Source organism: Streptomyces sp. NPDC005374 (assembly GCF_042872225.1).
In the GTDB taxonomy this organism is placed as follows: Bacteria; Actinomycetota; Actinomycetes; order Streptomycetales; family Streptomycetaceae; genus Streptomyces.
This window is the reverse complement of record NZ_JBIAKA010000002.1, coordinates 1-225,906: the sequence shown is the minus strand read 5'-3', so window position 1 is coordinate 225,906 and position 225,906 is coordinate 1. Positions and strand designations below refer to the sequence as shown.

Below are 225,906 nucleotides of genomic sequence, written 5' to 3'. Positions count from 1 at the left end.
CGGCGTCGACACTGCCGAGCCGGTCGATCGCGCCGTGGTCGAACAGCAGCCGCTCGGTGAGGCTGGTCTTACCGGCGTCGACGTGGGCCAGAATTCCGATGTTCAGGGTGTGCATGGCGGGTGGAGTCCTCGAGAACCGTGGGCCGAAGGGGGCACTGGGTGGTTTCGAGGAGTCGGCGCATGCGAGTGATCCTGACGGGAGGGAACACGGACGGGGCCATCATGGCGTCCGGCCGTCGGGGCACCGCAACCGAATTTCGGTGTTCGGCGGCCAGTAGCATGAGCCGGGCAGCCCAGATGATCATCCGAGGAGCAGGTTCGTGCGAGACATCGCCGTGTTCAGCGGTAGCGCCCACCCCGAGCTGGCGGCGGAGGTCTGCGCGCATCTCGGTGTGCCGCTCAGTCCCACCCGGGTCAGCAGGTTCGCCAACGACTGCCTGGAGGTGCAGCTGCAGGCCAACTGCCGGGAGCGGGACGTCTTCCTCATCCAGCCGCTGGTGCGGCCGGTCCAGGAGCACCTGGTGGAGCTGCTGCTGATGTGCGACGCGGCCCGCGGCGCCTCCGCGCGCCGGATCACCGTCGTCATGCCCCACTACTCCTACGCCCGCTCGGACAAGAAGGACGCGCCCCGCATCTCGCTGGGTGGACGGCTCGTCGCCGACCTGATGGTCTCCGCAGGCGCGAGCCGTGTCCTCGCGATGACCCTGCACTCGCCGCAGGTCCACGGCTTCTTCTCGGTCCCCGTGGACCACCTGCACGCGCTGCGCGAACTGGCCGCGCACTTCCAGCAGTACGACCTCTCCCGCACCACCGTCGTCTCCCCGGACCTCGGCAACGCCAAGGAGGCGGCCGCCTTCGCCCGGCTGATCGGCGCCCAGGTGGCGGCCGGCGCCAAGCAGCGGTTCGCCGACGACCGGGTGAGCATCAGCGACGTCATCGGTGAGATCACCGACCGGGACGTCATCGTGCTGGACGACGAGATCGCCAAGGGCTCGACGGTCCTCGAACTCCTGGACAGGCTGCGGGAGTTGGGGCCGCGGTCGATCCGGGTGGCCTGTACGCACGGCCTGTTCGCGGACGGTGCCCTCAAGCGGATCGGCGAGCAGCCCGACGTGCTGGAGATCGTCTGCACCAACACCGTGCCGGTCCCCGACGAGGAACGCACCGACAAGCTGCGGATCCTGTCCATTGCCCCCGCGCTCGCCGAGGCCGTGCGGCGCATTCACAACGGTGAGTCCGTCAGCGCCCTGTTCGACGCACGCAGCGAGTAGTCAGGTCACGGGGATCGCGGTTTTGCCCACCGTCATAACGTGCCGGAGGTGGCCTCGGGCTGGCCCAGGGCGGCGTCCAGCGACGGCAGCGGGGGCAGCAGCCGGGACAGTCCGGTCACCCGGATGATCCGCAGCGTGAGCGGATGCGTGCAGACCAGCAGCAGGGTGCCGTTGTGGTCGAGTACGCGAGCCCGGGCCCGGTAGAGCAGTCGCAGCCCGGAGCAGTCGAAGAACTCCACGCCGCTGAGGTCGATCACCAGCCGTGCGTCCTGCCGCCCCGTGACCCGGTCCAGCAGGGGGAGGAGCTCCACGGCCGCGGCGATGTCGATCTCCCCGCGGAACTCCAGCACCGTGTGACCGCGGTCCTCATGGACGCGCAGATGCCGGGACGGCGGTGCAGGTTCATGCTGCACGACGACATCGCCTCCAACCGGATCCACGAACGGCAAAGGGTGCAGATCACCGGGGGCCGGGGTGACGACGTGGTGCGAGCGTAGACGTGTCACCGTGCCCCGAGTGCGTGCAAATCCGTTCCCCGCCCTGCAAGTTACCCCCGATGGAGTGAATTTGAGCATGTTCGATTGACATATGTCTTCGAATTGCGACCACCGGTTCGCGACAGGTTCACGCGGGGCTCGCGCCCGGCTCACGACAGGGCGTGCCAGGCCTTGGTCAGTGCCTGCCGGAACTGTTCCGTCTGGTGTGCGGTGAGGTCCCGCATCATCCGCTCCTCCAGGTCCCGTACGGGGCCTTCGTGCTGGGCGAGCAGCGCGCGGGCCTCCTCGGTCAGCAGGATCTGCAGCTCGCGCCGGTTGTTCGGATTGCGCTCGCGGCGCACCAGTCCGCGCGTCTCCAGGGAGCGCACCAGATCGGCGATCGACTGGGCGGTGACGAAGGAGTCCCGGGCCAGCTGCGCCGCCGACAGTCCGTCGTGCCGCTCCAGCACGGTGAGGGCCGTGTACTGCAGGGCCGTGATCCCGGACGGTCGGACCAGCTCGTCCAGGTGGGAGCGGACAACGAGCTCCACCTGCTTCACCATGTAGAGGAGCGACGGGGGTGCCTTGGTCACCTGTGTGTCGAGCATGGGTTCAGGCTAGAGCATTGACAGGAAACCTGTCTGTAAAGAGACTGCGAACCAACAGGAATCCTGTTGATTGAAATCTTGGCGACGATGCTGAGGAGCGGTGATGTCCCCCACCGAGATCCAACCCGGACGGCTGTTCATGGGCGGCCAGTGGCACGAGGCCGCCGACGGCGCGCGTACGGAGGTGGTCGACCCGTCCCGGGGCGCGGTCCTCACCACCGTCGCGGAGGGCGGCGCGGCCGACGTGGACGCGGCCGTCCGAGCCGCCCGGGAAGCCTTCGACGGCGGCGGCTGGTCCGGCCTGAGCGGACGCGAGCGGGGCCGGATCCTGCACCGGGTCGCCGAACTGATCCGCGAGAACGCCGACGAACTCGCCCGGCTGGAGAGCCTGGACGTCGGCAAGCCGATCTCCCTGTGCCACGCGGTGGACGTGACCAACGCGGCCAACGACTACGAGCACTTCGCCGCCCTCGCGCACCAGATCGACGGCTCGGTCCGCGACACCCCGATGAACGCCCTCGCCTACACCAAGCGCGAGCCGCTCGGGGTGGTCGCCGCGATCACCCCCTTCAACTTCCCGCTGATCCTCGCCGGTTCCAAGATCGGTCCCGCGCTCGCCGCCGGAAACACGGTCGTGCACAAGCCGGCCGACGAGACCCCGCTCAGCGCCCTCTACATGGCCGCGCTGTTCCAGCGGGCAGGCGTCCCGGACGGCGTCGTCAACGTGGTCACCGGCACCGGTCCGGTGGCCGGCGAGGCCCTGCTGCGCCACCGCGGGGTCGACAAGATCGCCTTCACCGGCTCCACCGCGATCGGCCGGCACGTGGCCGCCACGGCGGGCGAGGCGCTCAAGCCCGTCACCATGGAGCTCGGCGGGAACGCCGCCAACCTCGTCTTCGAGGACGCCGATCTGGAGAAGGCCGTCGGCGCGATCATCAAGGCGTTCGTCTTCAACACCGGCCAGTTCTGCATGGGCGGCCCACGCCTGCTCGTGGCACGGTCCGTGTACAGCACCGTGCTCGGCATCCTCGCCGACGCCGTGCCCGGCGTACCGGTCGGCGACCCGCGCAACCCGGAGACCGTCGTCGGTCCCATGGCGGGGGAGAAGCACCTGAAGAAGGTCGAGGAGTACATCGACCTGGCGCGCAAGGAGGGTGGCCGCATCGTCTGCGGTGGTGAGCGCCTCGACCTCGACGGCGGCTTCTACTACAAGCCCACCGTGATCGCCGACCTCTCCAACGACTCCCGGGTCGTACAGGAGGAGATCTTCGGACCGGTCCTGACCGTGCAGCCCTTCGACAGCGAGGACGAGGCCGTCACACTCGCCAACTCCACGCCGTACGGCCTGGCTTCGGGAGTCCAGACGACGAACCTCGCCCGCGCCCACCGGGTCGCCGACCGCCTCCAGGCGGGCGTCGTCTGGGTCAACGACTGGGCGATGCTCGACCCCGCGGTGCCGTTCGGCGGAGTCAAGGACTCCGGATACGGCCGCGAGTACGGCCCCGAGGCGCTCGACGCCTACACCAGGGTCAAGTCCGTCGTCGTCTCGCTCGACTGAGCACTTCCAAGGAGTTCCTGCGATGTCCCTCACCACCCGTGCCGCGGTCGTCGAGTCCGGCGGCGCGCCCTTCACCCTCTCCGACGTCACCCTCGACGCGCCCGGCCCCCATGAGGCGCTCGTCCGCATGGTCGCGACCGGCCTCTGCCACACCGACCTCGGCGTCGCGAGCGGCGGACTGCCCTTCCCACTGCCCGGCGTCCTGGGCCACGAGGGCGCGGGAGTCGTCGAGGCCGTCGGCCCGGCGGTCACCGGCGTCGCGCCCGGCGACCATGTCGTGCTGTCCTTCACCTCCTGCGGCGATTGCCGCAACTGCGACGGCGGCCACCCCGCCTACTGCGCCGGCTGGCTGCCGCTGAACCTCCTCGGCGGCCGCCGGGCCGACGGCACCAGCACCATCAGCCGGGACGGCGAACCGCTCGGCGGGCACTTCTTCGGCCAGTCCTCGTTCGCCGAGCGGGCCCTGGTCGACGAGCGCAGCCTCGTCAAGGTCGACAAGGACGTGCCGCTGGAGTCCATCGCCCCGCTCGGCTGCGGGGTCCAGACCGGTGTCGGCGCCGTGTGGAACGTACTGAAGCCCGTCACCGGTGCCACGATCGTGGTCCTCGGCGCCGGGGCCGTGGGCCTCTCCGCGGTCATGGCCGCCGCCCTCACCCCCGCGACGACCATCGTCGCCGTCGACCGGGTGGGCGAACGCCTCTCCCTCGCCCGGGAGTTGGGTGCCACCCACACCGTCAACGCGGCGGACGAGGACCTCGGTGAGGCGCTCGCCGCGATCACCGGCGGGCAGGGCGCGGACGGCATCGTGGAGACCACGGGCAACGTGTCCGTCCTGCGGCAGGGCGTCGACGCGCTCGCCGCCCGCGGCACCGTGGTCGTCGTCGGCGCCCCGCCGTTCGGCACCGAGGTCTCCCTCGACGTCAACGGTCTGCTCGGCGGCAAGCGGGTCGTCGGGCTCACCCTCGGCGACGCCGAGACCCAGAGCTTCATCCCCGCCCTGGTCCGCATGGTGAAGGAGGGACGCCTGCCGCTGCACCGCCTGATCAGCACCTATCCGTTCGCGGACATCGACCAGGCGGTGCGGGACATGGGCGCGGGCAAGGCGATCAAGCCCGTGCTGACGTTCTGACCCGGCCGGTCCGACTCAGTCGACCGTCAGGACCAGCTTTCCCGTGGTCCGGCCGGTGTCGCCGAGCGCATGCGCCTCGGCGGCATCGGCCAGCGGGAAGGTGCCGGCGACGGTCGCGCGCAGCCGGCCCGCCTCGACCAGTTCGGCGACTGCGCGCATCCCGGCCCGGTCGGCGTCCACCAGGACGAACGCGGCCCGTACGCCGAGCCGTTCGGCCTCCTCGTACAGCTCGGGGCCCGTGACCGGCAGGATCGACACCACCTGGCCGCCGGGGCGCAGCACCCGCAGCGAACGCAGGCCGTGGTCGCCGCCCATGGTGTCCAGCACCACGTCGACGTCCTTCACGGCCTCGGCGAAGTCGGTCTCCCGGTAGTCGATCACCTCGTCGGCACCCAGCCCGCGCAGGAACTCGTGCTTGCCCGCACTGGCCGTGCCGATGACGTACGCCCCACGCGCCTTGGCGATCTGCACCGCCACATGCCCGACGCCACCGGCCGCCGCGTGGATCAGAACCCGCTGCCCCGGCCGCAGGTCCGCGTGCTCCACCAGGGCCTGCCAGGCGGTCAGCGCGACCAGGGGGAGGGCCCCGGCCTGCACGTGGTCGATTCCGGCGGGCTTGCGTACCAGGGCACGGGCCGGGGCGACGACGTACTCGGCGTGCGAACCGTGTCCGTACGGATAGGGCAGCAGACCGAAGACCTCCTCCCCGGGAGCGAAGTCCGTGGCGCCGAATCCGACCGCCTCTACCACCCCCGAGACGTCCCAGCCCAGGACGAAGGGCGGTTCGCCCAGGAAGAGGCCGGCGGCGCGATGCTTCCAGTCGGTGGGGTTGACACCGGCCGCCCGCACCCGCACCAGCACCTCGTTCGCCCGCGGCTCCGGGCGCTCCACCTGCACTTCCCTGAGGACTTCGGGACCGCCGAGGACGTCCTGGCTGATGGCTCGCATCGTGTTCACATTGCTCATGGTGACCAGCCTGCCGGGGACCTTCCGGCAGCGAAATGGCATGATGGCCAAGCTTCGATAGGATCGTGCCATGCCTCATGTGGAACGAGTCGTGGTCCTGGCGCTCGACGGCGTGTACCCCTTCGAGCTGGGCATCGCCAGTCGGATCTTCAACGCGGCCGACGGCCGGTACGAGGTGCTGACCTGCACCGTCGACGGCCAACCGGTGCGCAGCAACGCCGACTTCACCATCGGTGTCGAGCACGGACCCGAGGCCCTGAGGACGGCGGACACCGTGGTGGTCCCGCCCATAGACCCCGCGCGCGTGAGCGCCGAACTGCCCGACGAGGTCAGCTCCGCACTCGCGCTGATCCCCGAGGGGGCGCGTCTCGTCTCCATCTGCACCGGCGCGTTCGTCCTGGCGGCGGCCGGATTCCTGGACGGCCGCACCGCGACCACGCACTGGAACCTGGCCGACCGGTTCCGCGCCATGTTCCCCCGGATCGCCCTCGATCCCGGCGTGCTCTTCGTCGACGACGGCACAGTGCTCACTTCGGCCGGCGCCGCCTCCGGCGTCGACGTGTGCCTGCACATCGTGCGCAAGGACCACGGCAGCGAGCTCGCCAACAAGGTGGCCCGCCGCTGTGTCGTACCGCCCTTCCGCGAGGGGGGCCAGGCGCAGTACATCGAGCAGCCGGTCCCGGAGTCCGGGACCCTGAGCACGGCCGCCACCCGCGAGTGGGCGCTGGCACGGCTCGACGAACCGATCACCCTGGCCGACCTCGCCGCCCACGCCCGGATGAGCCTGCGCACCTTCGCCCGCCGCTTCAGCGACGAGGTCGGTCTCAGTCCCGGCCGCTGGCTGATCCAGCAGCGCGTGGCCCGGGCCCGGCACCTGCTGGAGTCCAGCGACCTTTCGGTCGACCGGATCGCCGGCCGTGTCGGCTTCGCCACCGGCGCGTCCCTGCGACAGCACCTGCACGCGTCGATCGGGGTGTCGCCGCAGGCATATCGGCGCACGTTCCAGGCGGCGGCCCGCTGAACGTTCCGGGCCCCCGCGGCGTCGAAGGACCATGAAGCGGGTGGCGGGGATGCGGGGAGTGCTGTGGGTGGTCCTGGTCGCGGTGGCGGCTGTGGGCTGCGGCTCGGGGGAGGGGGACCTGGTCGTCGAGGGCACACCCGCCGCGACGCCGTACGACGGTCCGCTGAACGTCCCCACCAAGGAGCTGGGCGAGCACACCCCGCGGGCCGTGCGGCTGGCATCCGGGGCGGCGGGCCGGGCGTTGGAGTGCACGGGGGAGATCTACGTGGGCAACGGGCCCGAGGCCTGGTCGGAGGGCGACGGAGGGGACAGCCCGGAGGAGGGGCTGAAGTTCTGGTTCGACCTGCTCGACCCGGGCGTTCCCCGTTCCGGCTACCGTGTGGAGCGCCGGGAGGCGGACCGCGTGCTCTACTCCTACGACGTCGGAGGCCGTACCAAGGTGGCGGTCGTGGTCGCCAAGGACCAGCAGGGAAGGCCCGGTTGGGGCCCGGAGACCAGCGCGTCCTGCGACCCGTCGGAACTCCCGGCCTCGTACACCGACTCCCACGGCGGCATCGAGATCTGGACGGATCGCGACGGCCACCGGGTGCCGACCACGAAGGTGAACAGTGGCGCGGGTGACGATCACTGCGGCTGGAGGAAGGTGCACTTCCTCGACCTGGGTGACCGGATGTACGCCCGCGACCCCGAGGGCCGGCTCGAACCCGGCGTGCTCACGGCCGCCTACGACGGGGCGACCGAGATGCCGGCCGCCGCACACGACACCGGATACCGCTACCGCGACTGGCGGTTGTGGCTGACGGCGGACCGACGGACGGCGTACGTGCGCACCCCCGACGGCGTGGAGGCCTGGCCGCTGCTGAAGGAACCCGCGGCCTGCATGTGAGGAGGGGGTCAGCGACTCGCGTGCAGCGCGACCAGCAACTGCCAGACCTGGTCGGCGATTTCACCGGGCCCGGCGTAGAGCAGGCCGTGCAGCCAGTCGCCCAGGACGCCCGCGAAGGTCGCCGCGACCGCGGAGGCGACCAGTGGGGCGTCGGCCGCGCCCGCGAGTTCGCGTTCCCGCAGGCTGTAGGCCCTCAGGTCCTGGTGCAGGACCCGGCCGAGCGGGCCGCCGCCGCCCGGGGTGAGCAGGGCCCGGTACAGCGCGGTGTGCGGGGTGAGGGAGGCGAAGAACTCCGCGAGCGCGGGCGGCGCGTGCACCGGGTCGGGCCGCCCGCGCCAGGCGTGCAGTGCCTCCACGGCATCCCGTACGACGTCCGCGCAGGCGTCGACGGCGAGCGCCTCCAGGCCGTCGTAGTGGACGTAGAACGTGGCCCGCCCGACCCCGGCCCGCCGCACCAGCGCGGCCACCCCCACCTCCGCCAGCGGCCGCTCGGCGCACTCCGCGAGCAGTGCCTCCCGCAGCCGCGCCCGGGTGCGGGCCGCCCGCGGGTCCTCGGGTGCGGGGCGGGTCACTGCGCCACGAGGACGGCGGCCAGGGCGAGCGCGCCGGGCAACGCCTGCGCGGCGAGGATACGGACGTTGGCGGTGACGGCGCCGTAGACCCCCGCGACGATCACACACGCCAGGAAGAACACCTGCGCCCTGAACCCGGTCGGATCTCCCGCGACGAGCCCCCACACCAGCCCCGCCGCGAGGAACCCGTTGTAGAGCCCCTGGTTCGCGGCCATGGCGGCGGTGGCCCGGGCCATCTCCCGGTCGAACCCGTGGAAGGACATCCCCGGCTTCTTCTGCCACAGGAACATCTCCATCACGAGGATGTACACGTGCAGTGCCGCCACCAGGCCGACCAGCACGTTCGCCAGGATCTCCATCAGTTTCCCCTTATTTCTTGGACAGGTGCCCACTATAGCGGGACAGCTGTCCAGGAAGGGAGGGCGGGCGGAACCTCGTGCGAACGGCCGGACTGACAACGCGAGTTGGCGACTCAGCAGGAGGAAGTCCGCCCATGACGCGCTGCCCGCGCCGGGAGCTGATGCGGGACGGCAAGTGGCTGCCCGCCGACTGAATCGGCCGCGCCGGGATATCCGCAAGGTACAAGGCCGCGGGGCGCCAACACCCCGCGGCCGGACCCTTCGGAGGAGACATGGCACTGGTGAAAACGGGGGTCGTCGTGCTCGACTGTGCCGAGCCCGAGAAACTCGCCGTGTTCTACAAGGAACTGCTGGACGCCGAGGAGACCGACGCCACCGCCAACCGCGTGGAGATCAGGGGCGCCGACGGGTTCCGCCTCGGCTTCCGGCGCGATGTGAAGGCGACGCCGCCGAGCTGGCCACGCCCCGAGAACTCGCTCCAGGCCCACCTCGACTTCGTGGTGGACGACCTGGACGCGGCCGAGCGCAAGGTGGTGGAGCTCGGCGGCCGCCCACTGGAGGCGAAGGACGTCTCAGGGCCCTACGAGGAACGCGGTTACGCCGATCCGGCGGGCCACTCCTTCACCCTGCGCCTGGTCACACCGACCGCGCCCAAGCAGGGCTGAGTCAGTCGCGGCCGCCCTTCTCCGAGGCCGGCCAGACGCCGGTGGACCGCTCGATGGCCTTCGCGCCGGTGCGGTCCACCGCGCTGCGCACCACGGCGAAGATGGCGCCCTGGACCGCGGCCGCCAGGAGGATCTCCCCCCAACCGCGGTCCTGGTCCAGGGCGTCGGGCGCGTCCTCCTCGTTCCGGATCGCCATCCAGGTCTTGCGGAAGGCGAGCCCCGCCAGCCAGCCGCTCGACCAGCCGAGGACGAACCCGACGGGCTGGTAGGCGAGGGGGAGCTTCATCTTCTTCTTCTTGGCCATGCTGGTCTCCTGGTCCGAGTGGTCCGAGTGATCCGAGAAAGGGGCGATGAGGAGGACGGTCAGGGGCGGCCCCGTTCCGGGACCCGTTCGTCCGGGGGAGGCGGTCCCGGCGGGGTGCCGTCGCCGAAGGGACGGCCGCCCAGTTCCTCACGGTGATGCGGCGTCAGCCAGCCCGCCAGGTCCGGGCCGAGCGGCACGATGCCGGTCGGGTTGATGCCGGTGTGCACCTGGTAGTAGTGCCGTTTGATGTGGTCGAAGTCGACGGTGTCACCGAAGCCCGGCGTCTGGTAGAGGTCGCGGACGTACGCCCACAGCACCTCGTTCTCCGCCAGCTTCCAGCGGTTGCACTTGAAGTGACCGTGGTAGACGGCATCGAAACGGACCAGCGTGGTGAACAGCCGGATGTCCGCCTCGGTGATCGTGTCCCCGACCAGGTACCGCTGCCCGGCCAGGCGCCCGGTCAGCAGGTCGAGCCGGCGGAACACACCCGCGCACGCCTCCTCGTACTCCTCCTGGCCGGTGGCGAAACCCGCCCGGTACACACCGTTGTTGACATCCTCGTAGACGTCCGCCATCACCGTGTCGATCTCGTCGCGCAGCGCCCGCGGATACAGGTCGGGCGCGCCCTCCCGGTGCAGGGCCGTCCACTCGGTGGCCAGGTCCAGGGTGAGCTGCTGGTAGTCGTTGGTGACGAGCTTCCCGCTGGGGACGTCCACGAGCGCGGGCACGCTCACCCCGCCGGGGTAGTCGCTCTCCCGCTTGTCGTAGGCCTCACTGAGATAGCGGATGCCGAGCACCGGGTCGCGGCCGTCCGGGTCCAGGGTGAAACGCCAGCTGCGGTCGTCCTGGACGGGGTCGGTGATCCCCATCGACAGAGCGTCCTCCAGGCCGAGCAGCCGTCGCGAGATCACCGCCCGGCTCGCCCACGGACACGCGCGGCTGACCACCAGCCGGTAGCGGCCGGCCTCCACCGGCCAGCCGTCCCGTCCGTCGGCGGTGACCCGGTCCGCGAAGTGGCTCTTGGACCGCTTGAACGCCTTCCGGCCGTACGCGCTGTTGCCGTCGTCGGCGCTGCCCATTTTTGCTCCCGTCGTACGTCTGCCCTGGACGCGTTCCCCGTTTTCGGCCGACGGCACGGTGTGAGTGCCGGGGAGCCGGGCAGTCGGCGAAGGTGAGCGGGACATCTACGAAAGACAAGAGCGGGACATCCACGGCCGGCGAAGCCGACCGGAAGACGCGCGTCACCGTCCTGGTGGCCCTCGCGGCGAACCTGGTGATCGCTGTCGCCAAGGCCATCGGCGGACTCTTCGCGGGCTCGCCCGCGCTGCTGTCGGAGGCGGCACACTCGGTCGCGGACAGCCTCAACGAGGTTTTCCTGCTGGCCGCGCTGCGCCGCAGCCGCCGCCCCGCCGACCGGCGCCATCCGTTCGGCTACGGCAAGGAGAGGTTCTTCTGGTCACTGATCGCGGCTGTCGGGATCTTCGTGATGGGCGGCTGTTTCTCCGTCTTCCAGGGCATCGAGGCACTGCGCAACGGCGCCGAGGAGACGCTCAGCGGATATGTGGCCGGCCTGATCGTGCTCGGTGTGGCCTTCCTCGCCGAGGGGATCTCACTGGTGCGGGCACTGCACCAGGTGCACAAGCAGGGCGGCGTCGCCCAGGGCATGCGGGACCCGGCCCTGCGCACGGTCGTCGCCGAGGACGGCACGGCGGTCCTCGGAGTGAGCCTCGCGATGGCCGGCATGGCGCTGCACATGGTCACCGGGCAGGTCGTCTGGGAGGCGTCCGCCTCCCTGGCCATCGGCGTGCTGCTCGTCTACGTGGCCTACCGGCTGGGCCGCGAGGCCAAGGGCCAGCTGATCGGCGAGGCCGCCGACCCGGAGTCCAGCGCCAGGATCAGGGAACTGCTGAACGCGCAGCCCGAGATCGACAGCGTGGAAGCGCTGTTCACCATGAAGATGGGGCTGGACTCGCTCCTGGTGGCCGCCCGTGTCGATCTGATACCCGGTCTGGACAGCGAGCGGGTCGAGGAGGTCGCCGTACGCATCAAGCGGTCCGTCTCCCGGACCGTGTCCGAGGCCGACCAGATCTTCCTCGACGTCACCGACCGGCCGGCCGAGGAGGCAAGGGAAAGCCCCGCCGCGACGGGGGAACGCGGCGGGGCCTGAGGCTCGTGTGCCCGGCCGAAACCGGTCCATGCGTCCTCGCGCCAAGATATTTCCGGGAGCGGTCAGTCCCCGTCGACGGGCTCCAGAACGAAGACGGGTATCACCCGGTCCGTCTTCTCCTGGTACTCGGCGTACGGCGGGTACGCCGCGACTGCCCGCTCCCACCACTCGTCCTTCTCCGCGCCGGTGATCTCACGGGCGGTGAAGTCCCGCTTGGCCGGGCCGTCCTGCAGCTCGACACGCGGATCGGCCTTGACGTTGTGGTACCAGACCGGGTGCTTGGGCGCCCCGCCCAGTGAGGCGACCGCCGCGTAACGCCCGTCGTGCTCGACACGCATCAGGGGCGTCTTGCGGATACTGCCGCTCTTCGCACCCCGGGTCGTCAGCAGGATGACCGGCATCCCCGTGTCCATGAGCGTGTTTCCCTTGGTGCCACCGGAGCTCTCGTACAACTCCACCTGGTCGCGCACCCACTGGGTCGGGCTGGGCTCGTACTCGCCCTCAAGAGGCATGTTTTCGTCTCCTCGTCGTCTGCTGCGGGGGGTCTCGCACCGGGCTCAACACCGTCCGGCGCGAGTTTCATACCCACCGGGTTCCCCGCGACCCTGTCACGTCACGGCAGAACCATCCGCACGGCGAGCGCGGTGATCACGGCGCTCGACACGAGCGCCGTCACCAGGCGCCCCCGGTGCCCCGTGAGCGCCCGCCCCAGCAGGGCGCCGCCCCCGGCGAGCAGGAGCTGCCAGCTCGCCGACGCCGCGAACGCCGCGAGGACGAACACGCCCTGTTCCAGGGGCCGTACGGCGTCCTCGGCACGGGTGCCGAGGACCAGGGCCGCGAAGTAGATCACCGTGGTGGGGTTGAGGAGCGTGATGCCGAGCAGGCCCAGATACGCCCGGGCCGGGCTCGGGGGAGGCGGATCGGACCTGGTGGCGAGCCGGTGACCGCGGTACTGCCGTACGGCTGTGATCGCGCCGCGGGCCGCGAGCGCCACCAGGACCAGTGCGGCCGCCCAGCGCAGCGGCCCGAGGACCGGCCGCAGCAGTGCGGCGACGGCGGAGCCGCCGATCGTGGCCACCAGGGCGTACAGGCCGTCCGCGGTCGCCACCCCGAGCGCGGCGCAGGCGCCGGTGCGCAGGGAGGTCCGGGCGGTGAGGGAGACAAGGTAGGTCGCGACCGCGCCGACGGGTACGGCGATGCCGTACCCCGCGAGCAGTCCCGCGAGGAGCGCGGCGTTCATGAGCGCGGAAGCGTGGGCCTCCACGGTCGGCCGGGCTGCTGCTGGACCCGCACCGGAAGAGCGGCGGTGGCGGTCGGCGGCAGGAAGGCTTCGGTCGTCATGGCCAGATAGTGGGGGTGGTCGGCAGGCCACGGCAACCCGATTTCCAAGGTACGGCGGCCCCGCCATGAATGCCGCCGTCCGTTTCGCCGTCCCACGGCGACGATCTCCGGCCAGATTGCCCTCGCCACCGATCTGGCCGAACTTGCCGTCGCCCTATAGATGCCTCGGGCATCTAATGAAGATCTGTATGCCGCACCCTTCATCTGTGAGGTCATCCATGACGGAAACGGAACCTGTGGCCTTTCCCCAGGACCGGACCTGCCCCTATCACCCGCCCACGGCCTACGACCCCCTGCGCGCCGCCCCTCCGCTGTCCTGGATCACGCTCTTCGACGGCCGTCCGGCCTGGCTGGTCAGCAGTCACGACACAGCCCGCGCCCTGCTCGCCGACGGTCGGCTGTCCAGCGACCGCACCCGCGACGGCTTCCCCGCGCCCACGGCACGCTTCGCGGGCCTCAGGAACCGGAAGGCCGCACTGGTGAGCGTGGACGACCCTGAGCACCGCGTCCAGCGGCGCATGATGGTCCCCGGTTTCACGCTCCGCCGCGCCACCGCACTGCGCCCCCACATCCAGCGGATCGTCGACGAACGCATCGACGCGATGATCGCCCAGGGCCCGCCCGCCGAGCTGGTGAGCGCCTTCGCGCTGCCCGTTCCCTCGACCGTGATCTGCGCCCTGCTCGGCGTGCCCTACGCCGACCACGACTTCTTCGAGGGACAGTCCAGGCGGCTGCTGCGCGGGCCCGAGGCCACGGACGTCATGGACGCCCGGGACCGACTGGAGGAGTACTTCGACGAGTTGATCGACCACAAAGCGAAGCAGCCCGAGCCGGGTGACGGCGTGCTCGACGAACTCGTCCACCGGCAGCTGCGGGACGGGGAGCTGACCCGCGAGGAAGTGATCGCCCTGGCGGTCATCCTGCTGGTCGCCGGCCACGAGACGACCGCCAACATGATCTCGCTCGGCACCTACACGCTCCTCCAACACCCCGACCGGCTGGCCGAGTTGCGCACCGACCCCGCCCTGTTCCCGGACGCGGTCGAGGAGCTCATGCGGATGCTGTCGATCGTCGACGGACTGCTGCGGGTGGCCCTGGAGGACATCGAGGTCGCCGGGACGACGATCAGGGCGGGTGAGGGAGTCGTCCTGTCGACCTCGATGGTCAACCGGGACGAGGACGTGTACGCCGACCCGGACACCTTCGACTGGCACCGGCCCGCCCGGCACCACATCGCGTTCGGCTTCGGCATCCACCAGTGTCTCGGCCAGAACCTCGCCCGCGCCGAACTGGAGATCGCCCTGCGCACCCTCTTCGACCGGCTGCCCGCTCTGCGCCTCGCCGTGCCGGCCGACGAGATCCCCTTCAAGCCCGGCGACACGATCCAGGGGATGGTCGAACTCCCCGTGACCTGGTAGGCGGCTCCGCCCATGCAGACCGACATCCACATCTCCATCGACACGGACGCCTGCATCGGGGCGGGCCAGTGCGCCCTGGCCGCCCCGGGCGTCTTCACCCAGGACGACGACGGATTCAGCACCCTCCTGCCCGGCCGGGAGAACGGCACCGGCGACCCCATGGCCCGGGAGGCGGCCCGGGCCTGCCCGGTCGCCGCCATCACGGTGTCCGAGCCGGCCGGCTGACCATCGATCCGGGCGTCACGGGGCCCGAGCCGGCGGCGGGTCCGGAACGCCCCGCTCGGCGCCCCGCTCGACGCCCCGCTCGACGCGCCGCGGGCGGGCCGGGGCGCCGATGACGTCGTATGCCGTGATCCACCCGCCCTCGACGGTGACGGCGAGGGTGAACAGCGGCCGCCCGCGCGGTGCGACGACGGCACCGACGGCCCGAACCTGGACCGCTGGTGCAGCGCCGCGGTCCCCTCGACCACCGTCCGGGCGCGGTCGGCCTGGCGCATCACGTCGGGTGCCTGCACCTCCGGCAGCCTGCCCGGGGCGCTGCTCCGCGCGGCGGCCAGGAACGCCTTCACCGGCCGCCGATGCCGGTCGGGTTCGGCCTCCGGGACCGCGGGAGTGCCCCGGACCCTGTGCCGGGCCCGGCCGGCGAGCTTCGTTACGGCGGCCCCGGAGCGGTCGAGAACCGGCGCGAAGGGATTGAACGCGATGGGATGAGCGTGCGGGCCCGTGAGACCGTGACGGCGCTCGCCACCGCGTGACCCCTGCCCCGACCATGACGGAGGACGACATGACCGACCGCCCGCCCCTGCCGCCGTTCACCCGCGAAAGTGCCGCCCAGAAGGTGCAGGCCGCCGAGGACGCCTGGAACAGCCGTGATCCGCAGCGGGTGGCGCTCGCCTACTCGGAGGACTCCGTGTGGCGCAACCGGGGCACCTTCGTCACCGGCCGGGCCGGGATCGTCGAGTTCCTCACCGCCAAGTGGGCACGCGAGCGGGAGTACGCGCTGCGCAAGGACCTCTGGGCCCACGACGGCAACCGCATCGCGGTCCGCTTCCAGTACGAGTGCCGGGACACCGAAGGGCGGTGGTGGCGGTCGTACGGCAACGAACTGTGGGAGTTCGACGAGCACGGCCTGATGGCCCGGCGCGAGGCGAGCATCAACGACATCCAGATCGAGGAGAAGGAGCGCCGTATCCACGGGCCCCGGCCCGAGGCCGAGCGGGGTCTGTCCTTCCCGCTTGAGTAGGGTTCCGCCGTGACCGAACAGGCCGAGAAACCGCCCTTCTTGTACGTCGTCGTCTGCGCCGCCGGTATCGCCGCCGACGTCGGCAGGCTGATCACCGCCGCGCAGGAGCGGGAGTGGCAGGTCGGCGTCATCGCGACGCCGACCGCCATGAACGGTTTCTTCGACACCGCGGCCGTCGAGGCCCGGACCGGCCACCCGATCCGCTCGGACTGGCGCCGCCCGGGTGAGCCGCGCCCGTTCCCGGAGCCCGACGCGGTCGTGGTCGCCCCGGCCACCTTCAACACGATCAACAAGTGGGCCACCGGTATCGCCGACACCCTCGCCGTGGGCACGCTGTGCGAGGTGTCCGGCCAGGGCGTCCCGATCGGCGTCCTGACCTGTGTCTCCGACGACCTCGCCGGACACCCCGCCTACCAGGACAGTCTGATACGGCTGCGGGGGATGGGCGTGCGGTTCGGTCACCCCTACCAGGGCGCCGAGGGTGAGGAGTTCGGGTGGGAGCGGGTGCTGGATCTGGTGGAGTGAGTCAGACGGTGACCTCCCGAGGAGAGCCGGGGGGCGGCCAGTGGATGGGGGGCGCGGAGGTCGGCGGGGGGCAGGGCGCGGCCGGCTGTGTCGAGGTAACCGGCGTGCTGGGGCCCCCGGGCTCTGCCTCGCCGAGGGGACGCGGACGCTGCCGTCGCCCTGGTCGCCGCCGCGGAGGACGGTGTACGTCAGGAAGGTCACGCGGCCGCGCCGCAGCGGTTCACCGGCCGGCCCCGATCCGGTGCGTTCCGGGCACGTCGGCTCCTGGGGTGTTCCTCCGTGTGCCGTTCCGCCGCCCGTTCCGGGCTGCAAGTGCCGTGGGAGAGCCCGAAGTCGTACGCTCCCCTCCCGACCCTTTTCGAAGGCAGGAGCAGCAACGATGCAGTACGTGAAGCTCGGTTCGACGGGCCTGGACGTCTCTCGGATCTGTCTGGGCTGCATGTCCTACGGCGTGCCGGACCGTGGCGTGCACGAGTGGACCCTCGACGAGGAGGCGTCGCGGCCACTGATCCGGCAGGCCCTGGAGGCCGGCGTCACCTTCTTCGACACCGCGAACGTCTACTCCGACGGCACCAGCGAGGAGATCGTTGGCAAGGCCCTCGCGGACTTCGCGAACCGCGACGAGATCGTGCTCGCGACCAAGGTGCACGGGCGGATGCGCTCGGGACAGAACGCCGCCGGACTGTCCCGCAAGGCGATCATGACGGAGATCGACCACAGCCTGAGGCGCCTGGGCACTGACTACGTCGACCTCTATCAGATCCACCGCTTCGACCCCCACACCCCGGTCGAGGAGACGATGGAGGCGCTGCACGACCTCGTGAAGGCCGGCAAGGTGCGCTACATCGGGGCGAGTTCGATGTACGCCTGGCAGTTCTCCAAGATGCAGTACACGGCCGAGCGGCACGGCTGGACCAGGTTCGTCTCCATGCAGAACCACTACAACCTCCTGTACCGCGAGGAGGAGCGCGAGATGCTGCCGCTCTGCGCCGACCAGGGCGTGAGTGCCCTGCCGTGGAGCCCGCTGGCCCGCGGCCGCCTCACCCGCGACTGGGGCACGGTCACCGACCGCAGCTCCAGCGACGACTTCGGCAGCCGCCTCTACCAGGAGGGCGACCGCAGCATCGTCGAGGCGGTCACCCGCATCGCCGGCGACCGGGGAGTCCCGCGCGCGCAGGTCGCCCTGGCCTGGCTCCTGGCCCAGGACACGGTGGCGGCCCCGATCGTGGGAGCCGGCAAGCGGCATCACATCGAGGACGCGGTGGCGGCGGTCGAACTGGAGCTCAGCGACAAGGAGATCCAGGAGCTGGAGGGGCCGTACACGGCCCGTCCCGTCGTCGGTCACGGCTGACCCGTCCGGCGACAGCTGTGCCCCGTCCGGTCCCGGCCGACCGCTTCGCGTCACGGCCGGCTAGTGAGGTCCGTGCGGTGCGAACTCCGTGCCGCACGGGCCCGACCCCTCGCTCTCCGGCAACGGCACCCGCGCACCGCTCATCGACAACGTCCGGTAGAAGTGCCCGATGCGCTCGGTGGACGACCCCACGTAGTGCCCGATGAACGACCTACGGAACCTGTCGGCCGTACGGTTCGGCTGAGAGCCGTGCACCAGGCTGCCGTTGAAGAACAGGACATCTCCCGGCTCCATGTCGACGGGGACCGCGGCGAGTCCGGGAGGCGGTGCCACGTACTCCCGTGCGAAGGACAGCTCGGAGTCCGCCGTGTCCGGGCAGAACAGGTCCATCCGGTGCGTACCCGGCACCACCTCCAGGCCCCCGTTGTCCCGGTCGATCACATCGCAGGCCACCCAGGCCGCGACACACGTGCCCGGCTCGACGCGCAGATAGAAGTTGTCCTGGTGCAGCGCCTGCCCCCGGGCCCCCGGCGGCTTGAAGTAGAACATGCTCTGCGCTGCCAGCACCTCCTCCCCGAGCAGCGTCTCCAGGACCTCCCGCAGCCGGGCGTCCAGCAGGACCCGCATCGCCAGGCCGTTGATCTCGTGCGGCTGCATCACCCGCGGATACCTGCGCAGCGGATCCGTGGACTCACCCGGCCCACTCGGCGCGAAGTGCCCCGGCACCGGCCCGCCCGCGTGCAGCGCCGCGAACTCACCGCACAGTCGGTCGATCTCGTCGTGGGCGAAGAGCCTCCGGACGACCGTGAAGCCGTTCTCCTCGAACTGCCGCAACCCTGCCTCTATGCCCGTCACTGTCATGTGTCCGCTCCTCGTCGGGATGTGTTCCACTCGTCACGCTAGGCCGCCGCCCGTCCCAGGAGGATGCCCATGACCGCCGACGGATTGCCCGGGACTGCCGCGCCCGGCACTCCCGACCCGCCACCCGGCCTCGTGGTCGTCGGCCGCTACGACGAACTCCCCGGCTACGCCGTCCAGCGGCCGCACGGCGCCGACAGCTGGCTGTTCACCTGGACGGTGGCAGGCCGGGGCACCCTGCGTCAGGGCCGGACCGAGACCGCGGCGGGCGCAGGCGACCTGGTGGTGCTCGCCCCGGGCGTCCCGCATCGCTACGGCGTCGAACAGGGCGCGGCGCACTGGGAGTTCTGGTGGGCGCACTGCGGAGCCAGACCGTCCTGGAGCACCTGGCTGCGACCGCACGCCAGGGGCGACGGCATGTACGTCGTGCCCAGCGCCGCCTCCGCCTCCGCCTCCGGTGAAGACGCGGATGCCGTCCACGCGAACCCCTCGGCCCACAGCCCGTACGCGAGGATCGAGGCGGCCTTTCGCCGGATGCTCGCCGACGCCCGCTGGACTGGCACGGGCGCCCCGCCCACGACCACCCCGCCCACGACCACCCCGCCCACGACCATGACGGCCGGCGACCGAGTCGCCGTGGCCGTCGCGCACGGCACCGCCGCCCGCGAACTCGCCCTGTGCGCGCTCGAGGAGGTCGTCCTGCTCACCGCGGGCGCCAACCGCCGGACCCGGACCGCGACCGGCGAGGACCCCCGGGTGCACTGTGCCCAGGAGCTGATCGCGGCCGACCCCGGCGCCCCGCACACGGTCCGCTCGCTCGCCGCCGAAGTCTCGCTGTCGCCCTCCCGGTTCGCCCACCTCTTCACCCAACAGGTGGGCAGTTCACCGATGCGGGCGCTGCGCGAGGCGCGTCTGCACCATGCGGCCCGGCTGCTGGAGAGCACCGACCTGTCCGTGGAACGCGTCGCCGCAGCTTCCGGTTTTGCCAGCCCGTTCCACTTCAACAGGGTCTTCCGCATCCGCTACGGAACTCCGCCCGGCGTCTACCGGACCGCAGGTTCAATGGTTGGGGCATGACGTCACGGGGCCGCCCGGATGCGCCGTGTGGTGGACGTTCAATGGTTTCCTGGATCTCTTCGCGGAGTTAACTGAATCCTGTTTCCAATTGCGAAATCGAGAGAACGCCAATCTTCGGGGTGCCCGGCTTGACGAATCGTCAAATCCGTGCGCGATGAACGCAATGCAGAAAAAGGTTGGATCACTTGTTAGGCGTCCCTGACCTGTGTAAAGGTGTGCCTTGTCGGCGCACGGACAATGAGCATTTTCCCCCCGTGTGCTCTCGACCCCTCCGGACGCCCCACACGCTTCAAAAGAGCTGCCACAGGCGGACGTACCCATTGGTATGGACTTAAAGCAATGCAGCGTGCCCTCGGGAGGAAATTCCGCCGTGAATGACGCAGGCCTGTCGAATTCTCCGTCTCCGGTTCGCGCGTACGACGTCACGGACGAGCAGCTGAGCGCCGAGCTCAAGAAGTGGAGCGGAACGACACCCGCGCTGCAGCCTGTCGGCGAACTCCTCGACCGCCACTGGGAAGCCGCCTTCGCGTACGCCCGGCTGTGCACCGACGGCCCCCGCCCCGCCGGCATGCTGACCACCGCCGCCTTCACCCGTCTTTTCGGCGAGTCCCTGCGTCAGACCGGACCGACCGCCGCGTGGCGGCCCCACCTGCTTGTCACCGTCCGCCGGATCGCCGCGGAGTGGGACTCGGACGGCAGACGGGAGATGCTCCACCCGGCGCTGAGAACCGAGGCGGGCGGCGAACGTGCCGCAGCCCGCCTGCTGCCGCCCACGGAGCGGCGTCTGCTGTCCGGTGCCTTCCAGCGGCTGCAGCAGTCGGCCCGCTGCCTGCTGTGGCACACCGAGGTCGAGGCCGAACCGCTCGCCGTCCCCGCCGCTCTCCTGGGCCTGGACGAGGAGGACGCCGGCGTGGAACTCCGCCGGGCCCGCGAGCGACTTCGCGAGGAATGCCTCCAGGTCCACCGTGAACTCGCCCCCGAGCAGGAGTGCCGGCACTACCTGCGGCTGCTCGACGTGACCTACCGGCGCGGCGGTGTCGACCTCGACCCCGATCTGCGCGAGCACCTGGAGCGGTGCAGGCACTGCATGCACACCGCGGACCAGCTGCACCAGTTCAACGGCCGGCTCGGCCTGGCCCTCGCCGAAGCCGTGCTCGGCTGGGGCGCCGCCGCCTACGTGGAATCACGGCTGAGCGTCGACGACACGGGAGCGCCGGACGACGCCGAAGCACACGCCATGGCAAGGCCGTTCGTGGGAGAGGCCTTCGGCGTTCCGCTGCGGCCCGCCGGCCCGCCCCAGGGAACCGTCGCTTCCGGCCCAGCGGTCCCCGGGCCCCGCTCCCGTGCCCGTTCCGCCTCCCGCCGCTCGGCGCACAAGGCCGCCCGGCGCACCTCCCGGCGCAACCTCACCGCCGCCGTCCTGACGGTGAGCGGGCTCATCGTCCTGCCGCTGGTCATGTGGTCCGCGCTCGCACCGTCGGACGGCAAGAGCTCGGCCGAGGCCGGATCCTCCGAGGCGCCTGGCTCCGAGGCGGCCTCCTCGTCCAGCGACCCCTCCTGGGCCGGGGCGAGCGAGGCGCGCAAGGGCGACCTGAGCGGACGTCTGCACAACGTCGACTCCGGTCTGTGCGTCGGTGTCGCAGGCAAGACGATCGCCCAGGGCGCCGAGATCGCGCTCGCGGAGTGCTCCGCGGCCGAGGGCCAGCAGTGGACGTACGAGACGGACGGACTGCTGCGCAGCGCCACCGACCCCGACCTGTGCCTGGATTCCCACCTCGGCTTCTCGGTGCGGCTCGCGCCCTGCACGGGTGCCGCCGACCCGGGCGCCAAGAGCATCCGCTACGACTTCACCCTCCAGGGCACCCTCGTGCCGCGCTGGGACCAGGACCTCGCCCTGACGCCCGCCGCCACCGACGGGTCCGGCGCGCTCGTCCTGAAGAACCGCGACGACAGCTCCGCCCAGCGCTGGGTGTTCGACACCTCGAAGACCGACGTCCAGATGCAGGCGGTCAACTGGGACGCGGAGAGCAGTACCACGCCCACGCCGAAGTCCGCCCCCGCGCCGGCGAAGACCCCCACGGCCACCCCGAAGGCGTCCGCCACGCCGTCCACCCCGGCGGCCACGCCGACCCCGACGAGCAGCGCCCCCACGAGCGGCAACTGCTACCCCAACCCGTACTACTGCAACTCGGGCGGCCAGCCCGGCGGCTACGGCGGCGGCTATGGCGGCGGCTACGGATACCCGTACGGCTACGGCGGTGGTTACGGCTACGGCTACGGCGGTCCGTACGGCGGCCCCGCGCGCTGACGCCGCTCCCCGGCTCCGGGGCCGGCCCCGCTCTCAGACCCCGACGAGCTGGAGCGAGCCCCACAGTGCCACCACGGCGGCGGCGAGCGAGGCCGGCACGGTCAGCAGACCGAGCCGGCTGAACTCCCCGAGTCCGACCTCGTGGTCGTGCCGGTGCAGGATGCGCCGCCACAGCAGCGTGGCAAGGGACCCGGCGTAGGTCAGGTTCGGGCCGATGTTCACTCCGAGCAGCACGGCGAGGACCGCGCCGGGGCCGGCCGAGGCGGTCAGCGGCAGCAGCACCAGGACCGCGGGCAGATTGTTGATCAGGTTCGCCAGCACGGCGGCCAGCGCGGCGATCCCCAGCAGGGCGAGGAACCCCGTCCCGTCGGGCAGCGCATGGCGCAGGGCGTCGGCCAGCCCGTTGTCGACGACCGCGCGCACCACGATGCCGAGGGCGAGCACGAACGCCAGGAAGGCCGGTGCTGACGCCCGTACCACCGAGACCGGGGTGGCCTTCTTCCGGACCAGGGCGCGGCCCGCCAGCACCAGCGCCCCCGCGCACGCGACCCAGGCGGGGTCTACGCCGAAAGCCGAGGCCACCACGAAACCGGCCAGCGTGCAGCCGACGGTGATCAGGGCGAACAGCGGCAGCGCGGGTTCGTCGGCCGACTCGGGGGAGTGGTCGACGACGGCCAGGTCGGGCTCGAAGAAGCGCCGGAAGACCGCGTACTCGACGGCGATCGCGGCCACCCAGGGCAGCGCCATGAGCACCGCGAACCGGGTGAAGCTCAGTCCGCTCGCCTCCAGGGCCAGCAGGTTCGTGAGGTTGGACACCGGCAGCAGCAGCGAGGCCGTGTTCGACAGATGGGCGCACGCGTAGACGTGCGGCTTGGCGCGGGCGCCCATCCGGGAGGCGGTGGCCAGTACCACCGGCGTCAGCAGCACCACGGTGGCGTCCAGGCTGAGCACCGCCGTGATCGCCGACGCCAGCAGGAACACGCCGGTCAGCAGCCGGGTCGGGGACCCCGCCGAACGCCGGGCCAGCCAGGCCCCGCAGGCCTGGAACAGCCCTTCGACGTCACAGAAGTGGGCGAGTACCAGTACGGCGGCCAGGAACCCGACCACCGGCCCCAGCTGCTGGACCTCCGCCCACGCGTGCTCCGGGGAGATCGCCCCGGTCGCGACCGTCAGTCCGGCGGCCGGGACGGCGAGCACCGCCTCCGGCCAACCGAAGGGGCGCATGACCGCCCACGCGAGTACGGCGACGAGCAGCGCGACGGACAGGGTTTCGGCGAGCGGGGTGTTCAGGGCGGATCCTTCGGGCGCGAGCAGACAGTGCCCGGTCATGAAACCAGGCGGGGGTAAGAAACCCGCCAATACCCCGATCCGGGCCGATCAAGCCCCGGTGCCGGGGCTGAAGGGGATCAGCCGCACCGACGCCTCGGTGCCGGACACGGGGACCTCTCCGGCCCTCCAGGTCACCTTCAACGGGTCCTCCTCGTCCGGCGGGGTCACCAGGAGGGCGGCAGGGGTGGCGGTGCCCGCCCCGCTGACTTCAGGGTTCGCGAAGGACAGCCCGGCCCAGGCGCTCCGGCCCGGCGCCAGGGTGACCGTCTCCGGACCGGCCGAGGAGCGCTCGGGGTCCGGGCCCAGCTGCTTGCCGGAGGCGTCGACGAAGGCGGTGCCCGGATAGCCGTGGAGCGTGCAGGTACGGCTCGACCTGTTCGTCAGCACGACCGGGAAGTTCTCCTGTCCGGCGCCCGGGTTGTTGCGGCCGACGGAGGCGCTGAGTTCAAAGGTGTGGCAGCGGGTGCCGGAGACCGGTGACCGCGATGCGGACGGGGTGAGGGAGTTGCTCACCGCGTCGGTCGGGACACCGCTCGGCGCGCCGGTGCTGTCACCACCTGCCGTGACGGAGCCGGACGGAGCGGCCGTGCCGGACTCCGTGCGCGGGGCGCTCGCCGTGCCGTCACCGCTGCCACAGCCCGCCAGCAGGCCGAGCACCGCGACCGCACTCGCGAGCAGGGCCGCCCGCCGGACACCCAGGGACCTGTTCGTCATGTCTCCACACTCCCGGAGATTTCACGCACGCGCGCGTACGGCGCCTTGTGCCCCGTCACAAGGATCCGATGCGGCGCGGTCCGGAAAGGTTCGCGCAACCGGGGACGAGTTCGCGGACGATGCCGGACCGCGGGTGCGACCCCGGTGCTCCGCGGGACGGCTCACTCGTCGTCGAGGAGCCCGATCTCCGCCCAGATCGTCTTGCCGTCGGCCGTGTGCCGGCTGCCCCAGCGCTGGGTGAGCTGTGCGACGAGCAGGAGACCCCGGCCGCCCTCGTCCCAGGTCTTGGCGCGTCGAAGGTGCGGGGCGGTGTGGCTGGTGTCGGAGACCTCGCAGATCAGGGTGGTCGCGTCATGGATGAGCCGCAGCCGGATGGGGTGGGCGCCGTACCGGATCGCGTTCGTCACCAGCTCGCTCACCACCAGCTCGGCCGTGAACGACGCCTCGCTCAGGTCCCAGCGGCCCAGTTGCTGCACCACCTGCTTGCGGACGGGCGCGACCAGCGCCGGGTCGGCCGGGATGTCCCAGGTCGCCACCTGGGAGGCGGGCAGGCCCAGGGTGCGGGCCAGCAGCAGGGCCACGTCGTCGGAGGAGCCGCCCGGCGGGAGCAGCGCGTGCAGCACCCGGTCGCAGCTCTCCTCCAGGGTGTCGGAGGGGACGGCCAGGGCGTCGCACAGCAACCCGCGACTGGCGTCGGCGTCCCGCTCCCGGGACTCGATCAGCCCGTCCGTGAACAGGGACAGCACGGTGCCCTCGGGCAGGCTCAGCTCGGCGGACTCGAACGGCAGCCCGCCCAGGCCCAGCGGCGGCCCGGCGGGCAGGTCCACCTCGCGGGGCACTCCGCCCGGCGTCAGCATCACGGGCGCCGGATGCCCGGCTCGCGCCAGCGTGCAGCGCCGGGACACCGGGTCGTAGACGGCGTAGAGACAGGTGGCACCGACCTCACCCGGGCTGCCCTCGCTGCCGGCCTCCACGGACAGCCGTACGACGAGGTCGTCGAGGTGGGTGAGCAGTTCGTCCGGGGCCAGGTCGATGTCGGCGAGGGTGCGGACGGCGGTACGCAGCCTGCCCATCGTCGCCGAGGCCTGGATGCCGTGCCCGACGACGTCCCCGACGACCATCGCGACCCGCATCCCGGACAGCGGGATCACGTCGAACCAGTCGCCGCCCACCCCCGCCCGCGCCGCCGGAAGATACCGGGAGGCGGCCTCCACGGCGGCCGTGCGCGGCAGGGAGCGGGGCAGCAGGCTGCGCTGGAGGGCGAGGGCCGTCTCGCGCTCGCGGGAGAACCGGCGGGCGTTGTCGATACAGACCGCGGCCCGTGCGGTGATCTCCTCCGCCAGCAGCACGTCGTCCGCGGTGAAGGGGTCGGGGCGCCGGTACCGGGTGAGGACCGCGACCCCGAGGGTCTGGCCGCGGGCCTGGATCGGCACGGACATCGTGGAGTGGACGCCGAACTCCTTGACCCGCTCGCCGCGGGTCCTGTTCCAGTTGAGCCACTGGTCCAGGCGCCCGGAGGCCACTGTGGCGACGATGGTGCGGCCCGCCGTCAGGGAGTCGGCCTGCGGTGAGGTGGCGGGATACAGCTCCGAGTGTCCCGGCTTCACCACAGCCATCGGGTTGCCGGGATCCACCGACTGGTGCGCGGCGCGGCGCAGCTCGACCGGCACGGTCAGGGCTGCCGGGGCCTCACCGTGCTCCTGCGGGTCGAGCAGGTCGACGCTGACGAAATCGGCGAGCGCCGGACTGCAGACGTCCGCCAGCTCCTGAGCCGTCCGGGTGACGTCGAGGGTGCTGCCGATACGCACGCTCGCCTCGTTGACCAGTTGGAGTCGTTCACGGGCCAGGAAGTTGTCGGTGAAGTCGTGGGCGGCCAGGCAGACCCCCCGCACCTGCCCTGCGGGATCGGTGATCGGCGCCATCCGGGCCAGCCAGGCGTGTGCGCTCGCCTCGCCGCCGGTCCGCATGTACGTCTGCACGTCCTTCGCCCGGCCGGTGCTGAGCACGTGCAGCAGGTGCTCCTCCAGCTCGTCGCTCTGCTGCTTGCCGCCGATCTCGGACAGTCTGAGGCCCTGGATGCGCTTCTCGGGCAGCCCGATCACGTCGGCCATGGCGTCGTTGACCCGGCGCAACCGCAGCTGGTCGTCGTACACGGCGACGGCGCACGGCGACTGGGTCAGTACGGCCGTGCTCAACGGGTCGTCGGGGGAGAGGGGGCCGCCGGGGTCGAGGGGGGTGACCACGAGCCAGTGCCCCGGGCCGCCGTCCGAGGAGTGCTGATGGTGGGCGAGCAGCCACACCGACACGGCGGTGCCGTCCCGGTGGCAGAGCGTGAGGTCACCGTCCCAGCGGGCGCCCACGGGCCCGTCGGGCGCCACTTCGCCTCCGTTGACCAGGAGGTTCGCCACGGGTCTGCCCACGACTTCGGCGGGCGACCAGCCCAGCAGCCGCTGCGCGCCGGCGTTCCACGCGACCAGCGTGCCGTCCTCGCCGACGACGGCACGCGCCGTCGCGGCGTCGTCGAACGGGTACACGAGGGTCATCGTCGCCACTCCATTGCGCGCACTCTCAGTGAACAATCACGCCACTTGGGTGCCAAGCCTAGTGCGTCGCGCCCGCACACGGACGGCGAACCCCTGCGTACGCCGGACCCGACGCCGGACCGCCGTCAAGAGGGAAATCCGGCCGAGGTGGCGCGTGAGGCAGAAGCAGCTCGCCGCACCCTTGACGGCCGCGAGTGGCCCACCGTCAGATTGTGTCTGTTCGCGATCAGTTGTGAGTACTTCTGGGCCCTGATGAGGGAGAGCCGCCATGTCGGTCACTCGCAGATCGGTTTTGCTCGCCTCCACGGCCTCCCCGGCCGCGGGGGTGCTTCTGGCCACGCCGGTGGCTCAGGCCGCCGAGTCCGCCGGGAGCGCGTCCGGCCGTCGCACGGTCGCGCTGCGCGACGGCTGGCGCTTCGCGCTGGTCGACCCGGGCGGGATCACCGACCCCACGGGGGAGTACGCGGACGCCGCGGCCCCCGGATACGACGACTCGCGGTGGCGCGAGATCGCGGTGCCGCACGACTGGAGCATCGAGCTGGCCCCGACCACCGAGAACGGCACCACCAGCGGCACCGGGTTCTTCCCCGGCGGCCTGGGCTGGTACCGCCTCGCCTTCACCCTGCCACCGGCCTTCACCGGCAAAAGGATCTCGGTGGAGTTCGACGGCGTCTACATGGACTCGTACGTCTACTGCAACGGCACCGAGGCGGGCCGCCACCCCTACGGCTACACCGGCTTCGCCCTCGGCCTCACCGGCCTGCTGCACACCGACGGCACCACCGAGAACGTGATCGCGGTGAAGGTGCAGAACCGGCTCCCCAGCAGCCGCTGGTACTCGGGCAGCGGCATCTACCGGGAGGCCCGGCTGGTCGTCACCGAACCGGTCCACGTGGAGCGCTGGGGCACCCGCGTCACCACGCCGGAGATCACCGCGGAGCGGGGCCTCGTCCGGGTGACGACATCCGTGGTCAACGCGTCCGGCGCCGGCACCGACGTCGAGGTCCGCACGCGGATCGTCGATCCCCGCGGTCGCACGGTCGCCCGCGCCTCCTCCACGGTCGCCGTCACTGAAAAGGCCTCCGAGACCCACGAACTCACCGTCCCTGAACCGAAGGTGTGGGACCTCGGGACACCGGACCACCGCTACAGCGTGCGCAGCGAACTCCGCGTCGGCGGCAGGACCGTCGACACCTGCCGCACCGCCTTCGGCTTCCGCACCTTCCGCTTCGACCCGGACGAGGGCTTCCACCTCAACGGCACCCACCACAAGCTCAGGGGCGTCGACCTCCACCACGACCTGGGCGCCCTCGGCGCGGCCGTCAGCATCGACGCGATCCGCAGACAGATGACCCTCATGAAGTCGATGGGTGTCAACGCCTTCCGCACCTCCCACAACCCGCCCTCCCCGGAGATGATCCAGGTCTGCGAGGAACTGGGCATCGTGATGCTGGTGGAGGCCTTCGACTGCTGGAAGAGCCCCAAGACCCGCTACGACTACGGCAGGTTCTTCGACGAGTGGTGCGAGCGGGACGCCACCGAGATGGTCCTCGCGGCCCGCAACTCGCCCGCGGTGCTGCTGTGGTCGATCGGCAACGAGATCCCCGACTCGACGTCCACCGCCGGGCTCGCCATGGCCGACCGGATCATCGCCGCGATCAGGGCCGTCGACGACACGCGCCCGCTGATCATCGGCTCCGACAAGTACCGCCGCCTGCCCGCCAAGGGCTCGGCGGCCGACCTGATGCTGGCCAAGCTGGACGGTCTGGGGCTGAACTACAACACCGCCAAGTCGGTGGACCAACTGCACGCCGCCTACCCGCACCTGTTCCTCTTCGAGTCCGAGTCCTCCTCGGAGACCTCGACGCGCGGCGCCTACCAGGAGCCCGAGCACCTCAACACCGGCGAGAACCACACCCCCGGCAGACGTGAGACCTCGTCCTACGACAACAACCTCGCCTCCTGGACCATGAGCGGCGAGTACGGACACAAGAAGGACCGGGACCGGAAGTGGTTCGCCGGGCAGTTCCTGTGGTCCGGCATCGACTACATCGGAGAGCCCACGCCCTACGACGTCTTCCCCGTGAAGGCGTCCTTCTTCGGCGCGGTCGACACCGCCGGCTTCCCCAAGGACATGTACCACCTCTTCCGCAGCCAGTGGACCGGTGAGCCGATGGTCCACCTGGTGCCGATGACCTGGAACCACGAGAACGGCGACACGGTCGAGGTGTGGGCGTACGCCAACGTCCCCACCGTCGAGCTGTTCCTCAACGGAAAGTCCCTCGGTACCCGGACCTTCGACACCAAGAAGACCACCGACGGCCGGGAGTACCTGGAGACCACGGAGGCGACCGGCGACGACAAGACGTTCACCGACGGCCCCTACCCGGGCAGTTACACCAGCCCGAACGGCAGCGCGGGCAAGCTTCATCTGACCTGGCAAGTGCCGTACGCGCCGGGCGAGTTGAAGGCCGTGGCCCGCAGGAACGGCAAGGTCGTCGCCACCGACGTGCTGCGCACCGCCGGCGCCGCCCACGCCGTACGGCTCACCGCCGACCGCACATCGCTCGCCGCCGACGGCCGTTCGCTGGTCTTCGTCACCGCGGACGTCGTCGACTCCCGGGGCGTGCTGGTGCCGGACGCCGGGGACCTGATCTCCTTCGAGGTCACGGGCGGTTCCCTCGCCGGGCTCGACAACGGCCGTCAGGAGAGCGCCGAGCGCTACCAGGCGAGCACCAGGACCGCCTTCCACGGCAAGGCCCTCGCGATCGTGCGCTCCGGAACCGAGCCGGTCGTCCTGAGGGTCACGGCGCGCGCGGAGGGCCTTCGGACGGGCACCGTGAAGGTGCGCACCACCCCGTCCCGGTCGGCCGCCGTGACCGAACCGGCCACCTTCACTCCCGACCCTCCGGCACCCTCGAACCCCCTTCACGCGGACGCGGGTTACTCCGGCCGGCCGGACACCCTTCCCGCCGCGATGCTCGACGGCGACCCGGCCACCGGCTGGTCCAACGCCTTCAGCAAGGCCGCCACCGCCCTGCTGCCCGCCTTCAGCGGCGCGAGGCCCGCGGACTGGGTCTCCGTGGACCTCGGACGCACCAGGACCCTCGACCGGGCGGAGATCTCCTTCACTCTGAGCGCGACCCACAGCCTGCCCGCCTCCGTCGCGGCCGAGGTGTGGGACGGCAAGCGGTATGTGCCGGTCGAGGGTGCCTCGGTCGCCTGGGCCACCACCTCCGACGAACCGACGGTGATCACCTTCCCCGCGGTCCGGGGCTCCCGCCTCCGGCTGACCATGACCAGCGCCTCACCGGGCGGGCCCAAGGGCGCTGTGCGCATCAGCAAGTTGGAGATACCGGCCGTGTGAGATCCGGCCCGGAGAACGGTCCGGCCGGGATTCCGTCCCGTCCGGACCGTTGACGGGGTGTCATCACTGCAACAAGCATGGCCTGCGTCCGCATCTGGGAGCGCTCCCATCACGAGCGTCCCCCGCCCCTCACTGGAGGAGCCCAGACGTGAAACGACGCAGAACCACCTTGTTGTGCCTGATGGCCTTGCTGGGAACGGCACTTGTGGCCTCGCCCGCGTCCCCGGCCGCCGCCGACGAGGTCGAACAGCTCAAGAACGGCACCTTCGACACCGCGACCGAGCCCTGGTGGACGACCAGCAACGTCACCGCGGACCTGTCCGACGGACAGCTCTGCGCGAACGTGCCGGGCGGTACCGCCAACCGCTGGGACGCCGCCGTCGGTCAGAACGACGTCACCCTCGTGAAGGGGGAGTCGTACAAGTTCTCCTTCACCGCGAACGGTTCGCCGGAGGGACATGTGCTGCGGGCGATCGTGGGGCTGCAAGTGGCGCCCTACGACACCTACTTCGAGGTGAGCCCGCAGCTGAGCGTCTCGGGGAACTCCTACTCCTACACCTTCACCTCGCCCGTCGACACCGCCCAGGGCCAGGTCGGCTTCCAACTCGGCGGCAGCGCCGACCCGTTCCGCTTCTGCATGGACGACGTGTCCCTGCTGGGCGGGGTCCCGCCGGAGGTGTACGAGCCCGACACCGGACCGCGTGTGCGGGTCAACCAGGTCGCCTATCTGCCCGCCGGGCCGAAGAACGCCACCCTGGTCACCGACGCCACGACGAAGCTGCCCTGGCAGCTGAAGAGCGATTCCGGTGCCACAGTCGCCCACGGCTGGACCGTGCCGCGCGGCATCGACGTCTCCTCCGGACAGAACGTCCACTCCATCGACTTCGGCGCCTACAAGAAACGCGGCGCGGGCCTCACCCTGGTCGCGGACGGCCAGACCAGCCGGTCCTTCGACATCGGCACGAGCGCCTACGAGCAGCTCCGCCTCGACGCGGCGAAGTACTACTACACGCAGCGCAGCGGCATCGCGATCCGCGACGACCTGCGCCCGGGCTACGGCCGCCCCGCCGGGCACGTCAACGCGGCCCCCAACCAGGGCGACAAGAACGTGCCCTGCCAGCCGGGCGTGTGCGACTACACCCTCGACGTCACCGGGGGCTGGTACGACGCCGGCGACCACGGCAAGTACGTCGTGAACGGCGGCATCTCCACCTGGGAGGTGCTGAGCACGTACGAACGCGAGCTGCTGGCCCGCACCGGGGAGCCCGGGAAGCTGGGCGACGGCACCCTCGCCATCCCCGAGAGCGGCAACAAGGTGCCGGACATCCTGGACGAGGCTCGCTGGGAGCTGGAGTTCCTGCTGAAGATGCAGGTGCCGGACGGGCAGCCGCTGGCCGGGATGGCCCACCACAAGATCCACGACGAGCAGTGGACGGGCCTGCCCCTGCTGCCGAGCGAGGACCCCCAGAAGCGTGAACTGCACCCGGCGTCCACCGCGGCGACACTGAACCTCGCCGCGACGGCCGCGCAGGCCGCCCGGCTGTACAAGCCGTACGACAAGGCGTTCGCGGCGAAAGCACTGGCGGCCGCCCGTAAGGCGTGGACCGCGGCACTCGCCCACCCCGACCTGTACGCCTCGGAGAGCGACGGCGTCGGCGGCGGCACCTACGCCGACAACAACGTCAGCGACGAGTTCTACTGGGCGGCGGCCGAGCTGTACCTCACCACGGGGGAGAAGGCGTTCCAGGACCACGTGCTCGCCTCGCCCGTCCACACCGCCGACATCTTCACCCCCGTCGGCTACGACTGGGCCCGGACCGCGGCGGCGGCCCGTCTGGACCTGGCGACCGTGCCGAGCAAGCTGCCCGGCCGCGACAAGGTCCGGCAGTCCGTCGTCAAGGGCGCCGACCGCTATCTGGCCACGCTGAACGCCCACCCCTACGGCATGCCGTACGCCCCGGACGGCAACCTCTACGACTGGGGATCCAACCACCAGATCCTGCACAACGGGATCGTCATCGCCACCGCCTACGACATCACGGGCGGCTCGAAGTACCGTGACGGCGCTCTCCAGGGCATCGACTACATCTTCGGCCGCAACGCCCTGAACATCTCGTACGTCACCGGCTACGGCGAGGTCAACTCCCACAACCAGCACGCCCGTTGGTACGCCCACCAGCTCGACCCGAGCATGCCGAACCCGCCGAAGGGGACGCTGGCCGGCGGACCGAACTCCTCCATCCAGGACCCCTACGCACAGAGCAAGCTCCAGGGCTGTGTCGGCCAGTTCTGCTACATCGACGACATCCAGTCCTGGTCGACCAACGAGCACACCATCAACTGGAACTCGGCCCTGACCCGGATGGCGTCCTTCGTGGCGGATCAAGGCTGACCTTCGGATGCTCCACCAGCTCACCGGGCCGTTCGTGTGCGGTGAGCGTGTGGAGCCGGGCCTGATCGAGCGGCTGGTGCACCTCGACGTACTCACCGTGCGGCAGCCGCTTGATCACACCGGTCTCCCGGCCGTGCAACACCAGCTCCCGGTCCCGGAGTTGGAGGCCGAGGCAGATGCGCCGGGTGGCGACGAAAACAACCCACGGGACGACGAACATCCCGATCCGCACGGCCCAGGTGACCGTGTTGATCGACAGGTGGAGACGGGTAGCCACGATGTCGTTGCCGCCGCCCGCGAGCAGGATCAGGTACAGGCTGATCCAGGAGGCGCCGATCGCGGTACGGACCGGACGGTTGCGCGGGCGGTCCAGCAGGTGGTGTTCCCGCCTGTCCTTGGTGAACCGGGCCTCCAGGAACGGGTAGACGCCGATGAAGACCAGCAGCAGCGGGAAGATCACGACCGGGATCAGCACTCCGAGGATGAGCGTGTGTCCCCACACGGTCACCTCCCAGCCCGGCATCACCCGCACCAGGCCCTCCGCGAACCCCAGGTACCAGTCCGGCTGGGCGCCAGTGGAGACCTGGTCGGCGCGGTAAGGACCGTACGACCAGACCGGGTTGATGGACGCCACGGCCGCGATGAGCGTGAGCGCCCCGAACACCAGGAAGAAGAAGCCGCCCGCCTTCGCCAGGTACACCGGGAAGAACGGCGTCCCGACCACGTTGCGTTCGGTCTTCCCCGGGCCCGCGAACTGGGTGTGCTTGTGATAGACGACCAGGATCAGATGGGCCACCACGAGGGCCGCCATGATGCCCGGGATCACCAGGATGTGCAGCGAGTAGAAGCGGGCCACGATGTCATGGCCGGGGAACTCGCCGCCGAACAGGAACATCGACAGGTACGTCCCGACGATCGGCACCGACAGGGTGGCGCCGTAGACGAACCTGAGGCCCGTGCCCGACAGCAGGTCGTCCGGCAGGGAGTAGCCGAAGAGACCCTCGAACAGGCCCAGGAACAGCAGCAGCCAGCCGAAGAGCCAGTTGACCTCACGCGGCTTGCGGAACGAGCCCGTGAAGAAGTGCCGCATCATGTGCGTGAGCATCGCGGCCACGAAGATCAGCGCCGACCAGTGGTGGAGCTGCCGGATCAGCAGCCCGCCGCGCACGTCGAAGCTGATGTCCAGCGTCGAGGCGTACGCCTCCGACATGCGCACGCCGTTCAGGGGTGTGTAACTGCCGTGGTACGTCACCTCGTTCATCGAGGGGTGGAAGAACAGCGTCAGCCACACGCCGGTCAGGATCAGCACCACGAAGCTGTACAGGCAGATCTCGCCCAGCAGGAAGGACCAGTGGTCCGGGAAGACCTTGCGCAGGTACTTCGCGCCGAGCGTGCGGGTGCCGAGCCGTCCGTCGAGCCAGCCGGACAGCCGCTCACCCCTCGCCGGTTCGGCCCGGCGTTCCGTGACGGTCACGCCTCCTCCTTCTGGACGTGTGTCAGCTTGTCGGGGTTGGTGACGATGAAGAGGCCCGAGACCCGGTCGCCCTCTCGCGTGAGGTCCAGGACGATCACCGCGTACGGCGAGCCCTGCTCGAACAGCACGGCCGCGTCGTCGCCGTTGACCCGCCGGTAGCGCAGTTCCAGGTCCAGGTGCTGCGCTCCGCCCCGCTTCGCATAGCCGGTGAGCAGCCGGGCCGCCTTCTCCCTGCCGTGCACCGGACGCAGGGCCTGCTTGCGCATACCGCCGCCGTCCGTCCACACCGTCACGTCCGGCGCGAGGATCTCCATCAGCTCCGCGATGTCCCCGCCGACCGCGGCCCGCACGAACCGCTCGGTCGCCTCCCGGCGCACCCGGGGATGCGCCTCGTACAACGGCCGACGGGCGTGCACATGGGCCCGCGCCCGGTGCGCCAACTGCCGTACCGCGGCCGGGGCGCGGTCGATGATCTCCGCGACCTCGGTGTGGGCGTACCCGAAGACCTCGTGCAGCACGAACACCGCGCGTTCCAGCGGGGACAGGGACTCCAGGACCACCAGCATCGCCAGCGACACGGACTCGGTTCGCAGCGCCGGGCCGTCGGCGCCGGGGGCCTCGTCGGTGACCAGCGGCTCGGGCAGCCACGGGCCGACATACGTCTCGCGGCGACGGTTGACCACGGCCCGCCGCTGGAGCGCGTGGTTGACGGCGATCCGGACCAGATAGGCACGCGGGTTGTCGATCCCGCCGGTGCCCCGGCGCGACCAGGACAGCCAGGTGTCCTGGAGCACGTCCTCGGTGTCGGCGATGCCGCCCAGCATGTTGTAGACGACGCCGAACAGCAGCTCTCGGTGCTCGACGAAGACACCGGTCGCGTCTTCGGCGTCGGGAACGGGGATCTCGGATATCTCGGACATCTCGCGGGGCCTCCCAGTGGCGCGCTCACTACTGCGAGGCCCGCAGGGGCCCCGAATGTGACATCGAGCGGCCGGAGTGTGACCCACGCCTCATTCAGGAGGCGTCGTGGAACACGATCCCCAACGCGTGCCGGCTCCCCGAGCGGACGACGCTCACCCCGTGCCGCATGGCCCCCGCCGACCAGCCGCGCTTCGTGCGCACCGGCCGGTCACGGGTCGTGAAGACCACGCCGTGGCCCTGGGGGAGGACGGTCGCCGAGCCCCGCGACTGGGCGCGGGGGCGCTGCTCGACCATGAGGAACTCACCGCCCGTGTAGTCGGTGCCGTACTCGTCGAGGCCGACGACCACCTGGAGCGGGAAGACCAGGTCGCCGAACACGTCCCGGTGCAGGGCGTTCCAGTCGCCCTCCGTGTAGCGCAGGAGGATCTGTGCGGAGCGGTCCTGGCCGGCCGCGTGGCAGCGCTCGAGCCACTCCCGCAGGGAGTCCGGCCAGGGTGCAGGGCGGCCGAGGCGGGCCGCCCAGTCGCGGGCGATGGGCAGCAGACGGGGGTGGAGCGCGGAGCGCAGGGCCGCCACCGGGGCGGGCAGGTCGTGGGTGAAGTAGCGGTACTCGCCGGACCCGAAGCGGTGGCGCCCCATGTCCACGGTGGTCCGGAACAGTTCCGGCTTCTCGTACAGCGCGATCAGGTCCCGGCATTCGGCGGGCGTCAGCAGCGGGGCCGTCGGCGCACAGCCGTGTACGTCGAGTTCGGCGGCGAGTGCGGCCCAGTCGGTCTCTGCGACCCGGGCGGCGGCCAGGTCGGGGGTGACGGTCATGTCGTTTCCTCCTCGCCTTCGAGTCTGTGACCCCGGCCGCCGTCCGTCCGGCGGGAATCGGACAGCGCGTTCCCGAGCTCGTGGTACCGCAGGAACCTTGGTTTGACCTGGGAGTATTTACGGTTGAGTACCCGCGCGGTACCGTGATGACATGCCAGCTCTCAACGTGGAGTTCAGCGATCGCGAGCTAGAGGACCTCCGGCAGATCGCCAAGGAGCGGGGTACGTCGATGAAGGCCCTGGTGCGGGAGGCCGCCGCTGCCGACATCGCCCGGCACCGGGCCCTGCAGGAAGGCGCGGAGGCGTTCCGGCGGTTCTTCGCCGCCCATGCCGACGAGTTCGCGGCCGCCTTCCCCGAGGACGAATCCGCGGCCAAGGGTGCGGGGCGGGTCGGCTGACCATGGCTTCCGTCGTCCACATCGACGTGCCCTGGCTGCTCCAGCGGCACGAAGAGGTCATGCCCGAGCAACCCACGATCAACGATTTCTCGGCCCTCGTCGCCGCTGTCGCCCGGCACCGCGTCGACCCGCCCCGCCTCGGCGTGGACTCCGACCCGGCCTGGCGTGCCGCCGCCCTTCTGCACACCCTCGCCCTGCTCAAGCCCTTACCGGCGGCCAACGCCCGATTCGCCTGCGCCACCGCGGTGGCCTACATGTTCGTCAGTGGCGTCGGCATCGATCCGCCCTACGGCGCTCTGGTCGACCTCGCCCGCGACCTGATCTCCGGCAAGATCGATGTGTACGGCGCGGCCGATCGACTGCGTTCCTGGCAGATCTGAGCCCGTCGGCCGGTTCGGAGCCGGTTCTGGAGCCGGTTCAGCGGCTGATCAGGGCGCCCCGGCCGGACGCCGACCGTCCCGCCCCCAGGGCCGCCGACCGAGGGCGGGAGGAACAGGGTCGGCGGCCGGGGTTTCGCGCGGGAGAGCCGCCGTCCCGTGCGGGGCCTTCGAGAAGGGCCGGTTCCAGTGGACTACCGGTCGCCGGTCGGGGGGAGCGTGCGAGGCGCTCCGGCGCGTGCGCGGGTTTCACACGGGGCGCATGGAATGTCGAAAGCCGGTGCGAGCAGACACAGTTGCGAGGGCGGCCGGCCAACTTTCACATGCCTCTCATGTTGCCCAGGTGCCTTGTTGGTCACGAGTGACTTGTGCAAGGGTGAACCACCTGTGTGGGGGGCAGGGGCCGGGCTGCATTCGTCCCGTGGGGAACCGGGACGGAGAGGCGTCGGCGAATTCGTGCTTCCCACGCCCGCTCGAAAGGGACGCGCCCTTCGTCGCTTTCTTTTCGGCAACGAGAACTTCTGTGAGTCCCATGCCCGTGGGAAGGAATCCGCTCAGTGCCAACCCCCCACCCACCGCTCCCGCCTTACCCGCCGCCGGGCGGCGCGTCCGGAGAATCGGACGAGGACCTCGCAGCCCGGCTCAGAGGCCGTCCCGACGGCGAGGCGGCCCAGTCCACCGCGCTGCTCATGGCGCGCCACTGGAAACCGGCCCACGAATACGCGGTCATCTGTCTCGCCTCCCCGTCCGAGACCGCCTCCATGGTGGCCTCGGCGGCGTTCCACCAGGTACTGGACCGGCTCGCGCTCGGCGAACCGGCCCTCGCGCTGCGCCCGAGAACCCTTGTGGCCGTGCGGGACACGGTCAAGGAGTGGACGGCAGAGGACCGGATAACCGATGTTCTGCCGGATCTGGTGAAACCGAACGGCGGCCGGGGTATGCGGGCCGCCAAGTCCATGACGCCGGAAAACCGCAAGCTCGCCGAGCGGTCATTCCAGTCCCTTCCCGGGCTCTCCCGCTGTCTGCTGTGGCACACCGAGGTGGAGGCGGACTCGATTGCCGTGCCCGCGGCACTCCTCGGCATGGATACCGACACCGCGTCGGCGGCGCTCGAACAGGCGCGTGAAAAACTCCGAGAAGGATGTGTACATGCCCATCGGGAACTCGCACCGACCAAGGATTGCCGCTTCTACAACCGGCTTCTGGACGTTCCGATTCGTCGCGGCGGAGCCCTGCTGCCGGATGTCCAGCAGCATCTCTCGGAGTGCCCCTACTGCCGTTCCGCCGCGGAACAACTGAGCCATTTCGAGGGCGGCCTGGGCATACTGCTCGCCGAGGCGGTGCTCGGCTGGGGTGCCCGCCGCTATCTCGAACTGCGCGCCGGGCGTACGCCCCAGGACACGGGACGCGGCCGGAGCAGCGGCCGGCACGGCGCGGCCCGCCGCCGCATCCTCGAGCGCATCCCCACCCCGGGCCGCCGCGACCCCGGCACGGGTGACGGTCCGCGGTCCTCACGGACGCTGCTCACCGGCGTGGGCCTCACCTCCGCGGGACTCCTGGCCGCCATGCTCGCCGCCGGCATGTGGTCGCACGACGACGGGGCCGACCCGGCCGCCTCCACCAGCGCCACCGACGGCGTCGTGGCCCCGGGCGCCGGGACCGGGACCCCGGGCACCGCCCAGCTCCCCACCGCACCGGCGGTGACCCGGCTGCGCAACGCCGCCGCCGGCCTCTGCCTCGACATCCGGGGCACGGTCAAGGAGGGCGCCGCCACCGAACTGGCCGCCTGCTCCACCGATGTGACCCAGCAGTGGTCGTACGAGACCGACGGCCTGCTGCGCAGCGAGGCAAATCCCGAGCTGTGCCTGGACTCGCACGTGGACGCGGGCGTGGTCATCCTCGGCAAGTGCGCCGGGACGAAGACGAAGCGGGCCGACGACGTGCGCTACGACCTCACCGTGCAGGGGGAGTTGCTGCCCCGCTGGGACGAGCAGCTCGCCCTCGCAGCCACCACCGAGGACCCCGGTGCCGACATCGTCGTCAAGGTTCGTGACCACTCGGACCAGCAGCGCTGGCTGACCGACCCGGCCACCGACGCCAGCCCCGGCTCGCTGTCGGTCACCGGCAGCGAGGCACCGCAGGCGCGGCCCGCCGAGCTGACGGACCGGATCTAGGAACCAGGGAGGCCTCCCTCACGGAGGCCTCCCTTCAGGCGGGGCCCTCCACGAGATCGGCGGGGCCGACCGTCGTCGGTGTCGCGTGTCCCGACAGCGCCAGCGTGAGGTCCAACTCGGCGAGCAGGCACCGGATCACGTGCTCGACGCCCGGCTGTCCGTCGAGGCCGAGGCCGTAGACGTAGGGCCGTCCGAGAAGGACCGCGCGGGCGCCGAGCGCGAGGGCCTTGAAGACGTCGTCGCCGGTGCGGATCCCGCTGTCGAAGAGCACGGTGAGCCGGTCACCGACCGCCTCCACCACCCGCGGCAACGCGTCCGCCGCGGCGACGGACCCGGCCACCTGCCGTCCGCCGTGGTTGGACACCACGACGCCGTCCATCCCCGCGTCGGCGGCCAGCCGGGCGTCGTCCGGGTGCAGAACACCCTTGAGGACGATCGGCCCGTCCCAGTGCTCCCGCAGGAACGCCAGGTCGGGCCAGGTCTTGCCGGGGTCCGCGAACATCCCGACGAAGTGCAGTACGGCCGCGTTCGGATCCTCGTGCACCGGCTTGGCCAGACCCGCCTGAAAGGCCGGGTCGGAGAAGTAGTTGGCGGTGCCCACACCGTGCAGGAACGGCAGATACGCCTGGTCGAGATCGCGCGGCCGCCAGGACAGCAGCGGGGTGTCCAGGGTGACGACCAGGGCCGTGAACCCGGCCGCCTTCGCCCGGGTCAGGAAGCTCAGGGCCACCTCGGGGTCCTTCGGCCAGTACAGCTGGAACCAGCGCTCGGCGTCGCCCATCGCCTCGGCGACCTGCTCCATGGGCGTGCTGGACGCCGACGAGAGGATGTACGGCACGCCCTGCGCCGCGGCTGCCCGGGCGGCGGCCGGCTCCGCGTCCGGGTGCATGATCGACAGGACGCCGACCGGCGCCAGGGCCAGTGGGGCGGGCAGGGAGCGTCCCAACACCTCGACCGACAGGTCGCGTTCGTGCACGTCCCGCAGCATGCGCGGGACGATCCGGCGCCGCTCGAGAGCCGCCCGGTTCGCCCGTGCCGTACTGCCGTCGCCCGCGCTGCCCGCCACATAGCCCACCGGGCCGGGACCGAGCCGCTGTTCGGTGAGCTCCTCCAGCCGGGTCAGGTCGGTGGGGAGCCGGGGCACCGCGCCGGACATGCCGTTCAGGTAGATCTCGTACTGGAAGTCCGCCCAGTGCTTGGCCATCCGTCCCAGCCGCCTCTCGTCGTCGAGTGCGTCGACGATATCCGTGGGCGGGCGCAGGTCAGGAGGGGGTGGCCGTCCCGGACTCGGCGAGGACCCGGGCCAGTTCGCGTGGCTGCGAGTACATCGGCCAGTGCCCGGTGTCCATCTCGACGAGGTTCCAGCGTTCGCTCTTCAGCAACTCGGCCACGACGGGCGTCGGTTCGTCGCCGTCGAGGAGGCACTTGATGTAGGTGGCCGGGAGGTCGCCGAGGGGACGAGTGAGGACGGCCGGTTCGGTGAGCGTCGCACCCGGGTGCGGGGTCGCATCGTCGAGGAGCCGGGATATCTGCTCGTCCGTCAGCCCCTGGTCGGCGTAGTAGTCGGTGCCCACCAGCGGCCAGAAGCCGTCGTTCTCCTCGATCTCCTTGCGCACATGATCGCTCGGCCACCCCGACAGGAACGACTGCCCGTCGACGGGCACGTCGGAGTCCACGAACACCACCCGCGCGAGCCGGCCGCCGATCCGCTCGGCCGCCTGTCCCACGGGTACGCCCGCGTAGCTGTGCCCGACCAGCACCACCTCCCGCAGGTCCAGCCGCTCGACCTCGGCGACGATGTCCTGAACGTGTGTCTGCTGTCCTGCCGGGACGTCCCGCTTCTCCGCGAGGCCCGACAGCGTCAGGGGGTGGGGTCGGTGCCCGGCCGCGCGCAGCTCGGCCGCGACCTCGTCCCACGCCGATGCTCCGAGCCTCGCGCCCGCCACCAGTACGAAGTTGGTCATGCCCGCAAGGTAGTCGAGGGCACTGACATCGCCCTGGCCCGGCGAGGAAGGATGGTCCGTGCCCGCCGAGAGGCGCGCGGCGGGCACGGATGCCGGGCTGCTGGAATCCGCCGACGGTCTACCCGGGGCGGCGTTCCGGCAGGCGGACGCCTCACCCGTCTTCCGGGTCCCCGGCGGAGGATTCGGCCGCCTCCTCCGCGTCCGGTCCCTGGGCCCGCACCCGCTGGACGTGCTCCAGGGACTCCCGCAGTTCGACGAGCCAGTCGTCGGTGTGGCGCTGGACCAGCCGGACACACCACGCGAGGGCGTCACTGCGGCTGCGGGCGACCCCGCCGGCGATCAGGGTGTCCAGGACCTGGCGCTCGGGCTGGCGCAGCCGGGTCATGACGGGCGCGGCCACGTGCGTGAACAGGACGCGCTCGCCGCCGCACTCCACACCCCAGGACACCTTCCGGCGGAACTTGTGCTCGGCCTCCCGAGCGACCGCGATGCGCTCGTCCCGGGTGCGTTCCCGGAACTCCTGGATCCGGCTCTGTACGGCTGCCTCCCGTTCGGCGGCCGAGACGTCCTCGGCGAGCCGGGGCGCGGGGACGCGGCCGATGACGGTGATCTCCTCGCGGTCGACGACCACCTCGGCCAGGGCGTCGAAGAGATCGTCGGGCAACCGGCCGGCGAACCAGCCGCGCAGCTTGTCTCGCTGTTCGTTGGTAATCATGTAATGACGATTACTCGGCTCACGGGTGAATGCAAGGGATCGAGGCGGGGTGCGCTGACGGCTGAAGCGGAATGTTTCAGGCCTATTGCCGAGGCGGGGTGATCAGGCCATCCGGCCGGATCGGGCGATCAAGAACCGCACAGTTGCGGGGCCGGGTTGTTCTGATGATGTGACTTCACGCCACTGATTCAACACGCAAGGTTACTGAAACCTGGGGGGTCGATGTGAAGTTCTGGCCAGGACTCGGCAGACTCGCGCTCGCCGCTCCGGCACCGACCGAGCCGGAGGGCACACCCTCGAATCCAGCGGAAGGATGCACACAATGCGGAACACCGCGCGCTGGGCAGCGACCCTCGGCCTCACGGCCGCCGCCGTCTGCGGACCCCTGACTGGGGCCGCTCTCGCCGAACCGGCCGTCGCCCCGATGGGCCTCTACGCCCCCTCGGCGCTCGTGCTCACCCTCGGCCACGGCGACAGCGCAGCCACCGTCACCCCGGAACGTGCCGTGACCCTGACCTGTGCCCCGACGTCGTCGGGAACCCACCCGGCGGCGGCCCGGGCCTGCGCCGAACTGCGCGCCGCCGGAGGCGACCTGGACGCCCTGACGGACAGAACCGACACGCAGTGCACCAAGGAGTACGCCCCCGTGGTGGTCACCGTCGACGGTGTCTGGCGGGGCAAGCGCGTCTCCTATGAGCGCACTTTCGCCAACGAGTGCGTGAAGAGCTCCTACGGGCTGAGCGTCTTCACGTTCTGAGGGACCGGGATCGCGTGGTCCCCGTGACTGTCCGAGGGGCTCGCGGCTGGGGAGCGCCGCCCCTCTCACGGGTCCCCGCGATCCCGCACCGAGGGCCGGCGGACGGAGTGGGGCCGTCCGCCGGACCCCCGGGTCATTCCGCTTCGGGGAACTCCCGGGGTTCCTGGAGCTCCGAGGGCTCCGGCATCTCGAGAAGCGGCGGAAAGCGGCCCCACAGTCCCGAGGCGCGCAGCAGTCGGTGCAGACGCGGTCCGTCCGTGAGGACGCGCAGTCGGCCGCCGCGCGTCCGGGCCCGGGTGTCGGCGCGGCACAGCACCCGCAGGCCCGAGCAATCGAAGAACTCGACCTGCCGCAGGTCCACCAGGACGTCCGGCGTCGCGGTCGCGGTCGCCGCGTCCAGATGCTCCGCGAGGAAGCCCGCCGTCGCGAGGTCTATCTCGCCGGCGGCCTCCACCACCGTCAACCCGCCGTCGGCCCGGGTCCGGGCATACGGGTTCGCCGCGGGCGTTCCGCAACCGCAGTCGTCGAACTCCGGCGTCATGGCCGCTCCACCTCGGCGAGGGACGCGTTGGATCTCGGTAGCTACCCCGGAGAGGCCCGGAACATCCATCCAGCGATGTCCGCAAGATCTGGTTCACTCGACCTAGTGAATTTGAGTCAATAGCGTTGACTTTTTGTCTATAGGCGCGTGCGGTCCCGGTGGCTGGTGTCGCACCAGGGATAGCGACGACTGCGCCGACAGGTGCACAGGGCCACCCGGAAACGGTCGGAGGTGACCGTGCTGCCGTCCTCCAACTCCACTTCCACCGGGCCCTCCACGAGGAGCGGACCCCGGTGCTGGACCCGGATGCGACACGGTCGGTCAGAGGGGGAGTTCGGCACGGACGACCACCAGCTCTTCCTTCTCGTCGGCGGCGGGAGTGGCGGACAGCAGGCCGCGTCCGCGCAGCCAGTCCTCCCGGGTACGCAACACCGGACCGAACGCGATCCGGTGACGGCGGGTCACGGCGGCCTTGAGGCCGGCCTCGCGCAGGTGCCCGAGCGTCCGCGCCGAGTCGCTCAACTCGGAGTGCACGATCAGCAGCACCCCTCCGGGCCGCAGCAGGGCGGGGGCCTCCCGGCAGACCCGGTCCAGCACGAACCGTCCGTCATGGCCCGCGTCCCAGGCCCGCGCCCTGCCCCGAGGCGGCCTGCCGCCCGGCGTCGGCGCGGGTACGTAGGGCGGATTGGTGAGGATCAGGTCGAACGACAGGTCCCGCACGGGAGTGAAGAGGTTCCCGCGCCGGACGCGGACGGACGTTCCGGTCAGCCAGGAGTTCATCCGGGCCGTGCAGACCGCCCGCCACGAGACGTCCACCGCGGTGACCCGGCTGCCCCGGCGCGCTGCCTGAAGTGCCAGCGCGCCGGTGCCGGTGCCCACGTCGAGGACGTCCGCGCCAGGCGGCAGCGACTCTTCGGACAGGGCCCCGGCCAGGAGCGCGGTGTCCTCCTGCGGGGTGTAGACACCGGGAAGGACCAGAGGCGGAACAAGTGATCTCACTACGGCCAAGTACCCCGGCATTCAGGAAATATGGGAGGTTTCAGAAGAAAGGGAAGTGCGCAGGGACGACCGTCCGGCCCGCCAGTCACTCAGGAGACGCTCCGCGAGCCGGTCCTCGACATGACCGGTGACGTCGATGCCGAAGGCGACGTCGGCGGCGAGGTGCGGCTCCTCCTCCAGCAGGCCCCCGATGACGTCATGGCGTACGACCTGTTCATGGACGGCGTCGGCCTCGACGTGCTCGTCGTAGAAGTGCTCGGCGGCCGGTCCCGCGCCCGTGCGGCGCATCGCCTCGGCCAGGCGCCGGGAGCCGGGCGAGGAGGTGATCTCGACCGCCGCGAAGTGACCCACGAGCGCTCCGCGCAGACTGCGGTGCAGGCCCAGCAGCGACATGAGGTTCACCGTCGCGAGCAGCTCCGCACAGGCCGCGTCCAGGTAGTGCCCGTAGGCCGTGTCCAGACGCAGGTCCGTCATCAGGTCGGCGAAGAGGAGGGCGTGGACACGGTCGGGGCGGCCGCCGCCGAACTCGTCGAACTCCACCGCCGCCATGGCCGCCTTGGCGCGGCCCCACAGCCTGGGCAGCACCCAGGCGTGCGGATCGGCTTCCTTGAGGTGGTAGAGGGAGCGCTGGGCCGCGTACTCGCGCACCTGCCACAGCTCACCCTCCTTGCTCAAGAAGTGGCTGACACCCGTGCCGTCGACCGGTTCGACGAGAAGTCCGGCGAGCGCGTCCTCGACGCTGTCGTGCACCGCGGTGTCCTCGCGCAGGGCGGACAGGAAGCGGTGCTCCAGGGCGGCCCGGGTGCGCAGCAGGTCGGGGTCCCACTCGTGGTCGGGGGACACACCGGCGAAGCCGCGGTAGTGCAGTTCGTAGCAGAGGTACAGGGCGAGCTGGAAGTCGTCGCCGTACACGGCCGCCGCGGCGACCTCCTCGTGGCGCGGCAGCGGCCCGGCGCCGAGCAGATACTCCTCGACGGCCGCGGAGACCGGGCCCCGGGCCGACGGCAGCAGTGGTCCTTGGCGATCGTGATCCATGCGCCCCCGGGTACCCGGGGAACGGCACGTCACCCCGCCTGCCTGGCCCGGGCCGTACGGGGTACACAGAGGCGGCATGAAGGCACTGGTCATCAACTGCACGCTGAAGAGGTCGCCCGACACCTCGAACACCGAGGCGCTGGCGGCCGTGGTCGTGGAACACCTCCAGAAGGACGGTGTGGAGGTGGAGGTCGTCCGGGCCGTCGATCTGACCGTCGAACCGGGTGTCGTCAGCGAACCCGTGCGCGAGGGCGACGCGTGGCCGCAGGTCCACGAGAAGCTGTTGGACTCGCAGATCCTGGTGATCGCTTCACCGACCTGGCTCGGCCGGCCCTCGTCCGTCGCCCAGAGGGTGCTGGAGCGGATGGACGGCATGCTCTCCGAGACCGACGACGAGGGCAGGCCGGTCGCCTACAACCGGGTCGCGGGGGTTGTCGTCACCGGCAACGAGGACGGCGCGCACCACGTGATCAGCGAGATCTCGGGCGCGCTCGCCGACATCGGCTACACCGTGCCCGGCCAGGCATGGACCTACTGGCATCTCGGCCCCGGCCCCGGCCCGGACTATCTCGACGACGAGCGCGGCCGTGAGTGGTCGCACCGCACGGGCCGGGTCATGGCCGCCAATCTGTACGGCGTGGCGAGCGCTCTGGCGGCACGCCCGCTGGGCGCGCCGCCAGAGTAGCCACTGGTTCCGGTCAGTCGCCCTCGGACTCCTCCTGGGCACGGGTGTTGGGGGTGATGGCCTCTCCGGCCTCGCCCTCATGCCCGCGCTTCTCGTCGGTGTCCTGGGTGCGCTTCTCGGCGTCCTCGAACTCGCGCAGGACCTCCTCCAGGGCGGTGTCCGGCTTCTGCCTCTTCTCGGACACGGGTCCCTCCTCTTTCCTCTTTCAGCGGCCGGCGACTTGCTTCGCCCGGCGCAGGGCGGTTCAGACCTCGTTCAGCGTGCGGCGGCCGCGATACGCAGCGGTACCGGGTCCGGGGCGGTGGTCTCCTCGCTGCGGCGGGCCATCTCCGCCCACCAGGAGGGGCCGTCCTCGATGTGCCGCAGCAGTACTCCCTCGCGGATCGCCCAGGGACAGATGGTGACCGTCCTGATGCCGGTGAGCTTCATCGCCGTGTGCCCGACCAGCGCACCGGCCAGGCTCTGCGTGGCGCGCGGAGCGGAGATACCGGGCAGTTCGGCCCGTCGAACGGCCGGGAGCGCGGCCAGACGCTCGATGGCTACCCGCAGGTCGGCGCGGTGCATGCGCCGTTCCACGAACGGGCCGCGCCGCCCGGGCGAGGTTCCGCACAGCCGCCCCAGCTGCTCGAAGGTGCGCGAGGTGGCCACCGCGGTGCGCGGTCCCTCCCAGCGGATCCGCGACGCCACGTCCCGCAGTTGATGGCGGACCTTGCGGCGCAGTGCGCGTACCGCCTCCGGGAGCGGTGGGTCCTGATCCATGAAGAACTCATGCGTCAGCCGGCCCGCGCCCAGGGGCAGCGAGGCCACGTAGTCCGGCAACCGGCCGCGTCCGAAGGCGACTTCGAGCGAGCCGCCACCGATGTCGAACAACGCGAGCGGTCCGGAGCGCCAGCCCATCCACCGCCGCGCCCCGAGGAACGTCAGCTCGGCCTCCACCTCGCCCGGCAGCGTGCACAGAGCGACGCCGGTCCGCGTCCGCACGGCACGCAGCACGTCCTCGCGGTTCGGTGCGGCGCGCACGACGGCGGTGGCGAAGGCGAACGGTTCGGCCGCACCCCACCTCGCGGCGGTCCGCTTCGCGCCTTCCACCGCCTCGACCAGCCGCTCCACGGCCTCCTCCGGCACCGGCCCACCCGGCCGCACATGATCGGAGAGTCTCAGCCGCCACTTGGCCGTGTGCACGGGCAACGGCACCCCGTCCTCGGCGTCCGCCACAACCAGTCGGACCGTGTTCGAACCCACATCCACCACGCTTATCCGCATGGATCTGTGGGTACCCCCGAGCGGCCCGGTTCAACTCCGGGCGTGCGTGTCGCCTGGCACAGCCGACAACGGGAAGGGCCGCCGTCTCCCTGCGGACGGCGGCCCTTCGGACCGAGCGGCTCCTGCTGCGGCGGCTACATGTGGACGACGGGTGCGGCGTCCGCGTCCTGCTCCGGCACCCCGCGCCGGAAGAGCAGGAAGGTGATCACGGCGCCGACGGCGAAGAGGCCCGCCGACCACCAGAAGGCGGTGGTGTAGCTCTCGATCGTCGCCTGGGCCTGGACCAGCTTGTTCGCGGCGTTCCTGCCGACCAGGTAGTCGGTGGCTGCGCTCGCGGCCAGCGTGTTCAGCAGCGCCGTACCGATCGAACCGCCCACCTGCTGCATGGCGTTGACGGTGGCGGAGGCGACACCGGCGTCCTCGGACGCCACCCCGCCGGTGGCCAGCTGCATGGCCGGCGGCATGACCAGGCCGAGGCCGAGGCCGGTCACGATCAGCTGCGGCAGCACCGCGGAGACGTAGCCGGAGCCGACGTCGATGCCGGACAGCCAGGCCATGCCGACCGCGGCGACCGCGAAGCCCACCGGGATGACCACCTTCGGCCCGATCCGGGGGACCAGCATCGTGGTGCTCAGCTGGGCGCCCACCATCAGCGCGGCGACCATCGGGAGGAAGGCCACGCCGGTCTTGGTGGGGCTGAAGCCCAGGTTCAGCTGGAGGTAGTAGGTGAGGAAGAGGAACACACCGAACATGCCGCCGCCGGAGATCAGCACGGCCAGGAAGGAGGCGGCGCGGTTGCGGTCCAGCAGGATGCGCAGCGGCAGCAGGGGGTGCGCGGCACGGGTCTGCCACCAGGTGAAGGCGGCCAGCAGCGCGCCGCCCGCGATCAGGAAGCCCCAGGTCTCGGGGGCGTTCCAGTCGTGGGTCTCGGCGTTCGAGAAGCCGTACACCAGGGAGAAGAGGCCGGCGGCGACCAGTACGGTGCCGGGCACGTCCAGCTTGGAGTTCGCGGCGTCGCGGTGGTTGTGCAGCAGGAGCCAGCCGCCCGCGAAGGCGACGACGGCGATGACGACGTTGACGTAGAGCGTCCAGCGCCAGTCCAGGGCGTCGGTCAGGACGCCACCGAGCAGCAGGCCCACCGCACCGCCGGCACCGGCGATGGCGCCGTACACGCTGAACGCCTTGGCGCGCTCCTTGGCGTCCGTGAACGTGGTGTTGAGCAGCGAGAGCGCGGCCGGAGCGAGGAGCGCGCCGAAGGCGCCCTGCAGTGCGCGGGCGGTGACCAGCATCTCGAAGTTGGTGGCGGCACCGCCGAGGGCGGAGACGGCGGCGAAGCCGACGACACCGACGAGGAAGGCCGTCTTGCGGCCGAACAGGTCGGCGATCCGGCCGCCGAGCAGCAGCAGGGACGCGAACGCGAGTGCGTAGGCCGTGACGATCCACTGCCGGTTGCCGTCGGAGAAGCCGAGGTCGGCCTGGGCCGAGGGCAGCGCGATGTTCACGATGGTGGCGTCCAGGACCACCATCAGCTGGGCGAGGGCGACGACGGCGAGGATCCACCACCGCTTGGCCGAGGCGCCGGGCTGCGCCGCTACGGCGTCCTCCCGGCTGCTCTCGGTCAGAGTCTTGTCGGACATGGGAAACCACTCCAGGGAAAGTCGGCTGGGCTTTACCAGTTCGTGAACGAAACGGTTTCGTACAGCACGACACTAGACCACTCCCAGCGAAACGGCAACGTTTCGATGGGGGAGTGGGAGAGAGGGGCCCGGCAGCAGAGGTGCGGTGCTGCCGCACCCTCACGCCATCTGCCGTCGCACCAGCTCGTGCAGCCGCCCGCCGGTGTCGGCGAGGAGCTGCGCCGGCGGTCCCTGCTGGGCGACCTTGCCGTTCTCCATCACGATCACCCGGTCCGCGTCCAGCACCGTGGACAGGCGGTGGGCGATGACGACACGCGTGGCGTTCAGGGCCTTGGTGGACTCGATGACCGTGCGCTGGGTCTCGTTGTCCAGTGCGCTGGTCGCCTCGTCGAAGAAGAGGATCCGCGGCCGTCGGATCAACGCCTGGGCGATCATCAGGCGTTGGCGCTGGCCGCCGGAGATCGCCCCGCTGCCCGAGACGATGGTGTGCAGACCCATCGGCATCCGCTGGATGTCCTCGGCGAGCCCCGCCATCGAGGCCGCCGCCAGTGCCTCCTCGGGCGTGTAGGGCTCGGTGCCGCAGATGACGTCCAGGATGGATCCGGTGAACGGCTGCGCGTGCTGGAGGACCACACCGCACTGCCTGCGCACCGCCGACTGGTCGAGCGCGGCCAGGTCCTGGCCGTCGTAGAGGACGCTTCCGGAGACCGGTCGGTCGAAGCCGATCAGCAGCCTGAGCAGGGTCGACTTGCCGCAGCCGCTCGGCCCGACGATCGCCACGAACTCACCCGGCCGGATCTCGAAGGACACGTCGTCGAGGATCAGGGGACCGTCGTCGGAGTAGCGGAAGGAGAGCCTGCGGGCCTCCATCGCCCCGGTGAGCGGGCCGGGGCGGGTGCTCGCGGTGCGGACCTCCGGCTGGGCCTCCAGGACCGGCTTGATCTCCTCGAACAGCGGCAGCGCGGCCACCACCGAGACGAAGGAACCGGTGAGCGAGGTGACCGCGGTCAGCAGCATCGTCACCGAGGTGTTGAAGGTGAGGAACTCCGCCGCCGACATCGAGCCGCGTGCCGGGCCCGCGAGCAGCATGAACATCAGCAGGGTGCACAGCGGCAGATAGACCGAGCCCATCACCGAGGTGAGGTTCTTGATGCGGCCGACCTTCTGCTGGAGCTCGCGGCTGCGGGCGAACTCCGAGGCCCAGGCCGCGTAGGCGTAGTTCTCGGCCGCCGCGACCCGCAGCTTGGGCAGACCGCGCAGGGTCTGGAAGGCCTGGTTGTTCAGCTTGTTGCTGAGGACCACCAGCCGTCGCTGCCAGCGCACCTGCCACAGCCCGAGCCCCAGGAAGCCCGCGGCGATCACGACGAGCATGCCGATCGCCGCCATGGCCATCGGGACGCTGTACCAGAACAGCAGGCCCAGGTTCATCGCGCCGATGGTCAGCGACTGGGCCACCACGGGACCGATGCCCGCCATCATCCGGCGGATGGAGCTGATGCCCATGGCCTGACTGGCCAGTTCACCGGTCGAGCGCTCGGTGAAGAACTTCGTGGGCAGCCTCAGGAGCCGGTCCCACACCGCCGGTTGCAGGGTCGCCTCGATACGGCCCTCCAGGCGGAGCATGGTGAGGTTCTGGAGCAGCATGAAGGCCGCCGTCACCACACCGCTGACCATCACGGCCAGACATACCTGGACGATCAGACCGGTCTGCGCCTTCGGCACGAACTCGCCGAGCACCTTGCCGGTCGCGATGGGGACGAGCGCGCCGATCGCCACCGTCACGAGACCGCTGAGCAGCAGGTTCGTCACATCGCCGCCCGTCCCGCGCATGCTGAACCGGACCAGGCCGAGCGGGCTGAGCCTCCGGTCGGGAAGCGGGCGGTAGAACATCACCGCGCGCGGCTCGAACTCCTCCGCGTTGTCCTTCTCGATCGGCGTCTCACGACCCGTCGCCGGATGCACGGCCACATACCCGCCGCGCCGCCACAGCAGTGCGACCGGCGTACCCGACAGGGCGCGGTGGCCCACCAGCGGACCGACGTTGTCGCGCCACCAACCGCCGTCCAGACGTACGGACCTGATGCGGACGCGGGAGGCCAGGGCGATGCGCTCGACCGGGTCCAGGCGGTCGCTCTCGGTGCCCCGCTGCGCGTTCTCGGCGAGCGGGATCCCGGCCGCCTCGGCGACCAGCCTGCACGCCGCGTAACTCGCGTCGGCGTCGGCGGCCGTCGCCCGCTGCTTCGACCTGCCGATGGACGCCAGCAGCGTCCGGTCGGCCTGGGCGCGCACCGCCTCACCGGCCTTGATACCGGCGGCCGTCCGGGTCTCGTGGGTGCGCTCCAGCTGTTCGATCCAGCGGTCCAGCGTGGTCAGCAGCCGGTACTGCTGGTCGACCATGCTCTGCCAGACCCCCGGGTCCATCAGCAGGTCGGCGGCCGCCTCGGCGCCGTAGAGCGAGCCGTACTGCACACTGCCCGGCGGCACCTGCATCCAGAACACGTCGTCGTCGGTCGGGGCGGCGGCCCGCTCGTCGGCCATCGGCGCCTGGAAGAGGATGGACAGACTCCGGCCCACGCCGAGCGCGAGCGCGTACTCCAGCGGGCTCGTCGTCGGCGGTACGTACTGGGGGTTGCCGTACTCGTCGTACGACCAGGTCTGGGTGTTCGCGGGTTCGTACAGCTCGCGCAGGCCGATGCGGTGGACCACGCAGTTCCTCAGCGGGCGTGCCACCAGGGTGTGTTGCGGCCCCGCCACCGGCCCGAGCAGGAGGGCGCCCGGCTCCAGACGGCCCAGATGATGCCAGTGGCCCTGCTGTTCGGCGTCCACCGCGAACAGGTCCACGGCACCGGAGACGACCAGCCACAGCACCTGCGGGCCCTCGAGGTCGATGCGGCTGAAACCGGCGCAGTCGATCCGCGTCCCCATCTGGCCGAGGGCGCCGAGGACCACGTCTTCTTCGTGTGCGGTAGTCATCTCACCGTTCCTTGACCAGCGCCGCGTACGCGCCGCCGCGCGCCACCAGCTCCTCGTGCCGCCCGCGCTCCACGATCGTGCCGTGTTCCAGTACGACGATCTCGTCGCTGTCGCGCACGGTGCTGAGCCGGTGTGCGATCACCACACAGGCGCAGCCGCGCTTGCGCAGGTTGTCCATGACGGTCAGTTCGGTCTCCGCGTCCAGCGCGCTGGTCACCTCGTCGAGGACCAGGATGCTGGGCCGACGCACCAACGCCCGGGCGATCTCCAGACGTTGACGCTGGCCGCCGGAGAAGTTGCGGCCGTCCTGCTCGACCCTGCTGTGGATGCCGCCGGGGCGGCGCACGATCACGTCGTACAGAGCCGCGTCCCGCAGTGCGTCCACCACCGCGTCGTCCGGGATCGAGGGGTCCCACAGCGCCACGTTGTCGCGGACCGAGCCCTCGAAGAGGAAGACGTCCTGGTCGACGAAGGACACCGAGGAGGCGAGCGCACCGCGCGGGATGTCGTCCAGGCGCTGTCCGTCGATGCGGATCACCCCCTCCCAGGGCGCGTACAGGCCCGAGATCAGCCGGGACACGGTCGACTTGCCGCTGCCGGAGCCGCCGACCAGCGCCACCTGCCGACCCGGTCCCACGGTCAGGTCGAAGCCCGTCAGCAGCGGCTTGTCGAGCGGGTTGTAGCCGAAGGTGATGTTCTGCAACTCGACGTGGCCGTGCAGCCGGCGGGTCGAGTCGCCGGCGCCGGGGCGGTCGTACAGCGGGTCGGCCTTGAAGTTCTCCACGTCCTTCAGGCGGGCCACGTCGGCCGCGAAGTCCTGGATGCGGCCTGCCACGCCGTTGAGGCGGGTGATCGGCGCGGTGAAGCGGGTGACCAGGGCCTGGAACGCCACCAGCAGGCCGACGGAGATGCCGCCCTCGACGGCCCGCATGCCGCCGATCCACAGGATGAGGGCGCTGTTGAAGGTGGCCAGCATCGGCGCGACCACACCCAGCCAGGCACTCGGCACCCCGAGCCGCTGCTGCTCCTCCAGCGTGGTGGCGTGCTGCCCTGCCCACTTGCGGAAGTAGCCGTCCTCGCCGCCGGTCGCCTTCATCGTCTCGATCAACTGCAGGCCGGAGTAGGCGGTGTTGGTCAGCCGGGCGCTGTCTGCGCGCAGCTTCGCCGTACGGGTGGCCCGCAGCCGGATGACGACCCGCATGGCCACCACGTTCAGCAGGGCGACGCCGATGCCGACATAGGTGAGCTGGGGGTCGTAGGTGTAGAGCAGGATCGCGTACAGGACGACGACCACGGCGTCGACGCCCGCCGCCGCGAGGTCGCGGGACAGGGTCTCGGCGACCTGGTCGTTCGACTGGAGGCGCTGGACCAGGTCGGCCGGGCTGCGCTGGGAGAAGAACGTCACCGGCAGACGCAGCAGATGGCGCAGGAAGCGGGCGCTGGACAGGGTCGAGGAGATGATGCGGCCGTGCAGCAGGTTCGCCTGCTGGAGCCAGGTCAGGGCGAGGGTGAGGGCCACGCAGGCACCCATCGACGCGAACAGCACGCCGAGCAGGGAGGTCTGGCCGCCGATCAGGAACATGTCGATGTAGGTGCGGCTCAGCGCGGGCGTAGCGGCGCCGACCAGCACCAGCAGCAGACTGGCCAGGACCGATGCCGGCATGGTGCCCGCGGTGCCGCGCAGCCGGGCCGGCATCGCGCCGAGGATCCCCGGTTTGCGGCCGCCCGTGGTGAAGCCCTCGCCGGGCTCCATCACCAGCACGACACCGGTGAAGCTGCCGTCGAAGTCCTCCATGGGGACGAAACGGCGGCCCTTGCCCGGGTCGTTGATGTACACACCGCGGCGGCCGAAGCGGCGGCCCATGCCGTCGTAGACGACGTAGTGGTTGAACTCCCAGAACAGTACGGCCGGTGTCCTCACCCCGGCGAGCGCGGCCGTGTCCATCTGCATGCCCTTGGCCGTCAGGCCGTAACTGCGGGCCGCCTTGAGGAGGTTGCTGGCCCGCGAGCCGTCCCGGGAGACACCGCAGGCGATGCGCAGCTCCTCCAGCGGGACGTGCTTGCCGTAGTGGCCGAGCACCATGGCCAGGGAGGCGGCGCCGCACTCCACGGCCTCCATCTGCAGGACGGTGGGTGTCCGGACCGTCTTCGCCTTCCCCGTGGGGACCGGGCGTTTGGGCGGGGCGGAGCGGCGTCTGCTCCGGGTGTCCTGTGCGGTGCTCACGGCAGCAGCCAATCGACGGGGCGCTGATCGGCCAGCCGGATCGAACCCGAGGCCACGGTCATGGAGGTGAGGACAAAGGGTGGTCCGTCCGCGGACGACCACTTGTAACCGCTCTTCGTCTCCTTGGACCTGTCCAGCTTCACCAGGACGGCGACCGGACGGCCGTCCTTGGTGAACTGCTCGCCGAGCTGGCTGTCCCCGAGGAACGCGGCGATCTGCTGCGCCGACTGCGCCGAGCGGTCCACCGACTTCACATGGCCGCGCAGCACGCCGTACTCCTGGGTGGGCACCGAGGAGACGGTCAGGTCCACCGGGGCGTTCGCCGGGATGGAGGCGGCGTTCTCGGCGGGCACGTACACCGTGGCGTACATGGGGTCGGTGGTGTGGGCGACCTTCTCCACGGCGGCGACGTTCGCGCCGGTCGAGATGATCTGCCCGATGGTGGCCGCCAGCGCGGTGACCCGGCCCGCGGCGACCGTGCGCACGACCGTGTCGCCCTTGGCGGTGCGGACCTTCAGGACGGGGGAGTCGGCGGGCAGCCGCTGCCCTTCCTCGGCCAGTACCTGAGTGACCTGGCCGGCGATCGGGCTCTGGAGGATGTAACTGCCCTCCCCGTGCGTGAGGATGGCGGGCGCGCTCACCGTGGAGGCGACCGAGCCGGTCACCGCCCACACGCAGGCGGCGGCCGTCACCACTACCGTCACGGACATCACGAGCCAGCCCTGCGGCCGGGCGAACCGCACCGGAAGATCGAGCTCCTCCGGTGACTGGAGCTTGGCGAGGGCCTGTTGGCGGAACTGCACGGAACTTCCCTCACCTGCGAAAGAGAGAGGACCGGCTCGCGCGAGCCGGCTGGTGTACGGCACCCGGCCCGTGAGCCGGCTGTTTCACGAAACCCGAAAGCCCCGGAGCCAGGATGCGGCTCCGGGACAGGGTGATCACAAGTGGTGCGATCAGATCACATGGGGTGTGATCAGAGACCGGCGACCAGGCCCGTGACCGGGGCGGTGCTCAGGCCGGTGACACCCTCGACGGTGCCGACAACCGTGTTGACCACGCCGGAGACCGGGGCGACGCCGTCCACCAGGCCGGTGACGGTGCCGAGGGCGTTGAGGGCGAGGCCGCCGGAGACGTTGTCGAGGTCGGCGTCCGAGATCTCGACGGTCTCAACCTGGGGGGTGGAGTTCATGATGGAACTTCCCTTCGTGTGGATATCTCAGCAAGGGGGGAGCGGCCCCCTCTGGGGACAGATGACGGCCGCGATCGCAGACGCCGGACCCCCGTTTCCGGGAATGCCTGGCTGCCCTGCGGTGCGATGGATCAAAGCACGCTGCGGCGCCGCGCTTCCAATCAACCATCCGCCTCACCAGGGAACTTGAGTCACAGGAGCTTCCATCCGTGCAGGCTTGCGCACGCCTTGGGGTCGACTTCTTCACACGTGACGTCGCGGTGGCGTGCGGCGGCCCCGCCGCGGACGCGGCGAATGCGACACACCTCGCCAATGGCATGGGCGAAGGCCGCCGGTTGTGCAGAACTTTCGCTTCCGGTGACCTGGTTGCGCTTTCGATGTGCAGATTCGCTGGAGGGGGGATTCGAAGCGGTATCCACAACCGACCGTCGATGACCGCTCGCTGAGCGTGTCAGCCCAGAAGTGCGTAGACCGTGTTCGCGTGGGCCGCGAGCGCACCCGATGCGGAGTCGGTCATCGTGATGTCGGCGAACGCCATGCGGCGGCCCAGTTTGGTGACGACCGCCTTGATCAGGACATCCGAATCGGTCACCGCCCGCTGGAAGGTCGTGGACTGCTGCACCGTCGTCATCGGTCCGTACGTGCCCCGGGCCGCTGACACGGCGATCACGGTGGCGGTGTCGGCGGCAGCCATCAGCACCTGGCCCGACAGCGCGCCCCCTTCCCGCGCCAACCGCTGTGACCAGGGAAGACGCAGAACGGCATGGTCGTCGCCGAGCGTCTGGACCGAGAGGCGGAGGTCGAGGACCCAAGGGGCGAAGTTGTCGGCGAGGAGCTTGTCGGCTTCGGCGGGCGTCATCGTCATATGGGGGATTGTTCCCGCCCGCAACGCGCCCGGCACGACCCGTGGCCGAATCGGCGTGGCAACCGGCGCGTAAAGAAACGGCATTGAACGCACCGCGCGCACCTTGCGTACCCATGACCATCCAGGCGCCCCGAACAACTGCCACACGGCGGTAAAGACTCCGGTCCCCCCAGGAGGTCGAGAAGTTTGAGTCACAAGCGAATTCCGAAGCGCAAGGCCGCGTTCGCGGCAGGCACCGTCGTAGCGCTCGGAGCGGCCGCGATTCTGCTGCCCAACGCCAACGCGTCCCAGGACGGTTCGTCGAACGACACGGCGGCCGTCGCACCCAAGACGCTCAAGGCGACGGACGCCTCGGACCTCGCCTCGCAACTCGAGAAGCTGCTGGGCGACGCCTTCGCCGGGTCCTACTACGACTCCGACAAGCAGCAGCTCGTCGTGAACGTCGTGAACAACGTGATCTCCGGCGACAACAACAACGTCGTCGTGCAGGCGAAGAAGGCGGGCGCAGAGGTCCGCGAGGTCGACAACAGCCTCCCCGAGCTGGCGGCCGGCGCGAAGACCCTCAAGGAGGAGGCGACCATCCCGGGTACCTCCTGGGCCGTCGACCCGCGTACCAACAAGATCCTCGTGACCGCCGACAGCACGGTCACCGGCAACAAGTGGAACACCATCGAGTCGACCGTGAAGAGCCTCGGCTCCGACATGGCGACCATCAAGAAGTCGGCCGGCACCCTCAAGACCTTCGTGTCCGGCGGTGACGCGATCTTCGGCGGCGGCGCCCGCTGCTCGCTCGGCTTCAACGTCACCGCGGGCGACGGCAGCCCGGCCTTCCTGACCGCGGGTCACTGCGGGGTCGCGGCCGAGCAGTGGTCGGACACAGAGGACGGTCAGCCGATCGCCACCGTCGACCAGGCCACCTTCCCCGGCGACGGCGACTTCGCCCTGGTCAAGTACGACGACCCGGCGACCGTGGCGCCCAGCGAGGTCAACGTCGGCGGCGGCCAGACCGTCGCGATCAACCAGGCCGCGGACGCCGAGGTCGGCTCCCAGGTCTTCCGGATGGGCTCCACCACGGGCCTCGCCGACGGCCAGGTCCTCGGACTCGACGCGACCGTGAACTACCCCGAGGGCACCGTCACCGGGCTCATCCAGACCGACGTCTGCGCCGAGCCCGGCGACAGCGGCGGCTCGCTGTTCACCCAGGACGGCTCCGCGATCGGCCTGACCTCCGGCGGCAGCGGCGACTGCACCGTCGGCGGCGAGACCTTCTTCCAGCCGGTGACCACCGCTCTCCAGGCGGTCGGCGCCACGCTCGGCGCGGGTGACGCGGCCGGCGGCGCGGGCGACGACCAGGCCGGCGGTGAAGAGGCCGGTGCCGGTGACGAGGCGGGCGCGGGTGACGCCGGTGCCGGTGCGGGCGAAGAGGCCGGTGCGGGCCAGGAGGCCGGTGCGGGCGAGGAGGCCGGTGCCGGTGGCGACGCCACTGCGAACCCGGGCGACGAGGCGGGTGCCACCCCGGGTGAGGAGGTCGGCGGTGACCAGATCGGCGGCGAAGAGGCCGGCAACGGTGACCAGAACGGCACCGGCGACGGCACTGGCGCTGGTGACGGCACCGGTGTGACGGAGTCCCACTGATCCCTCAGGCGGTCTGACGAACGGATCCCCTGTACCGGCCGCGTCGGCAGCGGTCCGCCCCCCACCCTCCGCTGCCGACGTCGGTCCGCACGACCACCGTCCGGCCACAGCGCGATTCCGGCCGGGAGGTGCAACGGTCCGGCCCTCCGGCGGGAGGGCCGGACCGGCGCGCTTTCCGCCCCGTGTCCCACGAGGCCGGAATGGCAACGGGCGTCCCAGCCGCGGCTGGGACGCCCTTCGGCGTAGGGGCGGACATATGCCCGTCGGACACGTCGATCACCGCCTTGCACGGGAGGGGCCGCCGGAGGGGGCGGGAGCCACTGACGCATGCCGGCTCCCGGGGACCGGAACCCGCCCTTCAGTACACGTCCCGTACGGCGTGGGTGGCCGGTCGCGGGCACACGGGTATCCGTGCGACGGCGAGTACGGCCGCGTACCCCTTCACCTCCGGACCATGCCCCCACAGTCGAAGCGCGCCGCGGCTCACGGGCGCCGTGCGTGCGCCCCCGCGCACCCTGATGGCCAATTCTTCGCGCCCGCCGGACGTCCGGGACCCGAACAATGGGGCACGCGTCATCGCCATGGAACCGAGTACGGCGAATCGAGGGGGACGAGCAGTGATCCGGGTGCTTCTGGTGCACGACGCGTGTCTGGTCAGATCGGTGCTGGCGGAGTGGCTCCGCCGGGAACCGGACCTCGGGGTGTTCGACACCCCGTGGCACAGCGCGCCGGGCCGCCTGCGCTCCGTGCGGCCCGACGTGTGCGCCGCCGACCTCGAGTGCTCGGACGCCTACGGCATCCCGCCCTTGGGGGAGTTATCGGTGCGCGAGCCGGACCGCAGTCCGCCGCGCCTCCTCGTCCTGGCCACGGCCAACCGGCCCGGGCTGCTGAAACGGGCCGCCGAGGCGGGAGCACTCGGCTACGTCGACAAGGAGGGCTCGCCGGAGCGTCTGATCCGCGGGATCCGACGCGTCGCCGAAGGGAAACGTTTCGTCGACGACTCACTGGGCTTCGGTTTCCTCCAGGCCGCCGAGATGCCGTTGACCAGACGGGAGTTGAGCGTGCTGACCCTCGCGGCCGAGGGTGCCTCCATCGCGGAGATCGCGGGGAACCTGCACCTGTCCCACGGGACCGTGCGCAACTACATGGCCGCCATCACCCGCAAGACCGGCGCCCGCAACCGCATCGACGCGATCCGCATCTCGCAGGGGCAGGGCTGGCTCTGACCGACCCGGGGGAGCGGACCGCTTCGGGGCCACGGCCGTCCAGCCGCCCACGAGTTCGCGGTACGCCGCCGAGTCGCGCACGAGCTCCTCGTGGGTGCCGTGCGCCGTGCGGCGGCCGTCCATCAGCAGCACGCTCCCCGCGCGCCGGGCCGAGCTGATCCGGTGGGCGACGACGACCAGCGTGGTGTCCGGCCGTTCGGCGAAGGCCCGCTCGGCGCGCTCCTCGGCCCGGGGGTCCAGATGACAGGTCGCCTCGTCGAGCAGGACGAGCGGGGCGTACGACAGATAGGCCCGGGTCAGCGCGATGAGCTGCCGCTCACCGGCGGACAGGGCGGCCGGGTCCACGGTCGCCCGTGGACCGCCGAGCGCCTCGAGCAGCGGGGTGAGCCCCACCGCCCGGGCCGCCGCGAGCAGTTCCGGCTCCGGCACCGGGTGCGGCCTGAGGTGCCCGAGATTCTCGGCGAGGGTGCCGGAGTGGACGTACGCCTCCTGCGGGATGAGTACGCGCAGCGCCGCGGCCTCGGGTGAGGGCACGGGGTGTCCGCAGAGCCGGATCTCTCCGCCGCGAGCCCGCAGGAGGCCGGCTACGAGGGCGGTGAGCGTCGACTTCCCGATCCCGCTGGGGCCCACGACGGCCAGGTGGGCGCCGGACGGGAGCGTGAGGTCGAGGTCGTCGACGACAGGGGTGGCGGCGGGGCCGTAGGCGAAGGCCACGGAGGTGAGGGAGAGGGCGGGGGCGCCGGTGGTTCCGGTGGTGACCGGGGCGGCTTCGCCGTTCGCCGTGCATGCCGCGTCGGGGCCGTCGGGCCGTGGGTCCGCGCCATGTGATGCGGGGCGGGCCGGGGTGCCCCGCGAGCCCGCCTGCCGGGGGGCCTTGGACGCCCTCTCGGGCATAGCGCCCGCACCGCGCGGCCCGTAGTCCTGCCCCGCCTCCCCGGCCGGTTCGCGGACCAGTCGGCGCAGGACCACCACCAGCCGGGACCCGCTCGTGCCCAGGCCGTGGACCAGGTTGCGCAGGGCGGGCAGGAGCGACTGGGTGACGTAGGCGAGGGCGCCGACCAGGGCGCCCGTGGTGACGCCCCGGGACAGGAGCCAGGGAGCGCAGGCGAGGAGGAGGACGATCGGCAGCTGCCCGCCGAGGGTGAGGGAGGCCACGCGCAGGACGGACCAGCGGGCCAAGGCGTACGCGGCCCGCTGTTCGGTGTCGACGAGCCGGCCGGTGCCGGCGGCGACGCGCTCCTCGGCACCGGCCGCCGTGATGTCCCGCAGCCCCGGACAGACCCTGCCGAGACCCTCGGCCAGGGCCTCGTCGGCGACCAGGAACTCCTCCTGGCGTCGGGCCAACGGCCGCAGGGTGGCGGCGAACAGGCCGAGCCCCGCGGCGAGCGGCGGTCCCACGACCAGCAGGAGCAGCGGGTCGAGCGAGGCCAGCCCTACGACGGCGCCGACGGCCGTGAACACGAACGAACGCGACACCAGCACCAGCCCGGCGAAGGTGTCCCGAGCGATCTCGACCTGCTGGGTCAGCCCGGACAGCGCCCCCGCGTCCGCCTCCCGTACCCCGCGCCCCACCACCCGCGTCACCAGGGCGTCCCGCAGCGGCTCGACCAGGGCGGCGACGGCGGTGTACACCCGCACCGTCCCGTACGCGCCGACGAGCACTCCGAGACCGGCCACCGCGAGCCAGCCGAGTCCCACGCCGGGCCGTCCGGCCAGAAACCCCCCGTCCAGCGCGCGGGCCGGCGCGTACCCGGTGAGGAAGGTCTGCCCGGTCTCCAGTACGGACCACCCGCCCAGCCGGATCAGCACCCGCCACCGGAGCCGCAGGAACCGCAGACCGCGTGCGGAGATCGCGCCGGCCTGGGCACCACCCCGGCGGAAGGTCATGACGGTCCCTCGCCGTGAGTGCCCGTGTCCGGCCCGTCCGCGAAGACCGCCCGGTACTCCGCCAGGCCCCACAGCTCCTCGTGCGGTCCCACCGCCCGTACCCGCCCCCCGTCCAGCCAGGCCACCGTGTCCGCGCGGGCCGCGGTGGCGGCGCGGTGGGCGACGAGAAGGCGGGTGCCGTCCGCCCGTCCGCTCACCAGGGCCTCGGTGATGCGGGCCTCCGTGACCGTGTCGAGGCTGGAGAGGGCGTCGTCGAGTATCAGCAGCCGGCCGCCGTGCGCGAACGCCCTTGCCAGGCCCAGGCGTTGGGATTCCCCGCCGGAGCGCGGGGCGTCGTCGACGAGGGTGTCGTAGCCGTCGGGCAGTCGGCGCACGAAGTCGTCCGCGTGGGCGGTGCGGGCCGCTTCCCGGACGCGGGCGGGGGAGGGGGACGCCAGGGCGAGCCCGATCTCCTCCGCGACGGTGCCGCCGAGCAGGGCGGGCCGTCCGAAGGCGTAGCCGGTCGAACGGCGCAGGTCGTCGTGGGTGAGCTCGCGCAGCGGTACGCCGTCGAGGAGGACCTCTCCGGCGTCCGGTTCGGTGAGCCTCCCGGCGACCGCCGCGAGCAGCGACTTGCCCGCGCCGGACCGGCCCACCACCGCGAGCGTCGTCCCGCCCGGCACGACGAGGTCGACCCCGTCGAGCACGGCACGTCCGCCGCGCAGGGCGGTGACGCCGCGCAGTTCGAGCCGCCCCGGGCCGGGCGGCAGCCGGCGTTCGCCGTGGGCGACGGCGGGTTCCGCGAGGACCTCGTCCAGGCGTCCGGCCGCCGCCCGGGCCCGGGCCAGGCCGGCGAGCTGCCCCACGAGAGCGCCGACACCTGTCGAGAGGACCGCGTACCGGGACGCGGCGAGGACGTCGCCCACCGTCACCCGGTGCCGGGCGAGCAGGATCCCCGCCACGGCGACGACACCGAGCTGGAGCAGCGGTGCGACGGCGACGGACTGGCCCGAGGCGCGGCCCTGCACCCGCCACATGCGGTGACCGGCCTCGGACAACTCGGGCAGCGGACGCAGGATCCGGGCCGTCTCCCGGTCCGCCGTACCGGCCGCGTGGATGGTGCGGTGGCCGTCGACGGCCTCCGCGAGGGCCTGCGCGATCCGGCCCTGCACCTCCTGGTACCGGGTCACGCATTCCCGGGTGTCACGGGCGAAGGCGCGCAGCAGCAGGGCGAGCACCGGGGCTCCGGCAAGGAACACGGCCGCGAGCCACGGGGAGATGAGTCCGAGGGCCACCACGGCGCCGACGGGTCCTGCGAGCGCGGCGAGCAGCGCGGCGCGGGCGGTCGGGGCGGTGCCGGCCTGCGCGGCGTTGCCGACGAGGCGGGCGACGAGGTCTCCGGGCCCGAAGCGTGCGGTGGCGCGCGGGCCGACGGCCAGGACGTGGCCGGTGAGGCGGCGGCGCAGCCAGGCGGTGGTGCGGGCGTCGACCGTGCCGCCGAGAACGGTTTCCGACGCGTCGAGCAGCGCGATCAGGAGGATCAGTGCGGCGCAGTACAGCACCCAGCGGGTCGCCGGTGCGTGGGCGAGCAGCAGGTCCAGGGTCCGGCCCAGGGCGGCGGGCAGCAGCAGTCCGGCACCGGTCGCCGCCGTGCTCACCAGACACAGCGCCAGCACGCGGGCGGGGGCGGGGCCCAGCGGGCCGGACCCTGCTGTGCGAGTCGTCATGCGGTGGCCTTCCCCAGGTGTGCAGAACCCCGGGCGGTCCCTCCCTCGCGGGAGTGGACCGCCCGGAGTCATGGGCGCACGGTGCCTGTCAGAGACAGAGCGTGACGCTCGCCGCGCTGACGCAGGACAGCAGGCTCAGGGTGCTGTTGCCGCCGCCGCCGGTGTGCTCGTCGGACTCCATCGTCTGCAGGTCGAGAAGTGCCATCTCGTTTTCCTTCCTTCGGTGTCGTCCACCCGTGGGGACGGGGTTGGGTCACGGCTCCGTCAGGTCGCGGAACCGCGTATGTGGGGCCGCGTGAGCGGCGGGAGGAACGGCAGGTGTGCGGTGGCGGGTTCGCCGGGCCCTGCCTGGGCCTCTTGGCTCTCCTGGACCTTCTGGGCCGCGCCGAGCGCGAGCAGGCACCCTGCCGTTCCGGTGCCCAGGTCCATCGACAGCCGCATCATCTGGTGGCCGGGGAAGGCCAGTTGGCCCTGGTAGTCCATCGAGAACCAGCCGAGCCCGTCGATCTGTTCGTCGAGCCGCTGCCGGCTCGCACCCGGCGTGTCCGTGCGGGCCAGGTGCAGGATCATCCCGGCGCGGCCCTGGAAGAGACCGGGCTGGACGTAGAACCGGCTGGTGGCGGCGGTCAGGATCCCGGCCCGCGCCCGCTCGAACTCGCCCTCGGTGTCGGCTCCTTGGGCGAGGTAGTCGTCCAGGACCATCCCGATGCCGACGCTTCCCTCACCGAGGTACGGCAGCGTCCGCCAGCCCTCGTCGACCTCCAGCGAGCCGCCCGGATGCGTCACGCAGCACTCCAGGTCCCGCCGCAGCGCCACCTCCGCCGCCCTCAACAGCAGGGGCTCACCGGTGCGTTCGTGCTGCCGCAACAGGAAGAGCGCGGGCCCGGACCACCCTCGCAGCAGTCCGGCGCGGCGCCGCTTGGGCGTGTCGGGAAGAGGCTGCGCGAGCCGTCGTACGAGAACGTCGGCAGCCTCGGCGGCACGGTCCCGCAGCTCCGTCTCGCCAGTCGTGCGGGCCAACTCGCCCAGTACGAGCCCGAGTCCGGCGAGGCCACCGTGCAGGTCGGAGGAGAGGTTCTGCCACCGTTCCGCGAGGACGCGTTCGACCAGGTCGAGGGCGCGCTGCCGGTGGCCCAGCCGGTCCAGGACGTGGGCGACGCCCGCGAGACCGTCGTAGAGCCCCAGCGGTGTGCCCGTCGGCGGGGGCGCGGTGCGGTCGAGGAGCCAGTGCTCGCCCTCCTCGTACCGTTCCGCGCCGACCGCTTCCAGCGCGTACAGCACCCCGGCCGCGCCGTGCGCGATCCCGAGGCCGCCGCCGTCGTTGAACTGCGTGATGTCGCCGGGGAACAGCCGGTCCTCGCGCTCCGGGGTGGCCGAGGCGAGGAGCGCCTTGACCATGGAGTCGCGGCTGTAGGGCCAGTCGCCGGGCTCGACGAAGGAGGGCGCCGTCTTCAGGGCCGTACGCTCGCCGCCGGTGTCCCGGGTGATCTCCGTGACCGCCGCGTCGAGGAACTCCTTCGGCACGTCGGGGAACTGACGGAGAATCACTTCTGCCAGATGGGCCGCCTTGCCCCGGTCGACCACGAACAGCGTGGTGACCGGCATGAACAGGGCGAGACGCAGACAGGCCAGCGCGTAGCGGTCGACGTCGATGCCCGTGCGGTCCGGCGGGGCGAAGAAGCCGGGGTGGGCGACCACCTGGCGGCCGTTCTCCTCGACGGGCGCCGCCGCCTCGAAGTCGAGCAGGGACACCGACTCCTCGTCGGGGCCGACCATGATGTTGAAGACGTGCAGGTCGTTGAAGACGATCCCGCGCGCGTGCACCGCCTCCACCGCCCGCTCCACGGCCCCGTGGATGCGTACGGCCCACGCCGTGTAGTCGGCGACCGCCTTCGGATCGGGGTCCGGGGTGAGCAGCGGATGCCGCTCGGCGAAGAACGAGTTCAGCGGGCGCCCCTCCAGGAAGTCCATGACGAGGAACTTGTGGTCGCCGAGCGTGAACCAGTCCCGCACCTCGGGCACCACGCCCGTCCCCGCCACCTGCTCCAGGGCGTACTTCTCCCGCTCCAGACGGGCGATCGCGTCCGCCCCGTCGGCGGCGAGCCCCGCGTGCGGCCGACCCTCCTTCAGGACGACCTTGCGTCCGTCGCGGGTGTCGGTCCCGGTGTAGACCCCGCCGCCGTTGGAGAAGTGCAGCGCCTTCTCGATCCGGTACGGCAGGTCGCCCACCGTCGTGGTGTTCCGGGCCGCCAGATGCGGTTCGAGGAAGGCGGGCAGCGTCACCCACGGCGGAACCTGGAACGACGGCTCCCGCCGGTCCGGCACCAGCGTCCCCTCGCCGTCGCGCACCGCCGGCACCAGCGAGCCCCGCTCGTCGACGACGAAGGTCCGCGCGAACGCGCCGTAGCGGACGTAGAGCGGACCGTCGTACCAGCGCAGATCGGTGAGGATGTACGGCCCCTCGCAGCCTTCGAGGAGCGTGCCCAGTTCCCGCAGCACGAGGTGCAGCTGCTCCTCGTCGGCCGGGTAGATCGTGACGAACTTGCCGCTGGTGTCGCGGCCCGCGTACTTGGTGTTGCGCAGGTGCAGCAGATGCGGGCCCGGCACGAACTTGAACGAGATGCGCCGGGGCACGCAGTAGTCCCACACGGTCGAGGCGATCCGCTCCGCGTTCGCCCGGGTGGCCGAGGCGTGGATCTTCCAGCCCTGCGACGGACCCGGCGCCGGCTTCCCGTCCACGCCGAGCGGCGTCAGTGTCAGCCAGTCACCGATCCGTGCCGCGTCCCAGCCGTCCGGCACCTCGCGCCGCGCCGTCTCGTAGACGGGCGCCTCGCCCGCGGAGATACGGTCGGGCGTCTCGTAGAAGTGTCTGTCGGCGAGCGCGTACACCTCGTAGCGCTTGTCCATGCGTCCCCTTCCGTGGCCCGCTCTCGAGCTTTCCAGCGCGACGGCGGCCACGGACAGTCACGGCTGTCACGACATCACCGTGCGGAACGCATGGGTCAAGAAGTGTTCGGAGGGTTTCGGACGCGGACCGCGCAGATGCTCCACGGAACGCCCACAGGGGCTGCGCACGTGCCGCATAAGCGCTGTAATGGCGGACGTGGTGAGTGAGGACGCTGCGGGCCGCAGAACGAGAGCGTTGCGTGCCGAAAACGCCCTCACGTCGCTCAACGACGATCCCGAATCCCCCGAACGGCTGCGCCGCGTCCTCGAACAGGCGCTCGTCTTCGCCGGGGCGGCCCTCGCCGCGGTGTACACCCCCGGCGAGGACGGGGACCTGCTGTACCTCGTCGAGTCGGCCGGCGTCCCGCTGACCCTGTACGGGCTGCGTGACAGCTATCCGAGCTCCGGCGGCTCCCCGCCCGCCGACGCGTACCGCTCGGGACGCCCCCTCTTCCTGGGCCCCGGGGAACTCGCCGCCCGCGCCGAGTCCGGCAGGGTGGGCCGGCGGGACTTCCACCTGGCTGTGCTGCCCGCGCACGGTGACGACGGCCGGGCCTGTCTTCTCGCCGTCGGCGAGGGGCCGGCCGGCTTCGACGACGAGGACCGCAAGTGCCTCGAACTGATCGCCGACGCGATCGTCTGCCCCGTCCCCGCGGTGGCCCCGGAGGGCGCGGAACCGCGCCCCAACGCGTTCACCCTCGCCATGGACACCGGCCGTGTGGAGGTCGGCGACGAGCTCCTGGAGCTGTTCGGCATGAGCCGGGCCGCCTTCGACGGCAAGGTGGAGACCCTGCTCGGCCTCACCGTCCCCGAGGACCTGCCCTCGCTGATGTCCCTCTTCGAGGCCGGCCACATGTCCTTCGGCGACCGCGAGCTGGAGTTCCGCGTCCTGCAGCCGTCCGGACCGCCGAAGTGGCTCAGACTGCGTGGGCGCATGCTGCCGGGCGGGGAGGGCCGGCCCGCACGCCTCGTGGGCGCCGTCGCCGACGCCTCCACCCTGCGCTCCGACGTCACCGACGTGGCGCGGGTACAGCGACTGGCCGCGGCCCTCGCCATGGCGGGCACGGTCCGTGACGTCAGCCAGGCCGTCGTCTCCGCGCTGCGTGCCCCGCTGAGAGCCGACCGCATCGCCCTCGCCGAGCTGGAGAACGAACGGCTCGTCGTCACCGTTCTCGACCCTCCCGAACCGGAGTCCTGGCCCGAGCTGTGGCGCCTGGAGTGGCGCAGCGAGTGGCCCGAGGCCCCGGTACGGGCCATGCCCACCCTGGCCGCCGCCCTGCGCGAGGGCCGCGCCCAGATCTGGCCCGCCGGCACCGTCCTGGAACCCGCTCTCGCCGACGTCGGCCCCGGCGGCCTCGCCGTCCTGCCGCTGCCCGCGGCGGGGCGCATGGCCGGCGCCTGCCTCATCGGCTGGGACGCCCCGCACCACTTCGACCCCGACGAGCGCGCCCTGCTCACCGCCTCCGCCGGCCTCGCCGGGCAGGCCCTGACACGGGCCCACGCCCTCGACGCCGAACACGAACTGGTCGGCATGCTCCAGCGCCAGCTGCTGCCCCGCCGCCTGCCCGAACTGCCCGGCGCGACCGCCGTCGCCCGCTACCTGCCCAGCACCGCGGGCCTCGAACTCGGCGGTGACTGGTACGACGTGATCCCGCTGCCCGACAACCACGTCGCCCTGGTCATCGGCGACGTCCAGGGCCACAGCGCCGCCGCCGCCACCCTCATGGGCCAGATGCGCACCGCCCTGCGCGCCTACGCCGTCGAGGGCCACCCCCCGGACGTCGTCGTCGCCCGCGCCAACCGGCTCCTGATGGACCTGGAGACCGACCTCTTCGCCACCTGCGCCTACGTCGACCTCGACATGGAGGAGGGCACCGCCTGGTGCGTCCGGGCGGGCCACCTGCCGCCTGTTCTGCGCCACCCCGACGGCACCACGGAGATCGCGGAGGCGGACGGCGGCCCCCCGCTCGGCGTGCTGGCCCAGGCCGACTTCCCGATGACCCCGCTCCGGCTGCGGCCCGGCACCCTGGTCGCCCTGACCACCGACGGCCTCGTGGAGTCCACCGAGGCCGACATCGACGAGGGCATGGACCGCCTCGCCCGAGAACTGGCCGCCTCCGACCCGGCCCACCTGGGTCTCGTCGCCGACGCCCTGCTCGAGGGCGCCCGCCGCAGCGACGACGTCGCCCTGCTCCTGCTGCGCTACGACGGCATGGCCACCCACCCGCTCAGAGAGGGCTGGACGGTCTGGCGCGTCCCCCAGGCCGCCGGGCACGCCCGCCGCTTCACCCGGCGTGTCCTGCGCCGGTGGGGGGTCCACGGCGACGCCCTGGACACCGCACTGCTGGTTGTCTCCGAACTCGTCACCAACGCCCTCGTGCACACCGACGGCCAGGTCCGTCTCGACCTCACCCTGGTGAGCCGGCGGCTGCGCGTGTCCGTCGCCGACGCCTCGCCCCGCACCCCCGCCAAACCCACCGACATCGGCTGGGAGGCCACCGGAGGCCGCGGGATCCTGCTCGTCGAGGCCGTGTCGGTCGCCTGGGGCACCGTCCCCGTCAGCGGCGGCAAACAGGTGTGGAGCGAAGTCGCACTCGATGCCTGAGGCGGGGTACCCGGCCGCGGAAACCCCTGCCAGAGAGGTACGCCATGACCCAGCACGTCAGCGACATCATGACCAGCGCCCCGGTCTCCGTGGAACCGCAGACCTCCGTGACCGCCGTCGCCCGCATCATGCGCGACCAGGACCTCGGGGCCGTCCTCGTCACCGAGGGCGACGAACTGCGGGGCCTGGTCACCGACCGTGACCTCGTGGTGCGCTCCCTCGCCGAGGGCGGCGACCCCGAGCAGACCACCGTGGCCGGCGCGTGCAGCGACGACCTGGTGACCGTCGGTCCCGAGGACGACCTGGACCACGCCATCGCGCTCATGCGGGAACACGCGGTGCGCCGGATCCCGGTCGTCGAGGGCGGCCACCCCGTCGGCATCGTCGCTCTCGGCGACGCCGCCATGGAACGCGACCCGGAGTCGGCCCTCGGCGACATCAGCGCGGCCCGCTCCAACACCTGAGCCGGACAGGCGAGTTCGGCACGGCCTGCCGTCAAGCGTCGGGGAGCGGGTCCCCGCTGTACGCGTGTACGGTACCGGCGCCCTGACGGCCGGCCGGCCCGTTTGGGCCGACCGTCACCGGGGACCCGGAGAAGCAGCCTGGAAGGACGGTGAACCACCGTGACCCCGCAGACCGTTGACAAACCCCTCGCCCGCCGGCCCGAGACCGGCTGGTCCAGGTCCCGTCGCCTGCACGGCAAGGGCGACCTGCGGACCTGCCTGCCCGCCGTGGAGGACCGCGTCGGCCCCACCACCTCGCACACGGGGGAGAGCAACATCTTCCGCGGCGAGGACTGAGCGACCACCGGACGCAACTCCCGGGCAATCCCCCCGCCATGGCCCGTTGCCGCGAATTCGGGCTAAGGTGGCGCAGATGAAGGCTCTCGTGCTGTCCGGCGAGGCCGGCACACGGTTGCGGCCGCCCATGCACACCTCGGCCGAACAACCGTTGCCCGTCGCCCACAAGGCTGTGTCGTTCCACGGCCCCACACGCATCGCCGACGCGGGAATCACCCGCGCCGGGGTGCTCGTCGACGACATCACCGACCTCGCCGAAGCCAACCTGGTCTCCGACCCGGAGCACGCGAGCGTCGCGGACTCACGCCGCCCCGCCCCCGCAGGCACTTCCCCGCTGACCGGCGGCCATGCCGAGACCGTGACCCCCAGCGTGCCCCTGGCCCACCGCCCGGGGCCCGGAGACCACGGCAGGGTGCAGATCCCTTCATGAGCCTTCTCGCCGCCGCCCACGACCGCTCCACTGGGTCCGGCCCCGCGCCCCGCCCCCGGAAGGTCGGCCTCCGGCCTTGCCCGGCGTGCACGGTCCTCTTACCGGGACCGCGCCCCTCGGTGCGAAGCACTGCCGTGAAGACGGCACAGACGGTATGTTCCACGGCACCGGATCCGGCGCGGGCAGTCGGCATGCACCGGTGCGGGAAGCGTTCCGGCACCACCTCGGCCGCCCCTCACCGGGTCGGCCCCACCAGCAGCGAGGTCCTCTCCGGGCCCGCACCAGGTCCCGCCCTCGGCGCCCTCGGGCGCGACCGGTGGACGGGGGCCGCGCCGGCCTCGCACCGGAACCGGCGGTCCGCCCTGCACGAAGCACTGCCACACATCCGCAAGGAGATTTCCCAGTGAAACGTCATGAGTTCCTGCGGGGGCTCCACAAAGCCAGCGCGAACCGCAACTACCTGGAGATCGGCGTCAACGACGGCCGCAGCCTGACGTTCTCCCGGGTACCGAGTATCGCGATCGACCCGGCGTTCAAAGTGGTCTCGGAGATCCGCTGCGACGTCCACCTGGCCAAGGCCACCAGCGACGACTTCTTCGCGCGCGACAACCCGCTGCAGCACCTGAAGGGTGGCCGCAACCCGCTGCGCAACGTCATCCGCAACCGCACTCCGTTCGGCTACTGGCAGGACGTCACGCTCGACCTGGCGTTCATCGACGGCATGCACCTCTTCGAGTACGCGCTCCGCGACTTCATCAACGTGGAGAAGTACGCGGACTGGGCCAGCGTGATCGTCTTCGACGACATGCTGCCGCGCAACGTGGACGAGGCGGCCCGTGACCGGCACACCAACGCCTGGACCGGTGACGTCTACAAGGTGATCGAGGTCCTGAACCGTTACCGGCCCGACCTGGTGACGGTCCTGGTCGACACCGAGCCCACCGGCCAGCTCCTGGTCTTCGGCGCGGACCCGACCAACACGGTGCTCCAGGACAAGTACGACGAGATCATCGCGGAGTACGTGGTCCCCGACCCGCAGAAGGTGCCCGAGACGATCCTGGAGCGCACCTCGGCGATCAAGCCGGAGACGCTGATCGAGGCGTCGTTCTGGAAGGCGCTGGTCAACGCCCGCAACCGGGGAAGCAAGCGGTCCCGCAGCTGGGAGCACCTGCGCACCAGCCTCGAGCGGCTCAGCGACGCCAGCTGAGCGACACGACGTGAAACGGGGAGGACGCCTCGGCGTCCTCCCCGTCTCGCTTGTCCCCGCTGCTACTTACCGCGTGCCCTGACCCGGGCGACCAGCCTCCCGGCCACCCGCCTCGCCCGGCGGACCAGCCGCTGCCCGGCCCCCGGCCGGGGCGGGTGCACGACCTGGACGCTGCCCGCCCTCACGCGCACGGCGAACGGCAGCGGATGGAAGGACGGCTCCGGCGCCTCGGGCGCCGGGCTCAGCGCGACCCGCCAGGCCGCGCCCGCGAGGTCGCCGACGGGCAGCACCGCCTCCAGAAGGGCCTCGGAGCCCTTGGGCCGCAGCGTGCCGGAGACCTGCACGGACGCGGCGCCGGAACCACGGGTGAGCTTGAGCAGCACCGGAGAGTCACCGGGCACATGGAACGGCACCGACACCTCGAGGCGGTCGCCGGAGACGGTGACCGCCCCGTCCGCCAGACGCTCGGGCCCCAGGCGCTTGCCCGGCGTGTCGACGTCCAGGGCGAGCGTGCCCTGCTTGGCGGTCCAGCTCGGCAGCACCACCCGGCCGCCCACCACACCGGCGTCCGCGGCCGTACGTCCCTTGACCGGGACCGGGCCGAGTCGGCTCTGCTTGGTCCAGCCGCCGAGCTTGACGCGGAGGTGGACGTCCCACCGCCCGGAGCCGAGCGGGCTGCCGTCGGCCGCGGTGGCCGGATCCACGGCCGCGGTGCCCCGCAGCACGAGCCGTACCCGACCGTCCCCCTCCGCAGGGACGGTCTCCCGGGTGAACTCCACCGGCTGGAAGTACTGTGCGGCGCTGGTCCGCTCGCTCAGCAGCAACTCGACCGTGGCGCTCCCGAAGCGGGCGACGCTGTGCGAGGCCACCCAGTTCACGGCCTCCTGCACGGAGGCCGGCGGCCCGTCGAGCGGGGCGGCGGTGCCCTCGGCGGGGAACGTCATCGGCGTGCCGTCGGACGTGAGCTCGGCGGACAGACCGATGCGCAGCACATCGCCGTCCCACTCGATGCCGTCCGGCTCGGCCTTGGTGGAGACGGAGGTCTCCCATTCGGCGAACGCCACCAGGTCGTCGAGCCGGCCGTCGGCGATCAGGGCTGCGACGACCTGCTGAGTGGGCTGGAGGCCGGCCGCGACACCCGGCCCGAAGCGCTCGACGACCACGCTGCGGATCTCGGCGAAGAGCTCCTGGCGGTAGTCCTCGGGCGCGTTGAGCAGCCGCTTGCCGCGCATCCGCTCGACCATCTCGTTGCGCAGCCAGCGACGCAGCAACCGGTCGCGCGAGCGCCCCGGCTCGGTGTACTTCTCGACGACGTCGAGCGCCTCGCGCAGGTTCGCGAAGTAGCCCACCGGGTCGAAGCGCTGGAAGCCCGCGTTGGAGGCGTCGTCGCGCTTGAGGTGGTAGTAGCAGACGTAGTCGCTGAGCACGGAGACGTTGTCCGCGCGCAGATACGCCTCGGTGACGAAGACGTGGTCCTCGAGCCTGCGCCTGCCCTCGGGGAAGCGCAGCCCGATCCGGTCCAGGAAGGCCCGCCGGAACATCTTGTGCGGGGTCAGACTGTCGATCAGCGGGGCGTTGTCGACGGTGGCCCGCGGGTGGTTGCGGCGGAACAGCTCCACCGGCACGCCCCGGCCCTGGCCGGCCATCTTGCCCACGACCACGTCGGCGCCGTTGGCGACCGCGTAGTCGTACATCCGCTCCAGGGCCTCGTCGCCGAGGTAGTCGTCGTTGTCGACGAACATGACGAACTCGCCCCGGGCTGCTTCGATGCCCACGTTGCGCGGTTTTCCGGACCAGCCGGAGGCCTCCTGGTGGACGACCGTGACACGGGCGTCCGAGGCGGCGAGCTCGTCGAGCCGGGCGGGTGTGCCGTCGGTCGAACCGTCGTCGACGAAGATCGCCTCGTACTCGTCGGGGGGCAGTGACTGCCTGAGCAGCGAGGCGATGCAGTCCTCGATGTAGGTTCCCGGGTTGTAGACGGGAATGACGACGCTGACCTTGACCGGCATCGGTGTCCGGACTCCTTGGGTGGCTTGTGGCATGCGTCACGGATAGACGCTTTGTGGGCCGATGTTAACGCCCACAGGACAAGTGCCGTGCCGCCGGGCCGCCTTGGCGACCGGCCGCACAACCTCCGCTTTCGCTCCCCCGGCGCCGACTCCTCTAGGGTGGTTTCCGTGCGCCTGCTGCTGATGTCCGACACCCACCTGCCCAAGCGCGCCAAGGAACTCCCGGCTCCGCTTCTCGCCGAACTCGCCCACGCCGACGTCGTGTTCCATGCCGGTGACTGGGTCGACACCGCCACCCTCGACCTGCTGGAGAGCCGCAGCGCACGGCTCGTCGCCGTGTACGGCAACAACGACGGGCCCGGCCTGAGAGCGCGGCTCCCGGAGGTGGCCTACGCCGAACTCGGCGGCGTGCGTTTCGCCGTCGTCCACGAGACCGGCGCCGCCCAGGGCCGCGAGGCCCGCTGCGCCGCCCGGTACCCCGGCATCGACGTCCTGGTCTTCGGCCACAGCCACATCCCCTGGGACACCACCGCCCCCGGCGGGCTGCGCCTGCTCAACCCCGGCTCACCGACCGACCGCCGCCGCCAGCCCCACTGCACCTATATGACGGCGACCGCGTCGGACGGCCGCCTCACCGACGTACACCTGCACCGTCTGCCGCCGCGCTGAGATCCGGGGCATCACCCCCATCGGTTGCGCCGCCGTCGTATCCGCGTGGCCACGAGCACCAGGACGCCGGCCGCCGTCACCGCTGCCGCGGCCCGTTTGGCCACCGGTACGGCGATGGTCCGCAGCAGGTCGAGTGGCTCGTCGTCGGGCTCCTCGGCCGGCCGGCCCACCTGCGCGGCCGTGTCCGCGACAGCCTCCGACTCACCGAGCCGCTCCGCCAGACACCGGGCGAACCGGCCCACCAGCCGGTCACCCACCTCCGCCAGCACGCCCCGCCCGAACTGCGCGGGACGCCCGGTCACCGCCAGATCCGTGCGCACCGACACGGCCGTGCCGCCGTCCTGTGCGGTGAGCGTGCCGGTCACCGTGGCCCGTGCGGTGCCCTGGCCACGGGTCTCCCTGCCGCTCGCGACCAGCACCATGCGGTGCGCCTCCTCGTCCTGCTCCTCGAAGACGGCCGTGCCCTTGTACGACACGGTGATCGGCCCGACCTTCACCTTCACCGAGCCGGTCACGGTCTTGCCGTCGTAGTCCTCGACCACCGCCCCGGGCATGCAGGGCGCGACCCGCTCGATGTCGAGGAGCGCCCGCCAGGCCTCGTCGACCGGGACGGGCACGGTGAACTCGTGGTGCAGTTCCATGACTTCCTCCAGGCAGGCTTCACGAAGACGGATGGATCGCCCCCGCCGTCGCCGTCAGCGGGGTACCGCTGCCGCCCCAGCGCAGTGCGACGATCTCGGCGGCCACGGACACGGCGACCTCCTCCGGCGTACGGGCCCCGAGGTCGAGCCCGACCGGCGAGCGCAGCCGGTTCAGCTCGGCCGGGGAGAGCCCCGACTCGGCCAGCCGCTTCATCCGGTCGTCGTGGGTACGGCGACTGCCCATCGCCCCGATGTACGCGGCCGGCCGGCGCAGTGCCTCCTCGAGCAGGGGCACGTCGAACTTGGGGTCGTGGGTCAGTACGCAGATGACGGTGCGTTCGTCGGTGCCGGTGGCGCCGAGGTACCGGTGCGGCCAGTCCACGACGACCTCCACGCCCTCCGGGAAGCGCTTCGGCGTGGCGAAGACCGGGCGGGCGTCGCAGACGGTGACCCGGTAGCCGAGGAAGGCTCCGATCCGGGCGACCGCGGCCGCGTAGTCGATCGCGCCGAACACCAGCATGCGGGGCGGCGGGGCGAAGGAGTGCAGAAAGACGGTGACCGCGTCCTCGCGCCGCTCGCCGCGCGGGCCGTAGTGCCGCAACCCCGTGGCGCCCAGGGCGAGTTCGCCGCGTGCGTCGGCGGTGACCGCCACGTCGAGACCGGTCGTGCCGAGGGTGCCCGCGACCCGGTCCGGCCACACGGCGAGCGTGGCACCTCGCTGCGCGGGACCGTCGGTCACACTCGCCACGGTCACCGGACGGCCCGCCGCGACCGACTCCGCGACCTCGCCGAACGCGGGATCGAGTCCGGCCGTCACAGGCCGTACGAGAAGGGTGATCTCCCCGCCGCAGGTGAGCCCCACCGCGAACGCGTCCTCGTCGCTGTACCCGAAGGTCTCGAGCCGGGCCTCACCGCTCGCCACCACCTCCTGGGCGAGCTCGAACACGGCCCCCTCGACGCAGCCGCCGGACACACTGCCGACGACCTCGTCGTCCGGGCCCACGGCCATGGCCGCGCCCGGATCACGCGGCGCGCTGCGGCTCGTCGAGACGACCGTGGCCAGGCCGAACGGCACTCCGGCCGTGTACCAGCCGTTCAGCACCGGGAGGATGTCACGCATCGTCGGCTCCTTTCACCACCGCCGCCAGACGCTCCAGCGCGGCCAGGCTGTGCCCCTCGACGAACGCGTCCACGCTCGGCAGCGCAGCCGCCATCCCGGCGGCCAGGGGTGCGTAACCGGGGCGCGCCTTGCGTGGATTGGCCCAGATCACCCGGTGCGCCAGCCGGTGCAAGCGTCGCATCTGGGCCGCGAGCAGCTCCGGATCGCCACGCTCCCAGCCGTCCGACAGCAGCACGACCACCGCGCCCCGCGCCATGCCCCGCTGCCCCCACCGGTCGAGGAACTCCCGCAGCAGCTCACCGAGCCGGGTCCCGCCACGCCAGTCCGGTACGGCTGTGGCGAGCGCGGCCATCGCCCGGTCGGGGTCGCGGTGGGTGAGCTCACGGGTGACTCGGGTGAGGCGGGTGGCGATCGTGAACACGTCCGTGCGGCCGGCACGGGCGGCCGAGTGGGCGAAGCGCAGCAACGCGTCGGCATACGGTGCCATCGAACCGCTGACATCGACGAGCAGCACGACCCGGCGGGGCCGCTCGGACCGCTCGTGGTACCGGAGTCGGGCCGGCTCCCCACCGCGCCGCAACAGCTCCCGCACGGTCCGATGCGGATCGACGGCCCCGCGTCCCGCCGGACGCCGACGGGCCGTACGGCGGGTCTGTCCTTGCAGCGAGAACGCGGCCAGCAGTCGACGCAGGGCGGCACGTTCGGCGGCGTCCAGTTCGGCGATGTCGCGGTGGCGGAGCACCTCGGCGGAACTCGCGAGCGCGGCGGCCCGCGGAGCCTCGGGGGTGTCGTCCGTACGGCGACGAACACCTGCCTCCGCGTCCCGTACGGTGAGCCGCAACCCGGGGGAGGCCACCCGCCGCTCGGCCGAAGCGCCCCGGAAGCAGCCCGCGAACACCTGGTCGTAGCGCTCCAGGTCCTCGTGGCTTCCGCACAGGGTCAGCCGCCCCGCCCAGTACACCTGCGCCGGTCCCAGCTCGGCCACCGCCCGCAGAAAGGCGTGCACCCGCTCGGCACTCGCGTCGACACCGGCCACGCGAAGGGCGCGGGCGAAGGCGAGAAAGGCGGCGTCGGCCCTCCCGGCCACGGTGATCACACGTCCCGCAGAGCCGTCAGCAGCGACCCACGCGCCCGTTCCGCGTCCTCCCGGTACTTCAGCACCGACCCCAGCGTCGCCACCGCCAGCTCTGCGTCGACCTCGCTCGCGCCCAGCGCGTCCAGCGCCTCGGCCCAGTCGATCGTCTCGGCCACACCTGGCGGCTTGAGCAGGTCCTCGGAGCGCAGCTTCTGCACCAGCGCGGTCACCTGCTCGGCCAGCCGCGCCGACACACCGGGCAACCGCCGCCGCACGATGGCGAGTTCACGGGCGAAGCCGGGATGGTCGAACCAGTGGTAGAGGCAGCGCCGTTTGAGCGCGTCGTGCACCTCACGGGTCCGGTTGGAGGTCAGTACGACCACCGGCGGAACCTCGGCCCGCAACGTCCCCAGCTCCGGAACGGTCACGGAGAACTCCGACAGCAGCTCCAGCAGGAACGCCTCGAACTCGTCGTCGGCCCGGTCGATCTCGTCGATCAGCAGCACTGAAGGACTGGTCTCCAGGGCCCGCAGCAGCGGCCGCGCGACCAGGAAGCGACGGTCGTACAGTTCGCTCTCCAGCCGGTCCGCGTCGACGGCCCCGGCCGCCTCGGCGGCTCGCAGATGCAGCAGTTGACGGGGGAAGTCCCAGTCGTACAGGGCCTGCGAGGCGTCGATGCCCTCGTGGCACTGGAGCCGGATCAGCGGGGCGTCGAGCGCCTCGGCGAGGGCGGCGGCGAGCGCGGTCTTGCCGACGCCCGCGTCGCCCTCGCAGAACAGCGGCCGGTGCAGCCTGAGGGCCAGGAAGCAGGCGACGGCCAGCCCTTCGTCGACGAGGTACCCCGTCTCCTCCAGGCGGGCCCGCACCTCCTCCGGGCCGTCCACGCCCCCGTTCACCCCATGCCGGCGGCGGCCAGCACCGCCCGCCTGGTCAGGACCCTGGCGAGATGCGCCCGGTACTCGGGCGACCCCGACAGGTCCCGGGACGGCCGGGTCCCGATCGCCGCCGACTCGGCGGCCCGCGTCACCGCCGTGGAGTCGGCGGCGCCGGCCAGCGCCTCCTCGGTCGCCGAGGCGCGCAGGGGAGTGGAGCCCATGTTGGTGAGCCCCACGCGCGCCTCGGCGATGTGCCCGTCGTCCCGCCGTACCAGCGCGGCCACGCCGACGATCGCCCAGGACTGGGCGACCCGGTGGAACTTCTCGTAGTGGAAGCCCCAGCCGTCGGCCTTCGGTATCCGTATCTCCACGAGGAGTTCGTCGGGCTCCAGCGCGGTCTGGAGGTAGTCGACGAAGAACTCCCGCGCGGGGATCGAGCGCCTGCCGCCCGGCCCCACGGCGACCATCTCCGCGTCCAGGGCGAGCGCCACGGCGGGCAGGTCTCCGGCCGGGTCGGCGTGCGCGAGCGAGCCTCCGACGGTGCCTCGATGCCGTACGGCGGGATCTCCGACCCGGGCCGTGGCGGCGGCGAGGAGCCCCGCGTGCCGGCGCACCAGCGGATCGCGGATCACGTCGTGGTGGGTGGTCAGCGCGCCGACGACGAGGGTGCCGCCCTCCTCGCGGACCCCGCTGAGCCCGGGCACCCGCCCGACGTCCACGACCAGTTCGGGAAAGGCCAGCCGAAGCCTCAGCAACGGCAGCAGGCTCTGTCCGCCGGCCAGCACCTTGGCGTCCTCGCCGCCCTCGGCGAGCGCGCGCACCGCCTCCGCGACACTGTCGGGACGGGTGTAGTCGAAGGTCGGGGGAATCATGCCGAGGCCTCCTCGAGGGCCTGCCAGACCCGCTCGGGCGTACAGGGCATCCGCAGGTCACGCACGCCCAGCGGCCGCAGCGCGTCCACGACGGCGCCCACGACGGCCGGTGTGGAGGCGATGGTGCCCGCCTCGCCGACTCCCTTGACGCCCAGGGGGTTCGAGGTCGCGGGCGTCTCGGTGCGGTCCGTGACGAACTCGGGCAGGTCGGGCGCCGACGGGACGAGGTAGTCGGCCATCGTGCCGGAGACCAGGTTGCCCTCGTCGTCGTAGACGGCCTCCTCGTACAGGGCCTGGGCGATGCCCTGCGCGAGCCCGCCGTGGACCTGGCCCTCGACGATCATCGGGTTGACGACCCGGCCCACGTCGTCGACGCCGACGTAGGACCTGATCCGGGTCTGTCCGGTCTCGGTGTCGACCTCCACCGCGCACAGGTGGGTGCCGTGCGGATAGGAGAAGTTGTCCGGGTCGGTCAGATGTCCGGCGTTGATGCTGGGTTCCACTCCGTCGGGCAGGTCGTGCGAGGTGAACGTCTCGAAGGCGATCTCCTGGATCGTCCTGCGCGCGTCGGGCGAACCCTTCACGGAGAAGACGCCGTCCGTGAACTCCAGGTCCCCCTCGCTCGCTTCGAGCAGATGGGCCGCGACCTTCCTGGCCTTGTCGACCACCTTCGTGGCCGCGTGGTGCACGGCCGTGCCGCCGACCACCAGCGACCGCGAGCCGTAGGTGTCCATGCCCTGCGGGGCGGCCCTGGTGTCCCCGTGCACGACCTGGACGTCGTCGAACGGCACTCCGAGCACGTCGGCGGCGATCTGGCTCCAACTGGTCGCGTGCCCCTGCCCGTGCGGACTGGTCCCGGTGACCACCTCGACCTTGCCGGTGGGCAGCATGCGCACACTCGCCGCCTCCCAGCCGCCCGCCGCGTACCTGAGGTCCCGCAGCACGCGGCTCGGTGCGAGCCCGCACATCTCGGTGTACGTCGACACACCGATGCCGAGGCGCACGGTGTCTCCCCGCTGGTTGCGGTCGGCCTGTTCGGCGCGCAGCTTGTCGTAGTCGAACAGTGCGAGCGCCCTGTCGGTCGCGGCCTCGTAGTTGCCGCTGTCGTAGGTCAGCCCGGCGACCGTCGTGTACGGGAACTCCTCGTGCCGGATCCAGTTGCGGCGCCTCAACTCCACCGGGTCCAGGGCGAGTTCGACGGCGAGGTCGTCCATGATCCGCTCGATGGCGTACGTCGCCTCCGGGCGTCCGGCGCCGCGGTAGGCGTCCGTCGGCGTCCTGGTCGTGAAGACGCCGGTGACGTTGAGCTCGTAGGAGTCCATCTTGTAGATGCCCGGGTACATGAACGCGCCCAGGATCGGGATGCCCGGTGTGACCAGCATCAGATAGGCGCCCATGTCCACGAGCAGGTCGGCCTTCAGGCCCAGCAGCCGGCCGTCACGGTTCGCGGCGATCTCGACGTCCTGGATCATGCCCCGGCCGTGGTGGGTCGCCAGGTAGCCCTCGGAGCGGGACTCGGTCCACTTCACGGGCCGCCCGAGGCGGCGCGCGACCGCGAGGGTGATCGCCTCCTCGCCGTACACCTGGAGTTTGGAGCCGAAGCCGCCGCCCACATCGGGGGCGACCACCCGCAGCTTGTGCTCGGGGATGCCGGTGACCACGGCGAGCATGACCCGCAGGATGTGCGGGATCTGGGTGGAGGAGTGGACCGTGTACTCGTCCGAGGCGGCGATCGGGGTGACGACCACAGCGCGCGGCTCCATGGCGTTGGCGATCAGCCGCTGCTGGTGGTAGCGGCGCTTGAGGGTCACCTCGGCGCGCCGCCGTACCGCATCGAAGTCCTCGCCGCCTCGCAGCGGCCAGTCGTAGCAGCGGTTGGTGCCCTTGTCGGTGTGGACGAGGGGGGCGCCCTCGGCCAGTGCCTTCTCGAGGTCCAGGACCGGCGGCAAGGGGGTGTACTCGACCTCGACGGCCTCCAGGGCATCGGCGGCCGCGTACCGGTCGCGGGCCACGACGACGGCCACCGGGTCACCCGCGTAGCGCACCTCGTCGACGGCGATCGGCGGATGGTCGGGCAGCACGATGTCCTCGGTCACGGGCCAGGCGCAGGGCAGCGAACCCATGCCCTGCGCCAGATCCGCGCCGCTGAACGCGGCGACCACGCCCGGGCGTTCGAGCGCGGGGGAGACGTCGACCCGGTCGATGCGGGCGTGTGCCATGGGGCTGCGCAGAACGGCCAGGTGCAGCAGACCGTTGGCGTCGATGTTGTCGGTCCAGAGAGTCTGTCCGGTGAGCAGCCGGGCGTCCTCCTTGCGGAGCCGGGCCGTGCCGACCTCGGTCATGTCGTCACCCCCTGCTCGACGGGTTCGGCGGCGGCGATCACGGCTCGCACGATGTTCTGGTAACCCGTGCAGCGGCAGAGGTTGCCCTCCAGGCCGTGGCGCACCTCGTCCGGGGTCGGGTGCGGGTTCTCGCGCAGCAGATCACGGGCCGCCATGAGCATGCCCGGGGTGCAGTAGCCGCACTGGAGCGCGTGCCGCTCGTGGAAGGCGCGCTGGAGGCCGGTCAGTTCCCCGTCCCGGGCCAGCCCCTGAACGGTGGTCACTTCGCCGCCGTCCGCCTGGACGGCGAGCACCGAGCAGCTCTTGACGCTCATACCGTCCAGGTCGACCGTGCACGCCCCGCAGTTGGAGGTGTCGCAGCCGATCGGGGTGCCGGTCAGGCCCAGCCGGTCACGCAGGTAGTGGATCAGCAGAAGACGGGGTTCCACCTCGTCCTGGTACACCGTGCCGTCCACCTTCACCGAGATACGGGTCATGTGCCCTCCCAGGACCACGGACGTGATGTGCGTCACTCTAGGACCGCTCCGGGGAGGGGGCGAGGGTCGGGACGCGACTGGTTGAGCGTTAATCCGTTGCCGCGGAGTGCTCGCGCCTGTTGGACTTCGGATGTCCCCCCGTCTGCCCAGCCGTCGTAGGAACCAGGAGTCGCAATGCGCACTGCGCCCATGTCCGCCCAGGAAGGAATGACCCCCATTCTTAAGGACATGACGCTTCGTGCACTTGCTCAACCTCGGGATCCTCGCCCACGTCGACGCAGGTAAGACCAGCCTGACCGAGCGGCTGCTGCACTCGGCCGGAGTCATCGACGAGATCGGCAGCGTCGACGCCGGCAGCACACAGACCGACACCCTCGCGCTGGAGCGCCGGCGCGGCATCACCATCAAGTCCGCCGTCGTCTCCTTCACGGTCGACGACGTGACCGTCAACCTCATCGACACCCCCGGCCACCCCGACTTCATCGCCGAGGTGGAGCGGGTCCTCGGGGTGCTCGACGGCGCCGTCCTGGTCGTCTCGGCCGTCGAGGGCGTCCAGGCGCAGACCAGGGTCCTGATGCGGACCCTGCGGCGGCTGCGCATCCCGACCCTTGTCTTCGTCAACAAGATCGACCGCAGGGGAGCCCGGTACGACGGAACCCTGCGGGCCATCGCCCAGCGGCTCACTCCGGCGATCGTGCCGATGGGGACGGTGGACGGACCCGGCACCCGGGAGGCTCGTTTCCTCCCCGGGCCCGGTCCCTACGACGTCCTCGCCGACGCCGACGACGACCTGCTGGCGGCTTTTGTCGAGGGGCGGGTCGGTGGGGATCTGCTGCGCGGTGCACTGGTCGCACAGACCAGGCAGGCCCTGGCGCATCCGGTGTACTTCGGCTCCGCCGCCACGGGCGCGGGAGTTCCCGAACTGGTCGCGGGCATCCGGGAGTTGCTTCCCGCCGCCGACGGTGACCCCGAAGGGCCCGTGTCCGCGACGGTGTTCAAGGTCGACCGGGGGCCCGCGGGGGAGAAGGTCGCGTACGCCCGCCTGTTCTCCGGCACGTTGAGCACCCGCGACCGGGTGCCGTTCGGCGAGGGGCGCGCGGAACGGGGACGCGGGAAACAGGGCCCTGGGGAACAGGGCCGCGCGGAGGGTCGTGTCACCGCCATCAGCGTCTTCGACGGTGGCGGCGAGACCCGGCGGGACGCGGTCCCGGCGGGCCGGATCGCCAAACTCTGGGGCCTGGCCGGCGTCCGCATCGGCGACGACCTCGGCGAACCCCGCAAGGCCCACGACCACTTCTTCGCCCCGCCCTCCCTCGAGACGGTCGTCGTCCCGGGCCCCGGCACCGACAGTCGCTCCCTCCACCTCGCCCTGACCCGACTCGCCGAGCAGGACCCCCTGATCGCCCTCAGGCACGACGAGGGTCGCCAGGAGACCTCCGTCTCCCTCTACGGCGAGGTCCAGAAGGAGGTCATCCAGGCCACGCTCGCCGAGGAGTTCGGCCTCGACGTCACCTTCCGCGAGACCACGCCGCTGTGCATCGAGCGGCCGGCCGGGACGGGCGCAGCCGTCGAGTTCAACAAGAAGGACGGCAACCCCTTCCTCGCCACCGTCGGCCTGCGGGTCGACCCGGCGCCGGCGGGCTCGGGCGTGTCCTTCCGGCTGGAAGTGGAGCTCGGCGCCATGCCGTACGCCTTCTTCAAGGCGGTCGAGGACGCCGTGCACGAGACCCTCGACCAGGGCCTGTACGGCTGGCAGGTCACCGACTGCACAGTCACCATGACCCACTGCGGCTACTCACCCCGGCAGAGCCATGCCCACCAGGGCTTCAACAAGAGCATGTCCAGCACGGGCGCCGACTTCCGTGGCGTGACCCCGGTGGTCCTCGTCGATGCGCTGCGGCGGGCGGGCACCCTGGTCCACGAGCCGATGCACCGCTTCCGCGTCGAGGCCCCGGCCGACACCCTCGGGACCCTGCTGCCGGCGCTCGCCGCGCTGAGGGCCGTACCGGAGACCACCGAGACGCGCGGGGAGACCGCCTGCGTGGAGGGCGCGGTACCGGCGGCCCGACTGCACGAACTGGAGCAGCGGCTGCCCGGACTCACCCGGGGGGAGGGCGAGTTGGAGAGCGCCTTCGACCACTACGCGCGGATCATCCACGGCATTGTTCCGATTCGTCCGGCGACTACCCGGAAAAGATGAAACTTACTCATCAGTCATAAGTGTTGACGGTGTGGTGCATGAGTCGGACTGTAAGGGACATGCCGAATATGCGCGCGCGTCTGCTCGTTGTTCTGGTTGTCCTCTGTGGATTCCTGACGGTGGCGGGAAACCCGTCCGCCTCCGCCGCCGGCATCGCCGACTCCCTGCCCTTCGACGGCACCGCCCTCACCGTGGCGAACGGCCGTTTCGTCGACGCAGGCGGCCGCGAGGTCGTCCTGCGCGGCTACAACGTCTCCGGCGAGACCAAGCTCGCCGAGAACCATGGTCTGCCCTTCGCCTCGGTCGCCGACGCCAAGAAGTCGGCGACCGCGCTGAGGGCCCTCGGCGGGGGCAACTCCGTCCGCTTCCTGCTGTCCTGGGCCTACGCGGAACCGGTGAAGGGGCAGGTCGACGCCACGTACCTGGCGAACGCCACCGAGCAGATGCGCGCGTTCCTCGACGCGGGCATCCGCGTCTACCCCGACTTCCACCAGGACCTGTACTCCCGCTGGCTGTTCAACTCGGGCAGCTGGTACACCGGCGACGGCGCCCCCGCGTGGGCGGTGGCGCTGGGCAACTACCCCGCCGAATCCTGCGGAATCTGCTTCGTGTGGGGCCAGAACATCACCTCCAACGGTGCGGTGAAGGCGGGCCAGTACGACTTCTGGCACAACAACTACGGCCTCCAGGACTACTTCCTGGCCACCGCCCAGAAGGCCATGACGTACATCAAGGCGAACCTGACCACCGGTGAGTTCGCCGGCGTCGTCGGGTTCGACCCCTACAACGAGCCCTACGCCGGCAGCTACGACTCCGGCCAGAACAGCCGCACCTGGGAACGCGACGTGCTGTGGCCCTTCTACGTGAAGTTCCGGGCCCGGATGGACGCGGCAGGCTGGACGGACAAGCCCGCCATGGTCGAGCCGAACCTCTTCTGGAACGGCAACGTCAGCAAGGAGGAGGGCGGCCTCCTCGACGCCGGCACGCTCGGCTCCCGATACGTCTTCAACACCCACTTCTACGACCAGAAGGCCATCTCCGGCATCCTGATGTGGGGCAACGCCTCCGACGGCCAGTACGTCACCGACTTCGGCACCGTCCGCGACCGCGCCACGGCGCTCGGGACGACGGCCGTGGTCAGCGAGTTCGGGCACCCGCTGAACGGCAACACCGCGGGCAAGGCGCCCACCGTCCTCAAGGCCATGTACCAGGCCCTGGACTCCCGGGTGAAGGGCGCCAACTGGTGGTCCACGCCCGCGAGTTCCGGACCGGTCCTGTCCGGCAGCCAGTGGCAGTGGGACATCTACAACGGCCGCCACAACGAGCTGATGAACGACAACCCCGACAAGGTCATCACCGCGGCCGACGGCTGGAACGACGAGGACCTCTCGGCGGTGAAGCTCGACGACTCGGGCACACCGGTGCTCCGCCAGGACGCCCGGCTCCTCGACCGGATCTACCCGAGCGCCACCTCCGGCAGCACGGTCGCCTTCACCTACGAGGACCGCTCCAGGGACGGCTCCACGACCCTGACCTGGAACCCGGTGCCCAGCGGCCTGCCGAACGTGTCGTCGCTGGTCGGGTCCGGCCAGTACTCGGTCCTGGTGTGGCGCTCCTCGAGCGGCTCGGCGCCCACCGAACTCCACCTGCCCGCCTCCTTCCCGAACTCCACGACCACCGTCGTCTCCGATCTCGGAACGGTCTACGGTCCCCCGGCGTACACCACGTCGACCCCGGTCGGCACGGCCCTCGAACCGGGCGGCACGGGCAGCCGCCGCCTCCTGCTCACCGACGCGGACTCCGGCGTCCTGCACTACGCGCTGGTCACCAACGGGGCCACCTCGCCCTCCGCCTCCCTGCTCGGCGCGGCCAAGTCCGAGCTCGCGAACTGGGTGTCCCAGAAGCTCGGTTGACCCACTCCCTTCGTCAGGGTCGAAGCCGGACCCTGACGAAGGCCGGCTGAATGAGCAACTCCGTGACGCAGGTCGTGTCCTGGGCCGGAGTGGTGGTGCGCACGCCGCACCACCACGACCGGACCGGCCTGCTCACGCCCGGCAGTCGCAGCCGGGCCGGGGACCTGCCTCACCCCGTGTTGTTCCCGCGGGTCACGGCCGTGGTCCAGCACGCACGAGCGGGCACCTCGGCGGTCGGGCTGCACGCCGGGGTGCCCGCGGTAACCGTGCCGGTGACGCCGGACCAGCCGTACTGGGCGGGGCGGCCGGCCGCGATCGCTAGGAGGCAGGGCTCGTCCAGTCCGCGGCCACGTGTCCCAACCGCACCCGCTGGGGGTGGTCGCCCACCGCCACGGACGCCGTCTTCTGCCCGGTCGCGAAGTCGATCGCGGTGACCTGGTCGGCGCCGCTCTCGGAGATGACACAGCTCTTGCCGTCACCGCTGACGGTGGCCCAGTAGGGCTTCGAGGCGGGGACGAGCGGGCCCTCCTGGAGGGTCGTGCGGTTGACCACCGTCGCGTAGTCGTCCATGGTGCCCGCGACGCAGAGCTTGCTGCCGTCCGGGCTCATCGAAATGCCGTGGTGGCGCGAGTCGTTGACCATGGTGGTGCGGTCGTCGCTGGTCGCCGGGTTCTTCGGCAGGGTCTTCGTGCGGGTGATCTTGTCGGTGGCGACGTCGTACTCGAAGAAGCCGTTGAAGAACGACACCTGGAAGTACAGCTTGGAGTCGTCGGGCGAGAACACCGCGGGGCGCACCGCGTCCGAGTAGTCGGTGAGGCCGATCGCGTTCAGCTTGTCCCGCATGTCGATGATCTTGACCTGCTTGTAGGTCGTGGCGTCGACCACCGTGATGTGCCGGTCGCCCTTCGTGAAGTCCTGCCACGGGGCGTCGGAGTCGGTGTTCACGTCACCGATCGCCATGTTCCAGATGTACTTGCCGTCCTTGGTGAAGATGTTCTCGTGCGGCTTGTCGCCGGTCGCGAACGAGCCGAGCTGCTGGCCGGTGTTGATGTTGAGCACGTGCACGGTGTTCGCGGTCGAGGCCGACACCGCGACCCGGGTGCCGTCGGGGGAGACGGCCATGTGGTCCGCGCGGTAACCCGACACCCGGAAGCGCCAGTTGATCTTCCCGGTGGCCAGGTCGATCGACACGACGTCCGCGAAGCTCGGCCGGGAGACGACGACCGACTTGCCGTCCGGCGTGGAGTACATGTCGTCGACGAACTGGTCGTGGCCCTCACCGACGCTGTTGCGGATCGCCATGAAGTAGATCCACTTGATCGGATCGGCGTTGATCTCCGCCATCCGGGCGTCCTTGTCGGGGATCACGTTGATCCGGCCGATCTTCGCCAGATCACCGGAGGACTTGATGACGTCGGCCGTGCCGTCCCAGTTGTTGCCCACGAACAGCACCTCGCGCAGGGAGGAGGCGTCCGCGGCACTCGCGGCGGCAGCGGGGGCGGTCAGGGTCAGGACGACGGCGGCGGCCATGGCACACAGGTGTCTGGGGCTGAGGGCGGACATGAGGGGGCTCCCTTGGGCGGCTCATGATGCGGGCATGCCAAATCGGCGAATCTGAAGATGCGTGCATTCAGAGTGAACTTACTGCAAAGTAAGGAAGGGGGGCCCTTCTCCACAAGACTGCGTACACGACAAACTTGGGCGACATACGGAAGGCCGGAGCGTCCGGCCCCGGGTAGGAGGTGCGGTGACGGGCAGGCTCAAGGCCCCGACCGGTCGCTACGGCGGCAAGACAGCCGTGGAGCGGCAGGCCGAGCGGCGCCGGCGCTTTCTGGACGCGGCACTCCGGCTCTTCGGGGACACTCCCGGCTACCGCGCCACGACGGTCGCGGCCCTCAGCGAGACCGCGGGCCTCTCCACCCGCCAGTTCTACGAGGAGTTCCACACCCTCGAGGACGTCCTGGCCGCGCTGCACCTCGAGGTCAACGACTGGGCGACGGCAGCCGTGCTGGAGGCCGTCGCCGACGGCGACCACCTTCCGCTCACCGAGCGTGCCGCCGCGATCTTCCGTGCGTACGCGGCGAACGTCACGGCCGACCCGTGCCGGGTGCGCATCACCTTCGTCGAGATCATCGGCGTCAGCCCACGGCTGGAGGAACAGCGCCTGGCCCGCCGGGCGCACTGGGTGGACCTGGTGTGCGCAGAGGCGCAGCGGGCGGTCGCCCGCGGGGAGGCGGCACCCCGCGACTTCCGGCTGGCCGCGACGGCGTTCATCGGCAGCGTCAACGGCCTGCTCCACGACTGGAGCGCCGGGTGGGTGGACGCGACCCTGGACGAGGTCGTCGAGGAGCTGGTCCGCCAGCTGATGGGGATCCTGCAACCGCCGGGCTGGACGGCACCGACCGCCCCAGGCTCCGCCTGAGCACGCGCCCCCGGCCGTCCGAGGCCTTCCCGGGTCGTGCGGTTTTCGGTCGTTGGAGGCCGGAGCGGGTCGTGTGGGTCCTGGTCGTCCGAGGTCTCACCGGGTCGTGTGGTTTCCGGTCGTGGGAAGCCGGGGTTGGTCACATGGTCCCCGGCCGTCACAGGCCCTACCCGGTCACGCGGTCCAGGGCTGCCATCACCGGTGCGACCCCGTCCTCCTCCCGAATGCGCGCCCCCAGTGCCTGCGCACGCTCCCGGTACCCGGCATCCCGGGTGACCCGTACCAGCGCCGCCCCCAGCGTGTCCGCCGTCAGGCGTCTCAGGGGCAGGGCGCGCGGAGCCACCCCCAGTGCCACCAGCCGCGCCGCCCAGAAGCTCTCGTCGAACTGGATCGGCACCGGTACGGCCGGAATCCCGGCGCGCAGCCCCGCCGCGGTGGTGCCCGCGCCCGCGTGATGGACCACCGCCGCCATCCGGGGGAAGAGCGCGCAGTGCGGTGCCTCGTCGATGGTCAGCATGTCGTCGCCGATGGCGCTGAGACCCGCCCACCCGCGCTGGATCACTCCGCGCAGGCCGGCCCGGCGCAGCGCCCGCACGATCTCCGCGCTGATCCGCCCGGGGTCGGGCACGGTCGCGCTGCCCAGGCCCACGAAGACCGGCGGCGGCCCCGCGTCGATGAACCGGCGCAGCTCGTCGGAGAGCCGCTCGTCCTCGTCGTACGGCCACCAGTAGCCCGCCACGTCGAGCCCGCACCGCCAGTCACGGGGCCGGGCGACCACCTGTGGGCTGAATCCGTGCAGCACCGGCCAGCCCTGTCGCTCCCGGGCCCGCAGCGCGGCGGCCGTGCCCAGGGGCGGCAACCCCAGCTGTGCGCGCACCGGAGGCAGGGCCGAGGCGAAGACCTGCTCCACGGCCAGGTTCAGACCCGCCCCGGCGATCCGGTTGCCGAGCGCACCCCAGGAGCCGGTGCCCAGCATGGGCGGCGCGAACTCCCTCGTGGGCGCGAGAGGTTGGAGGTTGAGGCCCAGGCTGGGCAACGCCAGTCCCTCGGCGACGGCGTGTCCCAGCGGGGCCACCGACCCGGACAGCAGCAGCACGTCGGCGGCGCGGGCGGCGGCCACCAGGTCGTCGGTCATCTCGACGGCCAGCGCCCGGGCCATCGCGACCACCCGCACCAGTTTGCCCACGCCGGTCGTGCTGCGGTGCAGGGCCCGCCCGCGCGAGGACTCCAGCTCCGCCCGCGGATCGACCGGCAGGGCGTGGAATCCGATCCCGGCCCGGGCCGCGAGCGGCTCGAAACGACCGTGGGTGACCAGGGTGACCTCGTGCCCGGCCCGCGCCATACCGTGTCCCAGCCCGGTGAACGGGGCCACGTCGCCCCGGGAGCCCGCTGTCATGATCGCTACCCGCACGACGGACAGTATGGCGCCGCAGCCCGTCGCGGGGCCTGAACGACCCGTGGTATCCGGCCAGTTCACCCCGGCCGCATCGGAGGAGCGGCCGGGCCGCCGTCGTCCGCCGTCCTGACGCCCGCGCTACACCCCGAGCTGCCGGGCGGCGGCCTCCACCGTCTGCTCCAGCAGCGTGGCGATGGTCATCGGGCCGACGCCGCCCGGCACCGGCGTGATCAGCGAGGCCCGCTCCACCGCCGAGTCGAAGTCGACGTCTCCGACGTTCCCCGCGTTGTACCCGGCGTCGATCACGACCGCGCCCGGCTTGATGTCCTGGCCCCGGATCAGCCGTGGCCGCCCTACCGCCGCGACCACGATGTCCGCCTCCCGAACCGCCGCCGACAGGTCCGCCGTACGGGAGTGGCAGTAGGTCACCGTGGCGTCGCGGGCGAGCAGCAGCATGCCGGCCGGTTTGCCGAGGATCGCGCTGCGGCCCACGACAACGGCCAGTGTGCCGGCCGGGTCGACGTCGTACGCGTCGAGCAGCCGCATGATCCCGCCCGGCGTGCAGGACACGAACCCCGGCAGGCCGAAGCTCATCGTCGCGAAGGAGGTGAAGGTGACGCCGTCGACGTCCTTCTCCGGCGCGATCGCCTCGAACGCCGCCCGCTCGTCGATGTGCGCGCCCACCGGGTGCTGGAGCAGGATGCCGTGGACGGTGGGGTCGTCCGACAGGGCGCGCAGGGTGTCGACGAGTTCCTCGGTGGTGGTGGCCGCGGACAGCTCCACGTGCCGGGACTCGATGCCGGCCCAGCGGCAGCGGTTGCGCTTCATGCGCACGTAGATGACGGACGCGGGGTCCTCGCCGACCAGTACCGTGGCGAGGCAGGGGGCCTGCCCGGTGCGTGCGGTGAGGTCGGCCGCGCGTTCGGCGGTGACCTCGCCGATGCGCCGGGCGAGCGCGGTGCCGTCCATGAGTCCTGCCTGGGACATGATCCACTCCTGAGCCGATCGAAGGAATCGCCCAGGCGCACGGCATCGGGACAGCGGACCGCTCCCCGGTGGTACTCCACCTCAGCGCCAGTCACGGTCCGGACATCACACTAACCGACGTCCCACGCCGGTCAGGAGTCGCTGCCCGTCCGGACGCGCGAGAACGACGGCCGGCGGCAGGCGCGGGTCCGACCCGCCGTCGTTCCCGCCGAGAAGGTCCACATCAGCCGGATCACGATCTGGACCCTCGACACCTTTCCCGCTACTCGTCCCACGCCTGTATCAAGGTCTGCTCGGCGATCATGCCGCCCCGCAGGGTCAGCATCGACTCGGACAGGACGCGTACCCCGTCGGAGTACTGGCACGACTCGCTGAAGGCGACGTGGTCGCCGTCGACGACGCACTGTTCGAGCTTGTGCGTCATGTCGCGGCTGTACACGTCGTCGAGCATCGCGCTGATCTCGTCCCTGCCGTGCAGCACCATCGGGTGGCTGGGCTGGCTGTTGCGGTCCACGACGCGTATCTCGGCGTCGTCCGCGTAGAGCGACAGAAGAGTCGCCGCAGTGTGTCCTTCGATGCCCCGGCGCAGTGCGTCGATGTCGAAGCCGGAGCGTGCCGCAGTGCCCATGGTGACCTCCTTCGAGGGCCGCGGCCCGACGAGGAGCGGGCCGCGTCGGGCCTCTTTCCTACGAGACTCCTCCGCCCCGGCGGTCACGGCAAGCGCAGTCCGGGCGCTCCGCCTGACGAGTGAGCGTAGCCGGAGGGCCGTGTCCGCCAGGGGCCCGGGGACGTTGCTGACAACATGATCTCAACTCGACGTATCGTCGCCGCCGTCGGTCTCGCCGTCGGTGTCACCGGACTCGCCGCCCCCCTCGCGAACGCGGCCGACGCGGCCGCCCCGGAAGCGAGCCCGCTCAGCCCGATCGCCATGCTCGACTCGCTCGCGGTCAGCGACATCCCCGCGGAGCACAAGGCCGAGATGCCGAGGGTCTCCGCGCAGCTGAACAAGGCCAACGACCTGTACAAGCTCAACGAGCTGCACCAGGTCACTGACCTCGCCGCCCCCGTCACCGGGCTGCTGCCCGCGGTCGAGGCCTGACCGCTGCCGTACGCACACCGAGGGCCGCCCGGATCGCCGGGCGGCCCTCGACGCGTCTTCGCCCAGACGTCCGCCTCACGCGTCCAGGAAGTGGAATCCCGGCCGGGGATGCATCAGGAAGTCATGGTGCGAGATGTTCCACGCGTAGGCCCCGGCCATCGAGAACACCACCCGGTCACCCGCCCGCAGCCCGGCCGCCGGCACCCGGCGGGCCAGCGCGTCCTTGGGAGTGCACAGCTGTCCGGCCAGGGTGACCCGCTCGCCGCCGGCCACGGGACGCGCCCAGGGATGCGGCCATGCGTCCACGGGCAGCACCGAGCAGGGCTGGTCGTGGCCCTTCGTCGCCGGGGTCCGCAGATGGTGGGTGCCGCCCCGGACCACGGCGAACTCCTCGCCGTGACTGTGCTTCACGTCCAGCACCTCGGTCGCGTACCAGCCGCAGTACGCCGTCAGCGCCCGCCCCGGCTCGATGCGCAGCGTGAGCCCGGGGTGCGCCTCCGCCAGCCGGGCGAGCCCCTCGCCGTACGCCGTCCAGTCGAACCGGCGTCGCGGGTCGCCGTAGTCGACACTCATGCCGCCGCCGACGTCGACCTCGGCGAGCGGCACACCCAGGCCGGTGGCCCAGGACACGACGGATCCGGCGACACGCAGCGCTTCCGTGGCCTCCAGGCCGCTGGCCAGGTGAGCGTGCACGCCCAGCAGCCGGAGGTGCGGATACGTGCCGTCGGTGAGGGCCACCACGGCATCGCGCGCCCGGTCGGGATCCATGCCGAAGGGTGTCGGACGACCGCCCATCGCCAGCGAACTCCCCGCCAACGACCCTTCGGGCACAGGGAGGTTGACGCGCGGCAGCACCGCCACCCGCCGTCCCGGTGCGACGCGTCGCGCCAGCTCGGCCAGCATGCGCAGCTCGTACCCGCTCTCGACGTGGAAGCGCTCGACTCCCCGTTCCAGCGCGGCCCTCACCTCGTCCGGCGTCTTGCCCGGGCCGCCGAACGCGAGGGGCCGGCCCGGCACCGCCCCCGCGACATGGGCGAGTTCACCCCCTGAGGCGACCTCGTAGCCGTCGACGTAGGGCCCGAGCGCGTGGAGGATCTCCGGCTCCGGGTTGGCCTTGGCGGCGTAGTACACCTCGACCCGCTCGGGCAACGCCTCCCGCACGGTGGCCGCATGGGCCCGCAGGCCCGCCAAGTCATAGACGTAGGCGGGAAGTTCGGCACTGTCGAGGGAGCGTACGTGGTCGGTGAGGGCGGTCATCGGTCGCTTCCGGTCGCGTCGTTCAGGATGTCCTCGGCCAGTGGCGACGGCAGCCGCACATAGCCCGCCTCCCGGTCGGATCTGCGCTCCCAGCGGGTGAGCAGATTGGCCTTGGCGGGCAGCGGGACCCCGGCGAGCAGGGCGGCCAGCGGGGGCGGGCAGCCGTGCCGGTCGGCGTAGGCCCGCAGGGTGTCCCGCACGCGGGCCCACAGCGCGGCCTCCGTGTGCGGGTGCAGGTCGGCGAGGGCGGCGAGCAGCTCGGCGACGTGGTTGACCAGCAGGCAGTACACCACCCGGTCCCAGCCGCGCCGGGCGTCGTACGTCATCGGGCCCGCGACCTCGGGCGGCAGGGCGGCGAGGGCGTCCTCGTGGTGTTCGGGGAGCAGCTTGGTGCCCTCCAGGTCGCGGAAGAGGACCTGCGCGGGCATGCCGTCGGCGTCCACGCAGACCAGGACGTTCTGGAGATGGGGTTCCAGGACGAGTCCGTGGTCGAAGTAGGCGGCCAGGACGGGCGGCAGGAGCAGGTCGAGGTAGGCCGACCACCAGACGACCGGGTCCGTGTGCTTCAGGAGGTGGGAGATGTGGGCGGTCCCGGTCGGGTACTCGTCGGCGACGGCGGCGGCCAGCAGGGCGGTGGTGGCCGGGGCGAGCCGCCGGGGCAGACCCTCGCGGACGATGACACCGAAGCCCTCGAACAGCGCGCGGTCCGGGATGCCGTCCGGTCCCGGCAGGGCCAGGGTGCGGTAGGCGGGCTCGCGCAGGACCGCGCTGCCGGGGAAGCGTTCGGCGAGATCGGTCAGTGCGGGGGCGAGCGCTCGGGTGAGGGCGACCGCGCCGGACAGCTCATAACTGCTGTTCTTGCGCAGGCAGTTGGTGATCCGCACGTTCAGGCTGAACTTCAGGAAGGTCTCGCCGTCGTACAGGGTGCGCACCGACGCGGTGGCCGCGAAGGGCCGCCCGCCCGGGCCGAGGTCGATCACGTCCCCGCGGTCGAGCGCCGCGCGCAGCGCCGGGTGCTCGCGGAGGGACTCGTACTGCCAGGGATGGGCCGGCAGCAGCCGGTAGCCGTCCGGGACGTCGGCGCGCTGTCCGTCCAGCGCGGCGCCGGCCCAGGGTGCGGCGGACTCCTCGGCGATCAGGTGCTCGCGGACCGCGAGGTGACGCAGCGGGAAGGCCGCACCGACCTCCGGCGCGTATGCCGCCCAGGACCGCGGTTCACCGGTCCGCGCCTTGGGGGTCGGGTGGAAGCGGTGGCCGAACAGCAGCGACTGCTCCGAGGCGAGGTAGGGGTCCTCCGCGCTGTCGCCCCTGGTGGCCAGGGCGGTGGAGATCGCCTCGTGGCTGGAGGCGACCTGCTCCAGGAACTCCTCGTTGCGCACCCCCGTGCGCAGCGACAACTCGTCGTGCGTGTACGCGGCCAACTGCCGCCAGCCGACCGACGACCAGCCGGAGTCCGACTGTTCGGTCACCGGACCGCTGAAGCGATGGGCGCCGAGGAGTGAGGTGCGGCGCAGGGCGACCCGCAACAGCACGCCACGACGGGGCAGTCGGAGCAGCAGATGCCCGTCGGCGACGACGCTCTGGTGTTCGGGTCCAGACACCTCGCGCAGAAGGCAGTTGAGGAGCGTATGGGCGACCGCCTCGTCGGGGGTGGGGAGCGCGGTGCTCCGGTGTGTGGGGGTCAGCGAGGGCATCAACGGCTCCAGCGGATGCGGTGGTTCAGCGGGGGAAGCAGGGTCGCGAGGGCGGTGAGCGTGGCGGCGGCGCTGCCCGTCAGTACGGGGGCGGCGGGGCCGAAGCGGGCACTTCCCACGGCCGCGGCCACCCCGGCGGCGACCGCGCCGGCCTTGGAGAAGAACTCCAGCGAGCCGAACAGCCCGCCCGGCGCCCGGCCCTTCACACAGTCGGCGGCCAGCACCTGGAGGCATACGAGGCCCAGCGTGAGACCCACGCCGAGCAGCAACCGTACGGCGATCAGCGCGGCCGGCGAACCGGCCGGCCCGTGTCCGGCGAGACCGAGCGCGATGCAGGCGAAGCCGAGCGCGATCCCGGTGCGCGGGCGGTCCCGGAAGGCGGCGTGCACGGCGAGCGCCGACACCAGATAGACCAGGTGGGGCAGGGCGAACAGGACGCCGGACAGCAGCGGTGACGTGCCGGGCAGCCGCTCGTCGACGAAGGCGATCAGATAGGGGAAGGACACGACGGTGGAGAACACGAACGCGAACTCCAGGGCGTACAGGGTCCTCAACGACACCGGCGGTGCCGTGTCGCCGGCAACCGGCTCGGACCTGTCCGAGGTCGCCCGAGCGGGCACTGGTTCGGGCAGGGCGGCCAGCAACAGCGCGGCGGTGAGCGGCAGTACGGCGAGCAGCGCGTACTGGCGGTGCGGGGACAGCCAGCCGGACAGCGAGCCCACCACGATCGGTGCGAGGACCAGCGCCGCCCGGGCACTTCCCTGCATCAGGGTGAGCGCCCTGGACAGGGCCGGGCCTTCCAGAGCGGCACCCAGATAGCCGTTGGACGCGGCGAACGTGCCGCCCAGGATGCCCTGGAGGACCAACGCCAGCGTGAACGTGACCAGCGAGTCGGCCCAGCCGGCCAGCAGGAAGGACAGGGTGAGCCCCAACTGGGCGCGCAGCAGCAGCCGTTTGCGGCCGTACCGGTCGGCGAGCCGCCCCCACAGCGGGGCGAACAGCGCGCCGAACACCGTCGGGACGACATACAGGACACCTGCCCAGCGGGCGTGCCGGTCGCCCAGCTCCGGCAGGATCTCCGTGAGATACGGCGGCAGCCCGAGCGCCGCGAAGGACGCGACGAAGTAGCAGCCGGCGACCGCGGGCACCTGGCTGCGGCCCAACACCGGGCGCGGGACGCGCAGGGCGGCGCCGCTCATGCCGTACCTCCTTCGCGCAGCAGGTAGTTGGGGCCCGACGTGTAGTGCTTGTTGACGTCGGCGGCGCCCGAACGCTCCTTGGACAGCAGCGTCCCGGCCGAGACCATCGCCTTCACCGGAAGCCGCGGTGCCTCCAGCACACGGGCCCGCAGGACGTCGCCCGCGTCCCCGCCGAGCCGGTCCACGGCTTCGGTCAGCCGCTCACGTATGAGGTCGAGCAGCTTCGGGCGGTGCTCGGGGAGTCCGAACGCGTAGGCCCCGGCGCACAGATGGACCGTGATGGTGGTGAACAGGTCGGCGACCGGGCCGTCCTGTGCGGTGAAGGTGCGGGCGTCGTCGAAGCCCCAGGGGCCGGGCAGTACGTCCTGGAGGCGCGCGGTGTTGACGCGGGGGCCGTCGTTGTCCTTGAACAGCAGCCGGAGGCTTCTGGGCCGCAGTACCAGCGAGATGTTCTGCTGATGCGACTCCAGCGCGACGCCGAGCCCGAACAGGGTGGTCTGCCAGTCGAAGAGCAGCGTCAGGAAGGCGTCCAGGAGGGCGAGCGGATCGCCGCCGAAGTAGCGGTCGGCCAGGTGGTCGACGACCAGCCGTCCGTCGGGGGCCGGAGCGAGGAGCGCCGCCAGCGGTACGATCGCCGCCCCGTCGAGACCGGACGGGTAGCGACGGCACAGGACGGCGAGCAGATCGTGGCCCGCGTGGGCGTACGTGCTCTCGTCGGCGTGCAGGACCATGGCCCGGAACCGGTGCTCACGAGCAGCGGCCGTCTCCAGCAGGCGCTGTCCCGCCGCACCGTCGACCAGCGTGCCGGGCTTGATGGAGCGTTTGTTGCGCAGACCCAACGTGGCTGTGGACAGCGGGAGTTTCAGGTGCACGGCCGGATCCGAGGCGACCGCGACGGTACGCATGGACAGCGTCGGCACGACGTCCAGGTACGCCCGTTCGGCGAGCAGCGCGCGGTCCGCCAGGCCGGTGGCGCGCAGCGCCTCTTCGAGTGGGGCGCCGACGGTCAACGGGTGGACCGGCAGGGTCACATGGGTGTCCTGCGCCTCGGGCAGACCGAGTTCGGCGGGGGTCGGCCACCACTTGGGGAGCGGGCCCGTCAGGGCGACGGCCTCGCGTGGCAGGGCGAGCCAGCGCAGGGCGAAGCGGGGGTGGAACTCGGGGGCGTAGGAGCGCAGTTGTTCCTGTGTGAGTCCGGAGCGGCCGCGCGCGGTCGGATAGACGGGGTGGTCGATCCGGGCGGCGAGGGTGTCGTACGCCAGGCCGGCGGCGAGGCCCGTCCAGCGGGCCGGGTCGGCGCCGTACCGTGCGGTCAGCCGCCGGGCCGTCTCCGCCCGGGTCCCGGCGTGCAGCCGCATCGTCTCCAGTGTCTGACGGCACTCCTCGGCGAACGCTTCGAAACCGCCCCGGTCCTCGGGCTCGGCAAGCGCACTCAGCGCGTCGAGCACGCTCTCGCAGGTCCGCAGTTCCGTGCCTTCCGGCTCGCGCAGCAGGAGCGGCAGCCGGGCGGCGTACTCGCACTGGAAACCGTCCTCCGCGACGGGCAGCAGCAGCGCGTCGCCCTCGGGGCCCGCCAGCCGCAGCCACGCGCCGTCCTCGCGGTGCATGAGGGTGCCGCGGGTGCGCAGTCCGACCACGTCCTCGCGCAGGAGGGCGCTCAGCACACGGGTGAGGAGCTCGGCCTCGCAGACGTCCGGCCTGGCCGCATGGGATTCCGTGACCCCGCGGGCGGGCGGTCCGGCCGTACCGGTGTCCGTTCTCGTGGGCGCGGTCACGGCCGGATCTCCCAGCGCTGTGCGGCCAGGAAGTCCGCCGTGACCCGGTCCACCGTGGGCTGGTCGGTGCCGGTGGCCCGCAGGACTCCCAGGTAGTCGCGGTTGGTGCGGTACAGGGGGTGCCGCTCGCCGGGCTGCCGGAGCGGACGGTACGTCAGATGCACGCCCTCGACGGTGAGTTCCGTGGCCGCGGGAGCTTCGGTGAGGGTTCCGGCACGGTCGGCGCACGGGTACTCGAGCCGGGCGGCACCGTCACGGCGGACATCCAGATCGGCCGGGAGCGGCTCGCCCAGGTGGGTGCGGAGGATGTGCTCGAACAGCGGGACGTCCAGCAGCCGGGCCAGCAGCAGGTCGCACTGGTCGCCGATGGCGCGGTAGTTGACCTCGATGATCCGCGCCCGCCCCGCGTGCACCACGAACTCGGTGTGACAGGCGCCGAACCCCACACCCAGGGCGTCGAGTTGGGCGAGCACCTGTGCCTGGACCGACTCGGGGTGGGCGGGAACGAAGGTGAGGCGTTCCTCGATGAAGTACGGCGGTGGCGACAGCTCGGTGTGGAAGCCGCCCAGGACGTGGCGGATCCGGCCGTCGCCGAGGGTCTCCAGGGTGTGGAGCTCGCCGGGGAGGTACTCCTCGACGACCAGCACGGTCCCGGGGCGCCGGTCGAGGATCTCCTTGGCGCGGATGACGAGGTCCTCGGGACCGTCGACGAGGACGACGTCCTCGCTGGCCACGCCCTCGCGGGGCTTGAGGACGCACGGGTAGGGGACGTCGGGCGCCACGGGCTCCGTGATCTCGACGGACCGGACGACGTCCACGTCCGAGGCGGCGAGATGTCTGCGCATCTCGGCCTTGTCCTTGGTGCGCAGGGTGGCCCGCCAGTCCTTGCCGGGCAGCCCGAAGTAGGCGGCGGCGAGGGCGGCCTGGGTCTGGAGGTGGTCGCTGTTGGTGAAGACGGCGTCGGCACGGTGGTGGGTGGAGATCCGGCTGATCACGGCCCGGAAGTCCCGGACGTCGCACTCCAGGATCTCGGTCCCCGGGTATACGAGGCGGTGGGCCTCGGGCCGGTCGGTCAGGACGGTGACGTCCAGGCCCAGTCGGGCGGCCGCGGGCAGGAAGCCCTCGGTGACGGAGTCGGTCGGGTTCAGGGCGAGCAGGTACAGACGCATGGCCGATGGGCAACTTCCGCTAGTGGGTGGGGGGTCGGGGGGGGGGGGGGGGGGGGGGGGGGGGCCCCCCCCCCCCGGGGGGGGGGGCGCGCCCGGGGGGGGGCCCCCGCGGGGGCGGGGCCCCCCCGGCGGCCAAAAGAGGGGGGGCGGGGGCCCGCGGTAACCGCGGCGGGGGGGGGGGGGGCCCCCCCCGGGGGGGGGGGGGGGGGGGGGGGGGCCGCGTTCGTGGTCGCGGCCCCGCCCCGGTCGGCGGGAGCTACTTCTTCGGGAGCTGCACGCCGGTGGCCCTGGCCACGTCGGCGAGCATCTGCTCGGCGGCCTGGACGCCGATGCCGGACATCCAGGTCTCGTCCGGGACCTCGAAGACCTTGCCGTCCCTGACGGCGGACAGGGACTTCCACACCGGGTTGGAGGTGACCTGCTTCTGCTGGGTCTTGTCCGGGGTGTCGGCGGTGGTGACGAAGATCAGGTCGGCGTCCGCCTGGTCGATCTGCTCCGGGCTGACGTCCTTCATCGTGACCTCGGGGTCGTCGGAGACCTGGGACTTGGGCCGCTCGAGGCCGATGTCGTCCAGGACGACACCGCTGTAGGAGTTGGACTGGTACAGCCGGGTCGGACCGGCGATGAAACGGACCACGGACGCGGTCGGCATGGTGCCGCCGTCCTTCTTCCTGATCGCCGCACCGAGCGCCTTGGCCTGCGTCTCGTACTCCTTGACCTTGGCCGCGGCCTCCTTCTCCAGACCGAGCGCCTCGGCGTGCACCTTCAGGTTCTGCTTCCAGACACCGCCGGTCGTCTCGGTGAAGACGGTCGGGGCGATGGCGCTGAGCTTGTCGTAGACGGCCTCGTGGCGGACCTTGGACGAAAGGATCAGGTCGGGCCTGAGCGAGGCGATCTTCTCCAGGTTGGGCTCCAGAAGCGGGCCGACGTCCGCGGTGCCGCCGAGTTCACCCTTCAGATACGTCGGGAAGCCGCCCTCGGTCTTGAAGTGCGGGGCGACCGCGCCGACCGGGTCGATGCCGAGCAGGGTGACGTCGTCCAGCTCACCGGTGTCGAGGACGACGACCCGCTTCGGCCGGGACGGGATCTTCACGTCGCCCATGACGGTCTTGAGCGTGCGGGGGAAACCGGACGACGCCGCGGCGGCCTTGGCGGGCGTCGAGTCGTCCGAGGAGTCCTCGCTGCCGCAGGCGGCCAGGGCGGCCGTACCGAGCAGGACGGCGAGCAGCACGGCCAACAGCCGGCCGATGCCGCTGATTCCGGGCAGGGGAGAGCGCTTGAGCATGGGGGGTCGGTCCTTCTTGTCGTGTGGTCGGGTTCGTCGTGGTGGTCAGGCGGACGCGGCCGGGCGGCGCGCCGCACTGCTTCTGGGGACGACCAGCGGGGTGCCGGTCTCCGGGTCGGGAATCACCCGGCACTCCACGTCGAACACGGATCTGACGAGATCCGCGTCGAGGATGTCGGCCGGGGCGCCGGCGGCGGCCAGCCGGCCGTGGTGGAGGACCACCATGTGGTCCGCGTAGCGGGCGGCCTGTCCGAGGTCGTGCAGCACCATCACGACGGTGCGGTTCGCCTCGGCGTGCAGGGCCGCCACCAGGTCCAGGACGTCGAGCTGGTGGCGCAGATCGAGGAAGGTGGTGGGCTCGTCGAGCAGGAGCAGCTCGGTGTCCTGCGCCAACGCCAGCGCGATCCAGGCGCGTTGACGCTGCCCTCCGGAGAGCCGGTCGACCGGCTGGTCGCGCAGGTCCGCGGTACCGGTCCGCTCCAGGGCCTCGTCGACGGCGTTCTGGTCGGACTTCGACCAGGGGCTCAGCAGTCGCTGGTGCGGATACCGGCCGAGGCGTACCAGCGCCTCGACGGTGATCGCCTCGGGCGTGACCGGCTGCTGCGGCAGCAGCCCCATCCTCAGGGCCAGCGCGCGGGCGGACATCCGGTGGATGTCGGCGCCGTCGAGCGTGACACTGCCGGCGGCCGGCGCGAGCAGACGGCTCAGCCCGCGCAACAGGGTCGACTTCCCACAGGCGTTGGGGCCGACGATCGCGGTGACCGCGCCGCCGGGCAGGGTCAGGTCGAGGCCGCCCACGACGAGCCGGTCGCCGTAGCGCAGGTCCAGGGACCGGGTGGACAGCTGGTTGGGAGCGGACACCTGTGACTCCTCTGCGGCGTGCATCTGCCGGTCTTCTGCGGCGGGTACCTGCGGACCTTCCGGGGCGGTCGTCCGCGGCTCCTGTACGGCGCTCACCCGCGACTCGTCCGCGGCCCTCGCCGTCGGTTCCGATCCGGTGATCCCCCTGCGCTGCGCTGCGTCCGTCATGCGTGGCTCCTCTGGACGGGCGAGCTCTGGCGGAACATCAGCACCAGCAGCCAGGGCGCGCCGAGTGTGGCGGTGACCGCGCCGACCGGCAGTCCCTCCACCGGCAGCAGGTGCTGCACCACCAGGTCGGAGGCGAGCAGCAGCACCGCACCGGTGAGGGAGGCGAGCGCCAGGGACGCGGCGGTCGGCGGCCCGGTCACGAACCGCACGATGTGTGGGACGGCGAGTGCCACGAACGTCACCGGACCGGCGAGCGCGGCGGCCAGCGACGCCAGCACGACGGCGACGAGCAGCAGTTGGAGGCGGGCGGTGGAGGTGTGGAGACCGAGGGCGCCCGCCGACTCGTCCCCCAGGTCCAGTACCGCGAGCCTGCGGTGCAGGACGAGGGCGACGGCCAGCGCGAGCACCATGGCGCCACCCGCTCCCCACACCTGCGTCCAGGTACGGCCGTACACCGAACCGGTGGTCCACTGGAGCGCGGAGCCGGCGAGTTCGGCGGGGAAACGCACGATCATCAGGTTCACGGCGGCCGCCAGACCCGCCTGGACGGCGAGCCCGGTGAGCACCAGCCGGGTCACGGCGAGTCCGGATCGCCAGGCGAACACGCCGAGGAGCAGCGCGGCGAGCAGACCGCCGCCCAGCGCGCCGAGGGGGATCAGGGTCTGCGAGGCACCGGCGGCGATCAGCGCGACCGCGCCCAGGGAGGCCCCGCCGGTGACACCCATGACGTCGGGGGACGCGAGCGGATTGCGGAAGAGCCGTTGCAGCACGCAGCCCGCCGCGCCCAGCCCGGCCCCGGCGACGACCGCGGCCACCGACCGGGGCGCCCGGAACTGCTGCACCACCAGCACGTCCCCCGCGTCTCCGAGTCCGGCCAGGGCACGCAGCGCGGTGGGCGCGGGGATGCTCATCTCGCCTGTCGTCAGGGAGAGGGTGAGCAGGGCGAACAGGGTCACGAGACCGACGCCCGCGCAGACCAGGGTCCTGTTGCTCATCGGGCCACCTTCCGGGCCAGCAGCGCCAGCAGCGGCGCGCCCAGGAACGCGGTCACGATGCCGACCTCCAGCTCCGAGGGGCGGATCACCAACCGGCCCAGCACATCCGCCGAGAGCAGCAGCAGGGGCCCCGCGATCAGACAGCCGGGCACCAGCAGCCGGTGGTCGCCGCCGAGGAGCGGTCGTACGAGATGGGGTGCGGCGAGTCCGATGAAGGCGACCGGTCCGGCCACGGCGACCGCGGAACCGGCGAGCAGGACGACCGCGATGCCGCCCGCCAGCCGGATCCGGCCCACCGGCATGCCCAGCGACTGGGCCGAATCGTCCCCCAGGGCAAGGGCGTTGAGGGCGGGGGAGAGGGCCAGGGCGATCACAAGACCCAGCACGAGGGCCGGCAGCACGGGCCACAGGACGTCGAGATCCCGGCCGGCCAGCGATCCGGCCAGCCAGAAGCGGGCCTCGTCCAGGGTGCGCTGGTTCAGCAGCATCACCGCCGACGTCCAGGACAGCAGGACGAGTTGGAGCACGGTGCCGCCGAGAGCGAGCCGTACGGGGTCGATGTCCCCGGAGCGGCGGGCCAGCGCCTGGGCGAACAGGGCGGCACCCGCCGCGCCGGCGAACGCGAACCACACGTACTGGACGGGGCTGTCGAGCTTCAGCGCGAAGATCGCGACGACCACCGCGAATCCGGCGCCCGCGTTGATGCCGAGGGTCGTGGGGGATGCGAGGGGATTGCGGGTGATTGCCTGCGCAACGGCACCGGCGACGCCGAGCGCCGCGCCGACCGCGAGGCCGATGACGGTGCGCGGCAGGCGCAGCCCGGTCACCACGAGCGCGTCCCGCCCGTGGGCGTCGCCGAACAGGGCGGCCGCCACCGTGGACAACGGCACCGAGCGCGCACCGAGCGCGAGGCTCAGCGCGGCGCAGAGCGCCAGGGCGCCGAGGCCGACGAGGAACAGGGGAATGTGCCGGAGGGCACGGAAGGGCACACCTGTGGCAGGTACGCCCCGTTGGGTCGCAGTCACGAGCCGTGAGCTTAGGTTAGCCTTGCTTTACTTTTCAACCGTCTGTGCGAAGGCTTTGACATGCGAATACCTTGATCGCCCTCTCGCATCCTAGAGGTAAGGTGAGGCTTACCTATGTGTTTCTCTGTGGATTCTCTGTGCAGGAGTGCCGATGTCCCTGGCCCTGAAGACCCAGCCGGACAACGGGGTCGCCCATGCGCTCGGCGACGTCTACCGGCGGCTGGCCGACACCTGCGAGGCGTTGACCGTGCGCGTCGAGGGACGGCCCGCACGGGTGTGCCGGCCGCCGAGCTGACCGGTGACCGGAACGTGCTCGACGCCCTGGTCGAGGCCGAAGCGTTCCGGATCCACGCTCGTCACGGTGTGCGGGTGCGACCGTCCGTCGCCGCCTCCCGCGTACTGCACGACTACGCCTGGACCGTCGGCGTACTGATGGGGGGCGCCTGGTTCCTCGACCGGAGAGTGCCTCGGATCCGCCCCGCGGACCTGCGTCTGGACCTCGCCGCGGGGACGTACGCCATCACGCCGGGCTCCGAACTCGCGTGCCTGCCCGGCGACCCGCTGGCCGTGCTTCCCGGCGTGCTGGTGCTCCCCCGGGAGGACGACCTGCGGGCCCGGTTGCGGATGGCCGTGGCCGATCACATGCGCCCGCTGCTGGCCGCGATCGGCCCGGTCGCACGCCGCCGCTCACGAGCCCTGTGGGGCATGGTCGGTGACGATCTGGTGTCCGGCATCTGGTACCTGGGCCGGATGCTGGGCCAGGAGGCCGCGGCGGTACGGGCGGCCACGGAGGTGCTGCCGATCGCCGTGCCCCCGTACCCGGCCGGAGCGGACTTCCGCCGCCTGGTGGACGAGGACGGCCGCCGGTACACCACCCGTACCCGCACGGGCTGCTGCATGTTCTACGCGATCCGCCCGGCGGAGGCCTGCGTGACGTGCCCGCGGACGGGAGATGCCGAGCGCCTGCGGAGGCTGGGAGAGTGAGCGCGCGACCTCACCCGGCGGTGGCGAGGAACTGTGTCGCCGCCAGCTCCGCGTACAGCGGATCCCCGGCGACCAACTCCTGATGCGTCCCCACCGCCCGCACCCGCCCCGCGTCCATGACGACGATCCGGTCGGCCATCGTCACCGTGGACAACCGATGGGCCACGACCAGCACCGTCGTCGTACGCGCCACATCGGCCACCGTGTCCCGCAACGCCGCCTCGTTCACCGCGTCCAGCTGGGACGTGGCCTCGTCAAGGAGCAGCAGCCGGGGCCGCCGCAGCAACGCCCGCGCGATCGCCACCCGTTGCCGCTCCCCACCCGAGAGCTTGGTCCCCCGATGGCCGACCAGCGTCTCCAACCCGCCGGGCAGCTTGGCCACCAGCCCGTCGAGACGTGTCGTCTTCAGCACCCGCGCCACCGCGTCCTCGTCCGCCTCTGGGTTCCCCAGCAGCAGGTTCTCCCGCAGCGACCCCGACAGCACGGGAGCGTCCTGCTCCACATACCCGATCGAGGAACGGAGTTGGGGCAGATCCCACTCGGCGAGGTCCCGCCCGTCCAGCGTCACCGCCCCGGACTCGGGGTCATAGAACCGCTCGATCAACGAGAACACCGTCGTCTTGCCCGCCCCCGACGGCCCGACGAACGCCGTCATGCCCCGCGCGGGCACATCGAAGGTCACCCCGTGATGGACGTACGGCAGATCGTCGGCGTACCGGAACCTGACGTCCGAGAAGGCGACGGCCGCCGGAGCCGCCCCGTCGGCGGGCAGCGGTGCGGGCAGCGCCGCCGGTTCGGCCGGCAGCCGCAGCGCCTCCTGGATCCGGGCGAGAGCCGCCGCACCCGTCTGGTACTGCGTGATCGCCCCCACGACCTGCTGGATCGGCGACATCAGATAGAAGACGTACAGCAGGAACGCCACCAGCGTGCCGACGTCGATCGCCCCGGTCGCGACCCGCGCCCCGCCCACCGCGAGCACCGTGATGAACGCGATCTGCATCGCGAGGCCCGCCGTGTTGCCCGCCGCCGCCGACCACTTGGCGGCCCGCACACTCTGCCGCCACGACTCTTCGGCCGCCGCGTGCAGCGTCCGCTCCTCACGGTGCTCGGCCCCGGACGCCTTCACCGTGCGCAGCGCCCCGAGGATCCGCTCCAGCGACGCGCCCATCACGCCGACCGCGTCCTGCGCCTGCCGGCTCGCCCGGTTGATGCGCGGCACGATCACCCCGAGGACCGTGCCCGCGGCCAGGATCACCGCCAGTGTGACGCCCAGCAGCACCGGGTCGACCAGGCCCATCATCACCACGGTCGCCACCAGCGTGAGGCCGCCGGTGCCCAGGCCCACCATCGAGTCGGTGGTGACCTCGCGCAGCAGGGTGGTGTCCGAGGTGATCCGGGCCATCAGATCACCGGGTTCGGTGCGGTCCACGGCCGTGATGCGCAGCCGCAGCAGATACGACGACAGGGCGCGCCGCGCGCCCAGCACCACCGACTCCGCGGTGCGCCGCAGCACATACGAACCCAGCGCGCCCATCGCCGCGTTGGTGATCACCAGCAGCGACATGATGAGCAGCGCGCCGGTGATCGTGCGGTCGTGGGACAGATCGTCGATCAACTCCCGTGCCACCAGCGGCAGCAGCAGACCGGTGACCCCGGTCAGGAGCGAGAGCACGGCGCCCGCCAGCAGTGTCCACCGGTGCGGCCGTACGTATCCGAGGAGCAGCCGCCAGGTGGGCTGGTCGGTCTCCGTCTCGGCTGTGCTCACGGTGCTCCCTCGTGCCTGATGGCGTGCTGAGCCTTCAGGCTACGTCGGCGCTCTCGCGAGGTGCGGTCGGCCGGCCCCCTCCGTGCTGGTCCGAGTGCCGTTACTGATCAGTCACGCGTAGGGTCGGAGACACGTACACCGGGCGACAGAAGGGGTCAGGCCATGGCGCAGGAGGTACGCGGGGTGATCGCACCCGGCAAGGACGAGCCGGTGCGGGTGGAGACGATCGTGGTGCCGGACCCGGGACCGGGAGAGGCCGTCGTGCAGGTGCAGGCCTGCGGGGTCTGTCACACCGACCTGCACTACAAACAGGGCGGGATCAACGACGACTTCCCGTTCCTGCTCGGCCACGAGGCCGCCGGTGTCGTGGAGTCCGTCGGCGCGGGGGTCACCGATGTCGCGCCCGGCGACTTCGTGATCCTCAACTGGCGTGCGGTGTGCGGGAACTGCCGGGCCTGTCTGCGCGGGCGGCCCTGGTACTGCTTCGACACCCACAACGCGAAGCAGCGGATGACCCTCGCCTCGACCGGCCAGGAGCTCTCGCCCGCCCTGGGCATCGGCGCGTTCGCCGAGAAGACACTGGTCGCCGCCGGACAGTGCACCAAGGTCGACCCGTCGGTCTCGGCAGCCGTCGCGGGGCTGCTGGGCTGCGGCGTGATGGCCGGCATCGGCGCCGCGATCAACACCGGGAACGTCGGCCGGGGCGACACCGTCGCCGTCATCGGCTGCGGTGGCGTCGGCGACGCGGCGATCGCCGGATCGAACCTCGCGGGCGCGGCGAAGATCATCGCCGTGGACATCGACGACCGCAAACTGGACAAGGCCCGCACCATGGGCGCCACGCACACCGTCAACTCGCGCGAGAACGACCCCGTCGAGGCGATCCGCGAACTGACCGGCGGCTTCGGCGCCGACGTCGTCATCGAGGCGGTGGGCCGCCCCGAGACGTACAAGCAGGCCTTCTACGCCCGCGACCTCGCCGGCACTGTCGTCCTGGTCGGCGTGCCGACTCCCGAGATGAAGCTGGAGCTTCCCCTGCTGGACGTCTTTGGCCGCGGTGGCTCGCTCAAGTCGTCCTGGTACGGCGACTGCCTGCCCTCCCGTGACTTCCCGATGCTGATCGACCTGCACCTGCAAGGCCGCCTGGACCTGGAGGCGTTCGTGACCGAGACCATCCAACTCGACGAGGTGGAGAAGGCGTTCGAGCGCATGCACGACGGAGACGTCCTGCGTTCGGTGGTGGTGCTCTGATGGCCGCCCGCATCGAACGACTCGTCACCTCGGGGCAGTTCAGCCTCGACGGCGGCACCTGGGACGTCGACAACAACGTCTGGATCGTCGGCGACGACCACGAGGTGATCGTCATCGACGCCGCCCACGACGCCGACGCCATCGCCGAGGCGGTGGGCGACCGCAGGCTCACCGCGATCGTCTGCACCCACGCCCACAACGACCACATCGACGCCGCACCCGCGCTGGCGGACCGCACCGGTGCCACGATCTGGCTGCACCCGGACGACCTGCCGCTGTGGAAGCAGACCCACCCCGACCGCGACCCCGACGCCCACCTCCGTGACGGTCAGGTCATCGAGGCCGCGGGCGCCGACCTCAGGGTGCTGCACACCCCCGGCCACGCACCCGGTGCCGTCTGCCTCTACGACCCGGGCCTCGCCACCGTCTTCACCGGCGACACCCTCTTCCAGGGCGGCCCCGGCGCCACCGGCCGCTCCTATTCCCACTTCCCGACGATCATCGACTCGATCCGCGACCGCCTGCTTGCCCTGCCGCCCGAGACGAAGGTGCTCACCGGTCACGGCGACCCCACGACCATCGGCGCGGAGGCCCCGAACCTGCAGGAGTGGATCGCCCGCGGCCACTGACGCGGCAGGTGAGTGACGCCGTAGAAAACACGACAGAGGTTGTCCGGCTTCCCCGTCATGCTCGACCCGAGAAAGCGAAAAGCGAGTAGCGACATCGGGCACAACGGGAGGTCGGACATGTCACAGCCGCTGCAGGGCAAGGTCGCGCTGGTCGCCGGGGCGACACGGGGAGCCGGGCGCGGGATCGCCGTGGAGCTGGGGGCGGCGGGCGCCACCGTGTACGTCACCGGACGGAGCACCCGGGCCCGCCGCTCCGAGTACGACCGCCCCGAGACCATCGAGGACACCGCCGACCTCGTCACCGCGGCCGGCGGCCGGGGCATCGCGGTTCCCACCGACCATCTGGACCCGGCACAGGTCCGCGCGCTCGTCGACCGCGTCTCCGACGAGCAGGGCCGCCTCGACGTCCTCGTCAACGACATCTGGGGCGGCGAGCACCTCTTCGAGTGGGACAGCCCGGTGTGGGAGCACGACCTCGACAAAGGACTCAGGCTGCTCAGGCTCGCGGTCGAGACCCACGCGATCACCAGCCACCACGCCCTGCCCCTGCTGCTGCGCCGCCCCGGCGGCCTGGTCGTCGAGATGACCGACGGAACCGACGCCTACAACCGCGAGAACTACCGCAACTCCTTCTTCTACGACCTCGCCAAGACATCCGTCCTGCGCATGGCCTTCTCCCTCGGCCACGAACTCGGCCCGCGCGGCGCCACCGCCGTCGCGCTCACCCCCGGCTGGCTGCGCTCGGAGATGATGCTCGACACCTTCGGGGTACGCGAGGACAACTGGCGCGACGCCCTCGACAAGGTGCCCCACTTCGCCATCTCGGAGACCCCGCGCTATGTGGGCCGCGCCGTGACAGCACTGGCCGCCGACCCGGACGTGGCCCGCTGGAACGGACAGTCCCTCGACAGCGGTTCGCTCGCCCGGACGTACGGCTTCACCGACCTCGACGGCAGCCGCCCCGACGCCTGGCGCTATCTGGTGGAGGTCCAGGACACGGGCAAGCCGGCGGACGTGTCGGGCTACCGCTGATCCGGCACGTCCTGGAGAGCCGGTGACAGCGGTCGGCGCGCTGCCGCTCCACCAGCGTCTGCCAGGCTCAGGGACTACCTTCGGTCGCATGACACACACGAACCGCTTCGAGGGGCACGGAGTTCTCGTCACGGGCGCGGCCCGCGGCATCGGCGCCGCCGTGGCCCGCCGCCTCGCCGAGGAGGGAGCAGCGGTCCTGCTCACCGACCGGGACGGGACGGTCGTGGAGGAGAAGGCCGCCCGTCTGCGTGAACAGGGTCTGTCCGCAAGGGCGTTGGCCTGCGACGTGGCGGACCGGGCGGCCGTCGAGGCGGCCGTCGCCCACGCCGTCGACGCGTTCGGCTCACTCGACGTGCTCGTCAACTGCGCCGCCCGGTGCACTCCGGAGACCCCGCTCTTCGAGGACGACTCGGACGAGGAGTGGGACCGGGACCTCGACATCACCCTCGGCGGACCGTACCGCTGCTCGCGCGCCGCCCTCCCGCACCTGGTCGCCTCCGGACGCGGCGCGATCGTCACCATAGGATCCGTCAACGCCCTCCAGGACTTCGGCAACCACGCCTACAGCGCCGCCAAGGCGGGCCTGGGGTCCCTGACCCGCACCCTCGCCGGACACGCGGCCGCTCGCGGGGTACGCGTGAACATGGTCGTCCCGGGCACGGTCCGCACCTCCGCCTGGGAGGGGCGGGAGGACGATCTCGCCGCGATGGAACGCCTGTATCCGCTCGGCAGGGTGGGCGAGCCCGAGGACATCGCGGCCGCCGTCGCCTTCCTCGCGTCCCGCGACGCCGCGTGGATCACCGGCACCACCCTGGTCGTCGACGGCGGCCTCACCGCGGTCAACACCGGGTTCCACGCGGCGATCCATCCTCTTAGAGGCGCTTAAGGGTCGCTGTAGATCTTTTCACTTGTCCTTCGAGGACCTCTCGGGCAGCGTTCTCGTGTGCCGATCCCCCCTCCCGCGTCCCCGTGGCGCTCCGCCGACTTCCGCACCCTGTTCGCCGCGAGCACCCTCAGCCAGCTCGGAACGAACGCCGGATACGTCGCCGTACCCCTGACCGCCGTGGTGGCCCTGGACGCCGACCCCGGTGAGGTCGGCGCCCTGGCCACGCTCAGCACCCTCGCGTTCCTGCTCATCGGGCTGCCCGCCGGGGCCTGGGTGGACCGGATGCGGCAGCGCACGGTGCTGGTCGGGGCGGACCTGGCCCGTGCGGTCCTGTTCGCCTCCGTCCCGCTCGCCTGGTGGACCGGCACGCTCACCCTCGGCCAGCTGTACGCGGTCGTCCTCCTGGGCGGCTGCGCCACCGTGTTCTTCGACGTCGGCTCGCAGAGCACCCTGCCCCGGCTCGTGGACCGTGCCGCCCTGGTGCCCGCGAACACCGCCATGGTCGGACTCCAGGCGGCCGGCACCATCGCCGGACGCGGTGTGGGCGGCGCCCTGGTGCAACTGCTCACCGCACCCGCGGCCGTCCTCTGCGCGTCGCTCACCTACTTCGCCTCCGCCGTCCAGCTCGCCTTCCTCCGTAGTGACGACACCGCGCCCGCCCCCGTGCGCGGCACGCCACTGCGGGCCCAGATCGCCGAAGGGCTGCGCCACGTCTTCGGCAACCCGGAGCTGCGCGCCCTCGCGCTCACCGCCGCCCTCACCAACCTGGGCATGCAGAGCGTCAACACCATGCTCCCGATCCTGTTCGTACGCGAACTACGGTTGCCCGAAACGGCGTTGGGCGTCTTCTGGGCGGCAGGCGGCGTCGGTCTGTTGGTGGGCGCCCGCTGCGCCCGCCCGCTCGCCGGACGACTGGGGTACGGCCGTACGCTCGGCCTGGCCGGGGCGGCCCTGGCACCCGCCGGACTGCTCGTGCCGCTGATCGACCGCGGCCCCTGGCTGTGGCTCGCGGGCGCGGGCTGGATGCTGGCCCTGTTCAAGACCGGCATGGACAACGTCCTGGGCGTGAGCCTGCGCCAGCGCATGACCTCGGACGACCTGCTCGGCCGCATGAACGCCACGTTCCGTTTCGTGCTGACCGGGTCCCTCGCGATCGGCGCCGCACTGTCTGGCCTGATCGGTGAACTGGCGGGAGTGCGCGCGGCGCTGTGGCTGGGCGGGGCCCTGATCGCCGTGGCCTTCCTGCCGGTGTTCCTCTCGCCCGTCCGCTCACGGCGCGGGCTGCCGTCCCAGCGGACGGCGTCGGGCGTCCGAGCGCCGGCGCCGAAGTGATCGCGCCGGTGACCTCCAATGTCACCGTTTCGTCGCAGCGTGCCCGGCGGTACAACGAAGATGTGCGGACGCCGGTCTACATGTCTGAGATCGCCGAACCGTACTGAGGAGACAGGCCATGGGGGACATACGCAGACGGGGTGCCGTCGCACTCGGGCTCACCGGACTCGTCGCACCGCTGACACTCGTGCTGGGCGCCTCGCCCGCGCAGGCGGCGAGCTGCACCACGCAGGCGGGGCCGTACCAGAAGAAGGTGGAGAAGTTCCTCGGCCGACCGGTCGACGGCAGGCAGTCCACCGCCGACTGCAAGGCGATCAAGGCCTTCCAGACCAAGCACGGCATCACACCGAACGCCGGCTACGCGGGTTCCGTCACCTGGGGCGTGATGGATCTCATGAACAAGCAGAAGGCCGTCGGCAGCAACCCCAACAGGGACGGCAAGTGCCCGGTGAACAAGGGCCGCATCGCCTGCGTGAACCTCACCCTCCAGCTGAGCTGGATCCAGGACGGCAGCAGGCTCGTCTACGGCCCCGTCCCGGTCCGTACCGGCCGTGACGGCTACGAGACCCGGACCGGCCTGAAGAAGATCTACTGGCGCGACAAGAACCACGTCTCGTCGATCTACAACGTGCCCATGCCCTACAGCCAGTTCTTCGACGGCGGCCAGGCCTTCCACTCGGTGAACCTCAGCATGTGGAACCCGCCCGGCTCCCACGGCTGCACCAATATGACCCCCAAGGACGCCAAGAAGTACTGGTCGCTCCTGAAGAAGGGCGACGACGTCTTCGTGTACGGCCGCAAGCCGGGCACCTGAGCAGGTACCCGGCCCGCACACCTCCCGCCTACTGCGGGGCGTCCCCGAAGTCCGGGATCTCCAGCCTGACCCCGCCCTGCCGCGCCGAGTCGTGAGCGACGATGCCCGGCAGGGTGTAGCGCGCCGCCACCCATGCGTTCACCGACGGCAGGGTGCGGTTGTTCACCGCGGTCACGAAGTCGTCCACCAGGAAGTGGTGGCTGCCCTCGTGGCCGTTGTGCAGGTTGTCGAACGCCCGAGGCAGCCGCGCCCGGTCGTGCACCGGCGCCGAGCCGGAGGTGAACGCGGCCCGGAGTTCCGGCGCGATGTGCTGGAGTGACGGGTCGTCAGGAGACATGGTGGGCTTGGGCTCCAGCAACTCGCTGATGTCCTTGACGCCCTTCTTGTCCTGCCAGAAGGCGACCGTGGCGAGCTGCTCCATGCTCGCCTCCGTCCCGAAGAACCGGAAGCGCGATTCCCGGATGTGGGACGGGTAGCCGACCCGCCGGAACTCGTTGGTGCGGAACGACCCGCCGCCCGCCACCTCGAACAGCGCGGTCGCGTTGGAGAGGTCGTTGCCGAACTTGCTGACGTCCTTGTCGAACACCCCGTCCCCGCGGTCGTCGACGACCCCGATCGCCGACACGCTCACCGCGTGCGTCTGCCAGGCGCCCAGCACCCCGCCCACCGAGTGCGTGGGGTAGAGCAGCGGGGGATAGCTGGCGGTCTCCTTCCAGCTCTCGCCGCCGCTGTACTGGTACGCCTCGTAGAACCCGAGGTCCATGTCGTGGACGTAGTCGCCCTCGGCGTAGAAGAGCCGCCCGAAGGCGCCCTCGGCGATCTGGTTGCGGGCGTGCACGGTCGCCGGGTTGTACTGGCTGGTCTCGCCCATCATGTACGTCAGACCGGTCGCCCGGACCGCGTCGATGATCGCGGCGATCTCCTCCGTGGTGATCGCCATGGGGACCGCGGAGTACACGTGCTTGCCGGCGTTCAGGCCCTGGAGCACCAGGGGTCCGTGGGTCCAGCGCTGGGTGAAGATCGCGACCGCGTCGACCTCCGGCGACTCCAGCATGGCCTCGTAGGTGGGGAAGGTGCCGGCCAGTCCCTGGGCCGAGGCGAGCTGCTCGGCCCGTTCGGGCAGCAAATCGGTGACGTACACGTCGCCGACTCCGGGGTGGGCCTGGAACAGCGTGGCGAACTGGCCGGAGAACTGGCCGGCGCCGACGATGCCGAGGGAGAACGTCATGAAGCTCGTGCCCTTCAGTGGAGGAGAGATCACTGCGAGAGGATCAGGTTGATCTGGTCGTTGGTCCGGTCGAGGCTGGTCACCGACCTGCCGTTGCCGAAGATGTCCTGCATGGCCGGATGCATCAACGCGTACACGTCCGCCGCGTAGTTGGTGATGGGGTAGGAGAAGGTGGTGAAGTCCTTCTTGTCGGCGATCGGTTCGGTGAAGGCCGTGACGTCGATGCCCTTCTTCTTGTACGCGGCCACGGCGGCGGCGGTGCCGTCAGGGGTGGCCGGGAAGACGATGCCGTAATCGCCCACCGTCTTCTGGCACTCGTCCGAGGACAGGTACTTCACCCACTTGCGGGCGCCTTCCTTGTTGCGGGCGTTCTTGGTGATGGAGTCGGCGAGGCCGTTCATCATGGTGGCGCGGTTGCCGGTGGGACCCACGGGCGTGACGGCCGTACGCATGTCGAGGCCCTTGAAGCCGGCGTACGTCGAGATCATCCAGGCCCCGTCGAAGGCGGTCGCCGCCTTGCCGGCCGCGATCTGGGTGTTGGCCTGGTTGGACTGGGAGTTGTAGTCGGTGAAGGGCGCCATGTATCCCTTCTTCGCCAGGCCGAAGTACCACTTGATGACGGACTGGAACGTCGGGCTGTCGTACTGGTACTTGGTGCCCCACCGCTTCTCGTCGGTGTAGTTCCAGCCCGCGGAGGCCGCGAAGGTGCTCCACTGGGTCTGGCCGTCGCCGTCTCCGCCGCCGTTGGTGGCCAGGCCGTACACCTTGACGTTGTTCTTGTCGAAGCCGGGCTCGTCACCCCGCTTGCCGTTCTTGTCGACGGTGAGGTGGGCGACGGCCTTCTCGAAGGTGCCGCCGTCCTTCGGGTTCCACGACAGGTCGTTCAGCTGTCCGGCCGTGAGGCCGGCGGCGTCGGTGAGCTTCTTGTTGTAGAAGAGGGCGACGGTGTCCCAGTCCTTCGGCGCTCCGTAACGATGGCCGTCCTGGCCCATCCAGTTGGCGGCCAGGCCGGGCTGGTAGGCGGAGTCGTCGACGTCCAGGTCGTCGAGCGGTTCGAGGACCTTCAGGTCGGCGAACTGGCCGAACTTCTGGATGTGGTCGGTGAACACGTCCGGCTCGGTGCCGGCGATGAAACTCGCGGTGAGCTTGGTCCAGTAGTCGTCCCAGCCCAACTGGGTGATCTTCACGTGCAGTCCGGGGTTCTGCTTCTCGAAGTCCTTGGCGCAGGCCTGGTAGGCGGGCTGCTGGTTGGAGTCCCACAGCCAGTACGTCACGGTGTTCGAGGAGGACCCGGCGGAGCCGCTCTCCGCGCACCCCGTCAGGCACAGGGCCAGAGCGCCGGCCAGTGCGGTCAGCGTACGAAGTCGCATCACGAGTCCCTCACTTGATCCCGGTGAAGCTGATGGTGGACACGATGCGGCGGGCGAAGAACCCGAACAGCGCCAGCATCGGCAGCGCGGCGATGAGCGTCGCCGCCATGAGGCCCGACCAGTCGACGCCGGTCTGCGGGGTCTGCGCCCGGAAGATGGCCAGCGCGACGGTCAGCACGCGTGAACTGTCGCTGTAGGACACCATCAGCGGCCAGAAGTAGTCGTTCCAGGACGTGATGTACGTCAGCACGGCCAGCGTGAGGACCGGCGTGGACGCCATCGGCAGCAGCACCCGGAAGAAGACCCGCACCTTCCCGGCGCCGTCCAGCAGGGCCGCCTCCTCGACCTCGCGGGGCACGTTCATGAAGAACTGCCTGAGGAAGAACACCGCGAACGGCGTCATGAACATCGTCGGCAGCGCGATGCCCAACAGGTTGTCGATCAGGCCGAGTTCCTTGATGAGTACGAAGTTCGGCAGCAGCGTGAAGATGGTCGGCACCATCAGCCCGGCCAGGAACAGCGCGAACACCTGGTCACGGCCCCGCCAGCGCAGCCGGGCGAACGCGTAGGCGGCCATCGCGGAGAAGAAGATCTGGCAGGCGGTCACGAGCGTCGAGACGATCACCGAATTGAGCAGGTAGCGCCAGAACTTCAGTCCGCCGCCCGCGCCGCCCTGCGCGATCGCGTCCTTGGTGGACTCCAGGCCCAGGGCACGGGCGAACCCGGTGCCGGTGAGGCCCACCGGCAGCGGGTCGGAGGCGTGGGCGGCGAGCCCCGAGTTGGTGGACAGCGCGGTGCGCAGGATCCAGTAGAACGGCAGCAGGGTCACGAGCATGATCGCGCCCAGCGCCGCCCAGGCCAGGAACCGGCCGGGAGTGAGGGGACGGCGCCCGGTGGGCCGTACGCGGGTGGTCGTCGTGGTGGTCACGGCAGCCATGTCGACTCCTTCCGGGTCAGCCGAGGTCGGTCTGGCCGGCTCGGGTGAGCCGGTACTGGAGGAAAGTGATGGCGCTCAGCACGACGAGCAGCGCCACGGACATCGCGGAGGCGTAGCCGAACTGGAAGCGGCCGAAGGCCGATTGGTAGATGTAGAACTGGAGCACGTTGGTGGCGTTCGCCGGCCCGCCCGCGGTCGTCACGGCGACGGTGTCGAACACCTGGAACGAACCGATCACCGTCATGATCAGCACGACCGCCAGGACCGGCCGCAGCAGGGGCATGGTGATCCGCCAGAACATCCGCCACTCGCTCGCGCCGTCCACCTTCGCCGCCTCGTACATGTCGCCCGGGATGGCCATGAGCCCCGCGAACAGCAGCAGCGCGGTGTAGCCGACGTGCCGCCACACGTTGATCAGCGCGATCGTCGGGATCGCCCAGGTCTCGTCGGCGAGGAAGGGGATCCGGTCGAAGCCGAGCCCGGCGATGATCTCGTTGCCGATGCCGAGCTGGTTGTCGAGGATCCACAGCCAGACCAGACCCGCGACGACGTTCGACATCAGATACGGGGTGAGCACGATCCCGCGCAGCACCGCGGACTGGGTCAGACGCTGCAGCAGGACGGCGATGGCGAGCGCCGACACCGTCTGGACACCGATGTTGATGACCACGTACTCGACGGTGACCTTCAACGAGTCCCAGAAGATCGGGTCGTGGATCATCCGGTCGTAGTTGGCGAGTCCCACCCACTCCGCCGGGGTCAGCAGGTTGAAGCGGGTGAAGCTCAGGTAGATGCCCCGCAGCGTCGGCCAGAGCAGGAAGACCACGAATCCCACCAGGGCCGGTGCGATGAACACCGCGGCGAGCCGCCCGTCCCCCCGGCTGTGACCGCCGCCCCTCCGATCGGCCTTCGATGGGGTCCGTACCCCCTCCGCGCTGCCTGTCGGCAGGCGCGACGGGGGACTGCTGGAGGCGATAGTCATCGGGAGACTCCCTCGTCTGCGGCGGCTCATCCTCGACCACTTACTTTTGTGGCGAAAGAATCCATGCGTCAAGGGGTGTGCGGATATCTTTTCAGGCCGAGATCGCGGCCCTAACATGACGATGTTGCTTTCGCGATGAAAAGAAATCGTGTGGGAGTCTGAGCTTCATGACCGCAGTTGCCGCCAGCTGGCTACCCCTGAGCACCGGCGAACGCTCGGTGGCGATCGAGGTGCTCGTCCATGGCCCCCTGTCGCGCACCGAACTCGCCCGCCGCCTCGACCTCTCGGCGGGCAGCCTCACCCGGCTGACCAAGCCGCTCATCGAGTCGGGCCTGCTGATCGAGGTCCCCGAGGCGGGCACCCCTGCCGAGGTGCGCCAGGGGCGCCCCTCGCAGCCGCTCGACGTCGTCGCCGAATCCCGGTCCTTCATCGGCTTCAAGATCACCGAGGACATGGTCTACGGCGTCGTCACCACGCTCAGGAGCGAGATCGTCGCCCGCCTCGACCGGCCCCTCGCCGACCGCGACCCCGCTCGGGTCGCCGACCTGCTCGCGGAGATGACGGCCGAACTGGCCCGCACGCATCCGCGACTCGCCGGCATCGGCATCGGGGTCGGCGGCCTGGTCCAGGAGCGGGCCGTGGTCGGCGAGTCCCCGTTCCTGCACTGGCGGGACGTCCCCTTGGGCGAACTCGTAGAGGAACGCACCGGGTTGCCGGTGGTCGTCGAGAACGACGTCTCCGCGCTCGTCGAGGCCGAGACCTGGTTCGGCGCCGGGCGCGGGCTCGACCGCTTCGTCGTCCTCACCATCGGCGCGGGCATCGGCTACGGCCTCGTCCTGGGCGGGCGCCGCGTCCCCTACGCCGAGGAGGACCGCGGCTTCGGACGGCACTGGATCATCGACCCCGACGGACCGCTCACCCCCGACGGCGCCCGCGGCAGCGCCGTGTCCCTCCTCGCCATCCCCAGCATCCGCTACCAGGTGATGGCCGCCACCGGCCGCGACCACACCTACGAGGAGATCCTCGCCCTGGCCGCGGCCGGCGAGTCCATGCCCGCCCGTGTCATCGAGGAGGCGGGGCGCGCCCTCGGCGTCCTGGTCGCGCAGATCGCCAACTTCGCCATGCCGCAGAAGATCCTCCTCGCAGGTGAGGGCGTCGGACTCATGGACGTGGCCGGCCGGACCGTCGAGGACACGATCCGCGCCCACCGGCACCCGCTGGCCGCCCCGATCGACCTGGAGACGAAGGTGTCCGACTTCCATGACTGGGCCCGTGGGGCGGCCGTACTGGCGATCCAGGTGCTGGTCCTGGGTGCGGTCGAGGTGTGAACAGGGCTCCGCCCCTTGACAGATCGACGTGATCAGTAACACGGTCCGATATGCCCTTTTCTTCCGTGATAACTCACGGCGCCTTCACTTTCCGAACCGTATGCTTCACACCATGTGCACCACTGTTGAACCCGTTACCGATCGATCGGCCGACGAGGTCAACGAGGAGATCCGGGCCCTGTGGCGCAGGGCGGGCGGGACACTGAGCGGCGAGCAGCGCGAGGAGTACCAGCGTCTCGTCCTCGAGTGGGCCCTCGCCGCTCCGTAGCCGGGCCGGCCCAGGCGGCCTGACCGTCCCGTTCGGCGGGACTCACCCCGCCTTCCCTGGGCACCCCCCAGGGGATGGGTCCTCTCCTCGCACTGGCCTCGGCGGTCTGCTACGGCATCGTCGACTTCGCCGGCGGTCTGCTGTCCCGGCGCGCCCACTTCGCCGCCGTCACCTTCCTCGGCCAGGTGGGCGGGCTGCTGCTCGCCGTCACAGCGGCGCTGCTCCTTCCCGCCGACGTCCTACGGCCCCTCGACCTCCTGTGGGGCGCGCTCTCCGGCATCGGAAGCGGCGCCGCCATGCACTTCCTCAACCGCGGCCTCAGCCACGGCGCGATGAGCGTGGTCGTACCCGTCAGCGCCGTCACCGGGGTCACCCTGTCCGTGGTGTGCGGAGTGGCACTCGGCGACCGCCCGACCGCCTTGGCCTGGCTGGGGATCGCCCTCGCGGCCCCCGCGCTGTGGATGGTCTGCGGCGGCGGCGCGGACGGCGGCGAGGGCGTGCCCGACGGGCTGCTGGCCAGCGCGGGCGTGGCGCTCCAGTACATCGCGCTCGCCCAGGCCGGTGCCTCCAGCGGGCTGTGGCCGGTGGCCGCGGGGCGGGTGGCCGCCGTACTCGTGCTGCTGCCCGTGGCGGCACGGCACCCCCGGCGCCTGCGCCTGCCGCCCGTGCGGGCCCTTCAGGCGCTGCTGGTCGGAGCGGGCGCCGCCCTCGCACTCATCCTGTATCTGCTCGCCGCCAGGCTGCAGTTGCTGGCGGTCGCTGTCGTGCTCGCCTCGCTGTACCCGGCCCTTCCCGTGATCCTGGGACTGGCTCTGCTGCACGAGAGGCTCAGCGGTAAACAGACGGCCGGACTTCTCGTGGCGGGCCTCGCCACGGTTCTGCTCAGCCTGGGGTGATCACCCCGGGGCTCAGCCCCAGGTCGCCGAGTAGTACCGCTGATACGCCCTGCGGTCCTGTTCCGAGCGGATGTACCGCGTCGCCACCAGCGCGACCAGGCTTCCGCCCACGACCAGCAGACCGGGCCCGATGTTCCGGGTGTCCGTGAGCCGGGTCAGCAACGGCGTGCCCGGCGCCCCCTCGACCGCCGCCGACGAGCCGGGAGAGGCGGCACCGGGAGCGACCGAACCCTGCCCGGACGTGGCCGAGGGCGCGGGGGAGGGCGAGCCTCCCGCGGGCGGGTTCGACACGATCAACTTCACGTTCAGCGCCGTCAACGCCGTCGACACCGGCTCGAAGAACGTCGTACCGCCCTGCTTGCAGTCACCGCTGCCGCCCGAGGTGATGCCGAGCGCGATCCCCTCGGAGAACATCGGGCCGCCGCTGTCCCCGGGTTCGGCGCACACGTTCGTCTCGATGAGGCCGGTGACCGTGCCCTCCGGGTAGTTCACCGTCGCGTTGAGCGAGGTCACCTGGCCGTCGCGCAGCCCGCTCGTGCTGCCGCTGCGGAACACCCGCTGGCCGATGGACGGATCGCCCGCGCCGGTGATCTGCACGCCCTTGCCGTTGCCGATGAACACGACGCCCGCGCCGTCACCCGCGTTCCCGTCGGCGTACTGCACCAGGGAGAAGTCGTTGCCCGGGAAGTTCTGCGTGACCGTCTTGCCCAGCTGGTTGGTGCCCCCGGTGTCCGCGAACCAGACGGAACCGGTGGGGCCGCAGTGCCCGGCGGTGAGGATGAAGTCGCTCTGACCGTTCGTCACGTTGAAGCCCGCTGAACAGCGCCCGCCGGTCGACAGGATCGGCTGCGCCCCGTTCAGCCGGGGCGTGAAGGTGCCCTCGGTGCGTTCCGTCTTCACGAAGGTGCCGATGCCGCCCGCGACCTTCGTCATCGCGGCCCAGTCGGACGCGGAGACGGTGCTGTCGCCCTGCACCACCACCTGGTTGGTCCGGTAGTCCATGGACCAGGCGGTCCCGGCGACCCGGGGCGCCGAACGCAGCGTCCTGGCCGCCGACTTGAGTTCGTTCATGCTGTGCCCGACGACTTTCGCCACGGCCCCCGCGCTGCGCACCTCGGCGGCTGCGTTCTCGTCGGTGACCGCCACCACGGGCTTGCCGTCGGCGCCGATCCAGGTGCCGGCCGTACGGGAGGTGCCGAGCCGCGCCACGATATCCGCACCCGTCTGCCCCGCCTCCATGGCGTAGGTGCGCGGCGGGGCGGTGGTGGCGGGAGTCTCACTCGCGACGGCTCGCGTGACCATCGTCCCTCCCAGGAGGAGTCCGCCGACGGCCGCCAGCCGTGCCACTCGCCGGACGACCCGTCGTCGTGCGTGCCTCATGCATGGCTCCCGAACCCGAACAAGCGGTGTGCACCGCAGGGCCTCCGGTCGTCGATGGCCCACCTTGCATACGTGGCCCGGGCCCGGCGCGTTCACGACATCCGGTGATCCGGTGCCTGAGTTCCGTGCCGAGGCTGTCCCAACCTGCCCTCCGAGGGCCTGCGTTGGCCGGCCGACCCTGCCGCGACCGGCATCACGCACCGACCTCCGCCGCTCGAACAGGGCGGCCTAGAATTCCCACCATGGAAGACACCCCGCTGGACCGGCTCGGCGCAGGCAAGTACCTGCTGCTCACCAGCTACCGCAAGAACGGCACCACGGTCGCCACCCCCGTCTGGGTGGTCCGCGACGGGGACGCGCTCGGCGTGTGGTCGGCCGCCGACGCCTGGAAGGTGAAGCGGATCCGGGCCCGCGCGGACGTCCTCGTCGGCCCCTGCGACGTACGGGGCAACCCGACCGGTGACCAGATCCCGGCCACCGCGGAGATCTGCGACGCGGCCACCACCGCGGGCTATCGGCAGCTCCTGGCCCGGAAGTACGGCATCCTCGGCCGGCTCTCGCTCTTCGGCAGCAGGCTGCGCCGGGGGCTGGACGGAACGGTCGGGATCCGCGTGACGCTGTGAGGAGCGGGGCCCGGTCGGACCGGGCCCCGCTCAAGAGGTGATCAGGAACCGTCGTACGGGACGGCGTCCACCGCCGGACGTACGACACCGGGCGTCACGGCCGGTCGAGCACCGTCCCCGTGAGCGCAGGCCTGCCGGGCAGCGGCTCGGCGTAGTAGTCGGTCAGCACGAGGCGCGTCGACTCGGTCGGCTCGGCCACCTGGTCCCGGACGGTCGGCACGACGAAGTCGATGCCGGTGCTGCCGGCCGGGATGTCCAGCCAGATCCACAGGTTCGCGGAGGACAGCGGCCGCTCGGGGTCGGGCACGTCACCGGACGCGTCCGCCAGCCACCGCGGGTCCACGTCCTTGGTGGACAACTCGGTGCCCTCGGTCACCGGGACCACCAGTACGGGCTGCGTGATGACCACGGACGCGGGCTTGTCGAGGGTCAGCCGCCAGCTCAGCGACTCTCCCTCGGTCACCCGGTCCGCGACCGGCGTCACGGTGATCACCGGTTCCGGATCGTCGTTCTCGACGGTGACTCCGCCGCGGACCTTGCCGACCACGGCGTTGTGGACGGCCTTGACGGCGATGTCGTGGTCCAGGTCCTCGCTGTAGGCGGTGTCGCCCTTCACCTCGACCGGCACGTCGATGGCGTGGCTGCCGGGCCGTACCGTCACCAGGCTGCTCGTGGCCCGGCCGCTGTCCGGCTCGATGACGTACACGCGGACCTGGCCGCTGCCGTGCCCGGAGATCTTGACCGGGATCCGGTAGGTGCGGGTGCCCGAGTCGCCCTCCTTGACGATCGTGCGGCCCACGTCGACCCGGGGCAGTGCCGTCGCCTTCACCGCGGGACTCCCCGGCGCCCAGCCCCAGGCGTCCATCAGCCAGGCCTGTCCCGACGGGGAACGGGGCGTCAGCTCAAGGGATTTGACGTGCCGCAGATCGAGCCCGGCCCGGATCGCCGCGGTCAGCGGGACACGCAGCTCCTGCGCCCAGTAGGACGCGGTGCGATCGGAGCCCGGCAGGCCCGCCACCTCGGCCCGGCCCAGCGTCACCCGGCGGTCGGCGGAGTCGGTCAGGGACACGTCGAACTTCGTGCCGGTCGTGTTCGGCGGTACGAAGACCCGCAGGGCGAGCTTCTCCGAGCCGCGCAGCGAGAGTGGCTTCGGCGGAGTGACGCGTGCCGCCGTACCCGGCGCGGACCACTTCAGGGCCACCGCGCTGCGGCCGGTCTCCTTCTCCGTCTCCCACCACGCGAAGTGCGGTGACGATCCGGGGGTCCCCGGGTCCAGACAGGCCACGGCCGGGTCCGGGTCGATCGCCGAACACACCCGGGCACCGGTCACCCTGGCCCCCGCGTCCGGCAGGAAGCCGCCGCTGCGGCGACCACCCACCGCGTGGGTCAGCACCCGGGCCGGGTCGGCGGACGGGGCCCGCCTGCCGGAACCGTCGAGAAGCGGACGCACCCGGTCGTCCCCGGCGAGGAAGAGCCGGGCCGCCGCGGCGATGTAGGTGGAGCCCGCCTTGTGCTGCTGGGCGGCGGTCAACCGGGTCGCGGCACCCGGCGTGCACACCGGGTCCTTCTGCTCCGGCTCCTGGTAGAAGTCGTCCTCGGCCGGCGCCTGCGCCTCGCCCGGGGTCCACTCGCTGTTGAAGTAGTTGTGGTTGGCGCCGACCACGTAGACCGCGCTGTGCAGCGCGGTGCCCCCGCCGATCCCGCGTGTCCCGTCGACGAAGTCCTCACCCTGGAGGTCGGACACATCGCCGTCGCAGCCCGGCAGCAGGGTCACGGACGGCACGTCGGCGACCGGATTCTGGCCGAAGATCGTCGGTCCGACGAGTACGGTCCCGCGCACCTTCCAGCGCACCGGGCCCCGATAACCGTCCTCGGCGGCCGGAGGCGGGTACAGGCTGTCCATCGCCGCCCGGTTGACGCCCTCGCCGCCGCGTGAGTGGCCGACGAGCAGGACCTTGGAGAGGTCCGCCTTCGGCGCCCCGCGTACGACGGCCGGGGCGGTGGAGGGGTGGGCGGCCCAGTCGGCCCAGCGGGCGAGGTGCTGCCGCACCAGCGAGGAGCGCGCCTGCGCGCCGGCGTCCTCGGGCTCCCAGTCCTGGGCGTTGATGCCGTTCGCCGAGATCGACACCGTCACATAGCCCTGGGAGGCCAGCAGTTGCTGATCGCGCAGATAGCCCAGGTAGCTCGGGATCGGCTGGTAGCCGGACGCGCAGGGCCAGTCGCCGGTCACGTCGTTCTCGGAGCCCGGCCTGTAGCAGGTGTAGTGGCGGCCGTGCAGGAACAGCGCGAGCGGCCGGCTGCCGGCGGCGCCCTTCGGCGCCACCACCTCGGCGCGCATCTCGACCGGGGTGGCGAACCCCGGCAGGCGCACCGGGGCGAGGTCGTACTCCCCGGTGACCGTGCGGTAGGGGCCCGGCCTGCCCGGATCGACGCCGTTCGCCGGTGCCAGGGCGGGGACACGCGCCCCGCGAGCGGCGGACTTCCGCTGCTTGTCGTCGGCCGCCGCGTCCAACCTGCGCCCCGCGGCCGTCACCTGCAGGTCCGTCAGCCGAGCGGGCCCTGCCGCGTCGAGGGCGAGCCGGAAGGTCCGGCCGTCCTTCGCCGGCTTCGGTACCCCGAGCAGCCGTTCCCCCGTACGGAACTCGACGCGCGCGTCCCCCATGGGCACGGACTTCGGAGCACGCCAGACCAGCTCACGCGCCCCGCCCGCCCCGTCGATCCGCCACCCCGGCGGAAGCCCGTTGTCGTCCGTCGAGCTCAACAGTCCCGCGTGGGGCGGCTGTTCAGCTTGTGCCAGTCCGGGCGAGCCCGCCAGGGCCGCCAGCACCGCCACGGCGGTCACACATATTCGCCGGGCACGGATCAATGGTCCTCTCCTCAAAACCCCGTGCGCAGACGTCCCGTCGGTCCCGGGCGTCTCTCGCGTCACCTAGGACGAGGGAGGGGTGTCTGTGGGTTGTCTGTGCGCGGGGGCCGGTCGCGCCCGAACGATGTGATCAAGCCAGAGCCATGCGCGGGGACTGGCGGATCAACGGGCGGGGGAGGCGTTTTCCATGAGCCGAACCATGAGCCGAACTCCCCACCTCCGCGCGGCCGTCGTCGGCACAGGACACCGCGCCCAGCTGTTCACCCGGGCCCTCGCCGCCCGCCCCGGGCACCGCGTGGCCGCCCTGTGCGACCCCAGCCCCACCCGTATGGCCTTCCACAACCGGCTGCTCGCCGAGGCCGGCGAACCCACCGCCGGCCAGTGGGAGCCGGAGCGCTTCGCCGACCTGCTCGCCACGCAGGACATCGATGAAGTCGTCGTCACCACGGTCGACGCCGCACACGACCGGTACATCGTCCCGGCTCTGAAGGCCGGCTGCCGGGTCGTCACCGAGAAGCCGATGACCGTCGACGCGGACCGCTGCGCCCGCATTCTGGACACGGTCCGGGAGACCGGCAACTCCCTCACCGTCGCCTTCAACTACCGCTTCAACCCCGTGCACGAGAAGGTCCGCGCCCTGCTCGCCGGCGGCGCGGTCGGCGAGATCCTCTCCGTCCACTTCGAATGGCTCCTCGACACCCGGCACGGCGCCGACTACTTCCGCCGATGGCACCGCGAGAAGCAGATGAGCGGCGGCCTGATGGTCCACAAGTCGAGCCATCACTTCGACCTGGTCAACTGGTGGCTCGCCGACGAGCCGCAGGACGTCTTCGGCTACGGACGGCTCGGTTTCTACGGCCGTGAGGCGGGCGAACGCCACGGCCTGCGCCGCGACTACACCCGGGCCCACGGCGCCGGTCCGGCCGCCGACGACCCCTTCGCCCTCGACCTCGCGGCCGACGACACCCTGCGTGCCCTGTACCTGGACGCCGAGCAGGACGACGGCTACCTCCGTGACCGCAATGTCTTCGACGGGCCCGTCACCATCGAGGACGACATGGCGCTCCTCGTCCGCCACACCCGGGGCGCGACGATGACGTACCACCTCACCGCCTACTCCCCGTGGGAGGGCTACCGGGTGATGTTCAACGGCAGTGCGGGCCGCCTGGAACTGGAGGTGGAGGAGAGCCGCTGGCAGGCGCCCCTGACCAGGATCACCTCCGCGACCGGCGCCCTGCACGGGGACACCGCGGCCGACCACGCGGGCGGGGCACGTCTCACTCTGCGGCCCCTGTGGCGGCCCCCGGTCGACATCCCGCTCGTCACCGCCCACGAGGCGCACGGTGGGGGAGACCCGCGCATGCTCGACGCACTTTTCGGGCCCGTGGACCCGGCAGCGGCTCCAGCGGGTACGGACATCGGTGCGGTGGCCCATCCGACGGCCACCGAACGGGACGGCGCCCTGGCGCTCGGCGTGGGGCTCGCCGCCAACCGGTGCTTCGGGACGGGACAGCCGGTCAGGGTGCGCGATCTGATCCCCGGGGCCTGGTGAGCGAACTCCCCGGCTGTCGCCCCGATGTGACGGGCCGTCAGTGCCAGGCGCGGTAGGGCTCGTCGAGCAGTTGGAAGACCGGCTCGGCGCGGACCGGGTCCTTGGCCGTGGACATCCGCACCCGGTCACCGCTGTGGATCGCGGCGGGCGGACCCATGACCCGGCCCCGGACGACGAAGCCCTCGGCCAGCTCGATCAGCGAGACGTTGCGGGCGCCGGGGGTGTTGCGGTTCACCACCGTGGAGTGGCGGACCGTGCCCACGCCCTCGCTGCGCTCCGTGCGCAGGTCGCCGCCCTGGCAGACCGGACACAGCAGGCGGTGGTACATCGCCGTACCGCACCAGCCGCAGCGCTGGAAGACGATCGCGTTGGTCGCCGGGGCGACGGGATCGAGCAGGTCCGTCGCGGAGCCGACTGCCGGACGAGCAATGCCTTCTGAGTGGTGGTACACGCTGGTCAACTCCCTGCGCTCGGCCGGAATCCCCCGTGCGCGGATCACCGGGCACGGATGTGCGCGGCTCCCTGTGCCACCGTGCACGCCGTCAGCGTATGGCACTCAGTGCCGGGAGTAAAGGTACTGGGTACCCCATCCTCGGGAGGGCTCGTGCGGTTCAGTCGCCGTCGAGCGTGGACTCGATCTCCTGGACGACCCGCCACAGCGGGGCGCCGCGCCGGGAGACGATCACCACCACGTCCTCGGAGCGTTCGTCGGCGGACGGGGCGGCAGGCGCCCCGAAGGTCTCCTGCACATAGCCGAGCGCGTGCTCCACGGTCCGTTCGGCGTCACCCTGGCCGTCCGAGCGCAGCCAGGAGCGCAGTGCGTTGTTGTGCGCCGCGGCCACGGCGGCGGCGATCACGTCGGCCCGGAGCGTCCCGTCGTGCAGATCCTTCAGCCGCCCGCGCAGGTACTCGGCGAAGGAGCGCTCGTAGCGCCACACCACGGACAGCTCGTACGCGCGCAGGCCGGGCACCTGCTTGGTGAGGCGGTAGCGCTGCACGGAGAAGGTCGGGTTCTCGGTGTACATCCGCAGGACCAGCCGCACCGCCTCGCAGACCCGTTCGATCGGGTCGCACCCGGGGTCGCTCGCGGCGAGGAAGGCCGTCATGTCGGTCAGGCAGCGCTCGTGGTCGGGGAAGACCACGTCGTCCTTGGAGGGGAAGTAGCGGAAGAACGAGCGGCGTCCCACTCCCGCGAGCGCGACGATGTCGTCGACGGTGGTCTGCTCGTACCCCCGTTCCAGGAACAGCTGGAAGGCGGCCGCGACCAGGGCGTCCCGCATGGGGGGTTTGGCGGTGCTCATGGTCGCGAACGTAGCACCTGCACCGAGCGAATGGCACTGGGTGCAGCACCATGAGGGAACTGAGTGCTGTTCTTCATGTTGTCCTGTCGGAGTCCCGCCGCATACGATCGGCGCCCCGCCCGCCGAGGAGCCCCGCATGCCGCGCCGCCCCGCCCTCCTGTACGTGACCGACCTGGCCTACCCGGCCCGGGGGCGCCGCTACTGCGACGAGGACATCTTCCTCACCTCGCGCCTCAGGGAGGAGTTCGACCTCGCCCTCTGCCATCCCCGCGACGCCGCCGCGCTCGCGGATCGCTTCGAGGCCGTGGTCGTCCGCAACAGCGGGCCCGTCCTCGGCCACCAGGAGGCGTACGACGCGTTCCGCGAGCGCGCGCTCCGCGACGGCACGCGCGTCTACAACCCGCTCTCCGGCAAGGCCGACATGGCCGGCAAGCAGTATCTGCTCGACCTCACGGCCGCGGGCCACCCCGTCATCCCCACGGTCGACAGCGCCGAGGACCTGCACCGCCTGCCGAAGAGCGACCGGTATGTCGTCAAGCCCAGGCGCGGCGCCGACTCCATGGGCCTGCGCGTCGTGGCCGGACACGAGGTGCGCGACCACATCGACGGGCACGTCCTCGTCCAGCCGTGCGTGGAGTTCGCCTACGAGGTGTCCTTCTACTTCGTCGACCACGGCTTCCAGTACGCCCTGTACGCCCCGGACACCGACCGGCGCTGGGATCTGGAGCCGTACGAACCCACCCCGAAAGACCTGGAGTTCGCCCGTCGCTTCATCGACTGGAACGCGCTCGGCCACGGCATCCAGCGCGTGGACGCCTGCCGGGCCCCGGGCGGCGAACTCCTGCTGGTCGAGCTGGAGGACCTGAACCCGTACCTGTCCCTGGACGCCCTCGACGACCAGGCAAGGGACGCCTTCGTCACCGCGATGACGACCTCACTGCACGGATTCCTCGCCTCCGGGAGGCCCCGAAGGAGCTGAACCTCCGGCCCTGCGGCCCCGTATCTCTCCCCGGGGAGTCGCGCAGACCCCTGCGCGCGGGACGGAAGGAGACCAGGATGCCCACACCGTCCGACCGAGAGGTGCCGCCGGGTCGGCAACCCATCGAACCCATCGTGGTGCTGCGCCCGCGCCGTACCGACGCGCTCGCGGAACTGCTCAAGGACCTGCCGCCGCGAGGTGCCGTCGGCTACGAGTCCATCGCGCTGCCCGGCCCGCCGCCGACAACCGAGGACGCGACCGAGGAGTTGCCGCCCGTCAGGGACCGCGGCCGCGCCGGCCCACGCGACATCTCCCGGGGGCGGGTGCCGGGACTGCGCCGCACGGCGATCGCGACGGCCGTGACCGCTGCCGCGGTGATCGGATTCGGCGCCGCGCTCCTGGTCGCCGGGCGCGCGGAGGGCACCGCCGAGGCCGCTCCCCAGCCGTCCGCCACCGCCCCCGCCTCCGCGACCCCCACCCCGACTCCGACCGTGTCCGGTGCCACCGACCCCGACGGCCCCGGAACCCTCCGTGCGGGAGACAGCGGCCCCGAGGTGACCGACCTCCAGGAGCGCCTGCTGCGCATCCCCGACGTCTACACCCACGGATCCACCGCCGGCACCTACGACGCCACCCTGACCGCCGCCGTGGCCCGCTTCCAGCTCTGGTACGGCATCCGCGGCGACGAGGACGGCGTGTACGGGGACGACACACGACGCGACCTGGAGTCCCGTACGGGCGGTGGCTGATCGAGGAGGATGGCGGCCATGGACGCCTTCATCGACCGGCTCGACCCCGACATGTGCGTCGTCACCGTGGCCGTGGACGGCGACCGGGCGGGCTGTCTGGTCGGATTCGCCTCCCAGTGCTCGATCCGGCCCGTGCGCTACGTGGTGTGGCTGTCGAAGGCCAACCACACCTACCGGGTGGCCCGCGCCGCCGACCGCCTCGCCGTCCATCTGCTCACCCGTGAACAGCACGGCCTCGCCGAGCTGTTCGGCGGGGAGACGGGAGACCGGACGGACAAGTTCGCCCGGGTCCGCTGGCGGGAGGAGGCCGGCGGGGCCGTCGTACTGGAGGATGCGGCGGCCTGGTTCGTCGGCACGGTCGTCCTGCGCGCCGACGGCGGTGACCACGTCGGGTTCGTCCTGGAGCCGGAGGCGTGGGGCGAGCGCGCCGACACCGACGGCGCACCGCTGCTGCGGCTCTCCGACGCGACCTCGATCTCGCCCGGTCATCCGGCGGACTGAGCCCGCGGGAAGCACGGGCCGGGTTCCGGCGGCCTCAGTCCGGCACGGCCGGCACCCGGATGTCCAGGACGCAGACGTCGTCCCGCCGGTCGTCCGCCAGAACCGAGGTCAGCAGCGGGACCAGGGAACCGGGCTCGTCCGTGCGATGGGTCGTGACGGCTGCGGCGAGCCGGTCCAGGCCGGGGTCGATGCCCTCCGAGGGCCGCTCGACCAGACCGTCCGTGTAGAGCAGGACGCGGTCGCCCGGTTCCAGGACGCAGCGTGCCTCCTCGAAGCCCGGATCGGAGCACGCCCCCAGCAGCATGCCGACCGGGCGGTCGAGATAGTGCGCCTCGCCGCCGCGCACCAGGAGCGGTGGTGGATGACCGGCCTGGGCCCACACCAGGCAGCGCGCGGCGAGGTCGTAGCGGGCCAGCACCATGGTGGCGGTGCCGTGGGAGTCGCGTGAGTGCAGCAGCAGGGTGTTCAGGCGGGCCAGCGCCCCCGTCAGCGACGAGCCGGTGATCACCATGCCCTTGGCGGTGAAGCGCAGTTGGGCCATCGTGGCCACGGCGTCGATGCCGTGCCCGGCGACGTCGCCGACCACGAACAGGGCGTCGCCGTCGGGCAGTTCGATGGCGCTGAACCAGTCGCCGCCGACGTGGATCCCCGACTGGGCCGGCAGATACGCCACTTCGACCCGCAGCCCGGCGAGGTCGACCGGCCGGGTGGGCAGGGGCAGCAGCGCGTGCTGGAGCCGGGCGGCCAGGGTCCGCTCGGCGCGCAGCACGCCGTGCTGGGTCACGATCGCCTGCTCGCTCTCGACGAGGGCGAGTTCGGCGCTGCGCTGCGCGGTGAGGTCCTGGACGAAGCCGTGCACCTCGACGGGCCTGTTGTCGGTGTCCGGCACCACCTCGGCGACCATCCTCAGGTGCCGGACCTCGGCCCCGGACCGGATCCGGAACGGGATGTCGAACTGGCGCCCAGCACGCACGAGTTCGTGCACGGCACGGGCCAGCATCGGGGCGTCCTCGGGCAGCGCGAGGGTTGGCAGGTCGGCGAGGCGGACCGGCCCCAGCGCGGGATCCCGGTTCAGCACGAGGAACGCCTGGGAGGACCAGCTGCCCTCGTCGGTGACCAGGTTCCAGTTCGCCCAGCCGAGGTTGCCCAGCCGCTGCACGTCCGCCAGGCGCTGCTCCTGCCGGTCGGAGGAGCCCTGCCGGACCCAGGTGAGGACCAGGGCGCCGCCCAGCCGCGCCGAGTGAATCGCGTACGTGGACAGTTCGGCGGTGCCGTCCACGACCTCCTGGTAGGCGAACGGCTCGCCCTCGAACGGTTCTCCCGTGGTCAGCGTGTGCAGGCAGCCGTGCCAGACCGCCTCGTCCGCCATGCTCGGGAAGCACTCCAGGATCCGTCGGCCGAGCAGCTGTCTGCCGGTGCGCCCGACGACGTCGACCGCTTCCTTGGTGGCGGCGTCGATCCGGTAGTCCTCGACCTCCCCCGACGCTCCGCGCAGCGGCGTCAGCAGCATCGTCGAGCCCGGCAGCGAGTCGAAGACGGGTTGGGCGTCGGCGGCCGCGGCACGGGCGCTGTGCTCCGGACGGGCGCCGAGGGAGCGCAGCCAGCCGGCACACAGCCGGGTGACGGCCCGCAGGAGCTGCCGGGCCTGCGGCGAGAACGGTCCGCTGCGGGTGCGCAGGACCCCGATGCAGACCTCGGCCCGGTCGCCCGTCGGCACCGGAAGCCAGGCGCGGGACAGCCAGCGCTCGGGAGGGTCACCGATGAGCAGGAATGTCTCCCGGTCCGTCGCGAAGTCCTCCAGCCAGCGGGGCTCGCGGGCCCGGAGCGCCTCGATCGGGGTGATGCCGCTCAGCGGAGGCACCCGCGCCCATTGGGTGGCCAGGGTGTCGTCGACTCCCGCGTGACTGATCAGCTCGAGTCCGCCCACGGGCATGGCTCGGAAGATCAGGAGTGCGTCGGCGTCGACGTCCACCGCCAGCTCCGCCAGGAGGCAGCCGGCCAGGTCGTGGGGCGTGACGACGTGCACGAGGGACTTGCCCAGGCGGCCGAGTGCGGCGAAGCCGTCGTCGACGTCCGGGGTGTCCCGGTCGGCGGGGACGCCGGTGACCGGCCGGGCGGACTGCGGACCGGCGGGGCCGGGGACCGCGGACAGGGTGGCGCAGGGAAGACCTGGGTCGTGGCCGGGGTCCGGGGTGGCGTCGGGCAGCGCAGGTACCAGGGTGCCCAGGGTGATCCAGCACTCCTCCAGCAACGTGCGGTTGGCGGCCTTGGCGCGCTGGATCATCTCCTCGCCCGCGGCGTCCGGAGTGCACCCGGTGAGCGCCATGAGGACACCCTTGGCCTGCTCGAGTACCGCCGAGGTGGCGGTCTGGTCCCGCAGCCGGTCCATTTCGGCACGCTGTCTGGCCACGACCTTGGCCAGCGCGGCCATGTCGGGCGTGGTACCGGCGTGCGAAGGGCCGGCGGGCTCGCTCGTCACGCGTTGAGCATCGCACATACGGCATACGGCGATCGCGCTCTTGTGGACACATATCCCACACACAGGTGACACCCCCGGTTGGCGGCACCGGCCGCCCCTCGGGTTCGCCACGGACTCAGTGGTCGGGCGGTGGGTACAGCCACCTTCGCAGCAGCCGGCTCAGCAGGGGCATCACCAGATATGTCAGCACCGGCAGCAGCACCACCGGGAACACCGCGGCCCGCAGGGGCAGGGGCCAGGCCGCCGTGCGGGGTGCCGCCAGCCACTGGATCAACAGGGTGCACGGAAAGGCGCCGAGGAACGTGGTGAGGACCATCTTCCAGCGGACCGGGGGACGCACGGTGGTGCCGGGCAGGCTGAACCAGGTCTCCAGCCCCGTGGTCGACTGCCGTTCGCTGCCGAGCTCCGCGGCGATGTCCTCGATCCGTGCGTGCCAGGCCGCCCGCTCCGCCGACTCCAGCCAGGCGGTGAGCCGGTGCGCGTCGGACCAGCGCAGCACCGCGTGGAAGCGGTGCCCGCCCTCGGGGCGCAGCCAGGACACCCCCTCGTTGCCGGGGAAGCGTCGTGCGCAGCGGGTGATCCCGCGCGTCCAGCGCTCGAACTCGCGCTCGTGGCCGGGACGCACCTCCCACGTGAGAACCGTGGTGACCGGGTCACCACGCCGTACTTCGGTGGTACTCATGCTCACCATGGGTCCCACGTGGGGCCGGGATCATGCCTGCGCGGCGGTCAGCGGCCGTGGTGGTGCTCGACCAGGGCCTGGGTCACCTCGCGGACGCTGCGGGCGATGTGCTGGAGCTGAAGGAGTTCCGCCGCGTACAGCTTGATGGTGTGTTCGATGACCGACTCCGGCAGACCGAGCCCGGGCAGATCGGCCCGGGAGGTCTGGAGCGCGGTGCGGGCGACCCGGATCTCGTGCTGGACCTGGATCTGCGCGTGCCGGGCGAGCAGCACCGGGTGCCGCATCAGCGCCGGGTAGCTCGCGTACCGCGCGGGCACCAGTTCGCGCAGCCACTTGGCGGCCGAGCGCTCCCAGTCGTAGCTGCCGGGGGCCTTGACCTGGCAGGGCCAGTCCGGGCCGAGGCGGGTGGTGGTCCGCGTGGTCGTCAGGGTCATGGTCATCGCTTCCGGGTGTGCGGCGTCGTGTGGGTGGTCCGACGGATTGGGCGGCCCCGGTCTAGGGGATGACCGGGGCCGCCATGGGCTCGCGTGCAGGCGAGGCCCTACCGAACACCCCGGGCGCCGACGCGGGTAGGTGACGACGGCTCGGGATGTCCGTACTGGAGCCCTGGAAGGCGGAACGGCGGGGCCTGCGCGGCGGATGGTGCAGCGTGCGCATGGGCGGACCGTCGGCTTTCTCGGGCGGTGCGGGGTGAGGATGGGGACGGGGGTGCGGAATCGGCCCGGAGCGGTCCGGGGTGATCCGTGAGCAGTATTTATATATGCCGTCCGCTTTGCAAGGAGTATGAAAACATTCACGCTCGACTTGTTGCGGATGATCCCGTTGTGACGCCTGTCGGCCGCAGTCAGTCCCTGAGGAAGAACTGGTGCAGGTCGGAGATCTGCTCGTACTCCTCGAGCCGCGCCTGGGTGCGCTCGGGATCGGCGTCGGTCATGGCCTGGAGCAGGGCGGCGGCGATCACACCGGGTGCCGCGTAGGAGTCGAAGACCAGGCGGGAGCCCGTGCCGGTGGTGAACAGGACGTCCGCCTCGTCGGCCACGTGCCCGAGCGCCAGGTCCGTGACGAGGGCGACCTTCAGGCCGGCGCTACGGGCCACCCGCAGGGCGGTGAGGGTCTCCTGGGCGTGCCGCGGCATCGAGAACGCGAGCACCCAGGTGCCGCCCGCCTCGCGGGACTGCAGGAGGGCGTCGTAGGCGACGCTGCCACCGCGGGTGACCAGCCGTACGTCGGGATGGATACGGCGTGCGGCGTAGGCGAAGTACTCGGCCAGCGACACGGAGATGCGCAGGCCCAGGATGGTCAGCGGGGTCGACTCGGAGAGCTTGCGGCCGAGGTCGATCATCTGGTCGGGGTCGGCGAAGTCGCGGCGCAGGTTCTCCAGGTTCTCGATCTCCGCGTCGACCGCGGCCTGGAGTTCGTTGCCCCGTGACTCCTCGTCCGCCACCGGGCCCCCGGCGAGCGTGTTGAGCGCGATGGCCTGCAGTTTCTCCCGCAGGGCGGGGTAGCCGCTGAAGCCCACGGCCGCGGCGAACCGGGTCACCGAGGGCTGGCTCACGCCGACGCGTTCCGCGAGATCGGTGATGGAGAGGAACGCCGCTTCGGTGATGTGCTCGATCAGGTACTGCGCGATGCGCCGCTGCCCCGGGGAGAGCCGGGGCCGGTCGAAGAGCGTCCTGAGCTGGGAGGCGGGGGCGGCCTCCGTTTCCGGTGCGGTCCTGCCCGAGGTGATCGCGGACGCCTGTGCGCGTGCCTGCTGCGGCGATGGCACCGAAGCGCCTCCTTTGTCTCCCACAGGAAGTCAACATAGCCCACACCCCTGGGCGACCAGCGCTTGCGGGAAAGCGTCCGGCACCCGGCGGAACGGACGGATAGCCGCCCGTCTGACGGGCACCCGCACCTGCGCACGTCCTTCGACGACACCCGAGGAGCAGTCCCGTATGACCGTCCATGAAGCGGACCGGTGCGGCCGGCGCACTGCGTTCGAGGAGGGGCGGGTGGGGCCCGACGACTTCGCCCGGAAGTGACGCCGTACACGAAACCGGATCTATCGGCAGGTGAGAGGGAATGAGCGCGCTGAGCACGCTGGAACAGGCAATGGAGCACGGGTGGGAGGCGCTGTGGGCGCGGATCCTCGGCCGGGAGCCCGTCGAACTCCTCGACGCGCTGCGGCGCGAGTGCGACAGCAACGTGGTCGTGTGCAGTGAGAGCCGGGTGGTGGTCCCGAACGCGTACGACGTGGAACTCGCGGACTTCGCCTACGACGAACTCGCCCGCCGGGACAGCGACGTGGGGCAGGAGCTCACGGACACCCTTGCCCGGCACGGCGAGCGGCACGGATACGAGTGGGCGGGTCCGCTCGCCGTGCACATCACCAGGTCCGACCAGGTGCCCAACGGCCGCTACCGGGTGGCGAGCAGGGCGATGCCGCACGTGAGCGCCGAGGCGTTCCAGCACGCGACCCGCTGAACACGCGCGCGCCGCCTGGGACGGGGTGGTCATCGGCGGTAGATCGTGATCGAGTGGCCGACCTCGTCGACCGGACGGCTGCTGTCGATCAGCTCGGCCAGCCTGCCCTTCGCTTTGGCAACCGAGGAGTCCGAGACCACCAGCAGTCCGCGCACCTCGTCCACTGGCGCCGTGCGGGGATCGGACGCCTCGATGCCGTAGGCGGACGGCACCCCGCTGCCCTTGTAGACGAGCCAGATCCGCTCGTCCGGGTAGCGTTCGCGCAGCCGGTCGGCGAGCCGGCCGAGGTCCTGGCCCCAGTCGACGTTGGAGTCGTGCAGCCGCAGATGGGTGCGGGACGGACCGCCGAACGCCTCGTTGGAGTACGGCAGATAGTAGGGAAAGGCCAGCAGTGAACTGACCGCGACGAACAGCACCAGCGCCCCGGTCACGACCGTCGCCCAGCGTCGGCGCACCGCGAGGACACAGCCGGCTGCCACTGTCAGGAACATGGGCAGGAAGAGCGCGTACCGGGTCCCGAAGTCCCGTGACCCCGTCATCGCCGAGGCCAGCAGCACGCCCGCGGGCACGAGCAGATACGGGGCGGCGGGCCGCAGTCGCCGTACCGCGACCAGCACCACGGCACCGACGGCCCACAGTGCGAGCAGGCCCAGCGGGGTCTTCACCAGCAGTGCGGCGGGCAGGTAGTACCAGAGGTGTCCGGTGTACATCCGCCCGAACAGGAAGCCCTCCCACGGGTAGTTCTCGAAGTGGAACTGCAGACGCATCCCGTCCGCGTAGGCCTGCGGGAACGGCAGCAGGTCGACGAGGATCCCCCGCAGTCCGTGCACCACCGGCACCGGATCCTGGGACGTCCACCGCAGCCGCGGATCCACCACCAGGTACGAGGCCCACACGACGGCGGTCGCGGTCACCGCCACGACGGCCGCCCCCGCGAGCGCCCGCAGCAGCCTCCGGCGCGTTTCGGCGCCCCGGCACGCGCTCCACACCGAGACGGCGGCCAGCCCCAGCAGTACAGGCACCGCCGGCAGCGCGCTCATCTTCGTCGCCAGGGCCGCCCCGAGGGCCAGACCGGCGAGCGCCAGATACGGCCGTGGCCGTACGCGGGCCCGCCACGACAGCCACACCGAGGTGAGCAGGAAGCCGGCCGTCGGCACGTCGAGCGTGGCCAGCGAGCCGTGGGCGATCACGTCGGGGGAGAAGGCGTACAGGGCGAGTGCGGCGAGGCCCGCCGCACGTCCCGCGAGCTCGCGGGCGAAGGCGAACACGACCAGCCCGAACAGCAGCGTCAGCACGATCACCGGGAGCCGGCCCCAGAACATCAGCCGCCAGGGGTCGTTGCCCGACTCGTAGAGCAGATGCGGACCGAGCCCGATCTGGGGGCCGCGGTACGACGTGTCGACGTGCGGGTCGGCGATCGCCACCCCGGCGGCGATGACGAGTTTGCCGAGCGGCGGGTGCTCGGGGTTGTAGCGGATGCCCTGACCGTGCAGGTACCCGGCGGCCGTGGCCACGTAGACGGGTTCGTCGATGGTCGGGGTCTGCTGCACGGCGGTCGTCACCATGGCGGCGGCCATCTGGGCGAGCAGCACGACGACGAGGAGCGCCACCGGCCACCGTCGCGTCGGTCGGGGCCGCTGTTCCTCGTCGCGTGTCCTGGTCCCGGGGGCCGTGTCCAGGACCGTCTGCTGCTCGCTCGCCATCATCCGCCCCGCGGTGACACCGGCCGGGCGGTGGCGGGAGCGATGCGGAGCCACCTCATGAGGGCCACTCTCGCACCGGCTCCCGCCCCGCGGGCGTCACCGCTTCAGGAGTCGTACCGACAGACCTTCCGCCGTGTAGACGGGTACGGCCCGCAGGCTGCCGGAGTTCAGTTCGATGCGGTCGAACCGTCCGCGCAGTCCCTGGGAGGACAGGACCCGGACCGTCTGCCCGGCCTTCGGCGGCCTGTGCGCATCGAGCTGCAGCGACAACACGCTGCCCGCGCCCAGCGCCGCACGCCGCGTCACCTCCAGAACCGGCTCCTGACCGGAGCGCAGGGTGAGCTCCAGCGTGCCGGCCTCCTGGCTGTAGGAGCCGTGGATCTGCAGGGACTTGTGGCCCAGCGTCAGCTTTCCGCCCTGCACGCGCACGTCGCCGTGCCCGAGCGCGTGGGCCGAACCGGCGACCAGGCCACCGTCCTTGAGCACTGTTCCGCCGGTGTACGTGTTGTGGCCGGTCAGCGTGAGCGTGCCGCTGCCCCGCTTGGTCAGGCCGCCGCAGCCGTCGATGTCGTTGCGCCAGCTGTCGGCCGCGTTGAAGCCGCCGGACTTCGCGTCGAGCGTGACGGAGACGTCGGAGTCGAAGGAGGCGTAGGCGTCTGCCGCCGCGAAGAGGTTCAGGCGGCCCCACTGCTCGAAGCCGTCGAGGAGGACGTACCCGGAGGGCAGCGCGGTGGTCCGCAGCACCTCACGGCGCTGTTCGGCGCTCAGGTACGGCTGCCGCGTCTCCAGGAGGACCTCCGCGCCTTTCGGCACGGTGAACGGCTTGCTGCGGCCCTCCCGCTTGAGCACGTAGGTCAGCCGGGGCGTGACAGCGCGCTCGTTGGCCTCGCGGTCCGCGTAGGGGTCGGAAGGGTCCGAGTGGGCGTAGGCGAACAGGGTGTCGGGCGTGGTGCCGGTCTGCTGGGTGAAGTACGCCAGTGCCTGGGCGCGGGCGGCGGCCTTGAGGTCGGCGTTCGCGGGGTCGGCCAGCGTGGCGGCGGTCAGCGCGGTCGCCATGATGCGGCCGCCGAGGACGTCGACCGGGGAGTGCATGCCGGCCAGGATCCGGGTGTGGCTGAGCTCCAGTGCCCGGGTGACCAGCTCCTGGAACCGCTCGGGGACGGCGTAGGCGTAGGCCAGCGAGGCCAGGTGGAAGGCGTTGGTGTGACCGCTGGGGAAGCCGCCGTCGTCCGCCGGGGACGTGCTGCGCTGGCGCAGCAGCTGGGGCGCGACGACCACCTTCGAGTCGTACACCGGGTAGCCGAGCGCGTCCTTCTGCCCGGTGTCGACGACCTGGCTGTCCTCGTTCATGCGCCACGGGCGGGGATACAGATAGGTGTACTTGGACGGGTTGCCCGATGCCCAGTTGCCGCGCACGGTGTCGACCAGTTCGGCCACCTTGCCGAGCGCCGAGTCGTGCGAGCCCGCGCCGAGCGCGGAGCCGGCGGGAGCGTCGGCGGGCACGGCGTCGTCGATGGTGGTGGGGGGAGTGCCGTCGGGCGCGCCGGTGATCGACGTGACCGCCTTGGCGCCCGCCTTGTACAGGCCGGTGAGCGGGCCGAGCCCGGCTATCGTCGAGTAGCTCTGGTGCTGGCGGTCGTAGAGGAACGCCAGCTTCGACTCGGCCGGGGTGCGGCGGGTCGTGACGTCGATGCAGAAGCGCACGTTGGCGCGCAGGATGTCGGGCCGCAGCGGCGTGCCGGTGTTCCAGGCGTCGCCGGTCTTCCACACCTGTGCGAAGCCGCCCAGGGCCCGCACGACCGCGTTGGTCTCGGGCGAGCGGTTCGCCGAGAGGTTGGTCTTGTAGTCGTCGACGAACGCGAGGGTCGCGGTGGCGGCCTTCGCGTCGGCGGCGGCCAGCCAGCTGACGAGGGTCGGCGCGGCCAGGACGCCGGCCGAGGCGCCCAGGGATGTCTTGAGGAACCCCCTTCGTCGCATGGCTCGTTCGGTGACCGGCGCGGGGGAGTGCTGCCCGGCGGAAGACGGCATGGGTGGGCCTCTCTTGAGTTCTGCGGCCGTGCGGCCGGGGAGCTGGTGCGGATGCGACTCATGATGCGCCGGACGACGCGTGCGTCGAATGCGCTTTCTGGAGTACGAGCGAAGATCTACGGGCGAGTCATGTCGGAGTGGAGGAGACTCGGCGACCAGGACATGTCACGCAAGTGAACGGGCCATCGCCACGGCCCCGTCGACCGGCGGCGCGCGCAGGGGCGTCGGCCGGGCCGAGGGCACAGCGGCTGCCAGCGCCGTCACGAAGGCGTCGTAGAGCGAGGGTTGGGCGAGGACGGTACTGCCCGCCACGACCACGTCGTCGACGACCACCCCGCGCGCGGCGAGACGCTCGACGAGCGCGGCCAGGGCACGGCCCGCCTCCGCGATCACGGTGCGGGCCAGGGGGGAGCCGGCCTCGGCGGCGGCGAAGACGGCCGGGGCGTGCCTGCCCCACTCGGCGGAGGCGGCCGTGACATGCTCCAGCGCGGCGCCGAGCGCGGGTACCTCGGGGACGTCGAAGCCGGCGAGCAGACCCAGCGCCAGCGCGTCGGGCTCCTCGCCGCGGTCGTGCGCCGCCCATACGGCACGTACGGCCTCGCGGACGAGACCGGCGGCCCCGCCCTCGTCGCCGAGCAGCGCGCCCCAGCCGCCTACCTGGACCGCGGTGCCGTCGGCGAAGCGGCCCACCGCGACGGAACCGGTACCGGCGACCAGGCCGACCCCCTTGTCCAGCCCCGCTGCCGGGACCAGCAGTTCGGCGTCGCCCACGACCAGCGCGGGCGCGTCGAAGTGCAGTTGGAGAGCGGTGCGGATCTGCGCGCACTGGCGCGGGGTCTCGCAGGCGTGCCCGCCGACGGCGAGGGCGGTCGGGCGGGCGCCCGCGGGAAGCGCGTCGGCGGCGAGCGAGGCCAGCCAGCCGGCGGCGGTCACGGGGTCGTGCGGCCGCCAGCCACTGCTGGAACGGACGTGGTCGGCCACGAGAGTATCGCCCGCGAACGCGCGGAGCTGCGTCTTGGTGCCGCCCACGTCGATGCCGACCACCAGGGGTGCGGTGTCCTGCACGGAACCTCTTTCGTCGATGCGCTGTGTGCTGCGACGGTGGGCGAACCGTGCCTGGAGGCAAGGTAGTTGGAGAACTAGGGAAGCCCCGGGACGGGCCTCTGACGGACCACGGCAGGCGAGTACCGTGACGTTCGTTAGGAAGTTAACTAACGAAGTACAGTGCGTGTCAATAGGCGTCACGCACTCGGCTTCCCCGGCATTCGGCCGGGGGGCCCGACGCGTGCCGCCAGGGCAACCCACCGCTGCCTCCCACCGAACCGATCGGCCCGGGAGGACGGCCCTTGACCTGGGGGAACTGTGGAACACGACGTGGCTAGAGCCCCCCGTCTGACCGAAAGCGCAAACGCCGTATTCACCGTGCTGGCCCAGGCCGGCACCGCGACTCGGCCGCAGCTCGCCAGCCTCGCGCGGCTGTCCAAGCCGACGGTCTCCGCCGCCGTCGCCGAACTGGAGAGTGTCCAGCTCGCCGCCCATTCCGGCACCTCCTCCGGCGCCACTGGCCGCAGCGCCGCCGTATACCGCCTGGGCCCGGCCTCGGGTGCCGTCCTCGCCGTCGACCTCGGGCCCGCCGTCACCAGGGTTCGCGCATGCGCCCTGGACGGCACCCTGCTCGCCGAGGCCACCGGCCCCCGGGCCGAGGCCGCCGACGTGGTGCGCGAGGCCCTGTCCGCGCTGCCCGCCGACGCCCCGCTGCGCACCATCGTCGTGGCCGTCGGCGACGTCACCGCCCCGCAGCGGATGCGCCCCGCCACGGCCAAGGCCGGCCCCGTCTTCGACGCGGTGACCGTCGCACTGCCGCCCGGGGTGCCCGTCCACCTCGAGAACAACGTCAACTGCGCCGCGCTCGCCGAACTCCACGAGGGCGCGGCCCGCGGCCGCCACACCTTCGGCTACCTGCGGATCGGCGTCGGTATCGGTCTCGGCATCGTCGTAGGAGGACAGGTGCTGGCCGGGGCCAACGGCGCCGCCGGAGAGGTCGCCCGGCTGCCCTACCCCTGGGACGACACCCTGGAGCCCCGCCACGAGGCCCTGGAGGAGTACATCGGCGCCCGCTCCCTGCTGCGCCGGGCCGCAGCGGCCTGGCCGGATTCCGACGGCCCCTGCCCCCGCACCGCCGAGCGGCTCTTCGCCCTCGCAGGGCAGGGTGACGCCACGGCCCGCGCGATCGTCGACCGGCACGCCGTGGACGTGGGCCGGCTGGCCGCCGCGGTGACCGCCGTACTCGATCCGGGACTGCTCGTGCTGGGCGGCAGCACGGGCGCGTACCCGCAGCTCCTGGCCGGTGTGCGGGCCGAGCTGGAGCGGCTGAGCTGGCCCACCGAGGTGATCAGCAGTCAGGTCGGTGATCTCGGCACGGTCGTGGGCGCCGCCCGCCTCGCGGTCGCCCGAGGAGTCCAAACCGTGACCCAGGTGGCGCGGACGAAGGATTGACGGTTTCGGACTCGGTCTGCCAATGTCCGGACAAGCGCTTTCTAAGTCGGCCGGGACGTCGACTTGAGCGAGCGTCCCGCCCGTACTCGACGTACGGCAACCGCGCCAGGGCGTGATCGTGCGGTGGCGGCCAGACGGCCGGGGACCCTCGCCCGTCAGGATGACGCGGCCGGGCGAGGCCGCGCCCTCGGAAAGCAAACCTTCCTGCAAAATGCACCCGTGCCGCCTCGGTCGGCGCTGTGCTCCGTCCCCTACGACGAAAAAAAGGGATCGAAGATGACCACTGTAGGTGTGCGGCGCTCCAGCCGTCCCGGCCGCGGCGGCATGCGCCGCCTGGTCTCCCTCGCTGCCGCTCTCACGGCAGGCGCTCTGACGCTCACCGCCTGTGGCGGGGACTCCGGCTCCGGTGGAACGTCCAAGTCGCTGACGTTCTGGATCTCCACGGTTCCGGGCCAGGACGCGGGCTGGAAGAAGTCGGTGGCGGCGTACCAGAAGGAAACCGGCGTCAAGGTCAAGCTCGTCAACATCCCCTACGACGGCTACACGACGAAGCTGCACAACGCCGCGCAGGCCAACTCCCTGCCCGACGTCGCGGCCGTGCCGGCGCTGGACCCGATCTGGTCGAGCAAGCTGATCGACCTCGCCTCCATCGCCAACAACAAGAGCAACAAGATCAACCCCAACTTCCTGGCGAAGGACTCGTCCGGGAAGGTGCTGGCCATCCCCTCGGACGTCACCGCGTCCGGCCTGTACATCAACAAGAGCCTGTTCGAGAAGGCCGGCGTCTCCTTCCCGACCTCGCCCGACAAGACCTGGACCTGGACCGACTTCATCGCAGCGGCGAACAAGGTCCGCGAGAAGACCAAGGCCAAGTACTCCCTGACCTTCGACCAGTCGCCGTCGCGACTGCGCGCCATGGTGTACGAGATGGGCGGGCAGTACGTCCACGCGGACGACTCCGGCAAGTTCTCGGTGGACGAGGCGACCAAGAAGGCCGTGAACACCTTCGTCGGATGGAACGACGACAAGACCATGCCGAAGTCGGTGTGGACCAGCGGCGCCGACCCGTCCGCCATGTTCCAGAGCGGTGACGTCGTCGCCTACTGGTCCGGTGTGTGGCAGGTGCCCGCCTTCGCGGACAGCATCAAGAAGTTCGAGTGGGCGAGCGTCCCGACTCCGGCCCAGCCGGTGCAGGCCAGTGACGTGAACAGCGGCGGCAACGTCGTGGGCTTCAACAACAACGCCGACGCGTCCGCCGCCGCGAAGAAGTTCCTGTCCTGGCTGTACGAGCCGGCCCACTACCAGGCGCTGTGCGAGGCGTCCGGTTTCCTGCCGGTCGAGAGCGGTCTGAACCCGAAGTACCCCTTCAAGTCCGAGGCGGCGCAGGCGGCGTTCAAGCTCTACAACGAGTCGATCCCGCTGTACGCCCCGATCTCCGGCTACTTCAACGGCGCGCAGACGAACTGGGTGCTGAAGGGCAAGAGCCTCACCGAGGACCCGACCAAGACGGAACTCGGCAAGGCGATCAACGGCCAGCAGTCGGCCGACAAGGCCCTGCAGAACATCGTGGACGGCTACAACCAGCAGGTCGGCGGCTGATCGCGGGCCCGGGGGACGGGCGGCGCCGAGACGCCGCCGCCCGTCCCCGGACGCCCGCGTGATGCCGGGCTCATGACCGGAGCCCGCAGCAATCCAAACCACCAGCACGGAGTCAGGAAGATGACAAAACGCGCCTCGGCCGTGACCGCGAGCCCGCCGAGCTCGCCCAGGAGACGCAGCAAGTACACCCTTGCGCCGCTCGTCCTCATCTCGGCCAACGTCGTGCTCTTCGCGCTGTTCTTCGTCTGGCCGGCGGTGATCGGGCTCGTCTACTCGTTCACGAACTACACAGGTGTGGGGGCGTTCCAGTTCATCGGGCTGGACAACTACCACAACCTGTTCGGGGACTCCACCTTCTACGACGCGCTGACCCGGACGCTGCTGTACGCCGTGCTGTTCGTCCCGCTGAACTTCGTGGTCTCGCTGATCGCCGCCAACCTGGTGGTGAGCAAGCACGCGAAGGGCGGGTCGGTCGCCCGCGTCATCTTCTTCATTCCGTGGCTGCTGTCGCCCATCGTCGTGGGTGTTCTGTGGCGGTGGATGTTCGGTGAGAACTTCGGTCTGGTCAACTACGTCATCGAGAAGTTCGGCGCGGACGCCGTTCCGTGGCAGTCGAACGCGGACCTCTCGTTGCTCGTGGTGGTGATGGCGGCATCCTGGGCCTGGACGGGTTTCACGATGCTGCTGTTCATCGCGGCGATCAAGAACGTCCCCGTGTCGTACTACGAGGCCGCCTCGCTCGACGGCGCCGGCCCCTGGCGCCAGTTCTTCAGCATCACCCTGCCGAGCATCGCGCCCACCTCGTTCATCGTCATCCTGCTCAACACGATCAACGCGATGAAGGAGTACCCGGTGTTCGTCGCCCTCAACAACGGCGGGCCCGGATCGTCGAACAACCTGCTCGTCCAGTACATCTACGAGACCGGCTTCAAGCGGGGACAGATCGGCTACGCGAGCGCCGCGTCGTTCGTGCTCATGCTCATCCTGATGGCCGTCGCGGTCATCCAGCTGATCGTCAACCGGCGGGTGGAGAACCGATGACAACCACAGACATCCCGCGCCCGGCCGACGCCGCTCCGCGCCGATCCGTCTCCAAGAGGCGGCCCCGCAAGACGGCCACCGGTGGACTCAGGCAGGCGGTGTCCGCGACGACACTGCTGTGGATCATGGCGTGCCTGTACGGGTTTCCGGTGCTGTGGTTCATCCTCAGCTCCTTCAAGCCGTCCAGCGACCTGTTCTCGTATCCGCTGACGCTGGTTCCGCACAACCCCACCCTGACGGGGTTCAAGGCGGCGTGGGACAGCGCCAACTTCTCCCAGTACTTCATCAACACGGCCATCGTGTGCGTCATCACGACGATCCTCACGGTGGGAATCAGCTGCTGCACCGGCTACGCGCTGGCCAAGTACGACAACAAGTGGCTCAAGGCGTTCTTCATCTGCATCCTGGCCACCACGATGCTGCCGGGCGAGGTCATGCTCGCCCCCGAGTTCCTGGTGGTCCGCAACCTCGGCCTCTACAACTCCTTCGCCGGCATCATCCTCCCGGCCGTGCTCACCGCGACCGGATGCTTCATGTTCCGCCAGTTCTTCCTGACGGTGCCCGACGAACTCGTCGAGGCCGCACGCATCGACGGCGCCAGGGAGCTGTCGATCTTCCTGCGGATCATGGTGCCGCTCTCCCGGCCCATCATGCTGACCCTCGCCATCCTGTCCTTCCAGTGGCGGTGGAACGACTACATCTGGCCGCTGCTGATGCTCAACGACCCCAACAAGTTCACCGTGCAGATCGGCATCCAGAGCATCGTCGGCGCACAGAACATCAACTGGTCGGTCCTGCTGGGCGCGTCGGTCATCTCGATGATCCCGCTGATCGTCATCTTCCTGGTCTTCCAGCGTTACGTCATGGGCGCCGACATCAACGCCGGCCTGAAGGACTGATCTTGCTCTTCCCGCTCGACCACGAGTTCGTCCGGTCGGTGGCCCGTGCCGCCGACCGGACGGCCGTCCCGCTCGCGGCCGACCCCGACGAGATTCCCGTTGGTGTGCCGCACCGTGGTCTGGCGCGGCGGGTGAAGACGCTCATCGCCGCGTACCGTTCCCCGGACTCGGAACTGCACGGCAGCGAGCGGGCCGTCGCCGCCGCGATGACCCAGCTGCGCGCCCTGCGGGCCGTGCAGACCGGCACCGGCCTCTTCGCCGGCGGCGACAACGTGCAGTCACCGCCGGACTCCGCCTTCACCGTCAACGACGTGTGCGACGCCCACGTCCTCGCCGTCGGCGCGGGGCCGGAACTGCACGACGTCACGGTGGCCCTCGCCGAGATCGCCGGCGCCGCCGCGGACAGTCTCCTGAGGGGCGGGGTGCACACCCCGAACCACCGCTGGGAGCTGAGCGCGGCGCTCGCCCGTCTGCACCGGTCGTTCCCCGACGACCGACTCCTCGCCCGCGTCGAGGAGTGGCTCTCCGAGGGCGTCGACATCGACACGGACGGCCTGTACTCGGAACGCAGCGCTGTCTACGCGTCCATCGTGACCAACCCGGCGCTGCTGTTGCTGGCCGAGGTGCTCGGGCGTACCGACCTGCGGGACGCCGTCGAACGCAATCTCGCCACGACCCTGGACCTGATCAGGCCGGACGGCACGGTGGAGACCGTCCACTCGCGCCGCCAGGACCAGAAGCTCACGTTCGCGCTGTGGCCCTACCTGCCGCACTACCGGCTGCTCGCGATCCGCACCGGCCGGGGCGACTTCGCCCGCGCGGCCCGCCTGGCGGCCGCCGACGGCATCGACGACCCCGACCTGCTCGCCCAGACCCTCCTCACCCCGGATCTGTGCCGCGCCCTGCCGGCCCCGGACGCTCAGAAGCTCCCGCGCGACCGGTACCTCCCCACCGCACGCCTCGCCGCACATGTCTCGGCCACGTCGCACACCGTGGTGTACGGCGGCTCCGACGTGCCCGAGCACCGGCGCATCCGCTCGGGCCTCGCCTGCAACCCCACCTTCCTGCGCCTGTTCGCCGGTGCCGCCGTCCTCGACGCGGTCCGCCTCTCGCGGGTGTTCTTCGACCTGGGCCCGTTCCGTGCCGCCGACATGGAACAGCTCGCCGACAACCGGTACCGGCTCACCCAAACCCTCACCACCGCCTACTACCAGCCGCTCCCGAAGGACCACAGGCGCGACGACGGCGCCTACCGCATGGTGGACGAGGGCCGCTTCTCCGCGGCGATGGCCTTCCCCGACCGCCCTCAGGACGAGGTCTCCCACACGACCCGAGTCGACGTCGACCTGCGGGACGACGGGGCCGACCTGCGGATCGACATCAGCGGCCCACCGGTGCCCTGGGCCCTCGAACTCACCTTCCGGCCGGGCGGCGAGCCCCAGGGCGCCCTGCCGCTCGGCGACGGAATCTGGTGCCTGACGACCGAGCCGTTGACCTACCGCGTCGGCGACGACGAGATCCGGGTCGAGGCCGCCGTCGAGACGGGCGAGCCGCTCGCCGGGCCGGACCGGAGCGACGTACTGCGCTACGACCCGGGGCAGGACCACACCGTGGTCGGCGGCACCGACGCGACGACCGGGAACCGTGTCTACCTCGGCGGGCACGGACCGCACACACTGACCCTCGCACTACGCGCCAAGTCCGTCTCAGGCACGAAGGACTGATTTCCGTGTACCTCCCCCGCCAGCTCGGCCCGCTGCACGACCTGCCGGACAGCCCCGAGGCGTACGACGCGGTCCTCGCCGACGTCGTCGAGCAGGCCCTGAAGCGGATCACGCCCGAGGGCAACCTCGAACACCCCGACTGCGTGGACGACATCGGCGACACCTCGCTCGGCATCACCTCGCTGCTCGCCCTCGCCTGGCGGCGCGGCAAGGACCCGCGGCTGCCGGAGGCGGTCGGCCGCAGCCTCGCCTTCCATCTGCGGGAGCGGGTGTACACCGACGACAACCCGGGCTACCCGAACCTGAACGTCCGCAACTCCGGTCTGCAGTACGCCCGTTACACCCTGGCGCCGGGCGCGCACCCCATCGGCGACTGGCCGAGCACGGTGTGGGCGCTGCTCCAGGCGGTGAACATCCTCGACGCCGCGGACGGTCTGGTCGAGGACTTGCAGCGCGCCGAACTCCTCGACGTGGCGCGGGGCTACTGGCACTGGCTCACCGAGGCGACCTTCTTCAACCCGCAGGAAGCGGGCAACCAGGCGATCGGCTGCGTGGTCGGCGGCCTGATGCTGGCGGCCCATCTGCCGGGTGCGGAGGGGGAGTCGGTCCGCGCGCGGGCCCTCCGGCTCTACAGCGACGAGATCCGCGCCCACCGGGTCACGGACCGCGGCGCGGCCCTGCCCCCCGAGCACGGCGGCGCCTACGACAACAACTACGGCCCGATCTCCCTGTCCTTCCTCGCCCAGGCCCACCGGATCAGCGGCGAGGAGATCTTCGCCGAGGACGGCGACACCCTGGCCCGCTACATCGACGCCCGCCTGACGGGCGGCGGATTCGACAACGGCGGCTCGCGGTACAGCGAGCAGCACTCCGCCTTCGAGTCGGTCCTCGGCCTGCGCTACTTCGGGGCCCGCATCGGCGCCGACCTCGGCCGCTACCGGGGCGACTCCCGCTGGGCCCGGCACGCGGTCAAGGAGGACGGCGGGGTGGACGGTCACTTCGCCTGGATGCTGGTCTGGCAGATTCAGGACACCACGCCCTGGCACCGGGAACCGTCCACGACGACCGCACGCCACCAACTGCGCGCGGGCACGGTCTCGGTGGCCTTCGACAGCAAGATGACGCCGGCGGTCCTGGAGGCGGCGGGTACCTACTACCTGCCCGCCGCCGTGAACCGCCAGCACGGCTTCGGCCCGGTCGTCGACGGCTTCCTGCTGTGCCGCCCCATGGGCGAGGTGCGCGTCCGCGACGTTCGCGCCGACGGCCTCACCGCCAAGCTGGTCACTAAACCGGTCGTCGGCCGTGATCATGTCCTGCGCCACATCCAGGCCCTGTACGTCACCGACGGCACGAGCCTGTGGACCACGGTCACCGTGGAACGCCTCCCCGGCACGCCCTACCTGCTGGCCGGGCTGCCGTACGCGCACGACGACGGCGACCGGGTGCGCCGGACGGCCGAGGGCGAGGTGGCCGCCGTGGGCCCGCTGCGGCTGACGCACCCCGAGGCGCAGGGTGTCGACCACTTCGACGCCCGCTCGGAGACCACCCAGGAGCTGGCCGCCTTCGCCCTCGCCGCCGACCCCCGCGGCTACGGCAACCCCGACGAGGGCTGGCGCCACCTGGTCAGCTCCACCGCCCTGGAGGCGGAGCCCGCTCCGGACGCCCCGGACGACCTGCACGCCTTCGCCGTCCGCTACGGCCCCGGAGGCACCCTCACGGCGACCTTCACGCGCGACGGCGCCGGACTGACGGTACGCACCGAGGCGTTCACGGCAAGGATCGGCGACCCGGCGGGCGACGCGCACGGCGAACCGGAGCTGACCCTGTCCGCCTGCTGAGGCACGGGGAGGGGGCAGGGGAGGGGTCACACGTCCACGCGGGGCAGGGCCGACACCGGCACCACCAGGTCGGCCCGGTCCCGGGTCGCCGCGACCAGCTCCGCGTTGCGCTGGTCCGAGCGCTGCACCCAGGCCACCGCCTCGTCGTGGGTCTTGCCGAACTCCTCGTGCCGGGCGACCAGGCGGCGGACCCGCTCGCCCTCGTCGAGTTCGCAGAACCACACCTCGTCCAACTGCGGCCGCACCCGGGCCCAGGCGCCCGTGCCGAGGAGCAGGTAGTTCCCCTCGGTCACGGTCAGACGGGCGGTCGGGAGCACCGGGATCGCCCCGGCGACCGGCTGCTCCAGCACACGCTCGAAGCCCGGCGCGTACACGATGTCGCCGTCCGGATCCTCGCGCAGCCTCCGCAGCAGAGCCGCGTACCCGGCCGCGTCGAAGGTCTCGGGCGCCCCCTTGCGGTCGCGCAGACCGAGCCGGTCCAGTTCCACGTCGGCGAGATGGAAGCCGTCCATGGGGACGTGCGCCACCCAGGGCTCACCGGAGCCGTTCAAGGCCCGCACGAGGTGTTTGGCGAGGGTCGTCTTGCCCGCGCCGGGGGACCCGGCGAGCCCGAGGACGGCCCGGCCCCCGCGCTCGGTGAGGGAACGGGCACGGGCCACAAGGTCGTCGAAGGTCAGCGGCACACGCCGAGTCTGCCATTCGAGGACTTCAGGCCGGCCAGGCACCCTTGATGCGGAAGGGGGAGAAAGGAGGGCAGGTCGTGACCTACGACCCTTACGGCTACGACGGCTCCGGCGACGAGGCGCGGATCCGGGCCCTGATCACCCGGTGGGCCGCCGCCGTCCACCGCGGCGACCTCGCGGGCGTGATCGCCGACCACGCCCAGGACCTGGTGATGTTCAACGTGCCGCCGCCCCACCACGGCATCCGGGGCCTCGCCGCCTACCGCGCGGCCTGGCCGCCCTTCTTCGAGTGGCAGGCCCAGGGCGCCCGCTTCGACATCGAGTCCCTCGACATCACCGCCGGCACCGACGTCGCCTTCGCCCACGCCCTGGTCCGCTGCGCGACCCCGGAGGAACTCGCCGCCCACCCCGACTTCCGGCTCAGACTCACCTTCGGCCTGCGCAAGGAACGCGGCCGGTGGCTGGTGGCCCACGAGCACCACTCGTTCCCGCACGACTGAATCCACCTGTTGGCAAGCCGTCTGGCAGGGAACCGGGTCCTGTATGACGAAGCTCGGTCTACCCGAAGAAATCAAGGCCTGCCTCTTCGACCTCGACGGGGTCGTCACCAGGACGGCCGTCGTGCACGCGGCCGCCTGGAAGGCGATGTTCGACGCGTTCCTGCGCGAACGCGAGGGCGAACACTTCCGGCCGTTCGACGACAAGGACTACGACGAGTTCGTCGACGGCCGCCCCCGCGCCGACGGCGTGCGCACCTTCCTCGCCTCCCGCGGCATCGACCTGCCCGAAGGGTCCCCGGACGACCCGCCCGGCGCCGAGACCGTCCACGGCCTCGGCAACCGCAAGAACGACCTCGTCCTGGAGAAGATCCGCACCGACGGCGTCGAGGCCTATGACGACACCCTGGCCTACATCCGGGCGGCCCGCGCCCAGGGTCTGCGCACCGCGATCGTCTCCTCCAGCGCCAACTGCCGAGACGTGCTGCGCGCGATCGACGCTGAGGACCTCTTCGACGTACGTGTCGACGGCGTGGTCGCGGCCGAACGCGGGCTGCCCGGCAAGCCGCACCCCGACACCTTCCTCGCCGCCGCAGCCGACCTCGGGCTGGACGCACCCCGGTCCGCCGTCTTCGAGGACGCCCTGGCAGGTATGGACGCGGGCCGCGCGGGCCGCTTCGGATACGTCGTCGGACTCGACCGCGTCGGACAGGCCGACGCCCTCTACGAGCACGGCGCCGACGTGGTCGTGAAGGGCCTCGCCGAACTGGGGGACCGCGCGTGATCACCCACCGGAACTACACCGTCGAGCCCTGGGCCGTACGCGAGACCGCCCTCAACCTCGACGTCCTGGCCCAGAGCGAGTCCGTGTTCGCCCTGTCCAACGGCCACGTCGGCTGGCGCGGCAACCTCGACGAGGGCGAACCGCACGGCCTGCCCGGCTCCTACCTCAACGGCGTCCACGAACTGCACCCGCTGCCGTACGCCGAGGCCGGCTACGGCTATCCGGAGTCCGGCCAGACGGCCATCGACGTCACCAACGGCAAGATCGTGCGCCTTCTCGTCGACGACGAGCCCTTCGACCTGCGCTACGGCCGTCTCGTCGCCCACGAACGCAACCTCGACCTGCGCCGGGGCGTGCTGGAGCGGTCCTGCGAGTGGATCTCACCGGCGGGCTCCCGGATCCGGGTGCGCTCGACCCGGCTCGTCTCGCTCACCCAGCGGGCGATCGCCGCCGTGGCCTACGAGGTGGAGCCCGTCGACAGCCGCACCCGGGTGGTCATCCAGTCCGAGCTCGTCACCAACGAGAGCCTGCCCGAGCCGAAGAACGGCGACCCGCGCGCCTCCAAGGCCCTCAAGTCGCCGCTGGAACACGAGGAGGGCTTCGCGGACGGCACCCGCCTGCGCCTCGTGCACCGCACCCGCCGCAGCGGTCTGCGGGTCGCGGTGGCCGCCGACCACGTGGTCGAAGGACCCGAGCGCACCACCATGGGCAGCGAGGAGACGGTGGACCTCGCCCGGCTCACCGTCACCTCGGTGCTGGAGCCGGGGCAGCGGTTGCGGCTGGAGAAGCTGGTCGCCCACGGCTGGTCCGGCGCACGCTCCCGGCCCGCGATGAGCGACCAGGTCGACGCGGCCCTCGCGGCCGCGGCCCACAGCGGCTGGGACGGACTCCTGGACGAACAGCGCGGCTACCTCGACGACTTCTGGGCCCGTGCCGACGTCGAGGTCGACGGCGACGAGGAGATCCAGCAGGCGGTCCGCTTCGCGCTCTTCCATGTGCTCCAGGCAGGAGCGCGAGCGGAACAAAGGGCCATCCCCGCCAAGGGGCTGACCGGGTCCGGCTACGACGGGCACGCCTTCTGGGACACCGAGACCTTCGTCCTGCCGCTGCTCACCTACACCGAGCCCGGCGCCGTCTCCGAGGCGCTGCGCTGGCGGCAGAACACCCTGCCCGCCGCCCGCGAGCGCGCCGAGCAGCTCGGCCTGAAGGGCGCCGCGTTCCCCTGGCGGACCATCGAGGGCTCGGAAGGATCCGCCTACTGGCCCGCCGGCACCGCCGCCTTCCACATCAACGCGGCCGTCGCGGACGCCGTGGTCCGCTACACGGCGGCCACCGGCGACACGGACTTCGAACGTGACACCGGGGTCGAACTCCTTGTGGAGACGGCCCGGTTGTGGCGCTCGCTCGGCCACCACGACCACCACGGCGTCTTCCACATCGACGGCGTCACGGGACCCGACGAGTACAGCGCGGTCGCCGACGACAACACGTACACCAACCTCATGGCCCGCGCGAACCTGCTGGCGGCCGCCGACGCCTGCGCGCGCCACCCGGAACAGTCCGCCGCGCTCGGTGTCGACGACGAGGAGAGTGCCGCCTGGCGGGACGCGGCCGAGGCCGTGCACATCCCCTACAACGACGAACTCGGCGTCCACGAACAGCACGCGGGTTTCACCCGCTACCAGCAGTGGGACTTCGACGGCACCCGCGCCGACCAGTACCCGCTGATGCTGCACTTCCCCTACTTCGACATCTACCGCAAGCAGGTCGTCAAACAGGCGGACCTGGTCCTGGCGATGTACCTGTGCAGCGGCTGGTTCGAGGAGTTCCACGACGAGGAGCAGATCGCCCGCAACTTCGCCTACTACGAGCCCCTGACCGTACGGGACTCCTCGCTGTCGGCCTGTGTCCAGGCCGTGGTCGCAGCCCGTGCCGGACACCTGTCCCTCGCCTACTCCTACACGGCCGAGGCCGCGCTGATGGACCTCGCCGACCTGGCGAACAACACCCGCGACGGACTCCACATCGCCTCCCTCGCCGGTACCTGGACCGCGCTTGTCGCCGGGTTCGGGGGCCTGCGCCGCGACGGCGACTCGCTGCGCTTCGCACCCCGCCTGCCCGAGCGGTTCAGCCGCCTCGCCTTCAACCTGAGGCTCCTGGACCGCTGCCTGCGGGTGGAGATCGGCCCGGACAAGGCGACGTACACCCTGATGTCGGGCTCCCCTGTGACCATCCGCCACCACGGCAGCCCCCTGACCCTCAACGGCGACGGTCCCGTCGTCCGCCCGATCCCGGCTCCCGAGGGCCGCCCGGCACCGGGCCAGCCCCGGCACCGCGCCCCGCACGCCCGCTGACCCCCGACCCCTGACGGCCGCTTGGCCGAACTCCACCCCGCGTCCCCCTCCGTCGCGGGTTACTTTGTCCCTGTTTTTCAGGGCTGGTAATTCATGACTGGACCAGGTGCCCGCGGGGTGCGGGGCTGAGGGGTGGACGATGGCCGACAGCGGCAGCGTGGACGGACGGACATGACGTCCGAGCGGATCGCCCTCACCGCCGCCCGCAGAAGCGCCTACTGGCAGCTCGCCCTCACGTTCGCCGTCCTGACCGCGGCCGGCTGTCTGGCCCGGCGGCACTGGCCTGTACTGGAGAACGGTGCCCTGCGGCTCGCCGTCGCCGACCAGGGCTGGCTGCTCGTCGCCGCCACGGCCGCCGCCGCGACCTGGGCCTGCTCGGCGCTGGCCCAACAGGGCGCGGTACTGAGGGCGCTGCCCTCGGGGCGCCTGGTGGCCGCGCAGTTCGCCGCGTCCGCCGCGGGTCAACTGCTGCCCGCCGGTCTCGGCGCCGGCGCGGTCAACCTGCGCTTCCTCATGCGGTGCGGAATGTCGGCCTCGCGCTCGGCGACCGCGCTCGCGGTGAAGGCCACGGTCGGCGGGTTGGTGCGGGCGGCCCTCATCGCCGTACTCGCCACGACCTGTCCCGGCGTCCTCGGGCTTCCGCGGCTGTCCGTGCCGTGGCTGGCCCTGGCCGGGGCGGCCGGCGTCCTGGCCGTGCTCCTGACGGCCGCCCGGTGGGCGCGGTGCCGCAGCGCCCTGGCTCTCGTCCTGGCCGACATCAGGGCGATCCATGCGCGACCGCACCGGGCGGTGGCCCTGTGGGGCGGCTCGCTCGGGTTCGCCGTACTGCACGCGCTGGTGCTGATCGCCGTCAGCCGCGCCGTCGCCCTGCCGCTGGCGCCGTTGCTGGTGGCCCTGCTCTACCTCGCCGCGAGCAGCGCCGCCGCCCTGCTGCCCACACCGGGCGGACTCGGCTCGCTCGACGCGGCGCTCACCTTCGCCCTCACCGCCGGTGGAGCACCGGGTGCGGCCGCCGCCTCCGCCGTGCTCGGGTACCGGCTGCTGACCGTGTGGGTGCCCCTGCTGCCCGGCCTGCTGGTGCTCGCCCTGCTCGTCCGCCGCAAGGCGCTGTGAGCGCGAACGGCGTTTCCGGTCCCCATGGTTCTGGTAGGACTCCGGATGTCGGCGCGAGACGAGGGGGAGTGCCATGACGTGGAACGAGAACGGCGGACGTCTGGGGGAGGAGTTCTTCACCCTGGGGTCCTCGTCCTTCACCGAGTTCTTGGCAGCGCACCGCCCCGAACTGCTCAGCACCCGCCGGGTCCTGCCCGACGGCGTACGGGCCGCACCGGACCAAGTGCCGCACGGCACCACCGTGCTGGCCCTCACCTACCGCGACGGCGTCCTCATCGCCGGCGACCGCAGAGCCACCATGGGCAACCTCATCGCCCAGCGCGACCTGGAGAAGGTGCACCCCGCCGACGACTACACGGCGGTCGCCTTCGCGGGCACCGTCGGGCTCGCCCTCGACATGGTCAAGCTCTACCAGGTCGAACTGACGCACTTCGAGAAGATCGAGGGCATCGCCATGACCCTCGACGGCAAGGCGCGCCGCCTCGCCGGCATGATCCGGGAGAACCTCGGCCAGGCCATGCAGGGCCTCGCCGTCGTCCCCCTCCTCACCGGCTACGACCCCTCCGCGCCCGACGGCGAACGGGGCCGCATCTTCAGTTACGACGTCGTCGGCGGGCTCTACGAGAAGACCGACTTCCATGCCGAGGGCTCCGGATCGCCGTACGCCCGGGGCGCGTTGAAGAAGCTGTTCCGCAAGGGTCTCGACCGTCGCGAGGCCGCCCTCGCAGCGCTCCAGGCGCTCTTCGACGCCGCCGACGACGACTCCGCGACCGGCGGCCCCGACATCAACCGCCGGATCTTCCCCATCGTCTCCGTCATCACCGAGGACGGCTTCGAGCGGCTGTCCGAGCAGGAGACCGAGCAGCTCAGCCGCGAGATGGTCGAGCAGCGCCGCACCAGGCCGGACGGACCGAACGTGGCGCCCTGACCGGCAACTTTTCACACTCGTGACAAAGACCTGCCACGGGCTTTACTGCACATGACTTGCAAGTACCGGAGGATGGCACAAGGCTGCTGATCGCGGCCGTGCCTCTCCCAAAAGGATTCCTCCGCCCGATGACGGCCGCCCCTGACTCCGCTCCGCCCCTCCTCCCCGCCGCCGCCCCCGCGAGGGGCTCGGTCTGGCACCGCGTCCGTGGCTCCATGACGCGGCAGGAGTGGATCAGGGCGGGCGGCATGACCGCGGTCGTGCTGGCGCTGCACGTGATCGGCTGGGTCACCCTCGTCGCGATCGTCGCCCCGCACCACTACACCGTCGGCGAGAAGTCCTTCGGCATCGGCATCGGCGTGACCGCCTACACCCTGGGCATGCGGCACGCCTTCGACGCCGACCACATCGCGGCCATCGACAACACCACGCGCAAGCTGATGGGGGAGGGGCAGCGGCCGCTGTCGGTGGGCTTCTGGTTCTCGCTCGGCCACTCCTCTGTCGTCTTCGTCCTGGCACTGCTGCTCTCGCTCGGCGTGAAAGCCCTCGCGGGCCCCGTCCAGAACGACGACTCCCGCCTGCACGACGTGACCGCTCTGATCGGTACGACGGTTTCGGGGGCCTTCCTCTATCTGATCGCCGCGGTCAACCTGGTCGTCCTGGTGGGCATCTGGAAGGTGTTCCGGCGGATGCGCACCGGCCGCTACGACGAGGCCGCGCTGGAGGAGCAGCTCAACAACCGCGGCTTCATGAACCGCCTGCTCGGCCGCGTCATGAAGTCGATCACCAAGCCGTGGCAGATGTACCCCCTGGGCCTCCTGTTCGGCCTCGGCTTCGACACGGCGACGGAGATCGCCCTGCTGGTCCTGGCCGGTTCGGGCGCCGCCTCCGGCCTGCCCTGGTACGCGATCCTCACCCTGCCCGTCCTCTTCGCCGCCGGCATGTCCCTCCTCGACACCATCGACGGCTCCTTCATGAACTTCGCCTACGGCTGGGCCTTCTCCAAGCCGGTGCGCAAGGTCTACTACAACCTCACGATCACCGGCCTCTCCGTCGCCGTCGCCCTCCTCATCGGCACGGTCGAACTCCTGGGCCTCCTCGCCGAGAAGCTCGACCTCCATGGCCCGTTCTGGGACTGGATCAGCGGCCTCGACCTCAACGTCCTGGGCTTCGTCATCGTGGGCCTGTTCTTCGCCACGTGGATCGTCGCCCTGGCGGTGTGGAAGGTCGGCCGGATCGAGGAGAAGTGGACGGCGGGACTGGCGGAACAGCCCGCCGAATGACGGGGCCGGCCGTGGTCGTCACCGCCGCCGCTCAGGCCCGCACCTTGAAGTCCTTGCGCCACTTCGTGAACTGCTGTTCCGGGTCCCCGGTGTACGACCACGGAGTGCGCGTGCCCCGGCGGTCCAGCATGCGCAGCAGCGGTACGGCGACCTCCGCGAGGCCCGCGTGGCAGGCCGCGTGGGTCAGGTAGTTGAGGTCGCGCAACTCGCCGGGGACGACGGTGTGATCGGTGCGGCCCATGATCCAGCGCTGCCAGGTGCGCCGCGCGTCGCTGATGGCCCCGTCGTTCTTCCAGTGCTGCCCCAGCCCCACGGACGTCTGCCTGCCCTCAGCCGCGTCCGAAGCGGCCCGGTACTCCTCGACACGCGCGTACTGCACCAGCACCGGCAGCGCGCAGCCCGGCGGCGCGACCCCGGCCGCGTCGCGGGCGAAGTCGTACATCAGGCCGTGCGAGCCGTGCCAGCGTGACGAGTAGTAGTGCAGGATCTGGAGGTGCCCCTCGACGCTGTACGGGTCCCGTCCGTGCAACTCGTCCCACCAGCGCCCCAGTTCCTGCCGCCGCACCCCGGCCGGGTACAGCCGCGCCACCGAGATCAGCGAGATCCACGGCGTGGGGTCGTCGACGAACGCCTCCGCCGCGTGGAGACAGGCCATCACCGCGGCGTCCACGCGCCGCTGGTCGATCGGCACACCCCGGCCCGCGGCGATGGCCAGGTTGAACGCCCGGGCCGTCTCCGTGGCCGCCCGCAGCACCAGTGCGTCACCGCTGTGCGGTTCGGCCGCCAGCCACGACTCCACCGTCGAACTGCCCGCGCAGGCCTGGGCGAGCGCCCGCACCCGGTGGCCCCGGGCGAGCCAGTCCGGCCCGGTCGCGCGCAGCAGCTCGCGCAGACCCTGCCAGCGGCCGATGACGATGTCCTGCCGGGCGGTGGTGAGGGGGACGTCCCCGCAGTCGGGGTCGAACTCGGGGGCGAAACGGTCGCGCGCCATCGCAGAACCCCTCAGAAGTCGGTCGGGAGACCCTCGTGGACGAGCGAGGGCCCGGCCTCCTGGCCGTCGGGCACGTAGTCCGCCTCGACGGTACGGCTCGCGTCAAGTCGCGCGGGCCGGTAGTAGTCGCTGCCCTGCTTCCAGTACCAGAGCATCGGGACCAGTCCCACGGCCAGTCCGCCCACGCCGATCGAGATCGCGGCGGTGCTCAGCTCGCTCAGCGACTCGACGAAGATCCAGAACATGAACAGGGCGCCCAGCAGCGGCCACAGCCCGCCGAGCAGGAAGTCGGTCGGGGACTTCAGCAGCATCTTGCGGTACGCGACGACCACCGCGAGGCCGGTGAGGCCGTAGTAGACGGCGATCTGGAGCCCGATCGCCGAGATCGCGTCCTTGAGGATCTCGCCCACGGAGCCCAGGGCGTTGGAGGCGATGAACATCACCAGAGCCACGCCGCCGACCACCACGATCGCCACCCACGGAGTGTTCCAGCGCCGGTGCACCCGGCCCAGCGCGGACGGCATCGTACGGTCCCGGCCCATCGCGAACAGCGAACGCGTGACCTGGATCAGCGTGGTCTCCAGCGTGGCGATGGTCGACAGCATCACCGCGACGATCAGCAGCTTGCCGCCCCAGCCCGGCCAGACCTCCTCACCCAGCACGGCCAGCACGTTGGCGTCGTTGTCCTCGATCTGCTTCGAGGTGAGGATGACGTTCACCGCGATGGTGAACACCTCGAAGAGCAGGAAGACGATGCCGACCCCGATGAGCCCCGCGAGCCCCGTCGTACGGCGGCTGTTGCGGGTCTCCTCGCTCAGGTTGCTGGTGACGTCCCAGCCCCAGTAGTAGAACGCCGCGATCAGCGCGCCCGACGCGAAACCGGCCATGCCGTCGAAGTGGCCGAAGCCCAGCCAGGACCAGTCGAAGGCCCGGGCGTTGCCGGTGTGGAAGAGCGCGAGCACCGCGAACAGGGCCAGGATCGCCAGTTCCACGCCGGACATGACGAGTTGGGCGCGCACGGTGAGCCGGGCGCCGCCGAGCACCACCAGCAGCATCAGTACGAACCAGGCCGCCCCCACGACGGTCGACAACGCGGTGTTGTCCGCGAGGCCCTGGTCGAAGAGGGCCAGCGTCATCGAACCGGCGGGCAGCGAGCCGGCCACCATGAAGATGGTCGCCGAGATCACCAGCGCCCAGCCGCTGACGAACCCCAGAAAGGGGTGGAGCGTGCGCCCCACCCACGAGTAGCTGGCGCCCGCGTTGACGTCGATGCGGCTGAGATAGCTGAACGCCAGCGCGATGCCCAGCATGGGTATCGCGCAGTACAGCAGGGCCGCCGGGCTGGCCAGACCCACGGAGCCGACCAGGACCGCGGTGGTCGCGGCGATCGAGTACGCCGGTGCGCTGCCCGCGACGGCCATCACCACGGTGTCGAACGTACCGAGGGCGTTGGCCTGCAGCCCTCTGCCCCTGCTGATGCTCATGGTTGCGCTGCTTTCCGTCGGGCACGACGCACGGGCGGAAGCGGCCCGTGCGGCGCAGTGGGGTGGGGGGTGGCTCCGCCCGGGTCCGGAGAGGGATGGCCTCGGCCAGGTGCGGTGAAAAAGGGGAGTCAGGGGGTGTGGAGACCGTGCGACCGCTGTGTCGACGATCGGTCACTCCGTGTGTGCGAGTGATGATAGCCCTATTCCTTGACCCTTCAAGATTAACTGGGGGGTAACCTTCCGCCCCGTGGAATGCCCTACTCCGGCGGTCTTTCGAGGTTGGAGAGCGCGTACGGGGAAACGCGGATCAGGACACCGCATCGAAGCGCACGCGTCGCGCGAGGGAGGCAGCCCATGGGCACCGAACAGACACCCGCCGAGCCGATGGCCGACGACGTCTATCAGCCCACCGGCACCAACGAGGAGCAGGAGGACGCGAGCCCGCTCGACCTCCAGGACGCTCTCGACGAACGGACCTACGACGACACCCTCGACGAGGGCTACTCGCCGCCCGAGAAGCCACTCGGCGTCACCCGGCACGGCACCACCGCCGCCGAACAGCACGACGGCGAGAGCCTCGAGCAGCGTCTCGCCCAGGAGGTCCCCGACGTGAGCGAGCCCCTCGGGGACGGTGTGGGCGACCTGCCGGAAGGCGAGGGCGAACCGGTCGACCCGCAGGCCGGAACAGACCGCGCGGGACGTCTCGTCGCCCCCGACGAGGGCGCCCACGCCGCCACCACCAAGGAGGAGGTCGCCACCGACGTGGGTATCGACGCGGGCGCCGCCGGGGCCGAGGAGGCTGCCGTGCACATCGTCGAGGACCCTCCCGACGAGCCCTGACGCTCGGCCCCCTCGGCTCCTTCAGTCCCCGATCCGGTCGATCTGGCGGAGTTTGTTCGTGGCGTCCAGGGCCGCGATCTTGTAGGACTCCGCGAGCGTCGGGTAGTTGAACACCGCGTCGACCAGATAGTCGACCGTGCCGCCGCAGCCCATCACGGACTGCCCGATGTGGATCAGTTCGGTGGCGCCGGAGCCGAAGCAGTGCACTCCGAGCAGGGAGCGGTCCTCGGAGGAGACCAGCAGCTTCAGCATTCCGTGCGAGTCGCCGATGATCTGGCCGCGGGCGAGTTCCCGGTAGCGGGAGATACCGACCTCGAACGGCACGCGGTCCTCGGTGAGTTGGTCCTCCGTCCGCCCCACGAAGCTGATCTCCGGGATGGTGTAGATGCCGATCGGCTGGAGGTTGTGCATCTGCCCGACCGGCTCCCCGCAGGCGTGGTAGGCCGCCGACCGCCCCTGCTCCATGGAGGTCGCCGCCAGCGCGGGGAAGCCGATGACGTCGCCGACGGCGTAGATGTGCGGCACCTCGGTGCGGTAGTGCTCGTCGACGGTGATCCGTCCGCGCCGGTCCGCGGACAGGCCCGCCTTGTCGAGGTCGAGGTCGTCGGTGAGCCCCTGCCGGCCCGCCGAGTACATCACCGCGTCGGCCGGGATCTTCTTCCCGCTCTCCAGAACGGTCAGCGTGCCCCGAGGATGGCTCTCCACCGCGGCCACGGTCTCCCCGAAGCGGAACGTCACGGCGAGGTCCCGCAGGTGGTACTTGAGCGCCTCGATCACCTCGACGTCGCACATGTCGAGCATCCCGGCACGCTTCTCGACCACCGTGACCTTGCTGCCGAGCGCGGCGAACATCGACGCGTACTCCATGCCGATGACACCCGCGCCGACGATGACCATGGAGCGCGGAACCCGTTGCAGATCAAGGACGTTGTCCGAGTCCATGATGGTCTGACCGTCGAACTCGACACTGTCGGGCCGCGCGGGCCGGGTTCCGGTGGCGATCACGATGTGCTCGGCGCTGAGCAGACGCTCATGGCCGGTGACCTCGCGCAGGGCGATCGTGTGGTCGTCGACGAAGCGGCCGGTGCCGGCGTAGAGGGCGATGTGGTTGCGGGAGAGCTGACTGCGGATCACGTCCACCTCGCGGCCGACCACGTGCTGGGTGCGCGCGGTCAGATCGGCGACGGTGATGTCCTCCTTCAGCCGGTAGCTCTGTCCGTACAGGTCGCGCTGGGTGAGGCCGGTCAGGTACAGCACCGCCTCGCGCAGGGTCTTGGAGGGGATGGTGCCGGTGTGGATGGAGACCCCGCCGACCATGTCGGGGCGGTCGACGACCGCGACCCGGCGGCCCAGCTTGGCCGCGGCGATGGCGGCCTTCTGGCCACCCGGACCGGATCCGATGACGAGCATGTCGAAGTCGGGCACCCTCGGGAGTCTGGCAGCCAGGAGGCCTCTTTCGAAAGGGTGGGCGGCGAACCGGCCGACCCCGAACCGGCGCAGACCGCGGGGACGTTGCCCCGAGGGCACCGGAAATGTCCCGCGGACCGCGACAGCTCGGACGGACCGCGGGACAATACGCCCATGGGTCACCGACTCGCCGACGCGAGCACCCCGGCCCGGCTGGCCGCCCCCGACGAGGGCATCAGCCGGGACGAACTGGCGCTCGCCACCCGCAACCACGGCCTGCCGCTCGAAGCGATGCGCCACGACCTCACCCCGCCCGGCCTGCATTACCTCCTCACGCACTACGACATCCCGTACGTCCCCGACGACACCCCCTGGCAACTCACCCTCGGAGGCCGGGTCCGCCGCCCGCTCACCCTGACCCCGGACGACCTGCGGGCCCTCCCGCGGGTCACCACCCGGGTCACGCTGGAGTGCGCGGGCAACGGCCGGGCCCTGCTCACGCCCCGCCCGGTCAGCCAGCCCTGGCTGGTGGAGGCCGTGGGGACCGCCGAGTGGACCGGCGTACCCCTGAGGCTGCTGCTCGCCGAAGCCGGCGGAGTCGAGGAGGACGCGGTCGACGTCGTGTGCACCGGCGCCGACCATGGAGTGGAACGCGGCATCGAACAGGACTACCAGCGGTCCCTGCCCGTCGACGTGGCCACCGGGACCGAGCCCGAAGTGCTCGTGGCCTACGAGATGAACGGCGGCCCACTGCCCCCGCAGCACGGCCACCCGCTCCGGCTCGTCGTGCCCGGCTGGTACGGAATGGCCCATGTGAAGTGGCTGCGCGGGATCACCGTCACCGACACACCGTTCACGGGGTTCCAGCAGACCGTCGCCTACCGGCTCCGGCAGCACCCCGGCGACGAGGGCGAACCGGTCACGCGGATCGCACCGCGCGCCCTGCTGGTTCCGCCCGGGTTCCCGGACTTCATGTCCCGGGCCCGCGTGGTCCGGCCCGGCACGGTGACCCTGGAGGGGCGCGCCTGGTCGGGGCGGGCGCCGGTGACCCTGGCCGAGGTGAGCACGGACGGGGGACGCACCTGGCGCCGGGCCGAACTCGAACCGGACACCGGTCACCGGTGGGCGTGGCGGCGCTGGCGTCTGCCCTGGACCGCGGAGCCGGGGGAGTACGTCCTCAGCGCACGGGCCACCGACGCCGAGGGCCACACCCAGCCGCTGGAACAGCCGTGGAACCGGGGCGGTTTCGTCAACAACCTCGTGCAGCGGGTCGAGGTGCTGTGCCTCGAAGAGGAGCCGGGACAGCCCGGCGGTTGAGACGCGGGCGCGCCCGGCCGCCCTCGGGGACAGCCGGGCACCCGGTCGTGGTGGCTAGGGCAACAGTTTGTCGAGCGCGGCCGGGCCCTCCGCCTCCAGTTTGCGCCGGGCCCATTCGAGGCTGTGCGGGGTGATGTCCTTGCCCGAGGCAAGAACGATGTCCTCCGGCGACACGTCGGTGCCGGTACGGGCGTGGAGCAGGTCGTCCGGGGTGGCGCGGTCCTCGGACGACCCGGACGAGTCGGGCTGTGGCGTCGGCATGATCTCTGCTCCTCGGATCCGGATCACTGAGCGGTCCCGGTGGTGTCAACGGGTCCGCTATCACCATTCAACGCCCGGGCCGACCCTGCATCCGGAAGCACCGGAGCGGGTGCCCCGGATGCCCCGCCGACCGGACAGGCGTGTAATGGGAACTGCGATCTCTCGGGGGCCGGCAGAGAGACGACGCCATGACCACCACGCGAAAGAGTCCGAAGGGCGCCCTGCGCAGACTGGGGGAGTGGTGCGCCCGGCACTTCGTGATCGTGCTGGTGGCCTGGCTGGTGGCCCTCGTCGCCCTGCAGGCCCTGAACCGCTCCTTCGGCGGGGAGTACTCCGACAACTTCTCCCTGCCCGGCGTGCAGTCCCAGGAGGGCCTGGACGTCCTGAAGCGGCACGACCCGGCGGCCGGCGGCTACAGCGGCCAGATCGTCCTGCGCGACGGTGACAAGCAGCTCACCTCGCTCGGCTCGCAGATCTCCACGGCCGTCGGCGACCTCCAGAAGCTGCCCCACGTGCTGTCGGCGCAGAACCCGCTCTCCGTGCCCGCGTCGAAGGTCGGTCCGCTGTCGTCGGAGGGGAAGACGGCGTACATCACGGTCCGCTTCGACGTTCAGCCCTCCACCCTGGGTGACGACTACCTCCACGGGGTCGACCAGGCCGTACAGCCCCTCAGGGCGGCGGGGGCGGACGTCGAGTACGGCGGTCCGCTCGGCGAACTCGCCCGGCCCGCCGCCGACGACCGGGTGAGCGAAATGATCGGCTTCGCTGTGGCCATCGTCGTCCTGCTCATCGGGTTCGGCAGTGTGATCGCCGCCGGAATTCCCCTGGTGACCGCGCTGATCAGCGTGATCGGCGGACTCGCCTGCCTCGGCCTGCTGGCCGCCGCGTTCACCTTCGCGACCGTCTCCCCGACCCTGGCCACCATGATCGGGCTCGGCGTCGGCATCGACTACGCGCTCTTCCAGCTCACCCGTCACCGGCAGAGCCTCATGGACGGAAAGGACCCGGTGCGCGCGGCGGGCGGGGCCACCGCCACCAGCGGCCGTGCCGTACTCGTCTCCGGCTGCACGGTGATCATCGCCCTGGCCGGGCTGTCCGCCTCCGGCGTGGCGTTCATCGGGAAACTCGGGCTCGCCGCAGCCGTCACGGTCGTCTCCGCGGTCCTCGGCGCCCTGACCCTGGTCCCGGCCCTGCTGGGCCTGATCGGCACCCGCATCGACCGCTACCGGGTGCGCCGCCCGGTCGCCGAGACCGACGCCGCCGAGGGCGAGGTGCCGCAGGGGACGTGGCACCGCTACGCCCAGCGGGTCGAGCGGCGCCCCTGGCGCTACCTCGCCGCTGGTGTCACGGCCGTCGTGGTCCTCGCCATCCCCGTCCTCTCCCTCCAGCTCGGCCACATCGGCGACGGCGCCGACCCCACCTCCTTCACCGACCGGCGGGCCTACGACCTGATGACAGACGCTTTCGGACCCGGCTCCAACGGCCCCCTCACCGTCGTCATCGACCAGACGTCCGTACCGTCGTCCGAGCGCTCGACGCTCACCACCCAGGCGCAGAAGAGCCTCGACGGGGTGCCCGGAGCCACCACCGTCACCCAACTGACCCCCACCAAGGACGGCGACGTCCTGCTGGCCACCGTCTACTCCAAGCAGTCCCCGCAGAGCGCCGGCACCACCGACCTCACCAATCGCCTGGTCGACACCACCCTGCCCGCCGCCGTCTCCGGCACGGACGCCAAGGGGTACGTCACCGGCACCACCGCCGCCCAGGTCGACTTCCGCGACATCGTCTCCAGCCGGCTGCCGCTGATCATCGGCGTGGTCGTCGCACTCGCCTTCCTGATCATCCTCGCCGTCTTCCGCGGACTGCTCGTCGCCCTCAAGGCGGCCGTCCTCAACGTCCTGTCCATCGCCGCCTCCTACGGCGTCGTCGTCGCCGTGTTCCAGTGGGGCTGGGGCGGCCCCGCGCTCGGCGTCTCCGGCAAGGTGCCCATCGAGAGCTATGTGCCGATGATGATGTTCGCGATCATCTTCGGACTGAGCATGGACTACGAGATCTTCCTGCTCTCCCGGGTCCACGAGGCCTGGCTGCGCACCGGCGACGCCAAAGCGTCCGTCGCCCACGCCCTGGAGATCACCGCACGCGTGATCACCTGCGCGGCACTGATCATGGTGAGCGTCTTCGCGGCCTTCGTCGTCAGCGACAACATCGTGGTCAAGATGCTCGGACTGGGCCTCGCCGTGAGCGTGCTGATCGACGCGACCGTCGTACGGCTGCTCATGGTCCCGGCCGTCATGACCCTGCTGGGAGCGCGCGCCTGGTGGACACCCCGGTGGCTCGACCGGATCCTCCCGCACATCGACGCCGAGGGGGAGACCGAGGCGGCCGGGACGGTCAGCGGGCCTGCGGAACCCCGGGCGCGAGAACGAGCATCGTGACGTCGTCCTTGAGCACCGGGGCCCAGCGCACGAGATCGGCCCACACCCGCTCGGCGAGGCCGGGGAGGTCACCCGCGAAGTCGGTGATCCGTTCGAGCAGCGGGTAGAAGGCACCGGCGGCGTTCCGTGCCTCCCAGACCCCGTCCGAGGCCAGGAAGAGCAGGTCGCCGGGGCGCAGTGCGACCGTGACCGCGATCGGCGGCGAGGCGTCGGACAGGCCGAGGCCGAGCGGCATACCCACCGGGACGTCGAGCTCCACGGCCCGCCCGTCGCGCAGCAGTACCGGGCCGGGCTGGCCGCACGCCACGATCCGCACCGCCCTCGCGCCGGCACCGAACTCCAGCACCACCGCCGTGGCGAACAATTCCGAGTGCCGAACGGCCGCGGAGTCCACCACCAGCCTGCGATCGAGCCGCGCGGCCACCGACTCGGGGTCCGGCCGGTCCAGCACCGCCTCCCGGAAGGCCCCCAGCAGCGAGGCGACGGTGGCCACGGCGGACAGTCCGTGCCCCTGCACATCGCCCATCACCGCCCGCACCCCGCAGGGCCCGTCCCGCACGTCGAAGAAGTCACCGCCGACCAGCGTGCCCCGCTGCGCCGCCCGGTACAGACCCGCGCACCGCACCGGCCCCACCTGCTCCGGCAGCAACGGCACCACGGCCCGCTGCGCGGCCTCGGCGACCGCGCGCTCGGTCACCAGCTGCGCGTCACGCCGACTCCGTACGAAGGACACGATCACGCTGAGCGCCGCGACGAAACCGACGGTCAGCACATCGGTGCTGCCCGGATCGTTCAGCCGGAAGGCCGGTACGTTCAGCACGGCCAGAACGAGCACACCGAGGACCGCGGTCGCCGCCGGCCCGTACGACAGCACCGCCAGCGGCGGGATCGCGCCCAGCAGGAACCCGATGTCGAGCGGACCGGGGCTCGCCAGAGTCGCCACGCACACCCCGGCCAGCATCGCGGCCGGCAGCACCCGCACCCAGCCGGGCGGGGGCGCGCCCGTCAGCCAGCTCCGCCGGTCCCGGTCGCGCGCTCCGCTCACACCACCACGCTGCTACGACCCGCGCGGCCCCGCACGCCGAGCGCTCCGTTGCAGAAGAGCACGTCCCGGGTCGACGGCGGGCGAAGGAGACCTGCGCGGGCCCGCCGAACACGAGCTGCCCGCCGCGCGTCCGGCAGGCCGACGCGCACCGGGTGACCTGAAGCGTGGTCCGGCACGGCAGCTTGCCCTGCCGATTGTCAGTGCCGGGTGCCATGCTGATCTGCGGGCTGATCGATGGGGTGATCGGCGGGTGGCCGTCGGCGGGTGCAGGAGGCGGTGTGGGGTTCGTGGGCGAGGTCTGGCAGGTGCGCAGCGGTGACGAACCGGTCGGGGAGATCCTGATCGACGACGCCGACTTCCCATGGCTGTCCGGGCGGTTCAGGGCCGGACCCGCGTTCGGTGCCGTGGAGCAGCTGTTCGCGCGGGAGCTCGCCCTGTTGGAGGCAGACGTCGAGGAGCGACAGGAGGAGTGGGGAGCGGTCTACGAAGAGATCGAGCGCCGAGTGTCGCTGGTCGCTCCGGACGGCCCGGTGCCCGAGTTCCTGCTGCACATCCAGGGCGACCGGGCCTGGTTCCGGTGGAGCGACGAGCCGTTCGACGACGACATGCCCGACGAGTGAGCCGATGGGCTACACCGCGGTTCCCGCGCTCCGGCCGTCCAGCAGGGCCTCCGCCTCCACGAGGATCTCGGTGACCCGCAGTCCGAACGCGGCGTCACACGGGTGGCCCCGTCCGGTGCGCGCGGCGGCGAGCAGGCCGTCGGCGGCCCGGAGCACGGCGGGTACGACACCCTCGGACGACTCGGGGAGAAGAGCGACTCCGCCCGTGCCCCGCAGTTCGACGCCGACGCCCGCGGCCGCCTGCGGCGCCGTGAGGCTCAGCGTCAGGGTGCTGGACGCACCGCCGGTGTGCCGCAGGACCAGGTGGACCGTGTCCCCAGGGCCGTGCGCGGCCGCCGCCACGTCACGGACATCGCCCAGGATCGGCAGCAGCACCGACAGGGCATGCGGTCCGACGTCCCACAGCGCGCCCTTCTCCCGGCGCCACGGCGAATCGGCGAACGGGCTCTCGCTGGTGAACACCGACCCGAGCCACTCGGCCCGCGCCGTGAACCAGCCCTCCGCGCCCGCCTGTTCGCCGATCCACGCCTCGGTCTCGGCCAGGAAACGGGAGGTGAAGAACACCACCGAGGCGACCCCGCTCTCCCGGACGGCCTCGACCACGGCGCGCCCCTGCTCGACCGTCGTGGCGAGCGGCTTGTCCAGCAGCAGATGGCGTCCCGCCCGTGCCGCCCGCGCCGCGAGATCGGCCTGGACGGCCGGCGGCAGGGCGACGGCGACGGCGTCCACGTCGGCGAGCAGCGCGTCGACGTCGTCGTACGCGCGTGTGCCGTGCTCGTCGGCCAACTCCTTGGCGGCGTCCGCGCGACGCCCCCACACCCCGGCGAAGTCCAACTCCGGATGCGCGCTGAGCGCGGGGGCGTGGGTCATCCGGGCCCAGGGACCGGTGCCGAGCAGTCCGATACGCATGCCGCCGCCTCTTTCGCCTCACTGCCGAATCCCACGACGACCGGTCACGGATCACCGCCCGGTCCAGGTGAGGGTGTCACACGCACACGGCCGCCGCGCAACCCCGTTCCCGCGCCTCGGACGCCCGCGAGCGACAGGGATCGCGATTCAGTTGCCCCGTCGCTGAATCCGTTCTCGTTCCTCTATTGGACCTTCGGAACGGGAGACGGCCACCCTGGTAGGAGTACCGCTCCGCCGTCCGCAGCCGAAAGAGGTCCAAGGACATGCACACCCGCCGCATCGGTGATGTCGAAGTCAGCTCGATCGGCCTGGGCGCGATGCCCATGTCCATCGAAGGACGGCCCGACGAAGAACGCTCCATCGCCACCGTCCACGCCGCGCTCGACGCGGGCGTCACCCTCATCGACACCGCCGACGCCTACCACCGGGACGCCGACGAGGTCGGCCACAACGAGACCCTGATCGCCAAGGCCCTCGCCTCGCACGAGCGCGGCGGTGACGTCCTCGTCGCCACCAAGGGCGGTCACCTCCGCCCCGGGGACGGCAGTTGGACACTCGACGGCAGCCCCCGGCATCTCAAGGAGGCCTGCGAGGCGTCCCTGAGCCGGCTGGGTGTGGAGGCCATCGGGCTCTACCAGTTCCACCGCCCCGACCCCCGCACCCCCTACGAGGAGTCCGTCGGCGCCGTGCGCGACCTCCTCGACGAGGGCAAGATCCTCGCGGCGGGCATATCCAACGCCGACCCCGACCAGATCAGGCTGGCCAACGAGATCCTCGGCGGCCGCCTGGTCTCCGTGCAGAACCAGTTCTCCCCGGCTTTCCGCTCCAGCGAGCCGGAACTGCGTCTGTGCGACGAACTCGGCATCGCCTTCCTGCCCTGGAGCCCCCTCGGGGGCATTTCCCGCGCGGGCGAACTGGGCTCCTCGCACGCCCCGTTCGCCCGGATCGCCGAGAAGTACGGGGTGAGCCCGCAGCGCGTCTGCCTGGCCTGGATGCTCGCCAAGTCACCGGTCGTCGTGCCGATCCCGGGCGCGAGCCGCCCGGAGACGATCCGCGACTCGCTCGCCGCCACCGACCTCGTGCTCGGCGCGGACGAACTCGCGGAACTGGACGCCGCCTGAGCCCAAGCCCTCAGGGCCCTCGCAGGTGCCGTCCGTCGCGCCCGCCACGTCGCTCTCCCGTGGTCGGAAGCGTGTGCGGACTGGCACCGGCGATCGTGGTGTCTCTAGGATGGACTCCCTGTCCTGCCAGGCCAGTTGGCAGATGAGCTGGGGGAAAGATGAGCACCGGTAAGAAGCTGTCCACGGCGATCGACGCCTCCGTACCCACAGCCGCACGCATGTACGACCACTATCTGGGCGGCAAGGACAACTACGCGGCCGACCGGGCGGCGTGCGAAGAACTCGACAAGGTCGTCCCCAGCACCCGCAGGCTCGCCGTGAACAACCGGCGCTTCCTCCAGCGGGTCGTCAGGACCCTCTCGGCGGAGTACGGCATCCGGCAGTACCTGGACCACGGCTCAGGCCTGCCCACCCAGGACAACGTCCACCAGGTCGCCCAGAGCATCGACCCCACCTCGCACGTGGTCTACGTCGACAACGACCCGATGGTCCTCGTCCACGGCAGGGCTCTGCTCGAGCAGGACGAGCGCACCGCCGTCATCCACGCGGACATGCGGGAGACCGAGGCGATCTTCGCGCACGAGGAGACCCAGCGGCTGATCGACTTCGACCAGCCCGTCGCCGTTCTCTTCAACTCGGTCATGCACTGCATCCCCGACAGCGACACGGACGGGCCGGCCGCCCTGGCCCGCCGGGTCCGCGAGAAGCTCGCGCCCGGCAGCTTCATGCTGATGTGCCAGCTGGTCAGCGGAGACCCCGAAGTCCGCGACTTCGTCACGAACTTCATGGACCAGGCGACCCAGGGGCACTGGGGCCGGGTGCGCGAGGAGAAGGACGTCGCCGAGTGGTTCGAGGGCCTCGAGATCCTCGAGCCGGGCCTCGTGGAGGTCTCCACCTGGCGGCCCGACTCCGAGGTGGCCCCCCGTCAGCTCACCCACGAGTGGATCGAGTTCGGCGGAGTAGCCCGACTGGTCTGACCCGGTACGAACGCCCCTGACGCGACCGCGAAGGTCCCGCGTCAGGGGCGTACGCGTGTCGGCGGGCGTCCGCCGAACCGGATCCGAGAAAGCGACGGCGGCGACGCCGACAGATGCTCCGAGCCGGTCCAGAACGCGGGCGAGGGCGTCGTGGGACCCGTGCACCGGCCGGTCGGGCGCAGCCCTTTCCGGCAGCCCGTCACGCGGGCGTCGGCAGCCTCCTCAAAACCCCTGCGGTCTGGGTCTTTGTGCTGGTCAACCCTATGATCGACGGCATCAGGAAGGGGCCCGAATGGACCGCACCATATGCACGACCGAGGACGTACTCCAGCTGCTCGACAAGCTGTTCGCTCCGCAAGCCGATCGCTGGACGGCGGACGCCGGTTCCTGGTGGGACGGCTTCTACGCGGACCGCTCCAAGCCGGTTCCCTTCTTCGCGGCGAAGCCGGACGAAAGCCTGGTGTCGTACCTCGACCGTGGCCTCGTCACCGAGGGCCGTGCTCTCGATCTGGGCTGCGGTCCCGGCCGCAACGCACTGCACCTCGCCTCCCTCGGCTTCGAGGTCGACGCCGTCGACCTCTCGGCCGCGGCCATCACCTGGGGCCGGGAGCGGGCGCACGAGGCGGGCGTCGATGTCCGCTTCCTGTGCGGCGACGTCTTCTCGCTGGCGGCCACCGAACTCACGGGCACCTATGACCTGATCTACGACTCCGGCTGCTTCCACCATCTGCCGCCGCACCGCCGCGTCAGCTACCTGGCGCTCCTCGACCAGCACCTCGCACCCGGCGGCCGCTTCGGCATCGCCTGCTTCGCCGACGGCTCCATGGGGTCGCGACTGCCGGACGTGGAGTTCTATCGGCAGGGCCGGCTCGACGGCGGTCTCGCCTACACGGCGGAGTCCCTGCGCCGGATCTTCTCCGACCTGACCGAGATCGAACTGCGGCGCATGCGCGACGAGCCGCCCGAGTCCGACCGCTTCGGCGAACCCTTCCTGTGGACAGGCCTGTTCGGCCGCGACGGCTAACCGGCATCCGCGCCACGTCAGGCCCTCAACCGCCGTAGCGCTGCTCCATCGTCTGTCGCAACAGCTGCAGCGAGGCCCGGGGTTCCAGCGCGTCGTCGGCCAGCCGGTCCAGGGCGAGCCGGTACTCCTCGGTCTCGTCCCGGTCCTCCAGGAAGTTGGCGCTCTTGATGTGTTCCAGGTAGACGACGTCGGGCAGATCGAGACCGCCGAAGCGCAGATAAGTGATCGGGATGGCGGGAGCGGAGGCGTTCGTCACGTCCAACGGCACGACCTGCACCGTCACATGGGGTTTCTGGGCCATGTCGACGAGGTGCGCGAGCTGCTCCCGCATGACCTCACGGCTGCCCAGCACCCGCAGCAGCACCGACTCGTCGATCACCGCCCACAGCTGCGGAGGGTCCTCGCGCCGCAACAACTGCGCGCGCCGGGTGCGCAGTTCCACACGGCGGCCGACCTCGCTCGCGGCAGCGCTCGGCAGCCCGCGCTCCACCACGGCCCGGGTGTAGTCCGGGGTCTGGAGCAGCCCGGGAACGTACTGGATCTCGAAGGTGCGGATGGCCGCGGCCGCCTCCTGCAGACCGACCAGCCGGTCGAACCACTCGGGCATCAGGCGCTTGTCGTACCGCTGCCACCAGCCCGGCTCGCCGGCCCGCTGGAGGAGCTTGAGCAGCACCGAGGCTTCGTAGTCCTCGGTGCCGTACAGCTGGAGGAGGGCGCGGACGTCGTTCTCCGACGGAGGCCTGCGGCCCTTGCCCGACTCGATGCGGGACAGCTTGGCGGGGCTGAACCCGAGGGCTCGCGCCGCCTGGTCCTGGGCGAACTCGGCATCCTCCCGGAATCCCGCCAACTGGACGCCCACCAGCATCTTCAGCAGCGTGGGGGCCGGTTCGGACCGGTCCAGATACGGTTCCAGGCGGGAGATGCGGTGGGACGCGGCAGACATCCTGACTCCCAGTAAACAGGCACAGAGACATCTCACAATATCGCACGCAGCGTGTCCGTACCGCATCAATCCGTAGATGCCGCCTGCGGCACGGGAGTCGGAGCCGGCCTCGCCCCGGGCCCCCGAACCCGGACCCGAAGGTCACAGGAGATGGTCGAACTCACCGTCCTTCGCGCCGGCGAGGAACGCGGCGACCTCGGCCGGTGTGTAGACGAGCGCGGGGCCGTCGGGATCACGGGAGTTGCGGAGTGCGACACCGCCGTCGACCAGTGAGGCCACTTCGACGCAGTTGCCCTCGGCGTTGCTGTGGCGGCTCTTGACCCAGCGGGCGTCCAGTGAACTCGCCCGCACTCCGTTCTGCACTGGTGGCACTGCCAGTCTCCTTGCTGTTCACGTTCTGCGCCGGGCGCTGTGCCCGGCCGTCCGGGCGGGACGGGGCGCACCTCCACAACCTCCGTGGCCCCACCCGCCATTCGCGCAATTTCTCGTGCAATTGCACGCGGGCGCCTTCAGCGTGGATAATAGCTCTGGCGTCAACCCCCGTGGTTGCGCCCCCGTCCTGACGTCGCATCAGGGAGATGCCGTGTCATCACCTGCGAAACACGTGCTCAGGCCGCCGGGCCAGGCTGTGCCTGCGGCGTCCGGTGCGGACACGACCGGCGAGACCTTGCGGCGTCCGGTTCCCACCGTCGGCAGACAGCGACCGCTGTCGGGAGGCCCACTGGTCTCCGCCGCGCTGCTGGTCAGCTGCAGTGGGGAAGGCTTCGCCCGGGCCCGCGCCTTCACCCGCGAGACCCTGAGCTGCTGGTCGCTCGGCCACCGCAGTGACGACGCCACCCTCGTGATCACCGAACTCGCGGCCAACGCCGTGGCCCACGCGGTGCTCCGGCCCGCGGCGGGCGGTGCGGCGGAGGTGTGGCTGGGGCTGGACCTGGACCAGGCCCATCTGCTGGTCACCGTCTCGGACCCCGGTGACGAGCCGCCCGCGTACACGCCCGCCGACGTCTGTTCCCTGCGGGAGCACGGACGTGGCCTGTACATCGTCGACGCCCTGGCGGAGGAGTGGGGCTGGACCTCGCGGCCCCCGGCCGGCAAGACCGTCTGGGCCAAGCTGTCGACCTCCCCTCCTCCCTGACATGACTGCCGCGGAAAGGCCTCACGCCATGCGCACCGCTCCGGACCAGCCGAGCAACGAGCGCACGAGTCGCCCCGAGTCCACGACCGGGGTGGCACGGACCGCGCCCCTGATGGCACTGAGCCAGGTCCCCTGGGGCGAGATCCAGGACTCCACCGGCCGCGCGACGGCCATCCCCCTGCTCCTCAACAGCGTGGCCTGGGGCGATCCCGACACCGCCGGCGCCGCACTGGGCGACCTGCGCAAGCGCATCTGCCAGTACGGCTTCGTCGTGGAGCAGGCCACCGCCGCCACGGTTCCCTTCCTGTGGGAGCTCGCCCAACTGCCGCAGGTGACCTGCCGGGCGGAGATCATCCAGCTGCTCAGGAGCATCGCCGGCGCCCGTCAGTGGGAGAGCACGGCGGCCGTCTACCCCAAGCTGCTCAACCACCGTGAGAACCCGGTGGTGTGGGAGCGCCAGGCCCGTCAGGCCGTCCGCGCCAAGAGCGGTGCGCTCAGCCGGCTGATGGCCGACGACGACACCGAGATCGCCCACGCCACCACGGAACTGGCGCGCGCGCTCGACGAGTAGGAAGCCGTCGGCCCGCTGTTCTCCGGGTCGGTCCGGCCACCTGGACCCCGGGCGGCCGACGCGGTGTCACGCCGCGCTGCTCCTGGGCACCCGCCGGGGGCACGTCGAGTCGTGGTCGCTGCCACAGCTCGTCCACCAGCGTTCGCAGCACGCGGTGTCGAGCTCGGCGCGGACGATGTCGTCGGCGGCCCCCGCACCCGGCCCCGCCGCCCGCCGCCTCATCTCGGCCAGGGCGCGCCGCTCGTCGCAGATCACGCACTCGCGTACGACGGCGATCACCGGGACCAGGCTCGCCGCGGCGAACAGGCACGCGGCCCACGGGGCACCGTGGCGCAGGGCGAGGACCCCGGTCCAGGCGAGTCCGGTGCTCGTGGCGAGGTAGAGGGCGCTGAGGAGACCTGCGGAGCGGTTCATGGGCGTATACCGTTCGTGGTGCGAGGGATGCCCCTTGTTCAACGGTTTGCGGCCCTTGTGGAAGCGGGTCGGGTCGCGCGGTATTGCGCCAATTGCGTACCGGGAGGCGGCGGATGGGATTGGGCCCGGGCAGACCGGGCATACGCAGCGAAAATCGAGAGAGGGGCGCTTCGTGCTCGTTCCGGACCCGAAGACTGTCAGAACGCTGCTGACCCGCTACGCGTCGCTGAGGATCGCGCAGGCGGAGAGGATGAGGCCGACGACGGCTCGCGAGCTGGACGACGTCAGCTACACACTCTGCGTGATGATGGGCACCACCGATGTCGGTGAAGCGGTCGCCAGGGCGGACGCCCTGCTGCCGGACGCCGGGCGTAGGGACCCGGACGGTGAGAGCGGCCTGCCACTGGCCGTGTGACACCGGACAGGCATCCGACGCGGGTCCCGGCGGGCAGGTCAGGAGCGTGCCGCCGGGACGGCGTCCTTACCGTGGAAGGCCGCGCGGTACGCCTGCGGTGTGGTGCCGACCACGCGGCGGAAGCGTTCCCGGAACGCCGTGGGGGAGCCGAACCCCGCCTGCCGCGCGACCCGTTCGACCGGGTGCCCGGTGTTCTCCAGCAGGTACTGGGCGCGTCGCACCCGGGCCCGCAGCAGCCACTGCAGGGGAGTACTGCCCGTCTGCTCGCGGAAGCGGCGACTGAAGGTCCGTTCGCCCATCTTGCAGCGGGCCGCCATCGCCCCGAGGGTGATCTCGTGGGCCAGGTTGTCCTCAAGCCACTCCAGGAGCGGCTCCAACGCGGACCCGCGGGGCACGGGCGGATGGTCGTGCACGATGAACTGGGCCTGTCCGCCCTCCCGTTCGAGGGGCATGACCGACATCCGGGCGGCATGCGCGGCGACCGCCGACCCCAGATCCCGGCGGATCATGTGCAGACACATGTCGAGGGCCGCGGCCGCGCCCGCGGAGGTCAGGATCTGGCCGTTGTCGACGTACAGCACGTCCGGCTGCACCTCGACGGCGGGGAAGTCCCGTGCGAGCCGGTCGGCGGCCACCCAGTGGGTGGTGGCACGCAGCCCGTCCAGCAGTCCGGCCTCGGCCAGCACGAAAGCGCCCACGCACACGGACGCGATCCGGGTCCCCGCCTCGGCGGCCTCCCTGAGGGCGTTCAAGGCGCGCGGGGAAGGCGGCCCGGCCGCGGGGGAGCAGCCCGGCACGATGACCGTGTCCGCCTCGGCGAGGGCTTCCAGCCCGTGCTCGACCCGCAGGGTGAAACCCCCGTCCGCCCGTACCTCGGGCGACTCGGCGCACAGCCGGACCCGGTAGGCGGGGCGCCCGTCGGGCAGCTGCGTCCAGTCGAACACCTGCATGGGCGCCGCCATGTCGAACGGCACCACATCGTCGAGGACCAGGATCGCCACGGAGTGCATGACGGCCACGATAGGTGGGTTCCCGCCAACGCCTCCAACAGGGGGTATACGGAAAACCACTACCGGACACGTTGGCGAGAACCCGTGGGAACCTGTCGTTTCAGCCTCTGTGTGATCACCGGGCGGCTTCCTAGGGTGGGCCGGGCACCACCGACCGCACCGGAGAAGGACACGTCACCCCATGACCAAGTTCCTGCTGACCCTGCACGTCCTCGCCGCCATCGTCGCCGTGGGACCGGTGACCGTGGCGGCCAGCATGTTCCCGCCGGCGGCCCGCCGGGCCCACACGGAGGAGGCCGGGATCGGCACGGTACGACTGCTGTACCGCATCTGCCGGGTCTACTCCGGCATCGGCATCGCGGTCCCCGTTCTCGGCCTCGCCACCGCGGGCGCCATGGGTGTCCTGGGCGACGGCTGGCTCACCGCCTCCATCGCCCTGACCGCCGCGGCCGCCGGAGTCCTCGCCGCCTTCGTCCTGCCCCGGCAGGGCGAGCTCCTGGAGGTGCTCACGGGGAAGGGGAGTGTCGAGCGCCGGAACACGGTCCAACTGGCCATGTTCACGGGCATCTTCAACCTTCTGTGGGCGAGTGTGACCGTCCTGATGATCATCCGGCCGGGGTCCACCACCGGGGCATGACGCCCGCGGCCCGTCAAGGCCGGCGCCGGAATTCGCACGTCGGTGCGTGGGGGCGCCTAGACTCGTCAGCCGTGCCCATACGCGTGGGCCGAGAAAACGAAAGGCGCGTTGACGGGTGTTCCAGGATTCCCCCATTTACGACCGACTCGTCGCCGAGCGCGGCGACGTCCCCGCTGTAGCCCGCAGGGAGGCCGAGCGCGTACGCAGGGAACTGGAGTACGTCATGCGGCCGTTTCAGCCCCTCATGCCCCCGCCCGCCCCCGAACGCCCCGCCTCGCCGGGCCAGGGGTGGGTGCCCGCCGCCCTTCCCCCCGGCCCTCGGCCCTACTGACCCTCTTCAGGACACCGTCGTGTTCGCGCCGTCGGCACGAGCGCGCTGCTCGGGGCCCGGCAGGGCCAGCCACTCGGCGATGGTGCGCGCGATCGGCTGGCCCGTCTCCACTTCCACGAAGCCGAACTGGCCCGACTGGTTGCACTCCAGGAACCACCAGGTCCCGTCCCCGTCCTCCGCGAAGTCGAAGGCGCCGTAGGCCAGTTCGGCCGCGTCGAGATAGTCCCGGACGGCGGCGGCGACCCGCGGCGGGACCTCGGCGGGACACCATGACGCATCGGACGACGCGAAACGGACGTCCACCTCGTCGTCGGCGCCGCAGGCCTTCCGGGCGGCCAGCATCGTCTCGCCGACGACGGTCAGCCGTATGTCGGCCCGCTTGGCGACCCGCCGCTGCAGCAGGGTGGGGCCGAAGGCGACGGCCGCGAAGTCGGTGTCCGGTTCGACCCGGCTGGTCGGCACCGCCCTGGGCGGGTCCTGAGGATGCGCCCCCGAGACCGGCTTGACCACCAGATCGGGGTAGCGCTCGGCGAACTCACGCGCGGCCTGCGGGAACGTCGTCACGATCGTCGCCGGTACGGGCAGGCCGCAGCGCTGGGCGAGCCGTAGCTGCCAGGGCTTGTGACGGGCCCGGCGGGCCGCGTCGGGATGGTTCATCCAGCGGGCGTCACTGCCGCGGAGCATGCCGTAGAGCGCCTGGGCGGACTCCTCGGTCAGCCAGTCGGAGGGCTGCGCGGCACGCGCCGCGGGTGTGCCCGGCCGTCGGACCCAGATCGAACGCAACCCGGAGATGCCCACCAGGCGGCCGCCCGCCGAGAGGTGGCCGCGGAAGGCACCGTGCACGTACTCGCCGGACAGCGAGACCCCCTCGGTGAGATCGGCCGGATCGAGCCGGACCACCGGAACCCCCGTGGCGTTGAGGTGCACGACGACCATGTCGGCCGTCACGTCCTCTTCGCAGGTCAGAATCAACACGGTCATCGGTCGTCGGCCTGTGTTCAGTCGTCGAAGTGAGTCTTGGAGCCCGCCGTGGAGGTGGTGGTCCCCAGTTCCCTCATCAGGGCGTGGTCGCGGGCGGCGACCCGGCCGTCCATGAGCACGTTCAACTGCCGCCCGGAGTCGTAGACGTACGGAGTGGTCGCCTCCAACGCCGCTGCCGGGCGTGCGTAGTTGAGCGCGAACGGTTGCATCGTCTCTCCCTCGCCGGTACTGCCTCTCGCAGACGGCGTCACCCCATGACGCCGTCAGGTCAGCCGACTTCCTTCGGCTTCCAGAGACTTATACGAATCGAACGAGTGATTGGTTTCCTTACGCTGCGTAATTACGGGCGGCGCGATGTCTCCCGCTCCCGGTCGGCGAGCCGCAGCGCGGCCCGGTCGGCGGGAGAGCCGCGCAGGGTGCGCAGCGCGAGCAGCAGGACAGCGATGTCATCGAGGTACACCGGGTCCGGCACCAGATCGGTGGGCAGTACGAAATACAACAGGGCGCCCCAGAAGACCCAGCGGGGCCCGGTGGGAAGTCCCGCCCGCCGCAGGCCGCGTCGGGTTCTCACGAGCCGTACCAGCAGTCCCACGGCCACCGCCAGTGCCAGCGCCGCGAGCACCGCGGCGACGACGATCAGTGCTGTGGTCGAATCCACGGGCCGACCTCCTCCTCCGGGCACCCTGCGGCGCGCTTTCTCACGGATTCCCGCATCCGGCCCGCCTAAGGCTCGCCGAGATCCGCCACTCACACCTCTGGCTCATCCGAGTGGCACCGCGCTGTGTACCCGCTTACGAATGGTTCACCTCGGTTTCGTGGCGCACGCGGGGGGCGCACGGAGGCGACCGCACTCATTGTCTGGAGCACAGCATGACCACCGGCCCGTCAGCAGCTCACCCGAACGAACCCGCCATACCGATGGACCGGTCGTACGGCGATCCCGTCGGCGACCTGGTGCGCGCCGCCGTGGCCGACCGCCCCCTGGAGGACGTCGTCCACCTCATCACCCTGCTGGAACAGTCGCCCCAGTACGCGCAGGCCACCGGCGCCGCCCTGCGCGCGGTCGGCGTGGACCGGTCCGTGGAGGACGTCACCCGGCTCGTCGCCCTGCTGACCCGGCCGCCCAGGGATCCGGACAGCGCCGACGAGGCGATCCGGGCCGCCGCCGAGACACGTCCCATAGAGGACGTGACCCGGCTGGTGGCCCTGCTGAACCGGTCCGAACTGCAGCCCCACTGCGGTCAGGAGGCGGTGCGCGCGGCCGCGACCGGGCGCCCAGTGGAGGAACTCGTCGAACTGATCGGCCGGTTGGCGGTGGAGAGGCCCGAGCAACCGCCGTACGAGGCGCCCGGGTCGTACGAGTTCGCGGGCCGGCCGGAGCAGGAGACCGCGGGCCCGGACGTCTTCCCCGCCCCGCCGCCGCATCCCCCCGCGCGACGCCGGACCGCGAGGGTTCCGGCCTGGCCGGGCCGGCTGGCCGCCCTGGCGCTGCTGGTGTGCGGACTGCTCTGCTTCCCCGCGCACCGGGACGGGGCGTCGCTTCGGGTGTACGGCTTCGCCGTCGGCGTGTCGGCCCTGTGCGCCCTGCTGGCTCTGCTGCTGGCCATCCGGCCGGTCGTCGTGCTCCTCGCCCTGGCGGTGGTGGTACCGGCCGGGGTGGCCGCGGGCCAACTGCTCGACGGCCGCTTCCGCTCGGCGGGTCTGTCCCGGGCCCTGGAGCTTCCGCTCGCCCCGGCGTGGCTCGCCGGTACGGTCGCGGTGTGCGCGTCCCTGGCCGCGCTGACCGCACTCGTGGTGCGCCTCGCGGTGCCGGCACGGCCCGAGCGTGTGCTGGCGGAGCGGCCGTTGGCGGAGGCGGCCCGGTAGGCGACCCGACGTGGGCCCCGGCGGGTCCTCTCCTAGGCTGGCGCCATGAACCGAACCCAGCCCGCCGAAGTGCTGCGAGCCGCCTATGAGGCCTTCGCGGCCGTCGTACGCCTCCTCGGTGACGAGGAGTCCTGGCGGCCCACCGGCTGCGCGGGCTGGGCGGTGCGTGATCTGGTCTTCCACTGTGCAGGGGACGCCCAGCGCGCCCTGGTCGCCCTGCACACGCCCGGGACCGGACCGGCCGACCGGAACTCCGTGACCTACTGGCGGGACTGGGCGCCGGATCCCGTCGGCGCGGCGAACGGGCGGCGCTGGAACCGGGTGGGCGCCAGCATGTTCCTCGACTTCGGCCAGCTGCGCGACCTGTATCTGGAGACCGCGGCGGCCACCGTGTCCGCCGCCGCGGACACCCGGCCGGAGCTGCGGGTCGTCACCCAGGGACACGTCCTGACCGCAGGCGACCTCATGGTGACCCTCGCCGTCGAGGCCACCGTCCACCACCTCGACCTCCTCACCGGTCTGCCGGAGGCTCCCGGCCCGGCACCGGCCGGACTGGACGCGGTGCGCGCCACCCTCGACGGTCTCCTCGGCCGGCCCGTCCCGCTCGACTGGAGCGACCAGCACTACGCCCGAGCCGCCACGGGACGGACGCCGCTCACGGATGCGGAACGCCTCGCACTCGGGGCCGACGCGGAGCGTTTCCCGCTGTTCAGCTGATCTGCTGGTCCGAGTCGTCGTCAGGGGCCGGGGGCCGCCGAGGCCCCTTCCAGCGCCCGAACGTCCGGGACAACTGCTGCAACGGCGAGGTGGCCTGCGGATCGGCCGGGGGCAGTGGCGCCGGGGCGTTCTCGCGGTAGACGGCCAGCGCCTCGTTCGCCCGCTCGGCGGCCTCCCGGTACAGGTCCCGGGACTTCGTCATGGCCTCCAGCGCCTCGGCGTACATCGCCACCAGCGCGCGTGCCCGTTCGACTTCCTCAGCCGGCGTCAGCAGCTGCCACCGTTCGCGCAGCGCGGTGACGGCCGCCTCGGCGCCGTCGGGCAGCGGCTTCGGCATCGCGGCGTAGCGCGTCACGGTGGCGATCAGCTCGGTGGGCTCCGAGCCGTCGAGGAAGACACTGCGTACGGAGAAGTCCTGGCCGTCGTAGCCGGGCGGCACCGGCGTCCCGGGCAGCACCACGGCGCCGCCGCGCGGCACCTCCACGCCGAAGTCCTTCACGGCCCAGTTCAGGATCCGCAGCTGGTGCGGCTGCGCGCGGTGCTCGACGATCCGGTGGCGCAGGCTGGGCGGCAGCATGTCCGCCAGCGGACGGCGGCCCTTCTGGCCGGTGGTCATCGCCTCGTGGACGACGACATGCACGGCCCAGCTGCCGCGCACGGCCTGCCGCAGCAGCCGCCGTATGTCCTTGTCCTCCTCCGGCAGCACGCTCAGCTCGCGCAGGCGCAGGCCCGTGGCGGCGTCACGGTCCCAGAAGACGTCCTCGTCCTCGGGCCAGAACATGGTGGCGGGCGACGGCCAGCGCAGGTCCCACGGCTGTTCCGCCTCGGCCGCCAGCACCCAGTCCTGTCCGCCGCTCGACACCGGAGCCAGCGAGAGCCGGGCCCGGACGGTCACCTCGTCGGCGACCCGCCAGCGGGCCTCGAAGATCCGCTCCGGGGCGTCGCCGGTGTCGGAGGGCTCCTGGAAGTCGTCGAGGACCGCGCTCTCCTTGAGCCGCCCCAGACTTCGGCGCAGGACGTCGGTCGCGTCGGATCCGAGATGGCGGCCGTGGGCCAGCCAGACGGTGGAAGGTGCCGTGGAGTCTGCCGTGGGAGTGCGTGACATGGGTCCATCTGTGAGAGGGGGCGGTGCTTGCCACAGCCAAGTATCGTCGCCGCCGGCCCGTGCGGACCAGGCGGGGTCCGGCAGGCGGACAGGATGCCTGCGTACGGCCCGGGGGAGCGTGGACTCGCCCGGTCGTCGGAACGCGCGGCCGGTCCGGTCCCGGCGCGCACACGGGGCGCACATGCTCCGCACCGGACAACCGCCTTTCACCCGTGCCGAGTTCGGTGCTCGGCCGCCAGAATGACCTCTCGAGCAGGGCCCGCCCACCATCCGCTTCGGGGCGGGTCCTGCTCGCGCTCTCCGGCCCACTCCGCGTGTCGGCTCGCTGAATATATCGGTATCCGATATATTCTTGTTTCATGGCACCGAGGAACATGACACAGGCGGCGTTCTTCGTTCTGACCGCCCTCGCCGACCAGCCGCGGCACGGCTACGGCATCCTGCGCGAGGTCGAGGAACTGTCCGAGGGAGGCGTGCAGATGCGCGTCGGCACCCTCTACGGGGTACTGGACCGGCTGACCGCGGACGCACTGATCGTGCTGGACCGCGAAGAGGTGCAGCAGGGCAGGCTCAGGCGCTACTACCGCCTCACCGAAGAAGGCACCGCGGCCCTGGACGCCGAGGCGGAGCGGCTCGCCGCCGGAGCGAGCGCCGCGAAGGCGCGGATCGCCCAGGGACGGCGTACCCCCGGCAGCGCCCCCACGGGCCGCGGACTCGCCGGAGGTCTGGCATGACGACTCTGCTCGAGACCCGCTACCGCGCCGTCCTGCGCCTGCTCCCCGCCTATTACCGGCGCGAGCGCGAGGAGGAGATGGTCGAGACCTACCTCTGGGACGTCGACCCCGACGTCCAGGACCAGAGCCGGCCCACCCTCGGCGAGGTGGTGAGCGTCGCCGCGCTGGCCGTACGCAGCAGGCTCGGCGCGGGGAACGCGCCGCGCCGGTACGCCGTGCTCGGCTCGGCCGTCCGGCTCTTCGCGCTCTTCGCCGTCCTGCTCCAGGCGGCCTCCGCCGTGGTCGACCGGATCCTGGCCCTGACGTGGGCGACGACCAGCGGCGCGAACCAATGGGGCATCTTCCTGGGCGACTTCACCGGCCACGGCGTCCTCGCGGGTGCCGTCGAGCTCGCCCGGTGGGTTCTGCCGCTGCTGTGGACGGTCGCCTACTTCGCCCTGCTGCGCGACCACCGGCGCCTCGCCCAGGTGTCCGCGCTCGCAGCGGCCGTGCCAACGCTCTACCCGCTGGTCCAGATCTGGACCCTCGACTTCGCCCCCTCGGACTCCGCCTACGTCGTCGCCGCCGCGCTGCTGGCCTGGTCGTCGGCGCTGACCCTCTGCGCGTCCCACCACCGGGACGCGCCCCGGGCGACGCTGCCCGCCGGCACCCCCGGGCTGGTCTTCGCCGCCTCCTGTGTGCTGATGGGCGTGTCCATCGTGGCGCTGCCCGACGGGGCCGACACCGCCTGGGCCCCCGTCACCTGCTACCTCGTGGCGGCCCTCGCCTGGCTGCTGTACCGGGCCCGGAGTGCCGACCGCCTCCCGGTCGCAGGCGGCGCCGCCGCACTCGCGGCGCTCGGCCTGCTCCTCCTGGTGGTCCGGATCACCGCCGTCTACCCGTGGCTGGACGTCCTGCCCGGGACGCTGCGCGTGGGAGTCCTCGCCCAGGCGGCCGCCCTGGTGCTGCTGACCGCCGCGCTGGCCGTCGTGAGCGGACGCGATCTGCTCAGCCGTGGTAGGTGATGTACCCGTTGCCGTCCCGGTCGTCGGCGCTCGCGGTGTACGCGTGGGTGTCGGCGTGCGCGCCCGAGGGCTTGAAGAGGCGGATCGTGTCCTTGTCGTTGTTCCAGATGAAGTTGCAGTTGTTGCGGTAGACGACGTTGTTGGCGTCGGAGTCGGTGCCGCGGCCGCCGCGCAGCTTGACGTAGTCGCCGGGCTGGAGCGTGTGGTTCTTCGTGAACGTGAACTTGTTGGTGCTGGTGGAGTCCCTGACGACGTACCCCTTGAGGTTCACCGTCGCGGTCCGCGAGTAGTTCTTGATCGTCAGGTACTCCTCGTCGGTGTTGCCGGTGGCACAGTTGTTGGAGTCCCGGCCCGGGGCGTCGTACTGGACGCCCTTGATCTTGAGCGCCGACGAGTACTCGGTGGCGTGGGCCGGAACGGCGGTCAGCACGGTCAGCGCACCCGCGGCCGCGACGACGGCTATGTGTCCTCTGCGCATGGAAAAGCCCCCCTGTGAAGGTCTGGTGAAGAAGACCTGGAGCGTATACAACGTGGGGCACCAAGGGGGCTTTTCGGTTGAATCAGTAACCGACTCGGAATGTGGCGTCCTGCTGTTCCGTTGCTGTGGAGACCGGGTCGATGCGCAGGACGTAGTTGGAGTGCCGGATGTAGCGGGTCGGGTTGTTGTACGAGCGGAAGGACGCCCAGCTCGCGTCCGCGAGGCCCGCCGTACGGTAGAAGGTCGCGTCCCCGGCGAACGTCGACGTGCCGTCGTTCACGTCCAGTTGGAGCGCGTAGTTGTAGTGCCGCAGATAGCGGGTGGGGTAGTTGACCGACCGGAACGAGACCCCGGAGCTGTCGGCGAGACCCGGCACGAGGGTCCACAGCGAGTCCTTGTACGGCTCGACCGGGTACTCGTCGATCCGGCCCACGTAGTTGGAGTGCCGGACGTAACGGGCCGGGTAGTTGTAGGACTTGAGCCGGTTCCAGGCGGGCGTGCCCCACTTGGTGAGCAGGTTGCCGTACTCGGCCGTGGTGATCGTCGCGATGCCGCAGTGCTTGGAGTTGACCGGCTGGGTGTAGGTCTTCTGGTCCAGTGCGGTCCAGGCCCCGGTGGCCGGGCTGCTGGACTGCCAGGCGTAGAACACGCCGTTGGGGGTGTAGGTGTCTCCCCACAGCCACCAGGTGCTCGACGTCAGGGACTTCACGACGGTCGGCGCCTCGGTGCCACCGTGTGCCACACCCGCGCTGAACTCGGTGAAGCTGCCGGGGTTCAGGGAGGTGGAGCGGGCCGACACCAGCGTCTGGTTCTTCTTGAAGAAGAGGTAGTTGTAGCCGTTCACGCCCACGGCCATGTCGCCGTCGATGACGTCGTAGCCCGGGTCGAAGAAGACCTGCGGGGCCGAGGCGGTCACGAAGTCACTGGTGTAGTTCACCATGATCACGTTGTGGCCGCTGGAGTTCACCGAGGAGTAGATGACCGCGTACTGGCCCCGGCCCGCGTCCCAGAACGCCTCGGGCGCCCAGCTGTGGGTGGTCATGTCGTGCAGCTTCAGGCGCCGGTAGCCGGTGAAGGTGCGCAGGTCGGCGGAGTCCCAGACGTGGATGTACTGGCTGTTGTAGCTCCAGTCCGTGCCCTTGAGGTCGGTGGCGAGGACGACGAACGTGCCGTCCTGCTTGCGCATCAGGAACGGGTCGCGCAGGCCCAGTGCGCCGGCGGTGGGGGTGACCAGGGGGTTGTTCTGGTTGAGCGGCGTCCAGTTCAGCCCGTCGGGGCTGACCGCCAGGTGCAGGCCGTAGTCGGTGCCGTCGCCGAGGTTGGTCGACTCGGTGAAGTAGACCATCGCGTACGCCGAGTCGGCAGCGTGGGCCGTGCCGGAACCGAGGGTCAGGGCCAGGGGGACGGCGGCGGTCATGCCGAGAAGGCCACGGCGGGACAGGTGGGGGTGTGCGCTCATCTTGTTCTCCAAGGTGGCGTGCGGGGGCACCTCAATGACCGGTATTTCGAACGGAGTTCGGTAAATCGGTCAGAAAGTAGGGCCCTGGCCATGAGCGCGTCAATCGTCTTGCCGGTACTTTGTGATGTCTGTGCACCCGGGGCACGGTGACGTGCCCCGGGGCGGGTGGGTCAGCGCTGGGTGTAGATGAAGCCGATCTTGTCGACCTCGTCGCCGGCACGCCCGTGGAACCCGGCGATCTGCCAGCCGCTGGGAGCGGTGCGGGTCACACAGTCCGAGGTCGTGGCGCCGCCGGCCAGCGTGCGGCCGAGGTTGGTCGTGAACTTGGCGTAGAAGATCCGCGTGTGACCGTCCTTGTCGGCCTGGCAGAGGTTCGCCGTCGTCACGTACTCACCGCTGCCGAGCGTCAGGGAGGACGCGGTGCCGCCGGTGCCGCCGTGGGTGAGCGTGGTGCCGTTCGCCAGGGTCAGGCTCATCTGGTCGACCCGTGAACCGGCCCGCAGGCCGATGGTGGTGGCGCGGGCGCCGGCCGGGACGCTGTTGATGTCGTTGTAGTAGTCGCCGTGCGGACCGCCGTACTGGTCGCTGAGCTGGTAGGCGGCGCTGCGCGACCAGGTGAAGCCGACGGTGATCGGGTCGTGGTCGGAGAGCATGAGCCCGGCGTCGGTCAGGAACTTGGAGTGCTCGTTGTTGTACGACGTCGCGTTCAGCGAGACGAGCCTGCTGCTGCGGTAGAGGACCTTGTCCACGACCTCGCAGGTGTTGGGGACGGTGGTCCCCGTCTGGTCGCAGACCAGCGCGTCGCTGCCCTTGGCGGGCGCGCTGCCACCGCGGATCAGCTTGACCCAGGCGTCGGTGAGGCCGTTGGCGGCGCCGAACTCGGCGATGGTGTCGGCGCTGCGGGTGTAACGGGTGTTGGTGTCGCCCATGACCACGACGGCGTTGCCGGCCGAGTGGCTGTTGATGAAGGCGGTGAGCTGGCTGAGGTTGTCGGCGCGGGAGGCCTCGTCGCCGTCGTTGGTGCCCGCGTTGGTGTGCAGGTTGTAGAAGTCGACGTACACCCCTTCGGCGAGGCGCTCGCGCATGAAGGTGAAGCCCTTGGGGGTCAGGCAGTCGCCCGAGTCGATCTGGCACGAGTTCCAGTGCACACGCTCGAAGTCGTCCTCGTCGTACGGGAGTTTGGAGAGCGTGTTCAGCCCGCTGCCGATCCCGGCGCCACCGCTGGTGGGGGTGCGGTAGGCGTGGTTCGTGTCGCCCGCGTAGAGGTAGGAGTGGTAGTTGAAGTCCTCCTCCACGTGGACGATGTCGTACGGCGCTATGCGCTGGCCGATCGCCGTGGTGCTGGTGTCGCGCGGGGTCGACGCGCTGGAGATGGCCGAGGGCAGGCCGGCCACGTTGTAGGTGAGGACGTTGAAGCTGCCCGAGTCGGCCGCCGAGGCGGACGGGGCCGCCACGGTGAGTCCGCCGAGAACGGCGGTGGTCGCCGCCAGAGCGGCGAAGAGTCTGCGCATGGGGAGTGTCTCCTGACGGAGTGGCGCGGGTGAGTGGTGCGAGCGGGAGAGAAGTTACCGGCGGTCATCCCATGTTGTCGCGGTCTCGCGCGTATCTGGATCGTCAATTTGCCCAAGACCCAACGACGTTGGAGCCCCGCGCTCGCCGCCGTTCATCTCTGCGTCACGCGCCGTGGCTGAATCTCGGCCCCGCGGACGCCGTGGCTCCAGATCAATAAGAGTTGTGGAATTCCTGCGCGGCATATCTGTCTACGATATGAAGATCGTACGGAGAGGGAACGCGCGTGAGTGAACCACCAGTCCTCGTCTGCCCGGAATGCGGGGCGCCCAGGGCGGCGGACGGCACTCCTTCCTGCTCCTGCGCGCACCGCGCCTCCGAGGCCCACCTGGAGTCCCGTACGGCCGAGGCGGCCGCCGCTGAGGACTTCGATCCGGTGCGCATACGGCCGTTCGTGGAGGTCGGCGACGAACCGGCGGAGCCGGAACGGCCGGAGGAGGCAGGGGAGTTGACTGAAACTCCCCTGCTGTCCACGACAGTGGTGCGGAGCGACGACCCGCCGCTCGACGAGCCGCCTGCGGGCCTTACGGCCTCCGACGCCCCGGACCGCCGTAAGTGGCGGACCGTGCTCATCGCCGGGGTGGCGGCGGCCGTTGCCGTCCTGCTGGTGGGCGGATTCGTCAGCGGGCTCTTTCGCTATGACAGCCCGGTGCGGGACGGTTCCGTGGCCGGCGGCGTGCGGGCCGGCGTCCCGGAGGAGCCGCCCGCCTCGGGTACGCCGTCCACTACGGCCTCATCTCCTTTGGTGACCCCGACCCGGTCGTCCGCATCGCCCTCCTCCTCGCCGAGCGCGGAGCCGAGTGGCAGTGTCTCCCCGACGGGCACCACCACTCCCGTCGGAAGCCCGTCCAGCGTCGCCGCCACCGCCACCGCCGCACCGGGGCCGACCGCCTCGAACAGCCGGCCCCCCGTCCTCCGCCTCGGTGACCAGGGGCCCGAGGTCGTCGAACTCCAGCTCCGCCTGCGGCAGATCGGCATCTACGAGGGTGACGCCGACGGCGACTTCGACCGGGACGTCGAGAGCGCGGTCCGCTCCTATCAGGTCACCCGCCTGCTCCTTCAGGACGAGTCCGGCGTCTATGGCGCGGAGACACGGGCCTCGCTCGAATCGGAGACCTCGCAGCCGTGACGGCCGGAAACTACCTCCGGTGGCCGTCGGACGGATGCGCCCGGTCGTAGGGGCGCGGGTAGGCGGCGGGGGTGAAGGCGAGGTAGCGGGCCGGGGACGCGGGATCGGCCTCGGTGGCACGGGAGTTGAGATTGATGGGATCAATTCCCCGCCAGTGGCCCGTCCTGATCCGGTCCTCCAGGGCATGCAGGGCGGCGATCTGCTCGCCGGGGCTGAACGTGCAGTGGCCCGCGTTGTCGACATAGCGCTGACGCAGCAGCCCCGTCGAGCCCGCGGCCGTCGAGGTCCGCAGGTAGGCGCTCTCGGACTGCACCGGGATCAGGGCGTCACCGGTCGTGTGGATGTTCAGTTGGGGCCTGCTGAGGCGACCGGTGAAGGAGCTCGTCCGGCTCATCCAGTCGACCGCGTTCACGTCAGCACGGGTGCGTGGAGCCTTGTCGAGGGTGGAGAGATCGGACCTGAGGGAGAGTCCCGCCTTCGCGTACAGCTCCTGGACCTCTTTGCGGTAAGGGGAGTTGCGGAGCATGGCGCGGTAGTCGACCCCGGTGTTCCACGACATGGTGCCGCCCGCCCGGGACTCGGCCTCCTGACGCCAGACGAAGGCGGGGAACCTCACCAGCCCGACGACGGCCTGGTACTGACCGGACTGCTGGGCGTCCCAGTCGGTGGGCGCGGGCCGCGGCTGTGCGGGGTCGTTCCAGCCGGGGATGTTGTGCAGGGCCGCGGCGAGCGCGATGCGGGCCCGGCCGCCCGCGGTGCCCTGTGCTCCGGCGACGACGGCCGTCATGGCGTCGGACGCCTCGGTCGCGGCGACTCGGTCCGGAAACCCGGTCAGGCGGATGGCGGAGCCGGGTGCGAGGAGGGTCTTCAGCGCGAAGACCGGGTCCAGTGTGCTGTTCCAGTTGGCGACACCGCCCTGGACCAGCCCGCACATGGACAGCGAACCGGCGAGACGGGACGCGTGACGCTCCGCCAGGGTGGTGGTGACCAGGCCGCCGTACGAGGTGCCCCAGGCGATGGTCCGTGCGGCGCGGCCGAAGCGGGCGCCGAACGCGTCGAGGGTGGCGAGCTGGTCGGGCACGGCCTCGGTGACCGCCCATCCGGTGGTGGCGTACGAGGACCCGATCAGGGCGTAACCCTCGTTCAGCAGCAGGGACTTCGTGGCGTCGTCGGGGGCGTTGCGGGCCGGGTTGGGGGCACCGGCGGGCGTGTAGCCGTGGCTGTAGAGCAGGACCGTGCCGTTCCAGTCGGCCGGTACGTCCATGAGATAGGTCGCACCCGACGGCAGACTGCCTTCGACGTGAACGTCCGTGGCGGCGTGGGCGCTTGGGGCCACGGGGGTGACGAGCAGCAGTGCGGCGACGGCGACGACCGCGCGGGTGCGGATGCGGGGCTTCACGAGGTAGGGGCTCCTTCGGCGCGGTCCGTCTTTGATTCGGTCGGGGGCGCTGACACCGCGAAGGTAGGCGTGTACATTGCGGGCGTCAATGATGTGCACAACATCAATGGGCGGGTCGTGAGGTGTTCTGCCGCCCCGTCAGGAGAGCCCCATGCGAAGGCACTTTCTCGGACTCGCCGTTGCGGTCGTGACCCTCGCGGGCGCCGCCGGATGCGGATCGTCGGACTCCGGCAGCGGCGGCACCTCGTCCGCGAGCGGAGCGAAGAAGACACAGGTCACGGTCGGGGTCATCCCCATCGTCGACGTGGCGCCGCTCTACCTGGGGCAGAAGAAGGGGTACTTCGCCAGTCGCGGGATCGAGCTGAAGATGGTGACCGCGCAGGGCGGCGCGGCGATCATCCCCGGGGTGGTGAGCGGACAGTTCCAGTTCGGCTTCAGCAACACCACGTCCCTGATGCTCGCGCAGACCAAGGGCGTTCCCGTGAAGTCCGTGGTCAACGGGGCCGCGTCCAACGGCAAGGTGGGGGCCGACGTCACCGGCGTCCTGGTGAAGAAGGACAGCCCCGTGAAGTCGGCGAAGGACCTGGCCGGACACACGGTCGCCGTCAACACGCTCCAGAACATCGGGGACACCACGGTCCGTGAGTCGGTGCGCAAGGACGGCGGCGACCCGGCGAAGGTCAAGTTCGTCGAGATCCCCTTCGACCAGATGCCGGCCGCACTGGACGGCGGTCGCGTGGACGCCGCCTGGATGGGCGAGCCGGCCCAGACCGTGGCCAAGGCGCAGGGCGCCCGGGTCATCGCCTCGCCCTTCGCCGAGACCGACCCGAAACTGACCGTCGCGACCTACTTCACCTCGGCGAAGATCGTGCAGCAGGACCCCGCGCTGGTGAAGAACTTCACCGACGCCATGACCGAGTCGCTCCAGTACGCCACCGGCCATCCGGACGAGGCCCGGCAGATCCTCACCACCTACACCAAGATCAGCGGCGATGTGCTGACCGGGCTCATCCTCCCCAGCTGGCCGGCCCAGGTCGACACGGCCTCCCTGGAGAAGCTCGCCGCCCTCGGTGAGGAGGACGGCATCTTCAGCGGGAAGAAGCCGGACATCCAGACACTGTTCGGCTGACGGACTCAGGCCTTGGGGCGCCGGCCGCTGCGCCGAGGGGCGGGCTCGGAGCCACCGAGCAGTTCACGGCGGCGCTCCTCGCCGTGCTCCTCCACCTGGAGGACGACCTGCCGGAGGCCCTCCGCCAGCCCCCGGCACTCGGCGTCGTCGAGACCGGCCGTCACAAAGGCCTCCTCCTCGTTGAACGCCGGGAACACCCGCTGCATCAGCTCCTCGCCCTGCGCGGTGAGACGGAGCAGTACCAGGCGCCCGTCGGTGGGATGACCGGAGCGGCTCAGCAGTCCGCGCGACTCCAGGGTCCGTGAGACCCCGGTGAGCGTGCCTTTGGAGATCCCGGCCTCCTCCGCCACGTGCCGGGTCTCCGACTCGCCCCACACCCAGACGACCCACAGCACGACGAACGCCGTCCAGGTCAGGTCGGAACCGCGCAGCACGGAGTTCTCCAGGTGCTGGCGCACCGCGGAGGCAGCACGGTAGATGTTCGCCACGGCAGCCATCTGGTCCCGGCGGATCGAGAAGCCGCCGAGCTTCTCCGCCGCGAGCTTCTCGGCTTGGGTGATGGATCGCTGGCCGGGCACGGGCGGCTCCTTCGTCTGGCGCAGGTCGTTCGGGCTCAAATTCTAGTGGGGGTCCCGCTCGGCCCAGAGGTCCGCGTCCCAGTCCAGGAGCCGGACGATGTCCTCGGCGGAGGCCCGGGAAGCGGCCGAGGGGGTGTGGGTGCCCCGGGAGATGTTGCCGCTGACGGTGATGTTGTGTTCCACGCGGGGGCGGCGGAGCGTCTCGTAGAGGACGAGCGCGGCATCGGTGTCCGGCGCGTCCCGCAGGGACTTGGCGAGGGCGACGGCGTCCTCCAGCGCCATCGAGGCGCCCTGGCCGGTCGCCGGGGAGGCCGCGTGGGCGGCGTCGCCGATGAGCAGGGTCCGTCCGGAGCGCCACGGGGTGCCGGTGGGGATCTCGGTGGCGTTGGTGACCATCAGGTCGTCGTCGGTGGCCGCGACGATGCCCGCGGCCGGGCCGGCGTCCTTGCGCAGCAGCGGCAGCAGCCGCTCACGCAGGTCGGCGGGCGTCCCCTGGGCCAACTCCTCGGCGGACAGCGGGTCGCCGGTCACCCGGGCGAACCAGTACGTCTCGCCGTCGGGTGACATCGTGCAGCCGAAGGCGGCCCCGCTGCCGCGGACCATCGTGATGCACGCGTCCGGGCCGGAAGGGGCAGCGGCGCGCGTGTAGCCGTAGAAGACGTACTGGCCGGCGTGGACCGGCTGGGTCCCGGGTGCGAACGACCGCCGTACGGCCGAGTTCAGGCCGTCGGCGCCGATCAGCAGGTCGCCCTTCGCGGTGGTGCCGTCGGCGAAGTGCGCGGTGACACCGTCGGGGCCGTCCTCGACGGAGGCGAACCGGGCACCGTGCCGGACGGTGATGCCCCGGCATGCGGCCTCGGCCTGAAGCGCGGTGTTGAGGTCGCCGCGGCGCAGGCACCGGTAGCGCAGGAGCGGGTCGGAGGTCTCGCCCATGGGTGCGTGCGCCACCTCGGTCCCGGTGTCGTCCAGGACCCGCAGCGAGGTCAGCGGGAAACCGATCGCGGTGACCGCCGCGGACGCGTCGAACTGGGCGAGGGCACGCATGCCGTTGCTCGCCAGGGTGAGGAACGCGCCGATGTCCTCGGCCGAGTCCGGATGGGCCTCGTGCACGGCGACCTCGATGCCCGCCTTGTGCAGCGCCAGAGCCGTCGCCGTACCGGCGATACCGCCGCCGATGACCAGTACGCGTGCCACACCCACCCCGTTCGTCCCCGTTCGCCCGCACGGTCGTACGGACAGGGAGGGAACGACCGGGTGGCGGCGAGGGTTCCGTGAAACGCGCGACGCCGGTCGTGCCGCCCTTGAAGGGCCTGTGGCACGACCGGCGTCGCGTTCGGATCAGGCGCCGCTCGCGCGGAGCATGTCCTCGCGCTCGACGAGCTTCACGCGCTCGCGGCCCTGGGGCTCGCCCAGCGCCTTCTCGGCGGCGTCCAGCTTGTACCAGCCCTCCCAGGTGGTGAAGCGGACGTTCCGCTCGGCGAGGAACGCGTCCACGGCCTCCGGCTCGGGCGAACCGGGGCTCTGGAGGCGGTCGTTCGCGAAGTCGTCCAGGAGGTTGGCGACCGTCTCGTTGGCGTCGCCCTTGGTGTGGCCGATGAGACCCACCGGGCCGCGCCGGATCCAGCCGGTGACATACGTCGACCGGAGGTGCTCGCCGCTCTCCTGCAGGACCCGGCCGCCCTCGTCCGGGACCGTGCCCGAGTCGATGTCCCAGGGAAGCTTGGGGAGTTTGTCGGAGAGGTAGCCGACCGCGCGGTAGACCGCGGTGACGTCCCAGTCCTTGAACTCGCCGGTGCCCTTGACGTTGCCGGTGCCGTCGAGGGCGGTGCGCTCGGTGCGCAGGCCGACGACCTGGCCGTCCTCGCCGAGGATCTCGGTGGGCGACTCGAAGAAGTGCAGGAACAGCTTGTGCGGGCGGTCGCCGACGTCGCGGATCGCCCAGTTCTCCAGGGTCTTGGCGACCATGTCGGCCTGCTTGTTGCCGCGCCGGGTCTCGATCGAGCCCTCGTCGTAGTCGATGTCCTCGGGGTCGACGATGACCTCGATGTTGGGGGAGTGGTCCAGCTCCCGCAGCTCCATCGGGGAGAACTTCGCCTGCGCCGGGCCGCGGCGGCCGAAGACGTGGACCTCCAGCGCCTTGTTGGCCTTCAGGCCCTCGTGGACGTTCGGCGGGATCTCCGTCGGCAGCAGCTCCTCGGCCGTCTTGGCGAGGATGCGCGCCACGTCCAGGGCGACGTTGCCGACGCCGAGCACCGCGACCTTCTCGGCCTCAAGCGGCCAGGTGCGCGGCACGTCCGGGTGGCCGTCGTACCAGGACACGAAGTCGGCGGCGCCGTACGAGCCGTCGAGCTCGATGCCCGGTATGCGCAGCTCGCGGTCGGCTGTCGCGCCCGTGGAGAAGATCACCGAGTCGTAGAACGCGCGCAGGTCGTCCAGGCTGATGTCGGCCGGGTAGTCGACGTTGCCGAACAGTCGGATCTGCGGCTTGTCGAGCACCTGGTGCAGGGCCGTGATGATGCCCTTGATCCGGGGGTGGTCCGGGGCCACGCCGTAACGGATCAGTCCGAACGGGGCCGGCATCCGCTCGAAGAGGTCGATGGACACACCGGGTTCGGCGGCCACACCGGACTTGAGCAGCGCGTCGGCGGCGTAGATCCCGGCGGGGCCGGCTCCGACGATGGCTACCCGCAGGGGGCGGGGCATGATCAGGTTCCCTTCGAGCGACGACAGATCAACTCGGGGGAAGCCTAAGCTAAGGCAAGCCTAAGTCGGTACGCGGGTCCGGTCTATGGACTCATAAGATCGGCTTATGGGCAATCGAGGGTTCGACGCCGCTCAGGGCAGCGGCTGTTCCGCCCAGATCACCTTGCCCGCCGGTGTGTACCGCGTCCCCCAGCGCTCGCTCAGCTGGGCCACCAGGAACAGTCCGCGCCCGCCCTCGTCGGTCATCGCCGCGTACCGCAGATGCGGCGAGGTGCTGCTGCTGTCGAAGACCTCGCAGATCAGGGTGCGGTCGTACAGCACGCGGACGTGGATGGGGTCGCCGCCGTAGCGGATCGCGTTGGTGACGAGTTCGCTCAGCACCAACTCCGTGGTGAACGCGAGATCGTCCAGGTCCCAGCGGGCCAACTGCCGGGACACCGCCGCCCGGACGTCCGAGACGGCCGCCGGGTCTGCGGGGACCTGCCACTCCGCGATCCGGTCGGCGGCGAGCGCCCGGGTACGGGCCACGATCAGGGCGATGTCGTCGGCGGCCCGGGTCGGCGGCCGCGCGTCGAGCACGGCCCGGCAGGTGTCCTCGGGCGAGGGGCCGGCCTGTTCCAGCGCCGTGCGCAGCAGTTCCAGGCCCACGTCGATGTCGCGTTCCCGGTCCTCCACGAGGCCGTCCGTGTAGAGCACCAGACGGCTGCCCTCGGCCAGTTCCAGGTCGGCCGTCTCGAACGGCAGACCGCCGAGGCCCAGCGGTGGACCGGCGGGCACGTCCGGGTACTCGACGCTGCCGTCGGGGCGGATGAGGGCGGGCGGCGGATGACCGGCGCGGGCGATTGTGCACAGCCGCGACACCGGGTCGTAGACGGCGTACAGGCAGGTCGCGCCCGTGACGGGGGAGTTGTCGCTCTCCTCGGCCTCGTCCTGGTCGATGCGCGCGACCAACTCGTCCAGGAGGGCGAGCAGTTCGTCGGGCGGCAGATCGAGGGCGGAGAAGTTGTGCACCGCCGTGCGCAGTCGCCCCATCGTGGCTGCCGCGTGCAGCCCGTGCCCCACGACGTCACCGACCACGAGCGCGACCCGCGCACCGGACAGCGGCAGTACGTCGAACCAGTCGCCGCCCACCCCCGCCTGCGCGGGCAGGTATTTGTAGGCGATGTCCAGGGCGTCCTGCTCGGGCAGCCGACGCGGCAGCAGACTGCGCTGCAGGGTCACCGCCATGGTGTGCTCGCGGGTGTAGCGGCGGGCGTTGTCGATGGAGACCGCGGCCCGGGTGACGAGCTCCTCGGCGAGGACGACCTCCTCGGTGTCGAAGGGCTGGGGCTTCTCCGAACGCCAGAAGCTGACCGTGCCCAGGACCAGACTGCCGGCCCGCAGCGGGACGGTGATCAACGAGTGGATGCCGTACCCCACGACCTTGGCGGAGCGCTCCAGGTCCTGCGCGCGCCACCCGGACGCCTCCGCGAGGTGGGCCTCCAGGACGGCCCGGCCGCTGCTGATGCCGCGGCTCTGGGGAGCGGAGTCGACCAGGGGGATCTTCTCGCCGACCTGGTACAGCGGGGCGTCCTTGCGGATCCCGCTGAGCGCGGTGCGGCGCAGCGTGGTCGCCGCCTCGGGCTGACCGCCGCTGAGCACCGCGTCGAACAGGTCGACCGTGACGAAGTCCGCGAACCGCGGCACGGCCAGCTCCGCCAGTTCCTCGGCGGTGCGGGTGACGTCCAGGCTCGTGCCGATGCCCATTGTGGCGTCGTAGAGGATGTCCAGGCGCTCACGGGCCGCCTCGGCACGCCCGGACAGGGCACGCAGTTCGGTCGAGTCGCGCAGCGTGGCGACGCTGCCCGGGGGGCCGCCCTGGATGTCCGTGGGCCGCTGGTTGACCGCCAGGAGCCGGTCCTTGACGCGGTGCACCTCGTCGGTGGCCACGCGCCCGGAGGCCAGCAGCCCGGCGGTGTCGGCGGGCAGCGCCAGGTCGAGCACGTGCCGGCCCTCGGCGTCGGCGGGCAGGTCGAGCAGCCGGTGGGCCTCGTCGTTGGCGAGCAGCAGCCGGCCCTCGCCGTCGACGATGAGGACACCTTCCCGTACGGCGTGCAGGACCGCGTCGTGGTGCTCGTACATGCGGGTCATCTCGTGCGGGCCCAGACCGTGCGTCTGACGGAGCAGCCGTCGGCTGACCAGCGCGGTACCCAGCGTGGCGAGGATCAGGGCCACGGCGGCCGCCGTCAGGAGCAGCGGCAGCTGCTGGTTGGCGGTGCCGCCCACCTTGGCGGTGGTGATGCCGGCCGACACCAGGCCCACGACCTTGCCGTCGGCCGCCTTGATCGGGACGACGGCCTGCACGAGCGGTCCGATGGTGCCGGTGATGTCCTCGGTCACGACGTGCCCGGCCAGCGCGTCCGTGATGTCCCCGACGAACTTCTTGCCGATACGGTCCGGCTTGGGGTGGGTGTACCGGATGCCGTCGGTGTTCATGACGACGATGAAGTCCACCTCGGTCGCCACCCGGGCCGCCTCGGCGCGTGGCTGGAGCACCGCCGAGGGGTCGGGGCTGCTGAGGGCCGCCACGGTGCCCGGGGCGTTGGCGAAGGCCTGGGCCACGGCGACGGAACGGTTGCGGGCCTCCACCGTGCTGTCGTGCCGCACCTGGAGCACCAGCGCCCCCACCGCGGCCACGACCAGCAGAAGGACGATCACGACCTGGAGGACGAACACCTGTCCGGCCATGTTGCGCCCGCCGAGTGCCGCCCGCAGGGCCCCCTGCCCCCGCCGCGTCCGGCTCGCGTCGCGCTCCACCCGCGTGGGTGAACTGCCCTGAGCCGGGCCCTCGTTCCGGTCGTGAGCGCGGTCGGGTGTCTGCGGTGGGCGGGGGCCGCCGGGGCGACGGGCCGACCCGCCCCCGGAGCGGCCCAGGAGTCGGACCATGTGCCCATGTCTACACTGCCGGGCCTCAGGAGGCGAGGGGCGTCACACGGTGTGACAGAACGACGACAGACCCTCCCCGGAACGCCCCCGATTTCACCCCGGCCCGGTGCTTCCCGCGACGACCACGGGGACGACGACGGACATGGTGACCGGGTGTCCGCCGGGCTACGGGGTCGCGCTGCGGGTGGCGAGCAGTGGGCGTGCCGGCCGATCGCGGTCAGCCGGTCTGCCACGCCCGCGAGGAACCGTCCGCCGGGCCGGGCGGCGGGCGCGCCGGCCTTCGCCGGTGCCGCCCGGACCGCGGTGATTCCCTCGTCGATGGCGACGGTGGCCGGGTGTGCGCCGGGTTAGGGGTTCGCGCGGCGGGTGGCGAGGAGCAGGGCGATGTCGTCGGGGCGGTCCTGGGCGTGGCGGGCGATCGCGGTCAGCCGGTCCGCCACGCCCGCGAGGAACCGTCCGCCGGGCCGGGCGGCGGGCGCGCCGGCCTTCGCCAGCGCCACCCGCACCGCGGTGATTCCCTCGTCGATGTCGACGCCGGGCCGCTCCACCAGCCCGTCCGTGTACAGCGCCAGGATCGCGCCGGGGTCCACCTGGAGCTCGGTGACCGGATAGCGGGCCTTCGGATCCACCCCGAGCACGACTCCCCCGGGGAGGTCCAGGACCTGGGTGCGGCCGTCGGGGCGGCGCAGCAGCGGGGGAGGGTGCCCGGCGCGGGCCGCTCTGGCCACCCCGGTGGCGGGGTCGAGGCGGATGTAGCAGCAGCTCGCGAACAGTCCGGGGTCGAGGTCGATGAGGAGATGGTTGGTACTGCTCATCACCTCGTCCGGCGGCCGGTCGCCGAGCGCGAACGCCCTGACCGCGCTGCGCAGTTGGCCCATGGTGGCCGCCGCCTGCACCCCGTGCCCCTGTACGTCCCCGATGACCAGGGCCAGCCCGTCACCGGACTCCACGACGTCGTACCAGTCGCCGCCCACGTCCATCCCCACGGTCCCCGGCAGATAGCGGCCGGTGGTCTCCAGCTGCGGGTGCGCCGCCAGCCGGCGGGGGAGCAGGGCCTGCTGGAGGCCCCGGGCGAGCGCGGTCTCCGACTCGTAGCGCTGCGCCTTCTCCAGGGCGTGGGCGATGAGGCCGGCCAGCGCGGTGAGCACGGTGCGTTCCTCGGTGGTGAAGCTGCGCGGCCGGTCGAATCCGAGGATGCAGGAGCCCACCGGCCGCCCGGAGGCGATCAGCGGCAGGAAGGTGCGGGCGCCCTCGGCGGCGTCCAGGGCGATCCCGGGGTAGGCGTCCGTCAGCTGTTGCATCGAGTCGAAGAACAGCGGCCGGCCACTGGTGAGGGTCTCCACACCGGGCAGGCGTGCGTCGAGGGGCACACCGTCGAAGGGTGCGAGGAAGCCCTTGGGGAAGCCGGTCTCCCACTCCAGGTACAGATGCCGGTCCTGCAGCAGATAGATCGCCAGTCGGCGCCCGCCGAACGCGGGCAGCAGCTCCCGCATCACCACGGCGGACACCTGCCGCGCGGTGACCGCCTCGGTGAGTGCGATGGCCAGGGCGATCGGCCGGTACAGGGGAGCCAGCGGGCTCGCGCCCGCCTCGGTCACCTCGGCGTCCGCGTGTCCGGCGGGACTGTCCGTCACCCGGCTCGCGGGCCGGATCGTGCAGGTCAGCCGGTCCGGACCGGGATACACGGACAGGGCGAGCCAGTCGCCTTCGTACGGTGGCGGGACGGACCCGGCGTCCTGTGCGGAGGCCGGCGGCGGTTCGGCGGTCGGCGTCGACGGCTGCGACCCGGTGTCCTGCGCGGAGGACTGTGACCCGGTGTCCTGCGCGGACGGCCGTACGAGGTGGAAGTGGGCCGGGTCCGGTGTCAGGAGCGCCGACCGCAGGTGGTCCTCGAAGTCGGGGCGGCCCAGCCAGGGCACCGCCTCCCACAGATCGCGGCCGACCAGCTCGGCGCGCGGGCGGCCCAGGAGCTGGGCGGCGCGCGGATTCGCGTAGACGACCAGGCCCAGCCGGTCCAGGCAGAACACGCCGTCCGGCAGCAGGTCGGCCGCCGAGTCCGCCGTGGGAGCCGGCCCCGGAGCCACGACGACGCCCCGGACCGCGGGTGCGGCGGGCGGGTCGTAGGCGTTCCAGAGGTCCAGCAGTCGCAGGTCGCCGTCCTCGGCCCGCAGGTAGAGGGGCAGGGCCGGGGGGCGTCCGGCGGCCGTGTCCCGCAGGGTGGCCAGGATCCGGTGCGTGTCGGAGGGGGCCACGGCGTCGGCGAACGCCTCGACGGTCCCGGAGAACTCGGTGGGTGGTACGCCCAGGAGGGTGTGCAGGTCCTCGTCCAGGGTGACGGCGGCCGTCTCAGGGTCCCAGGCGAAGCGCCCGGCACGCCCCACGGACGTGGAGGCCGTCGGCGGCCGCAGGCACATCGGCTCGCCGTCCCAGGCGACCAGGTCGGAGTCCTCGTCCTCCAGACCCCGCAGCGCCGCGCCCAGCTCCTGGGCGAGCCGCATCACGCGGTCGCGGTCGGACAGCACGTCGGTGGCGTCGGTGACGGCCGGGCGCAGCACGGTCAGCACTCCGTAGGTCGTCGAACCACCCACGACCGGTACGTAGAGCGAGCCGAACTGGAAGGGCAGTCCGGCCGCGAACTGGGGGTAACGGCGCATGGTCTCGGTCGCGTTCGGCAGGACCACCTGGACACCGAGCCGGTAGGCGTCGGCGACGGGGAACGGGCGGTCCGCGTGCAGCCGCCACCAGGGCCGGAACAGCGGGCCGGGCAGCCCTGCCAGGACGGCGAGCCGCAGCAGTCCGGGCGTGCGGGAGCGCAGATAGACCCCTCCGGCGTGGCCGCCGGCCGCACTGATCGCCTCTGCCGAAGCATCGATCAGCAGCGGCGCCAGCCGCCCGGCCGTGGGGTGTGCGTCCTCGACGCTCCCAGTCATCGGCCCTACCTCGTCCGTGCGCCGTCCTGCGGGCGACACAGCAAGAATGCGCCCCCAGGCCACCGGCCCGCACCCGGGCGGCCCATATGTATACCTCGGTCGCCCTGCCGGACAACTGTCAATCGGACTCTCGGGTGGAATATCCACATCTGGGAGAGGGGCCCGGTCGAGTCCGGGAGCACTCGACCTTTAAGGCTTGGCTTATATAAGTGATGGGTGGCATAGTGGGGCGGGTGCACGCGTTCGATGTTCTCGGGGACCCGGTCAGGCGCCGGATATTGGAGCTGCTCGCCTCGGGGGAGCAGGCGTCGGGCGAGGTCGGTGCCGTGATCCGGGACGAGTTCGGGATCTCCCAGCCGGCCGTCTCGCAGCACCTCAAGGTCCTGCGGGAGAGCGGCTTCGCCTCCGTCCGCGCCGACGGCAACCGGCGGCTGTACGCAGTCGAGGCCGCGCCGCTGCGAGAGGTGGACGTCTGGCTGGAGCGCTTCCGGGGTTTCTGGGACCAGCGGCTCGACGCGCTCGGAACAGAGCTCGCGCGGGGAAAGCGCGAGCTCAGGCGACAAGGAGAGGTGAGCGAGGATGAGTGAGATCGCCGACGAGATCAACCGACTGCACCGACGGGTCGGCACCCGGCAGGTGGAGACCGGCGAGGCCCGGACGGTCCTGCTGCGACGTACCTACGACGCCGAGGTCGCCGACGTGTGGGACGCGGTCACCTCTCCCGAACGCATCGCGCGCTGGTTCATGCCGGTCAGCGGCGAACTCAAGGTCGGCGGCCGCTACCAGCTGGAGGGCAACGCCGGCGGCGAGATCCTCGAGTGCGTGGAACCCGAGCGGCTGCGGGTGAGCTGGCTCTACGGTCCCGACCCGGGCTTCAGCGAGGTCGAGGTGCGCCTCACACCCGAGGACGGGGAGCGCACGGTCCTGGAACTCGAGCACGTGGCCGTCGTACCGGACGACTTCTGGGACCAGTTCGGGCCCGGTGCCGTAGGAGTCGGCTGGGACCTGGGGCTCTACGGGCTCGCTCTGCACCTCGCCGGCGGCGGGATCAGCAAGGAAGAGGCCGCGACCTGGCACACCACGCCCGAGGGCAGTGCGTTCATCACCGGCTCGGGCGAGGGATGGGGCGAGGCGTACGCCGCCTCCGGCGCGGACCCGGAGACGGCGACGAGGACGACGGCCGCGACGATCGCGTTCTACACGGGCACGCAGGCCTGACGCGGAGAACCGCGCTCAGGCGGTGCGCAGGGTGCGCTTCGCGAGCTCGTACGCCGGGAGCATCTCCTTGTGTTCCTCGGTGTCCAGCCCGCCGAGGTGCACCACCACCGGCCCGTCCGCGGTGACGACGGCGAAGGCGCTCTCCTCCTTCGTCTCGTCCAGGAGCTCGCTGGTGTACAGGTACTCGACCTCCACACCGGTGAGATTCCCGGACCTGAACGAGCTGTACCGCGCCTTGTCCGCCCCGTCCTCGGCCTTGACGAACGCCTCCAGCACGGTCCGTGCGTCGGCGTCACCGGACGGACCGGCCCACGCGCGGAGGAAACCGATGTTGCCCGCGGGCTTCGCGTCGACCTCGCACGCGAGGGAGACCGGTCCCTGACGCAGCGGAGCCTCGACGGCCTCCGCCTTCCAGCTCTCCCCGATGTCGAAGGCGACCGGCAGCTCGCACGCGGAGCCCGTGGCGCCGATCCTGCCGCCACTCGCCGCGGCCGTGTCGTCCGCGCCACTTCCGGCAGAGGCCCGAGCGGTCGCCGACGGGCTCGCTGGCGCCTTCGACTCGTCCCCCTCGGCGGCCTCCGAACAGCCTGTCAGCACACCCGCCAGCAACGCCACGTGGGCCATGCCACGCCATGTGTTCCCCGCCCCGACCGGCATGGCCGTGTCTCCCTCTGTTCAGTGGTGGTTCTCGGAGGAGTCAGGTTAGGTGGCCGGGATAACGAATCGTGCAGCGAGGGGGAAGCGTTGTTGACCTTCGAGGACTACTGCGACGCGATCGTCGCCCAGACCGGACTCCTCGTCCGCCACACCAAGGGCGCGGACCCGACCGCACCGGTGCCCACCTGCCCCGGCTGGCACCTCGGCCGGCTGCTGCGGCACGTGGGCGGCGACCACCGCTGGGCGCACGACATCGTCCGGACCCGGGCCACCGAGCCGATCGACGACGACATCGTCAACGACCCCGCCGCCTATGCCGACGTGGACGACTCCGCCCTCGGCGACTGGCTCGCCCACGGTGCCGCACAGCTCTCCGGCATCCTTCGGGCGGCCGGTCCGGACCTGCGGGTGTGGACCCCCGCCGACGAGCAACTGGTGGAGCAGTCGGCCATGTTCTGGGCCCGGCGTATGACGTACGAGACCTTGCTGCACCGCGCCGACGCGGCGCTGGTGACCGGGGCGGAGTTCGTGGTGGAGGAGCGGCTCGCGGTGGACGCCGTCGAGGAATGGCTGGCGTTCTCGACCGTTCCCGAGGCCCACGAGCCCGAACCGGGTGTGCCGGACCTGCTGGGCCCCGGGCGTGCCCTGCGCTTCGACGCGGGGACGGCGGGGGAGTGGCTGGTCGACCTCGCCGGAGAACGCCCGGTGTGGCGGCGCGGATCCGGCGAGGCCACGGCGACCGTACGCGGGCCGGTGACGGACCTGCTCCTGTTCCTCTACGGCCGTCCCGCGCCCGGTGTCGGCACGCGAGGCGACTCGGAGCTGCTGGAGCTGTGGCTCAGGCGCACTCGGTTCTGGCTGGAGGCGTAGGCGCGCGAAGGTGCCGGTGTGGCCGAAGCCACGTGCCCGGGGCGGTCGGAGCCATGTCGTCCTCCCAGGCCCGCGGGCTACCGTTCGCGCAGTCCCTCTCCCACCAGCAGCCCGGGCGGCCCGCCAGTGCAAGCAGATCTCTCCCCGGTCATCGCGGCGACCACCCACTGGCTGACCTGTTCCTATCCACCGTCGGGCGGCGCCCTGGCCGCCGCGCTGTGCGAGGTGCAGGCCCGGCAGGCCGTGACAGTGGCAGCGTGGCTGCGCTACCCCACGGCGATGGACGCGGCGCTGCTCGCCATGGCGGGCCCGGGCGGCTCCGCCCGCCTCGACTGGGTCACCGGTGCGGACGGCCCGGCCGACCGCGACGCCGAGGAGCACGCGTGGCGCACCTGGGTGGACGAGGTCGTGGCCAGCTGGGCGGCGAGTCTGCTCACCGACCCCGAACTGGCCGAGCTGGCGGTCGCCGTCGTCGCCGAGGGCGAGCACACGGCGGGCACACCGGCCGCGTTCCGCCGCCTACTCACCCCGGACGCGACCGACCGCCGCGCGGCGGCCCTGCTCCGGCATCCCGACCTGCTCGCGTCCGTGGCCGCGCTGCACCGGAGCGAGCTGCTGGTCCGGCTGGGATCGGACGAGGCCCTCATCGCGTGAGGTACGCCCGCCTCGCGGGCACCCTTCTCTCTCAGTCGTGCTTCCCGCGGCCCGAGAGGGCGTCGCGAAGCCGGTCGACCAGTCCCGCCCCCGGAGCCAGCAGCTTGTTCATGGGAGGGGTGTCCGGGGCCGACGGGTGCGGGCGGGTCGGCGCCGTCTTCTTGGCGCGCCGCACCTTCTCACCCAGCTCGTTCAGCTCCTTCTCCGAGCACGCGACACGGAGCTGCGGGAAGAGGGTCTCCTCCTCCTCGGCGATGTGCGAGCGGACCTCGCTCATCAGCTCGCCGATCAGCCGGTCGAACTCGGGATCGTCCGCCTCACAGCCCTCCAGGTCCTTCATGAGCTGCTCGGCCTTGGAGTGGTCCTCGATCTCCCGGTCCGCCATGGTGTTCCCGTTGACCAGGTACTCCCGCACCGCCGGGTAGAGATACTCCTCCTCGGCCACCGAGTGCCGGATGAGCTCCATGGTGGCCTGGTCGGCGTACACCTTCCGGCTCTTCGCACCGGGCGCCAGCGCCTCGATCTTCCCGAACAGTTCCTCGACCTCGTGGTGATCGGTCACCAGCTCGTCGATGACGTTTCCTCCGTGTCCCATGTTCATCACCTCCGGCCCCCGAGTGCCCTGGGCCGCACTCCTTACTCCTGGTCACAGGCTCGTCAGCAGCTGCGGGGACAGTTGCTTGATCAAGGTGTCGCTCCAGCGCATCTGCCGCAGCGTCTGCGGATGGCACGCCGAGACCAGCTCCAGCAGCCGCTCGTCCCTGCTCGCCCGGGCGGCCTGCGCGAGCATCTCCCAGTACAGGGAGTTCTCCGTGGCGGCCAGGTGGAGCGCGCTCAGGTCGCGCAGGATCAGCAGCCCGTGAGGTGCCTTGCCGGGGGTGGGTCCAGGGGTGTCGGCGTCGAGGCGCACCCCCTCGTCGGCGGCGAGGTCGGCGAGCCGCTCGGCGTGTTCACGCGACCAGTCGGCGAGGTCGGTGGCCACGTGGTGGACCTCGTGCTCCTCGGCGTGCCGCTCGGCCACGGCCACCAGGTCCCGGGCCAGCCGTCGCTCGCCATGCTGCAAAGTGCGCAGGGTGTGGGCGATCCCGTCCTTCATGGCGTGCCTCCAGGTTCCGGGAGCTGTGTCGCGTACGCCTGACGCCCACCGGTCGTGGCCGGCACCGACTCGGGGTCCGACGGGGCCGACGCCGTGGTGGTCGGCGCCGGTGCGTACCGTCCGTCGGCGCGGGCGACGAGGGTGAGCGCGGCGGCCGCCGTCTTGAACAGCGGCTGCTTGGACGCCGGGTCCCAGTCGGTGATCGTCGTCTCGTTCGCGGCGCGCCCCGGGCCGCCCCCGTCCGGACCGTCGCCCTCCTTGGTGTCCCAGTAGCCGTAGTGGAACGGCACGAACAGCAGGCCGGGCCGGATGTCCGTCACCCGCAACCGCCCCTGCAGGGCACCGCGCGCCGTGGCGACCTCGACCAGATCGCCCTCGCCCAGACCCAGACGCGCCGCGTCCGCCACGCAGATCTCCACCCACACCTCGGGCGCGGCCTCGTCCAGCTGGGCCACTCGTCCCGTCTTGGTGCGGGTGTGGAAGTGGTAGAGGGTGCGGCCGGTCGAGAGCTGGAAGGGATACCGCCCGTCGGGCATCTCGTGCGGCTCGCCATAGGCTGCCGCTTTGAGTACGGCCTTGCCGTCCGGGTTGAGGGAGCGGTACTCCACCGGATCCACGGCGGCCCCGGTCTCCAGGTCCTTGCCATAGCTCTCGCAGTCGTCGGGGCGGGCCCAGGTGACGCCGTCCGTGTAGAGCCGCTCGGTGCCGTCGGGGTTCGCTTCCGTGCACGGCCACTGGATGCCACCGGCGTCGCGCAGCCGGTCGTAGGACAGGCCCGTGTAGTCGCAGGGGCGGCCCGCGCTGCACCGCTGCCACGCCTCGAACGCCTCCTCGGGCTCCCACCAGCCGATCAGGGGACCGTCGTCCTTGTCGCGGAAGTCCATGCGCCGCGCGAAGTCGAGGAAGATCTCCAGGTCGGGCCTGGCCTCACCGGGCGGCTCGACCGCCTTCTCGCACAGGTGGACGGTGCGGTCGGCGTTGGTGAGGGTGCCGGTCTTCTCACCCCAGGTGGCGGCGGGCAGGACGACATCGGCGAGCCGGGCGGTCTCCGTCAGGAACAGGTCCTGTACGACGGTGAAGAGCCGTTCCTGCGCCAGCAGCGAGCGGATCCGGGCCAGTTCCGGCAGGGAGACGGCCGGGTTGGTGCCGCTGATCCAGAGCATCCGGATCGAACCCTGCTCGGCGTAGCGGAACATCTGCATCGCGTGCGTGGGCGGTGCGAAGTGCGGGATCGTGGACGGCTCGACGTTCCACACCTCGGCCAGGTCGGCGATATGGGCGTCGTTCTGCCAGTTGCGGAAGCCCGGCAGATCGCCGTCGGCGCCGCACTCACGGGTGTTCTGCGCGCTGGGCTGGCCGTTCATCTGGAGGACGCCCGCGCCCGGGCGGCCCAGCATGCCGCGGATCAGGTGCAGGTTGTTGACCTGGACGGCCGCGGCGGTGGCCTGATGGGCCTGGTACACGCCCTGGAGGACCGTCGACAGCAGGGCGTCCGCCGTACCGACGAGCTCGGCCGCCTCAGCGATGCGCGCGGCCGGGACGTCGCAGATGTCCGCGGCCCACTCGGGGGAGCAGGAGGCGACCCGCTCGGCCAGTTCCTCGAAGCCGACCGTGTGCGCCTCGACGAATCCGTGGTCGACCCGGTCGTGGCGGATCGTCTCGTGCAACAGGGCGTTCAACAACGCCACGTTGGTGCCGACACGCGGTGCCAGATGCACCGCCGCGTGCCGGGCCACCTGCGTCGGCCGAGGGTCCACGCACAGCAGGCGTGGCGGATCGCTGCCCGCCAGCCGGTCCAGTACCCGCGCCCACTGCACGGTCTGCGTCTCGGCCATGTTGTGCCCGAACAGCGCGATCACGTCGGCGTGGTCGAAGTCGTCGAAACTGCCCGGCTGGCCGTCGCAGCCGAACGACTCCTTCAGCGCCTCGGCCGCGGTCGCCGTGCACAGCCGCGTGTTGCCGTCGAGATGGTTGGTGCCGATGCCCGCCCGGGCGAGCACCGCGAGCGTGTAGTACTCCTCCAGGAACAGCTGCCCGCTGGTGTAGAAGCCGATCGAGCCCGGCCCGCGCTCGTCGAGCAACTCCCGGGTCCGGGCGGCCACCAGGTCCATCGCGGTGTCCCAGTCCGTCTCCACGAGATGCCCGCCCCGCCGTACGAGCGGCCTGGTCAAACGGTCCGAGGAGGCGGTCGCCTGCCAGCCGAACAGGTCCTTGGGACCCAGCCTGCCCCGGTTGGCCCGGTCCGCCGCCCGCCCCCGCACCCCCACCATGCGGCCGTCGACGACGGCGATGTCCATGGCGTCGCCACCGGAGTGCAGCAGCGACGCCGCCCGCACCCACTTGTGGACCGCGCCGGGCTCCACGCCGTCCGCGAGATACGTGTCGACCCTGGCCGGCCACTCCTCGTGACGTCGGTACGGCGTTCGGTCTCCCCAGGGATCGGCGATCCGGTCCGCCTTCATCACGGCCTCCTGACGGCACCCCCTGATCGCTCCTGAGTACCCGTGACCCGGCCCCGATAACGACGTTCACCGGGTGTAAGGGGGCCCGCACGATGGAACCCGGACGGCGACAGACGCGTACGACATGCCCAGGAGGCCGATGTGACCGACGCCGTGGACGAGGTGCTCGCGCGAGTGCGCGGGGAAGTGGCCGCACGGGCGGATCGGCTGTGGGACATGGCACGGATGCTGCACTCCGACCCGGAGTACGCCTTCGAGGAGCACCGGGCGGCGGCGCTGCTGTGCGGGGAACTCGAATGGGCCGGGTTCACGGTGCAGCGCGATGTGGCAGGACTGCCCACCGCCTTCTCCGCACGGTCCGGCACGAGGTCCCGCCCCGCGGTGGCCCTGATGCTGGAGTACGACGCCCTGCCCGGCCTCGGCCACGCGTGCGGCCACAACCTGATCGCCGCGGCGGGCCTGGGCGCCGCCCTTGCCGCGCGGGCCGTGCTCGACCGGGACGCGGGCACCGTGTGGGCCATCGGCACCCCCGCGGAGGAGGGCGGCGGAGGGAAGGTCGCCGAGACCGACGCCGGGGTGTTCGACGACGTCGACGCGGCACTGATGTTCCATCCCGGTGTGCACAGCTGGCAGTGGGCGCCGCTGACCGCGCAGGCCCAGTACCGGGTCGGGTTCCACGGCCGCGCCGCCCACCCGACCGGAAACCCGACCGAGGGCGTCGACGCCCTCGCCGCGCTCGTCCAGCTGTTCAACACCCTTGCCGTGATCGGGCGCAGGCTGCCCGAGGGCTCGCACGTGCAGGGCATCGTCACGGACGGCGGCAAGGCCACCAACATCGTCCCCGAGTACGCGGAGGGCCTGTTCGGTCTGCGCGCGGTGACGACGGCCGCCCTGGAGGACCTGGCGGGAGAATTGCTCACCTGCGCGCAGGGGATCGCGCGGGCGACCGGCACGACGGTCACGGTGGAACGCGCCACCCCGCGCTACGAGCACTTCCGGGACAGCACGGTGCTCTCGGCCCGGTTCGCCCGGCATCTGGCGGGGACGGGCATCTCGATGACACCGCCCGCGCCGGGCGTCTACCTGGGGTCCTCCGACGTCGGCAACGTCAGCGGTCGCGTGCCCGCCATCCACCCGTTCGTCGCGATCATGGAAGAGGACGGCTCCGACCACACACCCGAGTTCGCGGTCGCGGCCGGCTCCGAGCGCGGCCGTCAGGTCATGCTCGCGGCAGCGGAGGCACTGGCCTGCACGGCCGTGGAGATCCTGCTGCGCCCGGAGCTGCGGGACCAGGCGTGGGACGGCCACGACCGGGCCGTCGCCCGTCGCTGAGGCCGTGCCGGTCCGGGTGCGGAAGGAACGTGTCGCAGGTCAGTCCGAGTGCAGGTGGTACACGTTGAAGGCCCGCCGGATCACCGGCTGGGCCACGTTGCGCACCCGCACCCCGCCCGCCGTCATCCCGTGCTCCGTGCCCGCGTGGGCGTGTCCGTGCACGCTCAGATCGGCGCCCGCGGTGTCGATCGCCTCGGCCAGCAGATACGTGCCGAGGAACGGATAGATCTCCAACGGTTCACCGGCGAGGGTGTCGGCGACGGGGGAGAAGTGGGTGAGCGCGACCCGGGTCGCGCAGCCCTGCCGGTCCAGTTCCTCCAGCGCGGTGCGCAGTCCGTCCGCGCAGCGCCGCGAGTACCGTACGAACTCCTTCATCAGCGGCTCGCCGAACTCCCCGGCGCTGCGGCCCACGAACCCGCCGCCGAATCCCTTGGTCCCGGCGATTCCCACCCGTGTCCCGCCGCATTCCACGACCGTCCCCTCGCCCTCCAGCACCCGCACGCCCGCGTCCTCCAGGAGGGCCGCGACCTTCTCCGGCTGCTCGTCGTGGTGGTCGTGGTTGCCGAGGACGGCCACGACCGGCACCGCCAGGTCCCGCACCTCCTGCGCCACCACCCGGGCCTCCTCGGGCGTGCCGTGCCGGGTGAGGTCCCCGGCCAGCAGGAGCAGATCGGCGCAGTCGGGCAGCGTTTCGAAGGCGGGCCGCAGCACGCCCTGGCTCTCCAGGCCCATGTGGATGTCACCCACGGCGGCGACGCGGATCACGGCAGCTCCTCGGCATGGTCGGGGGTGGCGGTCTCCGCCACCACCACGTCGGTGTGCACGGCGAGTCCGGCCAGCTCCTCGCGGACGGTCCGCAGCACGGTGTCCCGGCACTGCGCGGAGGGCACCGTCCCGGTGACCACGACGGCTCCGGCCCGCACCTCGGCACGGACGCCCAGCTCGCCCAGTTCCTCCGCCGCCAGCCGGTCCCGCAGGTGGGCGACGCGATACTCGACGTTCTCCCCGGAGTGTTCCGACGCTGACCAGCTCATGACCGTCCCTCCTTCGGGCCGGGTTCGATGACCTCCAGCCGTTCCAGGAAGTAGAAGAACGCGTCCGGCATCGGCGCGTTCCCGCAGCCCCGGCGCACCGCATCCCAGTCGACCTTCTCCCGCAGCGTGCGGGCGATCGGCAGCACGGCCCCGAAGTCGCAGTGATGCTCGGAGAACGCGGACAGCAGGCTGTGCAGCAGGTCGGTCGGCGACAGCACGGGCATGAACACCGAGTCCACCGAGAGATCGTCGGCCCGCGCGAGCAGTTCCGTCGTGACGGGCTGGTGTGCCAGCTCGAAGATCAGGTCGACCTGCTGTCCCAGACAGTCGGCCTTGAGCAGCCAGTCCTCGGGAGGCGTGCGGACCGTGATGCCCGCCTCGCGGAGCGTCTCGGCCACGGCCTGCGCGTCCTCGGGCCGGATGGCGAAGTCGACGTCGTGCTGGAGATTCTGGGCGCCCCCGTGGGCGTACACGGCGACGCTGCCCGCGAGCGCGAAGGCGTGCCCTTCCCGTTTCAGGATCGCGCCGACCTGCTTGGCCGCCTCCAGGATCGCCTGGTTGCGGTCGACGGGCAGGCTCGCGGCGGGCGCGTCGACGGTGGTCCCCGTCGCCAGCCGCAGTCCGGCGACGCCCCCGTGGCGTTCGACGTCGTCGTCGGCGTGCTGCGTCATCGTTGCCCCCTTCTTGACCGGCCCGCACCGCTGGGGCCGTGACGGTGAGCCCCGGGTACCCGCAGCGCCGATTTCGACACGGTGGGAGGTGGGCGCGGGGGCGGGGACATGTCCGCCTGCACCAGGCACGTGAGCCGAGCTTCCCCGGGTCCCGCGGCCGGCGCAGGACGTGGTCCCGCACGGTGGGCTCCACGATCGGGCAGGGTCCCCGGCCGGTCACCGCGCGCGTTGCCGCCGACCCGGCTGCCGGGCGTAGCGGGCCGGTGATTGTCGAGTCGTGGACCGGCAACGTTCACGGGACCTGCTCCACCACGGGGAGAGCCGAGACGGTGTCCGGATCCGTCTCCGGGCCGCGAACTCCTCCCGCGACTCGCGCGGGAGCGGCGGCTTCGCCGGGTGCGGCCGCAACCACGACGGGGGCGGCTGTCGTCGGACGTGGTGGTGGTAGCTCAGCTCACTGCGCGGGCCAGCCGTCCCGGGCCGCCAGATGGAGCACGAGGGCGGCGATGTTCCAGGCGTCGTCCTCGCCCCGATGATGGCGTCCTTCGAGGGGGAGTCCGGTGATCGCCAGGGCCTGGGCCATCCCCGGACGCTTGCGCAGGCCGTACACCCCGGTGAAGACCGCCTTGGCGTTGGTGTGGTGACGACCGAACGGATACGGCGTTCTCGTGGCCCCGCACTGCCGGGTGAACTGGTGACGGTCGTAGTCGCCCCAGCTCGCCCACGGCCGGGAACCGGCGCGGTGCTCCGCGGCCAGCAGCCGGCAGGCCTCCCCGAACGGCACGCCGCCATCGACCTGGTCCTGGGTGAGACCGGTCAACTCCGTGCAGAAATCGCTGACTTCGGACCGGGCGGGCCGCACCAGGATCCGGTGCCGTCCGATCCGTTCGGCGGTCGCCAGGTCCACGACGGTGAGTCCGATCTCGATGATCTCGCCGACCGCGCCCGGGGGAGGCGAGCCGGGCCAGCAGGTGGCTTCGACGTCCACGACGTTCAGGAGGCGCTCGGTGCCCGTGCTGTTCATGACGAGAACCGTAGGGCCGAAGCCGGGTGCCGATCACCTCGTTTTCCCTGTACACCGGGCCGGGAGGGGGCCCGTGCACCCGGCGTCGCGTATGAGGTCACTGTGAATTTCCGATGCGGTTGAACACGGGGGGACCGCCATCCGTATGGGGCGGGGGACTTGCATGCCCGGAGAGCCGAGACGCGCAGGAGTATTTCCGTGGGACGCAGCAATCGCAGACGCCCGACAGGCGCACGACGTGCGACCTTTGCCGCAGTGGCCCTGATGCTCGGGGGTGGTGGTCTGGTCGCGGCGAATGTGTACGCCTCCGCCACGGAGGCCGGTCCGCCGCAGCAGACGTCGTGGGGAGCCGTCACGATCGACTGCCCGGACGTCGGCGACGCGCTCACCAGCGTGCCCGACGGGTCGAGGGCGGACGTCGACAAGGAACTCGCCCTGCTGGACCAGCAGACGGCCGAGGCCTACCGGCAACTCCAGGACCCGACGGTGCAGAGCCGCGAGTCCGCGCAGAGCCGCATCGTCGACCCGCTCCAGGAGAACCGCGCCACCACGATCGAGCGCATCGCCGCCGCCCTGGAACGCTCGGGACAGCGGCCGGACGGACTCGGCGACATGGCCGCCTGCACCCTGCGCGAGACGGACAACGAGAACGGGAACGGTGACGGGCAGGACCAGGAGAACCAGCAGGGGGATGGTCAGGAGGGCGATGGCCAACAGGGCGACGGCCAGCAAGGCGACGGTCAGGACCAGGGTGGTCAGCAGCAGGGCAACGGCGGCCAGGCCGGCAACGGCCCAGTGGCCGCCGACTACGCCGACATCAACAGCGCCCCGCCCGCCGCACAGGCCCCGCCGGCTCAGGGCGACGCCTCCCGCGGCACCTTCGTCACCAGCTGCGGTGTGAACGCGAACGGCCTGTTCAACTCGGACAACGTCATCGTCGCCCCCGGTGTCTCCAACGGCGCGCACCACTTCCACGACTACGTCGGCAACCAGTCCAACACCGCCTTCGCCAGCGACCAGGACCTGGCGAACGCCGAGACGAGCTGTGTCGACCAGGGTGACAAGTCCACGTACTTCTGGCCCGTGATCCGGCTCCAGAACGGAACGCAGGAACAGGACGCCAACTCGCCCGGCGGCGGCATCGAGGGCAACGCCGGCAAGATCGTCACCCCCAAGGAAGTCACGCTGACGTTCGTGGGGAACCCCCGCAGCAAGGTCACGGCCATGCCGAGGCTCCTGCGCATCATCACCGGCGACGCCAAGGCGTTCGTCAACGGCAACGCCAACGCCAACGCGTCCTGGAGCTGCACCGGGTTCGAGGACCGGCAGTTGAAGGACAAGTACCCGCTGTGCCCGCAGGGCAGTGACGTGGTCCGTACGTTCAAGTTCCAGAGCTGCTGGGACGGCCGCAACATCGACAGCGCCAACCATCGCACCCACGTGGCGTTCGCCCAGCCCGACGGGTCCTGCGCCGCCGGGTTCAAGGCCATCCCGCAGCTGGTGCAGCGGATCGTCTACGACGTCGACGCGCCGAGCCTCGCCGACGGCGGCCGCACCACTCCGCTGTTCGCGGTGGACTCCTTCCCGGAACAGCTGCACAAGCCCGTCACCGACCACGGCGACTTCATCAACGTCTTCGACGAGAACCTGATGAACGAGATGGTCGACTGCGTCAACTCCGGGCGCCAGTGCGGCGCCGGGACGGGCCAGGACGATCCGGGCAACGGCGGTAACGAGAACGGCGGCAAAGGGAACGGGAACGGCGGCAACGGGGGCGACGGGAACGGTTCCGACCCGGACCCCGGCGCCACTCAGGACCCCGGGAACGGCAACGGCAACGGCAACGGCAACGGCTCCGAGGAGAACCCCGGAAACGGCGACGAGCCGCCGCAGCAGCAGCCCACTCCGACCGCCGAAGCCCCCACCGACAACGTGACGACCGCACCCGCCGACAACGAACCGAAGACCTACAGCTCACCCACCGCCCACAGCACGACCGCGCCGTCACCCGAGAACGGGAACGGGAACGGAAACGCAGTCGGGAACGGTAGCGCCGACGAGCAGGCGACCCCGCCCGGCCCTCAGGACGACGCCGCGTCCAACGACCCCGGAACCGGCTCCACCGGAGCCGTGGCGCAGCCCCCGCTCTATGACCAGACCCAGCCCCAGGGCAACCAGAGCAGTCTCGCCGAGACCGGTACCCAGCTGTGGCCGGCCGCGCTCGGAGCGATCCTCCTGATCGCCGGCTTCGTTCTCCTACGACGCACCAGCCGCCGTTCGATGTGACAACGACCGGCACCACCGACAAGCAGGGGTGGACAGCCACCCCTGCTTGTCACATGGTCGGGCGCCACTGGTCCGAATGCAGCAGTACGGGAAGCAGGAGGCGGCCGTTCCCGGTGAGGCTTGACGGGCCGTGCCGTCACCCTCCCCGGAGCCCCCATGCCTCTGCGTCACGCCGTCCTCGGATCACGCCTGCGAGTCGCGTCCGTCATCGCGGCCTGCCTCGCCGCGCTGTCCCCGGCCCCCGCCGGTGCCGCCACCGACCCGGCGGGCCATCAGTCGCTTCAGCGCCAATTGGACGACTTCGTGCGCCGTCCCGGCGGCCCGCCCGGGGCCATCGCCCTGCTGCGGACCGAAAAGGGGACCCGCGTCGTACGCGCCGGAGTCGCCGACGTCCGTTCCGGCCGCCCGCCCCACCCCGACGACCACATGCGGATCGCGAGCACGGCCAAGGCCTTCAGCGGGGCGGTGGCCCTCACCCTCGTCGACCACCGAGTCCTGCGCCTGGACGACACTTTGCGTGAACGGCTTCCCCAACTGCCGGATGCCTGGGGTTCAGTGACGCTCCGTCAACTCCTCAACCACACCAGCGGTCTGCCGGACTTCTCCCAGAGCCCCGCTTTCCTCGCCGCGCTCAGGGCCGACCCGCGCCACCACTTCGACTCCCGCCGCCTCCTCGACTACGTCGCCGGGGAGCCCCTGCGCTTCGAGCCGGGCACGCGGTACCGCTACTCGAACTCCGACAACATCGCCGTCGCGCTCATGGCGGAAGCGGCGACCCGGACACCGTACGAAGAGCTCCTGCGCAAACTGGTCTACGCACCGCTCGGTCTGCGTTCCACGAGCCTTCCGCAGGGCTACCGGATGCCGAAGCCCTATCTGCACGGCTACGACGTGAGTCCGCCCGCGCCCCCGGAGGACGTCAGCGAGGTCATCGGCATGTCGGGTGTCTGGGCCTCCGGGGGCATCGTCTCCACGCCGGCCGACATGACCCGCTTCATCCGCGGCTACGCGGGCGGACGGCTCTACGGCAGGAAGGTCGTCGAGCAGCAGCGGCAGTGGGTCCAGGGTGCGTCCGAGCCCGCCGGGCCGGGCCGCAACTCCGCGGGCCTCGGAATCTTCCGGTACGAGACGCGATGCGGTGTCGTCCTGGGCCACACGGGCAACACGCTCGGCTACACCCAGTTCATCGCGGCCACCCCCGACGGCCGCCGCTCCCTGACCTTCTCGGTCACCACCCAGGTCAACGAGTCCGCCGACGCCGAACAACTCCGGAGAATGCGTGCCGTTCAGGAGAACTTCGTCTGCGCATTGCTGCGCGGCAAAAAGGCATAGCCGGTCCGGCGATTCGCCTCACCTCACCACGATCTCCCAGGTGTCCACCGCGAAATGGACCGACATTCCGTTGCGCGCGTACAACGCGGGGGCCCCGGTGGTGTTCTGGGTGTCCACGCCGAGGCCCACCGTGTCCCGCCCCCGGGCCGCGAACGCCGCGAAGGCATGCCGCAGCAGCAGACCGCCGAGGCCGCGGCCCCGGGCCTCGCGTACGACTCCGAGGCTGCGGATCCACCCCATGGCCTCGCGGTCGTCCCGGGCGAGGAGGAAGCCGACGTCCCCGAGGTCCTCGGTGGCGACGATCCACACCAGGGACCAGTCGAGCCGCTCGGCGTCCACGTCGTGCAGCCACTGCTCGTAGGCGCGTGGCTGGAAGTCGAAGTGCTCGGCGAAGGTGGCCTGATGGAGGGCGTGGGCCTGCTTCCGGTCCGCCTCGTCGACACACGCCCGCACGTGCACGCCCGCTGAGGGTTCCGGTGTCGGGTTCTCGTCCGTCCGCAGCGGCCGCTCCAGTACGTGGTACCGCCGTACGACCGACCAGCCCCGCGCGCGTATCAGCGCGAGGTCGATCGTGGGCGCGACGTTGAGGTGCAGATGCACCACGGCCTTCGAGGCACCGTTCGCCCGGGCCTTCGCCAACGCTCTGGTCTCCATCGCCTCGAGCAGAAGCTCCCCTGCCTGCTGATGGTCGGGCAGGACATAGTGGTCCGCGTCGATGCGCTCGCCTTCCGAGTCGTCCCACACCAGGGCGTACGCCACCAGCCGCGGGCCGTCGAAGGCCAGCCAGGAGTCGTGGTCGAGGTCGACCCCGGGGCGCCCCAGATCGGCCTCCACCGTGTGCAGATCGGTCTCGGGCTGCCCGATCTCGATCCGGTCGACCTCGTTGAGCAGCTCGGTGACGGCCGGCGCGTCGGTCAGCGCGGCAGCGCGCAGGAGATAGGGCATGAGGCAAGAGTCCGGGCCGGGGCGGTACGGTCGCAAACGAGTTTCCCCGAGCCCGAGCCCGAGCCGCTTGCCAGTCGCCCATTGCCCGTTGCCCCGGGGAGGCACTGACCGCAGGCCGGCGCGGCCGAGCACCGAAAACCGGTTCTCCGCCGACGGGCCGGATGATATTGCTGGAGCTCGCAACAGGGCTGGCTGAAGAGGGAGTTACATGCGCGGCACGGGCGCCTTCATCGCGGACACGTATGCGCTCGGCGCGGGAAGCTGGACGATGACGTCCGTCGCCCGCGGCGCCCTGGGGCAGATCTGGAAGCTCTCCGGCAACGGCACTTCGTGGGCGGTGAAGGAACTCCTCTTCGCGAAGGACGAGCCGGATGTCAGGGCCGAGTCCGCACTGCGCGACGCGGCGGGGAAGCGGGGGATCTCCGCGCCACGTCTCATGCCGGACCGCACCGGCGCCCAGGTCGTACGGCTGCCCGAAGGCACCTACGCGAAGCTGTACGACTGGGTCGACGGCACCGCGGCGGACCCTTCGGATCCGGGGACCGTGAGCTGGTGCGGCCGGGCCCTGGCGATCCTGCACCAGGCCGGAGAGGGTGCGGGCGAGACACCCGACGCCTGGTACGAACAGTGCCACCAGGCGGGCGACTGGGCCGAGTTGCACGAGAGGGCCGAGCGGGCGGACATGCCGTGGGCAGGCGAACTGGGCCGGTTCATCGCCACGACCGCGGCCGAACTCGCCCAGCATGTCTCGCCGTCGTCCTCCGGCGACGTGGTGACGTCCCATCTCGACATGCGGCCCCAGAACGTCCTGGTCGGCCCCGACGGACCGGTCCTTCTCGACTGGGACAACGCCGGACCCGTCTCGGCGGAACGCGAACTCGCCCGTGCCGTCTACGTGTGGTCGGGCGGAAACCAGTTCGACGCGGAATCCGCGCGATGCCTGGTCCGTGCCTATCGGGACGCCGGAGGCCGGGCGGTGATCAAGGGCCCGGAAGCCTTCTCAATGCTGTTCGCGACTGATCTCAACTACGTCTATGTACAGGCCGAATGCGCGGTTGATCCGGCCGTGACCGCCGAGCAGCGCGACTTCGCGAGCCGCGAGACGGTGGCCGCGCTGCGGCGGCTGCCGGACCTGGCCGCCGTCATCCGCCTGACGGAAGCCGTGCACGCCGTATGACGGCCGGAGCGCTGTACTGCTGACAGGGCTGGGGCACCGGCCAACAGGGTGTGGCTGCCCGACCCGGGAAAGGCGACGGCCCCCGGGCACCGCTCGGCGCCCGGTACTAGTGTCCTCGGCATGAGCGAAAACCCCGCGCGGTCCGTCACCGTCGAGCGCACCGGCGCCGGCCACTACGTCGCCACCAACACCCGCGGCGGCACGGTCGCCTTCGGTACCGGCTCCGACAGCGAGTTCACCCCGGTCGAACTGCTCCTCGCCGCGCTCGGCGGCTGCACGGCGGTGGACGTCGACCTCGCCACCAGCCGCCACGCCGAACCCGCGTCCTTCTCCGTCGAGGTGACAGGCAACAAGGTGGACGACGCACTCGGCAACCGGCTGACCGACCTCGCGGTCACCTTCAGCGTCACCTTCCCGGACGGCGAGGGTGCGGACCGGGCCCGCGCGATCCTGCCGCGGGCGGTGAGGACCTCCCACGACCGTCTGTGCACGGTCAGCCGAACCGTCGAGATCGGCACGCCCGTGACCGCGTCGGTCCAGGACGCCTGACCTGCCCGTCGGCCCGGCCGCCCCTGCGTACCCTGTCCCCGTGTCAGCCTCCCGCCTGCGCCGCGTCGCCGTTCTCGTCCTCGAAGGCGCGAAGCCACTCGATGTCGGGATTCCCGCGCAGGTGTTCACCACGCGCGCGAGCATGCCGTACGAGGTACGGCTGTGCGGTGCGGCTCCCGGGCTCGTGAGCGGCGGGGACGGGCTGTCGTACCACGTCGCCCATGGCCTGGACACGCTCGCCTGGGCGGACATCGTCTTCATCCCGGGCTACCGGCACCCGGACCGCGAGGACCCACCGCGAGCGGTCGTCGAGGCGCTGGTCGCCGCCCACGGGCGGGGCGCGCGGCTCGCCGCCATCTCGACGGGCGCGTTCGCGCTGGCCGCGACCGGCCTGCTCGACGGCGGACGGGCGACGACCCACTGGCACTACACGAGGGCGCTCGCGGCGAAGCACCCACTGGTCCGGGTCGACGAGAACGTGCTGTTCGTCGACGAGGGCAGCGTGCTGACGTCGGCCGGCGCCGCCTCCGGTATCGACCTGTGCCTGCACATCCTGCGCGGCGACCTCGGGGTGTCCGCCTCCAACCACGCGGCCCGGCGCCTGGTCGCCGCCCCCTACCGCAGCGGCGGTCAGGCGCAGTACGTGCCGCGCAGCGTGCCCGAGCCCCTCGGTGAACGTTTCGCCGCCACCCGGGAATGGGCCCTGCACCGACTCGACGAGCCCCTCACCCTCGACATACTGGCGCAGCAGGCCGCGGTCTCGCCGCGCACGTTCTCGCGCCGTTTCGTCGAGGAGACCGGGTACACGCCGATGCAGTGGGTCATGCGCGCCCGCATCGACATGGCCCGTGAACTCCTGGAGCGGTCGGAGCGTGGCGTCGAGCAGATCGCGACCGACGTCGGTCTCGGCACCGGCGCGAATCTGCGCATGCACTTCCAGCGCATCCTCGGCACCACGCCCAGCGAGTACCGGCGGACGTTCACCCGGGGCGAGTAGCCCCTTCGCCCGGTCTCGCCGAACGGGTCGTACCGCGTGGCGCGATCCTTTTGAACCATGGCGTTCGCGCCACTGTCAGCGGTGCCCGCGACACGCGAGCCTGGTGGACACAGCAAGTGGACACAGGGACGGGACCCCATTCATGACGCGCATCGCCATCAACGGATTCGGCCGCATCGGACGCAACGTGCTGCGCGCGTTCCTCGAACGTGACAGCGCCCTGGAGATCGTCGCCGTCAACGACCTCACCGAGCCCGCCACGCTCGCGAGGCTCCTCGCCTTCGACAGCACGGCCGGCCGACTCGGGCGGCCGGTGACCGTCGACGGAAACACGCTGGTCGTCGACGGGCGCCGTATCACCGTGCTTGCCGAGCGCGAACCGGCTCAGCTGCCGTGGGCCGAACTCGGCGTCGACATCGTGCTCGAGGCGACCGGGCGGTTCACGTCGGCCAAGGCGGCCCGCGCACACCTCGACGCGGGTGCCAAGAAGGTCCTCGTGAGCGCGCCCTCCGACGGCGCCGACGTCACCCTCGCGTACGGCGTCAACACCGACGCCTACGATCCGGACGTGCACACGATCGTCTCCAACGCCTCCTGCACGACCAACGCGCTCGCCCCGCTGGCCAAGGTGCTGGACGACCTCGCAGGGATCGAGCACGGCTTCATGACCACGGTGCACGCCTACACCCAGGAGCAGAACCTCCAGGACGGCCCGCACCGCGACGCCCGTCGCGCCCGCGCCGCCGGCGTCAACATCGTGCCCACCACGACGGGCGCCGCCAAGGCCATCGGGCTCGTACTGCCCAGTCTGGACGGCAAGTTGTCCGGCGACTCGATCCGCGTCCCGGTGCCGGTCGGCTCGATCGTCGAGCTCAACACGACCGTCGCCCGTGAGGTGAGCCGGGAGGACGTGCTCACGGCGTACCGCGCTGCGGCCGAGGGGCCCCTCGCAGGTGTCCTCGAGTACTCGGAGGACCCCCTGGTGTCCTCCGACATCACCGGCAACCCCGCCTCGTCGATCTTCGACTCGGCCCTCACCCGGGTCGAGGGGCGTCACGTCAAGGTGGTCGCCTGGTACGACAACGAGTGGGGCTTCTCGAACCGCGTGATCGACACGCTCCAGCTCCTCGCGGAGGCCTGAGCCGGCGGCAGGGGCCTTCGAGCACGGCGATTCCGCATCACCGTCTTGACCGGTGACGATCCTGACTGACAGGATCATCACCGGTTGAGCTGGTGACATCGGCGTGTACCGGGAGCCCGTATGGCAGTGATCCGTGGCATCGAGGTCGTCGTCTTCGACGTCCTCGGCACACTCGTCGACGAACCGAGCGGCCTGCGCGCGGCGATCCGCGAAGCGGCGCCCGCGTCCGAGGAGTCGTCGGTCGACGAACTGCTCGCCCTGTGGGAGCGGTATCGCGACCGTGAGCAGAAACGCATCGGTCAAGGTCTCCGTGCGTACGTCAACACCGAGGTCATCGACGCGGAGGCCGCTCAACTCGTGGCCGAGCAGGCCGGGTTCACGGATCCGGCGACCGTGGCCCGGCTGGCCACCGCCGGTCGGCGCCTGCCTGCCTGGGGTGACTCGGCGGCCGCTCTCGACCGGCTCGCCCGGCGGTTCCCCGTACTCGGACTCTCCAACGCGGGCCGCACGGCACTGCTGCGACTCAACGCCCATGCCGGACTCCGCTGGCACCAGGCGCTGTCCGCGGAGACCGCCCAGGCCTACAAGCCGGCACCGGAGGTCTACCAACTCGCCGTCGACGCCGCGGGATGCGCACCGGACCGCGTCCTCATGGTAGCAGCCCATGCGTGGGACCTGCGCGGAGCCCGGGCGCGGGGGATGCGGACCGCCTATGTCCGGCGACCGGTGGGGGATCCGCCGAGGAGCAGCGACGACTTCGACGGGCAGTTCGAGGGACTGGACGAACTGATCACCGCACTGACGGTGAGTCAGATGGCATCCCCGTCACCCTGTTAGAGGAACGGTGTACCGGCGTCCAGCCCCGACAGGACCCTGCCGTACAGCTCCAGGTTGGCGGCAGGGTTGACGAAGGAGTGCAGGCTCAGGGCGTTCAGGTCCCGCACGGCGCGCTGGACCGGCACCTCTCGGTGCAGCGACGACGCGCCGGACGCCGAACCGATCAGGTCCACGGCCTCCTTGCACAACCGCGCCACATAGCCGCACTGGGCCCGGATCCGGGCCCGTTCCTCAGTCGTGTAGGGATTGCCGTCGGCGACCCGGGCGTCGATCAGCGAGACGAAGTCGGCGGTGAGCAGTTCGGCACAGGAGATCTTCATCTCGGCCTCCGCGAACTGCAGATGCGTCACCGGGGCCTCGTGCTGGCGCTCGTAGAGGGTGTAGGTGATGCCCCGCTGATGGATGCGCTCGCCGAACTCCGTCAGCGCCGACCGGGCCGGACCGAGGGCCCCGGCCGCGGTCCAGGCGCAGAACAGCACGAGGACGGGCATCCCGTAGAACGGATCGGCGCTGTTGGTCCGCGAAGGGAACGTGCCCTCCAGCAACGGCCCGAGGGGCAGCACGCGGTGGGCCGGCACATGGACCTCATGGGCGACGACGCTGTTGCTGCCGCTCCCGGCCAGACCGGACACGTTCCAGTCGTCGAGGACCTCGAGGTCGGACATCGGGACGGCCGTCCACAGCAGATCCGGCGGGCCGCCGTCCCCGGAGGCGGCCACGGCGGTCAGCAGATGCCAGTCGGCGTCCTGGCAGCCGGTGGCGAACGGCGAGATCCCGTCGACCACGTAACCCCCGTCCGCCGGAAGGGCCTTCGCGTTCGGGATGAGGGTGCCACTGACCCGTACGTCGGGGCTCGTGAAGATCTCGTCCTGCGCCTCGTCCGAGAAGAGTGCCGCGATGAACGCGCACCCGGCCTGGATCAGCGTCATGAACCCGGTCGACCCGCACGCGGCGGAGACCGCGCTCAGCGCATCCACCTGCTCGCGCAGCGAGGTCTGGTAACCGCCGTACCGGCGGGGCACGTTCATGCGGTGGATCCCGGTTTCGGTCAGTGCCGCGACGACCTCGCCGGTCACCCGCCGGTCCTGCTCCGTGCGCAGGGCGTGTGAGCGGATGAGCGGCTGAAGTGCCCGTACACGTTCGACGAGTTCGGCGTCCGATCGAGGTGCGGATGAACCGGTCAAGGCAGGACCTCCGGGCCCGGTGCGCGGGAGAACCCTCACCGTGACCCCGTTGCCGGAGGGTGTCAACGCCGGTTCCGGGCCAGGATGCCGGACCGCGTTCCGGCCCGCTCACCACCCTGTGACCCCTGAGACCCTGACGGAATACATCGGAGGAGTCAAGGACTGGGTACGTGTTTCCGGTGAGGCAGGAGACTCTGACTGATTCGATCAGCGCGCGAACTTGCCTGATATTCGCAGGCTTGTCGAAGTCATTGACAGGTACACATGGGGCCTCCTAGGTTCCCGATGCACCGGATACACCCGATGTATCGATGATCCGTCAGGTCTGGAGGACGACGATGACCTCAGAACCGGGGCAGCACTCGCAGGTACCCCGAAGAGCCGTACTCGGCACCGCACTGGGCGGAGCGGCGACCGCCGCGTTACCCGGTACGGCCCACGCCGGACAGCCCGTGCGCACCGAGAGCGGCGGCAAGAGCCCCTGGGCCCTCCGCGACACCATGTCCACCGACAAAGCCTGGGCCGCGTTCCTGCGCGGCCAGGACCTGTTGTGGACCAGGCTGCCCACCCTCTGGTACGAGGGCCCCTTCCTCGGTGACGGCCTGCTCGGCAGCATGATCTACCAGGAGCCCGGCGCCAACCGGATCCGCTTCACCGTCCAGCACGGCGAAGTCCAGGACCACCGGCCGGAGTTCGGCAGCGGCTGGGGCACCTGCCGGCTCCCCGTCGGCCATCTCACCCTCGAACCGGTCGGCACCATCACCGCAGTCGACTGGCGGCTGAGTCTGTGGAACGCCGAACTCACCGGCACCGTCACCACCACCGCCGGCACTCTCACCCTCGCCGCCCTCATCCACGACGAGGTCCTCGCCGTCCGCGTGACGGCCGACGGCGGCGAACGGGCCACCTGGACCTTCCACCCCGAGGAGGCCATCAGCCCGCGCAAGATCAGCGAGGCGCCGCCCGCCGGCTACACCGCCAACCCGCCCTGGACCACCGGCACCACCACCGACGGCATCGAGCAGGTCCTCCAGCCCCTGACCGGCGGTGGCCAGACCGCCACGGCCCACCGCCGCACCGGCGACGAACTGCTGCTCAGCGTCGGGCACAGTCACCCGTCCGATACCGCCGCGGCGGCCGACTCACTGCGCAACCTCGCTCGCGCGAAGTCGTACAAGGCGCTCAGGCAACGGCACCTCCAGTGGTGGCACGCCTTCTACCGCAAGAGCTTCGTCTCGTTCCCGGACCAGCGGCTCCAGAGCTTCCACTGGATCCAGCTCTACAAGGTCGCCTCCGCGAGCCGCACCGGCGGCCCCGTGATGGCCACGTCCGGACCCTGGCTGGAACCCACGCCCTGGCCCGCGGTCTGGTGGAACCTCAACGTCCAACTGGAGTACTGGCTCATCCACGGCTTCAACCACCCGGAGCTCGACTCCCTCGCCACCACGCTGCGCCAGAACCAGGAACAGCTCATCGCGAACGTCCCCGCCGCCTACCGCGCCGACAGCTCAGGCGTAGGCCGCAGCTCCGACATGTTCGCCAACCGCGGCGTGGGCCGGCCCGGCACCGGTGCCGAGACCGGCGACCTCACCTGGGCCCTGCACAACGTATGGCTGTCCTACCGCCACTCCATGGACAAGTCCCTGCTGCGCGACACGGTCTACCCGGTCCTGCGCCGGGCCATCAACTACTACCTGCACTTCCTCGCCCCGGGCAGCGACGGCAAGCTCCACCTGCCGAGCACGCTCTCGCCCGAATACCCCGTGGTACCGCCGCAGGACACCAACTACGACCTGGCGCTCATCCGCTGGGGCTGCCAGACGCTCATCGAGTCCGCCGAACTGCTCGGCGTGGACGACGAGTTGAAGCCGCGCTGGCAGGAGGTGCTCGCCAAGCTCACGCCGTACCCGGTCGACGACAACGGCTTCATGATCGGCGCCGACACCCCGTACGCGCAGTCCCACCGCCACTACTCACACATGCTCATGGTCTATCCGCTCTACCTCGTCAACTGGGACCAGCCCGAGAGCCGCGACCTGATCACGAAGTCCATCGTCCACTGGCACGCGCTCACCGGCGCCCATCGCGGTTACAGCTACACCGGTGCCGCCTCCATGTACGCCATGACCGGCGACGGCGACACCGCGATCACCTACCTGCGCAAGTTCTTCGACCCCACCACGCGCTACCCCTGCCGCGCCAACACCCACTACACCGAGGCCGGACCGGTCATCGAGACCCCGCTGTCCGCCTCCCAGTCGTTGCACGACATGTTCTGTCAGAGCTGGGGCGGAGTGATCCGCGTCTTCCCGGCCGTCCCGGCCGCCTGGAAGGACCTCACCCTGCACAACTTCCGTACCCAGGGCGCCTTTCTGGTCACAGCGGTGCGCAAGGCGGGCAAGACCCGGTTCATCAGGGTCAGAAGTCTGGCAGGGGAGCCTCTCCGGCTCCGGCACGGTCTCACCGGCCGCCTCACCGTGCTGCTGGACGACGGCGCCCCGGCCCGCACCCACGACCTCGGCGACGGCACCCTTGCCATCGACCTGCCCCGCGGCCGCGAGGTCCTCGTCCACTCCGGCTCCCGCCCCGACCTGAGCATCGCGCCCGTCGCCGTCAGCGAGCCTGGACCGGCATGGGGACTGCCGTAAAGGGCCACACACTTCGGAGGGATTCCATGGCTGTTCCGATCAGAACAGCGGTCGCCGCACTCTGCGCCTCGCTGGCGGCCGCACTCCTCACCACGGTCCCGGCACGAGCCGACCAGCATGTCCAGCCCGACCATGCCTGGTCCGTGTCCGCGGGAGCACACGCGCCCCGCGCACAGGTCACCCTGGACGACGCCACCGGTACGCTGACTCTCGCGGTGTCCCGGGGCGGCCGTACGGTCATCGAACCGTCTCCTGTCGGCATCGTGACCGAACAGGCCGACCTGTCCAAGGACTTGCGCTTCCTGCACGGCAAGAACCGTACGGTGCAGGAGCGTTACCGTACGAAGTCCGGCAAACGCCTGGACCGCCGCGTCCGCATGAACGAGACCCGGCTGTCCTTCGCCACCTCCGCGGGCGCCCGACTCGACCTCGTGGTCCGCGCCTCCGCCGACGGTGTCGCCTACCGATACGTCCTGCCCGGCGCGACCGGTGCCGTCCTCGGCGAGACGTCCGCCTTCAACCTCCCGCCGGACGCGCGCGCGTGGCTCGGCACCTACCGGGTCGACAACGAGGGCCAGTTCGCCCAGTACACCGCCGCGACGGCCCCCACCGCCGACTACTCCGACCAGGGCCTGTTCGCGACCGACGGCGGCTACACCCTGCTCGCCGAGTCCGGCGTCAACGGCACCTACTCCGGCGCCCGCCTCGCCCACACCCAGGGCACCGGTACCTACCGCATCAAGCTCGCCGACGACCGCGTCGCCTCCACCGGCGCGCTGACCACGCCGTGGCGGGCCATGGTCACCGGCGACCTCGCGACCGTCACCCGCTCCACCTTCACCGACGACCTCGCCCCCGCCTCCAAGGTTCGCGACACCTCCTGGATCAAACCCGGCACCGTCCTGTGGACCTGGCTCGCGGGCGGCAGGGAAGCCGGTCAGAGCCTCGCCGCGCAGAAGGCGTACGTCGACTACGCGGCCGAACGCCACTGGCCGTACGAGGCAGTCGACGCCGGCTGGTACTACAGGCCGGGGGAGTGGGACGTCACCGATCCCGACTGGCAGACCGACAGCTGGATGCCGGAACTCGCGCAGTACGCCCGCGCCAAGGGCGTCGGCATCATCGTCTGGATCCACCAGCGCGACCTCGACACCGCCGCCGAACGCGCCCAGTGGCTGCCCACCCTGGAGAAGTGGGGCATCAAGGGCGTGAAGATCGACTTCATGAACTCCGAGGCCCAGCCCATGCTCCAGTGGTACGACACCATCCTCGCGGAGACGGCCGCCCACCACCTCATGGTCGATTTCCACGGCTCCACGATCCCCAAGGGCATCCAGCGCACCTGGCCGCAGGTCATGACGCTGGAGGGCGTCGCGGGGGAGGAGAAGCGCACCAACACCGCCGCCCACCTCACCACCCTGCCCTTCACCCGCAACGTCATCGGCTCCATGGACTTCACCCCCGGCGCCTTCCAGCGCGTCGGTCTGCGCCCCAACTCGGACGCGGCGGAGGTCGGCCTCACCGTCGCCTACGAGTCGGGGCTCCAGATGTTCGCGGGCACCCCGCAGTCGTACGAGGACCGGCCGCTCGCCCGGGCCTACTTCGACCAGGTCCCCGCAGCCTGGGACGACACACGGCTGCTCGCCGGCGAACCCGGCCAGGAGGCCGTGCTGGCCCGACGCAGCGGTGACCGCTGGTTCCTCGGCGGGGTCTATGCCGGCGCCGCCCGCACCGGCAAGGTGCCGCTGACCCTCGGTCCGGGACGGTGGCTGGTGGAGACGATCCGGGACGGTTCCGACGGACTCGTCCAGGACCGGCAGGTGCTGCGAGGCGGCGACACACTGAGCGTCGACGTCGTGGCGAACGGCGGTTTCGCCGCGCTCGCCTGCCCCTGGCGGGCGGGCGTCACCACCTGTTACCGCTGAGCGGACGGTAGTTCCGGGAGTCGTGTCCGATCGGACACGACTCCCGGACATTGGACTTCCCCACCAGGTCCCGCCGGCTCACCGGCCTCGCTAGTGTGGGCACCGGAGGTGCCCAAGTGGCCGAAAAGGCACGGCAGTTGCAGGATGTTCCCGAGTCCATGACGTCCACGACCGTCGTCGTGATCGGTGCGGGTCCGGCCGGGACGACCGTCGCCACCCTGCTCCAGCGCAGCGGCGTCGACTGCGTCGTACTCGAACGCCGTTCCCGCGACCACGTGGCGCAGCGCCAGCGCGCAGGGATCGTCGAGACCCGCGCGGTCCGGATGTTCGACTCCTGGGGTCTGACGGACCGCGTCCTCGGCGGTGTCCCGTACGACGGCATCCTGGAGTTCCGGGTGGACGGCCGCAGCCACCTGGTCTCCGACAGCGACGGCTCCGATGGCCCCGCGGCCCGCCTGTGCCCCCAGCAGGTTCTCGTACAGAAGCTCACCGCGACCTTCCTGGAAGGCGGCGGCGACCTGCGGTTCGAGGCCGCCGACGTCTCCCTGCACGACCTGACCGGTGAGCGCCCCACAGTCCGCTACCGAACTACGGACGGCACGCACCACGCCATCACCTGTGCTTTCGTGGCCGGCTGCGACGGCGACCGCGGAGTCAGCCGTACGGCGATCCCCGACGGTGTTCTCACCGCGCACGCCTTCGACCACGGCATCGGCTGGCTCACGGTCCTGGCCGACGCCCCGCCCCCGGCCCACCCCCTGCTGGCCGTCAGCCGACAGGGCTTCGCCGCCCACTTCCCCCGCGGACCGCACTCCAGCCGCTACTACCTCCAGTGCCCGCCCGACGACCACCCCGACGCCTGGTCGGACACTCGCGTCTGGGAGGGCCTGCGCACCAGGCTCGGCGACCCCGCCCTCGCCTCCGGCCCGATCACAGACCGCGAGATCTTCCGGCTCCGCAGTCTCGTCCACGACCCCATGCAGTACGGCCGCCTCTTCCTGGTCGGCGACGCGGCACACATCGTGTCCCCGATGGGCGGCAAGGGCATGAACCTCGCCCTGTACGACGCCGATCTCCTGGCCCGAGCCGTGCGCGACGTCGTACGGGGCGACGACGACACCGCCCTGCGCACCTACTCGTCGCGCTGTCTGCGCCGCGTCTGGAACGACCAGGAGTTCTCCCACTGGCTCACCCGGACCCTCCACGACGCCGGGGACGCCGAACCCTTCCTCCGGAACCTGGCTCGCGCCCGACTCGACCGCCTCTTCACCTCCCCGGCCTCGGCCGGCGCCTTCGCGGAACTCATGACGGGCCTGGACCCGAACGGCCGCGCGGGCACGGAGAACTTCCCCGGCAACCTTTCCGGCGTCGGCGGCGACTGACGAGTCGGAAGGGCCCTCCGCCGGTGGACCCCACGCACCACACAAGGACTCGCTCGTGGCATCTCGTTCGCACCGTTCTTCTTCGTCAGGCAGGCGACGCACCGCTCTCGTCGCCGTGACCGTCGCGGCCGCCGTCGCCCTTGTGGCGGCTCTGATCGTCGCGTTCGGCCCCGACGACAAGACCGAAGCCGGCCCTGTCGCGGCCACGCCCGTCTCGGGCACCCGTGCCACGTCCACACCCACTGCGACCCCGACTCCGAAGACACCGGGCGCGAAGACCACGACGCCCTCTCCGACGGCGTCGGCCCGCAAGAGCAGCCCGCCGCCGGCCGCAACGCCCCACCCCTCGGCCACGGCGGCCTCGGCCCCGCCGCGGAAGGCTTCCGGTGCGGCCCCGCTCGCCGGACGGATCAAGCCCGGCGTCTCCTACGACGGGGTGGCCACCTTCTACGACACGGGCAACGGCGACGGCGCGTGCCTGTACGGTCCCACCGCCGACGTCATGACGGCGGCGATGAACCACACCGACTACGAGACGTCCAAGGCCTGTGGGGCGTACATCCTCGTGCACGCGGCGAGCGGCGCCTCCGTCACGGTCCGCATCACCAACGAGTGCCCCCTGCCCTGCGCGCCCGGCCAACTCGACCTGAGCCCCCAGGCCTTCGCCAAACTCGCCGCCCCCGTCCAGGGCCGGATCCCGGTCACCTGGACCCTGCTGAGCCCGAGCATCTCCGACACGATCTCGATCCGCTACAAGACCGGATCGACCCGCTACTGGTGCGCCATCCAGGCGATCGGTCACCGCAACCCGGTGGCCCGACTGGAAGTCGAAACGGCCGCCGGCTGGAGCGCGTTGCCCCGCACCGACTACAACTACTTCCTCTCCGAGCAGGGCAGCGGGTGCGGCGGCACGATCAGGATCACCGACATCTACGGCGAACAGCTGGAGATCGCCGGCCTCGGCGTGAAGCCGGACGTGGTCCAGCCGACCCGGGTCCAGTTCGCCCGGCACTGACGGTTCGGTCAGCTGGAACGCTGCTGGGGACCGTTCCGCCGAACTTCACCTTCGGGTCGGAACGGTCCTCGCACACGCTTGCTGTCAGGCCGACGTCAGTTGGTGGTGGGGTTGCCGTAGTAGGCGTCTGGTCCGTGTTTGCGGGTGTAGTGGCGGTTGAGGAGGTGGGGTGGGGGCGGGGCTGTCGGTGACAGGGCGAGGGTGTTCAGGGCGATGTCGGCGACGGCTTCGCAGATGATGGCGTGTTCCAGCGATTTGCGTGCGGTGGGGCCCCAGGTGAAGGGGCCGTGGTGGGCGACGAGGGCGGCGGGGACTTCGATGGCCCGCTGATCGTCGCCTTCCAGGAGGTCCACGATGACCTGGCCGGTGTTGAACTCGTAGTCCTTCGCGCACTGTTCGGCGGTGAGGTCGGGGGTGACGGGGATGGGGCCGTTGAAGGTGTCGGCGTGGGTGGTGCCCAGGACGGGGATGTCGCGGTGGGCCTGGGCGAAGGCGACGGCATGGGTGGAGTGGGTGTGGGTGACGCCGCCGATGGAGGGGAAGGCCCGGTACAGGCTGCGGTGTGTTTCGGTATCGGTGGAGGGGCGCAGGTTCCCGTCCACGACGACGCCGTCGGACAGCCGGACGGTGACGAGGTGGTCGAGGGTGAGCTGGTCGTAGGGCACGCCGGACGGCTTGATCACGAACACGCCGGCTTCGCGGTCGACGCCGCTGACGTTGCCCCAGGTCAGGGTTGCCAGGCCGACTTCGGGGATGGCCAGGTTGGCTTCCAGGACCTCTTGGCGCAGGCCGTCCCGGACGGTGAGAGTCATGGGTGGACTGTCTCCCTTTGCGGTGGGGTGTGGTCAGAGGTTTTGGGCGAGGCGGTGGTAGGCGGCGTTCCAGCGGATTTCTTTGGCGAAGTGGTTGGTGGTGGTGTGTTCGTCGATGGTGAGGAGTTCGACGCTGGTCATGTTGGCGTAGTCGGTGAGGGTTTCGGGGGTGAGGGCGGTGCTGAGGACGGTGTGGTGGGGTGCGCCGGCGAGGAGCCAGCTTTCGGCGGATTCGGCGAGGGAGGGGCGGGGTGTCCAGACGGCGCGGGCGACGGGGAGGTTGGGCAGGGCTTCGCTGGGGGCGACGACGTCGATGGTGTTGGCGGTGAGGCGGAAGCGGTCGCCGAGGTCGGAGAGGCCGACGACGACGGCGGGGCCTTGGGCGGCGTTGA

General features: G+C 71.3%; 202 protein-coding genes, 3 pseudogenes and 1 riboswitch (1 of these 206 only partly in view). Of the genes and pseudogenes, 96 read left to right on the top strand and 109 right to left on the bottom strand.

Translation table 11 applies throughout. The annotated features are described in order from the left end of the window. Window positions 1-115: the 5' end (the start) of a tetracycline resistance ribosomal protection protein Otr(A) gene (gene otr(A), locus ACFYRX_RS06495; protein WP_389097180.1), read on the bottom strand. Its footprint begins 1,739 nt before the window's first position; the window shows 115 of its 1,854 coding nt (coding positions 1-115); the start codon lies at window positions 113-115; its stop codon lies off the left edge, out of view. Window positions 116-320: 205 nt separating this feature from the next. On the opposite strand from otr(A), the gene ACFYRX_RS06490 reads away from it, so the two are divergent. Then, a complete protein-coding gene (locus ACFYRX_RS06490; RefSeq protein WP_389097179.1) occupies window positions 321-1,271 on the top strand; it encodes a ribose-phosphate diphosphokinase in 951 nt (316 codons plus the stop codon). A gap of 32 nt (window positions 1,272-1,303) precedes the next feature. Here the strand turns inward: ACFYRX_RS06490 and ACFYRX_RS06485 are convergent, their stop codons facing one another. Both ACFYRX_RS06485 and ACFYRX_RS06480 read right to left on the bottom strand, forming a co-directional pair. Further along, window positions 1,304-1,684: an anti-sigma factor antagonist gene (locus tag ACFYRX_RS06485; protein WP_389097178.1), complete on the bottom strand. Its 381-nt coding sequence runs from the start codon at window positions 1,682-1,684 to the stop codon at window positions 1,304-1,306. Window positions 1,685-1,917: 233 nt separating this feature from the next. Further along, complete coding sequence (locus ACFYRX_RS06480) at window positions 1,918-2,355, bottom strand: MarR family winged helix-turn-helix transcriptional regulator (protein WP_389097177.1); 438 nt, start codon at window positions 2,353-2,355, stop codon at window positions 1,918-1,920. Between the two features lie 103 nt (window positions 2,356-2,458). Here ACFYRX_RS06480 and ACFYRX_RS06475 point away from each other — a divergent pair, with 103 nt between their 5' ends. Together ACFYRX_RS06475 and ACFYRX_RS06470 are read left to right on the top strand one after the other, a co-directional pair. Then, a complete protein-coding gene (locus ACFYRX_RS06475; protein ID WP_389097176.1) occupies window positions 2,459-3,913 on the top strand; it encodes an aldehyde dehydrogenase family protein in 1,455 nt (484 codons plus the stop codon). A 22-nt stretch (window positions 3,914-3,935) separates the two neighbouring features. Continuing rightward, on the top strand, window positions 3,936-5,042 hold the full coding sequence (locus tag ACFYRX_RS06470; RefSeq protein WP_389097175.1) for an NAD(P)-dependent alcohol dehydrogenase: 1,107 nt from the start codon (window positions 3,936-3,938) through the stop codon (window positions 5,040-5,042). A gap of 15 nt (window positions 5,043-5,057) precedes the next feature. Here the strand turns inward: ACFYRX_RS06470 and ACFYRX_RS06465 are convergent, their stop codons facing one another. Beyond that, window positions 5,058-6,008, bottom strand: coding sequence for an NADP-dependent oxidoreductase (locus ACFYRX_RS06465; protein WP_389097174.1), 951 nt, complete (start codon window positions 6,006-6,008; stop codon window positions 5,058-5,060). A 70-nt stretch (window positions 6,009-6,078) separates the two neighbouring features. Here ACFYRX_RS06465 and ACFYRX_RS06460 point away from each other — a divergent pair, with 70 nt between their 5' ends. Further along, the gene (locus ACFYRX_RS06460; RefSeq protein ID WP_389097173.1) at window positions 6,079-7,029 is read left to right on the top strand and encodes a GlxA family transcriptional regulator; all 951 of its coding nucleotides are present in this window, start codon (window positions 6,079-6,081) and stop codon (window positions 7,027-7,029) included. Window positions 7,030-7,060: 31 nt separating this feature from the next. Next, window positions 7,061-7,915: a hypothetical protein gene (locus ACFYRX_RS06455; RefSeq protein ID WP_389097172.1), complete on the top strand. Its 855-nt coding sequence runs from the start codon at window positions 7,061-7,063 to the stop codon at window positions 7,913-7,915. Between the two features lie 8 nt (window positions 7,916-7,923). Here the strand turns inward: ACFYRX_RS06455 and ACFYRX_RS06450 are convergent, their stop codons facing one another. Continuing rightward, window positions 7,924-8,487 (bottom strand): TetR/AcrR family transcriptional regulator, encoded by a 564-nt coding sequence (locus tag ACFYRX_RS06450; protein WP_389097171.1) that lies wholly within the window; start codon window positions 8,485-8,487, stop codon window positions 7,924-7,926. Beyond that, on the bottom strand, window positions 8,484-8,846 hold the full coding sequence (locus ACFYRX_RS06445) for a DUF1304 domain-containing protein (RefSeq protein ID WP_389097170.1): 363 nt from the start codon (window positions 8,844-8,846) through the stop codon (window positions 8,484-8,486). The genes ACFYRX_RS06450 and ACFYRX_RS06445 overlap by 4 nt, the downstream gene beginning before the upstream one ends. A gap of 272 nt (window positions 8,847-9,118) precedes the next feature. Between ACFYRX_RS06445 and ACFYRX_RS06440 the strand changes: the two genes are divergently transcribed. After that, complete coding sequence (locus tag ACFYRX_RS06440) at window positions 9,119-9,511, top strand: VOC family protein (protein WP_389097169.1); 393 nt, start codon at window positions 9,119-9,121, stop codon at window positions 9,509-9,511. Window position 9,512: 1 nt separating this feature from the next. On the opposite strand, the gene ACFYRX_RS06435 is transcribed toward ACFYRX_RS06440, so the two are convergent. Both ACFYRX_RS06435 and ACFYRX_RS06430 read right to left on the bottom strand, forming a co-directional pair. Beyond that, entirely contained in the window at window positions 9,513-9,815 is a 303-nt protein-coding gene (locus tag ACFYRX_RS06435) for a DUF4235 domain-containing protein (protein ID WP_389097168.1), read from the bottom strand. Between the two features lie 59 nt (window positions 9,816-9,874). Beyond that, window positions 9,875-10,894, bottom strand: a complete 1,020-nt coding sequence (locus tag ACFYRX_RS06430; protein WP_389097167.1) for a glutathione S-transferase family protein — start codon at window positions 10,892-10,894, stop codon at window positions 9,875-9,877. A gap of 92 nt (window positions 10,895-10,986) precedes the next feature. Here ACFYRX_RS06430 and ACFYRX_RS06425 point away from each other — a divergent pair, with 92 nt between their 5' ends. Beyond that, a complete protein-coding gene (locus ACFYRX_RS06425) occupies window positions 10,987-11,982 on the top strand; it encodes a cation diffusion facilitator family transporter (protein WP_389097166.1) in 996 nt (331 codons plus the stop codon). A 62-nt stretch (window positions 11,983-12,044) separates the two neighbouring features. Here the strand turns inward: ACFYRX_RS06425 and ACFYRX_RS06420 are convergent, their stop codons facing one another. Together ACFYRX_RS06420 and ACFYRX_RS06415 are read right to left on the bottom strand one after the other, a co-directional pair. Then, window positions 12,045-12,494 (bottom strand): nitroreductase family deazaflavin-dependent oxidoreductase, encoded by a 450-nt coding sequence (locus tag ACFYRX_RS06420; protein ID WP_389097165.1) that lies wholly within the window; start codon window positions 12,492-12,494, stop codon window positions 12,045-12,047. 101 nt (window positions 12,495-12,595) lie between these two features. Next, window positions 12,596-13,222: a LysE family transporter gene (locus tag ACFYRX_RS06415; protein ID WP_389097164.1), complete on the bottom strand. Its 627-nt coding sequence runs from the start codon at window positions 13,220-13,222 to the stop codon at window positions 12,596-12,598. A gap of 319 nt (window positions 13,223-13,541) precedes the next feature. Here ACFYRX_RS06415 and ACFYRX_RS06410 point away from each other — a divergent pair, with 319 nt between their 5' ends. From ACFYRX_RS06410 to ACFYRX_RS06390, 5 genes are all read left to right on the top strand, one after another. After that, window positions 13,542-14,741, top strand: coding sequence for a cytochrome P450 (locus ACFYRX_RS06410; protein WP_389097163.1), 1,200 nt, complete (start codon window positions 13,542-13,544; stop codon window positions 14,739-14,741). A gap of 12 nt (window positions 14,742-14,753) precedes the next feature. Further along, window positions 14,754-14,966 (top strand): ferredoxin, encoded by a 213-nt coding sequence (locus tag ACFYRX_RS06405; RefSeq protein ID WP_389097162.1) that lies wholly within the window; start codon window positions 14,754-14,756, stop codon window positions 14,964-14,966. A gap of 559 nt (window positions 14,967-15,525) precedes the next feature. After that, window positions 15,526-15,984 (top strand): DUF1348 family protein, encoded by a 459-nt coding sequence (locus tag ACFYRX_RS06400; RefSeq protein WP_389097161.1) that lies wholly within the window; start codon window positions 15,526-15,528, stop codon window positions 15,982-15,984. Between the two features lie 9 nt (window positions 15,985-15,993). Continuing rightward, window positions 15,994-16,509 carry a flavoprotein gene (locus ACFYRX_RS06395; protein WP_389097160.1) on the top strand — a complete coding sequence of 172 codons (516 nt, stop codon included), beginning with the start codon at window positions 15,994-15,996 and terminating at the stop codon, window positions 16,507-16,509. Between the two features lie 379 nt (window positions 16,510-16,888). Continuing rightward, window positions 16,889-17,860 (top strand): aldo/keto reductase, encoded by a 972-nt coding sequence (locus tag ACFYRX_RS06390; protein ID WP_389097159.1) that lies wholly within the window; start codon window positions 16,889-16,891, stop codon window positions 17,858-17,860. Window positions 17,861-17,920: 60 nt separating this feature from the next. On the opposite strand, the gene ACFYRX_RS06385 is transcribed toward ACFYRX_RS06390, so the two are convergent. Continuing rightward, window positions 17,921-18,721 carry a phytanoyl-CoA dioxygenase family protein gene (locus tag ACFYRX_RS06385; protein WP_389097158.1) on the bottom strand — a complete coding sequence of 267 codons (801 nt, stop codon included), beginning with the start codon at window positions 18,719-18,721 and terminating at the stop codon, window positions 17,921-17,923. A gap of 69 nt (window positions 18,722-18,790) precedes the next feature. On the opposite strand from ACFYRX_RS06385, the gene ACFYRX_RS06380 reads away from it, so the two are divergent. After that, a complete protein-coding gene (locus tag ACFYRX_RS06380; protein ID WP_389097157.1) occupies window positions 18,791-19,795 on the top strand; it encodes a helix-turn-helix domain-containing protein in 1,005 nt (334 codons plus the stop codon). 370 nt (window positions 19,796-20,165) lie between these two features. Continuing rightward, window positions 20,166-22,103, top strand: coding sequence for a ricin-type beta-trefoil lectin domain protein (locus ACFYRX_RS06375; RefSeq protein ID WP_389097156.1), 1,938 nt, complete (start codon window positions 20,166-20,168; stop codon window positions 22,101-22,103). 33 nt (window positions 22,104-22,136) lie between these two features. On the opposite strand, the gene ACFYRX_RS06370 is transcribed toward ACFYRX_RS06375, so the two are convergent. The 3 genes from ACFYRX_RS06370 to ACFYRX_RS06360 all read right to left on the bottom strand — a co-directional run bounded on the left by ACFYRX_RS06370 (window position 22,137) and on the right by ACFYRX_RS06360 (window position 26,689). Further along, entirely contained in the window at window positions 22,137-23,432 is a 1,296-nt protein-coding gene (locus tag ACFYRX_RS06370) for an arsenic transporter (RefSeq protein WP_389097155.1), read from the bottom strand. Between the two features lie 48 nt (window positions 23,433-23,480). After that, on the bottom strand, window positions 23,481-24,146 hold the full coding sequence (locus ACFYRX_RS06365; protein ID WP_389097154.1) for a DUF4232 domain-containing protein: 666 nt from the start codon (window positions 24,144-24,146) through the stop codon (window positions 23,481-23,483). A gap of 161 nt (window positions 24,147-24,307) precedes the next feature. Then, complete coding sequence (locus ACFYRX_RS06360) at window positions 24,308-26,689, bottom strand: SpoIIE family protein phosphatase (RefSeq protein ID WP_389097153.1); 2,382 nt, start codon at window positions 26,687-26,689, stop codon at window positions 24,308-24,310. Between the two features lie 268 nt (window positions 26,690-26,957). Here ACFYRX_RS06360 and ACFYRX_RS06355 point away from each other — a divergent pair, with 268 nt between their 5' ends. Together ACFYRX_RS06355 and ACFYRX_RS06350 are read left to right on the top strand one after the other, a co-directional pair. After that, a complete protein-coding gene (locus tag ACFYRX_RS06355) occupies window positions 26,958-30,056 on the top strand; it encodes a glycoside hydrolase family 2 TIM barrel-domain containing protein (protein WP_389097152.1) in 3,099 nt (1,032 codons plus the stop codon). A 148-nt stretch (window positions 30,057-30,204) separates the two neighbouring features. Next, window positions 30,205-32,448: a glycoside hydrolase family 9 protein gene (locus ACFYRX_RS06350; protein WP_389097151.1), complete on the top strand. Its 2,244-nt coding sequence runs from the start codon at window positions 30,205-30,207 to the stop codon at window positions 32,446-32,448. Here ACFYRX_RS06350 and ACFYRX_RS06345 read toward each other — a convergent pair. The 3 genes from ACFYRX_RS06345 to ACFYRX_RS06335 form a co-directional block, all read right to left on the bottom strand. Further along, window positions 32,393-33,922 (bottom strand): cytochrome bc complex cytochrome b subunit, encoded by a 1,530-nt coding sequence (locus tag ACFYRX_RS06345; RefSeq protein ID WP_389097150.1) that lies wholly within the window; start codon window positions 33,920-33,922, stop codon window positions 32,393-32,395. The genes ACFYRX_RS06350 and ACFYRX_RS06345 overlap by 56 nt on opposite strands. Continuing rightward, window positions 33,919-34,833 (bottom strand): RNA polymerase sigma factor SigJ, encoded by a 915-nt coding sequence (gene sigJ, locus ACFYRX_RS06340; protein WP_389097577.1) that lies wholly within the window; start codon window positions 34,831-34,833, stop codon window positions 33,919-33,921. The genes ACFYRX_RS06345 and sigJ overlap by 4 nt, the downstream gene beginning before the upstream one ends. Before the next feature lie 103 nt (window positions 34,834-34,936). Beyond that, on the bottom strand, window positions 34,937-35,659 hold the full coding sequence (locus tag ACFYRX_RS06335; RefSeq protein ID WP_389097149.1) for a 2OG-Fe(II) oxygenase: 723 nt from the start codon (window positions 35,657-35,659) through the stop codon (window positions 34,937-34,939). 151 nt (window positions 35,660-35,810) lie between these two features. Here ACFYRX_RS06335 and ACFYRX_RS06330 point away from each other — a divergent pair, with 151 nt between their 5' ends. The 3 genes from ACFYRX_RS06330 to ACFYRX_RS06320 all read left to right on the top strand — a co-directional run bounded on the left by ACFYRX_RS06330 (window position 35,811) and on the right by ACFYRX_RS06320 (window position 38,607). Next, window positions 35,811-36,056: a hypothetical protein gene (locus tag ACFYRX_RS06330; RefSeq protein ID WP_389097148.1), complete on the top strand. Its 246-nt coding sequence runs from the start codon at window positions 35,811-35,813 to the stop codon at window positions 36,054-36,056. A gap of 2 nt (window positions 36,057-36,058) precedes the next feature. Beyond that, the gene (locus tag ACFYRX_RS06325) at window positions 36,059-36,436 is read left to right on the top strand and encodes a toxin Doc (RefSeq protein ID WP_389097147.1); all 378 of its coding nucleotides are present in this window, start codon (window positions 36,059-36,061) and stop codon (window positions 36,434-36,436) included. A gap of 554 nt (window positions 36,437-36,990) precedes the next feature. Further along, the gene (locus ACFYRX_RS06320) at window positions 36,991-38,607 is read left to right on the top strand and encodes an RICIN domain-containing protein (protein WP_389097146.1); all 1,617 of its coding nucleotides are present in this window, start codon (window positions 36,991-36,993) and stop codon (window positions 38,605-38,607) included. Window positions 38,608-38,641: 34 nt separating this feature from the next. On the opposite strand, the gene ACFYRX_RS06315 is transcribed toward ACFYRX_RS06320, so the two are convergent. The 3 genes from ACFYRX_RS06315 to ACFYRX_RS06305 all read right to left on the bottom strand — a co-directional run bounded on the left by ACFYRX_RS06315 (window position 38,642) and on the right by ACFYRX_RS06305 (window position 41,286). Then, the gene (locus ACFYRX_RS06315; protein WP_389097145.1) at window positions 38,642-39,811 is read right to left on the bottom strand and encodes a lactate 2-monooxygenase; all 1,170 of its coding nucleotides are present in this window, start codon (window positions 39,809-39,811) and stop codon (window positions 38,642-38,644) included. Window positions 39,812-39,869: 58 nt separating this feature from the next. Continuing rightward, the gene (locus tag ACFYRX_RS06310) at window positions 39,870-40,571 is read right to left on the bottom strand and encodes an alpha/beta fold hydrolase (protein ID WP_389097144.1); all 702 of its coding nucleotides are present in this window, start codon (window positions 40,569-40,571) and stop codon (window positions 39,870-39,872) included. A 151-nt stretch (window positions 40,572-40,722) separates the two neighbouring features. After that, the gene (locus ACFYRX_RS06305) at window positions 40,723-41,286 is read right to left on the bottom strand and encodes a hypothetical protein (RefSeq protein ID WP_389097143.1); all 564 of its coding nucleotides are present in this window, start codon (window positions 41,284-41,286) and stop codon (window positions 40,723-40,725) included. A 322-nt stretch (window positions 41,287-41,608) separates the two neighbouring features. Here ACFYRX_RS06305 and ACFYRX_RS06300 point away from each other — a divergent pair, with 322 nt between their 5' ends. Beyond that, a complete protein-coding gene (locus tag ACFYRX_RS06300) occupies window positions 41,609-42,043 on the top strand; it encodes a protease inhibitor (RefSeq protein ID WP_389097142.1) in 435 nt (144 codons plus the stop codon). 133 nt (window positions 42,044-42,176) lie between these two features. Here the strand turns inward: ACFYRX_RS06300 and ACFYRX_RS06295 are convergent, their stop codons facing one another. The 4 genes from ACFYRX_RS06295 to ACFYRX_RS06280 all read right to left on the bottom strand — a co-directional run bounded on the left by ACFYRX_RS06295 (window position 42,177) and on the right by ACFYRX_RS06280 (window position 44,618). Beyond that, complete coding sequence (locus ACFYRX_RS06295; RefSeq protein ID WP_389097141.1) at window positions 42,177-42,584, bottom strand: STAS domain-containing protein; 408 nt, start codon at window positions 42,582-42,584, stop codon at window positions 42,177-42,179. A 137-nt stretch (window positions 42,585-42,721) separates the two neighbouring features. Next, window positions 42,722-42,925 (bottom strand): CDGSH iron-sulfur domain-containing protein, encoded by a 204-nt coding sequence (locus tag ACFYRX_RS06290; RefSeq protein ID WP_389097140.1) that lies wholly within the window; start codon window positions 42,923-42,925, stop codon window positions 42,722-42,724. Further along, entirely contained in the window at window positions 42,906-43,604 is a 699-nt protein-coding gene (locus tag ACFYRX_RS06285) for a HemK2/MTQ2 family protein methyltransferase (RefSeq protein WP_389097139.1), read from the bottom strand. The genes ACFYRX_RS06290 and ACFYRX_RS06285 overlap by 20 nt, the downstream gene beginning before the upstream one ends. Next, window positions 43,605-44,618 (bottom strand): iron-containing redox enzyme family protein, encoded by a 1,014-nt coding sequence (locus ACFYRX_RS06280; protein ID WP_389097138.1) that lies wholly within the window; start codon window positions 44,616-44,618, stop codon window positions 43,605-43,607. It abuts the gene before it with no gap. A 76-nt stretch (window positions 44,619-44,694) separates the two neighbouring features. Here ACFYRX_RS06280 and ACFYRX_RS06275 point away from each other — a divergent pair, with 76 nt between their 5' ends. Next, the gene (locus ACFYRX_RS06275; RefSeq protein ID WP_389097137.1) at window positions 44,695-45,303 is read left to right on the top strand and encodes a flavodoxin family protein; all 609 of its coding nucleotides are present in this window, start codon (window positions 44,695-44,697) and stop codon (window positions 45,301-45,303) included. A 13-nt stretch (window positions 45,304-45,316) separates the two neighbouring features. On the opposite strand, the gene ACFYRX_RS06270 is transcribed toward ACFYRX_RS06275, so the two are convergent. The 8 genes from ACFYRX_RS06270 to ACFYRX_RS06235 form a co-directional block, all read right to left on the bottom strand. Then, a complete protein-coding gene (locus tag ACFYRX_RS06270) occupies window positions 45,317-45,487 on the bottom strand; it encodes a hypothetical protein (RefSeq protein WP_389097136.1) in 171 nt (56 codons plus the stop codon). Window positions 45,488-45,558: 71 nt separating this feature from the next. Further along, window positions 45,559-46,566, bottom strand: coding sequence for a Ppx/GppA family phosphatase (locus tag ACFYRX_RS06265; protein ID WP_389097135.1), 1,008 nt, complete (start codon window positions 46,564-46,566; stop codon window positions 45,559-45,561). 134 nt (window positions 46,567-46,700) lie between these two features. After that, complete coding sequence (locus ACFYRX_RS06260; protein WP_389097134.1) at window positions 46,701-48,203, bottom strand: MFS transporter; 1,503 nt, start codon at window positions 48,201-48,203, stop codon at window positions 46,701-46,703. Between the two features lie 159 nt (window positions 48,204-48,362). Further along, window positions 48,363-51,176 (bottom strand): NHLP bacteriocin export ABC transporter permease/ATPase subunit, encoded by a 2,814-nt coding sequence (locus ACFYRX_RS06255; protein ID WP_389097133.1) that lies wholly within the window; start codon window positions 51,174-51,176, stop codon window positions 48,363-48,365. Window position 51,177: 1 nt separating this feature from the next. Continuing rightward, entirely contained in the window at window positions 51,178-53,400 is a 2,223-nt protein-coding gene (locus tag ACFYRX_RS06250) for an NHLP family bacteriocin export ABC transporter peptidase/permease/ATPase subunit (RefSeq protein WP_389097132.1), read from the bottom strand. Continuing rightward, a complete protein-coding gene (locus ACFYRX_RS06245) occupies window positions 53,397-54,203 on the bottom strand; it encodes an HlyD family efflux transporter periplasmic adaptor subunit (RefSeq protein WP_389097131.1) in 807 nt (268 codons plus the stop codon). The genes ACFYRX_RS06250 and ACFYRX_RS06245 overlap by 4 nt, the downstream gene beginning before the upstream one ends. A 170-nt stretch (window positions 54,204-54,373) precedes the next feature. Further along, complete coding sequence (locus ACFYRX_RS06240; RefSeq protein ID WP_389097130.1) at window positions 54,374-54,589, bottom strand: type A2 lantipeptide; 216 nt, start codon at window positions 54,587-54,589, stop codon at window positions 54,374-54,376. A 451-nt stretch (window positions 54,590-55,040) separates the two neighbouring features. Next, a complete protein-coding gene (locus tag ACFYRX_RS06235; RefSeq protein WP_389097129.1) occupies window positions 55,041-55,454 on the bottom strand; it encodes a PaaI family thioesterase in 414 nt (137 codons plus the stop codon). Window positions 55,455-55,640: 186 nt separating this feature from the next. Here ACFYRX_RS06235 and ACFYRX_RS06230 point away from each other — a divergent pair, with 186 nt between their 5' ends. Beyond that, entirely contained in the window at window positions 55,641-57,089 is a 1,449-nt protein-coding gene (locus tag ACFYRX_RS06230) for a S1 family peptidase (protein WP_389097128.1), read from the top strand. Between the two features lie 617 nt (window positions 57,090-57,706). Next, window positions 57,707-58,315, top strand: a complete 609-nt coding sequence (locus ACFYRX_RS06225) for a LuxR C-terminal-related transcriptional regulator (RefSeq protein WP_389097127.1) — start codon at window positions 57,707-57,709, stop codon at window positions 58,313-58,315. A 258-nt stretch (window positions 58,316-58,573) separates the two neighbouring features. On the opposite strand, the pseudogene ACFYRX_RS06220 reads toward ACFYRX_RS06225, so the two are convergent. From ACFYRX_RS06220 to lanKC, 4 genes and pseudogenes are all read right to left on the bottom strand, one after another. Then, a pseudogene (locus ACFYRX_RS06220) lies at window positions 58,574-59,209 on the bottom strand (ATP-binding cassette domain-containing protein); the annotation flags it as partial. Between the two features lie 989 nt (window positions 59,210-60,198). After that, window positions 60,199-61,908: an ABC transporter ATP-binding protein gene (locus ACFYRX_RS06215; protein ID WP_389097126.1), complete on the bottom strand. Its 1,710-nt coding sequence runs from the start codon at window positions 61,906-61,908 to the stop codon at window positions 60,199-60,201. Between the two features lie 88 nt (window positions 61,909-61,996). After that, window positions 61,997-62,113: a SapB/AmfS family lanthipeptide gene (locus ACFYRX_RS06210; RefSeq protein WP_020117173.1), complete on the bottom strand. Its 117-nt coding sequence runs from the start codon at window positions 62,111-62,113 to the stop codon at window positions 61,997-61,999. 59 nt (window positions 62,114-62,172) lie between these two features. Next, a complete protein-coding gene (gene lanKC, locus ACFYRX_RS06205; protein ID WP_389097125.1) occupies window positions 62,173-64,815 on the bottom strand; it encodes a class III lanthionine synthetase LanKC in 2,643 nt (880 codons plus the stop codon). A gap of 187 nt (window positions 64,816-65,002) precedes the next feature. Here lanKC and ACFYRX_RS06200 point away from each other — a divergent pair, with 187 nt between their 5' ends. From ACFYRX_RS06200 to ACFYRX_RS06180, 5 genes and pseudogenes are all read left to right on the top strand, one after another. Further along, window positions 65,003-67,459, top strand: coding sequence for a SpoIIE family protein phosphatase (locus tag ACFYRX_RS06200; protein ID WP_389097124.1), 2,457 nt, complete (start codon window positions 65,003-65,005; stop codon window positions 67,457-67,459). A 44-nt stretch (window positions 67,460-67,503) separates the two neighbouring features. Further along, window positions 67,504-67,923: a CBS domain-containing protein gene (locus ACFYRX_RS06195; RefSeq protein WP_389097123.1), complete on the top strand. Its 420-nt coding sequence runs from the start codon at window positions 67,504-67,506 to the stop codon at window positions 67,921-67,923. A 159-nt stretch (window positions 67,924-68,082) separates the two neighbouring features. Beyond that, the gene (locus tag ACFYRX_RS06190) at window positions 68,083-68,259 is read left to right on the top strand and encodes a hypothetical protein (RefSeq protein ID WP_389097122.1); all 177 of its coding nucleotides are present in this window, start codon (window positions 68,083-68,085) and stop codon (window positions 68,257-68,259) included. A 76-nt stretch (window positions 68,260-68,335) separates the two neighbouring features. Further along, window positions 68,336-68,509 (top strand): annotated as a pseudogene (locus ACFYRX_RS06185) (glucose-1-phosphate thymidylyltransferase); the annotation flags it as partial. Window positions 68,510-69,092: 583 nt separating this feature from the next. After that, window positions 69,093-69,896 (top strand): class I SAM-dependent methyltransferase, encoded by an 804-nt coding sequence (locus ACFYRX_RS06180; protein ID WP_389097121.1) that lies wholly within the window; start codon window positions 69,093-69,095, stop codon window positions 69,894-69,896. A 62-nt stretch (window positions 69,897-69,958) separates the two neighbouring features. Here the strand turns inward: ACFYRX_RS06180 and ACFYRX_RS06175 are convergent, their stop codons facing one another. Further along, entirely contained in the window at window positions 69,959-71,905 is a 1,947-nt protein-coding gene (locus ACFYRX_RS06175; protein ID WP_389097120.1) for a glycosyltransferase, read from the bottom strand. Between the two features lie 168 nt (window positions 71,906-72,073). Here ACFYRX_RS06175 and ACFYRX_RS06170 point away from each other — a divergent pair, with 168 nt between their 5' ends. Continuing rightward, complete coding sequence (locus tag ACFYRX_RS06170) at window positions 72,074-72,574, top strand: metallophosphoesterase family protein (RefSeq protein ID WP_389097119.1); 501 nt, start codon at window positions 72,074-72,076, stop codon at window positions 72,572-72,574. 11 nt (window positions 72,575-72,585) lie between these two features. On the opposite strand, the gene ACFYRX_RS06165 is transcribed toward ACFYRX_RS06170, so the two are convergent. The 7 genes from ACFYRX_RS06165 to ACFYRX_RS06135 are packed head-to-tail and all read right to left on the bottom strand — an operon-like array spanning window position 72,586 to window position 79,975. Then, window positions 72,586-73,215 carry an SRPBCC family protein gene (locus ACFYRX_RS06165; protein WP_389097118.1) on the bottom strand — a complete coding sequence of 210 codons (630 nt, stop codon included), beginning with the start codon at window positions 73,213-73,215 and terminating at the stop codon, window positions 72,586-72,588. Window positions 73,216-73,234: 19 nt separating this feature from the next. Beyond that, complete coding sequence (locus ACFYRX_RS06160; protein WP_389097117.1) at window positions 73,235-74,335, bottom strand: XdhC family protein; 1,101 nt, start codon at window positions 74,333-74,335, stop codon at window positions 73,235-73,237. After that, on the bottom strand, window positions 74,328-75,422 hold the full coding sequence (locus ACFYRX_RS06155; protein ID WP_389097116.1) for a VWA domain-containing protein: 1,095 nt from the start codon (window positions 75,420-75,422) through the stop codon (window positions 74,328-74,330). Before ACFYRX_RS06155 ends, ACFYRX_RS06160 begins: the two co-directional genes overlap by 8 nt. A gap of 5 nt (window positions 75,423-75,427) precedes the next feature. Beyond that, window positions 75,428-76,294 (bottom strand): AAA family ATPase, encoded by an 867-nt coding sequence (locus ACFYRX_RS06150; protein WP_389097115.1) that lies wholly within the window; start codon window positions 76,292-76,294, stop codon window positions 75,428-75,430. An 8-nt stretch (window positions 76,295-76,302) separates the two neighbouring features. Continuing rightward, window positions 76,303-77,157, bottom strand: a complete 855-nt coding sequence (locus tag ACFYRX_RS06145) for an FAD binding domain-containing protein (RefSeq protein ID WP_389097114.1) — start codon at window positions 77,155-77,157, stop codon at window positions 76,303-76,305. Beyond that, a complete protein-coding gene (locus ACFYRX_RS06140; RefSeq protein ID WP_389097113.1) occupies window positions 77,154-79,499 on the bottom strand; it encodes a xanthine dehydrogenase family protein molybdopterin-binding subunit in 2,346 nt (781 codons plus the stop codon). The genes ACFYRX_RS06145 and ACFYRX_RS06140 overlap by 4 nt, the downstream gene beginning before the upstream one ends. Then, entirely contained in the window at window positions 79,496-79,975 is a 480-nt protein-coding gene (locus tag ACFYRX_RS06135) for a (2Fe-2S)-binding protein (RefSeq protein WP_389097112.1), read from the bottom strand. The genes ACFYRX_RS06140 and ACFYRX_RS06135 overlap by 4 nt, the downstream gene beginning before the upstream one ends. Window positions 79,976-80,213: 238 nt before the next feature. Between ACFYRX_RS06135 and ACFYRX_RS06130 the strand changes: the two genes are divergently transcribed. Both ACFYRX_RS06130 and ACFYRX_RS06125 read left to right on the top strand, forming a co-directional pair. Next, window positions 80,214-82,175 carry a GTP-binding protein gene (locus ACFYRX_RS06130; protein WP_389097111.1) on the top strand — a complete coding sequence of 654 codons (1,962 nt, stop codon included), beginning with the start codon at window positions 80,214-80,216 and terminating at the stop codon, window positions 82,173-82,175. Window positions 82,176-82,234: 59 nt separating this feature from the next. Beyond that, window positions 82,235-84,088, top strand: coding sequence for a cellulase family glycosylhydrolase (locus ACFYRX_RS06125; RefSeq protein ID WP_389097110.1), 1,854 nt, complete (start codon window positions 82,235-82,237; stop codon window positions 84,086-84,088). A 318-nt stretch (window positions 84,089-84,406) separates the two neighbouring features. On the opposite strand, the gene ACFYRX_RS06120 is transcribed toward ACFYRX_RS06125, so the two are convergent. Beyond that, window positions 84,407-85,651 carry a YncE family protein gene (locus tag ACFYRX_RS06120; RefSeq protein WP_389097109.1) on the bottom strand — a complete coding sequence of 415 codons (1,245 nt, stop codon included), beginning with the start codon at window positions 85,649-85,651 and terminating at the stop codon, window positions 84,407-84,409. A 184-nt stretch (window positions 85,652-85,835) separates the two neighbouring features. On the opposite strand from ACFYRX_RS06120, the gene ACFYRX_RS06115 reads away from it, so the two are divergent. Then, the gene (locus ACFYRX_RS06115) at window positions 85,836-86,510 is read left to right on the top strand and encodes a TetR/AcrR family transcriptional regulator (RefSeq protein ID WP_389097108.1); all 675 of its coding nucleotides are present in this window, start codon (window positions 85,836-85,838) and stop codon (window positions 86,508-86,510) included. A gap of 166 nt (window positions 86,511-86,676) precedes the next feature. Here the strand turns inward: ACFYRX_RS06115 and ACFYRX_RS06110 are convergent, their stop codons facing one another. The 3 genes from ACFYRX_RS06110 to ACFYRX_RS06100 all read right to left on the bottom strand — a co-directional run bounded on the left by ACFYRX_RS06110 (window position 86,677) and on the right by ACFYRX_RS06100 (window position 89,521). Then, complete coding sequence (locus ACFYRX_RS06110) at window positions 86,677-87,906, bottom strand: glycosyltransferase (RefSeq protein ID WP_389097576.1); 1,230 nt, start codon at window positions 87,904-87,906, stop codon at window positions 86,677-86,679. Window positions 87,907-88,044: 138 nt separating this feature from the next. Then, window positions 88,045-88,893 (bottom strand): bifunctional 5,10-methylenetetrahydrofolate dehydrogenase/5,10-methenyltetrahydrofolate cyclohydrolase, encoded by an 849-nt coding sequence (locus ACFYRX_RS06105; protein WP_389097107.1) that lies wholly within the window; start codon window positions 88,891-88,893, stop codon window positions 88,045-88,047. Window positions 88,894-88,915: 22 nt separating this feature from the next. Beyond that, a riboswitch (ZMP/ZTP riboswitch) is annotated at window positions 88,916-88,998 on the bottom strand. Window positions 88,999-89,155: 157 nt separating this feature from the next. Further along, window positions 89,156-89,521 carry a nuclear transport factor 2 family protein gene (locus ACFYRX_RS06100; protein ID WP_389097106.1) on the bottom strand — a complete coding sequence of 122 codons (366 nt, stop codon included), beginning with the start codon at window positions 89,519-89,521 and terminating at the stop codon, window positions 89,156-89,158. A gap of 174 nt (window positions 89,522-89,695) precedes the next feature. Here ACFYRX_RS06100 and ACFYRX_RS06095 point away from each other — a divergent pair, with 174 nt between their 5' ends. Continuing rightward, window positions 89,696-89,992 carry a hypothetical protein gene (locus tag ACFYRX_RS06095; RefSeq protein WP_389097105.1) on the top strand — a complete coding sequence of 99 codons (297 nt, stop codon included), beginning with the start codon at window positions 89,696-89,698 and terminating at the stop codon, window positions 89,990-89,992. Window positions 89,993-90,067: 75 nt separating this feature from the next. On the opposite strand, the gene ACFYRX_RS06090 is transcribed toward ACFYRX_RS06095, so the two are convergent. From ACFYRX_RS06090 to ACFYRX_RS06050, 9 genes are all read right to left on the bottom strand, one after another. Next, complete coding sequence (locus ACFYRX_RS06090; protein ID WP_389097104.1) at window positions 90,068-91,249, bottom strand: type III PLP-dependent enzyme; 1,182 nt, start codon at window positions 91,247-91,249, stop codon at window positions 90,068-90,070. Beyond that, entirely contained in the window at window positions 91,246-92,943 is a 1,698-nt protein-coding gene (locus tag ACFYRX_RS06085) for an IucA/IucC family protein (RefSeq protein ID WP_389097103.1), read from the bottom strand. The genes ACFYRX_RS06090 and ACFYRX_RS06085 overlap by 4 nt, the downstream gene beginning before the upstream one ends. Next, the gene (locus ACFYRX_RS06080) at window positions 92,943-94,142 is read right to left on the bottom strand and encodes an MFS transporter (RefSeq protein WP_389097102.1); all 1,200 of its coding nucleotides are present in this window, start codon (window positions 94,140-94,142) and stop codon (window positions 92,943-92,945) included. Before ACFYRX_RS06080 ends, ACFYRX_RS06085 begins: the two co-directional genes overlap by 1 nt. Then, on the bottom strand, window positions 94,139-95,917 hold the full coding sequence (locus tag ACFYRX_RS06075; protein ID WP_389097101.1) for an IucA/IucC family protein: 1,779 nt from the start codon (window positions 95,915-95,917) through the stop codon (window positions 94,139-94,141). Before ACFYRX_RS06075 ends, ACFYRX_RS06080 begins: the two co-directional genes overlap by 4 nt. Continuing rightward, window positions 95,914-97,086, bottom strand: coding sequence for an acetyl-CoA carboxylase biotin carboxylase subunit family protein (locus ACFYRX_RS06070; RefSeq protein ID WP_389097100.1), 1,173 nt, complete (start codon window positions 97,084-97,086; stop codon window positions 95,914-95,916). The genes ACFYRX_RS06075 and ACFYRX_RS06070 overlap by 4 nt, the downstream gene beginning before the upstream one ends. A gap of 256 nt (window positions 97,087-97,342) precedes the next feature. Beyond that, on the bottom strand, window positions 97,343-98,371 hold the full coding sequence (locus tag ACFYRX_RS06065; RefSeq protein ID WP_389097099.1) for an ABC transporter substrate-binding protein: 1,029 nt from the start codon (window positions 98,369-98,371) through the stop codon (window positions 97,343-97,345). A 45-nt stretch (window positions 98,372-98,416) separates the two neighbouring features. Then, on the bottom strand, window positions 98,417-99,256 hold the full coding sequence (locus tag ACFYRX_RS06060) for an ABC transporter ATP-binding protein (protein WP_389097575.1): 840 nt from the start codon (window positions 99,254-99,256) through the stop codon (window positions 98,417-98,419). Between the two features lie 140 nt (window positions 99,257-99,396). Beyond that, window positions 99,397-100,395 (bottom strand): FecCD family ABC transporter permease, encoded by a 999-nt coding sequence (locus tag ACFYRX_RS06055; RefSeq protein WP_389097098.1) that lies wholly within the window; start codon window positions 100,393-100,395, stop codon window positions 99,397-99,399. Further along, window positions 100,392-101,384 carry a FecCD family ABC transporter permease gene (locus tag ACFYRX_RS06050; RefSeq protein WP_389097574.1) on the bottom strand — a complete coding sequence of 331 codons (993 nt, stop codon included), beginning with the start codon at window positions 101,382-101,384 and terminating at the stop codon, window positions 100,392-100,394. Before ACFYRX_RS06050 ends, ACFYRX_RS06055 begins: the two co-directional genes overlap by 4 nt. A gap of 187 nt (window positions 101,385-101,571) precedes the next feature. Here ACFYRX_RS06050 and ACFYRX_RS06045 point away from each other — a divergent pair, with 187 nt between their 5' ends. Together ACFYRX_RS06045 and ACFYRX_RS06040 are read left to right on the top strand one after the other, a co-directional pair. Then, window positions 101,572-101,715 carry a hypothetical protein gene (locus ACFYRX_RS06045; protein WP_389097097.1) on the top strand — a complete coding sequence of 48 codons (144 nt, stop codon included), beginning with the start codon at window positions 101,572-101,574 and terminating at the stop codon, window positions 101,713-101,715. Continuing rightward, a complete protein-coding gene (locus ACFYRX_RS06040) occupies window positions 101,697-102,404 on the top strand; it encodes a (2Fe-2S)-binding protein (RefSeq protein ID WP_389097096.1) in 708 nt (235 codons plus the stop codon). Before ACFYRX_RS06045 ends, ACFYRX_RS06040 begins: the two co-directional genes overlap by 19 nt. 10 nt (window positions 102,405-102,414) lie before the next feature. On the opposite strand, the gene ACFYRX_RS06035 is transcribed toward ACFYRX_RS06040, so the two are convergent. Next, window positions 102,415-104,169, bottom strand: coding sequence for an ABC transporter ATP-binding protein (locus ACFYRX_RS06035; RefSeq protein ID WP_389097095.1), 1,755 nt, complete (start codon window positions 104,167-104,169; stop codon window positions 102,415-102,417). Between the two features lie 162 nt (window positions 104,170-104,331). On the opposite strand from ACFYRX_RS06035, the gene ACFYRX_RS06030 reads away from it, so the two are divergent. The 6 genes from ACFYRX_RS06030 (at window position 104,332) to ACFYRX_RS06005 (ending at window position 110,113) form a co-directional block, all read left to right on the top strand. Further along, window positions 104,332-105,420 (top strand): S-(hydroxymethyl)mycothiol dehydrogenase, encoded by a 1,089-nt coding sequence (locus tag ACFYRX_RS06030; protein WP_389097094.1) that lies wholly within the window; start codon window positions 104,332-104,334, stop codon window positions 105,418-105,420. Continuing rightward, the gene (locus ACFYRX_RS06025) at window positions 105,420-106,049 is read left to right on the top strand and encodes an MBL fold metallo-hydrolase (protein WP_389097093.1); all 630 of its coding nucleotides are present in this window, start codon (window positions 105,420-105,422) and stop codon (window positions 106,047-106,049) included. Before ACFYRX_RS06030 ends, ACFYRX_RS06025 begins: the two co-directional genes overlap by 1 nt. 117 nt (window positions 106,050-106,166) lie before the next feature. Next, complete coding sequence (locus tag ACFYRX_RS06020; RefSeq protein ID WP_389097092.1) at window positions 106,167-107,081, top strand: SDR family oxidoreductase; 915 nt, start codon at window positions 106,167-106,169, stop codon at window positions 107,079-107,081. An 88-nt stretch (window positions 107,082-107,169) separates the two neighbouring features. After that, window positions 107,170-107,967: an SDR family NAD(P)-dependent oxidoreductase gene (locus ACFYRX_RS06015; RefSeq protein WP_389097091.1), complete on the top strand. Its 798-nt coding sequence runs from the start codon at window positions 107,170-107,172 to the stop codon at window positions 107,965-107,967. 57 nt (window positions 107,968-108,024) lie between these two features. Continuing rightward, a complete protein-coding gene (locus ACFYRX_RS06010) occupies window positions 108,025-109,299 on the top strand; it encodes an MFS transporter (RefSeq protein ID WP_389097090.1) in 1,275 nt (424 codons plus the stop codon). Window positions 109,300-109,417: 118 nt separating this feature from the next. Continuing rightward, window positions 109,418-110,113 carry a L,D-transpeptidase family protein gene (locus ACFYRX_RS06005; RefSeq protein WP_389097089.1) on the top strand — a complete coding sequence of 232 codons (696 nt, stop codon included), beginning with the start codon at window positions 109,418-109,420 and terminating at the stop codon, window positions 110,111-110,113. Between the two features lie 28 nt (window positions 110,114-110,141). Here ACFYRX_RS06005 and ACFYRX_RS06000 read toward each other — a convergent pair whose 3' ends face one another. From ACFYRX_RS06000 to ACFYRX_RS05985, 4 genes are read right to left on the bottom strand one after another with little or no spacing between them, the layout of a single operon-like run. Continuing rightward, window positions 110,142-111,341 (bottom strand): Gfo/Idh/MocA family protein, encoded by a 1,200-nt coding sequence (locus tag ACFYRX_RS06000; RefSeq protein ID WP_389097573.1) that lies wholly within the window; start codon window positions 111,339-111,341, stop codon window positions 110,142-110,144. Window positions 111,342-111,370: 29 nt separating this feature from the next. After that, window positions 111,371-112,711 carry an ABC transporter substrate-binding protein gene (locus ACFYRX_RS05995; protein ID WP_389097088.1) on the bottom strand — a complete coding sequence of 447 codons (1,341 nt, stop codon included), beginning with the start codon at window positions 112,709-112,711 and terminating at the stop codon, window positions 111,371-111,373. A gap of 10 nt (window positions 112,712-112,721) precedes the next feature. Beyond that, window positions 112,722-113,648 (bottom strand): carbohydrate ABC transporter permease, encoded by a 927-nt coding sequence (locus tag ACFYRX_RS05990; RefSeq protein ID WP_389097087.1) that lies wholly within the window; start codon window positions 113,646-113,648, stop codon window positions 112,722-112,724. A gap of 16 nt (window positions 113,649-113,664) precedes the next feature. Continuing rightward, window positions 113,665-114,630: a carbohydrate ABC transporter permease gene (locus ACFYRX_RS05985; protein WP_389097086.1), complete on the bottom strand. Its 966-nt coding sequence runs from the start codon at window positions 114,628-114,630 to the stop codon at window positions 113,665-113,667. Window positions 114,631-114,797: 167 nt separating this feature from the next. On the opposite strand from ACFYRX_RS05985, the gene ACFYRX_RS05980 reads away from it, so the two are divergent. The 3 genes from ACFYRX_RS05980 (at window position 114,798) to ACFYRX_RS05970 (ending at window position 117,122) form a co-directional block, all read left to right on the top strand. Then, window positions 114,798-115,958, top strand: a complete 1,161-nt coding sequence (locus ACFYRX_RS05980) for an ROK family protein (protein ID WP_389097085.1) — start codon at window positions 114,798-114,800, stop codon at window positions 115,956-115,958. A gap of 112 nt (window positions 115,959-116,070) precedes the next feature. Further along, window positions 116,071-116,226, top strand: a complete 156-nt coding sequence (locus ACFYRX_RS05975) for a hypothetical protein (protein ID WP_389097587.1) — start codon at window positions 116,071-116,073, stop codon at window positions 116,224-116,226. Window positions 116,227-116,300: 74 nt separating this feature from the next. Beyond that, window positions 116,301-117,122: an EamA family transporter gene (locus ACFYRX_RS05970; protein WP_389097084.1), complete on the top strand. Its 822-nt coding sequence runs from the start codon at window positions 116,301-116,303 to the stop codon at window positions 117,120-117,122. A 12-nt stretch (window positions 117,123-117,134) separates the two neighbouring features. On the opposite strand, the gene ACFYRX_RS05965 is transcribed toward ACFYRX_RS05970, so the two are convergent. Continuing rightward, window positions 117,135-118,502: a S1 family peptidase gene (locus ACFYRX_RS05965; RefSeq protein ID WP_389097083.1), complete on the bottom strand. Its 1,368-nt coding sequence runs from the start codon at window positions 118,500-118,502 to the stop codon at window positions 117,135-117,137. A gap of 242 nt (window positions 118,503-118,744) precedes the next feature. Here ACFYRX_RS05965 and ACFYRX_RS05960 point away from each other — a divergent pair, with 242 nt between their 5' ends. Then, window positions 118,745-119,125 (top strand): PPOX class F420-dependent oxidoreductase, encoded by a 381-nt coding sequence (locus ACFYRX_RS05960; RefSeq protein WP_389097082.1) that lies wholly within the window; start codon window positions 118,745-118,747, stop codon window positions 119,123-119,125. A gap of 94 nt (window positions 119,126-119,219) precedes the next feature. Here the strand turns inward: ACFYRX_RS05960 and ACFYRX_RS05955 are convergent, their stop codons facing one another. Beyond that, the gene (locus ACFYRX_RS05955; RefSeq protein WP_389097081.1) at window positions 119,220-121,991 is read right to left on the bottom strand and encodes an alpha/beta hydrolase family protein; all 2,772 of its coding nucleotides are present in this window, start codon (window positions 121,989-121,991) and stop codon (window positions 119,220-119,222) included. A gap of 199 nt (window positions 121,992-122,190) precedes the next feature. Here ACFYRX_RS05955 and ACFYRX_RS05950 point away from each other — a divergent pair, with 199 nt between their 5' ends. Further along, window positions 122,191-123,543 carry a Gfo/Idh/MocA family protein gene (locus tag ACFYRX_RS05950; protein WP_389097080.1) on the top strand — a complete coding sequence of 451 codons (1,353 nt, stop codon included), beginning with the start codon at window positions 122,191-122,193 and terminating at the stop codon, window positions 123,541-123,543. A 37-nt stretch (window positions 123,544-123,580) separates the two neighbouring features. Here ACFYRX_RS05950 and ACFYRX_RS05945 read toward each other — a convergent pair whose 3' ends face one another. After that, a complete protein-coding gene (locus ACFYRX_RS05945; RefSeq protein ID WP_389097079.1) occupies window positions 123,581-123,994 on the bottom strand; it encodes a Zn-ribbon domain-containing OB-fold protein in 414 nt (137 codons plus the stop codon). Between the two features lie 160 nt (window positions 123,995-124,154). Further along, a complete protein-coding gene (locus tag ACFYRX_RS05940; RefSeq protein WP_389097572.1) occupies window positions 124,155-124,823 on the bottom strand; it encodes a TetR family transcriptional regulator in 669 nt (222 codons plus the stop codon). A gap of 157 nt (window positions 124,824-124,980) precedes the next feature. On the opposite strand from ACFYRX_RS05940, the gene ACFYRX_RS05935 reads away from it, so the two are divergent. From ACFYRX_RS05935 to ACFYRX_RS05925, 3 genes are all read left to right on the top strand, one after another. Next, window positions 124,981-125,823: a hypothetical protein gene (locus tag ACFYRX_RS05935; protein WP_389097078.1), complete on the top strand. Its 843-nt coding sequence runs from the start codon at window positions 124,981-124,983 to the stop codon at window positions 125,821-125,823. Between the two features lie 77 nt (window positions 125,824-125,900). Beyond that, complete coding sequence (locus tag ACFYRX_RS05930) at window positions 125,901-126,572, top strand: peptidoglycan-binding protein (RefSeq protein ID WP_389097077.1); 672 nt, start codon at window positions 125,901-125,903, stop codon at window positions 126,570-126,572. Window positions 126,573-126,581: 9 nt separating this feature from the next. Further along, window positions 126,582-127,073 (top strand): flavin reductase family protein, encoded by a 492-nt coding sequence (locus tag ACFYRX_RS05925; protein ID WP_389097076.1) that lies wholly within the window; start codon window positions 126,582-126,584, stop codon window positions 127,071-127,073. A 34-nt stretch (window positions 127,074-127,107) separates the two neighbouring features. On the opposite strand, the gene ACFYRX_RS05920 is transcribed toward ACFYRX_RS05925, so the two are convergent. The 4 genes from ACFYRX_RS05920 to ACFYRX_RS05905 all read right to left on the bottom strand — a co-directional run bounded on the left by ACFYRX_RS05920 (window position 127,108) and on the right by ACFYRX_RS05905 (window position 132,002). After that, window positions 127,108-129,504: a SpoIIE family protein phosphatase gene (locus ACFYRX_RS05920; RefSeq protein WP_389097571.1), complete on the bottom strand. Its 2,397-nt coding sequence runs from the start codon at window positions 129,502-129,504 to the stop codon at window positions 127,108-127,110. A gap of 163 nt (window positions 129,505-129,667) precedes the next feature. Further along, entirely contained in the window at window positions 129,668-130,234 is a 567-nt protein-coding gene (locus tag ACFYRX_RS05915; protein WP_389097075.1) for an antibiotic biosynthesis monooxygenase, read from the bottom strand. A gap of 47 nt (window positions 130,235-130,281) precedes the next feature. Next, window positions 130,282-130,674 carry a hypothetical protein gene (locus tag ACFYRX_RS05910; protein WP_389097074.1) on the bottom strand — a complete coding sequence of 131 codons (393 nt, stop codon included), beginning with the start codon at window positions 130,672-130,674 and terminating at the stop codon, window positions 130,282-130,284. A 404-nt stretch (window positions 130,675-131,078) separates the two neighbouring features. After that, entirely contained in the window at window positions 131,079-132,002 is a 924-nt protein-coding gene (locus ACFYRX_RS05905) for a MurR/RpiR family transcriptional regulator (RefSeq protein ID WP_389097073.1), read from the bottom strand. Window positions 132,003-132,298: 296 nt separating this feature from the next. On the opposite strand from ACFYRX_RS05905, the gene ACFYRX_RS05900 reads away from it, so the two are divergent. Further along, window positions 132,299-132,700 (top strand): DUF3662 domain-containing protein, encoded by a 402-nt coding sequence (locus ACFYRX_RS05900; RefSeq protein WP_389097072.1) that lies wholly within the window; start codon window positions 132,299-132,301, stop codon window positions 132,698-132,700. 29 nt (window positions 132,701-132,729) lie between these two features. Here ACFYRX_RS05900 and ACFYRX_RS05895 read toward each other — a convergent pair whose 3' ends face one another. The 3 genes from ACFYRX_RS05895 to ACFYRX_RS05885 form a co-directional block, all read right to left on the bottom strand. Further along, window positions 132,730-134,406, bottom strand: a complete 1,677-nt coding sequence (locus ACFYRX_RS05895; RefSeq protein ID WP_389097570.1) for a phospholipid carrier-dependent glycosyltransferase — start codon at window positions 134,404-134,406, stop codon at window positions 132,730-132,732. A 93-nt stretch (window positions 134,407-134,499) separates the two neighbouring features. Next, window positions 134,500-136,431, bottom strand: a complete 1,932-nt coding sequence (locus tag ACFYRX_RS05890) for a phosphatase PAP2 family protein (RefSeq protein WP_389097071.1) — start codon at window positions 136,429-136,431, stop codon at window positions 134,500-134,502. Between the two features lie 165 nt (window positions 136,432-136,596). After that, the gene (locus ACFYRX_RS05885) at window positions 136,597-137,496 is read right to left on the bottom strand and encodes an N-acetylglucosamine kinase (RefSeq protein ID WP_389097070.1); all 900 of its coding nucleotides are present in this window, start codon (window positions 137,494-137,496) and stop codon (window positions 136,597-136,599) included. Between the two features lie 309 nt (window positions 137,497-137,805). On the opposite strand from ACFYRX_RS05885, the gene ACFYRX_RS05880 reads away from it, so the two are divergent. The 6 genes from ACFYRX_RS05880 (at window position 137,806) to ACFYRX_RS05855 (ending at window position 146,028) form a co-directional block, all read left to right on the top strand. Beyond that, entirely contained in the window at window positions 137,806-138,927 is a 1,122-nt protein-coding gene (locus ACFYRX_RS05880) for an ROK family protein (protein WP_389097069.1), read from the top strand. A gap of 276 nt (window positions 138,928-139,203) precedes the next feature. Then, window positions 139,204-140,526 carry an extracellular solute-binding protein gene (locus tag ACFYRX_RS05875; protein WP_389097068.1) on the top strand — a complete coding sequence of 441 codons (1,323 nt, stop codon included), beginning with the start codon at window positions 139,204-139,206 and terminating at the stop codon, window positions 140,524-140,526. 120 nt (window positions 140,527-140,646) lie between these two features. Beyond that, on the top strand, window positions 140,647-141,567 hold the full coding sequence (locus ACFYRX_RS05870; protein WP_389097067.1) for a carbohydrate ABC transporter permease: 921 nt from the start codon (window positions 140,647-140,649) through the stop codon (window positions 141,565-141,567). Further along, on the top strand, window positions 141,564-142,466 hold the full coding sequence (locus ACFYRX_RS05865) for a carbohydrate ABC transporter permease (RefSeq protein ID WP_389097066.1): 903 nt from the start codon (window positions 141,564-141,566) through the stop codon (window positions 142,464-142,466). Before ACFYRX_RS05870 ends, ACFYRX_RS05865 begins: the two co-directional genes overlap by 4 nt. A gap of 2 nt (window positions 142,467-142,468) precedes the next feature. Next, complete coding sequence (locus tag ACFYRX_RS05860; RefSeq protein ID WP_389097065.1) at window positions 142,469-144,190, top strand: hypothetical protein; 1,722 nt, start codon at window positions 142,469-142,471, stop codon at window positions 144,188-144,190. 5 nt (window positions 144,191-144,195) lie between these two features. Further along, window positions 144,196-146,028, top strand: coding sequence for a hypothetical protein (locus ACFYRX_RS05855; protein WP_389097064.1), 1,833 nt, complete (start codon window positions 144,196-144,198; stop codon window positions 146,026-146,028). 26 nt (window positions 146,029-146,054) lie between these two features. On the opposite strand, the gene ACFYRX_RS05850 is transcribed toward ACFYRX_RS05855, so the two are convergent. Continuing rightward, window positions 146,055-146,711, bottom strand: a complete 657-nt coding sequence (locus tag ACFYRX_RS05850) for a nucleoside/nucleotide kinase family protein (RefSeq protein WP_389097063.1) — start codon at window positions 146,709-146,711, stop codon at window positions 146,055-146,057. Window positions 146,712-146,788: 77 nt separating this feature from the next. Here ACFYRX_RS05850 and ACFYRX_RS05845 point away from each other — a divergent pair, with 77 nt between their 5' ends. The 6 genes from ACFYRX_RS05845 to ACFYRX_RS05820 all read left to right on the top strand — a co-directional run bounded on the left by ACFYRX_RS05845 (window position 146,789) and on the right by ACFYRX_RS05820 (window position 153,670). Beyond that, window positions 146,789-147,211, top strand: a complete 423-nt coding sequence (locus ACFYRX_RS05845; RefSeq protein ID WP_389097062.1) for a YybH family protein — start codon at window positions 146,789-146,791, stop codon at window positions 147,209-147,211. A 43-nt stretch (window positions 147,212-147,254) separates the two neighbouring features. Beyond that, entirely contained in the window at window positions 147,255-147,992 is a 738-nt protein-coding gene (locus ACFYRX_RS05840) for a beta-phosphoglucomutase family hydrolase (protein WP_389097061.1), read from the top strand. Continuing rightward, window positions 147,989-150,346 (top strand): glycoside hydrolase family 65 protein, encoded by a 2,358-nt coding sequence (locus ACFYRX_RS05835; RefSeq protein ID WP_389097060.1) that lies wholly within the window; start codon window positions 147,989-147,991, stop codon window positions 150,344-150,346. The genes ACFYRX_RS05840 and ACFYRX_RS05835 overlap by 4 nt, the downstream gene beginning before the upstream one ends. A 171-nt stretch (window positions 150,347-150,517) precedes the next feature. Continuing rightward, on the top strand, window positions 150,518-151,459 hold the full coding sequence (locus ACFYRX_RS05830; RefSeq protein WP_389097059.1) for a lysylphosphatidylglycerol synthase domain-containing protein: 942 nt from the start codon (window positions 150,518-150,520) through the stop codon (window positions 151,457-151,459). Between the two features lie 73 nt (window positions 151,460-151,532). Further along, window positions 151,533-152,387, top strand: coding sequence for a proteasome subunit beta (prcB, locus tag ACFYRX_RS05825; RefSeq protein WP_389097058.1), 855 nt, complete (start codon window positions 151,533-151,535; stop codon window positions 152,385-152,387). Between the two features lie 128 nt (window positions 152,388-152,515). Beyond that, entirely contained in the window at window positions 152,516-153,670 is a 1,155-nt protein-coding gene (locus ACFYRX_RS05820) for a HoxN/HupN/NixA family nickel/cobalt transporter (RefSeq protein ID WP_389097057.1), read from the top strand. Window positions 153,671-153,701: 31 nt separating this feature from the next. On the opposite strand, the gene ACFYRX_RS05815 is transcribed toward ACFYRX_RS05820, so the two are convergent. Beyond that, window positions 153,702-154,661: a hypothetical protein gene (locus ACFYRX_RS05815; protein ID WP_389097056.1), complete on the bottom strand. Its 960-nt coding sequence runs from the start codon at window positions 154,659-154,661 to the stop codon at window positions 153,702-153,704. Window positions 154,662-154,672: 11 nt separating this feature from the next. Then, the gene (locus ACFYRX_RS05810; RefSeq protein WP_389097055.1) at window positions 154,673-156,145 is read right to left on the bottom strand and encodes an APC family permease; all 1,473 of its coding nucleotides are present in this window, start codon (window positions 156,143-156,145) and stop codon (window positions 154,673-154,675) included. 354 nt (window positions 156,146-156,499) lie between these two features. On the opposite strand from ACFYRX_RS05810, the gene ACFYRX_RS05805 reads away from it, so the two are divergent. Beyond that, window positions 156,500-156,985: a DUF5709 domain-containing protein gene (locus ACFYRX_RS05805; protein ID WP_389097054.1), complete on the top strand. Its 486-nt coding sequence runs from the start codon at window positions 156,500-156,502 to the stop codon at window positions 156,983-156,985. A gap of 21 nt (window positions 156,986-157,006) precedes the next feature. Here ACFYRX_RS05805 and sthA read toward each other — a convergent pair whose 3' ends face one another. Then, entirely contained in the window at window positions 157,007-158,410 is a 1,404-nt protein-coding gene (gene sthA / locus ACFYRX_RS05800; RefSeq protein WP_389097053.1) for a Si-specific NAD(P)(+) transhydrogenase, read from the bottom strand. Window positions 158,411-158,566: 156 nt separating this feature from the next. Here sthA and ACFYRX_RS05795 point away from each other — a divergent pair, with 156 nt between their 5' ends. After that, window positions 158,567-159,709 carry a sulfite oxidase gene (locus tag ACFYRX_RS05795; RefSeq protein WP_389097052.1) on the top strand — a complete coding sequence of 381 codons (1,143 nt, stop codon included), beginning with the start codon at window positions 158,567-158,569 and terminating at the stop codon, window positions 159,707-159,709. Window positions 159,710-159,763: 54 nt separating this feature from the next. On the opposite strand, the gene ACFYRX_RS05790 is transcribed toward ACFYRX_RS05795, so the two are convergent. Beyond that, window positions 159,764-159,970 (bottom strand): hypothetical protein, encoded by a 207-nt coding sequence (locus ACFYRX_RS05790; protein WP_389097051.1) that lies wholly within the window; start codon window positions 159,968-159,970, stop codon window positions 159,764-159,766. Window positions 159,971-160,158: 188 nt separating this feature from the next. Between ACFYRX_RS05790 and ACFYRX_RS05785 the strand changes: the two genes are divergently transcribed. Further along, entirely contained in the window at window positions 160,159-162,408 is a 2,250-nt protein-coding gene (locus ACFYRX_RS05785; RefSeq protein WP_389097050.1) for an MMPL family transporter, read from the top strand. Here the strand turns inward: ACFYRX_RS05785 and ACFYRX_RS05780 are convergent. After that, on the bottom strand, window positions 162,365-163,453 hold the full coding sequence (locus ACFYRX_RS05780) for a PP2C family protein-serine/threonine phosphatase (protein ID WP_389097049.1): 1,089 nt from the start codon (window positions 163,451-163,453) through the stop codon (window positions 162,365-162,367). The two genes, ACFYRX_RS05785 and ACFYRX_RS05780, sit on opposite strands and share 44 nt — an antisense overlap. 278 nt (window positions 163,454-163,731) lie before the next feature. On the opposite strand from ACFYRX_RS05780, the gene ACFYRX_RS05775 reads away from it, so the two are divergent. Continuing rightward, window positions 163,732-164,073, top strand: a complete 342-nt coding sequence (locus ACFYRX_RS05775) for a hypothetical protein (RefSeq protein WP_389097048.1) — start codon at window positions 163,732-163,734, stop codon at window positions 164,071-164,073. 9 nt (window positions 164,074-164,082) lie between these two features. On the opposite strand, the gene ACFYRX_RS05770 is transcribed toward ACFYRX_RS05775, so the two are convergent. Further along, window positions 164,083-164,982 (bottom strand): Gfo/Idh/MocA family protein, encoded by a 900-nt coding sequence (locus tag ACFYRX_RS05770; RefSeq protein ID WP_389097047.1) that lies wholly within the window; start codon window positions 164,980-164,982, stop codon window positions 164,083-164,085. Between the two features lie 263 nt (window positions 164,983-165,245). On the opposite strand from ACFYRX_RS05770, the gene ACFYRX_RS05765 reads away from it, so the two are divergent. The 3 genes from ACFYRX_RS05765 to ACFYRX_RS05755 all read left to right on the top strand — a co-directional run bounded on the left by ACFYRX_RS05765 (window position 165,246) and on the right by ACFYRX_RS05755 (window position 168,104). Beyond that, the gene (locus ACFYRX_RS05765; protein ID WP_389097046.1) at window positions 165,246-166,103 is read left to right on the top strand and encodes an aldo/keto reductase; all 858 of its coding nucleotides are present in this window, start codon (window positions 165,246-165,248) and stop codon (window positions 166,101-166,103) included. Between the two features lie 158 nt (window positions 166,104-166,261). Beyond that, a complete protein-coding gene (locus ACFYRX_RS05760; protein WP_389097045.1) occupies window positions 166,262-167,080 on the top strand; it encodes an SAM-dependent methyltransferase in 819 nt (272 codons plus the stop codon). 292 nt (window positions 167,081-167,372) lie between these two features. Continuing rightward, entirely contained in the window at window positions 167,373-168,104 is a 732-nt protein-coding gene (locus ACFYRX_RS05755; protein ID WP_389097044.1) for a class I SAM-dependent methyltransferase, read from the top strand. A 25-nt stretch (window positions 168,105-168,129) separates the two neighbouring features. Here the strand turns inward: ACFYRX_RS05755 and ACFYRX_RS05750 are convergent, their stop codons facing one another. After that, on the bottom strand, window positions 168,130-169,047 hold the full coding sequence (locus ACFYRX_RS05750; RefSeq protein ID WP_389097043.1) for a helix-turn-helix domain-containing protein: 918 nt from the start codon (window positions 169,045-169,047) through the stop codon (window positions 168,130-168,132). 141 nt (window positions 169,048-169,188) lie between these two features. Next, entirely contained in the window at window positions 169,189-169,419 is a 231-nt protein-coding gene (locus ACFYRX_RS05745) for a DUF397 domain-containing protein (protein ID WP_389097042.1), read from the bottom strand. Between the two features lie 211 nt (window positions 169,420-169,630). Here ACFYRX_RS05745 and ACFYRX_RS05740 point away from each other — a divergent pair, with 211 nt between their 5' ends. Together ACFYRX_RS05740 and ACFYRX_RS05735 are read left to right on the top strand one after the other, a co-directional pair. After that, a complete protein-coding gene (locus ACFYRX_RS05740) occupies window positions 169,631-170,182 on the top strand; it encodes an ATP-binding protein (protein WP_389097041.1) in 552 nt (183 codons plus the stop codon). Window positions 170,183-170,210: 28 nt separating this feature from the next. Beyond that, window positions 170,211-170,753 carry a hypothetical protein gene (locus ACFYRX_RS05735; protein WP_389097040.1) on the top strand — a complete coding sequence of 181 codons (543 nt, stop codon included), beginning with the start codon at window positions 170,211-170,213 and terminating at the stop codon, window positions 170,751-170,753. A gap of 66 nt (window positions 170,754-170,819) precedes the next feature. On the opposite strand, the gene ACFYRX_RS05730 is transcribed toward ACFYRX_RS05735, so the two are convergent. After that, window positions 170,820-171,167, bottom strand: coding sequence for a hypothetical protein (locus tag ACFYRX_RS05730; RefSeq protein ID WP_389097039.1), 348 nt, complete (start codon window positions 171,165-171,167; stop codon window positions 170,820-170,822). 172 nt (window positions 171,168-171,339) lie between these two features. On the opposite strand from ACFYRX_RS05730, the gene ACFYRX_RS05725 reads away from it, so the two are divergent. After that, window positions 171,340-171,582 (top strand): DUF5133 domain-containing protein, encoded by a 243-nt coding sequence (locus ACFYRX_RS05725; RefSeq protein WP_389097038.1) that lies wholly within the window; start codon window positions 171,340-171,342, stop codon window positions 171,580-171,582. A 38-nt stretch (window positions 171,583-171,620) separates the two neighbouring features. Here ACFYRX_RS05725 and ACFYRX_RS05720 read toward each other — a convergent pair whose 3' ends face one another. Continuing rightward, a complete protein-coding gene (locus tag ACFYRX_RS05720; protein ID WP_389097037.1) occupies window positions 171,621-172,592 on the bottom strand; it encodes a GlxA family transcriptional regulator in 972 nt (323 codons plus the stop codon). Window positions 172,593-172,773: 181 nt separating this feature from the next. Between ACFYRX_RS05720 and ACFYRX_RS05715 the strand changes: the two genes are divergently transcribed. Both ACFYRX_RS05715 and ACFYRX_RS05710 read left to right on the top strand, forming a co-directional pair. Further along, window positions 172,774-173,229, top strand: coding sequence for a hypothetical protein (locus ACFYRX_RS05715; protein ID WP_389097036.1), 456 nt, complete (start codon window positions 172,774-172,776; stop codon window positions 173,227-173,229). A gap of 115 nt (window positions 173,230-173,344) precedes the next feature. Continuing rightward, window positions 173,345-173,560 (top strand): hypothetical protein, encoded by a 216-nt coding sequence (locus ACFYRX_RS05710; RefSeq protein ID WP_328752572.1) that lies wholly within the window; start codon window positions 173,345-173,347, stop codon window positions 173,558-173,560. A 6-nt stretch (window positions 173,561-173,566) separates the two neighbouring features. Here the strand turns inward: ACFYRX_RS05710 and tgmB are convergent, their stop codons facing one another. The 3 genes from tgmB to ACFYRX_RS05695 all read right to left on the bottom strand — a co-directional run bounded on the left by tgmB (window position 173,567) and on the right by ACFYRX_RS05695 (window position 175,199). Next, window positions 173,567-174,541, bottom strand: coding sequence for an ATP-grasp ribosomal peptide maturase (gene tgmB, locus ACFYRX_RS05705; RefSeq protein ID WP_389097034.1), 975 nt, complete (start codon window positions 174,539-174,541; stop codon window positions 173,567-173,569). 17 nt (window positions 174,542-174,558) lie between these two features. Next, on the bottom strand, window positions 174,559-174,750 hold the full coding sequence (gene tgmA / locus ACFYRX_RS05700; protein WP_020134687.1) for a putative ATP-grasp-modified RiPP: 192 nt from the start codon (window positions 174,748-174,750) through the stop codon (window positions 174,559-174,561). Window positions 174,751-174,881: 131 nt separating this feature from the next. Next, window positions 174,882-175,199 carry a YkvA family protein gene (locus ACFYRX_RS05695; protein ID WP_389097032.1) on the bottom strand — a complete coding sequence of 106 codons (318 nt, stop codon included), beginning with the start codon at window positions 175,197-175,199 and terminating at the stop codon, window positions 174,882-174,884. Between the two features lie 212 nt (window positions 175,200-175,411). Between ACFYRX_RS05695 and ACFYRX_RS05690 the strand changes: the two genes are divergently transcribed. Both ACFYRX_RS05690 and ACFYRX_RS05685 read left to right on the top strand, forming a co-directional pair. Continuing rightward, complete coding sequence (locus ACFYRX_RS05690; RefSeq protein WP_389097030.1) at window positions 175,412-176,407, top strand: hypothetical protein; 996 nt, start codon at window positions 175,412-175,414, stop codon at window positions 176,405-176,407. A 45-nt stretch (window positions 176,408-176,452) separates the two neighbouring features. Further along, on the top strand, window positions 176,453-177,124 hold the full coding sequence (locus ACFYRX_RS05685) for a maleylpyruvate isomerase N-terminal domain-containing protein (protein WP_389097028.1): 672 nt from the start codon (window positions 176,453-176,455) through the stop codon (window positions 177,122-177,124). Here the strand turns inward: ACFYRX_RS05685 and ACFYRX_RS05680 are convergent. Continuing rightward, entirely contained in the window at window positions 177,117-178,229 is a 1,113-nt protein-coding gene (locus ACFYRX_RS05680; RefSeq protein ID WP_389097026.1) for a hypothetical protein, read from the bottom strand. The genes ACFYRX_RS05685 and ACFYRX_RS05680 overlap by 8 nt on opposite strands. 374 nt (window positions 178,230-178,603) lie before the next feature. Between ACFYRX_RS05680 and ACFYRX_RS05675 the strand changes: the two genes are divergently transcribed. Next, on the top strand, window positions 178,604-178,963 hold the full coding sequence (locus ACFYRX_RS05675; protein ID WP_389097569.1) for a PadR family transcriptional regulator: 360 nt from the start codon (window positions 178,604-178,606) through the stop codon (window positions 178,961-178,963). Then, on the top strand, window positions 178,960-179,967 hold the full coding sequence (locus ACFYRX_RS05670; RefSeq protein WP_389097024.1) for a hypothetical protein: 1,008 nt from the start codon (window positions 178,960-178,962) through the stop codon (window positions 179,965-179,967). The genes ACFYRX_RS05675 and ACFYRX_RS05670 overlap by 4 nt, the downstream gene beginning before the upstream one ends. On the opposite strand, the gene ACFYRX_RS05665 is transcribed toward ACFYRX_RS05670, so the two are convergent. The 3 genes from ACFYRX_RS05665 to ACFYRX_RS05655 form a co-directional block, all read right to left on the bottom strand. Next, window positions 179,951-180,445, bottom strand: coding sequence for a lamin tail domain-containing protein (locus ACFYRX_RS05665; RefSeq protein ID WP_389097022.1), 495 nt, complete (start codon window positions 180,443-180,445; stop codon window positions 179,951-179,953). The genes ACFYRX_RS05670 and ACFYRX_RS05665 overlap by 17 nt on opposite strands. Window positions 180,446-180,527: 82 nt before the next feature. Beyond that, window positions 180,528-181,904 (bottom strand): glycoside hydrolase family 43 protein, encoded by a 1,377-nt coding sequence (locus ACFYRX_RS05660; protein ID WP_389097020.1) that lies wholly within the window; start codon window positions 181,902-181,904, stop codon window positions 180,528-180,530. 170 nt (window positions 181,905-182,074) lie between these two features. Next, entirely contained in the window at window positions 182,075-183,415 is a 1,341-nt protein-coding gene (locus tag ACFYRX_RS05655) for a jacalin-like lectin (protein ID WP_389097019.1), read from the bottom strand. Window positions 183,416-183,699: 284 nt separating this feature from the next. Between ACFYRX_RS05655 and ACFYRX_RS05650 the strand changes: the two genes are divergently transcribed. Then, window positions 183,700-184,602, top strand: coding sequence for a peptidoglycan-binding protein (locus ACFYRX_RS05650; RefSeq protein ID WP_389097018.1), 903 nt, complete (start codon window positions 183,700-183,702; stop codon window positions 184,600-184,602). A 10-nt stretch (window positions 184,603-184,612) separates the two neighbouring features. Here ACFYRX_RS05650 and ACFYRX_RS05645 read toward each other — a convergent pair whose 3' ends face one another. After that, entirely contained in the window at window positions 184,613-186,001 is a 1,389-nt protein-coding gene (locus ACFYRX_RS05645; protein ID WP_389097016.1) for an alpha/beta hydrolase family protein, read from the bottom strand. Between the two features lie 151 nt (window positions 186,002-186,152). Here ACFYRX_RS05645 and ACFYRX_RS05640 point away from each other — a divergent pair, with 151 nt between their 5' ends. Then, the gene (locus ACFYRX_RS05640; RefSeq protein WP_389097014.1) at window positions 186,153-187,130 is read left to right on the top strand and encodes an ABC transporter substrate-binding protein; all 978 of its coding nucleotides are present in this window, start codon (window positions 186,153-186,155) and stop codon (window positions 187,128-187,130) included. Between the two features lie 5 nt (window positions 187,131-187,135). Here ACFYRX_RS05640 and ACFYRX_RS05635 read toward each other — a convergent pair whose 3' ends face one another. The 5 genes from ACFYRX_RS05635 to ACFYRX_RS05615 all read right to left on the bottom strand — a co-directional run bounded on the left by ACFYRX_RS05635 (window position 187,136) and on the right by ACFYRX_RS05615 (window position 196,266). Next, a complete protein-coding gene (locus ACFYRX_RS05635; protein ID WP_389097013.1) occupies window positions 187,136-187,708 on the bottom strand; it encodes a MarR family winged helix-turn-helix transcriptional regulator in 573 nt (190 codons plus the stop codon). 42 nt (window positions 187,709-187,750) lie between these two features. Further along, the gene (locus ACFYRX_RS05630) at window positions 187,751-188,902 is read right to left on the bottom strand and encodes an FAD-dependent oxidoreductase (protein ID WP_389097011.1); all 1,152 of its coding nucleotides are present in this window, start codon (window positions 188,900-188,902) and stop codon (window positions 187,751-187,753) included. A 144-nt stretch (window positions 188,903-189,046) separates the two neighbouring features. After that, window positions 189,047-190,411 (bottom strand): FAD-dependent oxidoreductase, encoded by a 1,365-nt coding sequence (locus ACFYRX_RS05625; RefSeq protein ID WP_389097010.1) that lies wholly within the window; start codon window positions 190,409-190,411, stop codon window positions 189,047-189,049. A gap of 132 nt (window positions 190,412-190,543) precedes the next feature. Then, on the bottom strand, window positions 190,544-193,336 hold the full coding sequence (locus tag ACFYRX_RS05620; RefSeq protein ID WP_389097008.1) for a SpoIIE family protein phosphatase: 2,793 nt from the start codon (window positions 193,334-193,336) through the stop codon (window positions 190,544-190,546). A 347-nt stretch (window positions 193,337-193,683) separates the two neighbouring features. Continuing rightward, a complete protein-coding gene (locus ACFYRX_RS05615) occupies window positions 193,684-196,266 on the bottom strand; it encodes a SpoIIE family protein phosphatase (protein ID WP_389097006.1) in 2,583 nt (860 codons plus the stop codon). 224 nt (window positions 196,267-196,490) lie between these two features. Here ACFYRX_RS05615 and ACFYRX_RS05610 point away from each other — a divergent pair, with 224 nt between their 5' ends. Both ACFYRX_RS05610 and ACFYRX_RS05605 read left to right on the top strand, forming a co-directional pair. Further along, on the top strand, window positions 196,491-196,853 hold the full coding sequence (locus tag ACFYRX_RS05610; protein WP_389097568.1) for an ArsR/SmtB family transcription factor: 363 nt from the start codon (window positions 196,491-196,493) through the stop codon (window positions 196,851-196,853). Next, window positions 196,846-197,484 (top strand): SRPBCC family protein, encoded by a 639-nt coding sequence (locus ACFYRX_RS05605; protein ID WP_389097004.1) that lies wholly within the window; start codon window positions 196,846-196,848, stop codon window positions 197,482-197,484. The genes ACFYRX_RS05610 and ACFYRX_RS05605 overlap by 8 nt, the downstream gene beginning before the upstream one ends. A gap of 15 nt (window positions 197,485-197,499) precedes the next feature. Here ACFYRX_RS05605 and ACFYRX_RS05600 read toward each other — a convergent pair whose 3' ends face one another. Then, a complete protein-coding gene (locus ACFYRX_RS05600; RefSeq protein WP_389097002.1) occupies window positions 197,500-198,141 on the bottom strand; it encodes a lipoprotein in 642 nt (213 codons plus the stop codon). A gap of 87 nt (window positions 198,142-198,228) precedes the next feature. Here ACFYRX_RS05600 and ACFYRX_RS05595 point away from each other — a divergent pair, with 87 nt between their 5' ends. Beyond that, entirely contained in the window at window positions 198,229-199,011 is a 783-nt protein-coding gene (locus tag ACFYRX_RS05595; protein WP_389097000.1) for a maleylpyruvate isomerase family mycothiol-dependent enzyme, read from the top strand. Window positions 199,012-199,137: 126 nt separating this feature from the next. Continuing rightward, a complete protein-coding gene (locus tag ACFYRX_RS05590; RefSeq protein ID WP_389096998.1) occupies window positions 199,138-199,665 on the top strand; it encodes a hypothetical protein in 528 nt (175 codons plus the stop codon). Between the two features lie 31 nt (window positions 199,666-199,696). Here the strand turns inward: ACFYRX_RS05590 and ACFYRX_RS05585 are convergent, their stop codons facing one another. The 3 genes from ACFYRX_RS05585 to ACFYRX_RS05575 are packed head-to-tail and all read right to left on the bottom strand — an operon-like array spanning window position 199,697 to window position 203,223. Further along, the gene (locus ACFYRX_RS05585) at window positions 199,697-200,260 is read right to left on the bottom strand and encodes a hemerythrin domain-containing protein (protein WP_389096996.1); all 564 of its coding nucleotides are present in this window, start codon (window positions 200,258-200,260) and stop codon (window positions 199,697-199,699) included. Between the two features lie 51 nt (window positions 200,261-200,311). After that, complete coding sequence (locus tag ACFYRX_RS05580; RefSeq protein WP_389096994.1) at window positions 200,312-200,761, bottom strand: hypothetical protein; 450 nt, start codon at window positions 200,759-200,761, stop codon at window positions 200,312-200,314. Continuing rightward, complete coding sequence (locus tag ACFYRX_RS05575) at window positions 200,758-203,223, bottom strand: molybdopterin oxidoreductase family protein (protein ID WP_389096992.1); 2,466 nt, start codon at window positions 203,221-203,223, stop codon at window positions 200,758-200,760. The genes ACFYRX_RS05580 and ACFYRX_RS05575 overlap by 4 nt, the downstream gene beginning before the upstream one ends. A gap of 141 nt (window positions 203,224-203,364) precedes the next feature. On the opposite strand from ACFYRX_RS05575, the gene ACFYRX_RS05570 reads away from it, so the two are divergent. Beyond that, window positions 203,365-204,555, top strand: a complete 1,191-nt coding sequence (locus ACFYRX_RS05570; protein WP_389096990.1) for an amidohydrolase — start codon at window positions 203,365-203,367, stop codon at window positions 204,553-204,555. A gap of 39 nt (window positions 204,556-204,594) precedes the next feature. On the opposite strand, the gene ACFYRX_RS05565 is transcribed toward ACFYRX_RS05570, so the two are convergent. The 4 genes from ACFYRX_RS05565 to ACFYRX_RS05550 all read right to left on the bottom strand — a co-directional run bounded on the left by ACFYRX_RS05565 (window position 204,595) and on the right by ACFYRX_RS05550 (window position 207,284). Beyond that, window positions 204,595-205,320, bottom strand: a complete 726-nt coding sequence (locus tag ACFYRX_RS05565) for a metallophosphoesterase (protein WP_389096988.1) — start codon at window positions 205,318-205,320, stop codon at window positions 204,595-204,597. Next, entirely contained in the window at window positions 205,317-205,589 is a 273-nt protein-coding gene (locus ACFYRX_RS05560) for a BON domain-containing protein (RefSeq protein ID WP_389096986.1), read from the bottom strand. The genes ACFYRX_RS05565 and ACFYRX_RS05560 overlap by 4 nt, the downstream gene beginning before the upstream one ends. Continuing rightward, window positions 205,586-206,260, bottom strand: coding sequence for a nucleotidyltransferase family protein (locus ACFYRX_RS05555; RefSeq protein ID WP_389096984.1), 675 nt, complete (start codon window positions 206,258-206,260; stop codon window positions 205,586-205,588). The genes ACFYRX_RS05560 and ACFYRX_RS05555 overlap by 4 nt, the downstream gene beginning before the upstream one ends. A gap of 454 nt (window positions 206,261-206,714) precedes the next feature. Further along, complete coding sequence (locus tag ACFYRX_RS05550; protein ID WP_389096982.1) at window positions 206,715-207,284, bottom strand: exonuclease domain-containing protein; 570 nt, start codon at window positions 207,282-207,284, stop codon at window positions 206,715-206,717. A 264-nt stretch (window positions 207,285-207,548) separates the two neighbouring features. On the opposite strand from ACFYRX_RS05550, the gene ACFYRX_RS05545 reads away from it, so the two are divergent. After that, window positions 207,549-209,570, top strand: coding sequence for a DUF1996 domain-containing protein (locus ACFYRX_RS05545; RefSeq protein ID WP_389097567.1), 2,022 nt, complete (start codon window positions 207,549-207,551; stop codon window positions 209,568-209,570). A gap of 156 nt (window positions 209,571-209,726) precedes the next feature. Then, the gene (locus tag ACFYRX_RS05540; protein ID WP_389096980.1) at window positions 209,727-210,902 is read left to right on the top strand and encodes a serine hydrolase domain-containing protein; all 1,176 of its coding nucleotides are present in this window, start codon (window positions 209,727-209,729) and stop codon (window positions 210,900-210,902) included. A gap of 18 nt (window positions 210,903-210,920) precedes the next feature. Here the strand turns inward: ACFYRX_RS05540 and ACFYRX_RS05535 are convergent, their stop codons facing one another. After that, the gene (locus tag ACFYRX_RS05535; RefSeq protein ID WP_389096978.1) at window positions 210,921-211,847 is read right to left on the bottom strand and encodes a GNAT family N-acetyltransferase; all 927 of its coding nucleotides are present in this window, start codon (window positions 211,845-211,847) and stop codon (window positions 210,921-210,923) included. Between the two features lie 208 nt (window positions 211,848-212,055). On the opposite strand from ACFYRX_RS05535, the gene ACFYRX_RS05530 reads away from it, so the two are divergent. From ACFYRX_RS05530 to ACFYRX_RS05510, 5 genes are all read left to right on the top strand, one after another. Continuing rightward, complete coding sequence (locus ACFYRX_RS05530) at window positions 212,056-213,024, top strand: phosphotransferase enzyme family protein (RefSeq protein ID WP_389096976.1); 969 nt, start codon at window positions 212,056-212,058, stop codon at window positions 213,022-213,024. A gap of 120 nt (window positions 213,025-213,144) precedes the next feature. After that, complete coding sequence (locus ACFYRX_RS05525) at window positions 213,145-213,573, top strand: OsmC family protein (protein WP_389096974.1); 429 nt, start codon at window positions 213,145-213,147, stop codon at window positions 213,571-213,573. A gap of 40 nt (window positions 213,574-213,613) precedes the next feature. After that, complete coding sequence (locus ACFYRX_RS05520; RefSeq protein WP_389096972.1) at window positions 213,614-214,570, top strand: GlxA family transcriptional regulator; 957 nt, start codon at window positions 213,614-213,616, stop codon at window positions 214,568-214,570. Window positions 214,571-214,712: 142 nt separating this feature from the next. Next, entirely contained in the window at window positions 214,713-215,711 is a 999-nt protein-coding gene (gap, locus tag ACFYRX_RS05515) for a type I glyceraldehyde-3-phosphate dehydrogenase (RefSeq protein ID WP_389096970.1), read from the top strand. A gap of 120 nt (window positions 215,712-215,831) precedes the next feature. Further along, window positions 215,832-216,548, top strand: coding sequence for a haloacid dehalogenase type II (locus ACFYRX_RS05510; RefSeq protein WP_389096968.1), 717 nt, complete (start codon window positions 215,832-215,834; stop codon window positions 216,546-216,548). Here the strand turns inward: ACFYRX_RS05510 and ACFYRX_RS05505 are convergent. Continuing rightward, the gene (locus ACFYRX_RS05505) at window positions 216,545-217,732 is read right to left on the bottom strand and encodes an acyl-CoA dehydrogenase family protein (RefSeq protein ID WP_389096966.1); all 1,188 of its coding nucleotides are present in this window, start codon (window positions 217,730-217,732) and stop codon (window positions 216,545-216,547) included. The two genes, ACFYRX_RS05510 and ACFYRX_RS05505, sit on opposite strands and share 4 nt — an antisense overlap. A 338-nt stretch (window positions 217,733-218,070) precedes the next feature. Between ACFYRX_RS05505 and ACFYRX_RS05500 the strand changes: the two genes are divergently transcribed. The 4 genes from ACFYRX_RS05500 (at window position 218,071) to ACFYRX_RS05485 (ending at window position 224,702) form a co-directional block, all read left to right on the top strand. Beyond that, window positions 218,071-220,380 carry a Tat pathway signal sequence domain protein gene (locus tag ACFYRX_RS05500; RefSeq protein WP_389096965.1) on the top strand — a complete coding sequence of 770 codons (2,310 nt, stop codon included), beginning with the start codon at window positions 218,071-218,073 and terminating at the stop codon, window positions 220,378-220,380. Between the two features lie 26 nt (window positions 220,381-220,406). Then, entirely contained in the window at window positions 220,407-222,305 is a 1,899-nt protein-coding gene (locus ACFYRX_RS05495; RefSeq protein WP_389096963.1) for a glycoside hydrolase family 97 catalytic domain-containing protein, read from the top strand. A 158-nt stretch (window positions 222,306-222,463) separates the two neighbouring features. Then, window positions 222,464-223,687, top strand: coding sequence for a 4-hydroxybenzoate 3-monooxygenase (locus tag ACFYRX_RS05490; RefSeq protein WP_389097566.1), 1,224 nt, complete (start codon window positions 222,464-222,466; stop codon window positions 223,685-223,687). A 55-nt stretch (window positions 223,688-223,742) separates the two neighbouring features. Beyond that, window positions 223,743-224,702, top strand: coding sequence for an expansin EXLX1 family cellulose-binding protein (locus ACFYRX_RS05485; protein ID WP_389096961.1), 960 nt, complete (start codon window positions 223,743-223,745; stop codon window positions 224,700-224,702). 95 nt (window positions 224,703-224,797) lie between these two features. Here ACFYRX_RS05485 and araD read toward each other — a convergent pair whose 3' ends face one another. After that, entirely contained in the window at window positions 224,798-225,514 is a 717-nt protein-coding gene (gene araD / locus ACFYRX_RS05480; RefSeq protein ID WP_389096959.1) for an L-ribulose-5-phosphate 4-epimerase AraD, read from the bottom strand. Window positions 225,515-225,547: 33 nt separating this feature from the next. Further along, window positions 225,548-225,906, bottom strand: a pseudogene (locus tag ACFYRX_RS05475) (L-arabinose isomerase); the annotation flags it as partial.

What these genes read in the sequence shown, in the direction of transcription:
- ACFYRX_RS05790 (WP_389097051.1), bottom strand. Translation starts at nt 159,970, where the DNA reads ATGCCGACGCCACAGCCCGACTCGTCCGGGTCGTCCGAGGACCGCGCC.
- ACFYRX_RS05820 (WP_389097057.1), top strand. Translation starts at nt 152,516, where the DNA reads ATGACGGCCGCCCCTGACTCCGCTCCGCCCCTCCTCCCCGCCGCCGCC.
- ACFYRX_RS05600 (WP_389097002.1), bottom strand. Translation starts at nt 198,141, where the DNA reads ATGCCGGTCGGGGCGGGGAACACATGGCGTGGCATGGCCCACGTGGCG.
- ACFYRX_RS05580 (WP_389096994.1), bottom strand. Translation starts at nt 200,761, where the DNA reads ATGAAGGACGGGATCGCCCACACCCTGCGCACTTTGCAGCATGGCGAG.
- ACFYRX_RS06160 (WP_389097117.1), bottom strand. Translation starts at nt 74,335, where the DNA reads ATGCGTGACATCCTCCCGGTGCTGAACGGCTGGTACACGGCCGGAGTG.
- ACFYRX_RS06380 (WP_389097157.1), top strand. Translation starts at nt 18,791, where the DNA reads ATGACCGCCGACGGATTGCCCGGGACTGCCGCGCCCGGCACTCCCGAC.
- ACFYRX_RS06415 (WP_389097164.1), bottom strand. Translation starts at nt 13,222, where the DNA reads ATGAACGCCGCGCTCCTCGCGGGACTGCTCGCGGGGTACGGCATCGCC.
- ACFYRX_RS05785 (WP_389097050.1), top strand. Translation starts at nt 160,159, where the DNA reads ATGACCACCACGCGAAAGAGTCCGAAGGGCGCCCTGCGCAGACTGGGG.
- ACFYRX_RS06430 (WP_389097167.1), bottom strand. Translation starts at nt 10,894, where the DNA reads ATGGGCAGCGCCGACGACGGCAACAGCGCGTACGGCCGGAAGGCGTTC.
- ACFYRX_RS05950 (WP_389097080.1), top strand. Translation starts at nt 122,191, where the DNA reads ATGAGCCGAACTCCCCACCTCCGCGCGGCCGTCGTCGGCACAGGACAC.
- ACFYRX_RS05810 (WP_389097055.1), bottom strand. Translation starts at nt 156,145, where the DNA reads ATGAGCATCAGCAGGGGCAGAGGGCTGCAGGCCAACGCCCTCGGTACG.
- prcB (WP_389097058.1), top strand. Translation starts at nt 151,533, where the DNA reads ATGACGTGGAACGAGAACGGCGGACGTCTGGGGGAGGAGTTCTTCACC.
- ACFYRX_RS05910 (WP_389097074.1), bottom strand. Translation starts at nt 130,674, where the DNA reads ATGACCATGACCCTGACGACCACGCGGACCACCACCCGCCTCGGCCCG.
- ACFYRX_RS05920 (WP_389097571.1), bottom strand. Translation starts at nt 129,504, where the DNA reads ATGGCCGCGCTGGCCAAGGTCGTGGCCAGACAGCGTGCCGAAATGGAC.
- ACFYRX_RS05870 (WP_389097067.1), top strand. Translation starts at nt 140,647, where the DNA reads ATGACAAAACGCGCCTCGGCCGTGACCGCGAGCCCGCCGAGCTCGCCC.
- ACFYRX_RS06360 (WP_389097153.1), bottom strand. Translation starts at nt 26,689, where the DNA reads ATGACCCTCGTGTACCCGTTCGACGACGCCGCGACGGCGCGTGCCGTC.
- ACFYRX_RS05680 (WP_389097026.1), bottom strand. Translation starts at nt 178,229, where the DNA reads ATGTCACGCACTCCCACGGCAGACTCCACGGCACCTTCCACCGTCTGG.
- ACFYRX_RS06315 (WP_389097145.1), bottom strand. Translation starts at nt 39,811, where the DNA reads ATGGCCAAGCACTGGGCGGACTTCCAGTACGAGATCTACCTGAACGGC.
- ACFYRX_RS05750 (WP_389097043.1), bottom strand. Translation starts at nt 169,047, where the DNA reads ATGTCTGCCGCGTCCCACCGCATCTCCCGCCTGGAACCGTATCTGGAC.
- ACFYRX_RS05555 (WP_389096984.1), bottom strand. Translation starts at nt 206,260, where the DNA reads ATGACGCAGCACGCCGACGACGACGTCGAACGCCACGGGGGCGTCGCC.
- ACFYRX_RS05605 (WP_389097004.1), top strand. Translation starts at nt 196,846, where the DNA reads ATGAGTGAGATCGCCGACGAGATCAACCGACTGCACCGACGGGTCGGC.
- ACFYRX_RS06400 (WP_389097161.1), top strand. Translation starts at nt 15,526, where the DNA reads ATGACCGACCGCCCGCCCCTGCCGCCGTTCACCCGCGAAAGTGCCGCC.
- ACFYRX_RS05985 (WP_389097086.1), bottom strand. Translation starts at nt 114,630, where the DNA reads ATGACTATCGCCTCCAGCAGTCCCCCGTCGCGCCTGCCGACAGGCAGC.
- ACFYRX_RS06110 (WP_389097576.1), bottom strand. Translation starts at nt 87,906, where the DNA reads ATGACAGCGGGCTCCCGGGGCGACGTGGCCCCGTTCACCGGGCTGGGA.
- ACFYRX_RS05900 (WP_389097072.1), top strand. Translation starts at nt 132,299, where the DNA reads ATGAGCGCGCTGAGCACGCTGGAACAGGCAATGGAGCACGGGTGGGAG.
- ACFYRX_RS06455 (WP_389097172.1), top strand. Translation starts at nt 7,061, where the DNA reads ATGAAGCGGGTGGCGGGGATGCGGGGAGTGCTGTGGGTGGTCCTGGTC.
- ACFYRX_RS06240 (WP_389097130.1), bottom strand. Translation starts at nt 54,589, where the DNA reads ATGAACTCCACCCCCCAGGTTGAGACCGTCGAGATCTCGGACGCCGAC.
- ACFYRX_RS06195 (WP_389097123.1), top strand. Translation starts at nt 67,504, where the DNA reads ATGACCCAGCACGTCAGCGACATCATGACCAGCGCCCCGGTCTCCGTG.
- ACFYRX_RS06165 (WP_389097118.1), bottom strand. Translation starts at nt 73,215, where the DNA reads ATGGAACTGCACCACGAGTTCACCGTGCCCGTCCCGGTCGACGAGGCC.
- ACFYRX_RS06445 (WP_389097170.1), bottom strand. Translation starts at nt 8,846, where the DNA reads ATGGAGATCCTGGCGAACGTGCTGGTCGGCCTGGTGGCGGCACTGCAC.
- ACFYRX_RS06305 (WP_389097143.1), bottom strand. Translation starts at nt 41,286, where the DNA reads ATGATTACCAACGAACAGCGAGACAAGCTGCGCGGCTGGTTCGCCGGC.
- ACFYRX_RS05660 (WP_389097020.1), bottom strand. Translation starts at nt 181,904, where the DNA reads ATGAGCGCACACCCCCACCTGTCCCGCCGTGGCCTTCTCGGCATGACC.
- ACFYRX_RS06310 (WP_389097144.1), bottom strand. Translation starts at nt 40,571, where the DNA reads ATGACCAACTTCGTACTGGTGGCGGGCGCGAGGCTCGGAGCATCGGCG.
- ACFYRX_RS05655 (WP_389097019.1), bottom strand. Translation starts at nt 183,415, where the DNA reads ATGCGCAGACTCTTCGCCGCTCTGGCGGCGACCACCGCCGTTCTCGGC.
- ACFYRX_RS05530 (WP_389096976.1), top strand. Translation starts at nt 212,056, where the DNA reads ATGCGCGGCACGGGCGCCTTCATCGCGGACACGTATGCGCTCGGCGCG.
- lanKC (WP_389097125.1), bottom strand. Translation starts at nt 64,815, where the DNA reads ATGGACAAGCGCTACGAGGTGTACGCGCTCGCCGACAGACACTTCTAC.
- ACFYRX_RS05560 (WP_389096986.1), bottom strand. Translation starts at nt 205,589, where the DNA reads ATGAGCTGGTCAGCGTCGGAACACTCCGGGGAGAACGTCGAGTATCGC.
- tgmA (WP_020134687.1), bottom strand. Translation starts at nt 174,750, where the DNA reads ATGCAACCGTTCGCGCTCAACTACGCACGCCCGGCAGCGGCGTTGGAG.
- araD (WP_389096959.1), bottom strand. Translation starts at nt 225,514, where the DNA reads ATGACTCTCACCGTCCGGGACGGCCTGCGCCAAGAGGTCCTGGAAGCC.
- ACFYRX_RS06355 (WP_389097152.1), top strand. Translation starts at nt 26,958, where the DNA reads ATGTCGGTCACTCGCAGATCGGTTTTGCTCGCCTCCACGGCCTCCCCG.
- ACFYRX_RS06025 (WP_389097093.1), top strand. Translation starts at nt 105,420, where the DNA reads ATGGCCGCCCGCATCGAACGACTCGTCACCTCGGGGCAGTTCAGCCTC.
- ACFYRX_RS05495 (WP_389096963.1), top strand. Translation starts at nt 220,407, where the DNA reads ATGGCTGTTCCGATCAGAACAGCGGTCGCCGCACTCTGCGCCTCGCTG.
- ACFYRX_RS05815 (WP_389097056.1), bottom strand. Translation starts at nt 154,661, where the DNA reads ATGGCGCGCGACCGTTTCGCCCCCGAGTTCGACCCCGACTGCGGGGAC.
- ACFYRX_RS06090 (WP_389097104.1), bottom strand. Translation starts at nt 91,249, where the DNA reads ATGACCGCCCTCACCGACCACGTACGCTCCCTCGACAGTGCCGAACTT.
- ACFYRX_RS06210 (WP_020117173.1), bottom strand. Translation starts at nt 62,113, where the DNA reads ATGGCACTTCTCGACCTGCAGACGATGGAGTCCGACGAGCACACCGGC.
- ACFYRX_RS05840 (WP_389097061.1), top strand. Translation starts at nt 147,255, where the DNA reads ATGACGAAGCTCGGTCTACCCGAAGAAATCAAGGCCTGCCTCTTCGAC.
- ACFYRX_RS06405 (WP_389097162.1), top strand. Translation starts at nt 14,754, where the DNA reads ATGCAGACCGACATCCACATCTCCATCGACACGGACGCCTGCATCGGG.
- ACFYRX_RS05960 (WP_389097082.1), top strand. Translation starts at nt 118,745, where the DNA reads ATGGAAGACACCCCGCTGGACCGGCTCGGCGCAGGCAAGTACCTGCTG.
- ACFYRX_RS05940 (WP_389097572.1), bottom strand. Translation starts at nt 124,823, where the DNA reads ATGCGGGACGCCCTGGTCGCGGCCGCCTTCCAGCTGTTCCTGGAACGG.
- ACFYRX_RS05875 (WP_389097068.1), top strand. Translation starts at nt 139,204, where the DNA reads ATGACCACTGTAGGTGTGCGGCGCTCCAGCCGTCCCGGCCGCGGCGGC.
- ACFYRX_RS05980 (WP_389097085.1), top strand. Translation starts at nt 114,798, where the DNA reads ATGACCGCAGTTGCCGCCAGCTGGCTACCCCTGAGCACCGGCGAACGC.
- ACFYRX_RS05830 (WP_389097059.1), top strand. Translation starts at nt 150,518, where the DNA reads ATGACGTCCGAGCGGATCGCCCTCACCGCCGCCCGCAGAAGCGCCTAC.
- ACFYRX_RS06265 (WP_389097135.1), bottom strand. Translation starts at nt 46,566, where the DNA reads ATGCGGATAAGCGTGGTGGATGTGGGTTCGAACACGGTCCGACTGGTT.
- ACFYRX_RS06300 (WP_389097142.1), top strand. Translation starts at nt 41,609, where the DNA reads ATGCGGAACACCGCGCGCTGGGCAGCGACCCTCGGCCTCACGGCCGCC.
- ACFYRX_RS05965 (WP_389097083.1), bottom strand. Translation starts at nt 118,502, where the DNA reads ATGAGGCACGCACGACGACGGGTCGTCCGGCGAGTGGCACGGCTGGCG.
- ACFYRX_RS05865 (WP_389097066.1), top strand. Translation starts at nt 141,564, where the DNA reads ATGACAACCACAGACATCCCGCGCCCGGCCGACGCCGCTCCGCGCCGA.
- ACFYRX_RS05735 (WP_389097040.1), top strand. Translation starts at nt 170,211, where the DNA reads ATGCGCACCGCTCCGGACCAGCCGAGCAACGAGCGCACGAGTCGCCCC.
- ACFYRX_RS06030 (WP_389097094.1), top strand. Translation starts at nt 104,332, where the DNA reads ATGGCGCAGGAGGTACGCGGGGTGATCGCACCCGGCAAGGACGAGCCG.
- ACFYRX_RS05795 (WP_389097052.1), top strand. Translation starts at nt 158,567, where the DNA reads ATGGGTCACCGACTCGCCGACGCGAGCACCCCGGCCCGGCTGGCCGCC.
- ACFYRX_RS05970 (WP_389097084.1), top strand. Translation starts at nt 116,301, where the DNA reads ATGGGTCCTCTCCTCGCACTGGCCTCGGCGGTCTGCTACGGCATCGTC.
- ACFYRX_RS06475 (WP_389097176.1), top strand. Translation starts at nt 2,459, where the DNA reads ATGTCCCCCACCGAGATCCAACCCGGACGGCTGTTCATGGGCGGCCAG.
- ACFYRX_RS06385 (WP_389097158.1), bottom strand. Translation starts at nt 18,721, where the DNA reads ATGACAGTGACGGGCATAGAGGCAGGGTTGCGGCAGTTCGAGGAGAAC.
- ACFYRX_RS05685 (WP_389097028.1), top strand. Translation starts at nt 176,453, where the DNA reads ATGAACCGAACCCAGCCCGCCGAAGTGCTGCGAGCCGCCTATGAGGCC.
- ACFYRX_RS06145 (WP_389097114.1), bottom strand. Translation starts at nt 77,157, where the DNA reads ATGATTCCCCCGACCTTCGACTACACCCGTCCCGACAGTGTCGCGGAG.
- ACFYRX_RS05890 (WP_389097071.1), bottom strand. Translation starts at nt 136,431, where the DNA reads ATGCCGTCTTCCGCCGGGCAGCACTCCCCCGCGCCGGTCACCGAACGA.
- ACFYRX_RS06235 (WP_389097129.1), bottom strand. Translation starts at nt 55,454, where the DNA reads ATGACGATGACGCCCGCCGAAGCCGACAAGCTCCTCGCCGACAACTTC.
- ACFYRX_RS06060 (WP_389097575.1), bottom strand. Translation starts at nt 99,256, where the DNA reads ATGCACGCCGCAGAGGAGTCACAGGTGTCCGCTCCCAACCAGCTGTCC.
- ACFYRX_RS06005 (WP_389097089.1), top strand. Translation starts at nt 109,418, where the DNA reads ATGGGGGACATACGCAGACGGGGTGCCGTCGCACTCGGGCTCACCGGA.
- ACFYRX_RS05575 (WP_389096992.1), bottom strand. Translation starts at nt 203,223, where the DNA reads ATGAAGGCGGACCGGATCGCCGATCCCTGGGGAGACCGAACGCCGTAC.
- ACFYRX_RS06105 (WP_389097107.1), bottom strand. Translation starts at nt 88,893, where the DNA reads ATGTCCCAGGCAGGACTCATGGACGGCACCGCGCTCGCCCGGCGCATC.
- gap (WP_389096970.1), top strand. Translation starts at nt 214,713, where the DNA reads ATGACGCGCATCGCCATCAACGGATTCGGCCGCATCGGACGCAACGTG.
- ACFYRX_RS05585 (WP_389096996.1), bottom strand. Translation starts at nt 200,260, where the DNA reads ATGGGACACGGAGGAAACGTCATCGACGAGCTGGTGACCGATCACCAC.
- ACFYRX_RS05930 (WP_389097077.1), top strand. Translation starts at nt 125,901, where the DNA reads ATGCCCACACCGTCCGACCGAGAGGTGCCGCCGGGTCGGCAACCCATC.
- ACFYRX_RS06085 (WP_389097103.1), bottom strand. Translation starts at nt 92,943, where the DNA reads ATGCCCTCGCTGACCCCCACACACCGGAGCACCGCGCTCCCCACCCCC.
- ACFYRX_RS06295 (WP_389097141.1), bottom strand. Translation starts at nt 42,584, where the DNA reads ATGACGCCGGAGTTCGACGACTGCGGTTGCGGAACGCCCGCGGCGAAC.
- ACFYRX_RS05995 (WP_389097088.1), bottom strand. Translation starts at nt 112,711, where the DNA reads ATGCGACTTCGTACGCTGACCGCACTGGCCGGCGCTCTGGCCCTGTGC.
- ACFYRX_RS06465 (WP_389097174.1), bottom strand. Translation starts at nt 6,008, where the DNA reads ATGAGCAATGTGAACACGATGCGAGCCATCAGCCAGGACGTCCTCGGC.
- ACFYRX_RS06365 (WP_389097154.1), bottom strand. Translation starts at nt 24,146, where the DNA reads ATGACGAACAGGTCCCTGGGTGTCCGGCGGGCGGCCCTGCTCGCGAGT.
- ACFYRX_RS05770 (WP_389097047.1), bottom strand. Translation starts at nt 164,982, where the DNA reads ATGCGTATCGGACTGCTCGGCACCGGTCCCTGGGCCCGGATGACCCAC.
- ACFYRX_RS06435 (WP_389097168.1), bottom strand. Translation starts at nt 9,815, where the DNA reads ATGGCCAAGAAGAAGAAGATGAAGCTCCCCCTCGCCTACCAGCCCGTC.
- ACFYRX_RS06080 (WP_389097102.1), bottom strand. Translation starts at nt 94,142, where the DNA reads ATGAGCGGCGCCGCCCTGCGCGTCCCGCGCCCGGTGTTGGGCCGCAGC.
- ACFYRX_RS06390 (WP_389097159.1), top strand. Translation starts at nt 16,889, where the DNA reads ATGCAGTACGTGAAGCTCGGTTCGACGGGCCTGGACGTCTCTCGGATC.
- ACFYRX_RS06055 (WP_389097098.1), bottom strand. Translation starts at nt 100,395, where the DNA reads ATGAGCAACAGGACCCTGGTCTGCGCGGGCGTCGGTCTCGTGACCCTG.
- ACFYRX_RS05990 (WP_389097087.1), bottom strand. Translation starts at nt 113,648, where the DNA reads ATGGCTGCCGTGACCACCACGACGACCACCCGCGTACGGCCCACCGGG.
- ACFYRX_RS05620 (WP_389097008.1), bottom strand. Translation starts at nt 193,336, where the DNA reads ATGGTCCGACTCCTGGGCCGCTCCGGGGGCGGGTCGGCCCGTCGCCCC.
- tgmB (WP_389097034.1), bottom strand. Translation starts at nt 174,541, where the DNA reads ATGACCGTGTTGATTCTGACCTGCGAAGAGGACGTGACGGCCGACATG.
- ACFYRX_RS05755 (WP_389097044.1), top strand. Translation starts at nt 167,373, where the DNA reads ATGGACCGCACCATATGCACGACCGAGGACGTACTCCAGCTGCTCGAC.
- ACFYRX_RS05490 (WP_389097566.1), top strand. Translation starts at nt 222,464, where the DNA reads ATGACGTCCACGACCGTCGTCGTGATCGGTGCGGGTCCGGCCGGGACG.
- ACFYRX_RS05550 (WP_389096982.1), bottom strand. Translation starts at nt 207,284, where the DNA reads ATGAACAGCACGGGCACCGAGCGCCTCCTGAACGTCGTGGACGTCGAA.
- ACFYRX_RS06410 (WP_389097163.1), top strand. Translation starts at nt 13,542, where the DNA reads ATGACGGAAACGGAACCTGTGGCCTTTCCCCAGGACCGGACCTGCCCC.
- ACFYRX_RS06020 (WP_389097092.1), top strand. Translation starts at nt 106,167, where the DNA reads ATGTCACAGCCGCTGCAGGGCAAGGTCGCGCTGGTCGCCGGGGCGACA.
- ACFYRX_RS06480 (WP_389097177.1), bottom strand. Translation starts at nt 2,355, where the DNA reads ATGCTCGACACACAGGTGACCAAGGCACCCCCGTCGCTCCTCTACATG.
- ACFYRX_RS06000 (WP_389097573.1), bottom strand. Translation starts at nt 111,341, where the DNA reads ATGACGTTCTCCCTCGGCATCGTCGGCGCCGGCCAGTTCTCCGGCCAG.
- ACFYRX_RS06070 (WP_389097100.1), bottom strand. Translation starts at nt 97,086, where the DNA reads ATGCGTCTGTACCTGCTCGCCCTGAACCCGACCGACTCCGTCACCGAG.
- ACFYRX_RS05765 (WP_389097046.1), top strand. Translation starts at nt 165,246, where the DNA reads ATGCACACCCGCCGCATCGGTGATGTCGAAGTCAGCTCGATCGGCCTG.
- ACFYRX_RS06280 (WP_389097138.1), bottom strand. Translation starts at nt 44,618, where the DNA reads ATGGATCACGATCGCCAAGGACCACTGCTGCCGTCGGCCCGGGGCCCG.
- ACFYRX_RS05675 (WP_389097569.1), top strand. Translation starts at nt 178,604, where the DNA reads ATGACACAGGCGGCGTTCTTCGTTCTGACCGCCCTCGCCGACCAGCCG.
- ACFYRX_RS06135 (WP_389097112.1), bottom strand. Translation starts at nt 79,975, where the DNA reads ATGACCCGTATCTCGGTGAAGGTGGACGGCACGGTGTACCAGGACGAG.
- ACFYRX_RS05760 (WP_389097045.1), top strand. Translation starts at nt 166,262, where the DNA reads ATGAGCACCGGTAAGAAGCTGTCCACGGCGATCGACGCCTCCGTACCC.
- ACFYRX_RS05640 (WP_389097014.1), top strand. Translation starts at nt 186,153, where the DNA reads ATGCGAAGGCACTTTCTCGGACTCGCCGTTGCGGTCGTGACCCTCGCG.
- ACFYRX_RS05545 (WP_389097567.1), top strand. Translation starts at nt 207,549, where the DNA reads ATGCTCGGGGGTGGTGGTCTGGTCGCGGCGAATGTGTACGCCTCCGCC.
- ACFYRX_RS05915 (WP_389097075.1), bottom strand. Translation starts at nt 130,234, where the DNA reads ATGAGTACCACCGAAGTACGGCGTGGTGACCCGGTCACCACGGTTCTC.
- ACFYRX_RS06330 (WP_389097148.1), top strand. Translation starts at nt 35,811, where the DNA reads ATGCCAGCTCTCAACGTGGAGTTCAGCGATCGCGAGCTAGAGGACCTC.
- ACFYRX_RS06065 (WP_389097099.1), bottom strand. Translation starts at nt 98,371, where the DNA reads ATGCTCAAGCGCTCTCCCCTGCCCGGAATCAGCGGCATCGGCCGGCTG.
- ACFYRX_RS05690 (WP_389097030.1), top strand. Translation starts at nt 175,412, where the DNA reads ATGACCACCGGCCCGTCAGCAGCTCACCCGAACGAACCCGCCATACCG.
- ACFYRX_RS06095 (WP_389097105.1), top strand. Translation starts at nt 89,696, where the DNA reads ATGATCTCAACTCGACGTATCGTCGCCGCCGTCGGTCTCGCCGTCGGT.
- ACFYRX_RS06120 (WP_389097109.1), bottom strand. Translation starts at nt 85,651, where the DNA reads ATGTCCGCCCTCAGCCCCAGACACCTGTGTGCCATGGCCGCCGCCGTC.
- ACFYRX_RS05535 (WP_389096978.1), bottom strand. Translation starts at nt 211,847, where the DNA reads ATGCCCTATCTCCTGCGCGCTGCCGCGCTGACCGACGCGCCGGCCGTC.
- ACFYRX_RS05975 (WP_389097587.1), top strand. Translation starts at nt 116,071, where the DNA reads ATGTGCACCACTGTTGAACCCGTTACCGATCGATCGGCCGACGAGGTC.
- ACFYRX_RS06045 (WP_389097097.1), top strand. Translation starts at nt 101,572, where the DNA reads ATGTCCCTGGCCCTGAAGACCCAGCCGGACAACGGGGTCGCCCATGCG.
- ACFYRX_RS05540 (WP_389096980.1), top strand. Translation starts at nt 209,727, where the DNA reads ATGCCTCTGCGTCACGCCGTCCTCGGATCACGCCTGCGAGTCGCGTCC.
- ACFYRX_RS05805 (WP_389097054.1), top strand. Translation starts at nt 156,500, where the DNA reads ATGGGCACCGAACAGACACCCGCCGAGCCGATGGCCGACGACGTCTAT.
- ACFYRX_RS06440 (WP_389097169.1), top strand. Translation starts at nt 9,119, where the DNA reads ATGGCACTGGTGAAAACGGGGGTCGTCGTGCTCGACTGTGCCGAGCCC.
- ACFYRX_RS06335 (WP_389097149.1), bottom strand. Translation starts at nt 35,659, where the DNA reads ATGACCGTCACCCCCGACCTGGCCGCCGCCCGGGTCGCAGAGACCGAC.
- ACFYRX_RS06470 (WP_389097175.1), top strand. Translation starts at nt 3,936, where the DNA reads ATGTCCCTCACCACCCGTGCCGCGGTCGTCGAGTCCGGCGGCGCGCCC.
- ACFYRX_RS06015 (WP_389097091.1), top strand. Translation starts at nt 107,170, where the DNA reads ATGACACACACGAACCGCTTCGAGGGGCACGGAGTTCTCGTCACGGGC.
- ACFYRX_RS06175 (WP_389097120.1), bottom strand. Translation starts at nt 71,905, where the DNA reads ATGCCGGTCAAGGTCAGCGTCGTCATTCCCGTCTACAACCCGGGAACC.
- ACFYRX_RS06125 (WP_389097110.1), top strand. Translation starts at nt 82,235, where the DNA reads ATGCCGAATATGCGCGCGCGTCTGCTCGTTGTTCTGGTTGTCCTCTGT.
- ACFYRX_RS05925 (WP_389097076.1), top strand. Translation starts at nt 126,582, where the DNA reads ATGGCGGCCATGGACGCCTTCATCGACCGGCTCGACCCCGACATGTGC.
- ACFYRX_RS05525 (WP_389096974.1), top strand. Translation starts at nt 213,145, where the DNA reads ATGAGCGAAAACCCCGCGCGGTCCGTCACCGTCGAGCGCACCGGCGCC.
- ACFYRX_RS06370 (WP_389097155.1), bottom strand. Translation starts at nt 23,432, where the DNA reads ATGACCGGGCACTGTCTGCTCGCGCCCGAAGGATCCGCCCTGAACACC.
- ACFYRX_RS05715 (WP_389097036.1), top strand. Translation starts at nt 172,774, where the DNA reads ATGACCAAGTTCCTGCTGACCCTGCACGTCCTCGCCGCCATCGTCGCC.
- ACFYRX_RS06215 (WP_389097126.1), bottom strand. Translation starts at nt 61,908, where the DNA reads ATGACGACTCGCACAGCAGGGTCCGGCCCGCTGGGCCCCGCCCCCGCC.
- ACFYRX_RS06200 (WP_389097124.1), top strand. Translation starts at nt 65,003, where the DNA reads ATGGCGGACGTGGTGAGTGAGGACGCTGCGGGCCGCAGAACGAGAGCG.
- ACFYRX_RS06325 (WP_389097147.1), top strand. Translation starts at nt 36,059, where the DNA reads ATGGCTTCCGTCGTCCACATCGACGTGCCCTGGCTGCTCCAGCGGCAC.
- ACFYRX_RS05625 (WP_389097010.1), bottom strand. Translation starts at nt 190,411, where the DNA reads ATGCCCCGCCCCCTGCGGGTAGCCATCGTCGGAGCCGGCCCCGCCGGG.
- ACFYRX_RS05510 (WP_389096968.1), top strand. Translation starts at nt 215,832, where the DNA reads ATGGCAGTGATCCGTGGCATCGAGGTCGTCGTCTTCGACGTCCTCGGC.
- ACFYRX_RS05615 (WP_389097006.1), bottom strand. Translation starts at nt 196,266, where the DNA reads ATGACTGGGAGCGTCGAGGACGCACACCCCACGGCCGGGCGGCTGGCG.
- ACFYRX_RS05720 (WP_389097037.1), bottom strand. Translation starts at nt 172,592, where the DNA reads ATGCACTCCGTGGCGATCCTGGTCCTCGACGATGTGGTGCCGTTCGAC.
- ACFYRX_RS06140 (WP_389097113.1), bottom strand. Translation starts at nt 79,499, where the DNA reads ATGACCGAGGTCGGCACGGCCCGGCTCCGCAAGGAGGACGCCCGGCTG.
- ACFYRX_RS06275 (WP_389097137.1), top strand. Translation starts at nt 44,695, where the DNA reads ATGAAGGCACTGGTCATCAACTGCACGCTGAAGAGGTCGCCCGACACC.
- ACFYRX_RS06255 (WP_389097133.1), bottom strand. Translation starts at nt 51,176, where the DNA reads ATGACTACCGCACACGAAGAAGACGTGGTCCTCGGCGCCCTCGGCCAG.
- ACFYRX_RS06460 (WP_389097173.1), top strand. Translation starts at nt 6,079, where the DNA reads ATGCCTCATGTGGAACGAGTCGTGGTCCTGGCGCTCGACGGCGTGTAC.
- ACFYRX_RS05935 (WP_389097078.1), top strand. Translation starts at nt 124,981, where the DNA reads ATGCCGCGCCGCCCCGCCCTCCTGTACGTGACCGACCTGGCCTACCCG.
- ACFYRX_RS06420 (WP_389097165.1), bottom strand. Translation starts at nt 12,494, where the DNA reads ATGCCTCTTGAGGGCGAGTACGAGCCCAGCCCGACCCAGTGGGTGCGC.
- ACFYRX_RS05670 (WP_389097024.1), top strand. Translation starts at nt 178,960, where the DNA reads ATGACGACTCTGCTCGAGACCCGCTACCGCGCCGTCCTGCGCCTGCTC.
- ACFYRX_RS05895 (WP_389097570.1), bottom strand. Translation starts at nt 134,406, where the DNA reads ATGATGGCGAGCGAGCAGCAGACGGTCCTGGACACGGCCCCCGGGACC.
- ACFYRX_RS06100 (WP_389097106.1), bottom strand. Translation starts at nt 89,521, where the DNA reads ATGGGCACTGCGGCACGCTCCGGCTTCGACATCGACGCACTGCGCCGG.
- ACFYRX_RS05665 (WP_389097022.1), bottom strand. Translation starts at nt 180,445, where the DNA reads ATGCGCAGAGGACACATAGCCGTCGTCGCGGCCGCGGGTGCGCTGACC.
- ACFYRX_RS05730 (WP_389097039.1), bottom strand. Translation starts at nt 171,167, where the DNA reads ATGAACCGCTCCGCAGGTCTCCTCAGCGCCCTCTACCTCGCCACGAGC.
- ACFYRX_RS06260 (WP_389097134.1), bottom strand. Translation starts at nt 48,203, where the DNA reads ATGTCCGACAAGACTCTGACCGAGAGCAGCCGGGAGGACGCCGTAGCG.
- ACFYRX_RS05500 (WP_389096965.1), top strand. Translation starts at nt 218,071, where the DNA reads ATGACCTCAGAACCGGGGCAGCACTCGCAGGTACCCCGAAGAGCCGTA.
- ACFYRX_RS06285 (WP_389097139.1), bottom strand. Translation starts at nt 43,604, where the DNA reads ATGCCGGGGTACTTGGCCGTAGTGAGATCACTTGTTCCGCCTCTGGTC.